The 228,850-nt window shown below is 69.6% G+C and carries 197 protein-coding genes, 10 tRNA genes, 3 rRNA genes, 1 other RNA gene, 5 pseudogenes and 1 riboswitch (2 of these 217 only partly in view); of the genes and pseudogenes, 114 read left to right on the forward strand and 102 right to left on the reverse strand.

All coding sequences use genetic code 11. The features are described 5' to 3' along the window. Positions 1 to 346 carry the final stretch of a helicase HerA-like domain-containing protein gene (locus OG407_RS27210; RefSeq protein ID WP_405861975.1) on the forward strand. Its footprint begins 1,175 nt before the window's first position, so the window shows 346 of its 1,521 coding nt (coding positions 1,176-1,521); its start codon lies off the left edge, out of view; it ends in the stop codon at positions 344 to 346. A gap of 30 nt (positions 347 to 376) precedes the next feature. On the opposite strand, the gene OG407_RS27215 is transcribed toward OG407_RS27210, so the two are convergent. The 5 genes from OG407_RS27215 to OG407_RS27235 form a co-directional block, all read right to left on the reverse strand. Then, entirely contained in the window at positions 377 to 499 is a 123-nt protein-coding gene (locus tag OG407_RS27215; protein WP_019054906.1) for a hypothetical protein, read from the reverse strand. A 54-nt stretch (positions 500 to 553) separates the two neighbouring features. Next, complete coding sequence (locus tag OG407_RS27220; RefSeq protein WP_405861978.1) at positions 554 to 892, reverse strand: hypothetical protein; 339 nt, start codon at positions 890 to 892, stop codon at positions 554 to 556. A gap of 78 nt (positions 893 to 970) precedes the next feature. Further along, on the reverse strand, positions 971 to 1,639 hold the full coding sequence (locus OG407_RS27225) for an HdeD family acid-resistance protein (protein ID WP_405861980.1): 669 nt from the start codon (positions 1,637 to 1,639) through the stop codon (positions 971 to 973). A 122-nt stretch (positions 1,640 to 1,761) separates the two neighbouring features. Further along, a complete protein-coding gene (locus OG407_RS27230; RefSeq protein ID WP_405861982.1) occupies positions 1,762 to 2,367 on the reverse strand; it encodes an HhH-GPD-type base excision DNA repair protein in 606 nt (201 codons plus the stop codon). 118 nt (positions 2,368 to 2,485) lie between these two features. Beyond that, positions 2,486 to 3,208, reverse strand: coding sequence for a siderophore-interacting protein (locus tag OG407_RS27235; RefSeq protein WP_405861984.1), 723 nt, complete (start codon positions 3,206 to 3,208; stop codon positions 2,486 to 2,488). Between the two features lie 89 nt (positions 3,209 to 3,297). Between OG407_RS27235 and OG407_RS27240 the strand changes: the two genes are divergently transcribed. The 4 genes from OG407_RS27240 (at position 3,298) to OG407_RS27255 (ending at position 9,284) form a co-directional block, all read left to right on the forward strand. Then, positions 3,298 to 6,015, forward strand: a complete 2,718-nt coding sequence (locus OG407_RS27240; protein ID WP_405861986.1) for a GNAT family N-acetyltransferase — start codon at positions 3,298 to 3,300, stop codon at positions 6,013 to 6,015. Between the two features lie 18 nt (positions 6,016 to 6,033). Next, a complete protein-coding gene (locus tag OG407_RS27245) occupies positions 6,034 to 6,516 on the forward strand; it encodes a cupin domain-containing protein (protein WP_405868626.1) in 483 nt (160 codons plus the stop codon). After that, positions 6,504 to 7,295 (forward strand): SDR family NAD(P)-dependent oxidoreductase, encoded by a 792-nt coding sequence (locus OG407_RS27250; protein ID WP_405861988.1) that lies wholly within the window; start codon positions 6,504 to 6,506, stop codon positions 7,293 to 7,295. The genes OG407_RS27245 and OG407_RS27250 overlap by 13 nt, the downstream gene beginning before the upstream one ends. A gap of 165 nt (positions 7,296 to 7,460) precedes the next feature. Next, a complete protein-coding gene (locus OG407_RS27255) occupies positions 7,461 to 9,284 on the forward strand; it encodes a copper resistance CopC/CopD family protein (protein ID WP_405861990.1) in 1,824 nt (607 codons plus the stop codon). A 212-nt stretch (positions 9,285 to 9,496) separates the two neighbouring features. Here OG407_RS27255 and OG407_RS27260 read toward each other — a convergent pair whose 3' ends face one another. After that, entirely contained in the window at positions 9,497 to 10,351 is an 855-nt protein-coding gene (locus tag OG407_RS27260) for an SDR family oxidoreductase (RefSeq protein WP_405861992.1), read from the reverse strand. Between the two features lie 114 nt (positions 10,352 to 10,465). On the opposite strand from OG407_RS27260, the gene OG407_RS27265 reads away from it, so the two are divergent. Further along, positions 10,466 to 11,104: a TetR/AcrR family transcriptional regulator gene (locus OG407_RS27265; RefSeq protein ID WP_405861994.1), complete on the forward strand. Its 639-nt coding sequence runs from the start codon at positions 10,466 to 10,468 to the stop codon at positions 11,102 to 11,104. 10 nt (positions 11,105 to 11,114) lie between these two features. On the opposite strand, the gene OG407_RS27270 is transcribed toward OG407_RS27265, so the two are convergent. From OG407_RS27270 to OG407_RS27300, 7 genes are all read right to left on the reverse strand, one after another. After that, a complete protein-coding gene (locus OG407_RS27270) occupies positions 11,115 to 12,125 on the reverse strand; it encodes a cytochrome c oxidase assembly protein (RefSeq protein WP_405861996.1) in 1,011 nt (336 codons plus the stop codon). Between the two features lie 130 nt (positions 12,126 to 12,255). Then, a complete protein-coding gene (locus OG407_RS27275; RefSeq protein WP_405861998.1) occupies positions 12,256 to 13,515 on the reverse strand; it encodes an ABC transporter permease in 1,260 nt (419 codons plus the stop codon). Then, the gene (locus tag OG407_RS27280; protein ID WP_405868628.1) at positions 13,512 to 14,165 is read right to left on the reverse strand and encodes an ABC transporter ATP-binding protein; all 654 of its coding nucleotides are present in this window, start codon (positions 14,163 to 14,165) and stop codon (positions 13,512 to 13,514) included. The genes OG407_RS27275 and OG407_RS27280 overlap by 4 nt, the downstream gene beginning before the upstream one ends. Positions 14,166 to 14,212: 47 nt before the next feature. Continuing rightward, positions 14,213 to 15,658: a peptidoglycan-binding protein gene (locus tag OG407_RS27285; RefSeq protein WP_405862000.1), complete on the reverse strand. Its 1,446-nt coding sequence runs from the start codon at positions 15,656 to 15,658 to the stop codon at positions 14,213 to 14,215. Further along, positions 15,655 to 16,572 carry a hypothetical protein gene (locus OG407_RS27290; protein WP_405862002.1) on the reverse strand — a complete coding sequence of 306 codons (918 nt, stop codon included), beginning with the start codon at positions 16,570 to 16,572 and terminating at the stop codon, positions 15,655 to 15,657. Before OG407_RS27290 ends, OG407_RS27285 begins: the two co-directional genes overlap by 4 nt. Positions 16,573 to 16,704: 132 nt before the next feature. Further along, the gene (locus OG407_RS27295; RefSeq protein ID WP_405862004.1) at positions 16,705 to 17,613 is read right to left on the reverse strand and encodes a hypothetical protein; all 909 of its coding nucleotides are present in this window, start codon (positions 17,611 to 17,613) and stop codon (positions 16,705 to 16,707) included. A 2-nt stretch (positions 17,614 to 17,615) separates the two neighbouring features. After that, positions 17,616 to 18,245, reverse strand: a complete 630-nt coding sequence (locus tag OG407_RS27300; RefSeq protein WP_405862006.1) for a SigE family RNA polymerase sigma factor — start codon at positions 18,243 to 18,245, stop codon at positions 17,616 to 17,618. Positions 18,246 to 18,540: 295 nt separating this feature from the next. Here OG407_RS27300 and OG407_RS27305 point away from each other — a divergent pair, with 295 nt between their 5' ends. Both OG407_RS27305 and OG407_RS27310 read left to right on the forward strand, forming a co-directional pair. Further along, positions 18,541 to 18,996: a hypothetical protein gene (locus tag OG407_RS27305; RefSeq protein ID WP_405862008.1), complete on the forward strand. Its 456-nt coding sequence runs from the start codon at positions 18,541 to 18,543 to the stop codon at positions 18,994 to 18,996. A 122-nt stretch (positions 18,997 to 19,118) separates the two neighbouring features. After that, a complete protein-coding gene (locus OG407_RS27310) occupies positions 19,119 to 19,580 on the forward strand; it encodes a hypothetical protein (RefSeq protein ID WP_405862010.1) in 462 nt (153 codons plus the stop codon). 50 nt (positions 19,581 to 19,630) lie between these two features. On the opposite strand, the gene OG407_RS27315 is transcribed toward OG407_RS27310, so the two are convergent. Further along, positions 19,631 to 19,915, reverse strand: a complete 285-nt coding sequence (locus OG407_RS27315) for a glutaredoxin domain-containing protein (protein ID WP_405862011.1) — start codon at positions 19,913 to 19,915, stop codon at positions 19,631 to 19,633. After that, positions 19,908 to 20,468, reverse strand: a complete 561-nt coding sequence (locus OG407_RS27320; protein ID WP_405862013.1) for a LysR substrate-binding domain-containing protein — start codon at positions 20,466 to 20,468, stop codon at positions 19,908 to 19,910. Before OG407_RS27320 ends, OG407_RS27315 begins: the two co-directional genes overlap by 8 nt. Positions 20,469 to 20,503: 35 nt before the next feature. On the opposite strand from OG407_RS27320, the gene OG407_RS27325 reads away from it, so the two are divergent. From OG407_RS27325 to OG407_RS27335, 3 genes and pseudogenes are all read left to right on the forward strand, one after another. Then, complete coding sequence (locus OG407_RS27325; protein ID WP_405862015.1) at positions 20,504 to 20,860, forward strand: hypothetical protein; 357 nt, start codon at positions 20,504 to 20,506, stop codon at positions 20,858 to 20,860. A gap of 199 nt (positions 20,861 to 21,059) precedes the next feature. Continuing rightward, positions 21,060 to 22,262 (forward strand): annotated as a pseudogene (locus tag OG407_RS27330) (IS256 family transposase); the annotation flags it as partial. After that, positions 22,211 to 22,633 carry a tyrosine-type recombinase/integrase gene (locus OG407_RS27335; RefSeq protein ID WP_405862017.1) on the forward strand — a complete coding sequence of 141 codons (423 nt, stop codon included), beginning with the start codon at positions 22,211 to 22,213 and terminating at the stop codon, positions 22,631 to 22,633. The pseudogene OG407_RS27330 and the gene OG407_RS27335, both read left to right, overlap by 52 nt. A 79-nt stretch (positions 22,634 to 22,712) precedes the next feature. Here OG407_RS27335 and OG407_RS27340 read toward each other — a convergent pair. Then, a tRNA-Ser gene (locus OG407_RS27340) sits at positions 22,713 to 22,800 on the reverse strand. 71 nt (positions 22,801 to 22,871) lie between these two features. Here OG407_RS27340 and ffs point away from each other — a divergent pair. The 6 genes from ffs to OG407_RS27370 all read left to right on the forward strand — a co-directional run bounded on the left by ffs (position 22,872) and on the right by OG407_RS27370 (position 31,883). Then, positions 22,872 to 22,970: signal recognition particle sRNA small type (gene ffs / locus OG407_RS27345), an RNA gene on the forward strand. Between the two features lie 95 nt (positions 22,971 to 23,065). Further along, complete coding sequence (locus tag OG407_RS27350) at positions 23,066 to 25,366, forward strand: DNA polymerase III subunit gamma and tau (RefSeq protein ID WP_405862019.1); 2,301 nt, start codon at positions 23,066 to 23,068, stop codon at positions 25,364 to 25,366. Between the two features lie 309 nt (positions 25,367 to 25,675). Further along, complete coding sequence (purD, locus tag OG407_RS27355; protein WP_405862021.1) at positions 25,676 to 26,929, forward strand: phosphoribosylamine--glycine ligase; 1,254 nt, start codon at positions 25,676 to 25,678, stop codon at positions 26,927 to 26,929. Positions 26,930 to 27,265: 336 nt separating this feature from the next. Next, the gene (locus tag OG407_RS27360; RefSeq protein ID WP_405868630.1) at positions 27,266 to 29,215 is read left to right on the forward strand and encodes a hypothetical protein; all 1,950 of its coding nucleotides are present in this window, start codon (positions 27,266 to 27,268) and stop codon (positions 29,213 to 29,215) included. Positions 29,216 to 29,401: 186 nt separating this feature from the next. After that, complete coding sequence (locus OG407_RS27365) at positions 29,402 to 30,913, forward strand: N,N-dimethylformamidase beta subunit family domain-containing protein (RefSeq protein WP_405862023.1); 1,512 nt, start codon at positions 29,402 to 29,404, stop codon at positions 30,911 to 30,913. Positions 30,914 to 30,983: 70 nt separating this feature from the next. Next, complete coding sequence (locus OG407_RS27370) at positions 30,984 to 31,883, forward strand: phosphoribosylaminoimidazolesuccinocarboxamide synthase (RefSeq protein ID WP_405862025.1); 900 nt, start codon at positions 30,984 to 30,986, stop codon at positions 31,881 to 31,883. Positions 31,884 to 31,926: 43 nt separating this feature from the next. On the opposite strand, the gene OG407_RS27375 is transcribed toward OG407_RS27370, so the two are convergent. From OG407_RS27375 to OG407_RS27410, 8 genes are all read right to left on the reverse strand, one after another. Beyond that, positions 31,927 to 32,002, reverse strand: a tRNA-Gly gene (locus tag OG407_RS27375). Between the two features lie 23 nt (positions 32,003 to 32,025). Next, positions 32,026 to 32,643, reverse strand: a complete 618-nt coding sequence (locus OG407_RS27380; RefSeq protein ID WP_327402944.1) for a response regulator transcription factor — start codon at positions 32,641 to 32,643, stop codon at positions 32,026 to 32,028. Between the two features lie 210 nt (positions 32,644 to 32,853). Then, complete coding sequence (locus OG407_RS27385) at positions 32,854 to 34,152, reverse strand: sensor histidine kinase (protein WP_405862027.1); 1,299 nt, start codon at positions 34,150 to 34,152, stop codon at positions 32,854 to 32,856. Between the two features lie 38 nt (positions 34,153 to 34,190). Further along, positions 34,191 to 34,997 carry an ABC transporter permease gene (locus OG407_RS27390; RefSeq protein ID WP_405862029.1) on the reverse strand — a complete coding sequence of 269 codons (807 nt, stop codon included), beginning with the start codon at positions 34,995 to 34,997 and terminating at the stop codon, positions 34,191 to 34,193. Further along, positions 34,994 to 35,944, reverse strand: coding sequence for an ABC transporter ATP-binding protein (locus OG407_RS27395; RefSeq protein WP_405862031.1), 951 nt, complete (start codon positions 35,942 to 35,944; stop codon positions 34,994 to 34,996). Before OG407_RS27395 ends, OG407_RS27390 begins: the two co-directional genes overlap by 4 nt. 152 nt (positions 35,945 to 36,096) lie before the next feature. Then, positions 36,097 to 36,172: transfer RNA gene (locus tag OG407_RS27400), tRNA-Gly, on the reverse strand. An 84-nt stretch (positions 36,173 to 36,256) separates the two neighbouring features. Next, a tRNA-Gly gene (locus OG407_RS27405) sits at positions 36,257 to 36,328 on the reverse strand. A 150-nt stretch (positions 36,329 to 36,478) separates the two neighbouring features. Then, on the reverse strand, positions 36,479 to 36,796 hold the full coding sequence (locus OG407_RS27410; protein ID WP_327402948.1) for an Lsr2 family protein: 318 nt from the start codon (positions 36,794 to 36,796) through the stop codon (positions 36,479 to 36,481). Positions 36,797 to 37,178: 382 nt separating this feature from the next. Between OG407_RS27410 and purS the strand changes: the two genes are divergently transcribed. The 3 genes from purS to purL are packed head-to-tail and all read left to right on the forward strand — an operon-like array spanning position 37,179 to position 40,374. After that, positions 37,179 to 37,442, forward strand: a complete 264-nt coding sequence (gene purS / locus OG407_RS27415; RefSeq protein WP_015659417.1) for a phosphoribosylformylglycinamidine synthase subunit PurS — start codon at positions 37,179 to 37,181, stop codon at positions 37,440 to 37,442. Beyond that, a complete protein-coding gene (gene purQ, locus OG407_RS27420) occupies positions 37,439 to 38,119 on the forward strand; it encodes a phosphoribosylformylglycinamidine synthase subunit PurQ (RefSeq protein ID WP_403589836.1) in 681 nt (226 codons plus the stop codon). Before purS ends, purQ begins: the two co-directional genes overlap by 4 nt. After that, complete coding sequence (purL, locus tag OG407_RS27425; RefSeq protein WP_405862034.1) at positions 38,116 to 40,374, forward strand: phosphoribosylformylglycinamidine synthase subunit PurL; 2,259 nt, start codon at positions 38,116 to 38,118, stop codon at positions 40,372 to 40,374. Before purQ ends, purL begins: the two co-directional genes overlap by 4 nt. Positions 40,375 to 40,435: 61 nt before the next feature. Here purL and OG407_RS27430 read toward each other — a convergent pair whose 3' ends face one another. Further along, entirely contained in the window at positions 40,436 to 41,275 is an 840-nt protein-coding gene (locus tag OG407_RS27430) for a helix-turn-helix transcriptional regulator (RefSeq protein ID WP_405862036.1), read from the reverse strand. A 127-nt stretch (positions 41,276 to 41,402) separates the two neighbouring features. Here OG407_RS27430 and OG407_RS27435 point away from each other — a divergent pair, with 127 nt between their 5' ends. The 5 genes from OG407_RS27435 (at position 41,403) to purM (ending at position 46,099) form a co-directional block, all read left to right on the forward strand. Continuing rightward, on the forward strand, positions 41,403 to 42,011 hold the full coding sequence (locus tag OG407_RS27435) for an SDR family NAD(P)-dependent oxidoreductase (protein ID WP_405862038.1): 609 nt from the start codon (positions 41,403 to 41,405) through the stop codon (positions 42,009 to 42,011). 84 nt (positions 42,012 to 42,095) lie between these two features. Beyond that, positions 42,096 to 42,893 (forward strand): sterol carrier family protein, encoded by a 798-nt coding sequence (locus OG407_RS27440; protein ID WP_405862040.1) that lies wholly within the window; start codon positions 42,096 to 42,098, stop codon positions 42,891 to 42,893. A gap of 56 nt (positions 42,894 to 42,949) precedes the next feature. Continuing rightward, positions 42,950 to 43,402 carry an META domain-containing protein gene (locus tag OG407_RS27445; RefSeq protein WP_405862042.1) on the forward strand — a complete coding sequence of 151 codons (453 nt, stop codon included), beginning with the start codon at positions 42,950 to 42,952 and terminating at the stop codon, positions 43,400 to 43,402. Positions 43,403 to 43,463: 61 nt separating this feature from the next. After that, on the forward strand, positions 43,464 to 44,990 hold the full coding sequence (gene purF, locus OG407_RS27450; RefSeq protein ID WP_403604381.1) for an amidophosphoribosyltransferase: 1,527 nt from the start codon (positions 43,464 to 43,466) through the stop codon (positions 44,988 to 44,990). Positions 44,991 to 45,025: 35 nt separating this feature from the next. Beyond that, positions 45,026 to 46,099: a phosphoribosylformylglycinamidine cyclo-ligase gene (gene purM / locus OG407_RS27455; RefSeq protein ID WP_405862044.1), complete on the forward strand. Its 1,074-nt coding sequence runs from the start codon at positions 45,026 to 45,028 to the stop codon at positions 46,097 to 46,099. A gap of 101 nt (positions 46,100 to 46,200) precedes the next feature. Here purM and OG407_RS27460 read toward each other — a convergent pair whose 3' ends face one another. After that, positions 46,201 to 46,458 carry a DUF3073 domain-containing protein gene (locus OG407_RS27460; protein WP_328681855.1) on the reverse strand — a complete coding sequence of 86 codons (258 nt, stop codon included), beginning with the start codon at positions 46,456 to 46,458 and terminating at the stop codon, positions 46,201 to 46,203. Between the two features lie 303 nt (positions 46,459 to 46,761). Next, positions 46,762 to 47,856, reverse strand: a complete 1,095-nt coding sequence (locus tag OG407_RS27465; protein ID WP_405862046.1) for a Leu/Phe/Val dehydrogenase — start codon at positions 47,854 to 47,856, stop codon at positions 46,762 to 46,764. 223 nt (positions 47,857 to 48,079) lie between these two features. Here OG407_RS27465 and OG407_RS27470 point away from each other — a divergent pair, with 223 nt between their 5' ends. Beyond that, complete coding sequence (locus OG407_RS27470) at positions 48,080 to 48,925, forward strand: hypothetical protein (protein ID WP_405862048.1); 846 nt, start codon at positions 48,080 to 48,082, stop codon at positions 48,923 to 48,925. A 533-nt stretch (positions 48,926 to 49,458) separates the two neighbouring features. Further along, entirely contained in the window at positions 49,459 to 49,665 is a 207-nt protein-coding gene (gene bldC / locus OG407_RS27475) for a developmental transcriptional regulator BldC (protein ID WP_003949541.1), read from the forward strand. Between the two features lie 413 nt (positions 49,666 to 50,078). Here bldC and OG407_RS27480 read toward each other — a convergent pair whose 3' ends face one another. The 9 genes from OG407_RS27480 to OG407_RS27520 form a co-directional block, all read right to left on the reverse strand. Beyond that, positions 50,079 to 50,255: a DUF6274 family protein gene (locus OG407_RS27480; RefSeq protein ID WP_405862050.1), complete on the reverse strand. Its 177-nt coding sequence runs from the start codon at positions 50,253 to 50,255 to the stop codon at positions 50,079 to 50,081. A gap of 149 nt (positions 50,256 to 50,404) precedes the next feature. Beyond that, positions 50,405 to 50,479, reverse strand: a tRNA-Asp gene (locus OG407_RS27485). Between the two features lie 95 nt (positions 50,480 to 50,574). Then, positions 50,575 to 54,540: an ATP-dependent RNA helicase HrpA gene (hrpA, locus tag OG407_RS27490; protein ID WP_405862052.1), complete on the reverse strand. Its 3,966-nt coding sequence runs from the start codon at positions 54,538 to 54,540 to the stop codon at positions 50,575 to 50,577. A 70-nt stretch (positions 54,541 to 54,610) separates the two neighbouring features. Then, positions 54,611 to 55,003 (reverse strand): hypothetical protein, encoded by a 393-nt coding sequence (locus tag OG407_RS27495; protein WP_403604363.1) that lies wholly within the window; start codon positions 55,001 to 55,003, stop codon positions 54,611 to 54,613. 70 nt (positions 55,004 to 55,073) lie between these two features. Continuing rightward, a tRNA-Phe gene (locus OG407_RS27500) sits at positions 55,074 to 55,147 on the reverse strand. Positions 55,148 to 55,171: 24 nt separating this feature from the next. Further along, positions 55,172 to 55,246: transfer RNA gene (locus OG407_RS27505), tRNA-Asp, on the reverse strand. 49 nt (positions 55,247 to 55,295) lie between these two features. Beyond that, positions 55,296 to 55,368: transfer RNA gene (locus OG407_RS27510), tRNA-Glu, on the reverse strand. A gap of 80 nt (positions 55,369 to 55,448) precedes the next feature. Further along, the gene (locus OG407_RS27515; protein WP_405862054.1) at positions 55,449 to 57,059 is read right to left on the reverse strand and encodes a metallophosphoesterase; all 1,611 of its coding nucleotides are present in this window, start codon (positions 57,057 to 57,059) and stop codon (positions 55,449 to 55,451) included. 206 nt (positions 57,060 to 57,265) lie between these two features. Further along, entirely contained in the window at positions 57,266 to 57,616 is a 351-nt protein-coding gene (locus OG407_RS27520) for a metallopeptidase family protein (RefSeq protein WP_033285124.1), read from the reverse strand. Positions 57,617 to 57,904: 288 nt separating this feature from the next. Here OG407_RS27520 and OG407_RS27525 point away from each other — a divergent pair, with 288 nt between their 5' ends. The 5 genes from OG407_RS27525 to OG407_RS27545 all read left to right on the forward strand — a co-directional run bounded on the left by OG407_RS27525 (position 57,905) and on the right by OG407_RS27545 (position 66,054). Continuing rightward, entirely contained in the window at positions 57,905 to 58,414 is a 510-nt protein-coding gene (locus OG407_RS27525) for a hypothetical protein (RefSeq protein WP_405862056.1), read from the forward strand. 220 nt (positions 58,415 to 58,634) lie between these two features. Further along, positions 58,635 to 60,875 carry a DEAD/DEAH box helicase gene (locus tag OG407_RS27530; protein WP_405862058.1) on the forward strand — a complete coding sequence of 747 codons (2,241 nt, stop codon included), beginning with the start codon at positions 58,635 to 58,637 and terminating at the stop codon, positions 60,873 to 60,875. 185 nt (positions 60,876 to 61,060) lie between these two features. Next, positions 61,061 to 64,144 carry an FG-GAP repeat domain-containing protein gene (locus OG407_RS27535; protein ID WP_405862060.1) on the forward strand — a complete coding sequence of 1,028 codons (3,084 nt, stop codon included), beginning with the start codon at positions 61,061 to 61,063 and terminating at the stop codon, positions 64,142 to 64,144. A 104-nt stretch (positions 64,145 to 64,248) separates the two neighbouring features. Then, the gene (locus tag OG407_RS27540; RefSeq protein ID WP_405862062.1) at positions 64,249 to 65,808 is read left to right on the forward strand and encodes an amino acid permease; all 1,560 of its coding nucleotides are present in this window, start codon (positions 64,249 to 64,251) and stop codon (positions 65,806 to 65,808) included. A 173-nt stretch (positions 65,809 to 65,981) separates the two neighbouring features. After that, a tRNA-Lys gene (locus OG407_RS27545) sits at positions 65,982 to 66,054 on the forward strand. A 126-nt stretch (positions 66,055 to 66,180) separates the two neighbouring features. On the opposite strand, the gene OG407_RS27550 is transcribed toward OG407_RS27545, so the two are convergent. The 7 genes from OG407_RS27550 to OG407_RS27580 all read right to left on the reverse strand — a co-directional run bounded on the left by OG407_RS27550 (position 66,181) and on the right by OG407_RS27580 (position 75,412). Next, complete coding sequence (locus tag OG407_RS27550; RefSeq protein WP_405862064.1) at positions 66,181 to 66,729, reverse strand: flavoprotein; 549 nt, start codon at positions 66,727 to 66,729, stop codon at positions 66,181 to 66,183. Further along, positions 66,729 to 67,865 (reverse strand): hypothetical protein, encoded by a 1,137-nt coding sequence (locus OG407_RS27555; RefSeq protein WP_405862066.1) that lies wholly within the window; start codon positions 67,863 to 67,865, stop codon positions 66,729 to 66,731. Before OG407_RS27555 ends, OG407_RS27550 begins: the two co-directional genes overlap by 1 nt. Before the next feature lie 87 nt (positions 67,866 to 67,952). Next, positions 67,953 to 70,043, reverse strand: a complete 2,091-nt coding sequence (gene fxlM, locus OG407_RS27560) for a methyltransferase, FxLD system (RefSeq protein WP_405862068.1) — start codon at positions 70,041 to 70,043, stop codon at positions 67,953 to 67,955. A 24-nt stretch (positions 70,044 to 70,067) separates the two neighbouring features. Continuing rightward, on the reverse strand, positions 70,068 to 71,336 hold the full coding sequence (locus OG407_RS27565) for a lanthionine synthetase C family protein (protein WP_405862070.1): 1,269 nt from the start codon (positions 71,334 to 71,336) through the stop codon (positions 70,068 to 70,070). Then, complete coding sequence (locus tag OG407_RS27570) at positions 71,333 to 74,278, reverse strand: lantibiotic dehydratase (protein ID WP_405868632.1); 2,946 nt, start codon at positions 74,276 to 74,278, stop codon at positions 71,333 to 71,335. The genes OG407_RS27565 and OG407_RS27570 overlap by 4 nt, the downstream gene beginning before the upstream one ends. 227 nt (positions 74,279 to 74,505) lie before the next feature. Next, positions 74,506 to 74,685, reverse strand: a complete 180-nt coding sequence (locus OG407_RS27575; RefSeq protein WP_405862072.1) for an FxLD family lanthipeptide — start codon at positions 74,683 to 74,685, stop codon at positions 74,506 to 74,508. 280 nt (positions 74,686 to 74,965) lie between these two features. Continuing rightward, on the reverse strand, positions 74,966 to 75,412 hold the full coding sequence (locus OG407_RS27580) for an ATP-binding protein (RefSeq protein ID WP_405862074.1): 447 nt from the start codon (positions 75,410 to 75,412) through the stop codon (positions 74,966 to 74,968). A gap of 239 nt (positions 75,413 to 75,651) precedes the next feature. Here OG407_RS27580 and OG407_RS27585 point away from each other — a divergent pair, with 239 nt between their 5' ends. The 4 genes from OG407_RS27585 to OG407_RS27600 all read left to right on the forward strand — a co-directional run bounded on the left by OG407_RS27585 (position 75,652) and on the right by OG407_RS27600 (position 78,996). Then, the gene (locus OG407_RS27585; protein WP_405862076.1) at positions 75,652 to 76,932 is read left to right on the forward strand and encodes an XRE family transcriptional regulator; all 1,281 of its coding nucleotides are present in this window, start codon (positions 75,652 to 75,654) and stop codon (positions 76,930 to 76,932) included. Then, a complete protein-coding gene (locus OG407_RS27590; protein WP_405862078.1) occupies positions 76,929 to 77,468 on the forward strand; it encodes a GNAT family N-acetyltransferase in 540 nt (179 codons plus the stop codon). Before OG407_RS27585 ends, OG407_RS27590 begins: the two co-directional genes overlap by 4 nt. An 84-nt stretch (positions 77,469 to 77,552) precedes the next feature. Continuing rightward, positions 77,553 to 78,347 (forward strand): DUF4145 domain-containing protein, encoded by a 795-nt coding sequence (locus OG407_RS27595; protein WP_405862080.1) that lies wholly within the window; start codon positions 77,553 to 77,555, stop codon positions 78,345 to 78,347. A gap of 148 nt (positions 78,348 to 78,495) precedes the next feature. Beyond that, positions 78,496 to 78,996: an NUDIX domain-containing protein gene (locus OG407_RS27600; protein WP_405862082.1), complete on the forward strand. Its 501-nt coding sequence runs from the start codon at positions 78,496 to 78,498 to the stop codon at positions 78,994 to 78,996. A 93-nt stretch (positions 78,997 to 79,089) separates the two neighbouring features. On the opposite strand, the gene OG407_RS27605 is transcribed toward OG407_RS27600, so the two are convergent. After that, complete coding sequence (locus OG407_RS27605; protein WP_405868634.1) at positions 79,090 to 79,344, reverse strand: DUF3459 domain-containing protein; 255 nt, start codon at positions 79,342 to 79,344, stop codon at positions 79,090 to 79,092. Between the two features lie 179 nt (positions 79,345 to 79,523). On the opposite strand from OG407_RS27605, the pseudogene OG407_RS27610 reads away from it, so the two are divergent. After that, positions 79,524 to 79,598, forward strand: a pseudogene (locus OG407_RS27610) (GNAT family N-acetyltransferase); the annotation flags it as partial. Here OG407_RS27610 and OG407_RS27615 read toward each other — a convergent pair. After that, positions 79,588 to 79,821, reverse strand: a complete 234-nt coding sequence (locus OG407_RS27615; protein WP_405862084.1) for a hypothetical protein — start codon at positions 79,819 to 79,821, stop codon at positions 79,588 to 79,590. The pseudogene OG407_RS27610 and the gene OG407_RS27615 sit on opposite strands and share 11 nt — an antisense overlap. 202 nt (positions 79,822 to 80,023) lie before the next feature. On the opposite strand from OG407_RS27615, the gene OG407_RS27620 reads away from it, so the two are divergent. Genes OG407_RS27620 through OG407_RS27630 form a run of 3 tightly spaced genes read left to right on the forward strand, consistent with a single transcriptional unit; the run spans position 80,024 to position 83,149 of the window. Next, a complete protein-coding gene (locus OG407_RS27620) occupies positions 80,024 to 80,899 on the forward strand; it encodes an SMODS domain-containing nucleotidyltransferase (protein WP_405862086.1) in 876 nt (291 codons plus the stop codon). Beyond that, positions 80,892 to 81,410 (forward strand): SLATT domain-containing protein, encoded by a 519-nt coding sequence (locus OG407_RS27625; protein WP_405862087.1) that lies wholly within the window; start codon positions 80,892 to 80,894, stop codon positions 81,408 to 81,410. Before OG407_RS27620 ends, OG407_RS27625 begins: the two co-directional genes overlap by 8 nt. Before the next feature lie 11 nt (positions 81,411 to 81,421). Further along, positions 81,422 to 83,149, forward strand: coding sequence for a hypothetical protein (locus OG407_RS27630; protein ID WP_405862089.1), 1,728 nt, complete (start codon positions 81,422 to 81,424; stop codon positions 83,147 to 83,149). On the opposite strand, the gene OG407_RS27635 is transcribed toward OG407_RS27630, so the two are convergent. The 3 genes from OG407_RS27635 to OG407_RS27645 all read right to left on the reverse strand — a co-directional run bounded on the left by OG407_RS27635 (position 83,146) and on the right by OG407_RS27645 (position 88,219). After that, positions 83,146 to 86,661, reverse strand: a complete 3,516-nt coding sequence (locus OG407_RS27635; protein WP_405862091.1) for an NACHT domain-containing protein — start codon at positions 86,659 to 86,661, stop codon at positions 83,146 to 83,148. The genes OG407_RS27630 and OG407_RS27635 overlap by 4 nt on opposite strands. A 604-nt stretch (positions 86,662 to 87,265) precedes the next feature. Next, positions 87,266 to 87,871, reverse strand: a complete 606-nt coding sequence (locus OG407_RS27640) for a hypothetical protein (RefSeq protein ID WP_405862093.1) — start codon at positions 87,869 to 87,871, stop codon at positions 87,266 to 87,268. Between the two features lie 30 nt (positions 87,872 to 87,901). Then, positions 87,902 to 88,219 carry a DUF6415 family natural product biosynthesis protein gene (locus OG407_RS27645; protein ID WP_405862095.1) on the reverse strand — a complete coding sequence of 106 codons (318 nt, stop codon included), beginning with the start codon at positions 88,217 to 88,219 and terminating at the stop codon, positions 87,902 to 87,904. Here OG407_RS27645 and OG407_RS27650 point away from each other — a divergent pair. From OG407_RS27650 to OG407_RS27660, 3 genes are all read left to right on the forward strand, one after another. Then, positions 88,170 to 88,400: a winged helix-turn-helix domain-containing protein gene (locus OG407_RS27650; RefSeq protein WP_327402967.1), complete on the forward strand. Its 231-nt coding sequence runs from the start codon at positions 88,170 to 88,172 to the stop codon at positions 88,398 to 88,400. The two genes, OG407_RS27645 and OG407_RS27650, sit on opposite strands and share 50 nt — an antisense overlap. 523 nt (positions 88,401 to 88,923) lie before the next feature. Beyond that, a complete protein-coding gene (locus OG407_RS27655; RefSeq protein WP_405862097.1) occupies positions 88,924 to 89,121 on the forward strand; it encodes a hypothetical protein in 198 nt (65 codons plus the stop codon). A 247-nt stretch (positions 89,122 to 89,368) separates the two neighbouring features. Then, positions 89,369 to 92,221 (forward strand): PKD domain-containing protein, encoded by a 2,853-nt coding sequence (locus OG407_RS27660; protein ID WP_405862099.1) that lies wholly within the window; start codon positions 89,369 to 89,371, stop codon positions 92,219 to 92,221. 614 nt (positions 92,222 to 92,835) lie between these two features. Here the strand turns inward: OG407_RS27660 and OG407_RS27665 are convergent. The 4 genes from OG407_RS27665 to OG407_RS27680 all read right to left on the reverse strand — a co-directional run bounded on the left by OG407_RS27665 (position 92,836) and on the right by OG407_RS27680 (position 97,599). Beyond that, positions 92,836 to 93,789 (reverse strand): SGNH/GDSL hydrolase family protein, encoded by a 954-nt coding sequence (locus tag OG407_RS27665; RefSeq protein WP_405862101.1) that lies wholly within the window; start codon positions 93,787 to 93,789, stop codon positions 92,836 to 92,838. A 173-nt stretch (positions 93,790 to 93,962) separates the two neighbouring features. After that, positions 93,963 to 96,182: an MMPL family transporter gene (locus OG407_RS27670; RefSeq protein WP_405862103.1), complete on the reverse strand. Its 2,220-nt coding sequence runs from the start codon at positions 96,180 to 96,182 to the stop codon at positions 93,963 to 93,965. A 148-nt stretch (positions 96,183 to 96,330) separates the two neighbouring features. Beyond that, the gene (ribA, locus tag OG407_RS27675; RefSeq protein WP_328681900.1) at positions 96,331 to 96,972 is read right to left on the reverse strand and encodes a GTP cyclohydrolase II; all 642 of its coding nucleotides are present in this window, start codon (positions 96,970 to 96,972) and stop codon (positions 96,331 to 96,333) included. A 129-nt stretch (positions 96,973 to 97,101) separates the two neighbouring features. After that, positions 97,102 to 97,599: a MarR family winged helix-turn-helix transcriptional regulator gene (locus OG407_RS27680; RefSeq protein WP_405862105.1), complete on the reverse strand. Its 498-nt coding sequence runs from the start codon at positions 97,597 to 97,599 to the stop codon at positions 97,102 to 97,104. A 93-nt stretch (positions 97,600 to 97,692) separates the two neighbouring features. Between OG407_RS27680 and OG407_RS27685 the strand changes: the two genes are divergently transcribed. The 6 genes from OG407_RS27685 to OG407_RS27710 all read left to right on the forward strand — a co-directional run bounded on the left by OG407_RS27685 (position 97,693) and on the right by OG407_RS27710 (position 104,019). Next, entirely contained in the window at positions 97,693 to 98,823 is a 1,131-nt protein-coding gene (locus OG407_RS27685; protein WP_405862107.1) for a dihydrofolate reductase family protein, read from the forward strand. A gap of 179 nt (positions 98,824 to 99,002) precedes the next feature. Further along, positions 99,003 to 100,226, forward strand: a complete 1,224-nt coding sequence (locus OG407_RS27690; RefSeq protein ID WP_405862109.1) for an alginate lyase family protein — start codon at positions 99,003 to 99,005, stop codon at positions 100,224 to 100,226. 52 nt (positions 100,227 to 100,278) lie between these two features. After that, positions 100,279 to 100,352 (forward strand) — tRNA-Met (locus OG407_RS27695). 110 nt (positions 100,353 to 100,462) lie between these two features. Beyond that, complete coding sequence (locus OG407_RS27700; RefSeq protein WP_405862111.1) at positions 100,463 to 101,617, forward strand: PP2C family protein-serine/threonine phosphatase; 1,155 nt, start codon at positions 100,463 to 100,465, stop codon at positions 101,615 to 101,617. 234 nt (positions 101,618 to 101,851) lie between these two features. Then, positions 101,852 to 102,009, forward strand: a riboswitch (cyclic di-AMP (ydaO/yuaA leader). An 11-nt stretch (positions 102,010 to 102,020) separates the two neighbouring features. Continuing rightward, positions 102,021 to 103,031, forward strand: coding sequence for a M23 family metallopeptidase (locus tag OG407_RS27705; RefSeq protein WP_405862113.1), 1,011 nt, complete (start codon positions 102,021 to 102,023; stop codon positions 103,029 to 103,031). A gap of 43 nt (positions 103,032 to 103,074) precedes the next feature. Then, positions 103,075 to 104,019: an aldo/keto reductase gene (locus OG407_RS27710; protein ID WP_405862115.1), complete on the forward strand. Its 945-nt coding sequence runs from the start codon at positions 103,075 to 103,077 to the stop codon at positions 104,017 to 104,019. Between the two features lie 12 nt (positions 104,020 to 104,031). Here the strand turns inward: OG407_RS27710 and OG407_RS27715 are convergent, their stop codons facing one another. The 4 genes from OG407_RS27715 to OG407_RS27730 all read right to left on the reverse strand — a co-directional run bounded on the left by OG407_RS27715 (position 104,032) and on the right by OG407_RS27730 (position 109,143). Further along, positions 104,032 to 105,339, reverse strand: coding sequence for a PrsW family glutamic-type intramembrane protease (locus OG407_RS27715; protein ID WP_405862116.1), 1,308 nt, complete (start codon positions 105,337 to 105,339; stop codon positions 104,032 to 104,034). Positions 105,340 to 105,388: 49 nt separating this feature from the next. Continuing rightward, a complete protein-coding gene (trmB, locus tag OG407_RS27720; RefSeq protein ID WP_405862117.1) occupies positions 105,389 to 106,186 on the reverse strand; it encodes a tRNA (guanosine(46)-N7)-methyltransferase TrmB in 798 nt (265 codons plus the stop codon). Positions 106,187 to 106,312: 126 nt separating this feature from the next. Then, on the reverse strand, positions 106,313 to 107,599 hold the full coding sequence (gene lhgO / locus OG407_RS27725; protein WP_405862118.1) for an L-2-hydroxyglutarate oxidase: 1,287 nt from the start codon (positions 107,597 to 107,599) through the stop codon (positions 106,313 to 106,315). A 119-nt stretch (positions 107,600 to 107,718) separates the two neighbouring features. Then, complete coding sequence (locus tag OG407_RS27730; RefSeq protein WP_266858824.1) at positions 107,719 to 109,143, reverse strand: MFS transporter; 1,425 nt, start codon at positions 109,141 to 109,143, stop codon at positions 107,719 to 107,721. A gap of 671 nt (positions 109,144 to 109,814) precedes the next feature. On the opposite strand from OG407_RS27730, the gene OG407_RS27735 reads away from it, so the two are divergent. Further along, positions 109,815 to 111,893 (forward strand): asparagine synthase-related protein, encoded by a 2,079-nt coding sequence (locus OG407_RS27735; protein WP_405862120.1) that lies wholly within the window; start codon positions 109,815 to 109,817, stop codon positions 111,891 to 111,893. Positions 111,894 to 111,967: 74 nt separating this feature from the next. Here OG407_RS27735 and OG407_RS27740 read toward each other — a convergent pair whose 3' ends face one another. Then, positions 111,968 to 115,807, reverse strand: coding sequence for an amino acid adenylation domain-containing protein (locus OG407_RS27740; protein ID WP_405862122.1), 3,840 nt, complete (start codon positions 115,805 to 115,807; stop codon positions 111,968 to 111,970). A gap of 162 nt (positions 115,808 to 115,969) precedes the next feature. On the opposite strand from OG407_RS27740, the gene OG407_RS27745 reads away from it, so the two are divergent. The 11 genes from OG407_RS27745 (at position 115,970) to OG407_RS27795 (ending at position 126,761) form a co-directional block, all read left to right on the forward strand. Then, the gene (locus OG407_RS27745) at positions 115,970 to 116,545 is read left to right on the forward strand and encodes an NADPH-dependent FMN reductase (RefSeq protein WP_405862124.1); all 576 of its coding nucleotides are present in this window, start codon (positions 115,970 to 115,972) and stop codon (positions 116,543 to 116,545) included. 434 nt (positions 116,546 to 116,979) lie between these two features. After that, on the forward strand, positions 116,980 to 117,570 hold the full coding sequence (gene epsC / locus OG407_RS27750; RefSeq protein WP_405868636.1) for a serine O-acetyltransferase EpsC: 591 nt from the start codon (positions 116,980 to 116,982) through the stop codon (positions 117,568 to 117,570). Between the two features lie 43 nt (positions 117,571 to 117,613). Further along, positions 117,614 to 118,558, forward strand: a complete 945-nt coding sequence (locus tag OG407_RS27755; protein ID WP_405862126.1) for a PLP-dependent cysteine synthase family protein — start codon at positions 117,614 to 117,616, stop codon at positions 118,556 to 118,558. Beyond that, positions 118,555 to 119,826, forward strand: coding sequence for an MFS transporter (locus OG407_RS27760; protein WP_405862128.1), 1,272 nt, complete (start codon positions 118,555 to 118,557; stop codon positions 119,824 to 119,826). The genes OG407_RS27755 and OG407_RS27760 overlap by 4 nt, the downstream gene beginning before the upstream one ends. A 56-nt stretch (positions 119,827 to 119,882) precedes the next feature. Beyond that, on the forward strand, positions 119,883 to 122,378 hold the full coding sequence (locus OG407_RS27765) for an ATP-grasp domain-containing protein (RefSeq protein WP_405862130.1): 2,496 nt from the start codon (positions 119,883 to 119,885) through the stop codon (positions 122,376 to 122,378). Next, positions 122,375 to 123,115, forward strand: coding sequence for a hypothetical protein (locus OG407_RS27770; RefSeq protein WP_405862132.1), 741 nt, complete (start codon positions 122,375 to 122,377; stop codon positions 123,113 to 123,115). Before OG407_RS27765 ends, OG407_RS27770 begins: the two co-directional genes overlap by 4 nt. After that, positions 123,116 to 124,381 (forward strand): hypothetical protein, encoded by a 1,266-nt coding sequence (locus OG407_RS27775; protein ID WP_405862133.1) that lies wholly within the window; start codon positions 123,116 to 123,118, stop codon positions 124,379 to 124,381. Positions 124,382 to 124,408: 27 nt separating this feature from the next. Further along, positions 124,409 to 125,368, forward strand: coding sequence for a cysteine synthase A (gene cysK / locus OG407_RS27780; protein WP_405862135.1), 960 nt, complete (start codon positions 124,409 to 124,411; stop codon positions 125,366 to 125,368). A gap of 1 nt (position 125,369) precedes the next feature. After that, positions 125,370 to 125,585 carry a 4-oxalocrotonate tautomerase family protein gene (locus OG407_RS27785; protein ID WP_328681935.1) on the forward strand — a complete coding sequence of 72 codons (216 nt, stop codon included), beginning with the start codon at positions 125,370 to 125,372 and terminating at the stop codon, positions 125,583 to 125,585. After that, complete coding sequence (locus tag OG407_RS27790) at positions 125,582 to 126,565, forward strand: acetyl-CoA carboxylase biotin carboxylase subunit family protein (RefSeq protein ID WP_405862137.1); 984 nt, start codon at positions 125,582 to 125,584, stop codon at positions 126,563 to 126,565. Before OG407_RS27785 ends, OG407_RS27790 begins: the two co-directional genes overlap by 4 nt. 40 nt (positions 126,566 to 126,605) lie before the next feature. Next, entirely contained in the window at positions 126,606 to 126,761 is a 156-nt protein-coding gene (locus OG407_RS27795) for a hypothetical protein (RefSeq protein ID WP_405862139.1), read from the forward strand. An 84-nt stretch (positions 126,762 to 126,845) separates the two neighbouring features. Here OG407_RS27795 and OG407_RS27800 read toward each other — a convergent pair whose 3' ends face one another. Continuing rightward, a complete protein-coding gene (locus tag OG407_RS27800; protein WP_405862141.1) occupies positions 126,846 to 129,863 on the reverse strand; it encodes an AfsR/SARP family transcriptional regulator in 3,018 nt (1,005 codons plus the stop codon). Between the two features lie 223 nt (positions 129,864 to 130,086). Between OG407_RS27800 and OG407_RS27805 the strand changes: the two genes are divergently transcribed. Continuing rightward, complete coding sequence (locus OG407_RS27805) at positions 130,087 to 133,323, forward strand: BTAD domain-containing putative transcriptional regulator (protein WP_405862142.1); 3,237 nt, start codon at positions 130,087 to 130,089, stop codon at positions 133,321 to 133,323. A gap of 4 nt (positions 133,324 to 133,327) precedes the next feature. Here the strand turns inward: OG407_RS27805 and OG407_RS27810 are convergent, their stop codons facing one another. Beyond that, entirely contained in the window at positions 133,328 to 135,244 is a 1,917-nt protein-coding gene (locus OG407_RS27810; RefSeq protein WP_405862144.1) for a sigma-70 family RNA polymerase sigma factor, read from the reverse strand. A 428-nt stretch (positions 135,245 to 135,672) separates the two neighbouring features. Then, positions 135,673 to 136,443: a helix-turn-helix domain-containing protein gene (locus tag OG407_RS27815; RefSeq protein ID WP_365310258.1), complete on the reverse strand. Its 771-nt coding sequence runs from the start codon at positions 136,441 to 136,443 to the stop codon at positions 135,673 to 135,675. A gap of 377 nt (positions 136,444 to 136,820) precedes the next feature. On the opposite strand from OG407_RS27815, the gene OG407_RS27820 reads away from it, so the two are divergent. Together OG407_RS27820 and OG407_RS27825 are read left to right on the forward strand one after the other, a co-directional pair. Then, positions 136,821 to 138,188, forward strand: a complete 1,368-nt coding sequence (locus OG407_RS27820; RefSeq protein WP_405868638.1) for an NAD(P)/FAD-dependent oxidoreductase — start codon at positions 136,821 to 136,823, stop codon at positions 138,186 to 138,188. A 215-nt stretch (positions 138,189 to 138,403) separates the two neighbouring features. Continuing rightward, positions 138,404 to 140,062 (forward strand): SpoIIE family protein phosphatase, encoded by a 1,659-nt coding sequence (locus OG407_RS27825; protein WP_405862146.1) that lies wholly within the window; start codon positions 138,404 to 138,406, stop codon positions 140,060 to 140,062. 1 nt (position 140,063) lies between these two features. Here the strand turns inward: OG407_RS27825 and OG407_RS27830 are convergent, their stop codons facing one another. After that, positions 140,064 to 141,380 carry an MFS transporter gene (locus OG407_RS27830; RefSeq protein ID WP_405862148.1) on the reverse strand — a complete coding sequence of 439 codons (1,317 nt, stop codon included), beginning with the start codon at positions 141,378 to 141,380 and terminating at the stop codon, positions 140,064 to 140,066. Positions 141,381 to 141,469: 89 nt separating this feature from the next. Here OG407_RS27830 and OG407_RS27835 point away from each other — a divergent pair, with 89 nt between their 5' ends. The 5 genes from OG407_RS27835 (at position 141,470) to OG407_RS27855 (ending at position 148,463) form a co-directional block, all read left to right on the forward strand. Further along, positions 141,470 to 142,000, forward strand: coding sequence for a MarR family winged helix-turn-helix transcriptional regulator (locus tag OG407_RS27835; protein ID WP_403606562.1), 531 nt, complete (start codon positions 141,470 to 141,472; stop codon positions 141,998 to 142,000). A gap of 664 nt (positions 142,001 to 142,664) precedes the next feature. Beyond that, positions 142,665 to 144,192 (forward strand): 16S ribosomal RNA (locus OG407_RS27840). A gap of 315 nt (positions 144,193 to 144,507) precedes the next feature. Continuing rightward, a 23S ribosomal RNA gene (locus OG407_RS27845) occupies positions 144,508 to 147,628 on the forward strand. Between the two features lie 92 nt (positions 147,629 to 147,720). Then, positions 147,721 to 147,837 (forward strand): 5S ribosomal RNA (rrf, locus tag OG407_RS27850). Together the 16S, 23S and 5S rRNA genes form the textbook arrangement of a ribosomal RNA operon. 80 nt (positions 147,838 to 147,917) lie before the next feature. After that, positions 147,918 to 148,463 (forward strand): GNAT family N-acetyltransferase, encoded by a 546-nt coding sequence (locus OG407_RS27855; protein WP_405868640.1) that lies wholly within the window; start codon positions 147,918 to 147,920, stop codon positions 148,461 to 148,463. Positions 148,464 to 148,493: 30 nt separating this feature from the next. Here the strand turns inward: OG407_RS27855 and OG407_RS27860 are convergent, their stop codons facing one another. The 9 genes from OG407_RS27860 to OG407_RS27900 form a co-directional block, all read right to left on the reverse strand. Continuing rightward, complete coding sequence (locus OG407_RS27860) at positions 148,494 to 149,951, reverse strand: type IV secretory system conjugative DNA transfer family protein (protein WP_405862151.1); 1,458 nt, start codon at positions 149,949 to 149,951, stop codon at positions 148,494 to 148,496. A gap of 16 nt (positions 149,952 to 149,967) precedes the next feature. After that, complete coding sequence (locus OG407_RS27865) at positions 149,968 to 151,401, reverse strand: ATP-binding protein (protein WP_403591426.1); 1,434 nt, start codon at positions 151,399 to 151,401, stop codon at positions 149,968 to 149,970. A 7-nt stretch (positions 151,402 to 151,408) separates the two neighbouring features. After that, a complete protein-coding gene (locus tag OG407_RS27870) occupies positions 151,409 to 152,968 on the reverse strand; it encodes an SCO6880 family protein (protein WP_405862153.1) in 1,560 nt (519 codons plus the stop codon). Beyond that, complete coding sequence (locus tag OG407_RS27875) at positions 152,965 to 154,284, reverse strand: hypothetical protein (protein ID WP_405862155.1); 1,320 nt, start codon at positions 154,282 to 154,284, stop codon at positions 152,965 to 152,967. The genes OG407_RS27870 and OG407_RS27875 overlap by 4 nt, the downstream gene beginning before the upstream one ends. Then, entirely contained in the window at positions 154,274 to 155,119 is an 846-nt protein-coding gene (locus tag OG407_RS27880; RefSeq protein ID WP_405862157.1) for a hypothetical protein, read from the reverse strand. Before OG407_RS27880 ends, OG407_RS27875 begins: the two co-directional genes overlap by 11 nt. A 168-nt stretch (positions 155,120 to 155,287) precedes the next feature. After that, positions 155,288 to 155,596, reverse strand: a complete 309-nt coding sequence (locus OG407_RS27885; protein WP_019065418.1) for a hypothetical protein — start codon at positions 155,594 to 155,596, stop codon at positions 155,288 to 155,290. Between the two features lie 372 nt (positions 155,597 to 155,968). After that, positions 155,969 to 157,282: a peptidase S8 gene (locus OG407_RS27890; protein WP_405862158.1), complete on the reverse strand. Its 1,314-nt coding sequence runs from the start codon at positions 157,280 to 157,282 to the stop codon at positions 155,969 to 155,971. Positions 157,283 to 157,624: 342 nt separating this feature from the next. Further along, positions 157,625 to 158,989: a peptidase S8 gene (locus OG407_RS27895; RefSeq protein ID WP_405862160.1), complete on the reverse strand. Its 1,365-nt coding sequence runs from the start codon at positions 158,987 to 158,989 to the stop codon at positions 157,625 to 157,627. A 474-nt stretch (positions 158,990 to 159,463) separates the two neighbouring features. Beyond that, positions 159,464 to 160,060 carry a TetR/AcrR family transcriptional regulator gene (locus OG407_RS27900; protein WP_405862162.1) on the reverse strand — a complete coding sequence of 199 codons (597 nt, stop codon included), beginning with the start codon at positions 160,058 to 160,060 and terminating at the stop codon, positions 159,464 to 159,466. A 99-nt stretch (positions 160,061 to 160,159) separates the two neighbouring features. Here OG407_RS27900 and OG407_RS27905 point away from each other — a divergent pair, with 99 nt between their 5' ends. Further along, positions 160,160 to 161,104, forward strand: a complete 945-nt coding sequence (locus tag OG407_RS27905; RefSeq protein ID WP_405862164.1) for an oxidoreductase — start codon at positions 160,160 to 160,162, stop codon at positions 161,102 to 161,104. Here the strand turns inward: OG407_RS27905 and OG407_RS27910 are convergent. Both OG407_RS27910 and OG407_RS27915 read right to left on the reverse strand, forming a co-directional pair. Beyond that, positions 161,101 to 161,493: a VOC family protein gene (locus OG407_RS27910; RefSeq protein WP_405862166.1), complete on the reverse strand. Its 393-nt coding sequence runs from the start codon at positions 161,491 to 161,493 to the stop codon at positions 161,101 to 161,103. The genes OG407_RS27905 and OG407_RS27910 overlap by 4 nt on opposite strands. A gap of 88 nt (positions 161,494 to 161,581) precedes the next feature. Further along, a pseudogene (locus tag OG407_RS27915) lies at positions 161,582 to 161,818 on the reverse strand (DUF397 domain-containing protein); the annotation flags it as partial. 189 nt (positions 161,819 to 162,007) lie between these two features. Here OG407_RS27915 and OG407_RS27920 point away from each other — a divergent pair. The 3 genes from OG407_RS27920 (at position 162,008) to OG407_RS27930 (ending at position 164,843) form a co-directional block, all read left to right on the forward strand. Next, complete coding sequence (locus OG407_RS27920) at positions 162,008 to 162,793, forward strand: trypsin-like serine peptidase (protein ID WP_405862168.1); 786 nt, start codon at positions 162,008 to 162,010, stop codon at positions 162,791 to 162,793. 231 nt (positions 162,794 to 163,024) lie between these two features. Beyond that, complete coding sequence (locus tag OG407_RS27925) at positions 163,025 to 163,969, forward strand: NlpC/P60 family protein (RefSeq protein WP_403592274.1); 945 nt, start codon at positions 163,025 to 163,027, stop codon at positions 163,967 to 163,969. A 166-nt stretch (positions 163,970 to 164,135) separates the two neighbouring features. Beyond that, on the forward strand, positions 164,136 to 164,843 hold the full coding sequence (locus OG407_RS27930) for a phosphatase PAP2 family protein (RefSeq protein ID WP_405862170.1): 708 nt from the start codon (positions 164,136 to 164,138) through the stop codon (positions 164,841 to 164,843). Positions 164,844 to 165,567: 724 nt separating this feature from the next. Here OG407_RS27930 and OG407_RS27935 read toward each other — a convergent pair. Next, positions 165,568 to 167,139, reverse strand: coding sequence for an FAD-binding oxidoreductase (locus OG407_RS27935; protein ID WP_405862172.1), 1,572 nt, complete (start codon positions 167,137 to 167,139; stop codon positions 165,568 to 165,570). 412 nt (positions 167,140 to 167,551) lie between these two features. On the opposite strand from OG407_RS27935, the gene OG407_RS27940 reads away from it, so the two are divergent. Together OG407_RS27940 and OG407_RS27945 are read left to right on the forward strand one after the other, a co-directional pair. Then, complete coding sequence (locus tag OG407_RS27940; RefSeq protein ID WP_405862174.1) at positions 167,552 to 168,394, forward strand: hypothetical protein; 843 nt, start codon at positions 167,552 to 167,554, stop codon at positions 168,392 to 168,394. A 107-nt stretch (positions 168,395 to 168,501) separates the two neighbouring features. Beyond that, complete coding sequence (locus tag OG407_RS27945; RefSeq protein ID WP_365309157.1) at positions 168,502 to 168,684, forward strand: hypothetical protein; 183 nt, start codon at positions 168,502 to 168,504, stop codon at positions 168,682 to 168,684. Here the strand turns inward: OG407_RS27945 and OG407_RS27950 are convergent. After that, positions 168,681 to 169,046: a metal-sensitive transcriptional regulator gene (locus OG407_RS27950; RefSeq protein ID WP_405868643.1), complete on the reverse strand. Its 366-nt coding sequence runs from the start codon at positions 169,044 to 169,046 to the stop codon at positions 168,681 to 168,683. The genes OG407_RS27945 and OG407_RS27950 overlap by 4 nt on opposite strands. Positions 169,047 to 169,243: 197 nt before the next feature. On the opposite strand from OG407_RS27950, the gene OG407_RS27955 reads away from it, so the two are divergent. The 3 genes from OG407_RS27955 to OG407_RS27965 all read left to right on the forward strand — a co-directional run bounded on the left by OG407_RS27955 (position 169,244) and on the right by OG407_RS27965 (position 171,444). Then, positions 169,244 to 169,864 (forward strand): DUF47 domain-containing protein, encoded by a 621-nt coding sequence (locus OG407_RS27955; protein WP_026151758.1) that lies wholly within the window; start codon positions 169,244 to 169,246, stop codon positions 169,862 to 169,864. A gap of 7 nt (positions 169,865 to 169,871) precedes the next feature. Then, entirely contained in the window at positions 169,872 to 170,870 is a 999-nt protein-coding gene (locus tag OG407_RS27960) for an anion permease (protein ID WP_405862176.1), read from the forward strand. Positions 170,871 to 171,033: 163 nt separating this feature from the next. Further along, complete coding sequence (locus OG407_RS27965) at positions 171,034 to 171,444, forward strand: hypothetical protein (protein ID WP_405862178.1); 411 nt, start codon at positions 171,034 to 171,036, stop codon at positions 171,442 to 171,444. Positions 171,445 to 171,567: 123 nt separating this feature from the next. Here the strand turns inward: OG407_RS27965 and pstB are convergent, their stop codons facing one another. From pstB to pstS, 4 genes are all read right to left on the reverse strand, one after another. Continuing rightward, on the reverse strand, positions 171,568 to 172,344 hold the full coding sequence (gene pstB / locus OG407_RS27970) for a phosphate ABC transporter ATP-binding protein PstB (protein WP_328682001.1): 777 nt from the start codon (positions 172,342 to 172,344) through the stop codon (positions 171,568 to 171,570). A 47-nt stretch (positions 172,345 to 172,391) separates the two neighbouring features. Next, positions 172,392 to 173,453, reverse strand: coding sequence for a phosphate ABC transporter permease PstA (gene pstA, locus OG407_RS27975; protein WP_405862181.1), 1,062 nt, complete (start codon positions 173,451 to 173,453; stop codon positions 172,392 to 172,394). Beyond that, complete coding sequence (pstC, locus tag OG407_RS27980) at positions 173,450 to 174,460, reverse strand: phosphate ABC transporter permease subunit PstC (RefSeq protein ID WP_405862183.1); 1,011 nt, start codon at positions 174,458 to 174,460, stop codon at positions 173,450 to 173,452. The genes pstA and pstC overlap by 4 nt, the downstream gene beginning before the upstream one ends. 108 nt (positions 174,461 to 174,568) lie before the next feature. Beyond that, positions 174,569 to 175,699 (reverse strand): phosphate ABC transporter substrate-binding protein PstS, encoded by a 1,131-nt coding sequence (gene pstS / locus OG407_RS27985; protein WP_365309161.1) that lies wholly within the window; start codon positions 175,697 to 175,699, stop codon positions 174,569 to 174,571. Between the two features lie 420 nt (positions 175,700 to 176,119). On the opposite strand from pstS, the gene OG407_RS27990 reads away from it, so the two are divergent. Beyond that, the gene (locus OG407_RS27990) at positions 176,120 to 176,749 is read left to right on the forward strand and encodes a hypothetical protein (protein WP_405862185.1); all 630 of its coding nucleotides are present in this window, start codon (positions 176,120 to 176,122) and stop codon (positions 176,747 to 176,749) included. Here the strand turns inward: OG407_RS27990 and OG407_RS27995 are convergent. The 7 genes from OG407_RS27995 to OG407_RS28025 all read right to left on the reverse strand — a co-directional run bounded on the left by OG407_RS27995 (position 176,746) and on the right by OG407_RS28025 (position 184,211). Further along, positions 176,746 to 177,186, reverse strand: coding sequence for an NUDIX hydrolase (locus OG407_RS27995; RefSeq protein WP_405862187.1), 441 nt, complete (start codon positions 177,184 to 177,186; stop codon positions 176,746 to 176,748). The genes OG407_RS27990 and OG407_RS27995 overlap by 4 nt on opposite strands. 40 nt (positions 177,187 to 177,226) lie before the next feature. Continuing rightward, positions 177,227 to 178,345 (reverse strand): CHAD domain-containing protein, encoded by a 1,119-nt coding sequence (locus OG407_RS28000; protein WP_405862189.1) that lies wholly within the window; start codon positions 178,343 to 178,345, stop codon positions 177,227 to 177,229. Beyond that, entirely contained in the window at positions 178,326 to 180,686 is a 2,361-nt protein-coding gene (locus tag OG407_RS28005) for an RNA degradosome polyphosphate kinase (protein WP_405862191.1), read from the reverse strand. Before OG407_RS28005 ends, OG407_RS28000 begins: the two co-directional genes overlap by 20 nt. A gap of 139 nt (positions 180,687 to 180,825) precedes the next feature. Next, positions 180,826 to 181,776, reverse strand: a complete 951-nt coding sequence (locus OG407_RS28010) for a hypothetical protein (RefSeq protein WP_405862193.1) — start codon at positions 181,774 to 181,776, stop codon at positions 180,826 to 180,828. Continuing rightward, positions 181,773 to 182,798 (reverse strand): ABC transporter permease, encoded by a 1,026-nt coding sequence (locus OG407_RS28015; RefSeq protein ID WP_405862195.1) that lies wholly within the window; start codon positions 182,796 to 182,798, stop codon positions 181,773 to 181,775. Before OG407_RS28015 ends, OG407_RS28010 begins: the two co-directional genes overlap by 4 nt. 139 nt (positions 182,799 to 182,937) lie before the next feature. Next, on the reverse strand, positions 182,938 to 183,828 hold the full coding sequence (locus OG407_RS28020; RefSeq protein ID WP_405862197.1) for an ABC transporter ATP-binding protein: 891 nt from the start codon (positions 183,826 to 183,828) through the stop codon (positions 182,938 to 182,940). After that, positions 183,828 to 184,211 carry a GntR family transcriptional regulator gene (locus OG407_RS28025; protein ID WP_317776018.1) on the reverse strand — a complete coding sequence of 128 codons (384 nt, stop codon included), beginning with the start codon at positions 184,209 to 184,211 and terminating at the stop codon, positions 183,828 to 183,830. Before OG407_RS28025 ends, OG407_RS28020 begins: the two co-directional genes overlap by 1 nt. A 123-nt stretch (positions 184,212 to 184,334) precedes the next feature. Between OG407_RS28025 and OG407_RS28030 the strand changes: the two genes are divergently transcribed. From OG407_RS28030 to OG407_RS28055, 6 genes and pseudogenes are all read left to right on the forward strand, one after another. Then, positions 184,335 to 184,877, forward strand: a complete 543-nt coding sequence (locus tag OG407_RS28030; protein ID WP_393752802.1) for an RNA polymerase sigma factor — start codon at positions 184,335 to 184,337, stop codon at positions 184,875 to 184,877. Further along, on the forward strand, positions 184,874 to 185,713 hold the full coding sequence (locus OG407_RS28035) for a zf-HC2 domain-containing protein (RefSeq protein ID WP_405862199.1): 840 nt from the start codon (positions 184,874 to 184,876) through the stop codon (positions 185,711 to 185,713). Before OG407_RS28030 ends, OG407_RS28035 begins: the two co-directional genes overlap by 4 nt. Positions 185,714 to 185,767: 54 nt before the next feature. Further along, positions 185,768 to 186,628, forward strand: a complete 861-nt coding sequence (locus OG407_RS28040) for an ABC transporter ATP-binding protein (RefSeq protein ID WP_405862201.1) — start codon at positions 185,768 to 185,770, stop codon at positions 186,626 to 186,628. Beyond that, the gene (locus OG407_RS28045) at positions 186,625 to 188,157 is read left to right on the forward strand and encodes an ABC transporter permease (protein WP_405862203.1); all 1,533 of its coding nucleotides are present in this window, start codon (positions 186,625 to 186,627) and stop codon (positions 188,155 to 188,157) included. Before OG407_RS28040 ends, OG407_RS28045 begins: the two co-directional genes overlap by 4 nt. Positions 188,158 to 188,222: 65 nt before the next feature. Further along, the gene (locus OG407_RS28050; protein ID WP_405868645.1) at positions 188,223 to 188,885 is read left to right on the forward strand and encodes an ABC transporter; all 663 of its coding nucleotides are present in this window, start codon (positions 188,223 to 188,225) and stop codon (positions 188,883 to 188,885) included. Positions 188,886 to 188,916: 31 nt separating this feature from the next. After that, positions 188,917 to 189,090, forward strand: a pseudogene (locus OG407_RS28055) (ATP-binding protein); the annotation flags it as partial. 133 nt (positions 189,091 to 189,223) lie between these two features. Here the strand turns inward: OG407_RS28055 and mshD are convergent. Beyond that, complete coding sequence (mshD, locus tag OG407_RS28060; RefSeq protein WP_405862205.1) at positions 189,224 to 190,153, reverse strand: mycothiol synthase; 930 nt, start codon at positions 190,151 to 190,153, stop codon at positions 189,224 to 189,226. A gap of 146 nt (positions 190,154 to 190,299) precedes the next feature. Here mshD and OG407_RS28065 point away from each other — a divergent pair, with 146 nt between their 5' ends. The 3 genes from OG407_RS28065 to OG407_RS28075 all read left to right on the forward strand — a co-directional run bounded on the left by OG407_RS28065 (position 190,300) and on the right by OG407_RS28075 (position 195,341). Then, positions 190,300 to 192,129, forward strand: a complete 1,830-nt coding sequence (locus OG407_RS28065) for a bifunctional metallophosphatase/5'-nucleotidase (RefSeq protein WP_405862207.1) — start codon at positions 190,300 to 190,302, stop codon at positions 192,127 to 192,129. Between the two features lie 674 nt (positions 192,130 to 192,803). Next, complete coding sequence (locus OG407_RS28070; protein ID WP_405862209.1) at positions 192,804 to 192,935, forward strand: hypothetical protein; 132 nt, start codon at positions 192,804 to 192,806, stop codon at positions 192,933 to 192,935. Positions 192,936 to 193,499: 564 nt separating this feature from the next. After that, the gene (locus tag OG407_RS28075; RefSeq protein WP_405862211.1) at positions 193,500 to 195,341 is read left to right on the forward strand and encodes an ABC transporter ATP-binding protein; all 1,842 of its coding nucleotides are present in this window, start codon (positions 193,500 to 193,502) and stop codon (positions 195,339 to 195,341) included. 25 nt (positions 195,342 to 195,366) lie between these two features. Here OG407_RS28075 and OG407_RS28080 read toward each other — a convergent pair whose 3' ends face one another. Together OG407_RS28080 and OG407_RS28085 are read right to left on the reverse strand one after the other, a co-directional pair. After that, entirely contained in the window at positions 195,367 to 196,089 is a 723-nt protein-coding gene (locus tag OG407_RS28080) for a response regulator transcription factor (RefSeq protein WP_405862213.1), read from the reverse strand. A gap of 83 nt (positions 196,090 to 196,172) precedes the next feature. Next, the gene (locus tag OG407_RS28085; RefSeq protein ID WP_405862215.1) at positions 196,173 to 196,733 is read right to left on the reverse strand and encodes a CGNR zinc finger domain-containing protein; all 561 of its coding nucleotides are present in this window, start codon (positions 196,731 to 196,733) and stop codon (positions 196,173 to 196,175) included. Positions 196,734 to 196,794: 61 nt separating this feature from the next. On the opposite strand from OG407_RS28085, the gene OG407_RS28090 reads away from it, so the two are divergent. After that, the gene (locus OG407_RS28090; protein ID WP_405862217.1) at positions 196,795 to 197,985 is read left to right on the forward strand and encodes an epoxide hydrolase family protein; all 1,191 of its coding nucleotides are present in this window, start codon (positions 196,795 to 196,797) and stop codon (positions 197,983 to 197,985) included. Between the two features lie 30 nt (positions 197,986 to 198,015). Here OG407_RS28090 and OG407_RS28095 read toward each other — a convergent pair whose 3' ends face one another. Together OG407_RS28095 and OG407_RS28100 are read right to left on the reverse strand one after the other, a co-directional pair. Then, positions 198,016 to 198,780 (reverse strand): PH domain-containing protein, encoded by a 765-nt coding sequence (locus OG407_RS28095; RefSeq protein WP_405862219.1) that lies wholly within the window; start codon positions 198,778 to 198,780, stop codon positions 198,016 to 198,018. A 33-nt stretch (positions 198,781 to 198,813) separates the two neighbouring features. Further along, positions 198,814 to 199,398, reverse strand: a complete 585-nt coding sequence (locus OG407_RS28100; RefSeq protein ID WP_405862221.1) for a PH domain-containing protein — start codon at positions 199,396 to 199,398, stop codon at positions 198,814 to 198,816. Positions 199,399 to 199,641: 243 nt separating this feature from the next. Here OG407_RS28100 and OG407_RS28105 point away from each other — a divergent pair, with 243 nt between their 5' ends. Both OG407_RS28105 and OG407_RS28110 read left to right on the forward strand, forming a co-directional pair. After that, positions 199,642 to 199,929 (forward strand): hypothetical protein, encoded by a 288-nt coding sequence (locus OG407_RS28105; RefSeq protein WP_328682074.1) that lies wholly within the window; start codon positions 199,642 to 199,644, stop codon positions 199,927 to 199,929. Continuing rightward, positions 199,926 to 200,324 (forward strand): hypothetical protein, encoded by a 399-nt coding sequence (locus OG407_RS28110; RefSeq protein ID WP_405862223.1) that lies wholly within the window; start codon positions 199,926 to 199,928, stop codon positions 200,322 to 200,324. Before OG407_RS28105 ends, OG407_RS28110 begins: the two co-directional genes overlap by 4 nt. Positions 200,325 to 200,417: 93 nt before the next feature. Here OG407_RS28110 and OG407_RS28115 read toward each other — a convergent pair whose 3' ends face one another. From OG407_RS28115 to OG407_RS28130, 4 genes are all read right to left on the reverse strand, one after another. Beyond that, entirely contained in the window at positions 200,418 to 201,875 is a 1,458-nt protein-coding gene (locus OG407_RS28115; protein WP_405868647.1) for a sensor histidine kinase, read from the reverse strand. Between the two features lie 62 nt (positions 201,876 to 201,937). Further along, positions 201,938 to 202,675 carry a response regulator transcription factor gene (locus tag OG407_RS28120; RefSeq protein WP_019064547.1) on the reverse strand — a complete coding sequence of 246 codons (738 nt, stop codon included), beginning with the start codon at positions 202,673 to 202,675 and terminating at the stop codon, positions 201,938 to 201,940. Positions 202,676 to 202,821: 146 nt separating this feature from the next. Then, complete coding sequence (locus OG407_RS28125) at positions 202,822 to 203,028, reverse strand: hypothetical protein (protein ID WP_033281327.1); 207 nt, start codon at positions 203,026 to 203,028, stop codon at positions 202,822 to 202,824. Between the two features lie 54 nt (positions 203,029 to 203,082). After that, positions 203,083 to 204,381 (reverse strand): S1C family serine protease, encoded by a 1,299-nt coding sequence (locus OG407_RS28130; protein WP_405862226.1) that lies wholly within the window; start codon positions 204,379 to 204,381, stop codon positions 203,083 to 203,085. Positions 204,382 to 204,724: 343 nt separating this feature from the next. Here OG407_RS28130 and OG407_RS28135 point away from each other — a divergent pair, with 343 nt between their 5' ends. Then, on the forward strand, positions 204,725 to 206,515 hold the full coding sequence (locus tag OG407_RS28135) for a trypsin-like serine protease (RefSeq protein WP_405862228.1): 1,791 nt from the start codon (positions 204,725 to 204,727) through the stop codon (positions 206,513 to 206,515). Between the two features lie 34 nt (positions 206,516 to 206,549). Here OG407_RS28135 and OG407_RS28140 read toward each other — a convergent pair whose 3' ends face one another. After that, positions 206,550 to 207,575, reverse strand: a complete 1,026-nt coding sequence (locus OG407_RS28140) for a LacI family DNA-binding transcriptional regulator (protein ID WP_405862230.1) — start codon at positions 207,573 to 207,575, stop codon at positions 206,550 to 206,552. A 118-nt stretch (positions 207,576 to 207,693) separates the two neighbouring features. Continuing rightward, on the reverse strand, positions 207,694 to 208,494 hold the full coding sequence (locus OG407_RS28145; RefSeq protein ID WP_327403042.1) for a response regulator transcription factor: 801 nt from the start codon (positions 208,492 to 208,494) through the stop codon (positions 207,694 to 207,696). A 203-nt stretch (positions 208,495 to 208,697) separates the two neighbouring features. Between OG407_RS28145 and OG407_RS28150 the strand changes: the two genes are divergently transcribed. From OG407_RS28150 to OG407_RS28190, 9 genes and pseudogenes are all read left to right on the forward strand, one after another. After that, complete coding sequence (locus OG407_RS28150; protein ID WP_405862232.1) at positions 208,698 to 209,582, forward strand: alpha/beta hydrolase; 885 nt, start codon at positions 208,698 to 208,700, stop codon at positions 209,580 to 209,582. Positions 209,583 to 209,638: 56 nt separating this feature from the next. After that, entirely contained in the window at positions 209,639 to 209,893 is a 255-nt protein-coding gene (locus tag OG407_RS28155; RefSeq protein WP_328682091.1) for a MoaD/ThiS family protein, read from the forward strand. A gap of 8 nt (positions 209,894 to 209,901) precedes the next feature. Further along, complete coding sequence (locus OG407_RS28160) at positions 209,902 to 211,002, forward strand: hypothetical protein (protein WP_405862234.1); 1,101 nt, start codon at positions 209,902 to 209,904, stop codon at positions 211,000 to 211,002. Positions 211,003 to 211,165: 163 nt separating this feature from the next. Then, positions 211,166 to 211,912: a DUF2993 domain-containing protein gene (locus OG407_RS28165; RefSeq protein ID WP_403591585.1), complete on the forward strand. Its 747-nt coding sequence runs from the start codon at positions 211,166 to 211,168 to the stop codon at positions 211,910 to 211,912. A gap of 199 nt (positions 211,913 to 212,111) precedes the next feature. Beyond that, complete coding sequence (locus tag OG407_RS28170; protein ID WP_366433785.1) at positions 212,112 to 212,195, forward strand: putative leader peptide; 84 nt, start codon at positions 212,112 to 212,114, stop codon at positions 212,193 to 212,195. A 117-nt stretch (positions 212,196 to 212,312) separates the two neighbouring features. After that, complete coding sequence (locus OG407_RS28175; RefSeq protein ID WP_405862236.1) at positions 212,313 to 213,152, forward strand: sulfurtransferase; 840 nt, start codon at positions 212,313 to 212,315, stop codon at positions 213,150 to 213,152. Between the two features lie 39 nt (positions 213,153 to 213,191). Beyond that, positions 213,192 to 213,479: a DUF1416 domain-containing protein gene (locus OG407_RS28180; RefSeq protein ID WP_019064558.1), complete on the forward strand. Its 288-nt coding sequence runs from the start codon at positions 213,192 to 213,194 to the stop codon at positions 213,477 to 213,479. A gap of 63 nt (positions 213,480 to 213,542) precedes the next feature. Next, positions 213,543 to 213,815, forward strand: a pseudogene (locus tag OG407_RS28185) (DUF3099 domain-containing protein); the annotation flags it as partial. A 29-nt stretch (positions 213,816 to 213,844) separates the two neighbouring features. Next, a complete protein-coding gene (locus tag OG407_RS28190; protein WP_405862237.1) occupies positions 213,845 to 214,228 on the forward strand; it encodes a VOC family protein in 384 nt (127 codons plus the stop codon). A gap of 49 nt (positions 214,229 to 214,277) precedes the next feature. On the opposite strand, the gene OG407_RS28195 is transcribed toward OG407_RS28190, so the two are convergent. Continuing rightward, the gene (locus tag OG407_RS28195) at positions 214,278 to 214,970 is read right to left on the reverse strand and encodes a TetR/AcrR family transcriptional regulator (RefSeq protein WP_405862239.1); all 693 of its coding nucleotides are present in this window, start codon (positions 214,968 to 214,970) and stop codon (positions 214,278 to 214,280) included. A gap of 124 nt (positions 214,971 to 215,094) precedes the next feature. Between OG407_RS28195 and OG407_RS28200 the strand changes: the two genes are divergently transcribed. Beyond that, entirely contained in the window at positions 215,095 to 216,219 is a 1,125-nt protein-coding gene (locus OG407_RS28200) for an FAD-dependent oxidoreductase (protein WP_405862241.1), read from the forward strand. A 34-nt stretch (positions 216,220 to 216,253) separates the two neighbouring features. Here the strand turns inward: OG407_RS28200 and OG407_RS28205 are convergent, their stop codons facing one another. Together OG407_RS28205 and OG407_RS28210 are read right to left on the reverse strand one after the other, a co-directional pair. After that, complete coding sequence (locus OG407_RS28205; RefSeq protein WP_405862243.1) at positions 216,254 to 216,523, reverse strand: hypothetical protein; 270 nt, start codon at positions 216,521 to 216,523, stop codon at positions 216,254 to 216,256. Continuing rightward, positions 216,520 to 216,885 carry a hypothetical protein gene (locus OG407_RS28210; protein ID WP_405862245.1) on the reverse strand — a complete coding sequence of 122 codons (366 nt, stop codon included), beginning with the start codon at positions 216,883 to 216,885 and terminating at the stop codon, positions 216,520 to 216,522. Before OG407_RS28210 ends, OG407_RS28205 begins: the two co-directional genes overlap by 4 nt. 183 nt (positions 216,886 to 217,068) lie before the next feature. Here OG407_RS28210 and OG407_RS28215 point away from each other — a divergent pair, with 183 nt between their 5' ends. Both OG407_RS28215 and OG407_RS28220 read left to right on the forward strand, forming a co-directional pair. Then, the gene (locus OG407_RS28215) at positions 217,069 to 217,911 is read left to right on the forward strand and encodes a helix-turn-helix transcriptional regulator (RefSeq protein WP_405862246.1); all 843 of its coding nucleotides are present in this window, start codon (positions 217,069 to 217,071) and stop codon (positions 217,909 to 217,911) included. A 5-nt stretch (positions 217,912 to 217,916) separates the two neighbouring features. Beyond that, on the forward strand, positions 217,917 to 218,093 hold the full coding sequence (locus OG407_RS28220; protein ID WP_405862248.1) for a DUF397 domain-containing protein: 177 nt from the start codon (positions 217,917 to 217,919) through the stop codon (positions 218,091 to 218,093). On the opposite strand, the gene OG407_RS28225 is transcribed toward OG407_RS28220, so the two are convergent. Next, complete coding sequence (locus tag OG407_RS28225; RefSeq protein WP_405862250.1) at positions 218,087 to 218,449, reverse strand: DsrE family protein; 363 nt, start codon at positions 218,447 to 218,449, stop codon at positions 218,087 to 218,089. The genes OG407_RS28220 and OG407_RS28225 overlap by 7 nt on opposite strands. A 99-nt stretch (positions 218,450 to 218,548) precedes the next feature. On the opposite strand from OG407_RS28225, the gene OG407_RS28230 reads away from it, so the two are divergent. Continuing rightward, positions 218,549 to 219,349 (forward strand): hypothetical protein, encoded by an 801-nt coding sequence (locus OG407_RS28230; protein ID WP_405862252.1) that lies wholly within the window; start codon positions 218,549 to 218,551, stop codon positions 219,347 to 219,349. Beyond that, on the forward strand, positions 219,346 to 220,164 hold the full coding sequence (locus tag OG407_RS28235; protein WP_405862254.1) for a hypothetical protein: 819 nt from the start codon (positions 219,346 to 219,348) through the stop codon (positions 220,162 to 220,164). Before OG407_RS28230 ends, OG407_RS28235 begins: the two co-directional genes overlap by 4 nt. Here the strand turns inward: OG407_RS28235 and OG407_RS28240 are convergent. Continuing rightward, positions 220,139 to 220,507, reverse strand: coding sequence for a hypothetical protein (locus OG407_RS28240; RefSeq protein WP_405868998.1), 369 nt, complete (start codon positions 220,505 to 220,507; stop codon positions 220,139 to 220,141). The genes OG407_RS28235 and OG407_RS28240 overlap by 26 nt on opposite strands. Between OG407_RS28240 and OG407_RS28245 the strand changes: the two genes are divergently transcribed. The 4 genes from OG407_RS28245 to OG407_RS28260 all read left to right on the forward strand — a co-directional run bounded on the left by OG407_RS28245 (position 220,479) and on the right by OG407_RS28260 (position 223,696). Then, positions 220,479 to 221,453, forward strand: coding sequence for a hypothetical protein (locus OG407_RS28245; RefSeq protein ID WP_405862256.1), 975 nt, complete (start codon positions 220,479 to 220,481; stop codon positions 221,451 to 221,453). The genes OG407_RS28240 and OG407_RS28245 overlap by 29 nt on opposite strands. A gap of 223 nt (positions 221,454 to 221,676) precedes the next feature. Further along, complete coding sequence (locus tag OG407_RS28250; protein WP_019062576.1) at positions 221,677 to 222,252, forward strand: FABP family protein; 576 nt, start codon at positions 221,677 to 221,679, stop codon at positions 222,250 to 222,252. 15 nt (positions 222,253 to 222,267) lie between these two features. Further along, a complete protein-coding gene (locus tag OG407_RS28255) occupies positions 222,268 to 222,720 on the forward strand; it encodes a Fur family transcriptional regulator (RefSeq protein WP_405862258.1) in 453 nt (150 codons plus the stop codon). A 10-nt stretch (positions 222,721 to 222,730) separates the two neighbouring features. Beyond that, positions 222,731 to 223,696, forward strand: coding sequence for a YgfZ/GcvT domain-containing protein (locus OG407_RS28260; protein WP_405862260.1), 966 nt, complete (start codon positions 222,731 to 222,733; stop codon positions 223,694 to 223,696). Positions 223,697 to 223,720: 24 nt separating this feature from the next. Here the strand turns inward: OG407_RS28260 and dtd are convergent, their stop codons facing one another. Continuing rightward, positions 223,721 to 224,146, reverse strand: coding sequence for a D-aminoacyl-tRNA deacylase (gene dtd / locus OG407_RS28265; RefSeq protein WP_405862262.1), 426 nt, complete (start codon positions 224,144 to 224,146; stop codon positions 223,721 to 223,723). Between the two features lie 159 nt (positions 224,147 to 224,305). Between dtd and OG407_RS28270 the strand changes: the two genes are divergently transcribed. The 4 genes from OG407_RS28270 to OG407_RS28285 form a co-directional block, all read left to right on the forward strand. Further along, positions 224,306 to 224,908 carry an aerial mycelium formation protein gene (locus OG407_RS28270; protein ID WP_328682125.1) on the forward strand — a complete coding sequence of 201 codons (603 nt, stop codon included), beginning with the start codon at positions 224,306 to 224,308 and terminating at the stop codon, positions 224,906 to 224,908. A gap of 19 nt (positions 224,909 to 224,927) precedes the next feature. Beyond that, on the forward strand, positions 224,928 to 225,890 hold the full coding sequence (locus OG407_RS28275; RefSeq protein WP_405862264.1) for an asparaginase: 963 nt from the start codon (positions 224,928 to 224,930) through the stop codon (positions 225,888 to 225,890). A gap of 624 nt (positions 225,891 to 226,514) precedes the next feature. Further along, positions 226,515 to 227,774, forward strand: coding sequence for a GNAT family N-acetyltransferase (locus tag OG407_RS28280; protein ID WP_405862266.1), 1,260 nt, complete (start codon positions 226,515 to 226,517; stop codon positions 227,772 to 227,774). 253 nt (positions 227,775 to 228,027) lie between these two features. Next, positions 228,028 to 228,850: the 5' portion of a winged helix-turn-helix domain-containing protein gene (locus OG407_RS28285; protein WP_403591639.1), read on the forward strand. The gene runs 92 nt beyond the window's last position; the window shows 823 of its 915 coding nt (coding positions 1-823); its start codon is at positions 228,028 to 228,030; its stop codon lies beyond the right edge, outside the window.

A 228,850-nucleotide genomic window follows, 5' to 3' on the forward strand; every position in this document is an offset into this window, starting at 1 on the left:
GACCCCGGTCGCCGTCACCCGCCTGCGCGCCCCCGAGTCCCTGATGGGCCCGATCGACGCGACGACCCTCGACGCGGCGGTCAAGTCCTCGTCCCTCTACGGCCGTTACGCACAGGCCGTGGACCGCGAGTCGGCGTACGAGAAGCTGACGACGGCGGAGCGGCAGCCGCAGCCGCAGGAGACACCGAAGGCGGCAGCGAAGAAGTCTCCGCCCAAGGAGGACGAGTCGATGGTCCAACAGGTCGTAGGCAGCGGCATGTTCAAGTCCCTCGCGCGATCGGTCGGCACCCAGATCGGCCGCGAGATCACCCGCTCCCTCTTCGGCACGGCCCGGCGGAAGCGCTAGCCCCCGCCGGGCCGTTCTGCCTACGGCAGCTCAGCGCGCCCGTTCCTCCGGGGGCCGCTGCGGCTCGGGTCGGCGGACTTCCGGCTTGGGCGCGTTGCGGACGGCCTCCGCGCGCAACAGGGCGCGCAGGACCGCGTACGGGTCGATGGGCATGGCTGTGTTCCTAGCGTCGCGGTGACGGATTGACCTCGGGGGACGGCCGGTCCGTCAGCAGCGCAGGACGACGGTGCGCAGAGCGCGGAGGGTGTACGGGGGCCGGGCCGGGGCGGGGAAGGAACGCACCCGGGAGGCCGAGGACGCCGTGCCGGGCGCGGGCCGCAGGGGCACGGCGGGCCGGTGGACGGTGAGGGAGAGGGGCCGTGGGGCAGCGGCAGCCGTGTCGAGGAGGTCGTACTCGATGGTCGTCTCTACGGACGACGACGCGACCGGTGTCGCGCGCACGTCGGCGTGGGTGCCCGGGACGAGCAGGGCGAGCAGCAGCACGAGGGCCCGCAGCCAGGCGCGGCTGCGGGGGAGGCTGTGTGCGGGGCGCACCCTCGTGCTCATGGAAGGTCATCTCCCAGCGGCCGTACGGCGTTCATCGCGGCGGGCGCGTAAACCGCCCGCACGGCCTACCAACGAGCGTCACAGGGACTGGGGCACCTGCTCGGCGTGGCTCCTCATCCGGACGGCCGTGACGATCTCGACGACGCCGACCGCGACCAGCCAGATGCCGCAGACGAGGGTGAGGACGGCGACCGAGCGGAACGGGGAGTCGATCAGCACGATGCCGGCGATGAAGGTGACGATCCCGAGGAAGATCTGCCAGCCGCGGGCGGGCATCGTCCGGTCGTGGATCGCGGCCAGGGTCTGCGTGATGCCCCGGATCAGCCAGCCGATGCCGATCCACAGGGCGAGCAGCAGGATCGACTGCATCGGCCCGCGGAAACAGAACAGCCCCAGCACGATCGACAGCGCGCCGCTGATGAACGCCAGCACGCGCAGCGAGGTCGCCCGGTGCGTGCCGAAGGCGGCGACCAGCTGGAAGATGCCGCTGATCAGCAGGTAGAGGCCGAAGAGGATCCCGGCCGCGAAGAGGGACGCGCCGGGCCATACGAGGACCAGCACGCCGAGGATGAGGGACGCGACGCCGGTGAGCAGGACGACCTGCCAGGCGGCTTTGGAGAGGGCGAAGAGGGGCCCTTCGAATTCCGGTTCCGGCTCGTCATGGGGGGCGCGCGGGACACGGGTGTCGTGGGCGCGGCGGTCGTCGAACTCCGGGCCCCAGGAGGGGCCGCTCGGTGCCTCGGTCATGGTCCATGTTTTGACCGGGGATGGACTGACCGCCACCGGGGCGGGCCACCTGGCTGACGGGGGTGCGGGGGTTGTCGGGGGCTACTCGTCGTTGGGTGGTTGCCGGGTGGATGCCGAGGCGGTTACTTGCCGCCGGAGGCCTTGGTTGCCTTCGCCGCCTTGGCCGCGGCCTTCATCTCCTGCTTGTGGGCGCGGACCTTGGCCAGCGACTCGGGCCCGGTGATGTCGGCGACGGAACGGTAGGACTTCGCCTCGCCGTACGCCCCGGCGGCCTCCCGCCATCCCTTCGGCGTGACCCCGAGCTGCTTGCCGAGCAGGGCGAGGAAGATCTGCGCCTTCTGCTTCCCGAACCCGGGCAACTCCTCAAGCCGCTTGAGCAGCTCGGCCCCGGTACCGACGCCCTCCCAGACACCGCTCGCGTCCCCGTCGTAGTGCTCGACGAGGTACTGGCAGAGCTGCTGGATCCGCTTGGCCATGGACCCCGGGTAGCGATGCACGGCAGGTTTCTCGGAGAGCAGCGCGGCAAAGGCCTCGGGGTCCTGTGCCGCGATCTCCTGCGCGTCCAGATCCGCGGCCCCGAGCCGGTCGGCGATCGTCCGAGGCCCCTTGAACGCCCACTCCATCGGCACCTGCTGATCGAGCAGCATCCCCACCAGCGCGGCGAGCGGGGAACGGCCGAGGAGTTCGTCGGCGGCGGGGTCCTGGGCGAGGTGAAGGGTTGCGTCCATGGGTCGATGATGGCGCGTGTGGGCGGGGGATGCCCGCTGCCCCGGGAGGGTGAGGCGCGGAAATGTGACACTCAGGGCCCTGAGTGTCACATTTCCGCGAACAGGGTCCCCTCCGGGCTCAGGACGCCCGCCAGTACCCCAACGCGTGCACCCGCTCCCGCCGCACCCCCAGCTCCTTGCGTACGTACGACGACAGCCCCCGCGTCGTCGTCGTGTCGCAGGTGATCCAGACGTAGGGATCGGGGGTGTCCTTGAGGAGGCCGGGGAGTTCCGCCCGTACCCGCTCGGCGAGTTGGCCCCGGGAGAGGCGGCGGACCTCGTGTCGGGGCGGGTCGGTGCGGAACGGCAGGCCCTCGGTCCCGCCCTCGAACCAGATGGTCGCCGGGACCGCCGGCACCGTTGAACTCACCGCCAAAAGCAGCGAGTTGATCGCGGGCAGCGACGCCGGGTCGCCGATAACGAAGAGGTGGGAGGGGGCCGGGGTGGGCTCCTCGAACCCCGTGCCCTGGACCGTCGCCTCGATCGTGTCGCCGGGCTTCGCGGCCCGTGCCCAGTCGCTCGCGCACCCCTCGTGCAGGGCGAATTCGAGGCCGAACGTGCCGGCCGCCGGGTCGGGGTCGACCAGGGTGTACGCCCGCTGGTGGGGCTTGCCCGCGTTGTCGAACCAGAGGCGGACCCACATCGTCGGGTGGACGCCGGTCGCCGCGAGCATGCCGCCGTCGGTGAGGCGGAGGCGGCGGTAGTGCGGGGTGACGTCCTCCGCCCGTGTCACCGTGAACTCGAAGTCCTTCGCGCGCAGCAGCTTGAGAACCGCGCCCTCCCAACCGCGCCCCTGCACCATCGCCTCTTCACCCTTCGCGTACGCTTTCCCCACGAGTAACTTAGGCAAGGCTAACCTAAAAAACAGCCACAATACAGAGAGGTCGCAGGGTGACAACCCAGATTTACCGAGATGCCTGGGGAATCCCCCACCTGCGCGCCGACAACGCCGACGAGCTGGCCCGCGCCCAGGGCCGCGTCACCGCCCTCGACCGCGGCTGGCAGATCGAGGTCGAACGGCATCGGGCACAGGGCACGTCGGCCTCTTTCCTCGGCGTCCATGCCCTGCCCTGGGATCTCTTCGCACGGCGCGTGCGGCTCGACGACACGGCGAGGCGCTGTTTCGAGGCCCTGGAGCGACGGGATCCGGAGACCGCGCGCTGGGTTCGGGCGTATGTCGACGGGGTCAATGAGGGGCTGGTGGAAGGGACTTCGGCCTCCGAGTTCGCCAACTCCGGTCTAGCCCCCGGACATTGGGCCCCCTGGACCCCCCTCGGTATCTGGCTGGCCACCCACATCCTCTTCGCCGGGTTCCCCGCGAAACTCTGGCGCGAGGAGGCGATACGGCACCTCGGGCCGGACGCGGTCGGGCTGTTCGCCACAGACGGCCCTGGTACCTCCGGCAGTAACGGGTGGCTGGTGGGAGGGGAACGGACCGCGAGCGGGCGGGCCGTGCTCGCCGGGGATCCGCATCGCTTCATCGAAGACCCCGGTGTGTATCAGCAAGTCCACCTCTCCTGCCCGGAGTTCGACGTCGTCGGCCTCACCGTGCCCGGTGTCCCCGGTATCGCCCACTTCGGGCACACCGGCAAGGTCGCGTGGGCCATCACCAACGCCATGGCCGACTACCAGGATCTGTACCGGGAACGGTTGCGCCGCACCGGCGCCGGGGTGGAAGCCCTCGGCCCGGACGGGAGTTGGCGCCGCGCCGCCCGGCACACGGAGGTCATCGAGGTGGCGGGGGAGGAGCCCGTCGAGGTCGAGGTGATCGAGACCGAGCGCGGGCCCGTCGTCATCGGCGGGCCGGAAGGGCTCGACGGAGGCATCGTCGGTGAGCCGGAAGGGCTTGACGGAGGCAGCAGCGCCCCGCCCGACACCCCGCCCCTCGCCGTCAGCCTCCGTTACCCACCCCGCGTCACCGAAGACCTCGGCTTCACCACACTCCTCCCCCTCCTCCGCGCCCGCCAAGTCGCCGACGTGGACCGGGCGTTCGACGACTGGGCCGAACCCGTCAACGTCGTCCAGGCCGCCGACACCGAGGGCGGCCTGCTGCACCGGGTCGCGGGCCGGGTGCCGATCCGCGCCGAGGCCAACCGCACCCGGCTCGTCCCCGCCTGGGAACCCGGTCATGAGTGGCACGGCTGGCACGAACCACCCCGCGGACACCTCACCGACGACGGCATCGCCGTCATGGCCAACCAGCGCGGCCCCGCCACCCCGCTCGGCGTCGAGTTCGCCCCGAGCCACCGCGCCGACCGCATCACCGCACTGCTCGCCGAGCGCGAGAAGTGGTCCGCCGCCGACATGCCCGCGATCCACATGGACACCCATCTCGGCTCCGCCACACCCCTGTTGGACCAACTCGCCGCACTCACCGACCTCACCCCCGAGGCCTCCGCACTCCGCGAACGGCTGCTCGCCTGGGACCGCCGCATGGACGCCGACAGCACCGACGCCGCCGCCTACGCGGCCGTGCGCGGCGCGGTCGTACGACGGCTCGCGGCCCACCCCGCGTTCGCCGCGCTGGCCGAACCGCCCGCGTACCCGGAGGCGTTCGCGCCGTGGCTCGCGCTGCTCCCCCGCGTCGCCTTCGCGCTCGAACACCTGCTGAGCGCACGGGAGTTGTACGGCATCGACCGGCCGGAGACCGTACGGGCGGCGGTCGAGGAGGCTGCCGCCGAGCCGGTCGGCACGTGGGGTGACACCCATCGCCTCGTTCCCTGGCGGGCGTTCGCCGGGACGGCCACAACTCCCGATCCCGGCCTGTCCGGTGACCATGACTGCGTGCTGTGCACCTCCGCCGTACCCGGGCTCTCCGATCTGAGCGCGCGGGGTCCGGCGGCCCGTTTCGTGTGGGACCTGGCCCGGCGGGAGGACAGCCTGTGGGTGGTGCCGTTGGGGGCGTCGGGGGTGCCCGGTTCACCGCACCACCGCGATCAACTGCCCTTGTGGCTCAGGGGAGATCTGGTCCCGGTGATCACCGACTTCACCCGCCTCGAACTCCATGAGGAGACCGCCCCCGTTCGCGAGCACGTCCACTCACAACACATCGCCGGCTTCGGCACCATCCGCATCCTCCCCCTCGACCCGGTCGCCGACGCCGGGACGATCCACCGCTGGGTCAGTGAGCAACGCGCCTCGTTCTGGGGCATGAACGGCCTCACCCAGTCCCAAGTCACCGAGATCTACGCCCACATGGGCACCCTCGACACCCACCACGCCCACCTGGTCACGAGGGACGACGAACCCGTCGCTCTCCTCCAGACCTACGACCCCGCGGCCGACCGCGTCGGCGACTGCTACGCCGTAGAACCCGGAGACATCGGCATCCACCTCCTCCTCGCACCCGCCGGACCGGACGGCGACCGGCCCGGGTGGTCGGCGACGCTGATGGGCGTCCTCGCCTCCTATGTTCTGCTCGGGCTGGACCGGCGTCGGGTCGTGGTCGATCCGGACGTGCGGAACGAGAAGGCGATCGCGCGGTTCCTGCGGCAGGGGTTCGTGGCGGGGCCGAGGGTCGCCCTCCCGGAGGTGGACATACCGGACGTCTTCATCCCCGAAAAGCACGCTCAACTGGCGTTTCTCCCCCGCGAGGTGGCCTTCCCGTAGCCTGCCGAAGTGACCGGAGTGACCCCTGAAGACCTCGTCGCGCACTACGACCTGGAGCCGATCCCCCGCGAGGGCGGCCTGTTCCGCCAGACGTGGGCGGGCCCGACGCGGCCCGACGGCCGCCCGGAGGGCACCGCGATCGTCGCCCTCCTCACGGCGGACGACTTCTCCGCGCTCCACCTCCTCCCCGCCGACGAGGTCTGGCACTTCTACCTCGGCGACCCGCTCGAACTCCTGCTCCTCGCCCCGGACGGCACGTCGAGCACGGCGGTCCTCGGGGCGGACCCGCTGCACGGCCAACACGTCCAGTTCACCGTGCCCGGGGGCACCTGGATGGGGGCGCGGGTGCTGGCGGGCGGCGCGTGGTCGTTCTTCGGCTGCACGATGGCACCCGGTTTCACCTACGACGGCTACGAGCACGGCGACGCGGGCGAGTTGACCGCCCGCTACGCCCGCACCCCGGCCGAGGCCGCCCGCATCGCAGGGCTGTGCCGCCCGTGAGCCGCCTGCTGGAGGGCCAGTTCGCCCTGGTCACGGGCGCGAGCGGCGGCATCGGCCGGGGGATCGCGCTGCGGTTCGCGGAGGAAGGTGCGGCCGGGGTTGTACTCCATTGTCGTACGGCTGTGGAGGCGGCCGGTGAAGTCGCCTCCCGCGTGCGGGAGTTGGGCGCCCGAGCCGTCGTACTGCAAGCCGATCTGACCGACGACGACGCCTGCCGCGGACTGGTCCGCGAGGCGGCCGAGTGGAGCGGCGGACGGCTCACCGCACTGGTCAACAACGCGGGCGTACAGCCCACCCAACCCCTGCCCGGCATGACCGCGGCGGACTGGCGGACGGTCGTCGACACCAACCTGACCAGCGTCTTCGCCTGCACACAGGCGGCGGCCGAGGTGATGAGGGAGCAGGGCGGAGACGGCGGCGCCAGTGGCACGGTGACGCACATCGCGTCCATCGAGGCGAGCGCCCCGGCAGCCCTCCACGCGCACTACTCCGCGTCCAAGGCCGCCGTCGTCATGCACGCGCGGTCGGCCGCCCTGGAGTACGGCCCGTACGGCATCCGCGTCAACACGGTCTCGCCCGGTCTGATCGACCGGGAGGGGCTGGCGGAGGCGTGGCCCGACGGGGTGCGGAGGTGGCGGGAGGCGGCGCCGACGGGGAGGTTGGGGCGGCCGGAGGACGTCGGGGACGCGTGTGTGTTCCTGGCGTCGCGCCTCGCCTCCTGGGTCACCGGGCACGACCTGGTCGTGGACGGCGGAGTGTCGGCGCGGCCCACATGGTGAGCGTGACGTGTGTTTCCTCCGTACATAACCGCAGACCTGCAAGTCCGAAGACGGAGATGTGACGTGCGCCGACGACGGAATGAGGGACAAGGATTTGGACGCGGCGGAGGCGGCGGACAGGGCGGAGGCGCCGGACGGGGCGGCCGGCGAGGAGTTCAAGGGCTGGTGCTGCTGGGCTCCCTGCTGGTCCTGCTCCTCCTCGGCACCGCGGGCACCGCGTCCGCGCACGCCGCCCTCGAATCCACCGACCCCGCCGACGGCAGCGTCCTCAAGTCCGCCCCCCGCACCGTCACCCTCACCTTCTCCGAGTCCGTCGCCCTCCTCGACGACTCCTTCCGCGTCTACGACCCCGACAACCGGCGGGTGAAGACGAGTTCCGCGCACCACGCGAAGGACGCGGGCGACACGGCGAGCGTGACCCTCCCGGCCAAGCTCGGCACCGGCACCTTCACGGTCGCCTGGCGCGTGGTCTCGGCCGACAGCCACCCGGTCTCGGGCGCCTTCACCTTCTCCATCGGCAAACCCTCCCCCACCACCACCTCCATCACCACGGCCCCGACCGAGGAACCCCTCACCGGCAGCCTCTACGACATAGCCCGCTACTTCGCGTACATAGCCGCGGCCCTCCTCATCGGCACCGCCACCTTCGTCGCCCTGTGCCGCCCCCCGAACCCGACCGTCCTCAACAAGCCGATCCTGATGGGCTGGTGGACCCTGCTGGCGGCGACGGTCGTCCTCCTGATCCTCCGCGCCCCCTACGAAGCGGGCACCGGCCTGGCCACGGCCTTCGAACCCTCCGCGATCCCGAAGACGCTGACTTCCCGCCCTGGCCTGGCACTTGCGGCCCGGGTGGTCCTGATCGCCGCAACAGCCTTCTTCCTCCTACGACTTCGGGGGCGGGAGCGGTTCGGGCGGGTGGCCCTGGGGACGGGTGCCCTCCTCGCGGTCGGGCTGGCGCTGACCTGGGCGTCGGCGGAGCACGCGTCCGCCGGGATCCAGGTACCGGTGGCGATGACCTCGGCGGTGCTGCATCTGCTCGCGATGTCGGTGTGGCTGGGCGGCCTGACGGCCCTGCTCACCGTCCTCTACCGCTCGTCGGACCTCGACGCGGCCCCGGTCGCCCGTTTCTCCCGCCTCGCCTTCGCCTCGGTGACCGTCCTCGTCGTCACCGGCATCTACCAGTCCTGGCGCGGCCTCGGCTCCTGGAACGCCCTGACCGGGACGTCGTACGGCCGCATCCTGCTCGTGAAGCTCGGCGCGGTGACGCTGCTGCTCGCGGTGGCGGGGTGGTCGCGGCGGTGGACGGGGCGGCTGGTGGAGGCGGAAGTGCGGCTTCGGGTACCGGAGTTGGTGCGGGCGGGGGCGGACGGGGCGGTGGCTTCGGGGGAGCCTTCGGGAGGTGCGGGCGAGGGCGCCCCGCATCCCGGTGACGGTTCCAAGGGCGGGGGCGATGGTGCCCAGGACCGGGGTGACGGCTCCCAGGACCGGGGTGACGGGTCCAAGGACCGGTACCGGCGCGGACTGCGCCGGTCGGTGCTGTTCGAAGTCGGCGTCGGTGTCGTGGTGTTGGTGATCACCACACTCCTGACCAACACCCTCCCGGGCCGGGCCGCGGCGGACGCGCAGAAGACGGCGACACCGGCCGGGATACCGGCGGCCTCGGTCACCACCGTCCCGTTCCGCGTCGGCAACGCGGGCGGCAAGGTACAGATCACCCTCGACCCCGGCCGCGTCGGCGAGAACTCCGTCGAGGCGGTCGTCTACGGCCCCGACGGCGGTTTCGCCACCGTCCCCGAACTCCGGCTCTCCTTCACCCTCGCGGCCCAGAAGATCGGCCCCCTCGACGCCAACGTCAAGGACGAGGGCGGCTATTGGGGGACCAACTCCCTCAACCTGCCGATCGCCGGGACGTGGACGATGAAGGTCACGGTCAGGACGACGGACGTGGACCAGGTGAGTGTGTCCCGGCAGGTGCGGATCGTGAGGTAGCTGGTTCAGGTGGGCTGTTTGCCGGCCCGCCACTCCAGTGCCTGAGGCTCCTCCATGAACTCGTAGCCGCCCGGTACCCACACCCGGCAGGACGTTCCGCCACAGGTACGACGAGGTCGGGTTGCCGTGCAGGAACACGATCGGCGCCCCGGTGCCCGACTCCCGGTAGGACATGGCCGAGTCGAGCACGCGGGTCGCGCGGACGGCGGCGGTCACCGGAACGCCACCACGTTCCCCTCGAACGCCACCACGTTCCGCTCGGCCCATCCCGCGAACGCGCCCGGCGCCCGCCCCAGCACCCGCTCGACGTCGGGGCTCACACGCTGCTCCTCCCCGGTCGGTTCGCCGAGCAGCGCCAACGTGCCCTCGACCACGGGCAGCGGCATGAACCGTGCCATCAACTCATGGGCCTCCGCGCGGGTTTGCTCCACGAAGGTCACCGGCTCGCCGAGCGCGGTCGCTATGGCCGCCGCCCGCGCGCGGGGTGTCGTCGGCGCGGGGCCGGTGAGGGTGTAGGTCGCGCCCGTGTGCGTGGTCGTGTTCGCGTCGGTGAGCAGTACGGCGGCAGCGACCGCGGCCACGTCGTCGGGGTCCACGAAGGGCAGGCCTACGTCACCGAAGGGCGCCGCCGCAGTCCGCCGCGCGCGGATCGACTCGGCCCAGGCGAACGCGTTGCTGTCCAGCCCGCCCGACCGCAGGATCGTCCAGTCGAGCCCCGACTCCCGTACGGCAGCCTCGAATTGACGCGGATGCGCGTACGCCTCCGGACGGGTCCCGGCCCCCTGCGAGGACAGCAGCACCACCTTCCGGACACCGGCCGACTTGGCCATGTCCAGAATGTCGTACGGCCGCTCGCCCGCCACCAGCAGGAACAGTGCCTCGGCCCCCTCGAACGCGCCCCGCAGACCGTCCGGTTCGGCCAGGTCGGCGGCCACCGCCCGCACCCCGGGCGGCACTTGGGCCTCGTCGATGTGCCGGGCCACGGCCGTCACCGGGACCTGGTCCTCCGTGAGGATCCGCACCAGCGTCCGTCCCACGTTCCCGGTCGCCCCTGTCACCACGATCATGTCGTTACCCCCGTCACGCGTGTGTGAGTTAGTTGGCTGACTAACTCCGTCGAGAAGAAGCTAACACGACCGACCCCTCGGTTGTCCATGGTTGGTCTGTCTATAGTTAGTCAGGTGACTGACTCAAAGGATTCCCGGCCCGCCCGGTCGGCGCCGCCCGCCAAGCCCGCCCGGCCCACCGCCGCGGGCAAACGGCAGCGACTGACCACCGCCACCGCCCGGGTCCTGCACGAGCAGGGCGTGGAGCGCACGACCATCGCCGACATCGCCCGCGCCGCCGACGTTCCGACAGGCAACGTCTACTACTACTTCAAGACCAAGGACGAGCTGATCGAGGCGGCCCTCTCCGAGCACACCGGCAACCTGGAGACCCTGACCGCCCGGCTGGACCGGCTCCCCGACCCGCGCGAACGCCTCAAGGCGCTCATCGGCGGCTGGGTCGACCAGAAGGACACCGCGGCCCGCCACGGCTGCCCCATGGGCACGCTCGCCGTAGAGCTGGACAAGCGCTACGAGGACGGCCTCGATCTCGCCGCGGGCCAGGTCATACGGCGGTTGGTGGACTGGGTGGCGGAGCAGTACCGGCAGCTCGGCGCGGCCGACCCCGAAGGCCTCGCCCTGACCCTGATCGGTGCCTATCAGGGGATGTCGTTGCTCTCCAACGCGTTGCGTGACCCGGAGATCATGACCCGCGAAGGGGCCCGGCTGACAAGGGAGTTGGACAGCCTGGACGGTCTGGACAGCCGGGTCTGAGAGCCAGTCGCTAGCGCTGACCCCGGATCCGCTGCGCGACCTCGCTGTTCTCGGTCTCCCACCAGGGGCGTACGAGATCGGGCCCTTCAGTAGAAGTCCCCGTTTCAGCCCCCGCCGCCGTCCCCGTCGAGGTCTTCGCGGGCATCGCCCGGACCACTTCCAGTTCCGTGTCCAGCCGCCGGTCCAGCGCGACCGTCTCGGCGCGTTCCGTGCGCGCCCACTGGACCAGGATCGCGAGCAGGAAGGGGAGGGCGACCAGTTCGGCGATGCTGACCATCGCGCCGCCGCCGAGCTGCTGGTCGTGCTGGACGTCGGGGGCCCAGGACGGGGAGTGGCTGAGGTACCAGGACCCGGCGATCAGCGTGCCGTGGGTCATCACCACGATCCCCGGTACCGCGTCGATGATCCCGTCGACGAACACCAGCCCCGCCCGCACCGGATGCGTGCACCAGGCGGGCAGCGCCTCCTCCCGGGTGAGCACCGGCAGCACGAACAGGCTCCCGGCGAGCAGCAGATGGAGGTACATCAGCTGGTGCAGCCAGTTGTCGGCGAGGGCGGTCTCGAAGTACGGCGTGAAGTAGATCGTCAGCTCGGTCGCCAGCACCAGGGCCGTACTGACCAGGGGAAACGTGAGCAGCCGGAACAGCCGGCCGGTCATCGCCCCCTGCGCGCGGCCCGCGGCACGTTCGGGCAGGGCGCGCAGAGCCAGCCGTAGCGGATCGCCCAGGGCCAGGCCGAGCGGGGCGATCAGGTCGAGGAGGACGTTCTGGACGGCGGCCGGCCAGAACAGCACACGGTCGTACACGGCGAGCGCGGACATCGTCGCGACCACGATCGTGCCGAGGCCGAGCAGCGCGAACGCGAGGGTCCGCGCCACCGGCCAGGCCTCGCCGCGCCGCCTCAGCCGCAGGACGCCCCAGCCGTACAGGCCGCCGAGGAGTACGACGACCAGCAGCGCGGGGACGTCCGCCTGCCACGAGGAGAACAGCCGACCCAAGGTGAGCTGCGGCGGGGTCTCCATCGCGATCTACCTCCACGGACGGCTCGGTGGTTCTGCCGGTTCTGTCGGATCTGCCGCAGCACTCTATGCGGCGGAGCGCCGCGCCGCGGACCCGCCCCCTTGACCAGTCTCGTTCGACGGCGGAATCGTCCTACGACGGTGCGCGCAACGCGTCCACCGGCTCCATCCGAGCCGCCCGCAGCGACGGATACAGCCCCGCGAGCAGCCCGACGAGCGCACCCGCGAGCGGCGCGCCCAGCGCGAGCCGCAGATCCAGCACCGGCGTCCACTCCTTGAACACGGCGACGCACACCACGACCGCGATGCCCAGGGCCGCGCCCACGACTCCCCCCAGCAGCCCGATGGTCGTCGACTCCAGCAGGAACTGTCCGGCCACCTGGCGCCGTGACGCGCCCAGGGAGCGCCGTAGCCCGATCTCGCCGACCCGTTCCATCACCGTCACCAGGGTGACGTTGGCGATGCCGATCGCGCCGACCACGAGGGAGACGAGGCCGAGGACCAGGAAGAGGCTGTTGGCGTCGTTCTGGACGCCGGCACGGGCCTTGGAGAGGTCGGGCGGTGCCACGACGGCGAGCGAGTCCTGGTGTCCGGGCGCGAGCGCGATCGGTGCCTGGCGCGCGACCTGCTTGGCCGCGCCCAGCGCCGTGTCGACCAGTACGCGGGTGACGTTCCGCAGCCCGATGCGGTCGGCCGCGGTGGTGGGCGGCACCATGACGGCGGTGGACAGCCGCGCCTCGCGCCGGATCCCGCCGAGGACGCCGATGACGGTGTACGACTGCCCGCGGAAGAAGACCGCGGGCGCGTCCTCCACCCGCTTGATGCCGAGGAGTTGGGCCGCCTGGTCGCCGAGCACGACGACGTGGTCGCGCCGGGCGATGTCCCCGGCGTCGTAGAACCGTCCCGCGGTCATCCGCCCGTGCACGGCCGCGGGCAGGCCCGCCGAGGCGGCGACCACGGCGAGGGTCTGGCCGGACAGGTCGCCGGGCGCGGTCACGTCGTTCGCCCGCACGAGCACGCTGTCGGTCGCGTCCGAGTCGGCGAGCGCGGCCACCGACTCCACCCCCGCCAGCCGCGCCACGGCGTCGGTCCCCGACCAGGGCACCAACGGCCCGGCGTCCTCCGCACCGGGCAGCGGTTCCGGCACGGTCACGGTCACCGAGGTCGCGGTGAGCGCGTCGAACCGGCCCACGATCTGGTTGCCCGCGGTGGACGCGACCCCGATGGTGATGACGAGCGTGGTGATGCCGAGGACCGTGCCGAGCGTGGTCAGCGCGGACCGCACCGGCCGGGCGAGGACCCCCGCGAGGGCCTCCGTCCACAGGTCCCGGGGATCCATCCAGGGCCGCTCGACCGGCGCCGTCGCCTCCATCTCCCTTTCTACGAGGCTCACTTGCCCTCCTCGGCCAGGCGCCCGTCGGTGATCCGGACCCGCCGCCCGGCCCGACGGCTGACCGCCTCGTCGTGGGTGATCACGACCAGGGTCATGCCCTGGGCACACAGGTCGTCGAAGAGTTCCAGCACGGAGAGGGTGTTCTCGGTGTCCAGGTTGCCGGTCGGCTCGTCGCAGAGCAGCAGCGCCGGGTCGCTGAGCAACGCCCGTGCGATGGCGACCCGTTGACGTTCACCGCCGGACAGCCGGTCGGGCCGGAAACCCACCCGGTGCCCCAACCCCACCTGTTCCAGGGCCTGATGGGCGCGGGCGAGCCGCCCACCCCGCTCCCGTCCGGGTCGCTGCCTGCGGTACGCCTCGGCCAGCATCACGTTCTCGTCGACCGTCCGGTACGGCAACAGGTGGAAGGACTGGAACACGAACCCGATCCGGCTTCCCCGCAGGGAAGTTCGTTCGAGATCGCCGAGCCCGGTGGTCTCCACCCCGTCCAGCCGATACGACCCCGCCGTGGGCCGGTCCAGCAGCCCGAGCGTGTTGAGCAGCGTGGACTTCCCCGAACCGGACGGTCCGACGATGGCCAGGTGTTCGCCACGCCGGACGGTCAAGTGGACGTCGCGCAGGGCGTGCACGGGCGGATCGGAGGGGAACATCCGCTCCACACCGGTGAGTTGAATGACGGTATCGACCACGGTGTCGGTCACTCGCCCACCACCACCCTCTCGCCCGCCTTCAACGCGCCCCCGTCCGCCTTGACTTCGACGACCCCGGCGGCGGAGAGCCCGACAGTCACATGGACGTCGGTCACGACGTCGCCGCGCTCGACCTTGACCCGGGCCCGTCCGTCGGACGAGGTGTGGATCGCGGCCATCGGCACGGTCAGCACCTTGCCGTCGGAGGCCCCGACCTTGATGGTCACCTTCACGGCGGCCTCGGCCTCACCGGCGAGCGGCCCGGGTTCCGGGACGGTGATCCGCACCTGGACGGCGGCGGTGGAGGCGGAGGCGGAGTTCGTGTCGTCGGTGGTGGAGGGGGCCGTAGCGGCGGAGTCCGCACCCGACGAGGAATCGGAACCGTCCGCCACGACGTCGACCGTACCCTGCACCGACTTGCCGTCCGCCGTGGTCAGTTGGGCGGTCATGCCGTGCCGCAGGAGCTGGGCGTCGGTGCCGGGGACGGCCGCCTGCACGACCACGTCGGAGCTGGTCACCGTGCCGATCTGGGCGGACGGGGTGTCGCCCGTCTTCACGCTCACCTTGTCCAGCCGCGCGGGCAGCTTCGGCAGGAAGACGACCTCGCCGGCCGGGACCTTCGTACCGTAGGTGGCCTTGAAGCCGCTGAGCGCGCCGTTCGCCAAGTCCAGAGCCTTCTGGGCGGACTTGACCTGAATCTTGTGGACCTGCTTGTCCGTGCTGGACTGAGGAGCGGGGGTGCTGGACGACCCGGAATCACTGGAACTCTCCTCACCAGCACCGCTGTTGGTGGTGAGGAGCGCCTCCTGCGCGGCGGAGACGGCCTGTTCGAGCGAGCCGAGCTGCTGCTGATCGGCGGGGCTCGGTTCCTGGGCGTCGTACCCCTCGCTCTTGTACCAGTCGGCGACGGCGGTGGCGGTCCCCTGCCCGTACGTCCCGCTGGTGCCGCCGGGGTCGAACCCGAGCCGCTTCAAAGCCTTCTGAAGCTGTGTCACATCGTCGCCCGAGGTGCCGGGCCCCAGCGCGCGGTACATCGGTACGGAACCACCGAGCGCGAACACCGGACGGCCGTTGACCCTCATCAGGACATCGCCCTCCTTGATCTTCGTACCGGCCACCGGCGCCTTGGTGACCCGCTGCTCGGCACCCTCACCGTCCGCCCCGGCCGCCGCCCCGCTGCCGACCGGCCCGGCCAGCGACAACGGCCGCGGTGACGCGAACTCGACCGACCCGGTCGCCACCACACTCGCGGTGAGCGACTGCCGTACGACCGCCACCGTCACGGGCCCGGCCTTCGGCGCCTGATGCGAGGCGGCGGCATCCGCGGGCGACTGCACCCGCGTACCGGCGAACCACCCACCCGCCCCGACCAGCACAACCGCCGAGACAACGACCCCAAGTCGCCTACGACCGCTGCCGATTCGGCTGGTCGCGTCCTCCCGCGGGCGGCTCATCCGTTCTCCCCGTAGTAGGGCTTGGCCTTCTCCTTGGGGAAGTAGGCGGCGCGGAACTTCCTGCCGCACTCCAGGTCCTTGAGGGCGATGCCGATGTCCTTGTTGAGGAGCGGCAGCGCGCCGTCCTTGCTCAACGACATGAAGTTCTCCGGCAGTTGGCGGGAGATGTCGAGGCGGACCATGGAGACCAGGCCGGTCGGCTGGGTGGTGCTGACCGAGATGCCCTGACCGGTCAGGCAGCTCGCGAACTGCTGCGCGAGCTGGACGAGTTGGGCGTCACCGTTGAGCGCGAGGCCGTTGGCGTGGTTCTGGTCGGCGCGGGCCTTCTCCGCGTTCTTCTCGGCCGCCGCGCTGAGCGCCGGCCCGTGCGCCGCGACCCGCCCCACCTCCGAGCACCCGCCGACCTTCTCCTCCGCCTTGGTCTTGGCCGGGGGACCGGTCAGCGCGATGTCGTACGCCTTCTTCTGGGCGTCGGTCAGACCGACCTCGTCCTGGTCCTGAGGTGAGGTCCGCTTGGCCGTCGCGGCTTTGCTGAAAGGGACGTTGGGGTCGTTCGGGTAGACGGCGCCGGCGTAGTACCCGAAGCCGTACTTCTGCCGGAACTGCTTCGCCCGCGCGTAGTCCTCCCCGTCGACCGCGGTGAACGAGTCGGCCCCGGTCGAGGTCCGCACGTGCGGGGTGTAGGTGAACCCCTGCTTCTTCATGCAGACCGCGATGGCGTTCTCCTGGATGTACTCCTTCTTCGTCGCGTCGTTCACGCCGTCCGGGACGGTGAGTTGGGTGGCGCCGTTGACTGTCGTCGTGGCCGCGCTCGAATCCGAACTCCCGTTGCCGGCGGCCGACTTGTTGTCGGAGCCGCCACCGCAGGCGGCGAGGAGGGGGAGCAGGCCGAGACCGAGGACCAGGGCGGACATACGTGTTCCGGGCGTGATTCTGGGCGTGATTCTGGGCGTGCCGAATTTAGGCATGCTCATGCCATGCGCTCCTTCAGGGTTGATCAGGGTGTGTGGGCAAGGGGTGTCTCACTCAGCCGGCGAGGTCCCGGTTCAGCCGCCGCCGCTCCCCTTCACGGCGTCGAAGATGCGGGGATCGGTGGCGAGTTGGATGAGCGGACCGGTGCGCGGACCACTGCCGCTCCGTCCGGTGGCGGCCTCGTCGAGGGTGCCCGCGACGACCTGCACCGTCCATCCGCCCGGGGTCAGATAGGTGACACCGGTGGCCAGAGATCTGTCGGCCACGTAGTAGAACAACAGGCTGCCCGACCCGCGCTCGGTCAGGGAGCACCGGGTGATCAGGCCGTTCCAAGGGGAGGCGAGCGGACGGCCGTTGCTGTCGGCGCAGGCCCGGGTGGGGTGGGGGTACATCGGGTCCGTGACGGTCCGACTGACCCTCACGTAAAGGTCGTTGACGCTGCCGTCTGCGGTGGTCATCTTGAAGTAGCGCCCGGGGCGGAGGGGTTGGCGGGGTTGCTCGGCCGAGAGGGTCGTGCCGACTCCTTCACCGTTGCCGTTGCCGTTGTCGGCGGAGAGAATCGTCCGCAGCAACTCCAGCGACGGCTGCCAGGCCGAGGGCTGCCCGGCGGGAAGCGTCGGCGCACTCTCCGGCCGGGGCGAGAGCAGGGCGTGCCCGCCGAGCACGAGTGCCCCCGCCATGACGGCGGCGCTCAGGGTCGCGCCGACCCTCCGCCGCCGACGGATCCGCGCACCGCGCACGACGGCGCCCGGAACCAGGTCGGGCATGGGCGGCTCGCCCCCGGAACCGAGCCCGCCCAGGGCGTCGACCAGCGCGGACTCGTACGCGTACCGGTCCGTCCGATCCTGCGGGTCCGCCTGGCGCGTCTGGCGCGTCTGGCCCGTCTGGCCCGTCTGGTCCACCTGGTCGGTCTGGTCCGCCTGGTCTGCCTGATCCGTCTGATCCGTCTGATCCGTGAAGTCGTCACCGGCCTTCCCGCTCATGCTCACCACTCCGCCCGCAGATAGCCGGTTCCAGTGCCTGTGCTGCCAGCTCCGAAGTCGTTGCCGAGATCCTTGCCGGAGTCAGCCAGGATGGTGCGCAGGGTGCCAAGACCCCGGGAGGTCTGGCTCTTCACCGTGCCGACGCTGCACCCCAGCGCCGCCGCCGTGGCCTCCACGCTCTGGTCCTCCCAGAACCGCAGCACCAGCACTGCCCGCCCACGCGGCGGCAGTTGCCGTAGGGCATCGAGCAGGGTCAGCCGCAGATCCGGATCGGAGGCGGGTGCCATGACCTCCGCCTGGTCCGTCCCCGCCCCCGGCCGCTCCCACCAGCGCCGTCGCCGGGTCTCGTCGATGAACGTCCGGTACAGCACCCGCCGCGCGTACCCGTCCGGCGACTCCAACTGCCGTACCCGACGCCACACCGCGTACAGCTTCGCCAGCGCCGTCTGCGTCAGGTCCTCGGCCAAGTGCCAGTCCCCGCACAGCAGATGGGCCGTACGCCGCAGATGCGCCTGCCGACTGCGGGCGAAGTCGTCGAAGTCGAGCCCGACACCACGGGTATCGCGGGTATCGCGGTCATCACGGGCATCACCGCCATCGGAGACGTCCTGCCAGACCGGCGTCCGGATCACAGGCCACCTCCACCCGGCACCGGCGCGCCGCGCGGTGAGAAGTACGTCATGCCTGAGGAACGGGGTTACAGGCCAGGGAGGTTGTCACGTCCCGGAAAACTTCCTCAACCCAAACACAGAGACAACGGCGACAATGGATCACGGGACCGGACAAGCGGGACAACAGCGCGACGAGACAACAGTGCGACGGGACAACGGGGGTGCAGTGGTGGACAGTTCGCCGAGCGGGAGACCGTCGCCGGCCGAGGTACGCATCCGCATGGCGGTGTGGCAACGGATAACGCCCTTCCTGCCCATGGCCGTTGTAACAGCGGCCTTCTACACCGCACCCGGGACCGACATCTCACCGCCGGGCGGAGTGCCGGGCGCGGTGGCGTTCTGGATCGCCCTGCTGGTGCTGGGCAACCTCCTCCCCTCCCGCTTCGGCATCACCCTCACCCCGTCCGCGGCGGTGGTCCGCAACGTGCGCCGCCGAACCATCCCCTGGTCCGACATCCAAGCCGTCCAGGTCCGGTCCACCGCGGGCATCAGGTCGATCGTCCTCCACGAGGCGAACGGCCGCACCACCGAACTCCGGGCACCCACCACCGGATTCCTCTCCTGGGACCGCCACTTCCAGGACAAGCTCCACACGATAGAAACCTGGTGGCAGACCCACCGAGGCCCCGACTGGACCCCGATCCCACCCCCACCGGCCTGGTGGAACACCCCACCGACCCCGGACCGGAACCCGCTCGCCCCGCCCAAGTAGCCCAGCCGCAAACGGGGTTGAACCACCAAGCGGGCAGGAGCAGAAGCCATGGCACTCACCCGCAAGGGATCCCGGTCAGAACAAGGCGACGAACCCGCGCCCAGGCGGGCATCATTCGTACCGTGGGCGATGTACGGGACGGCGTCATAGGCGTCTGGCGGGTCAGCCGGTCCGGCCGGCTCGGGGGCTACCTGCTGGCAGTGGGCCCGGCGTGCGGGGCGCTGTCCGCATGGTGGGGTGTTCTCTCCCACCCGGACAGGCAGAACGCGGAATCCGCCGGAGCAGCGACCGCCTTCGCACTGGTCTTCGCCCTCTTCGCCTGGTGGGTGCTGCTGCGCGTACGCCTGGAACTCACCACGGACACGATCGTCATGGTGAACCCCTGGGGCACCCAGCACCTGCCCTGGTCGCGTGTCACCGTGGTGACCCTCGGCAACTGGGGAGCACAGTTCCACACGACGGACGGGTTCACGTACACGGCGTACGCCCTGAGCGACCTGGCAGCCGGAACCCGCCAGGACGACCGGTTCGCCGACGTGAAACGAGCATCCGACGCCCAACTCCAGGGCGGACAGCCGCTGTAGGAGTCCCGGGCGGCGATGCGGGGACCGGACGAGCGGTATGAACAGCCCTGTCAGCCGCTTCCCGACAACAGATGCGGCGCATAAGCCGCCACCGCCTCCAACAACTCCCCCTTCGACGGATTCACCATCGCCCGCCCGGCCACGGTCACCGTCGGCACAGTCTCGTTCCCGTCCGCGACGGAGCGGACGAACGCGGCCGCGTCAGGGTCGCGCCAGATGTTCACCTTGCTGAACTCCAGCCGTGTGAAACGGAGTTGGGTGAGCAGCCTCATGCAGTACGGGCACATGGGCCGCCAGTAGACGACGACACCACCACCATCGGGCTCTTCAGGCACGTCTCTCCCCCTTGTCGCCCTGCTCGCCGGTCTCCGACCGACCCGGCACCGGACCATCATGCTCAGCACCCGCGGTGTGCAGAAGCCGGTGAAGGAAGTACGCGGACGCCGGCGGCAGCACAGGCGTACGCGGCGTGTAGACCGCCAACTTCCGTACCGTACCGGGGTCGTTCAGCGGCCGGGTCACCAGTCGCCCGAAGGACATCAGCGGCAACACCAGCCGAGGTACGGCACTGACGCCGAGCCCCGCCGAGATCATGCCCGCCGCCGTACCCACCTCCCGGGTCTCGATGACGTTCGTCGGCCGAACTCCCGCCTGCTCGAAGGACAGATCGGCGAGCCGCCGTACGCTGCTGGACGGCGTGAAGGCGACGAAGGGCTGCCGGGCGAGGTCGTTCCAGGTCACGGATGCTCGTGCGGGAAACTCCGGTGCGGGAGCGCGCGGCGCTGTCCTACGATCGCCCTTTCTGCTTCGGCCGGCAGTTGTGACCCACGACACCGGCCCGTTGTGGAGGGGACCAGCCCGTTCGAGCCGGGCCAGGTGGGCTGACATCTGCTGTGAGCGGCCGAATAGTTGGGGGACACCGGGTGTGGGACGGGGCGTTCTACCGCGTCCAGCGCAATGGTTACGAGGTCTGCTTCGTCCCCGATGCCGGGGTGCCCCTCGACGAGATCGACGACGTCGACATGTGGGTGATCTTCGACAACGGGGAACGGTGGTCGGGGACGATCTACACCCTGGATGTCGTCCATCGCGTCATGGACCGTTGGCGAGAAACCGGCGAATGTCTTGGAGGCAGGTTCTTCTACGTCTGGGATGGACTGATCGTCCGCGACAGAGGAATTCCCGGGATGGTCGATGTCGTCGACGACCTTGTTCGGAGCGGTGACTACAGATCCGTCTTCCGCGATTGCGGTCCGGAAGACGAAGACACAGATGCCTGACCGCTTCGTCCCGAAGCGACTTGGGCGGGGCTCTACAGGGATGCGGCCGGGCACCTGAAGACGCCTGGCGTTTGTAGCGCGACGTACGGAGCAATGCTCAGATCCTGTGGATCGGCTCGGAGAGGCGTACCTTCCCGAATGATCGATCGACTGGCATCGAGTAGGCCCGCGTTGTCGCGCGGGTCGTGAAGGCACGCCCGTGCTCAGCGTAGTGAACGACGACGGCACCCCCCAACGGCTCCTCCCTGATCGATGAGATCGTCCGTGAGGGCACGAGGCGGATGCTGGCCGCCGCACTGGAAGCCGAAGTCAACGCCTACGTAGCCGAGTTGGCCGACAGCGGGACGAGCAGGGCCACCGCCTGGTCGTGCGCAACGGCCACCACCAGCCGCGCAGGGTGACCACTTCGGCCGGGGCAGTCGAGGTGATGGCCCCGCGGGTAAACGACAAGCGGATCGATGAGACCACGGGCGAGCGCAAGCGGTTCTCCTCAGCGATCCTGCCACCCTGGTGTCGCAAGTCCCCGAAGATCAGCGAAGTCCTGCCGCTGCTCTATCTGTACGGCCTGTCCTCCGGTGACTTCGTGCCGGCACTGGAGCAGTTCCTCGGTTCGGCGGCCGGCCTGTCGCCCGCCACGGTCATCCGGCTCACCCGGCAATGGCAGGCCGACCACGCCGCGTTCGGCGAGCGCGACCTGTCCGCCACCGATTACGTCTACGTCTGGGCCGATGGCATTCACCTGCGCATTCGCCTGCGGGAGGTGAAGTCGTGCGTGCTCGTGCTGATGGGCGTGCGCACAGATGGCTCCAAGGAACTGATCGCCATGAGCGACGGCTACCGCGAATCAGCCGACTCCTGGGCCGACCACCTGCGCGACTGCGCACGCCGCGGACTGCGCGCCCCCGTCCTCGCGGTCGGCGATGGGGCGCTCGGCTTCTGGAACGCCCTCCGTGAGGTCTCTCCCGAAGCCCGCCATCAGAGGTGCTGGGTTCACAAGATCGCCAATACCCTCGACGCCCTTCCGAAGTCCGCCCGGACCGGGGCGAAGAAGGCCCTGCAGGAGATCTACAACACCGAGGACAAGCAGTATGCGCTGAAGGCAGTGGCCGCATTCGAGAAGACGTACGGCGCGAAGTGGCCCAAGGCCGTCAAGGAGATCACCGACGGCGTGGACGAGCTGCTGGCGTTCTACCACTTCCCCGCCGAGCACTGGATCCACCTGCGGACCACGAATCCTATCGAGTCGACCTTCGCCACGGTGCGGCTCCGCACGAAGATCACCAAGGGCGCCGGCAGCCCGGCCGCCGCTCTGGCCATGGTCTTCAAGCTCGTCGAATCCGCCCAGCAGCGATGGCGGGCGGTGAACGCACCGCACCTCGTCGCCCTCGTCCGGGCCGCCAGCACCAGGAAGCCCAGGAGCGGGAGCGGATCGCGGCCGGCACCGACTGGGAGGGCAAGGGGTACGTCTTCGCCTCGCCGATCGGCGGCCCTCTCAGTCCCAACACCGACTTCCACACCTGGAAGCGGCTTCTCCGGGACGCGGGCGTACGGAACGGCCGCCTCCACGACGCTCGCCACACCGCCGCGACCGTTCTCCTGATCCTCGGCGTCCCTGACGTCGTGATCGACTCGATCATGGGTTGGGAGCCCGGGGGAGCGGCCAGGACGCGCGCTCGGTACATGCACGTGACGGGGACCATGCTTCGCAAAGTCGCCCAGCAAGTTGGCGACGCCCTTTGGGAGCTCCCGAAAACGGACTCAGAGACAAACTGAGACGGAAACTGAGACGGCCAACGACGAAGGGCCCCACCGCGAACGGTGGGGCCCTTCGACATCGTGCCCGGTGAGGCACTGGCGGAGGATACGAGATTCGAACTCGTGAGGGGTTGCCCCCAACACGCTTTCCAAGCGTGCGCCCTAGGCCACTAGGCGAATCCTCCGCGGCAAACAATACAAGACGTTGAGGAGTGCTCGCGAACTCGTTCCCCCCGCTCAGATCCTGTAGCCTGTGCGGAGCCCCTCACGCGGCGCTATCTGACTGAACTCCCCCAGGGCCGGAAGGCAGCAAGGGTAGGTTGGCTCTGACGGGTGCGTGGGGGGCGCTTGCGTTCCCGGCGGCTCCCTGGCCGTTCCCGGTGCGGGGAGCGCCTCCGTGGATCTTGTCGGCGGCCCCCGTTGTCAGTGGGCGCCTATAACCTCGTACGCGTGTCGTCTCTCGCGCTCTACCGCCGTTACCGCCCGGAGTCGTTCGCCGAGGTCATCGGGCAGGAACATGTCACCGACCCGTTGCAGCAGGCGCTGCGGAACAACCGGGTCAATCACGCGTACCTGTTCAGCGGGCCGCGAGGCTGCGGCAAGACCACGAGCGCGCGCATCCTGGCCCGCTGTCTGAACTGCGAGAAGGGCCCCACCCCCACCCCCTGCGGCGAGTGCCTGTCCTGCACGGACCTCGCGCGCAACGGACCCGGTTCCATCGACGTCATCGAGATCGACGCCGCGTCGCACGGTGGTGTGGACGACGCCCGTGAGCTGCGCGAGAAGGCGTTCTTCGGGCCCGCGAGCAGCCGCTACAAGATCTACATCATCGACGAGGCCCACATGGTCACGTCGGCCGGCTTCAACGCGCTGCTCAAGGTCGTCGAAGAGCCCCCGGAGCACCTCAAGTTCATCTTCGCGACCACCGAACCCGAGAAGGTCATCGGGACCATCCGGTCGCGCACCCACCACTACCCGTTCCGGCTCGTGCCGCCCAGCACCCTGCGCGAGTACCTGGGCCAGGTCTGCGGGCAGGAGAACATCCCGGTCGAGGAGGGCGTCCTGCCCCTCGTCGTGCGCGCGGGCGCCGGTTCCGTGCGTGACTCCATGTCCGTCATGGACCAGTTGCTCGCCGGCGCCAGCACCGACGGTGTGACATACGCCATGGCGACCTCGCTGCTCGGCTACACCGACGCCTCGCTCCTCGACTCCGTCGTCGAGGCCTTCGCCACCGGTGACGGCGCCGCCGCCTTCGAGGTCGTCGACCGCATCATCGACGGCGGCAACGACCCGCGCCGTTTCGTCGCCGACCTGCTGGAGCGCCTCCGCGACCTGGTGATCCTCGCGGCCGTCCCCGACGCCCTCGACAAGGGCCTCATCGACGCCCCCACCGACGTACTCGAACGCATGCAGGCCCAGGCAGGCACCTTCGGCGCCGCCGAACTCAGCCGCGCCGCCGACCTCGTCAACACCGGCCTGACCGAGATGCGCGGCGCCACCTCCCCCCGCCTCCAGCTCGAACTCATCTGCGCCCGCGTCATGCTCCCCGCCGCCTACGGCGACGAGCAGTCCGTCATGGCCCGCCTCGACCGACTGGAGCGCGGCGTCAACTTCGCGGGCGGCGCCGGAGCGCCCACCATGGCCTACGTCCCCGGCCCCGACGCCCACGCGCAGCCGCAGGCCCACGCACACCCCCAAGCCCACGCGCAGTCCCCTGCCCAGGCTCACGCGCAGGCCCCCGTCCCGCCCGGCGGTGGTGCCGCCGCCGCGCGCGCAGCCGTACGAGGTCCAGGGGCACCCGGCGCCACCCCGGCTCCCGTCGCGACCCCGCCCGCGATGCCGGCGGAGCAGCCCCCAGCCCCCGCCCCCGCACCCGCCTACGTCCAACCCGCCCCGCCCACCCCGGAACCCCAACAGCCGCAGCCCCAGGCACAACCCCAGACCTCCGCCCCCACCCCCGGCGCCTGGCCCACCGCCACAGCCGCGGGCAGCGGTCGTCGCCCCGGCGGCTGGCCCACGGCGGCCCCGGCAGGCGGCGGACAACCCCCGGCCCCCGCCCACAACACCCCCGCCCCCACCCCCGTGCAGGCCTCCGCACCCCAGGCCGCGGCCCCCGCCCAACCCGCCGTCTCACCCCCGGCCGGCGGCCTCGACCCCCGCATGCTCTGGCCGAACATCCTGGAAGTGGTGAAGAACCGCCGCCGTTTCACCTGGATCCTGCTCAGCCAGAACGCGCAGGTCACCGGCTTCGACGGCACGACCCTCCAGATCGGCTTCGTCAACGCCGGTGCGCGGGACAACTTCAACAGCAGCGGCAGCGAGGACGTCCTGAAGCAGGCGCTGTCCGAGCAGTTCAACGTCCAGTGGAAGATCGACGCGGTCGTCGACCCGTCGGGCGGCGGCACCCCGCCCCCGCAACCGGGCGGTTCCTACGGCGGCGCCGCACCGGGTGGCTACGGCGGTGCGCCGTCCGGTGGCTACGGCACCCCGGCCCCCGCTGCGCCCGCCCCCCGCCCGGCATCCCCCCAGCCCGCGCCCGCCCCCACGAACACGCCCAACTCCCCCTCGTCACAAGCCCCGACGCCCGCCCAACCCCCCGCGCCCCCGGCCCCCGCCCCCCGCACCGTCTCCGCCGAGGACGACACCCCCGAGGACGACGACCCAGACCTCGACGAGTCGGCCCTCTCCGGCCACGAACTCATCGTCCGAGAACTGGGAGCCACGGTCATCGAGGAATTCACCAACGAGTAGCCCCCACTCCCAGGACTCCGCCCCACCCCGATGCCCTCAGGGCCGCGGGGCGACGTCGACATGCGGCTCCGCACCCGCAACCACCCCCCGCCCCCTTCCCCCCGCCCCACGCCACCCCCTAGGGGCGCGGGACTGTGTCGATATGCGGCTCCGCCGCGCGGGCGCGCCCAGCCCCCACCCACCCGCACCCCGCAAACAACCCAACCCACCCACCCCCAACCGCCCACACCCCCGCCCCACCACCGACCACCCCCGCCCCCAACCCCCACCCCTCCCCACCCCACCCCCACCGTGACCTAGGCTGACCCCGTGAAGGTCCTCGTCATCGGTACCGGCGCCCGCGAACACGCCCTGTGCCATTCCCTGTCCAACGACCCCGACGTCACCGCCCTGCACTGCGCCCCCGGCAACGCCGGCATCGCCGAGGCAGCCGAGCTGCACGAGGTCGACCCCCTGGACGGCGCAGCCGTAGCCGCGCTGGCCACCGAACTCGGTGCCGAACTGGTCGTGGTCGGCCCGGAGGCACCCCTCGTCGCCGGGGTCGCCGACGCCGTACGCGAGGCGGGCATCCCGGTCTTCGGTCCCTCCGGGGAGGCCGCCCAGCTGGAGGGCTCCAAGGCCTTCGCCAAGGAAGTGATGGCGGCAGCCGGTGTGCCGACCGCCCGCTCCTACGTCTGCACGACCCCGCAAGAGGTCGCCGAGGCTCTCGACGCCTTCGGTGCGCCGTACGTCGTGAAGGACGACGGACTGGCCGCGGGCAAGGGCGTCGTCGTCACCGACGACCTCGAAGCCGCGAAGGCACACGCCAACGCCTGCGAGCGGGTCGTCATCGAGGAGTTCCTCGACGGCCCCGAGGTGTCCCTCTTCGCGATCACCGACGGCGTGACCGTCGTCCCGCTCCAGCCCGCGCAGGACTTCAAGCGTGCGCTGGACGGCGACGAGGGCCCGAACACCGGCGGCATGGGCGCGTACTCCCCGCTGCCGTGGGCCGACCCGAAGCTGGTGGACGAGGTCATGCAGACCGTCCTCCAGCCGACCGTCGACGAGATGCGCCACCGCGGCACCCCCTTCTCCGGCCTCCTCTACGCCGGTCTCGCGATCACGAGCCGCGGTGTGCGGGTCATCGAGTTCAACGCCCGCTTCGGCGACCCGGAGACCCAGGTGGTCCTGGCCCGCCTGAAGACCCCGCTGGCCGGCGTCCTGCTCGCCGCCGCCGACGGCACCCTCGACGACCTGGCCCCCCTGCGCTGGAGCGAGGACGCGGCGGTCACCGTCGTCATCGCCTCGCACAACTACCCCGGCACCCCGCGCACCGGCGACCCGATCACCGGCCTCGACGAGGTCGCCGCTCAGGACGCCCCGCACGCGTACGTGCTGCACGCCGGCACCAGGTACGACGGCGACGACGTCGTCAGCGCGGGCGGTCGCGTCCTCTCCGTCACGGCGACCGGCGCGGATCTCACGCAGGCCCGCGAGCGCGCGTACGCGGCCGTGGCCCGCGTCCGCCTCGACGGCTCCCAGCACCGCACGGACATCGCGGCGAAGGCGGCGGCGGGCGAGTAACCCCAAGCCCTCAAGCGTCCCCGCGCGCCGGTGAACCACACCGATGCACCACACCGGCGGACCGCGCCGATAAACCCCACAGGCCCCGAATCCGTCTCACGATTCGGGGCCTGATCCTTGCCCTCTGTCATCCACCTTTCCCCTGAGCCATTCCATCGAGTGACCGATGCCCCAACCGGCTGACGGGGACCGGGGCCCCAACTATGGTGCGGCGCAAGCGTTCCGGCACTTGGCCCACCGGCATTGCGATGTCAGTGGCGGGTGCCACAGTGGGGGAGTGAGCAAAGCCAGCGGAACGGGACAGCACGGAGGGGGCGAGGTCCGGTCGTGACCGGTATGGGTGTGGGTGTGGAGGCGGGCGCGCAGGCGGCGCGTTCCCGGGCCTTGGCCGTGCTGCGGATCCGCAGCCGGGCGCTGGCCGTCGCCCTGTTGCCCGCCGCCGTCGCGGTGATCCTGCTCGCGGGCGGTTCCACCGGCCATCTCGTGGGCCGGGGCTGGGACCTCTCCCGCTGGATCATGGGCGTGGCCGCGGTCGTCGTGCTGCTCGCCGCCGGCGCCATCGCGCTGGTCGTCGCGCGGGCCCGCCCGGCCGTGAGTCCTACGGTCGCGATCGCCGAGGAGTCGGCCCCCGACCTGTACCGCCTGGTGCGCGACCTGGCCGACCGCCTCGACGTCCCCGCGCCGTCCGCGATAGCGCTCACCCCGGACTGCGACAGCTGGCTGGAGGACCGCACCCACCCGTCCCACGGCCCGCCCCCGCAGGAGAACCGCGACGAGATCACCGGCGTCCGCGGCCTCACCCCGGCGCGTTCCCGTCGTACGACCGCCTCGCCCGTCCTCGTCATCGGCTCGCCGTTCCTGTGGTGGATGCGGGTGGGCGAGCTGCGCGCGGTGCTCGCGCCGGTCGTCGCCGGTACGGGACCCTCGGCGCACCCGGACATAGCCGCGGCCCGCCGTTTCGTACGGGGCCTGGACGCGGCGGTGGCCGTGACCTCGGCACCGCGCGGTCCCCTGTTCCGTTCGGTGCTCGCCGGTGTCGGCTGGGTCGCCCGGCTGCTGCTGCGCAGTTGCCGGGGGCACGCGGCCGAGATGGAGCGGGGCGTGGCCGCCGCGGCGGCCGAGCGGGCACAGGCTGTGGACTACGGCCTGCGGATCGTCGCGCAGGAACAGGTGGGCCTGGCGTACGCGGGCTGGGACCGGCTGCTGACCCGGGTCGCGCTGCCCGCGTGGCGGATGGGCCGCTGGCCGTCCCGGCTGGACGCGGGTGTCGTGGCGGCGCTCACCGAGCTGTCCCGGCGCGACCGCCTGGCCGAGGGTTTCGCCTCCCGGCTGGGCGAGCGCCCCGCCTGTGACCTGCTCGAAGAGCCCGGCACGATCGACGAGGCCACCTCGCTCCTCGCCGCCCGCCTCTTCCACGGCGGCCCCGCCGAGACCGGTCCCGACTGGGCGCCGGTGAGCTGGCAGGAGTACCCGGAGGAGGTCGTCGACCGTAAATGGCGCACCGACGCGGCCCGCCTCCACCGCGTCCTGGACACCCTCGGCGTCCGCCGCGCCCCCGACCCGACCCCGCCCCACCATGATGCCCCGACCCTGGCCCGCGTGGTGGACCACCTGACGGACCCGACGGCACCGGACGGCCGTACGGATGGCCGTACGGACGGTCGTACGGACGAGCGGTACGGGGAGGCCGACGCCGTGGATCCGTATGCGCCGGACGCCACCCTCGGAGACCCGTCCACCCCCGCACAACTGGAAGCCCCGGAGCCGGAGTTGAAACCCGCCCCCGACCCCGACCCCGCCCCCGACCCCGACCCCCACTCGCATCCGGAGCCCGAGCCCTACAAGGCGATGGCCGCCGACGACGAGGAGCTCGGCGAGAGCGGATCGCCGCACAGCGCGGCCCTCGCCGCGGGACTCACCGCGGAGCTGGCACGCGAGGAGGCCGCGACCCCGCCGACGAGTTCGGCACCGCCCGGGCAAGGCCCCGACACCGGGCTCTGGGACGACACCGCGCTCCCCCTCTTCCCGCTCCAACCCCCCCGCACCGGGCGGGAGTTGCTCGCCGATCACGTCACGGCGATGGTGTGCTGCGCCGCGATGGACACGGCCGGCGCGCTGCCCGGCCTGGACTGGCTCGACGGCCCGACGCTGCTCGTCAACGGCGAACGGGCGGCCGACCTCGCCCCGAGGGTGCTCAGCCTCGTGGAGGACGGCGACCCGGCCCCGCTGCAGGCCTGGCTGATCGACCTGGGCATACGCCCGGAGAAGCCGGTACGCCTCGTCTGAATCCCCGAACCTCGGCGGAATCCGCACTTCCACTTTTGGTCAATTGGCAACGACCAGTGACAGGGTGCGTGCTTAATGTGATGTGCTGGGACCGATCCCGTATGCCGTCCTGTACGTGGCAAAGGCTTACGGCATACGACAGTTGGACGAAGGAACACCACGGGGGCACGAGGGAGGGGAGCGACCATGGGGTCGGAGCAGATCCGCCGCTGGGAGTCCGGAGCGCTGGCGCACGCCGTCACGGACCCCTTCGGGCAGGGCCCCGTCCCCTGGCTCCGGGGCAGCGAGACCTACTTCGACGACACCGGCCACGTCGTCCCCTGGTACGTGGACCCGACCCCGGCCCACGCCCCCCGCACCACCGGCGGAAACGCCCCCAAGCTCCCCGCCCCACGCGCGTCCGAGGGCGGCGGCCCGCGCTCCGCCGACGACGTCCGCCGCCAGATCAAGGGGTTCACCTCGGCCAGTGCGGTCGCACCCGGCGAGGCGCTCGACTTCCATGTCACGGTCGACCCGCCCCAGGAGTTCGCCGTGGACATCTACCGCATCGGCCACTACGGCGGTGACGGCGCCGCCAAGATCACCACCAGCCCCCGCCTCTCGGGCATCGTGCAGCCCCCGCCGCTCACCGCCGACCGCACGGTCTCCTGCCACCACTGGTGGCTGTCCTGGCGGCTGCAGATCCCGAGCTACTGGAGCATCGGCGCGTACGTGGCCGTCCTCACCACCGCCGACGGCTACCGCTCGCACATCCCGTTCACGGTCCGCGACAACCACCCCGCCGACCTGCTCCTCCTCCTGCCCGACATCACCTGGCAGGCCTACAACCTCTACCCGGAGGACGGCCACACCGGCGCGAGCCTCTACCACGCCTGGGACGGCGACGGCCGCCTGCTCGGCGAGTCCGAGGCCGCGACGACGGTCTCCTTCGACCGCCCGTACGCGGGCGCGGGCCTGCCCCTCCATGTGGGCCACGCCTACGACTTCATCCGCTGGGCCGAGCGCTACGGCTACGACCTCGCCTACGCCGACGCCCGCGACCTGCACTCAGGACGCGTGGACCCCACCCGCTACCGGGGGTTGGTCTTCCCGGGCCACGACGAGTACTGGTCGACACAGATGCGCCGTACCGTCGAGCGCGCCCGCGACCACGGCACGTCCCTCGTCTTCCTCTCCGCCAACACCATGTACTGGCAAGTGGAGTTGGGGCCCTCCCCGTCCGGCGTCCCCGACCGCCTGCTCACCTGCCGCAAGCGCCGGGGTCCGGGCAAACCGGTGCTGTGGCGCGAAGTCGACCGCCCCGAGCAGCAGTTGGTCGGCATCCAGTACGCGGGCCGCGTGCCCGAGCCGCACCCTTTAATCGTCCGCAACGCCGACCACTGGCTGTGGGAGGCGACCGGCGCCGGCGAGGGCGACCCGATCGAGGGCCTGGTCGCGGGCGAGGCCGACCGGTACTTCCCGCGCACCCAGCTCCCCCCGCACGAGGAGCGCATCCTGCTCGCCCACTCCCCGTACGCGGACGGCGAGGGCGCCCTCCGCCACCAGGAGACGTCCCTGTACCGGGCGCCGTCCGGTTCCCTCGTCTTCGCCTCCGGCACCTTCGCCTGGTCACCGGCCCTGGACCGCCCCGGCCACGTGGACGCCCGCGTCCAGCGCGCCACGGCCAACCTCCTGGACCGCATCTGCAAGCACGACTAACCCCGCGACCAGGGGTCGGTCCCGCATACGGGACAATCGAGCCAGTTGGAGAGACCCACTGGAGGAACCCGTGTCCGGATTCGTAGAAAAGCCCGAGCCGCTCCAGGTTCCGGGCCTGACGCACCTCCACACCGGCAAGGTGCGCGAGCTGTACCAGAACGGGGCGGGCGACCTCGTGATGGTCGCCAGCGACCGCATGTCGGCCTACGACTGGGTGCTGCCCACGGAGATCCCCGACAAGGGCCGCGTCCTCACCCAGCTCTCCCTCTGGTGGTTCGACCAGCTCGCCGACCTGATCCCCAACCACGTCCTCGGCACCGACCTCCCGCCCGGCGCCCCCGCCGACTGGGCGGGCCGCACCCTCATTTGCAAGTCCCTCCAGATGGTCCCGGTCGAGTGCGTGGCCCGCGGCTACCTCACCGGCTCGGGCCTGGTCGAGTACGACGCCTCCCGCACGGTCTGCGGCCTCGCTCTCCCCGAGGGCCTGGTCGACGGCAGCGAACTCCCGGCCCCGATCTTCACCCCGGCGACGAAGGCCGCGGTAGGGGAGCACGACGAGAACGTGTCGTACGAGGAGGTCGCCCGGCAGGTCGGCGCCGACACCGCCGCGCAGCTGCGCCAGGCGACCCTCGCGGTCTACGGCCGGGCCCGGGACATCGCGCGCGAGCGGGGCATCATCCTCGCGGACACGAAGTTCGAGTTCGGCTACGACGGCGAGACGCTGATCGCGGCCGACGAGGTCCTCACCCCGGACTCGTCCCGCTTCTGGCCGGCCGAGACCTGGGAGCCGGGGCGCGCGCAGCCGTCGTACGACAAGCAGTTCGTGCGCGACTGGCTGACCGGCCCGGAGTCGGGCTGGGACCGCAGGAGCGAGCAGCCGCCGCCGGCACTTCCGCAGCAGGTGGTGGACGCGACGCGCGCGAAGTACATCGAGGCGTACGAGCGCCTCACGGGCCTGAACTGGGCCTAGGGGGCATGAAAAACCCCGGTCCACCCGGACCGGGGTTTTTGCTTGGAGCGGACGACCAGGTTCGAACTGGCGACCTCAACCTTGGCAAGGTTGCGCTCTACCAACTGAGCTACGTCCGCGCTGCGCCGTGGCGCGAGAGCAACTATACCCAACCTCGCTCGCGTGCGAGACGCACTGCCGCATGCCGGTTCTCGGCCCCGAGTTTCGAGACGGCGGACGAGAGATAGTTCCGTACGGTCCCCTGCGAGAGCGCGGCCCGTTCGGCGATCTCCGCGACCGGCGCCCCGTCCGCGGCCAGCTCCAGCACCTCGGCCTCACGGGCGGTCAGCGGCGAGTCCCCGGCGGAGATCGCGTCGGCGGCCAACTCGGGGTCGACATAACGATTTCCGGCATGCACGGTACGGATGATCTCGGCAAGCCGCTGCGCACTGACGGTCTTGGGCACGAACCCCCGCACCCCCGCCGCAAGCGCCCGCTTGAGATGCCCCGGCCGCCCGTGCCCGGTCACGATCAACACCCGGCACCCAGGCAGTTCGGCCCGCAACGATGTGGCCACCTTCACACCGTCCGCCCCCGGCATCTGAAGATCCAGCACAGCCACATCCGGCTCATGAGCCCGAGCCATGGCCAACGCCTCGGGCCCGGTAGCAGCCTCGGCCACCACCACAAGGTCATCCTCCAGCCCGAGCAACGCGGCAAGCGCCCCCCGAATGAGGTGTTCGTCATCGGCGAGCAGGAGTCTTACGACGGGGGCGGTCATGGGGTGCTCCTGGTGAGGACGGGCAGGGGGCGGATGGGGTGGGCGGTCAACCGGGTGCCCTTGCGCGCGGCCGACAGTGGCAGTGGGCGTTCGGGGCGGGTGATCACGAGGCGACTTCCCCGACTCGCGTCGGGCAGGGGGCGGACGGGCCGGGAGGTCACGGGGCGACTTCCCCAGCTGGCGGTGGGCAGGGCCGGATGAGCCGCGCGGTCATGAGGCCGAGCCTCCCGTCCCCGTCCCGGTCCCCGTAGCCCCAGCCAGCGGCACCGTGGCCACCACCCGGAACCGGTCGCCGTCCACAGCCCCGGCCTCCAACTCGCCGCCGACCGCCGTCAGCCGCTCCCGCAGCCCGACCAACCCCGACCCGCCCTTGCCGCCACCCCCGCCGTCATCACTGGCGCCGACATCGCCTCCCCCCGCCACCTTCGCCCCATCGTTCTCAACGGTGAGCACAACCCGCCCCTCCTCCACCCGCACCCCCACCACGCACCGCCCCGCATCCCCATGCCGCAGCACATTGGTCGTCGCCTCGCGGACCACCCACCCGAGCGCCGACTGCACCTCGACCGGTAGCCCGGCCGCGTCGCCGGTCACCTCGCAGTCGATGCCCGCCGCCGCCAACACGCCCTGCGCACCGGCCAGTTCGAGGCGGAGGTCGGCCTCGCGGTAGCCCCGTACGACATCGCGTACCTCCCGTTGGGACTCGCGGGCGATCCGCTGGACCTCGATCATCTGCTCCACGGCCTCGGTGCGCCCGCGCCGGGCGAGCTGCACAGCCAGTTCGCTCTTCAGCGCGATCACCGACAGGTTGCGCCCCATCACGTCGTGCAGGTCGCGCCCGAACCGGAGCCGTTCCTCGGCGACGGCGAGGCGGGCCCGGGTCTCGCGGGCCTCGTCGAGTTCGTAGACGGCGTCGAGGAGCCAGACGGAGAAGGCCGCGGTGAAGGCGAGACCGCCCGCGGCGAAGAGCACGGCCAGCCCGGTGCCGAGCGCGGCCGGTGCGGCCACCCCGAGCGGGAGTTGCGCGACCAGCGCCCCGCCGACCGCACCCGCCACCACCCCGAAAACCTGCCGCCGACCCCGCACCCCCAGCGTCAACGTCCCGGCGCCGAAGCCCAGCACCCCCACGAAGAGCGTGCTCGCGGCAGCCCGCACATGGTCGTCACCGGGGCCCCGTTCCCGCAGGACGAGCGCGGCGACGGCGATCAATGCCGTCACCGCCCCGAGGAACCACAGCAGCCGTACGGGCTGTGCCCGCCGACCGCGCGTCCAGTCGAGCGCCCGGGACGCGGTCGCGGAGCAGATCAGCGCGTGCACGGTCACGACCGCCGCCATCCAGGTCGCGGTACCCACCCCGACCTGCGCGAACAGCGGCAGCCCGATCGCGCCGACCTCGATCACGGCGAAGAAGTGGAAGGACCAACGGGTGTACGTCTCGACCTTCCCGGGCGTGCTCTTCCGCCCCCACCAGCCGCCCGAGCCTTCGCCCGATCCTCCAGGTGTCCGCATCTCTCGGTGCTCCCCGTGCTTGCCGTGCTCCGCGTACCTCAGCGCCGCGGCTCCCACCGGAACCACCGCCGTACAGCAAACACCGCGAGGACGGTCCAGGCCAGCGCGGTCAGGACGGCGCCCAGCGCGTCGTAGCCGGACAGGTCGCCGTTCCAGCCGCCGCTGATCAGCCGGATCGCGGGGGACAGCGGGAGGAACTGGCAGATGTCCGCGATCCGGTCGGGGAGGAGTTGGAGCGGGATGATGATCCCGGAACCGAGCATGGACGCGAACAGCACCGGCAGCGCGGTCACCTGCGCGCTCTCCGCCGTCCTGGTGATCGTCGCCGTGAGGGCGGCCAGCGCGGCGGCCAGGAACAGTCCGAACAGCAGCCCCAGGACGACGAGTTGGGGCATCGCGGGCGCCCCCGCGTCGAGCAGCAGCACACACGCCACCGCCAGCAGCACGGACTGCGCGAACCCGACGCACACCGCCGGCAGCGCGGTCCCCGCGAGGATCTCGGAGTCGCCCAGCTCCCCGGTGCGCAACCGCTTGAGGACCAGTTCCTCCCGCCGCGAGACGAAGGCGCTCACCAGCGACGAGTACACGGCGAAGAGCAACGAGAACCCGATCGCCGCCGTGAGCATCACCGCCCCGACCGACAGCCCCTCCCCCTTGAGATCCATCTGGTCGACCGCCGGCCGCACACTGAACGGCAGCGCCAACGGCACGAGCAGCGCCGTGACGACCGCACTCCGATTCCGCCCCAGCAACGCCAACTCGGCCCGCCCGAGCGCCCGCAACCGCCGTACCGGAGTAGTCGTAGCAGCCCTCGTAGCGGCTGTCGTAGAAGTCGTCGCACTCATACCGTCACCTCCTGCTCATGCCCGTGCTCCCGGGCGATCCCCAAGAACGCCTCTTCCAGCGAAGCCGACCGCACCTCAAGCCGCCGCAATGCGATCCCCGCCCCCTCGGCCCACACCAACAACCCGGTGGCAGCTCGCTGCAACTCCTGCGTCTCCAGCCGTACGACCCTCCCCGCCACCTCGTGCCGGACGACCCCCAGCGGGCCGAGCGGCGGCAGATCCCCCACGAAATAGCCAGAGGGCAGCTCGAACGAGATCCGCGACGGCCGCCCCGCCGTCACCTCGGCCGGTGTCCCGGTGACCGCGATGCGCCCCTCGCTGAGGATCGCGAGGCGGTCGGCGAGCCCCTCCGCCTCCTCCAGATAGTGCGTGGTGAGCAGCACGGTCGTCCCGCCGTCGCGCAGCGCCCGCACCAACTCCCAGGTGTCCTGCCGCCCTTCGGCGTCAAGCCCGGTCGTCGGCTCGTCGAGGAACAGCACCTCGGGCGACCCGAGCAGCGCGAGCGCGAGATCGAGCCGCCGCCGTTCACCCCCGGACAACTGCTTCACCCGTACGTCCGCCCGCCGCGCGAGCCCGACCAGCGCGAGCGCCTCCGCCTCGGGCCGCGCCCCGCTCGTACAGCCCGCCCACATCCGCGCGGTCTCCGCGACCGTCAGCTCGGACGGAAACCCGCCCTCCTGCAACATCACCCCGGTCCGCGGCCGTACGGCGGCCCGCTCGCTGTAGGGATCGTGGCCGAGGACGCGCACCTGCCCGCCGGACGCCGGTGCTAGGCCCTCCAGAAGTTCGACCGTGGAGGTCTTGCCCGCGCCATTGGTGCCCAGGAGCGCGAAGACCTCCCCGCGCCGCACGGAGAACGTGATCCCCCGCACAGCCTCGAACCCGCCCCCGTACACACGGCGTAGGTCAGTGACCTCAATCACGTGTTCGTGTTCGTTGGTGTCCATGACTTCAGCGTCGCCGTGACGGAGGCCCGGCAGCAGTGCGCGGTGTCATCACTCGGCATGACAAATGTCAGACGGGGACGACCTGTTGACGCGCATCGGGCGATGGATCGGGCATAGCAAAAACCCCGGTCCACTGGACCGGGGTCTTTCGCTGGAGCGGACGACCAGGTTCGAACTGGCGACCTCAACCTTGGCAAGGTTGCGCTCTACCAACTGAGCTACGTCCGCATTGCATCCGATCGGCTCTCACCGGTCGGCGCGAGCACCAGCCTACCCGATCCACAACAGTGGTCCGAACGGTGATGCTTGCAGAGCGGGTGACAGGAATTGCACACTGCGCCTTCCTCCTGGAAGGAGGATGTTCTGCTACTGAACTACACCCGCGTGTACTCCGTGAGCTGGGCCTTTCGGCCTCGCCCCTCGGCGTGCTCCGAACTCTAGCTGACCAGGAGGGGTGCAGCGCAAGTCGGTTGCCCCGAGGGGCCGATGACCGGCCGTCGGCCCAACTCATCGGCCCGTCTCACCCGGGGCTGCTCACTGCGCGGCGGTGAACGCCTCGTAGATCTTCTTGGGGATGCGTCCGCGCGCCGGCACGTCCATCTTGTTCGCCTGGGCCCAGGCCCGGACGGCCGCCGGGTCGGGGGCCACCTCGGTCTGGCGGTAGGCCTTGCCGGACCTCGACCGCTTGCGACCCGCGTCCACGTAGGGCGCGAGCGCCTTACGCAGTTTCTTGGCATTGGCTTGATTCAGGTCGATCTCGTACGACTTGCCGTCGAGCCCGAAGGCGATCGTTTCCGCCGCTTCCGAGCCGTCGATGTCGTCAAAGAGAGTGACCACGACCTTCTGCGCCACGAATATCGGTCCCTTCGTGCGACACCGGAAACCGCACTATCCGCGGGGACGCACGGAGACGTCACGGAGGTGCGGAGATGTCGACTGTCCGCCTGTTATTGGGCAAAGTATCGGCTATTGCCAATTCATTTGTACAGTGCCCGGCAATGCAATGTGAAGCCCGACTAAATCTTCCCGCGTGTCTCCGCGCAATAGGGAACCGGGATCGATCCGGGATCTTTCCCTGAACTTTTCGTGAAGACCCCCGCCCGACACCGGATCGTGATGGTCCTCACGTAGATTCCTACAACTCTACTCGCGTAGAAATTTTGTGCGGGTAGTCTGAAGTCACCTGTCGAAGACCCGCAGGAACACGCTCAGCACCACAACACCGGGAGTGCCAGTGGCACGCGTCGTAGTCGACGTCATGCTCAAGCCGGAGATCCTCGACCCCCAGGGCCAGGCGGTCCAGCGTGCGCTGCCACGCCTGGGTTTCGAAGGCATCTCCGACGTACGTCAGGGAAAGCGATTCGAACTGGAAGTTGACGGCCCGGTCGACGAGGCCGCGCTCGCCCGCATCCACGATCTTGCGGAATCCTTCCTCGCCAACACGGTGATCGAGGACTTCACCGTCAAGGTGGAAGAAGTGGCGGAGGCCGCCAAGTGACCGCTCGTATTGGCGTCGTCACTTTCCCCGGCAGCCTCGACGACCGCGACACCCAGCGCGCGATCCGTCTCGCCGGCGCCGAACCGGTAGCCCTCTGGCACAAGGACAAGAACCTCCACCAGGTCGACGCCGTCGTCCTCCCGGGCGGTTTTTCCTACGGCGACTATCTGCGCGCGGGTGCCATCTCCCGTTTCTCGCCGGTGATGGAGACGGTCATCGAGCAGGCGAAGTCGGGACTCCCCGTCCTCGGTATCTGCAACGGCTTCCAGATCCTCACCGAGGCGCACCTCCTCCCCGGCGCGATGCTCGGCAACAACCACCTGCACTTCATCTGCCGTGACCAGAAGCTGCGGGTGGAGAACGCGGACACCGCCTGGACCAGCGACTACGTGTCCGGCCAGGAGATCCACATCCCGCTGAAGAACATGGACGGCCGCTACGTCGCCGACGAGCACACGCTCGATGAGCTGGAGGCGGAGGGCCGCGTCGTCTTCCGCTACGTGGACATGAACCCGAACGGTTCGCTGCGCGACATCGCGGGCATCACGAACGCCGCCGGGAACGTCGTAGGCCTCATGCCGCACCCGGAGCACGCCGTCGAGGCGCTCGTCGGGTCCGGTCGCACCGACGGCCTCCCCTTCTTCACCTCGATCCTCAAGAAGCTGGTCAACGCATGAGCCGGACGCCTCTGGACACGGTCGAGCACGCGGCCGAGACCCCCGACGTCGAGCTGCCCTGGGCCGAACTCGGCCTGAAGAAGGACGAGTACGAGAAGGTCGTGGAGATCCTCGGCCGCCGGCCCACCGGCGCCGAGCTCGCCATGTACTCCGTCATGTGGTCCGAGCACTGCAGCTACAAGTCCTCCAAGGTCCACCTCCGCCAGTTCGGCGAGAAGGCCCCGCAGTCCGACGCCCTGCTCGTCGGCATCGGCGAGAACGCGGGCGTCGTGGACGTCGGCCAGGGCTACGCGGTCACCTTCAAGGTGGAGTCGCACAACCACCCGTCCTACGTCGAGCCCTACCAGGGCGCGGCCACGGGCGTCGGCGGCATCGTGCGCGACATCATCGCGATGGGCGCCCGCCCGGTAGCGGTCGTAGACCCGCTCCGCTTCGGCGCGGCGGACCACCCCGACACCAAGCGCGTCCTCCCGGGCGTCGTCGCGGGCATCGGCGGCTACGGCAACTGCCTGGGCCTGCCCAACATCGGCGGCGAGGTCGTCTTCGACGCCTGCTACCAGGGCAACCCGCTGGTCAACGCGGGCGCCATCGGCGTCATGCGGCACGAGGACATCCACCTCGCGAAGGCCTCCGGCACCGGCAACAAGGTCATCCTCTACGGCGCCCGCACGGGCGGCGACGGCATCGGCGGCGCGTCGATCCTGGCGAGCGAGACCTTCGACGACGCGAAGCCGTCGAAGCGCCCCGCCGTCCAGGTGGGCGACCCCTTCCAGGAGAAGCTCCTCATCGAGTGCACCCTGGAGGCGTTCAAGGAGAAGCTGGTCGTCGGCATCCAGGACCTGGGCGCGGCCGGACTCTCCTGCGCCACAAGCGAGTTGGCGTCCAACGGCTCCGGCGGCATGACGGTGACGCTCGACGACGTCCCCCTCCGCGACTCGACCCTCTCGCCCGAGGAAATCCTCATGAGCGAGTCGCAGGAGCGGATGTGCGCGGTCGTCGAACCGTCGAAGGTCGACCGCTTCCTGGAGATCTGCGAGAAGTGGGACGTCATCGCCACGGTCATCGGTGAGGTGACCGACGGCGACCGCCTGGAGATCTTCTGGCACGGCGGCAAGATCGTGGACGTCGACCCGCGCACGGTCGCACACGACGGCCCGGTCTACGAGCGCCCGTACGCCCGCCCGTCCTGGCAGGACGCGCTCCAGGCGGACGACGCCAACAAGCTTGCCCGGCCCGGGACTTCGGAGGAACTGAAGGCCCAGGTCCTGGCGCTGGTGTCGTCCCCGAACCAGGCGTCCAAGAAGTGGATCACGTCGCAGTACGACCACTTCGTGCAGGGCAACACGGTGCTGGCGCAGCCCGAGGACTCGGGCATGATCCGCATCGACGAGGAGACCGGCCTCGGGGTCGCCATCGCGACGGACGGCAACGGCCGGTACGCGAAGCTGGACCCGTACGCGGGCGCGCAGTTGGCGCTCTCGGAGGCGTACCGCAACGTGGCGACGACGGGCGCGAAGCCCCTCGCGGTGTCGGACTGCCTGAACTTCGGTTCGCCCGAGGACCCGGCGGTGATGTGGCAGTTCGCGGAGGCGATCCGTGGACTGGCCGACGCCTGCCAGCAGTTGGGCACGCCGGTGACGGGCGGCAACGTCTCCCTCTACAACCAGACGGGCGATGTCGCCATCCACCCGACCCCGGTGGTAGCGGTGTTGGGCGTCATCGATGACGTGGCGCGTCGCACGCCGGTGGCTTTCCAGGAGGAAGGCCAGCTGCTGTATCTGTTGGGCGACACGCGTGAGGAGTTCGGGGGTTCGGCCTGGTCGCAGGTGGTCCATGACCACCTCGGCGGCCTGCCCCCGAAGGTCGACCTGGAGCGGGAGCGGCTGCTGGCCGAGATCCTGATCTCCGCGTCCCGCGACGGCATGATCGACTCGGCGCACGACCTGTCCGACGGCGGTCTGATCCAAGCGGTGGTGGAATCGGCCCTGTTGGGCGAGAAGGGCGCGCGTCTGATCGTCCCCGACGGCCTCGACGCGTTCACCTTCCTCTTCTCGGAGTCGGCGGGCCGCGCGGTCGTGGCGATCCCGCGCTCGGAGGAACTCCGCTTCAACGACATGTGCGGGGCGCGGGGTCTCCCGGTCACGCGCATCGGCGTAGTGGACGGCAACTCAGTAGAAATCCAGGGCGAGTTCGCGTTCTCCCTGGAGGAGTTGCGCGAGGCGCACGAGGGGACGATCCCGGCGCTGCTGGCGTAACACCCAAGCGGGGAAAGGGCGTTCGCGGGATGGTCACGCCGACCGTCCCGCGAACGCTTTTTCATGGCAGGGCGAGGGTGGCGAGGAGCCGTAGCTTCTCGTCGCTGTCGGTGTCCTTGTCGGGGTAGTAGACGACGAGGATGACGTCGTCGATGGGGAGTTTGTCGCGGTGCAGCCGTAGGTCCCCGACGACGGGGTGGTGGACGGTGGTGGTGCCGCCGTCGAGGTCGCGGACGTCGTGCCGGGCCCACAGGGTGCGGAACCGGGCGCTGGACAGGGCGAGTTCGCCGACGAGTTCGACGAACCGGGGGTTGTCGGTGTCGTCCCCGATGGTCGTGCGCAGCGCGGCGACGAAACCGGCGGCGGCCTGCGGCCAGTCCTGGTGGAAGGCCTGTTCCTCGGGATCGAGGAGGGGCGAGCGCAGCCGGTTCTCGCCGGGCCGCAGACGCGGGGAGAACGCGACGGCCATCGGGTTGGCGGCCAGGACGTCGAAGGCCCGCCCCTCGACGAACGCGGGGATCCGCAGATGGGCGAGGAGCTGGTGCACCCGTGCCGGTACGTGCTCGGGCCGCTTGCGGCGCGGTGCCCTGGGGCGGGCGGCGGCGAGGCCGAGCAGATACGTCCGCTCGACGTCGTCCAGACGCAGGACGCGCGCGAGCGAGTCGAGGACCTGGGCCGAGGGGTTCTTGTCGCGGCCCAGGTCCAGGCGCAGGTAGTAGTCGGCGCTGATGCCGGCGAGCAGGGCGACTTCCTCCCGGCGCAGACCGGGCACACGGCGGTTGCCGCCGGCCGGGATGCCTGCCTGCGCCGGGGTGACCAGCTCACGCCGGGCGCGGAGACAGCTCCCGAGCCGGTTCTCGGATTCCTCGACCTTCGCGGAGACGCCCATGGATACATCCATGTCGACACGGTAGTGCGGTGCGCGGATCGCAGCGGGGGCCCTGACAGGACCCCGGACGAAGGGGGCACTGCCCCGCCGGACGGATCCCGCCAAGACTCACGGCATCTCCTAGTGAAGGGAAGACGTCGTGGATCTCTCCAACCGCACCGTTCTCATCGTCGGCGGGACCTCGGGCATCGGCCGGGAACTGGCTCACCGGTTCGCCGCGGCGGGCAGCACGGTTGCCGTGGGCGGCCGTGGCGAGAAGGCGCTTGCGCAGCTGGCCGGAGACGGCTTCGGCACGTTCACCGTCGATGTCACCGACGACGCCTCCGTCACCCGTGCCCGTGACGCCGTACTCGCGCGCCACCCCGAGCTGGACACGGTGGTGACCATGTCGGGCGTCATGCTCCTGGAGGACCTGCGCGACCCCGCGCACTTGGTCTTCTGGCCGATGGAGGAGCACTTCGGCGATGCCGCCCTGGACGCCGTACGACGGCAGTTCCTGGAGATGGTCGGCACCCGTGACCCGGCGGTCGGGCTGCACAGCGAACCGTTCGCCCGCCAGCTCCGCGAACTCGTCATGGGGACACCGGTGTTGATGGAGCGCGCGTTCCTGGCCGCGCAGAAAGGTACGCGGGACCTGGCCGCCCACCTTGCCGAGGAGACCGGCGACCTGATGCAGGCCACCATCGCCGCGCCTGACCGCCGGGCCCGTCAGCCGCCCCTCCCCGGAGGGTACTTCGCGAAAATGTGACACTGACACGAGTAAGTGTCACACTTTCCGAACCTACCCCCCGTCCCCCGGACCCCGCCGCGGCCACGGAATAGGCTCACCGCCATGCCCACGGCCAAGAAGCGCGCGCGTACGTACGACCCCGTCAGGACTCGCACCGCGGTGCTCGCCCAGTTCGGAAACGTGCGGGAGGCCGTCCGCGCCCTGTCCGACGAGCAACTCACCCTGCCCACACGCCTGGGCGAGTGGACCGTACGGGAGCTGGTCGCGCACATCGGGATGGCGGTCACCGCCGTACACCGTTCCCTGGACAGGCCGGCCCCGCCCGCGCAGAACGCCGTGATCCTCGACTGGCCCTTCGCCACCGCGGCCAACTCCTCCGCCATCGCCGACTTCACGCGCACGCTCACCGCCCAGCACCCCGACCTCGACGCCTACCTCGCCGACATCGAGCAGACCTTCACCGAACACCTCGACACCCACCCCGGTACCCGGCTGCTCGACACCAACGTCGGCGCGATGCCCCTGGCCGACTACCTCGTCACCCGCACCGTCGAACTCTGCGTCCACACCGACGACCTCAACGCCGCCGTCCCCGGCCTGGACATCCCCTACGACCGCCAGGCCCTCGCCGCCTGCACCCGGCTGCTGGCCGATGCCCTGGCCGTAAAGGCACCCGGTGGCTCGACCGAGGTCCGCATCCCGCCGTACGCCGTGGTCCAGTGCGTCGAAGGCCCCCGGCACACCCGCGGCACCCCACCCAACGTCGTCGAGACCGACCCCCTGACCTGGCTCCGGCTCGCGACCGGCCGGACGCGATGGACTGACGCCGTAGAAGAGGCGAAGGTCAGCGCGAGCGGCGAGCGGGCGGATCTGAGCGGACTGCTGCCGATCATGGGGTGAAGTGCCCCGGGGAATCCGGAAGGGAACCCGTCCCCCGCCCCTCCCGTCCCACCTCCATGGACAAACAGCGATTCACTCTCGCCGTCCTGGCCATCGTCCCGCTCGTGGTGGCGTGCGGCAGCGAGAAGACGACGAGCGGCAGCGGCAGCGGATCCGTCGAAGAACAGCGGTCCGTCACCGACGTCGACTGGCAGGTGCAGAGCATCACCGTGGCCGGTTCGGCACGACCGGTGCACGGCAAGCCGTACCTCGCCTTCGACGCCAAGACCGGCAAGGTCGGCGGCCGCCTCGGCTGCAACGCCGTCAACGCGACGGCGACCGTACGCGCCGGACACATCACGCTGGGCCGCCCGTCCACCACCCGAATGATGTGCGACGCCTCACTCATGGGCACCGAACGCGCCCTGCTCGGCCTCTTCAACGGTCGGGTCGACTACCGAGTCGATCACGACACCGCCACGCTGACCAGCGCAAACGGCGCGATCGTCCACGCACGCGCCGCCAAGTGATCCACTACCGGCGAGTAACCCGAATTCGGACCAGTGGTCGATCTCGCCTACACTCGGTGCCGTGCCACGTGGTGACGGTCGACTCAGTCATGATCTGCTCCCCGGCGAGAAAGGACCCCAGGACGCTTGCGGCGTCTTCGGAGTCTGGGCTCCCGGTGAAGAGGTCGCCAAGCTCACTTACTTCGGGCTCTACGCCCTCCAGCATCGAGGCCAGGAATCCGCGGGAATCGCGGTCAGCAACGGCTCCCAGATCCTCGTCTTCAAGGACATGGGCCTCGTGTCCCAGGTCTTCGACGAGACCTCCCTCAGTTCGCTCCAGGGTCATATCGCGGTCGGACACGCCCGCTACTCGACCACCGGCGCCTCCACCTGGGAGAACGCCCAGCCGACGTTCCGCGCCACCGCGCACGGCTCGATCGCGCTCGGCCACAACGGCAACCTGGTCAACACCGCGCAGCTCGCGGAGATGGTCGCCGACCTCCCCAAGCAGGAAGGCCGTACGCCCCGCGTAGCGGCCACCAACGACACCGACCTCCTGACCGCGCTCCTCGCGGCCCAGGTCGACACCGACGGCAAGCCGCTGACCATCGAGGAAGCCGCCCACGCGGTTCTCCCGCAGGTCAAGGGCGCCTTCTCGCTCGTCTTTATGGACGAGCACACTCTCTACGCGGCCCGCGACCCGCAGGGCGTCCGCCCGCTGGTCCTCGGCCGGCTGGAGCGCGGCTGGGTGGTCGCCTCCGAGTCCGCCGCCCTCGACATCTGCGGCGCCGCCTACGTCCGCGAGATCGAGCCGGGCGAGTTCGTCGCCATCGACGAGAACGGCCTGCGCACCTCCCGGTTCGCGGATGCGAAGCCCAAGGGCTGTGTCTTCGAGTACGTCTATCTCGCCCGCCCCGACACCGACATCGCCGGTCGGAACGTCTACCTCTCCCGTGTCGAGATGGGCCGGAAACTCGCCAAAGAAGCTCCGGTCGACGCCGATCTGGTCATAGCGACTCCGGAGTCCGGCACCCCGGCAGCGATCGGTTACGCGGAGGCCTCGGGCATCCCGTTCGGTGCGGGTCTGGTGAAGAACGCCTACGTCGGCCGTACGTTCATCCAGCCTTCACAGACCATCCGGCAGCTCGGCATCCGCCTGAAGCTGAATCCGCTGAAGGAAGTCATCAAGGGCAAGCGCCTGGTCGTCGTCGACGACTCGATCGTGCGCGGCAACACCCAGCGCGCGCTGGTGCGCATGCTCCGCGAGGCCGGTGCCGCCGAGGTCCACATCCGGATCTCCTCGCCGCCCGTGAAGTGGCCCTGCTTCTTCGGCATCGACTTCCCCACCCGCGCCGAACTCATCGCCAACGGCATGACCGTCGACGAGATCGGCGTCTCCCTGGGTGCCGACTCCCTGTCGTACATCTCCATCGACGGCATGATCGACGCGACCACCATCGACAAGCCGAACCTGTGCCGCGCCTGTTTCGACGGCGAGTACCCGATGGACCTCCCGGACCCCGAACTGCTCGGCAAGCAGCTCCTGGAGACCGAGCTGGCGGCCGGTCCGGCCGCCACGGCCGCGGCCGACGCGATCCGTCGCCCGTAGAAGCCCCGTATCACCAACCCGAAAGATCCCAGGCAATGTCTGAGACCCCTGTTTCCGGTGCTTCCTACGCCGCCGCCGGCGTCGACATCGACGCGGGCGACCGCGCCGTAGAACTCATGAAGGAGTGGGTGAAGAAGACCCAGCGCCCCGAGGTCCTCGGTGGCCTCGGTGGCTTCGCCGGGCTCTTCGACGCCTCCGCCCTCAAGCGGTTCGAGCGCCCCCTGCTCGCCTCCGCCACGGACGGCGTCGGCACGAAGGTCGACATCGCGCGCCGCCTCGGCGTCTACGACACGATCGGCCACGACCTGGTCGCCATGGTCATGGACGACATCGTGGTGTGCGGTGCCGAGCCGCTCTTCATGACCGACTACATCTGCGTCGGCAAGGTGCACCCCGAGCGTGTCGCGGCCATCGTGAAGGGCATCGCCGAAGGCTGTGTGCTGGCCGGCTGCGCCCTGGTCGGCGGCGAGACCGCCGAACACCCCGGTCTGCTGGGCCCGGACGACTTCGACGTCGCCGGCGCCGGTACGGGCGTCGTGGAGGCCGACCGGCTGCTCGGCGCGGATCGCATCCGGACGGGTGACGCGGTCATCGCGATGGCGTCCTCCGGACTTCACTCGAACGGGTACTCGCTCGTCCGGCATGTGCTCCTGAACCAGGCCGGTCTCGACCTGGACGCGCGCATCGACGAGCTGGGCCGGACCCTCGGCGAGGAACTCCTCGTGCCCACGAAGATCTACTCGCTGGACTGCCTGGCGCTGACCCGTACGACCGATGTGCACGCCTTCTCGCACGTCACCGGCGGCGGACTCGCCGCCAACCTCGCCCGGGTCGTCCCGGACGGCCTGCACGCGATCGTGGACCGCTCCACCTGGACCCCGGCCCCGATCTTCGACCTCGTCGGAAAGACGGGCCAGGTCGAACGCCTGGAGCTGGAGAAGACCCTGAACATGGGCGTCGGCATGATCGCGATCGTCCCGGAGGAGTCCGCGGACGTGGCCCTGGAGACCCTGGCCGACCGCGGGGTCGAGGCGTGGGTCGCCGGCGAGATCACCGAGCGCGGCGACCACGCGACGGGCGCGGAGATGGTCGGGGACTACTCGGTCTGATGAACGGCAGCACAAAACCCGGTCCGGCGGTGTAGCCCCGGACCGGGTGAGGTGCAGTTGTTCCGGAAATGGCGGAAACTGCTGCGAGGGACGCTGTTGCGTTACGCGCCGCGACGTTGCGACTGGGGACCGGACTCGTCGTCCTCGTCCTCGCCGTCGTCGTTATAGAGATCCGCGTACTGAGCGTACGGGTCGTCTTCTTCCTCGTCGTCGTCCTCGAACGGCTCGCCATTCGGCGGCTGGCTCGAAGTCGAAGCGCCCAGCTCATTGGCCAGACGCGAGAGGTCAGTCCCGCCGCTGCTGTACTTCAGCTGGCGGGCGACCTTCGTCTGCTTGGCCTTTGCCCGGCCGCGCCCCATGGCTCGACCCCCTCGGATACGGGGCTCCGTGGCCCCAGAGTCTTGACACGCGTTCATGATCTGGAACGGACTCTCCGTGGAGAGACCGGTCCGTAGGGCTTCCACGGTACCTGAGCCCGCGCCCATACGGTACGTCGCCCGCAGCACGTGCCGGGCTCCAGGACCCGCGAGGTGCCCTGTACTCGCTGGTCAACCGCGATTTTAACCACTTCTTGGCAGGCGACCCGCCGACGAACGTGAGAGTTCTCTCCAAGTCGTCGCCGACGGGTACCGAAGACGCCTGCCGAGCGGCTTAACGGAACCTCAGCGTCCGCGTGCGCCGACGGCCTCGTGCATCCGCTGCTCGGCGATCCGGTCGGCCGCGGCGGCCGGCGGAATACCATCTTCCTTCGCACGTGCGAATATTGCCAGCGTGGTGTCGAAGATCTTCGCGGCCTTCGCCTTGCACCGCTCGAAGTCGAACCCGTGCAGCTCGTCGGCCACCTGGATCACGCCACCGGCGTTCACCACGTAGTCCGGCGCGTAGAGGATCCCGCGGTCGGCGAGGTCCTTCTCGACGCCCGGGTGCTCCAGCTGGTTGTTGGCCGCGCCGCACACCACCGTGGCGGTCAGCACCGGCACGGTCGCGTCGTTCAGGGCGCCGCCGAGCGCGCAGGGCGCGTAGATGTCCAGCCCCTCGACCCGGATCAGCGCCTCCGTGTCGGCGACGGCCGTCACGCCCGTCGGGTGCTTGTCGAGGATCCGGCGTACGGACTCCTCGCGCACGTCCGTGATCACGACCTCGGCGCCCTCGTCCCGCAGGTGCTCCACCAGGTGGTGCCCGACCTTGCCGACGCCCGCGACGCCGACCGTACGGCCGCGCAGCGACGGGTCGCCCCACAGGTGCTGGGCACTGGCCCGCATGCCCTGGAAGACGCCGAAGGCGGTCAGCACGGAGGAGTCGCCGGCGCCGCCGTTCTCGGGGGAGCGACCGGTCGTCCAGCGGCACTCGCGCGCCACGACGTCCATGTCGGCGACATACGTGCCGACGTCGCACGCGGTGACGTACCGGCCGCCGAGCGAGGCCACGAACCGGCCGTAGGCGAGCAGCAGTTCCTCGGTCTTGTCGCGCTCCGGGTCACCGATGATCACGGCCTTGCCGCCGCCGTGGTCCAGACCGGCCATGGCGTTCTTGTACGACATCCCGCGGGCGAGGTTGAGCGCGTCGGCGACGGCCTCCTCCTCGCTCGCGTACGGGTAGAAGCGCGTACCGCCCAGGGCGGGGCCCAGGGCGGTGCTGTGGATGGCGATGACGGCCTTGAGGCCGCTGGCCCGGTCCTGACAGAGCACGACTTGCTCATGACCGCCCTGGTCGGAGTGGAACAGGGTGTGCAGGACGCCGTTGTCTACGTCGGTCACGGTGGTGACTCCTGGGTAAGTGGCGGCGGTTGGAGACAGGCTCCCGTAGGGGTGGCGGGTACCTGTCGCATGAGCGTAGAGCCTGCGTCGGGCCGCCATCCGTGCAGTGTTCAGGATCACCTACCGAAGGGGGGTGTCCGTGCGACGATTTGCATAGTTTTCCCGCGCGTTCGTGAGCGGGTTCCGGAGGTTTTCCCGACGGTCGGCGGGGGAGGGAGCAGGCGTGCCCAAGAAGGTGTCCTCGGTGATCGTCCCGTACGCGACCTATCTGCGCGTCTACGAGCCGCTGGCCGCCTTCCCCGAGCCGGAGCGCGGCCACTGGACGCGCTACGCCCGACGCCCCGACCGCCCGTCGTACCAGGACGAACTACGCCGCGCGCTCGCCGACTTGCTGCCCACCCCGCCGGTCCCGGTGCCGGTGCACGAGAGCGCCGACGCCTTCGTGGTGGAGGTCGACGGCGTGGTCTGCGTCTGCCCCTGGCGCACCCGGCTGCGCGGCTGGCAGGCCCTGGGAGACCTCGCGGAGGAGCTTCCGCCGCCGGTCCTGGACGCCGTACTGCCGCCGCTCGTACGGCACCAGGCCGCCCAGGACTACGAGCGCTGGCTGGCCCGGAATCCGGACGCCCGGCCGTGGATCCGGACGGCGACCTGGCAGGTGCCGCTGAACTGGTTCGTGCTCGTCGGCGACGAGGAGCGGCGCTATGACCAGGCGGCCGGGGACGTGCCGCCGATGCTGCGGTACCGGACGCCGATGGTGCAGGCGCGGCGGCGGGTGGCGCGGGCGCTGCGGGCCCTGAAGGACGCGATGGACGACGGGCCGCTGATCGAGGGTCTGGTGGACGTGGGGCGCTGGCTGGAGGAGTTCCATCCGCGGTCCCTGGTCGAGCTGGACTACGGCGGTCTCGTGCACGTCCTGCCGGCCGGCGAGCTGGAGGACGACCACTCGGCGGCGGACGTGGCCGCCGGCATCGAGGCGCTGCGGACCGGGGACGGGGCGGCGGCGGGCGAGGCGTACGGGCGGCTCGTGGAGCGCTGGCGGTCGGTCAGGGACCGGCGCTCGGCGAACTGACGCGGAGCCGGGCGGGGCGGGCTCGCCTTCGAACGTGGCTGACATCTTCGAACAGATGCGCATAGGATTCTTACGGTTCGTCAACACGGGACGTAGGTCCCGATCCGGACGTTTGATGCCAAGCGTGACGGACCGCACGTGCAGATGCCTTGCGCCGCTTGCCCCTCCTCATGCCAAAATAGGACAAGGAGTCCGGGGAGGACTCCATCCGTCATGCTTTGGGCGGAATCTCGGCATTGCGTGCTTTGGGGGGTCTGGATGACTCCTGATCGCCCCTGTGACTGATCGTCACAGTGGTGTGACTGTCCGCTATGGCATGGTCCATCGGCTTCCGTCGCTGATGGACACCTGGGAGGGCAATTCCATCGGTTTGGCCTACGCGGTTGGACAGATGGTGTAGTTGTAGTGCCGAGGACAAGCCGTTCGTCCTATAACCGACTCGACCCGCACACGCCATTTCGGGCAACGCGGGTCAAGGTGCAGAATTTAGAGGAAAGAACCGAGAAGGTTCGGTTCTCCCGAGGAGGCCGCTCATGACCGCTCGCACCCCTGATGCCGAGCCGCTGCTGACCCCGGCTGAGGTCGCCACGATGTTCCGTGTGGACCCCAAGACGGTCACGCGGTGGGCGAAGGCCGGCAAGCTCACTTCGATTCGCACGCTCGGCGGACACCGCCGTTACCGCGAGGCGGAGGTCCGTGCCCTGCTCGCGGGCATTCCGCAGCAGCGCAGCGAAGCCTGACCAACTGAATAAGGGCACGACGGCTAGTCCCCCAACCGGCCAAGGTGCCCGACAGCACAGCTCCAAGCGACGCGGGTTCTGCCCCAACAGGGCCCACGCCCAACGCTTTTGAAGCAACTTGAACAGGGTGCGTCGTAGATCGCGCTGGACTCCGCCGGGTCCAGCGCGATCTTTTTTGTGCCTGGTCGTGGGTCTGTGCGCGGCCGACAGGCCCTGGGCACGGGGTCCTGTGAGGGACCTTGTCGGAGTCTGGGGAGGGGTGTCGGATCTCCTGTGCGCGATCCTTCGTAGGGGTGCAATTGCACATATTAAATTGACCAGTTGTAGGTGAGTCGTAAGTTCCGACGTTTCAAAAACTTATGCGGTGACACCCGTCACATGCCAGATGGCTTGTTGCCTCTGACCTATGTGCGCTAAGAGGTTCCGCTCTCCGGGTCGTCCTGCGGCTCCGGCGCCGGAGGGGCGTCCATGGCCAGTCGCAGCAGGCGGTGGCAGATCGAACAGTGCCGGGTCGCATGGCGGTAGGAGCTGGCGGCCGACAGATGCGCACGGAGCAGGGCCCGCGTCTCGTGCCTGACCGAAGCCGCCATGTGCCACCTCCGTGGCCCTGCGTGGAACGGGGCCTGGTTTCTGGGTACCTGGAGGGTTGGGCGGCGTCAAGGGAGCGGTAGCGGCCATGAGGGCGCCAGAACACACGAAAGCCCGGGTCCGAAGACCCGGGCTCTTGTTTGATCTACTGCGGTCCTGACGGGATTTGAACCCGCGGCCTCCACCTTGACAGGGTGGCGAGCACTCCAAGCTGCTCCACAGGACCTTGATTCGCGGCACTTGATGGTGCGTTGTGCCGCGAGATGAGACTGTACAGGAGGCGGGCCCGCCTGGTCGAACTCACTCGGTGTGCAGGCGCTGTTACGGTGCGGCCGCGTCGATCGCCTTCACGATCCGCTTGTCGGAGACGGGGTACGCCGTGCCGAGGGCGTGGGCGAAATAGCTGACCCGGAGCTCCTCGATCATCCAGCGGATGTCCCGGACGGAGGACGGAACCGGGCGGCCCTGCGGGAGTTGCTCCAGGAGCCACGCGTACTCGTCCCGCATCTCGTGGACCTTCTCCATGCGGGTGGTGTCCCGCTGGACCCCGGTCGGCATCTGTTGGAGGCGGCGGTCCGCGGCCACCAGGTAGCGCATCAGGTCGGGGAGACGACGTATCCCCGCCGCCGTGACGAAGCCCGGCTTCACGAGGGCGTCCAACTGGGCGCGTACGTCCGCGAGGTTGGGGAGGAGCGCGGGGCTGTGTGCCGCCTTCAGGCGGCGCTCACAGGCCTGCCAGGCGGCCAGCACCTGTTGGACCTGGCTCACCGCGCGGACCGTCGTGTCGACGATCTCGGCGCGCACCTTCTCGTAGAGCTTCCGGTACGACTCCTCGTCCCACGCCGGTCCGCCGAAGTCGCCGATCAGCTTGTCCGCCGCCGCCAGCGCGCAGTCGTCGAACAGCGCCTGGATCGAACCGTGCGGGTTCGCGGACAGGGCCAGCTTCTGCGCGTTCGTGAGCTTCTCGGACGCGAACTTCGCCGGATTCACCGGGATGTTGCGCACGATGAGCCGGCGCGTGCCCTTCCACATCGCCTCCGCCTGCTCCTCCTCCGTGTCGAAGAGCCGTACGGAGACGGTGTCGCCGTCGTCGACCAGCGCCGGGTACGCCTTCACCGGCTGGCCGGCCCGGCGGGTCTCGAAGAGGCGGGTGAGGGAGCCGATCGTCCAGTCGGTGAGGCCCGTGCGCTCCAGGGACTCGCCGCCCTCGCGCTCGGCCGTCGCCGCGGCCGCCTGCGAGATGGCCTGGCGCGCCTTCGGCTTCAGGCGGACCTTCAACGCCTCCAGGTCCTTGTCCTCGGCGATCTTGCGGCGCCGCTCGTCCACGATCCGGAAGGTGATGAGCAGGTGGTCCGGGACCTTCGACCAGTCGAAGTCGTCGGCGGTGAAGGGGACTCCGACCATGCGCCTCAACTCGCGGGCCATGGTGGTGGGGAGGGGTTCCTGGAGGGGGACCGCCTGTGCCAGGAAGCGTTGGGCGAAGTTCGGGGCCGGGACGTAGTTGCGGCGGATCGGTTTCGGGAGGGAGCGGATCAGCTCCGTCACCACCTCTTCCCGCAGCCCCGGAATCTGCCAGTCGAAGCCCTCGTCCGTGACCTGGTTCAGGACCTGGAGCGGGATGTGGACCGTGACACCGTCCGCGTCCGCGCCCGGCTCGAACTGGTACGTCACCCGGAACTTGAGCCGTCCCTGATGCCAGGAGTCCGGATAGTCGGCCTTGCTGATGTCTCCCGCGCGCTCGTTGATGAGCATCGAGCGCTCGAAGTCGAGGAGTTCGGGCTCCTCGTGCCGCTTGTGCTTCCACCAGGAGTCGAAGTGGGCGCCGGACACGACGTGTTCGGGTACCCGCTGGTCGTAGAAGTCGTAGAGCGTCTCGTCGTCGACCAGGATGTCCCGGCGGCGGGCGCGGTGCTCCAACTCCTCGACCTCGGTGAGGAGTTTGCGGTTGTCGGCGAAGAACTTGTGGTGCGTGCGCCAGTCGCCCTCGACGAGTGCGTTGCGGATGAAGAGTTCGCGACTCGCCTCCGGGTCGATGCGGCCGTAGTTCACCTTGCGCTGGGCGATGATCGGGACGCCGTAGAGCGTGACCTTCTCGAAGGCCATCACGGCTGCCTGGTCCTTCTCCCAGTGCGGTTCGCTGTACGTCCGCTTGAGGAGGTGGCCGGCGAGGGGTTCGACCCACTCGGGCTCGATCTTGGCGTTGACGCGGGCCCAGAGGCGTGACGTCTCCACCAGTTCCGCCGACATGACGAAACGCGGGGTCTTCTTGAAGAGCGCCGAACCCGGGAAGATCGCGAACTTGGCGCTGCGGGCGCCGAGATACTCGTTCTTCGCGCCGTCCTTCACGTCCTTCATGCCGATGTGGGACAGCAGTCCGGCGAGGAGGGAGACGTGGACGCTCTGCTCGGCCGCGTCCTCCTCGTTGAACTGGATGCCCATCTGCTTGGCCACCGTGCGGAGTTGGCTGTAGATGTCCTGCCACTCGCGGATCCGGAGGAAGTTCAGGTACTCCTGCTTGCACATGCGACGGAACGCGGACGAGCCGCGCTCCTTCTGCTGCTCGCGGATGTACCGCCACATGTTGAGGAACGCGAGGAAGTCGCTCGACTCGTCCCGGAAACGGGCGTGTTGCTGGTCGGCCTGGGTCTGCTTCTCGGCGGGGCGCTCGCGCGGGTCCTGGATGGAGAGCGCGGCGGCGATCACCATGACCTCGCGCACACAGCCGTTCTTGTCGGCCTCCAGGACCATGCGGGCCAGCCGCGGGTCCACGGGGAGTTGGGCCAGCTTGCGGCCGGTCTGCGTGAGGCGCTTGCGATGGTCCTTCTCGTCCGGGTCCAACGCGCCCAGTTCCTGGAGGAGTTGGACACCGTCGCGGATGTTGCGGTGATCCGGCGGGTCGATGAACGGGAACTTCTCGATCTCCCCGAGACCGGCCGCGGTCATCTGCAGGATCACGGACGCGAGGTTCGTCCGCAGGATCTCCGCGTCCGTGAACTCCGCGCGGGCGAGGAAGTCGTCCTCGGAGTACAGGCGGATGCAGATGCCGTCCGACGTACGGCCACAACGACCCTTGCGCTGGTTGGCACTTGCCTGGCTGACGGCCTCGATGGGCAGCCGCTGCACCTTCGTCCGGTGGCTGTAGCGGCTGATCCGGGCGAAGCCGGGGTCGATGACGTACTTGATGCCCGGGACGGTGAGCGAGGTCTCGGCCACGTTCGTCGCCAGAACGATCCTTCGCCCGGTGTGCTGCTGGAACACGCGATGCTGCTCGGCGTGCGAGAGCCGCGCGTAGAGGGGGAGGACCTCCGTGAAGCGGTAGTTCTTCTTCGTCAGCGCGTCCGCCGTGTCGCGGATCTCCCGCTCGCCGGACAGGAAGACGAGGATGTCGCCCTTGCCCTCGCCCTGAAGCTCCTCCACGGCGTCACAGATCGCGGTGATCTGGTCGCGGTCGGAGTCCTCGGACTCGTCCTCCAGGAGCGGGCGGTACCGCACCTCCACCGGATACGTCCGGCCGCTGACCTCGATGATCGGGGCCTCGCCGAAGTGCCGGGAGAAACGCTCCGGGTCGATGGTCGCCGAGGTGATGACGACCTTCAAGTCCGGGCGTTTGGGCAGCAGTTGGGCGAGGTAGCCGAGCAGGAAGTCGATGTTGAGGGACCGTTCGTGGGCCTCGTCGATGATGATCGTGTCGTAGGCGCGCAGTTCGCGGTCGGTCTGGATCTCGGCGAGCAGGATGCCGTCCGTCATCAGCTTGATGAACGTCGACTCCTGGTTCACCTGGTCCGTGAAACGGACCTTCCAGCCGACGGCCTCGCCGAGCGGGGTGTCCATCTCCTCCGCGATGCGCTCCGCGACGGTGCGCGCGGCGATACGGCGGGGCTGGGTGTGCCCGATCATGCCGCGGACACCACGGCCGAGTTCGAGACAGATCTTGGGGATCTGGGTCGTCTTGCCGGATCCGGTCTCGCCCGCGACGATCACGACCTGGTGATCGCGGATCGCGGCCGCGATGTCGGCCTTCTTCTGGCTGACCGGCAGCTGCTCCGGATACGAGATCGCCGGGATGCGGGTGCGCCGCGCGGCCATCCGCTCCTCGCCGCGGGCGACCTCGGTCTCGATCTCGGCGAGGACGGCGGCGCGGGCCTCCGGCTTGTGGATCTTGCGCGCGCCTTCGAGCCTGCGCCCGAGCCGGTGCGCGTCGCGCAGGGTCAGCTCGGTCAGGCGGGAGGCGAGGTCGCCGAGGGCGGGGGCGGAAGTGCCGGGCGCGGAGGCGGGGTGCGTAGACATACGCCGTCCAGGATCTCACCTCGGCGAAATTCCTGGCGAATGGTTTGCCGGCGGGGGTTCTGCGGGTGGGTCAGGGTGCCGTTCCTGAGGGCTCCGCCCCCAGACCCCCGATCGGCCCTGAAGGGGCCTCGTCCTCAAGCGCCGGACGGGCTGGATATAGCCGGCCTGTGCTTGATCCGGTGCCGGCGTCTTGCTGCTGCTGCCGCTCGGCGTCCTGCTGCCTGCCGGCCTCCTTGGACATCGACTGGGCCGTGTTCGATACGGCCTTGATACCCAGGTACGCCGTCGTCAGGCCCGCCATCGCGGTGAACGCCGAGGTCAGGACACCCACGATCACCGCGCGGTCGCCGTTCAGCTGCCAGACGCCGAAGATCGCCACCGCCGTGATCGCGATGTTGCTGCCGACCACCGCGAGCAGTCCGTACCGCGCCCGTATCTTCTCCAGGTCGATGTCCTGGCCCATCGCGCCCCACCCTGTGTCGTCCGGGTTACGACGAAAGCCCCGTCCCGGTGGGACAGGGCTTTCGATCCGGTGGCTGGGGCCGGGATCGAACCGGCGACCTATCGCTTTTCAGGCGATCGCTCGTACCAACTGAGCTACCCAGCCACGAGATTCCTTGCGAAACCTCAGCGGTCCTGACGGGATTTGAACCCGCGGCCTCCACCTTGACAGGGTGGCGAGCACTCCAAGCTGCTCCACAGGACCTTGCTGTTGCGCGCGAACTGGCGGAGCCAGTGTCGCACACGGTGTTACGTGCCCCCAACGGGATTCGAACCCGTGCTACCGCCTTGAAAGGGCGGCGTCCTAGGCCGCTAGACGATGAGGGCTATCGGCCCGCCTGGGCGCTTCTCAGCGCGTCGGGGACGTGAGAAGCATATGGGATGGCGGGAGGTATCGCCAAAACGGTTTACGGGGCCGACGGGGAGGGGGTCCGGGACGGACTTGTGGGCCGACCTGAGGACTCGCTCGGGGACGGACTCGGGGACGGACTGGGTGACTGGACCGCGCCCGGCAGGTTCTCCTTCGGCAGGTGGCGGCTGACCTCCGCCGTCGTCAGGCCCAGGCCGCCGAGTTTGATCTCGTCCCAGGCCTGGAGGCGGTGGGTGTCGCGGTCGACGTAGAGGATCGACGCCTCGATCGGGTCGGGGTACTTGCCTTCCACCGCGCGCAGACCGCTGCCGCCCGTCGAGCCCTCGATGCGCAGGCGCGTGCCGTGCTTCATGACCTCGGTGCCCTCGTGGTGGAGGTGGCCGGCCAGCACGAGGGGGACCGCGCCGTCGGTCTGGCGGGCGGCCGAGGGTTCGTGGACCAGGGCGATGTCGACCGGGGTGCCGGCGGCCTGCTGGTCGCGGAGGGAGGAGGCGAGTTGGTCGCCGGCGAGTTCCTCCGCGTTGTCGGCGCCCGGTGCGGTCGAGCGGTCCGGGGTGAACTGGGGGTCGCCGATGCCCGCGAAGCGAATGCCCGCGACCGTTTCCGCCCGGCCCCCGTCCAGGACGTGCACGTTCTTCATCTTCTCCAGGTACCGCTGGGTGGCGAAGGAGTCGTGGTTGCCCCTGACCCAGACGTAGGGCGCACCCAGGTCGGCGATCGGGTCGAGGAAGCCGTTCTCGGCCGTCGTGCCGTGGTCCATGGTGTCGCCGGTGTCGACGATCACGTTCACCTTGTACTGCTCCACCAGCGACGCGATGATCTTCCAGCTCGCGGGGTTCAGGTGGATGTCCGAGACGTGCAGGACGCGGATCGTGGTCGGGTCCGGCTGGTAGGCGGGGAGCGTGGACGTGACGTCGTAGAGCTTCGTCACGTTCGTCACCAGGCGGGCCAACTCCTTCTGGTAGACGTCGAATTCGGTGACGATGTTGCGCGCGTTGCCGACCAGGGACGGGGCGGAGGAGAGCAGGCCGGAGAACTTCGGTTCGAGGATCGACTTCGGGTTCCAGGTCGCGTACGCCGTCGCTCCGGACGCGGCGAGGAGGGTCAGGGCGAGGCCGCCGGCGGCGAGGGCGCGGCGGGGGCGGCGGTAGACCGCGAGGCCGAGGGTCGTCGCGCCGAGGACCACGGCCGCGCACGACCGTACGGCGAGGTCGAGGGTGCCGTGTTCGACGTCGCGGGCGACCTCGTCCTGGAGGCCGGAGATGCGTTCGGGGTGGTCGACGAGAGCCTGGGAGCGTTCCGGGTCGAGCTGGTCGACGTTGACGTCCAGGCGGACCGGGGCGTGGTGGCTGTCGAGGGACAGGGCGCCGAGCGGGGAGACGTTGATCTTCGTGCCGCCGGTGAGGGACGGGCGCAGGGTCATGGTCGTGTTCATGGGACCGACCTGGGCCCGTACGTTGCCCACGATCAGCAGGCCGAGCCAGGCCCCGACCACGACGACCATGACGAGGCCGAGGGCGCGGGGCCAGGGGTGGGGCTGGGGGACGAGTTCGACGCTGGGGCGGGGACGGCGGGCGCGGTACTGGCGGATCAGGGCGTGCTGGGTTCGGCGGAGGCGGTTCAGGGCTGCGACGGGGACGCGGGCCATTGGTCCCGTATGCCCAGGGGTGGGGGCAGGTATGCGAGTGGGGCAGGCCCCTGTTCGGGGAAAGCGGCGATGACTGATCGGCGCCGTTGAGCGGGGTGTGATGGGCTCCGCGCCCCGACAGGGGCGGGGGGAACTGCGCGACAAGCCCCCACCGGCACAAGTCCCCACCGGCGCGCGGCCGAAGAACCGGCCGCCCGGCGGAGCGCCTAGCCCCAGCCCAGTTCGTGCAGGCGCTCGTCCTCGATGCCGAAGTGGTGGGCGACTTCGTGGACGACCGTGACGGCGACCTCGTGGACGACGTCCTCCGTGGTCGCGCAGTAGCGCAGGGTCGGGCCCATGTAGATCGAGATCCGGTCGGGCAGGACGCCGGCGTACCACTCGCCGCGCTCCGTGAGCGGTGTCCCCTCGTAGAGGCCGAGCAGCTCGGGGTCGGACGGGTCGGGTTCGTCCTCGACGAACACGGCCACGTTGTCCATGACCCGCGTCAGCTCGGGCGGGATCCGGTCCAGGGCCTCACTCACCAGCTCTTCGAACGCCTCGCGTGTCATTTCCAGCACAGGTCCATTGTCCGGGACGAACGCCGGTTCGGGGCTGCGGGCGCGGAGGCAGCGGGCCGAGCCTGTCCGGTATGTGCTCGAAGTCGGTTCCGGGAGACGGGAGTTGGGGTGGCGCGGTGGGTGCCCTAACGGCGATTCCCGGTCGGTGAGGGGCTCGAACGGGTCGGGAACCGGTCTTCTCCGGCCAGGAAACAGGGGCCGGCGGTGCGGCGCGTGTCTTCCGGTGGGCGGTGGGAGTTGAGAGGGGGACTCCCTTTTTCCGCCCTCGGAGGTGGCCCCGTGCGCCCCATGTACGTACCCGTCCGTCTGGCCGCCGCGGTCGCCGTCGTCGCCGCTGCCGCCGGCTGCATGAGCGTGGGCGACGACGCGGGCGGCGGTGCCAAGCCCTCGCACTCCGCCGGGCAGCACGCCGGTGAGGCGCCGGACGGCGGTTCGGGGGTGCCGGGGGGCGGGACCGGGTTCGGCGGGTCGGCGGGGGACGGCAAGCACGGGCACGGGAAGCCGAAGCCGGGGGAGTCCGCCTCGGGTTCGGCCTCGCCGAGCGCGCCGGGGGGTGCGGCGAGTCCGTCCGGCTCCAAGGCGCCCGGACCGGGCACGAGCCCGAAGCCGGGGGTGCCGACCACGGCCGCGCCGCAGCCGACCCCGACGCGGGCCAGCCCGTCCCCCGACCCGACGCCGCCCCCGACGCCGCAGTCCCCCGCCCCGACCGTCGCGGAGCCCTCGTCCTCCGCGCACGAGGACCCCGTACCGCAACTGGTGGACCGGGAACCGGCGCCGGCGGCCGGGTCACCGGCGTAGCAACGGGTGTGACGTACGTCAATGCGGGGCGGTTTGCGTCGGGGGGTGGTGGGTGCGTAAGGTGGCAGATCGTTTGATCCCATTGCCCGGCGCCACTGTAGAGCGCGCCGTGTGGCGCGTACTCTCCCTTGCCGTGGCGGACCGCATTGAGGCGGTCGATAGCGAATCACGGAGTTGACGGGCGCGTGCCGACGGATACTCCGGAAGGTTTCGCATTCGCATGTCCATTTCCAGTACTGATCACATCGTCATGCCCGAGAACGAGAACGAGGGTGACGAGACGGCCGTAGAGGCCACCACCGAGGCGGCCCCCGAGGTCACCTTCGCGTCGCTCGGTCTCCCCGAGGGCATCGTGCGCAAGCTCGCGCAGAACGGTGTGACAGCCCCCTTCCCGATCCAGGCGGCGACCATCCCGGACGCCCTGGCCGGCAAGGACATCCTCGGCCGTGGCCGCACCGGCTCCGGCAAGACCCTCTCGTTCGGTCTGCCGCTGCTCGCGACGCTGTCCGGCGGCCGCACCGAGAAGAAGCGCCCGCGCGGCATCATCCTCACCCCGACCCGCGAGCTGGCGATGCAGGTGGCGGACGCCCTGCAGCCCTACGGCGACGTCCTCGGCCTGAAGATGAAGGTCGTCTGCGGCGGTACGTCCATGGGCAACCAGATCTACGCCCTTGAGCGGGGTGTCGATGTGCTGGTCGCCACTCCCGGCCGCCTGCGCGACATCATCAACCGCGGCGCCTGCTCCCTCGAAGACGTGCGCATCGCCGTCCTGGACGAGGCCGACCAGATGTCCGACCTGGGCTTCCTGCCCGAGGTCACCGAGCTGCTCGACCAGATCCCGGCCGGCGGCCAGCGCATGCTGTTCTCGGCGACGATGGAGAACGAGATCTCCACCCTGGTCAAGCGCTACCTCAAGGACCAGGTCACGCACGAGGTCGACAGCGCGCAGGGCAACGTCACGACGATGTCCCACCACATCCTCATCGTGAAGCCCAAGGACAAGGCACCGGTCACCGCCGCGATCGCCTCCCGCAAGGGCCGCACGATCATCTTCGTCCGCACCCAGCTGGGCGCCGACCGTATCGCCGAGCAGCTGCGCGAGTCCGGCGTGAAGGCCGACGCGCTGCACGGCGGCATGACGCAGGGCGCCCGTACGCGGACGCTGGCGGACTTCAAGGAGGGTTACGTCAACGCGCTCGTCGCGACCGACGTGGCCGCCCGCGGTATCCACGTCGACGGCATCGACCTGGTCCTGAACGTGGACCCGGCCGGCGACCACAAGGACTACCTGCACCGCGCGGGCCGTACCGCGCGTGCCGGTCGTACGGGCACCGTCGTGTCCCTCTCGCTGCCGCACCAGCGCCGTCAGATCTTCCGGCTGATGGAGGACGCGGGCGTCGACGCCGGGCGTCACATCATCAACACCGGTACGGCCTTCGAGCCCGAGGTCGCCGAGATCACCGGCGCCCGTTCGATGACCGAGGTCCAGGCCCAGTCCGCGGGCGACGCCGCGCAGCAGGCCGAGCGCGAGGTGACCCAGCTCACCAAGGAGCTGGAGCGCGCCACGCGCCGTGCCGCCGAACTCCGCGAGGAGTCCGACCGTCTGATCGCCCGTGCCGCGCGCGAGCGGGGCGAGGACCCGGAGACTGCGGTGGCCGAGGCCGCCGCCGTGGTCGAGGCCGCGGCCGCCGAGCAGGCGGCCGTCGCCGAGGCGCCGGTGCGCGAGGAGTCCTCCTCCTACGACCGTCCGCGCCAGCAGCGTGACGACCGCGGCAACTACGAGCGCCGTGACCGCGGGAGCAACGACCGCGGCGGTGACCGCGGTGGCCGTTCCTTCGAGCGTCGTGACGACCGTCCGTCCGGTGGTTTCCGCGGCGGCAACGACCGTGGCGGCCGTTCTTTCGACCGTGACCGTCGTGACGACCGTCCGTCCGGTGGCTTCCGCCGTGACGACCGCGGTGGCAACGACCGCGGCGGCGACCGTGGCGGCTTCCGCCGTGACGACCGTCCCTCGGGCGGCTTCAACAGCAACGACCGTCGGGACGGCGACCGCGGTGGCCGTTCTTTCGACCGGCGTGACGAGCGCCCCTCGGGTGGCTTCCGCCGTGACGACCGTGGCGGCAACGACCGCGGCGGCGACCGTGGCGGCCGTTCTTTCGAGCGTCGTGACGACCGTCCGTCCGGTGGCTTCCGCCGTGACGACCGCGGCACCGGCGCCGGCACCGGCACCGGCGCCGGCAACGACCGTCCGGCGTCGGGCGGCTTCCGCCGCGACGACCGTCCGGCGACCGGTCACCGGGGCAGCGACCGCCCGTTCAACCGTGACCGCCAGGGCGACCGCCCCGGCTTCCGCGCCGGCGGCCACGACCGTCCGGGCCACCGCGGCACGACCGGCACGGGCACCGGCACCGGCACCTTCGGCCGCCGCGACGACAAGCCCCGCTGGAAGCGCAACGGCTGACGTCAAGTGACGTAGCACAGCAGTGAGATGGCCCCCGCCCGGGATCGGGCGGGGGCCATTTTCTGTGCGGGCTTCCCGCCATGCGCCGACTGTATGATCAGCCGACTTCTGTGGGGGATGTGACGGCTGGGGGCCGGGGGCAGCAGGCATGCCATGCATCCCTCTCTTTTCTGGGGGAGGACTTCTTGGCTCGCCATGCTTTCGTCGCCGTCGCCACCTCGGCGGTGCTCGCCGCCGGGCTGGGGCCCTTGCTGCCGACACCCGCGTCGGCCGTGGGCACGGCGCAGGAGACGGTCGTACCGGCCACGCTGCGCAGTACGTACACGACGGCGTCGCTCTCCTACCCCGACACCACCTCGGGCGGGGACGGAGCGGGCCGCCAGGGCGTGTTCCACCGGCTGGAGGGCCGCGGAGTGGTGTGGACGCGCTACTCGGACGGCACGTCGTTCGACGTGCCGGTGGGCGCGGGCACGGTGGCCACCCTGAGCACGGGCAGCGACGTCCTCGCGAACCGCTACAGCGACGGCCGCTACGTCCTGTGGAACGCCGTCGACGGCGCCTCGACCACCGTTCAGGTGCCCGCGGGACAGTCCGTGTACGCGGGCGTGTTCGGCGGCATCGTCGGCACCCTGGAGAACGTCACCGCCGCGGACGGGACCACCACCAGGGTCAAGCACCTGCTGTCCGCGGGCCCCGACGGCACCACGCGCGATGTGATCGTCGGAGACGGCGCGCCCGAGGGCATGACGATCGCGGGGCCGCTGCGGGGCGATGCCTCAGGGATGATCTTCCTCGCCCGACTGGACGACTCCGTCCGCATGGTCGACGTCGACCCGGCGACCGGCCGGGTCCGTGGCTGGACGCCTCCGTTGCCCTCGGGTTACCTGTCCGCCAAGATCTCGCCCGAGCACCTCGTCGTGTACAGCGGCGCCCAGAGCCGGAAGGCGCTCGTCTTCTCCCGCTCGGACCTGTCGGCGGCGCCGGTCGAGGTCACCTTGGACACCAGCAGCAGCGGCACCGCCACGGCGGACGACCTCTCCGTGGTCGGCGACTGGCTCGTGCACCGCCCCGGCAGCCTGGGCCAGGTGACGGCGGTGCCGATCGCCGGCGGCGCCCCGGTCACCCTGATCACCTCCTCGAACTCCGGCGTCTCCGCCGTACCGGACGGCACCGCCGTGGTGATCGGCCGCACCGGCGCCGACGACTGGGGCATCCAGCGCATCGAGGCCGGCCCCGACGGCAAGCCGGCCGTCACCCTCGTCAAGCCGCTGCCGAAACCGCCGTACAAGATCCAGGGAATCGCCCTGGAGCAGGGGCGGTTGACGGTCGCGGACAGCAGCTGGGGCGGGGTTCGCGACGACTACGTGCGGACCGTCGCCGCGACCGGTACGCCCACGTTCGGGGCGCGGTCCTCGTACGACGGGACCGATCTGCTCGTGGGCGACTGCCCGGACACGGAGATCGGCTGCTCGCAGCTGTACGGCACGGACGACAACCGTGCGGTCTGGCTGTCGAAGAAATCGGCCGACTACGACCGTCTCACCGTCAGCGGGTCGGGCCCGTACGACTACTGGGAGGAGTCGGTGCCCGCCGGCGGCCGGATCACCGACGTCTCCGGCCGGTACCTGATCCACACCACGGCGACCGCCCAGACCGTCTACCGGATCGGCAGTAGCACTCCGGCGCTCACCCGCACCCCCGGCGCCGCCGCCCTCTCCGGCGACACCCTGTGGACGCCGGGCACCACCCCCGGCACCCTCACGGCGTACGACCTCACCACCAAGAAGACCACCGAGACCCTCACCACGAACGCGGGTTGCGCACCCACCGAACTGCGGGCCAACGGCCGTTGGCTGTACTGGAGTTGCGCCGACGGCACAGCCGGCGTCTACGACCGTACGGCGAAGAGGTCCATGCAAGTCCCTTCCGGCGAAGGGGAGTTGGGCGACGGATTCGTCGTCACGCACGACCGGCGGGCCGGGCAGCTGGTCCTCACGACGGTCGCGGACGGCACCCCCGTGAGCCGGGTGATCGGCGCGCTGCCCGACACCGGGGTCTCCCAGCGCGAGGTGCGCTGGACGGTCGACGAGTCCACCGGGAACGTGGCCTACGTCGACGACCAGGAGCGCGTGCACCTCGTACCGACCGGCGTGACACAGCAGCCGCTGCGGCTGCTCGCCCCGGTCGACTCGGCGGCCACGCTCGGCGCGCGGGAGATCGACACGACACCGTCCACCCTCACCACCCTGCTGCTGTCGAAGCCGGCCGCAGGCTGGCGGCTGACCGTGCGCAGCCGGGCCACCGGCAAGGTCGTGGACACGCGGGACGGCGGTGAGACGCGCGGCGAGGTGAAGGTGGGCTGGTTCGGGACGGACGCCAAGGGGGCGTTCCTGACGAACGGGTCGTACGACTGGACGCTGTCCGTCACGCCGGCCGACGGGGTCGGCGCCCCGGTGACGGCGAGCGGCACGGTCAAGCTGTTCGACGCCGCGCCGGCCCGGCACGACCACATCGGCGGCGACGCGGTCGGCGACCTGGTCACCCTCAGCTCCTCGGGCACGCTGGCCTTCCGGCAGGGCTCGGGCAAGGGCACGTTCTCCGCGTCGGTCGGCGGCGGTACCGGGTGGACGACGGCCGACAAGGTGGTGCCGGTCGGAGACCTGAGCGGGGACCGCTGCAACGACGTCCTGGTCCGGCTGAAGACCGGGGCGCTGCGGGCGTACAAGCCGGACTGCGGTGGGGTGTTGAAGCCGTCGACGGCGTACACGTCACTCGGGACGAGCGGCTGGAACCAGTACGACGTGCTGACCGCGCCCGGCGACATCAGCGGCGACGGCCGCCCGGACCTGGTCGCCCGCAACACGTCCACCGGGGACGTCTACCTCTACAAGGGCACCAGCGCGGGCAAGCTGTCCGCGCGCGTGAAGCTGTACTCCAACTGGAAGACGTACAAGAAGGTCGTCGGCGTCGGTGACATCAACGGCGACGGCATCGGCGACCTGATCGCCCAGGACAAGTCGAACACCGTGTACCGCTACTACGGCACCGACAAGGGCACGTTCGGGGCGCGGGCGAAGCTGTTCACGGCGTGGGGCGGGTCGTACGACACGGTGGTCGGGGTCGGGGACATCACCGGGGACGGGAGGGCGGACCTGGTCGAGCGGGACTCGGCCGGGGTGCTGTACCGCAACAGCGGTGACGGGAAGGGGTCGTTCGGGGCGCGGGTGAAGATCTCGGGCGGGTGGAGCGGCTACAAGGGCGTCTTCTGATGTGACTCGTATGTGACTCCTAGGGCGTTTTCTGGCCACATCGAGTCCTTATCGATTCCTTAAGTGGCGCATGTCACGCGCCCGGTGAGGGAATCGCTGGGGGCATGACAGATGACGCCATAGCGAGTGGGCTGTCAAAGGGAGATCCCCCCGGTCTCTCCGACGAAGAACGGCTTGCCCAACTCGGCTACACGCAGGTTCTCGCCCGCCGCATGTCGGCGTTCTCCAACTACGCGGTCTCCTTCACGATCATCTCGGTCCTGTCGGGCTGCCTGACGCTGTATCTGTTCGGCATGAACACGGGCGGCCCGGCCGTGATCATGTGGGGCTGGGTGGCCGTCGGCCTGATGACCCTCTTCGTCGGCCTGTCGATGGCCGAGATCTGCTCCGCCTACCCGACCTCGGCGGGCCTGTACTTCTGGGCCCACCGCCTGGCGCCCCCGCGCACGGCGGCGGCCTGGGCGTGGTTCACGGGCTGGTTCAACGTCCTCGGCCAGGTCGCGGTGACCGCGGGCATCGACTTCGGCGCGGCGTCGTTCCTGGGCGCGTACCTGAACCTGCAGTTCGACTTCAAGGTGACACCGGGCCGCACGGTCCTCCTCTTCGCCGCGATCCTGATCCTCCACGGCCTGCTGAACACCTTCGGCGTGAAGATCGTCGCCATCCTCAACAACGTGAGCGTGTGGTGGCACGTGGTGGGCGTCGGCGTGATCGTAGGGGCTCTCACCTTCGTCCCGGACCACCACCAGTCGACGACGTTCGTCTTCACGAAGTTCGTGAACAACACCGGCTGGGGCAGCGGGGTCTACGTCGTCCTGCTGGGCCTCCTGATGGCGCAGTACACCTTCACCGGCTACGACGCCTCCGCCCACATGACGGAGGAGACCCACGACGCGTCTACGGCGGGCCCGAAAGGCATCGTCCGCTCCATCTGGACGTCCTGGATAGCCGGCTTCGTGCTGCTCCTGGGCTTCACGTACGCGATCCAGTCCTACGACAAGGAGTTGGGCTCGCCGACGGGCGCACCCCCGGCCCAGATCCTCCTCGACGCCCTGGGAGCGACGGCGGGCAAGCTGCTGTTGCTGGTGGTGATCGGCGCGCAGTTGTTCTGCGGGATGGCGTCGGTGACGGCCAACAGCCGCATGATCTACGCCTTCTCGCGCGACGGCGCGCTGCCGTTCTCCCGCGTCTGGCACACGGTGAGCCCGCGCACGCGGACGCCGGTGGCGGCGGTGTGGCTGGCGGCGGGGGGTGCGCTGGTGCTGGGCCTGCCGTACCTGATCAATGTGACGGCGTACGCGGCGGTGACGTCGATCGCCGTGATCGGCCTCTACATCGCGTATGTCATCCCGACCCTCCTACGGCTGGGCAAGGGGGACGACTTCCAGCGCGGGCCGTGGCATCTGGGCCGGTGGTCGCGGCTGATCGGGACGGTGTCGGTGGTGTGGGTGATCGTGATCACCGTCCTGTTCATGCTGCCGCAGGTCTCACCGGTCACCTGGGAGTCCTTCAACTACGCGCCGGTGGCGGTACTGGCGGTCCTGGGCTTCGCGGCGGCCTGGTGGTTCGCCTCGGCCCAGCACTGGTTCCTGAACCCGGAACATGCGCGGACGAAGGCGCGGGAGGCCGGGCGGGCGGGGGCGCCTGAGCCGGTGGATCCGTAACACGGTGCGCCCGAAACGGTAGATCCGTAATACTCCGGACCAGTCGGTCCCTTGTCCCGGCCCTTCTTCCGGCCCTGCTCGCACCCTGTTTCGCCGTCCGGCGCGGCCGTGTCCCCGATACCCGATCGGAGACACGGCCACCTCCCGCTATGCTCGGGGAGGCAACATCGCGAGGACCCTTAGCTCAATTGGCAGAGCAGTGGACTTTTAATCCATTGGTTGTGGGTTCGAGTCCCACAGGGTCTACCGGTGGTGGGCGGGGGTTATGGCCTCTGACCTGCTGTGCAGCGTCTGATTCGACTTTGGTCGGGTTGGGCGCTGCTTTGGTTTCGGGGCTGGTGAGCGTGCAGCGTGCCCTGTGCTGGCCCGGCGTCACGGCCGCGTGTGCAGCAGCCTTGGAGCAAGCAGCTCCAGCACTTCCTCCCAGCGGTAGCGGTCGGCTCCGCCGCCAGCCTTCGGCCGGTGAGGTTCGTACGAGCCGATCAGGATCCCCATCTCGCGCAGCCGTTCCAGGCTCTGCCCGTACGCGGGGTGGGCGGCCTGGGCCGAGTTCAGGTACGGCAGCACGGCGACCGGAACGCCCATGGCGGGTGCTTCGCACAGGATGCCCAGGGCGAGGTTGTCCGAGATCCCGGCGGCCCATTTGTTGACGGTGTTGAAGGTGGCCGGGGCGACCGCGATCGCATCAGCGGGCCGGGTCGGGCGGGGTTGGTCCGGTGTTCGCCAGGCTGAGCGGATAGGGAGACCGGTCTGCGACTCGACCGCCTCCATGTCAAGGAAGCCGAGTCCTTGCGGGGTGGCGACGACACCGACGTCCCAGTTCCGTTCCTGCGCTGCGGTGATCAGCTTGCCGACGTCGGGGGCGACTCCGGCCGCGCAGACCACGATCTGGAGGAACGGCTTGTCGGGCTGAACGTCCATCAGACTCTCTCCGTAGTGGTTGTACGTCCGAGCTCGGAGGGGTGCCCGAGGCTTCGCCGGATCACCCGGTCGCTCGCGCGCAGAGCCGCCGTCAGTTTTCCTTGCAGCTCCTCCGGGATGGTCCCTGCCCCAAGGGCACAGGCGCGCACCAGTGCGTGGTAGTCCTGCACTTGCCGGGCTGTGGCGATCGCGGTGAGCAGAGGGCGGGCCAGGTTCTCGCGGGCTGCGTAACCGTCTTGGGCGTCCGTCGTCCTGCGGTGGAGGTCGTCGACGATGCGGTGAGCAGCGGGCGCCTCCGCAGAACCGATCGCGTCGAGGATGGTAAGTCCGAGCCGGGTGTCGAAGACGGTCATCCCGGGTGCGCTCTTCCGCTCGAAGTAGGTCGTCACCAGGTCCGCCAGGTGACCGTCGAACGGTTGCCCGGCGTCTCGGCGGCACAGGACGGACAGGCTTGTGGTGACGGCTTGCTCCCATGAATCGCCGGGCATCGTGGCGGCGAGGAGAGCGCTGGCCTGTGCCGTGTCACCCTCAACTAGGGCGGCCAGTACGGCGACTTGGCGCCCATCGAGCATTCGCTTGCCCACGCCACGGTGAGCTTCGATGTGTGTCAGGGCCTCGGCCCAGCGTCCCGCGGCGGTGAGGGTCCGCGTGCCGTCGGCGAGGAGCACGCGCCACAGCCACGCGCGGACTTCCTGGCGGCTCTCGGCGGTCGCTGTGAGGTCCGCCGGTACCGTGACGCCCTCGAATTCAGCCCCTGCGCCCGCGCCGACGGCTGCGTACAGGTCGAGCAGCCGTTGACGTCCGTCGTCGCCGTGGCCTGCACGGATCTGGAGGCGGGCGAGGTTGACGACCGGTTCCAGTCCCCGAATTGCACTCATGCCGGGCAGTGGGCAGGCATGGAGGTAGGCAGCGGCGTGCTGATGGCACATCTCGCGTGCGAGGTCGGGGAGGCCGAGGTCGGAGGCGATGAGCGCGGCCTGGTTGTAGACGGCTGATGCGAGGCCTTGGTCGGTCTTCTTCACTGCGGTGTCGGCCAGGTCGGTGAGCGCGCGTACGCGCTGAGGCAGAGGTGGGCAGGCGGGCCGGAATCGCGCGACGAGTGGGAAGCGCTGGGCTATGGGTCCGTGCGGGTCCATCGACTCCTCCGGCGTGAGTGAGAACTGGTGAGGAGACGGTGGCTGCCAGTCGTAGGCCGGCGGCCACCGTCTGCTACGTGCCGGGCGTCACTGCCAGTTGACGACGATCCGGTTCAGTGGGGTGTCGAGAGCGAAGAGGCCGGGGCGCTGCTCGATGGCGGGGGCGTAGAGGGGCTGGATCTCGAACTTCGCCTCGCAGCTGCGGTATTCGCGGTCCCAGGTGCGGATGGCATCGGCGACCTTCGCGGCCAGTTCGTCGCTGCCGGGACCGTGGCCGATGACCCCGAACTCCCAGAGCTTGCAGCCTTCGGGGGTCTTCTCCTTCGACGGGCGCCGCGCCAGGTAGGTGACGGCGCCCTTGTCCACGACAGCGGTGGAGGAAGGGTAGGGGTCCTCGGTGAGCAGGTCGCCCTTGGCGTTCTGGGGGAACAGCATTCGGATCAGGCCGGAGGGAATGGAACAGGTGACGAAGAGTTCCATCCACTCCGGTGACTCCATGGCCTGGACCGTCATGCCGGTCCATTCTTCGGTACGCGGCTGGTCCAGGACACTGGCAAGGGCGTCGGCGTCGGTGTTCAGTCCGGCCGGGGCTTGAAGTCGTACCGTCCCGTCCGTGCTGAGCGGGATGACTCGGCGGTCGTCGTCGGCGATGCCCTGCCTGAGCGGCATGAAGGTGTTCATCTGGCTGCCGAGGGAGACCCAGCGGCCGTCGCGCTGCTCGTAGGCGATGGAGCGGGAGACCGTGCCCTTGAGGCGTTGGGGGACGAGGAGCCTTCCGCCGGGGGCGAGTTGCTGCAGCCAGGCGTGCGGTACTCCGTGTGCGCCGACGGTGGCGATGATGCGGTCGTACGGTGCTCCCTCGGCGTAGCCGAGTGCTCCGTCGCGGGTCACAGCCTCGACGTTGGTGATCCCGGCGGCGGCGAGGTGCGCGCGGGCGCCCTCCACGAGGTCGTCGTCGACGTCGAGGGTGGTCACGTGTCCGTTCTCGCCGACCAGGTGGGCGAGCAGGCCGGCGTTGTAGCCGGTACCGGCGCCGAGTTCGAGGACACGCTGGCCGGGTTGGACGTCGAGCTGGTCGAGCATGAGGGCGACGATGCTCGGCTGGGAGGCGCAGGAGATCGATGTGCCGACGGTGTCGTACTTGATGTGCACCGGTGCGTTGGCGTAGGCGTCTTCGAGTGGCGCTTCGGGCACGAAAACGTGGCGGGGTACGGTCCGCAACGCGGTCTCGACGGCGCTCGTGCGGGCGTGGCCTTCCGCGCGAAGCTGGTCGACCAGGGCGTTGCGGAGGCGCTCGGCGTTCGCCGAGGGGGTGGTGATCGTGTCGGTGTTCACCGCGCCGACGCTATCGACGCCGGCGTTTGCCGCGCCGGGCGACGCGGTGTTGTCACTCGTTCCCATGACTACCTCTCGTGCGATGTTGGACAGTGCGCTCTGGTCGTCCCGGAGGAGACCGGCGCGGTTTGCGTGGAAGATCACGTGGTGGGCGATGACAGCTCGTAGGCCGCGGGTGAGTCCGGCTTTCGCGGCGAGGGAAGCGAATGCGGCGCCTGCCCTCTCGAAGGCGGAGGCCCAGTCGTCGTGCTCTGCGAGTGGGCCGTTGGGGCGGCACAGTCCGTGGGCTTCGGCGGTCATCAACTTCTGCATCGAGGGCGCTAGTTCGGCGACCCGTCCGAGGGGCGGAGGAGTGGTGGACGGCCGGAGAGCGGCGACCTTCGCCCACACGTCACCCTGCTCGAACCAGTCCAGACCGGCCGCCCGCATCATCGCGCTCGCCAGCAGCACGCTGGTCTCCCGGCGGCCCAGGTGCTCCGGGCCGGGCTGGTAGGTGAGCAGATGGCGGCTGTCCTGGTGGAACAGGTCGTGGGCGATGTCCATGGCCTTGGGCCCGCCGAAGGTGTCGGTCTCGGGCTCGTAGACGCAGGGCAGCCACGACACGACCGTGCCGTCGCCTACGAGATCACTCAGCAGCGCTTCGACGATGGGTGAGGGCTCATCGGCGAGGTATCGCAGTGGCCAGGGCTGCTTGTTCATGAACCACCAGCCGGTGAGTTGGCCGTCCGTTTCAGCCGCAAGTAGTACGGGGGTGAGGCGTCCGGCGATGGCTCGCTGGGCGCTCTCGCGGTCGGCGAAGGTGATGTTGTGTTGCTGCCAACGGTCGGGGCGATCCGGGGGCATGCGGAAGTCCTTCGGTCGATGCGGTCAGGCGATGAGCAAGCAGGCGTCCCAGGCGGATTGGGGTGGTGTGGCGGTGCTGGGCGCGAGGACGGCCAGGGCGATACCGGCGGCGCCGTCGAGGAGACCGGGGCCTCGCGCCTCGTCCCGTATGAGCATCGCGGCGGCGCGCGCGGGGTCGGTTCCCGGCGGGTGAACTACGGCCAGCAGCGGGGGAATTGCGGCGCGGAGCCGTCCGACGGTCGAGGGGTGGGCGTCGTCGGCCGCGCGGGCGGCGATGTGGGCGAGGCCGGCGAACCCGTGGCACAGGCCGTTGTCCGTCGTGGCCTTCAGCTGGTCGGGATCGGTGAGGGCGGCCACGAGCGCGTTCTCCGCGTCGACCTGACGCCCGGTGTCGCCGAGGGCGAGCGCGGCGAGTTGCTGGGCGCGGGCGAGACCGGTGGTGCCGTAGCACCAGGACGGCCGCCGGGGTGCGGACGGAGCAAGTCGGCCTGTGCTCAGCTCACTTCGGATGATCCAGTACGGCCACGTCGTTCCTCGGCCGGTGTCCGCCCGCCAGCGGTCCAGCCAGCCCAGGATCCGTCTCAGTGCTTCGGCGTGGCCGCTGACGAGGGTGCCATGTCGGGCGGCGAGTGCCAGCAGTGCGAGCACGCCTCCGATGCCGTGTGCCGTGCCGTTGTTGGCGTGCCCGCCGGGGAAACGGCCGTCTGGGCGGCCTGAGGGTCCCGTGGCCGTCCACCAGCCCGGCATCAACTCGCCGTCGTAGGTGACCGGTTGGGTGAGGCGTGCGCAGTAGTCGAGTACGGCGCGGAGAACGGTGGTGTCTGGGTTGCGGCGCAGTAGGTAGGCGCCGTAACCGGTCAGGCCACGGATGGCGTCGAACTCGGCGATCGCCGGGAGGAGTTCGGCGTCGATACGGCGGTGTGCGGCGTCGAGGCGGAGGTTCACGTCGGTGACCATCTGGTGGTCGAGGGTGTCGAGGGCGCGCTGGTACGCACCGGGCAGGTGGCCGGCGGCGCAGGCCAGGGCGTGGGCGAAGGCAGGGGCGCCGTAGAAGGCATGGCTGTCGGGGCCGCTGGTGAATGGTTCGCGGGAGGCGGTGGCGAGCCAGTCGTGGGCGCGCTGCCAGGGGCCCAGTCCGGCTGCGGCCCGCTCGATGTGCAGGAGGGCGATGCCGGGAAGGCCGTAGGCAAGATGCTGCCTATGGGAGATCGCCGGCCCAAGGTGCGCCGTGTGAGGGTCTGCGAGCTGGTCGGCGACGGCTGCTGCCAGGTCGAGCGCGGTGTGGGTGGTCACGCTGTCCTCTCGGTGGCGCGTGCTGTCCAGGCCAGGGCTGCGGCGCGGGCGAGGTAGAGGCAGATCTCTTCCTCGGGGAAGTTCACGGCGATGTGCCGTACGAAGTGGACGTGCAGCAGGGACGTCAGGACGTCATCGACGGCGATGCCTTTGGTGTCCGGGCCGGGCAGGTGCGACCGGTAGGCGGCGAGTGCCGCGTCGCGGTCGGCCCACGCCGACATGATGGCTGCTCCTCCGAGGGCTGCGCGCAGGGCCGCCCAGTCGTCGCGAGGGTCGGCGAGACGTACGGCGTCGGTGAACTGCGGGCGGGGTACTGGCGCGGGAGCCTTGGGCTGGACGTGGTCGATCAACCAGCGCATCCCGGCTTGCGTGCTGCCGAGGAACGCGGAGGTGATGGCGACGGATTGCGCGGCCACCAGCGCGCGCTGGTGCGGACGCCGTGGCTGGGAGAGCTGGGCCAGGACCGCGCGTGAGTCTGCCCGGAAGACTTCCTCGGCAGCGTCCCATGCGGCGCCGGAGCCCCAACGGCCCATCTCTCTATAGGAGGTTGGGTAACGCAGGTCGGCCAGCAGGCCGGTACCGCGCAGGTCGTCGGCCCATGCGCTCACCGTCCGAGCCGTCTCGCCGAATGCCTCCCGAGTGGGGAGTGCGATGCGCAGGCGTAGGTGCTGATCGGGATCCCGGAAGCGGATGAACCACCATGGCGGGGCGCCGAGTTGTTCAAGAAGGTCGGGCAAGCAGAGGGAGAGCAGGGTGTCTTGGCGGCGGGGGTCTCCGTACAGGGCGGCCAGGAGCACTGACGAGGTGGCCGGTGTCTGGATCTGGGCCGGTGAGAGGGCACGGGCCCGGGTGGGAGCTGGCAAGGGTGGCCAGATCGGCGGCCGGGTCGCCTTGAGAGGCACCACGACCTCGTGGGTACGGCCATCGCACCAGCCAAATGAATCGGGTTCCGGGGCCTCGACGAGCACGGCCAGGTGGATACGGTCGAGATGCTCGCGCAGCAGCGTTCGGTGGCCGGCCCGGTCGAGATCCAGGAACAGCCGCCGGTCGTCCTCGACGAGGAAGACCCGCTGAGGGAGCCGCCGTCGGGCCCGCCAGTCGGTGAGCGCGGTGTCCCACTCGGCCCGGGGGCGTGTACGGCTGGGCAGTTCGGGTGCTTCCAGTCGCCAGCGGGCCGGGGACAGCACTGTGCGCCCGTACCGCAGACGCGGCAGAAACGGCATCGCTGCTGCGGCTCCCCAGTCGAACACGGTGACCTGCGCGCACTGGGCACGGGACAACTCGGTGAGGAACCGCGCCAAGGGCGGAGTGTGCGCGCGCAGGTTCAGCGCGTGCATCCCGACGGCCTCGATGCGCTGGCCGCGCTCGGGGGCGGCCAGGTACATACGGCGGCCGTCGCACGCCACGGCCAGGTCTTCGGGGGTGAGGACATCGTCGCCGGGAACACGGTGTTCTTGGAGGCTGATCACGGTGGGCAGGATCTGCGGGGCGCGGGTGACGTGGGCGCTCTCGGGGAGCAGCGGTGGGAAGGTGAGTTGTGCGGGCACGGTATTGCCGTCCGCGGCCGGGAGATCGGCAAGCTCTGCGGCCAGTGCCTGACGGTCGTCGGGGGCCAGCATGCTGAGGAACCGGCCGGTAGAGACGCCGACTCCGCGTGACACGCTCACGACCTCCAGCCGGAACCGCCCGCGCTGCAACTCCCGCAGGCTGGCCGCGTGCACCCGTACCCCGATCTCCAAGTGCGGTGGCAATCGCGGCTCTTCGGGCCCCACGTCCAGGGCCTCGATCAGCTCGCCGGTGAGTAGTACCTCGTCGCGGCCGTCGAGTGCGGCGGCCTGCGCGAGCAGTACGAGGGCGTCATCCCGTGCGGAGATGCGAGACCGGCGGGCGCTGGATGGAGTGCCCGGGTAGCCATCGGGATAGCCGGTGCCGCTGTCCGCCACGGCCTCCGCGAGCGGCACCATCGTGCCGATGCCGTACCGCTCGTAGAACCGCTGGTGGTACTCATTCCACGCGGCGGTCCCGTACGGGCGGGTGCTCACCCGGGTCAGAATGAGGGCGGCGCGCTCGACCTCTCGCGCTACGGCGTCCGGCAGAACGATGTGCGCGTCCATCCGCAGGTCGAGCGCGACGGGGTGACGACGCAGCCCGGGCACGAGTTCCCGCATTTGCGCCGTGACGCTGTCCCGGCCACTCCGCGTGGCGCACTCCTCCAAGCCCTCCCGAACAGAGAGCAGTTCGCGCACTGTCTCCGCGACTGGGGCGAGGGCTGCGGCGTCGATGGCGTCGAGCTGGTCAAGTAGATACCCGAGTACGTCGGTCTCGGTGCTCGGCGCGTGCAGACTCGTGATCAGTACCTGCCGCCGGATCAACTCCCCAAGCAAAGCACGTGACTTCGAGTTCTCGGCCTCCGGGAAATCCGCCCGGAGCTTGTCCAGGAGCACGCCGAAGCGGATCGGGGCTCGCGTCGCGGCAAGGACCGTACGCACAGGGTCGGTCAGGGCCATGGACGCCTCGACTGCGCGAGTCCGGTCGTCCTGGACATCGGGCTGGAACGGCACGATGAGCCGGTCTCCTCGGGTCGTCACGGTGTTGTTGACGACAACAGGCAGCCGTTCGAGCAGGTCCGGGCACGACTCCAACTGCTCGATCACCGCGTCCAGCCACTCCGCCCCGGCGCGGCCGACAGCCACGTGCTCTCCGCCCCAACTTGCGCGCGCTTGCGGACCGAATTGCGCGGTGGCCACGCCGGCGAACAAGCCGAAAGGTGTTGCCCGGTGCTCGGAGCGCAGCAGATAGCGGGCTACGGACAGTGCCGTACGCCGCACGTCGCGCGGAGACGGTTTCTCGGAGGCGCACACGCCTCGTACCTGCGCGGTCAGGACTGGGCTGGCGTGTTGCAGGGCTTCAACGACGTCGTCGTCGGACCAGACCGTGCGCAGCCACGAGACACAGGCGGCTGATCCGTTGGACGAGCGATCGTCGAGGTCAGGCAACGGCGGGCACAGCAGTGTCGGCCGGGCAACGGCTCGTACGAGAACGATGGTTCCGGTTCGGAACGCTGAAGGCGGAGCAGCCACCACTACCTCCTTGGGCGAGGGACGGACGGGCGGTGCCGTCACGCCGTGGAGCGCGACGGCACCGGACCGGAGAGGCCCGTAGCCTCGGGTCAGGCGACGTTGGTGGTGCAAGCGCCGCAGGTGGAGCCGCAGTTGTCGTCGGTCAGGTTGACCAGGCCCGCCGGGTCGGCGATTTCGACGAGGGAGACGTCGAGGTCGAACCCGTCCGTTGCCCCCGGGGTCTGGTGGCTCACCAGGGTGGTGCTCGGTACTACGGTGCTGCGCGTCATGCCAACTCCTGTGGATGGTTGTGGTGTTGCGGTGGTGCCCGTCTCCGGCTGCACGGCACGGAACCGCACGACCGGAGGCGGGAGTCTGGTCAGACGGCCGTCCGGCAATCGGGTGCGCAGACCCAGAGCCGGAATGGCAGGCCCAGATGGCGCACGTCACCCAGGACCCGGCCGCTCGCGCCCAAGTGCCGGGCACAGTGGGCGCACTCCATCGCCATCTGCTGGCGGGGCCGGAGACGGGCGATGTCCGGCAGAGGCTGGGTCAACGCGGCCGGGGTGCTCACTCGTCGCCCTCGATGAAGAGTTCGGCCCAGACCTCTTTGCCCCACGGGCGCTTGTCCGAGCCGTGCATGTCATAGCCCCAGCGGTCGGCGACGGTGTCGATGAGGAGCAGGCCACGCCCTGACTCGTCGTCGTCATCCGGCGGACCAAGAACCGGCAGGCGCGAAGGTGCCCGGTCCACCACCCCGACCCGTATCCGTTCCGCGCTCGGCCGCCCGACCAGCAGTCGGATCGAGCGGCACGAGGTGTGCCTGACGGCGTTCGCGATCAGTTCCGAGATGATCAGCGCGGCACGGTCGGCGAGGTCGTCGAGGTGCCATACGCCCAGGGCGTCACGAACGAGATTGCGGCCGATCTCGGCCGTGGACGGCTCGCACGGGAAGGTCTGGCTGTAGGCGGGGTGGCCGGTGGGGGCGGCCTGAACTGGCGTACTGATACTCGTCATTGGGCGTGGGGCCTTCGTGTTGTCTCGGCGCCCGGCTCGCCCCCTTGGCAGGTGTCAGGGGCGGCCCGGGCCGGTCAACAGCCGCCCGCACATGGGTGACGGGCAGCCAGCAACAACACAACTCCCCTGCCCGGCTTGTTGGTTAGGGCGATCAGGTGTCCTCCCGACCACGACGCCTAGGGCGATTTGACCTTCCGTTTACCTGGCGGGTGCGGGGATGTGAGAGCTACCGTGCGGACATGGACACCACGCGCAACACCGTCCTGGAGGCGTGGATGGCCGAACACGGCTACAGCTCCAACAGCCTTGCCGACACGGTGAACAGGGCTTTAGAGCGACTGACCGGGAGACCTGGCGGCCTGGACGGTTCGTCGGTCCGGGCCTGGAAGGCGGGCCGGGTCAAGTGGCCAAAGTCGGCTACCCGTAAGGCACTTGAGGACGTCAGCGGTCTGCCCGCCGTCGCTCTAGGGTTCGTGCCATGGGGCCGGGCTCGGCCCACCCCAGCCCCACCGCAGCAGGAGGACCCCGACATGAAGCGCCGTACCCTCGTCGGCGGCATCGCGGCGGCTGTCGCAGCAGCCGCGCCCGGCACCGCATCCCCGCGCCGTATCGGCATGAGCGACATCGACCGCCTCCAGAAGCGCTTCGCCGAACTCATCGTCAGCGACCACCGCCACGGCGGCCAACTCGGCATCGAGCACCAGGCCGCCGCACTCGCGGACGAAGCGCTCAACCTCCAGAACGCCGGTAGCGCCACCCAACGCGTACGCAGCAACCTCTACGCCTCCGCTGCCGCGTTCCGCTCCTCGGCGATGTGGGCCGCCATCGACGGCCGGCGCTACGACGACGCGAAGGCGCACATGCGCGAGGCCCAGGCCCTGGCCGAGATGTCCGGCGACCAGGCGATCAAGTTCCGCATCTGGAGCCACGCGGGCACCATGTACCGGCACATGGGCCGTCCCGCCGACGCGTTCGCCGCCAACGACGTCGCCCGCAACCTCCACCTCACCCGCCGCGACCCCCTGTTCGCATCCCTCGGCCTGGCCCGCCAGGGCGCCATCTACGGCGCAGCGCAGGACCCCACCGGCACCCGCCGAGCCTTCGAGCAGGCCCAGGACGCCATGCTGCGCGCCGACCCCGCCGACTACCGGCCGGTGTGGATGCTCGCCTTCTACGACCAAGCCGAACTGGACCACTTGGCCCTGTCCGCGTACCTGGCACTCGGCGATTACCCGACCGCCGAGTTCCACGCCCACCGCTGTCTGTCGGCCCTCCGGCCCCACATGGCCCGGTCCCGCGCCATCACCACGACCCGACTCGCACACGCCCAACTCGCCCAGGGCGCCCCTGAAGCCGCGACCGCCACCGCGATGAAGGTCCCCACCGACGCCGCCACCCAGCACGCCCGAGTAACGCGCATGCTCCAGGAGTTCGGCGCAGCACTGCGAGCCACCGCACCAGGCAGTACCACCGTGCAGACGTGGACCGAGCACGCCGCCACCTGGAGGATGGCCGCATGACCACGGCGCCCGCCATCGAACTGCGCACCTTCACCACCCTCGACACCGTCCGCGGCGACCTCCTCGACGTCTACGCCGAGGTGCGCGCCCAGCTGCTCCACCTGCCGAACTACGCGGTCACCGCGTTCGGTGAGCGCCTGGACCGACACGGCGCCGATCCGGGGTTCATGGCCGTCCTCGCGTACGCGAACGGCCATCCGGTCGGCTACGCCTACGGCAACACCATCGAGCACGGCGACCGGTACTGGCAGCGCACCAGCCCGGCGCCGGCGGACCAGTACACCGAGCGTCCGGCCGTGGCGCTGAAGGAGATCGGCGTCCGGCCGGCCTGGCGGAAGACCGGCACTGCCCGCCGGATCCATGACGCCTTCCTCACCGCACGCGAGGAGCCGTTCGTGACGCTCATGGTCAACTCGGCGGCCGGCGACGGAAAGGTCCACGCGCTTTACGAGTCGTGGGGGTACGAGGACATCGGGCAGAGCCAGCCTTCACCGGCATCGCCGCTCCTCACAGTGATGATCCGCGCGAGCCGCTGATCGGCACGTACCAGCGCGTCTTGTCGTGTGCTGTGACGTGGAAACTCGGCGGCACACGAAGCATTGAAGGTGTATCCCTGGGGGATGAGCACGCGCAGCCACGTATCCATCGAGGAACTCGACAGCAGAGTCCCCGCAGGTGAATGCCCGAACTGCAAGCTGAATGTGGCGTTCGATCACCAGAGCAGGCGAGAAGTGTGGCCCCTACTCATCGACAGGCCGGTCGGACCGGGGAGGAGTGGTGGTGACTTCAATGGCGGCGGTGTCGCTCCCCTCACGCCGCCCGCTGAACCGTATGTCTGGAGGGTGGTGGAACACGTTCTCTCGTGCCAGCGATGTCACAAGACGTCCGTGGTCCATCAGCACTGGGGACCAGCGCTGCCCCCAGCAGTTGACGATGAAGCCTTCTCTGCCGCGCTCAAGAGCAAAAAATCAAAGGTCCGGTTCGTGGTCTTGGTGCATCCGCGCCGCAGCGCAGACCTGTTGCACGAGGCAGCTCCCGACGCAGTACGGGATCTCTTCGGTGAGGGCACACGCTGCCAGGAAGCAGGAGCACTCCGAGCCGCAGCCGCGATGTACCGCGCCACAGTTGAGGAGATCTGCAAGGACCGGGGTGCTGCGGGAAGCAACCTCAAAGCGAAGATCGCCGACCTGGTCAACCGGGGCGTCTCGTCGGAGGTCGTACGGGATCTTGACGAGGCACGCACCCTCGGCAACTGGAGCCTTCATGACGGATTGACCTTTTCCCATGAGGAGGTCAGCGATGTTGCATCCCTCATCGAGGAGGCGGTCTTCCTCGTTTACGTACAGCCCGAACAACGTGCTGCACTGCGCGAGGCCCGTAAACAGCGTCGTGATCAGTTCCACGCCACCCCGTAGATCACTTCGGATGGCTGTCCGTTCGGAGCCTCTAACTAGCCGTTCGATGCTCCTTCGAAGCTACCGCTGAGTATGAGGGACTGAGCAGCTGCACTGAGGCTGACCGCACCTCGTAACCTGTGCTGCGAGCGACGAAAGGACACCAGCCGTGGCTCAGCGGACAACCGACGACCAGCCCAAAGCCCTACCGCCCGCCCTCGAATCCATGACCCTGTTGGTCGCCGCCGTCATCGTCCACGACAAGGTCACCAACCGGGTTGTGCTCCTTCAGCGGAGTCAGAACGCCAAGTTCGCCCAGGGCATGTGGGATCTCCCCGTCGGCAAGAGCGAAGTCGGCGAGCCCATCACGGCAACCGCTGTACGCGAGTTGTACGAGGAGACCGGCCTGACCGTGAGGCCGGAGGCCCTGACGGTCGCCCACGTCATCCATGGCGCCTGGGGTGTCGAAGCCCCCAAAGGCTTTCTTACGGTGGTCTTCGCCGCGCACGAATGGACCGGCGAACCGGAGAATCGCGAGCCGCGCAAACACGCCCGGGTCTGCTGGGTCGATGTCGACGCCATTCCCGAGGAGTTCGTGGACACCACCGCGAGCGCCCTCCACCGGTACCTCACCCATGGGCCCCAGGTGTCGCTGGACGGATGGGCATAGGGGACAGCTCGGCCCTCAACTGACGTGGAGCCAGGGCCCGTCCGGTCGGCGGGGAGCGGTACCGGACAGGCACTGGCGGCTTCGGGGACCGGGTCAGTCCCGGTGGAGCAGGGCCGTGGTGTCCGGGGGCAGCCGGCCGTCCTTGGTCAGGGGGCCGAAGGCCAGCAGCGCGGTGGTTGTGTCGGGGAGTGGGATCGGCTGGTCGGAGGGGTTGACCGCGCAGAGGATGCCGTTGCCGCGTTCGAAGAGGAGGGTGCCGGGCGGGGTGTCGAGCCAGTGGAAGTCCTCGCCGGTCAGGCCGGGGTTGGTGCGGCGCAGGCGTAGGGCGGAGCGGTAGAGCTGGAGCATGGAGGTGGCATCGGCCTGGTTGGCTTCGGCGGTGTAGGTCTTCCAGTCCGGGGGCTGGGGCAACCAGGGGGTGACGGTCGGGGAGGCGCTGAAGCCGAAGGGTGGGGTGTCGCCGGTCCAGGGGAGGAGGACTCGGCAACCGTCGCGGCCTCGGATGGTGTGGCCGGAGCGTTCCCAGGTACGAAGACATCGGCCAGAGTCGACCTTCACCGGCCTCGCCGGTCCTGACCGTGATGATCCGCGTTATCCGTTGATCGGCACCTTGCCGACGTCGAACTCCGCCAACCTCATGAAAAATGCCGCCGCGCAACTCAGCGCCCGTTCGACGACGCGATGTTCTGTAGCACCCACAGTGTTAGCACGGCGATGCGGCGCCGAGACCGAGCTTGAAGAACTCGCCATTGAGGAAATCACGACCGCCTCCGTGCCCGCGGTCTTCTTTTCGAGGTCGTCTACCTTGACGCTCTTGGCGGCCATCAGTGGTCCTTCGTGCTGAAACTGGCCTTCCATTGGTCGTCGCATCAAGTTAGATCTTGTATGCAAGCACTAGCTTTTTGACTACTTATGATCATATCTTGCTGTCGTGCGGCGTGTGCGGTACTGCTGTGGCTCGGGATCATCAGTTCGATGACCTCACAGCTTCCGTTCTTGTACAGCAGGAGAGGGGTCGGATTTCGACATGCCAACCACCGTTACCGCCGCGTTCAACACACTTGTTGGCAACCTGACGCGCTCGCCCGGGGAGACTTCCTCGATGGCTAGCCACCGCGAGAGCGTTGGCAAGAAACTGAAAAGCTCATTTGGGGTCAGCAACTTCTTCGGAACCGGCTCAAACAGCAACGGAACGAGCGTCCGTTATTGGAGCGACGTCGATTATTTTGCCTCCATCCCCGCGGCAGCTCAGCAGAAAGATTCGGCTTACATGCTGACCAAGGTTCGCGATGCACTCAAAGACCGATTCCCTAACACGACGATCCGAGTTTCCACTCCTGCCGTCGTGTGTGAATTTGGCACGGATGGCGCTGAGAAACTCGAAGTCGTCCCGGCGTACTATGTTGGCCGGGACAGCACCGACAGCTATAACATCTACAAAATTCCCCAACTCGACGGCGGCTGGGTTAAGTCCGGCCCGAGCGTACATAACCAGTACGTCACCGACGTAAATACCGCGCATAACGGAAAAGCCAAACAGCTCATCCGGCTCATTAAGGCCATCAAGTACTACAACAATATCCCTGTTACCTCGTTCTACTTGGAGTTGCGAGTCGCCAAGTGGGCTTCCGGGGAAACCTACATCGACTACAAGTGCGACGTTCGAGACGTACTAAAGCAGCTTGTCGATTGCGAGTTGTCTCAGATGGTCGACCCTAAAGGCATCTCTGGCTATGTGCAGGCAGCGCACACTGAAAACTATCGCCAGGATGCCCTATCCAAGTTCACCACCGCTCTGGGGCGAGCTCGCAAGGCGATGGCCGCCGAGAGCGACGGCGACATCAAGGAGGCGTTCGAGTGGTGGGACAAGGTGTTCAACGGGAGGTTCCCCGCGTATGGATAATCGGCAGCGCGATCAGATGTCCAACGAGGCCAAGCGCATAGAAGAGTCCGCTATGTGGAGCGGCCAGGGGCAATTCGAGCAGGCCAAGATTTGGCGAGGTACGAATCTAAGCTTGGGTACTCCCGCCACCGCCCTGGCTGCTATCGCGGGGGCCGCCACCCTGGCTTCCACTGCGGGCCGTTACTGGGCAGCTGTAGCCGCCTTGTCAGCAGCAGCACTTAGCGCTGTGATGACCTCACTAGGGCTTTCTCGCCACATCGAGCAAGCCCAGACTGCGGCCAACGCCTACCTGGCCCTCCAGCAAGATGCTCGTGTGTTTTATGACATTGACCTGGCAACCATGGAATATGACGAGGCGCGAGCCGCACTGGGCGAAATAATTGCACGGCAGCAAGAGGTCAATAAGTCGGCACCCATCCCCACGAAGCGTGCGTATAGACGTGCTCGCAAAAACATTGAGGGCGGGGGTCAAGATTATAACGTGGATGAGAATGAACCGACGCCGCACTAAAGGATCACTTTATGCCCTCAAGAGAAACCCCCTCACCCGGCTCGTCACTCACCCTGCTAACTCTTCCCTTCTCCTTCACTCAGCAGGATCGCCTCCTGGCCTCTGATGATCTGATTAAGGAGGCTAAAGTTCGAGGCTCCAGCGTCGACTTGACTCTCCTCCAGGAGCTACACAACAGGCGGCTGCTCTTTCCGCTCTTCCGTGTGAGCGATACCCCTTCGGACGGTCGGCGGATCAACGTCCCCGCTGAGATTCTTGCAATTAATGTAAGAGGCTGGGTACTTCAGGCAGCTCTGGAGGGGCGAGCGCGAGACTCGCGCGAAGAGGGCTACTCTGCAAACTGGCCGTACAGGCGGCCGGCCGACCAGGACCCACGCGGATGGTGGAATGGTTTCGCATATTCATACTGGCAACTGCTGGACCTCGCAGATGCGCTGAACGAGATTAATTTCATTAAGCTTGGTTTCCTGCATGACTATCGCGCTAACGTATTGCGTAGGCGAGCACGTACACAGGCTCTAGTAGCGCTGTCACCCCGGTACTTGCCGGGCATCCTCGGGACCGTCAACATCCCGCCCGGCACTTCCGAAGACGACCTGTGGCGGTTTCGATCATCCTCTGACGTTTCTGGGCTACTTAAGATCGCAGGCTTCCCTGAAGCCGGCCTGCTGAAGGAAGCGGAACGGCTTCTAACCGTGGCGCGCATGAAAGACCCGATGAAGTCGTGGCTTCCGTTGCTGCGACATGCGGGCTACAAGGGGGGATGGTCTGAGCTCAGAGGCGCACCGCTCGACTTTATGTGGTATCGGATCGCTGCCGAGATCCTTCTGCGAGCCCATGAGGATCTAGCAGCAGCGGGTCAACTTGAGCCATTGCCCGATATTTCAGGGTGGAATTCTTGGACGGCTTTGCATGATCGCCTGACTCCTCGACAGGATAACGCTGATTCCCTTGAGCGAGCACTTGGCTCTTTTGGCCTATCCCCTCACCCGCGAGTCCTTCTATTGGTTGAAGGGGAAACCGAACTCCATCAGCTATCCCGACTCCTCGCAGAGTTTGGCCTAACTCAGCCACATCATGTACGCGTTCAACGCGCCAAGGGATCTAAGGTGAATCCCCAGCTCATCGCGCGTTACAACATCGCACCCCGCATCGGTAGGCGCATAAACGATCGTTGGCTGCTGGATGCCACCCCCACTGTTCTCGTAATTGCAATGGATGCCGAGAATAAATGGGAAACGGCCGAGAAGCGCACTGCCGAGAGAAGTGCCCTTCAGGGGGCGATCCGTGAAGAGGTTCAGTGGCAAGGCGCGGACATCGGCCAAGATGAGCTGGACTTTCTGGTCCGTATCCACGTCTGGGGCGCAGACAAGTACGAGCTTGCCAACTTCTCCGACGACGAGTTGATCTCTCAGATCAGAATCATTGCCGAGCGCAAGCACGGCACACTTCCTGAGACTTGGAATCAGGATATAAGGAGCCACCTCCAGGAGGCTCGAAAAGACCATCTTGACATCAAGGTTCCTTTGGGCAGGATGCGACTTGGCGACCCGAAGGTTGAGCTCGCTGAACTGCTGTGGCCTGTCCTTCTAGCGAAGTGCGAGCAAGAGTTGACCGAAGGCGCAATCATCACGCCGGTACTGAAAATCGTTCAGGAGGTGCGAGAGCTCGTAGCACGACTATCAGGCGGTGGTTATTCCCTGCCGGTCCCGAATGGCTGGCGGGACAATCATTCTTAGTCGGCAAGGCGAGGTTCCGGACGTGGATGACGTTGAGTGCAGCACTCGGTTGCGTGGGGCATGACGACGTCGCAGTGGATGCAGGTCCATTGTTGTGCCGGAGTAGCCAGGGCCGCGTCAAGCACAGCAGTGTCGGCAGGCGAGGCGTTCCGCAGGAAGCGGGCCGCATGTTTTCTAACGAGCAGGTCGGGGTCAGCCAGGAGATCCTGAGCATCACGATGGCGCTGTGCATCGGCAAGAGCCCGAGCGCGGATTCGAGCTGCTCCTGCTCTGACGGCGGGATCTTGAACCGGCAACGTGAGGTTGGGCCAGCGGCAGGAAAGGAAAGTCGCTGTGTTCAGGCGGACCCCTGGCTCCAACGCGAGCAGTATTGCAAGCAGCTGCTGGCCAAAGCTCACCTCAAGATTGACGGCATTTGCCGCAAGACGCAAAGCGAGTTGGACGAGCCAGGCATTACCCCCCGTAAGTGCTTCGATGACAATGTCGACGTCAAGTGTGTCGAGGACCAGCGCGTTCTGAGGAGTTCGGGTACTGGAGAGGTACAACAAACCCCAGTCGGGGTGTTTTGGGTGCTCATTTCGCAAGCTGCGCAACTGCGTACACACAACAGCGGCGTTCTGACCGCTCGCTTGCAACACGGTGCGGCAAATTGTTTCCGTCAAACTCGGCTGTTGCTGAACAGCGTAGGACGGAGTCATTGCTGCCTGTTCCTCCATGCCAAGAATTTCGATGAAGGCTGCCGCAGCGTCCAAGTGCCAAGCTTCTGCCGGGCTGAGGTCGGCAAGCGTGTTATCGAATTCTGCGAAGAGCTCGAAGGGCGCCACAATCAATTTAAATGTATCCGCCAACGAGCGGATAAGATTTGGCGACCTTCTCCGTGCTGCGAGTGCGTCGCAGAGATCCTGACGACCCAACTGTGGAAGCTCAATCGCTAGCCACTCAGCGGTGTTGACACTGATGTGACGGGTAGCGTCGACGAAGACGGACGTAATGTCCGGCCGTAGTGGCAAAAGGTGAACGACAGCAGCACGAACCAGTTCGTCAAGGCCAGCGGGTGTTTTGGGTGGGCCTTCCTGCTCGGCACCGGCAGCCAGGAGTGCCTGCTCCAGCGTCTCCAGTTCGCTGTTGGTGAGAGCAGTGGCTCTTTGACTGGCTTGCCTCACCGCGCACAGCGCGATGATGACAGCCTGTTGTCTAGCACCCATTCCTCCTGCAGCAGTGATTAGTTGCTCCGTTTGTGCTGCATCAAGGTCGTCCGCTGCAAGACGGGCGGCAAGTTCGGCGCGGGGCGAGCGTCCCCGGCTGAAATTGAAAGCTCCAGGCGAAGGATCTGGGTAGTGGTCTGGGACAGCGTCTAGGCGGGCCAATTGGGCCTGCCGGTAGCCGTACAACACTGTCTCTTCGAAGACGGCTCCATCGACGACCGCGTCGTGAACCAAGTCGAGAATCGGTCCGCTGTCGTTCAATGCTCGGGTGATAAGAGCGCGGGCGGCGGTCGGAGACAGGCTCGCGGCGAGCCGTCCGCTCTCTCTGCGTTCAGGGTTGGCCAGGACGTCATCCATCCATGACGAGATGGACCGGGGGTCTCTCAAAGCCCATCGGGCTTCGCCGATTTCGGCGAAGAGGCGTGTGCGGGCGGTGAGAATCCCTTGTGGTGCGTCGCTGATGAAGACGCCGGCCGTTGCGTCCCAGTACTCCAGAATATGACGCGCTGCGGCTACCGCCGTGCCCGCTGGCTTTCCCCAGTGGTGTTGGAGGCGGGTGCTGATGGCGTCGCGTGCCTCCTGCCATGTCGCACTGCCGGCCGCAGCAACGAGGTGGGCGATGTCGTTGAAGCAATCCAGTAGGACGTCAGGTGTCTGCGCCGAGTCTGTGTCTGGCATAGCTGGGAGGGGGCGGCGCATCTCCCAGCGGTGGACACTGCTGTCGATCACCTCAGTAAGCAGTACGGCCCTGCTCGTGGGTGTGGCTGCTGCGCGTTGCGCGATGAGGAGCACCATCAGCGTGGCGAGCAAGGGCACTTGCCAGAGCGCGGGCTCGGAGACGCGTGATTGCTTGATGCGCCGTGTGCGGTCCGCGATCCACACGTCCGTGTCCTCGCCACGGGCAAACCGGTCGGCCACTGAATACAACAGCTGCTCGAGGGTCTTACTGAGGTGCATGGGGTCTTGCAGTTCGTAGACGGGCAAGTGGAGCAGCCGGGCCGCCTGAGCCGAGGAGTGTCGAGATGTGACCACCACGTCGAGTTCAGGGGGCAGACGTTCCAGTAGGTCGGCCAGGGCTTCCACTACTGCATCACGCCGGTCGAGCACCTCATCGACCGCGTCCAGCAGGAGCAGGGCTTGACCGCGCTCAACGTACTCGAGCACCGCTGCCTGTTGCACCGGTTGGGCAGCGCCCACAGCTACTCGCACCAGATCGGTCGCTTCGATACGATAGGGGCCCGTCACGGGCAGCAGGGGCAGCAGGTCACGTAGGCGTAGCCACACGGGGAGCGGAGCTGGGTCGGTTGCGGCCCAGCGAGCTGCGACGAGACGTGAGGCAACCGTCTTACCGGACCCGGGTCGGCCGACCAAGAGCAGCCGACCTTGCCGCCGCACGATGTCGACCAGTTGGTCACGTCTGTCGTCCGCCGCTTCTGCAACCGCTCTTAGGTCGTCCGTCGCCCCGGCAACAGTCATCGACGTCAGTCCCAGACCGAGGTCAGCGAGCGGGAGGATGTCTTGTTCAGATGCCCACTTCTGCCGGTATCCGATGACGGCCTGGCGGTGGGCTTCCAGGCGCGCGACGGGAACACCTGCGGCATCGGATACCAGGGGCAAGCGCGCGCTCGTCAGCCAACTGAACCATGTCTGGAGGTCGGAAGAGGCGCGCTGTTCAGCTTGGGTGCGGGCTGCGGCTCGCAGCGCCCGGAAGGCAGCCCGACCATGGCCGGCAGGAACAACCGCCGCGTTCAGGCAAGCAGCCCCCAGGGCTTCGTCCGGCCCATCGTCACGGGCGTCGAGAACGCGGATCTTCGCGGCATCCAGCAGCCGCGAAGTTGCCGAGCCACCAAGGCCACGATCGGCAGCAAGCCGTTCCAGCCGGTCGAGTTGCCGCGTGGCAGGAGCGGTGAGCGACGCTCCAGAGCGACGAGTGGTTAGCGCGTCGCCCAGGCGTCCGATCGTGGAAGGTGCGTTGGCAACAATGAAAAGCAGTTCGTCTCCGGGGCGGCATTCTCCGGAGGTGATGGCCCTGCACCATTGATCGACGGTGGCCTTGAACGCCTTGTCGGTTCCTGACAGCTTTGCCTGAATGAACGCACGTGCGCCGTCACCGAGATCGAGTACGACGTCGTCGACGTGAAGATCCGCTTCCATGCGGAGCATCGCCGGCGCAGAGGGGGACTCCAGCCAGGGAACCGCCTCTCCCAGCAGGCCGTATGTGACAAGCAATGCCGCAATACCGGCCCGGTGGGTGGCACCCGCCTCGTTCTTCGCGCCGCCCAGTGCGCCCAGCTTCGCCGTCTGCATTCATCACACTCCATAGCAGCCCGGGAGCCCCGTTCGGGACTGTACGCATGGCCCCCTGCTGATCAGGTTTGCGATGCTATGCCCAAGGGGCCACCTACGCCCTCCCCCAGAGCATTCTGAACGCCCGTCGTCCTGACCTAACTGAGATCCTGACTCGAACGCATTCCCTCAGAGGTCGTTCCGTCCGACGGATAGGAGAGTCTTTGCACTCGCAGCACTCTTGTAGGTACAGATGCGACTGCAGGAAATGGGTGGAGAGCTGTGCGCGATGTGAGGCAGCAGGAGCGAACGCTCTGGTCAGCGGCATCTTCTGCGTGAGCGATGCGTGAGCGGACGGTGCGGCACAACCCGCCGCGCTGCGGATGGGCACTCACGGCGCACATGCTCTGACCCGGTGGTTCCGGACACCGAACCAGCGTCCGGAACCACTCACCAAGCTTTGGCCAGGACTTTTAATCCATTGGTTGTGGGTTCGAGTCCCACAGGGTCTACGCAATCGGCCCCAGCTCAGAGGCACTTCGAGCTGGGGCCGCAGCCATTTTCGGGGCCTCGGTGATCGTTAGCTCAGCCGACGCTCAACCGAAGTGCAGGCGATCATGTGTTCTCAGTCGTAGTCGCCGGAGCTGTCCCGCAATCGGTGCGCCTCATCGACGAGCGCCTGGGCTTCCGCCAGCTTGTCGGCGAAGTTCACCGAGATCTTGCAGTGCTCGCGCTTCTGGTACTGCACGTTGACCAAGAGGCCAGAGGATTGAGCCAGCCGGATCATCCGGTTCGCGTCGGCCTCGCTGATCTCCGTCATGTCGAGGGTGACGCCGCACTGGATGTCTTCTCGCAATTCCATGGTGGCTCCGTTCTCGACCCCCGCCGTCAGTTTGCACTCGCCGCCCTTCACCTGCACATGGAGCGGCCCCGGTCGGCAACGGGGAATGCCGGCCGGGGCCCGGTCCCGCCCGCCCCACTCAGCACGGGGTACCGGGGCGGACGGGAGTCTGCGGACTCGGTCGTTCTCGCGCAGGGCGCGGGAGATCATGACCCGGGCCAGGACACGGACCAGCGAGGTGTCCGGCTGGATCAGGTCGGCGTGTTCATGGTGCGCCCACACGTCCCGCCCGGGCCCGCTCATGGATTCCTGGTGCCAGATGAGGACGGCGTCGTCCGGGTCGGCGATCGGCTCGTCGCAGTCGCGGCAGATGTGAGGGCGCGCCGTCATGTTGTGGCCCCGCCGAGGTTGCGGTGGTGGTCACACAGGGCGGTCAGGACACGGGCCAGGCGGCGGGCGTAGGCGAGCCGTGCGGAGGCGAGGGGCCGGATCTCTCCGCCGGCGTCGAGCTTGCGGCGAGCCTCGCCCAGGCAGACGTCGGCGAGTGCGCCCGGCATGCTCGGCAGCGAGCGGCTCGACCTCGGTCACCATCAGCTCGACGTGCCCGCGCAACTGTGCGATGAGCAGGGTGACGTCCATGGCGGTGGAAGGTGCGGCGAGGGCGAGTGCCCGGTGCACGGTGGCGCGCATGGACTGGAAGCCGGACGTACCGCGGTGGCGGCAGGTATACGAGGTCATCGAGGCCCGAATCGTGGACGGCACGTACCCGCCGGGCTCGCAGCTACCGGGCGTTCTCGCGATCCAGGGCGAGTTCGGCATCGCGCAGATGACGGCCCGCCGGGTCCTGTCCGAGCTGAGGGACACGGGCCTCGCGCAGATGCAGGTCGGCGTCGGAACGTTCGTCACCGAGTTGCCCTAGCCGTAGTAGCGCGATAGGTGGGCGCTGGTGACCGCCCTGTTTTGTGCGCACATCTATATGCGGGCGGCCCGCCCCCGGCGACTGGGGTTACACCGGGGGCGTGACCTGGGGCAAAGCCCCTAGTGGTGGAGCAGCCGTTCGACGACGGACCACAGCGCGCGTGCCGCTATCGCGATCCCGAGTCGTTCAGCCACTGCAAGCGCCCACCCCTTGCGGGAGTCGGCGTGATCCTTTGGCACCACTTGCTCACCTCACCTCATCTTGTTGGGCCAGGGCCGCCGAGGTCCGGCAACCCCCAGCGGAAACCGGGCGCTTGATCGACCCCGGCTACCAACTGATGAGGTGTGGCATGTGGAAGCTATGGGAGTACCCGCCGCCGCTGTCAGGGCGCGCGGCGGGCGCAGAGGCGCGCGAGGCTGACATGCCTTCTCACCCGCCTCGGCCGTCCCGCGGCAGACGCACGAAAGCGGCCCCGCCCTCCCGAAGGAGAGCGGGGCCGCGTCGGCGATCGATGGGTTACGCCGTGACCTCCGACCGCGACCCGGGTGTCCTGTGCACCGAACACCGCGAGCTGTACGAGGCGATCTGCGCCGGTGACACCGAACTCGCCGCCTCGCTCGCCTTCGTCCACGTGGAACGTGGCCGGCGCCCGTCCCTGGAGTCGCTGGCCGGGGTGCTGCCGGCCGGGGCCGATCCGGCCGAGGGGGACGGGCCGGGATGAGGTGTCCGGTCCCCTCCGCACCCCGGAACGGTCAACACCCGTCGATGGACCGGTTTTCGTGGCCCCCGCTTTGATCAAACACCGCGCAAACTTTCGAGCCGGCGACGAACCGGCGCCCGTCCATCGCCCTCCGCTGTCCCCAACGTGACCTATTCTCCCGACAGTTCCAGCGCACACCTGACTGGATCGCGCAGGCCGTGCGCGCCGCCTTCCGACGCCTTCGCCGGCCCGGAGGGGGAACGTGTTCATGGGGCGAAGACCACCGCTGGTGTCGACCGCGGCGCTGGCTGTCCTGTTCGTCAGCTGCTTCGGGCCGGGCGTGGCCCACGCGGACACCGTCGCCGGTACGGCGTTCCACGTCGACGACACGGCCACCGGCTGCAGCGACACCGGTCCCGGTTCGGCGGCCGAGCCCTTCTGCCAGATCCAGCCGGCCGCGGACGCCGCCGCTCCCGGTGACACCGTGTACGTCGTGGGCCGCAACACGGCCTACGCACCGGTGACCATCAGGTCCGCCGGCACCGCGGACGCACCGGTCACCTTCCTCTCCGCACCCGGCGACGGATCGTTGGTCACCGTCGGGGGCAAGGGCACGGCGGCGGTCACGTTCTCCGGCGCCCAGTACGTCGACATGGCCGGGATACGGGCAAGGACCTCCGGTACGACCGCCCTCGCCGTCACCGGCTCGCAGCACATCACCTACCGCGTCGCGGCGGTGCAGAGCACCCTGGTCGACGGCACCACCCCGGTCATCGCGGTCGACGGGTCCTCCTCCGGCATCTCGCTCACCCGCCTCACTGTCAGCCAGCCGCACGGGCCCGACTTCCGCAGTGCGGCCGGCGCGCGGGACATCACGCTCGCCGGCGACTCCTTCCAGGTCGGCGGTGTCCTCGCCGCGGGCACCACGGGGATCGACCTCGCGGGCGACACCGTCGCGACGGACTGCGCCGACGGGGTCAGCCTGACCGACGGCAGTTCCGGGTCGGTGGAGAACACGGTCGCGCTGCCCTACGGCACCACGACGTGCACCGGCACCCATGCCGGGATCACCGTCGACGCCGCCTCCGCCCCGCAGGTCACCGCGGACTACAACGCGCTCAACCCGTCGTCGGCCGGAACCGACTACGACTGGGCCGGCACCGCGTACGCCACCGCGCAGGCGTTCCGGGCGGGCACCGGACAGGGCACCCACGACCTGGACCAGACGGACCTGACGATCCCCGCGCTCGGGCGACCCGCCGAACACTCACCGCTCGTCGACTCGGCCGACACCGACGCTCCCGGTGAGCTGTCCACGGACATCGACGGCCATGCCCGCGTCGACGACCCGCTGGTCCCGGACACCGGTGCGGGCACCGGCCACGACGACCGCGGCGCCACGGAGTTCCAGGACCCGCTCACCGTGAGCGGGATCAAGATGGGCCGCGGATACGTCGGCGTTCCGGTCACCGCCACCGCACAGGTGAGCAATCCGTGGTCGGACTCGACGACCGGGTTCACGTACGCCTTCGACTTCGGCGGCGGCACCACCGTCACCTCCACCACCGGTTCGGCCACGCACACCTACACGCAGGCCACCGGGAGCAGCGGGGTCCAGGTCGCGGTGGTGGTCGACAGGGCCGACGGCACACGGGTCGGTGCCGCCGACATCTGGGCCTTGGTCGATCCCACACCGGACCTCACCTCGACCGTCTCCTGTGCGACGAGCCCCTCGGCACCGGACACCGCGAACTGCTTCTACAACGTCGACTTCGATCCGTACGCGGTCACCGGCGACCGGATCACCTACGGCGACGGCTCGACGGCCGTCTCCGTCACCGCCCTCAGCGACACGCTGAAGCACACCTACGCGGCCCCCGGCACGTACACCGTCACGCAGACGATCACCGACTCCGGCGGGCGGACCACCACCACGACCGCCGGGGCGACGGTCGGCGCGGCCTTCGTCACCGCGGGCCCCGAGCGGCTGCTGGACACCCGCAACGGGACGGGCGCGGCCAAGCGGCCGGTCGCCGCCGGCGGTGTGGTGCGGCTGAAGGTCCTCGGCGTGGACGGCATCCCGGCGTCCGGGGTGACGGGGGTGACCCTGAACATCACCGACGCGGGCGCCACCGCCGCCGGCTATGTGACGGTCTACCCGGACGGCACCACCCGCCCGAACGCCTCGAACCTCAACTTCCCAGCGGGACAGGACAATCCGAACCTCGTCACTGTCCGGGTGGGCACCGACGGCTACATCGACCTCTACAACGCGCACGGTGACGTGAACCTCATCGCCGACCTCGCGGGGTACTACACCACCACCAAGCCCAGCAGCGACGACCCGTACCTGTCCGGCCTGGCCACGGTGGTCCCGACCCGGGTGCTGGACACCCGCGACGGCACCGGCGCGCCCAAGGGCACGGTGGGACCCGGCAGCACCACGACCGTCACCCTGCCGAAGTACGCCCGGGGCGAGGCGACCGTCGGCGCCGTCCTCAACGTCACCGTGACCGGCGGCACCGGCAGCGGCTACATCACCGTCGCCTGCGACGGCCCCACCCCGCCGACCACGTCCACCCTCAACTACCGGGCCGGGCAGACCGCTTCCAACCTGGCCACCCCCTGTGTGGGCGCCGGCAAGGTCCACATCTACAACAGCGCCGGGCACGTCAACCTGATCGCCGACGTCCAGGGCGTGTACACGAACGACCTGGCGGGCTCGTCCGACGATCCCGTGGACCCCGACGCCCTCAGTGGCGGCCCCTTCGTGGGGACCACGCCCACCCGCTTCCTCGACACCCGCGCCGGCCTCGGCGCACCGGACGCGTCACTGGGCGCGGGCGGCACCCTCACCGTGAAGGTCACCGGTGTGGACGGAGTCCCCGCGGGCGCCTCCGCCGTGCTGGTCAACCTGACCGGCGTCACTCCGACCGTCAACACCCACCTGACCGCCTACGGCGACGGCAGCCTCCCGAACGTGTCCAACGACAACCTGACCGCGGGCCAGACCCGGCCGATCCTCGCCGTGGTTCCCGTCGGAGCCGACGGCTCCATCCGCATCCACAACGCGCTCGGCTCGGTCGACGTCGTCGCCGACCTGGAGGGTTACTTCGGCTGACGCGCCGGCGCGGACGGGATCCTCGTGACGGATCTCGACGGGGGCGACCCGACGACGATCCAAGGGGAGCCCGGTGCCACGGGGTTGGCGCTGTCGGACGACGGTTCCACGGTCCACGCGGCACCGCCCGGCCAGGACGCGATCGCCGGGATCGACACCAACACCCCGACGGAGACGGCCCGTTACCCCACCGGCGCGGGTACCCGTCCCGACTCGCTGGCCGTGGCCGGGGGCACGCTCTGGTTCGGTTACGGGGGCGCGGGTGCCGGTGGCATCGGGTCGGTGGACGGGACCGGGGCGGTGAAGACGGCCCGGGATTGCGGCAGTTGGGCCGGCTCCCCGCTACTGGCGACCACTCCGACGCCGTCCGGCACGCTCGTCGCGGCCGTACAGACGGGAGACACCTCGGCCTTCGTCACGTACCGGGTCGCGGACGGTGGGTTGACCCGGCAGGCGGCCCGGGCGCTGCCCGTCCCCGATCTCACCGACTTCGCGGTGACGGCCGACGGGCAGGACGTGGCGGTCACGTCGTGGCGGAATCCGAGCGCGAACAGGTTCCGCGTCTCCGACCTGGCCGCGGACGGCCTTGACACCCTGGGTCGTGAACCACCGTCCTACAGCGCCGACTTGATCGTGTGCAGCACCGCGTCCGCCATCCCCCGCTCGCCCCGCGCGTTCGGATGCACCGGTGCCGCCGGGCTCTCCGGTACGAGCGGTTCGATCCAGCGGGTGTCCTTCGCCGCGCAGGCGTTGTGGTCGGCGGAGGGTGTGTACGTGTCGACGTAGCCCGCCCCCGCCTCCGAAGCCCGTTGCCGCAGCATCGAGTTGAGCTGTTGCTCCTTCTCGCGGAGGAAGGTCACGTCGCCCGGTGCGAGGGACATCTCCCGGCCGCAGTCGGCGCTGTCGGTCGGCAGGATCGCCGGGTAGGAGACGATGTAGACCCGGGCCTCGGGGGCGCGGCGCCTGACCTCGGTCAGGACCCGGGTGAGGCGTTCGCCCGCCGTGGCGATCTTCTTCCGTACGGTGTCCAAGTCGCCGGTGACGTAGTTCCGTTCGCAGGGTGCGTCCTCGTGGAGGTACTTGCCGCTGCCCGTCATCTCGTACAGCGCGCCCATCGCCACGCACCGTCTGATCATCGAGCCGAAGTCGATGTCGTTGCCGCCGATGCCCACGGTGACCAGGCGGGTGGTCGACGAAAGTGCCCTGAGTTGCGGGGAGTTGGTGCCGTCGTCCGTGTGCTGCGACCCCGCGAGGTCGGCGGTCGTGGCGCCGCTGCAGCTCACATCGCGGAAGTCGCCTCCCTTGAGGCCGAGTTCGGCTGCCACGAGGGCCGGGTAGTTGCCGGCGGAGCGGTCGCAGCCGGCCGGGGTGCCGATGGGGTCGGTGATGCCGGGGCCCGCGGTGTAGGAGTCGCCGAGGGCCACGTACGGGCCCTTCGACGGGGCCGAGTAGGCGATGCCGGTGTGGCTGTCGTCGTTGCCGTCGCCGTCGCGGGTGACCAGGACGACGGTGAGCAGGGTGCCGCAGGCGAGGAGCCCGGCCACGCCGGCCTGCACTGAGGTTTTCATCGAAGTGCCCTCTCTGGTGGGCGAGTTGGTGACGCGGTGTGGACGTCCGCGGGCCCGGCGACGGGCGGGGGGAGTGCCCCGTCGCCGGGCCCGGGACTTGCGCCGGTCCCCGTCCCCACGGGATCCGGCACCGCGGGGCCGCCTCCGCTCTCGGCGGCCCCGGTCTGGGGGAGTCAGGGGACCGGAGTGAGACGGGCGGTGGGCGTGTCGGCGGCCGGTGCCGGGACCTTGCGGCTCAGCGCCTCGCCCTCGACGTCCATGCGGGGGAGGATCCGGTCCAGCCAACTCGGCAGGTACCAGGCCTTGTTGCCCAGGAGGGAGAGGACTGCGGGCACGATCGCCATCCGGACCACGAACGCGTCGAACAGCACCGCGATGGCCAGCCCGAAGCCGATCATCTTGATCATCGAGGCGCCCGCGCCGATGAAGCCCGAGAACACCGCCATCATGATCAGCGCGGCGGCCACGACCACCCGGGCGCTGTGCCGGAACCCGGAGACGATCGCCTCACCGGGCCCGTCCCCGTGGACGTACGCCTCGCGCATCCGGGAGACCAGGAACACCTCGTAGTCCATGGCGAGGCCGAAGACGATGCCCACCAGGAAGATCGGCATCAGGCTCATGATCGGTCCGGTCTGGTCGACGCCCAACAGCGAGGCCCCGTGGCCCTGTTGGAAGACCGCGACGACCGCGCCGAGCGCCGCGAGGACCGAGAGCAGGAAGCCGAGGGCCGCCTTCAGCGGGACGAGGAGGGAACGGAAGACCAGGAGCAGGAGGACGATCGCCAGGCCGACCACCAGCGCCAGGTACGGAATCAGCGCGCCCTGGACCTTCTGCGCCACGTCGATGTTCAACGCGGTGGTGCCGGTGACCTCGAAGCTCGCGCCGGAGGCCGTCGACTCGATGCCCGACCGCTCGTCGCGGATCGTCTGGACGAGTTGCTTCGTCTTCTCGTCGGTGGGGCTGGTGGCGGGGGTCGCGCTGAACACCGCTGTGTCGCCTGCCGAGTTGAAGCGGGCGGGTGAGACGGAGACCACCCCGTCCGTCGCCGCGATGTCCTTCGAGATCGTCGCTACGGCGCTCTTCGCGTCGTCCGCCTTCTTCGCGTCCACGACGATGGTCAGGGGACCGTTGAAGCCGGGGCCGAAGCCCGTCGCGAGGTCGTCGTAGGCACGGCGTTCGGTGGTGGCCGTGGACTTGGCCTCGTCGCCGGGCATGCCGAGCTGGAGGTTGAGGGCCGGGAGGGCCATCGCGCCGAGGCCTACGACGCCGAGCAGCAGGACGGGGATCGGGCGGCGGACGACGAGCCGGGCCCAACGGCTGCCGCCGTTCTCGCCGTTGGCGTTGCCCCGCCCGGCCTTGGCCCTGCCCTTCCGGTCGCGGCGGGAGAGGACGGCGTTCGGCCAGAAGCCGAGGAAGGCCGGGACCAGGGTGAGGGAGATCAGGACCGACAGGAGGACCGCGCCCGCCGCCGCCAGGCCCATCTTCGTCAGCATCGGGATACCGACCACCGACAGACCGGCCAGGGCGATGACCACGGTCAGACCGGCGAACACCACGGCCGAACCCGCCGTACCGGCGGCCAGTCCCGCCGCTTCGCGCGGCGCGTGGCCCTTCTCGCGTTCCTCCCGGTAGCGGGAGACGACGAACAGCGCGTAGTCGATTCCGCAGGCGAGGCCGAGCATCGTGGCCAGCGTGCCGGTGGTCTCGGAGAGGCCGAAGGCGCTGCCCAGGGCGAGCACCGCGGACATGCTGATGCCGACGCCCAGGATCGCGGTGAGGAGCGGCAGGCCGGCCGCGGCCAGCGAACCGAAGGTTATGAGCAGGACCACGGCCGCTATCGCGATGCCGATCGCCTCGGCACTGCCGCCCGCCGCGGGCTGGGTGGCGAGCGCGTCGCCGCCGACCTCGACGGTCAGGCCCGCGTCCCGGGCCGTGTCGATGGCCCGTTCCAGATGGGTCTTGGCGGCGCCGGTGAGGTCGTCGGCCTTCACCTTGAACGTGACGGTGGAGTACGCCGTGGACGCGTCCTTGCTCACCGCCTTCGCGGCGAACGGGTCGACGGCGGAGGCGACTTGGGAACCGTCGGCCGCCTCCGTGACCAGCTTCTCGATCGCCGCCCTGTTCTCGGTCGCGGTGACCTTCTCGCCGTTCGGGGCGACGAAGACGATCCGGGCGTTCGCGCCGTCCGCCGCGGTGCCGGGGAAGCGCTGCTCCAGCAGGTCGAAGGCGCGCTGCGACTCGATGCCGGGCATCGTGAAGCCGTCGTCCGGAGTGGCGGGGGCCTTGGCGGCGGCGAATCCGACGGCGCCGAGGACCGCCACCCACAACAGGGTGACGAACCAGCGCCACCGGAAGGCCACACGGCCCAAGCGATAAAGGAGAGTTGCCATGGCTGGGGAAGGCCTCCACGTCGGCGGTCGGTCGAGATCCAGATCGAGTGCGTGATCGTGGTCCCAAGCCTTCCGGCGGCGGCTCTCCGGCACGAGGGAGTGCCCTCCCGAATGAATGGTGTAGCCCGCTACACCATCGCCGCGCGGCTCAGCCCGCGTTAAGCTCCGTCAACTGGCCCAGCGGCAGCGTGTGGTGCGTCTGGAGGACCTTCGCGCGTAGATACCGGACGTTGTGCGGGGTGGTGAAGACACCGGTCGGGACGCGGTCGTGCACGTCGATGCCGAGCCCGCGCAACTGGTCCGCCTTGTCAGGGTTGTTGGACAGCAGGTCCAGGGACGTGATCCCGAGGGCGGTGAGCATCTGCGCGGCGGCCGTGTAGTCACGGGCGTCCTCGGGCAGGCCCAGCGCGGTGTTCGCGGCGTACGTGTCGAGACCCTGGTCCTGGAGGGCGTACGCGTCGAGCTTGTTGTAGAGGCCGATGCCGCGGCCCTCCTGGCGCAGGTAGAGCAGGACACCGCCGCGCTCGGCGATGCGCTCGACGGCCTCGCGCAGCTGGGGCCCGCAGTCGCAGCGGGCGGACCCGAAGACATCGCCGGTCAGGCACTCGGAGTGCAGCCGGACCAGCGGGGTCGTACCGGGGGCGGGGTCGCCGAGGACGACCGCCACGTGTTCCTGGCCGTCGGTCAGGCCGTGGAAGGTGACGAGTTCGGCGTCGACGCCGTAGCCGTCCTGGAAGCGCAGCGGTACCCGGACGCGGGCACGCGGGGTGGCGGCGGGGAAGTCGGGCATGCGGGTCTCCGTGGTCCGGCGGCAGGTACGCGGATGTGCGTCAGTGAGGTGCTTCAGTTTTGAAGCACATCCACGATGACGGACACTACCTCATGCTTGAAATTTGAAGCAACAGAATTGTGGGACGGGTCACGAACACGAAGGCGTGGAGCGGCGGCGCCACGGCACGTCCTCCGGCTCCTCCAGCGCCCGCACGATCCCGGCGCTGATCTCCTCCATCTGCCGTACCTGCTCCGGCGTGAGGTGATCGAAGATCGCGGCCCGTACGGTCTCGACATGCCCCGGCGCCGTACGTTCCAGGACGGTCATCCCCTCGTCGGTCAGGACCGCGGTGCTGCCGCGCTTGTCGGACGGACACCCTTCCCGCCGCACCAGGCCGTCCTTCTCCAGCCGGGTCACCGCGTACGTCAGCCGGCTCCGGGTGATCTTCGACTTCTCGGCGAGGTCGGTCATCCGCAGCCGGCGGTCCGGCACCTCGGAGAGGTTGGCGAGGATGGAGTAGTACAGGTGGGGCATGCCGGCCTCCTGCTGGAGCTGCCGGTCGATCGCGTCCTCCAGGAGGTGCGTCGCGGCGATGTGCGCGCGCCAGGCGCGCTGCTCCTCGGCGGTGAGCCAGCGAGTCGTCATGCCCCCAGTGTAGGTTTGTTTCAAACTTGAACCAAGCCCCGCCGTTCCACCAAGCCCCGCCGTCCCCACGAGCAATGACCCGGGAGCGCGTCGATGCCCCACCCCTACGTCCTGCTGTCCGCCGCCGTCTCCCTCGACGGCTACCTCGACGACACCGGCCCCGACCGGCTGCTCCTCTCCAGCCCGGCAGACTTCGACCGTGTCGACGAGGTCCGGGCATCGGTCGACGCGATCCTCATCGGCGCCGGAACGATCCGCGCGGACAACCCCCGCCTCCTCGTCAACTCCCCTGAGCGCAGGGCCAGTCGCATCGCCGCGGGCAAACCCGAGTACCCCCTCAAGGTCACGGTCACCGCCTCCGGCGACCTGGACCCGACGGCCAACTTCTGGCACACGGGCGGCGAAAAGCTCGTCTGTACGACGGACAAGGGCGCGGAGCGAGCACGCGGGCTGGGTCTCGCCGCGGACGTCGTCGCCCTCGGCCCCGACCTCGACTGGCGCGCGCTGCTTGAACACCTGCACGCGGTAAGGGGAGTTGACCGCCTGATGGTCGAGGGCGGCGGCACGATCCACACCCAGCTCCTCCAACAGGGCCTGGCCGACGAACTCCACCTGGTCCTGTCCCCCCTCTTCGTGGGCGACGACAAGGCCCCCCGCCTCTTCGGCCCGGGCACGTACCAGCCGGGTCGCCTCCGCCTCGTCGAGACCCGCCCCATCGAGGACGTGGTCCTCATGCACTACGAACCCACCGTCCCCGGCACCGGAGACCTCCCCTCCGCCGCCGACCACCACTGGCTCGCCCTCGCCTGCGACCTGGCCGCCGACTGCCCGCCCTCGGAGACGGCGTTCAGCGTCGGCGCGGTGGTGGTGGCGGAGGACGGCACGGAGCTGTCCCGGGGCCACTCCCGCGAGGCGGGCGACCCGGTGGTCCACGCGGAGGAGGCGGCGCTGGCGAAGATCGACCCGCAGGACCCGCGCCTCGCGACCGCCACGGTCTACACGAGCCTGGAACCCTGCACCCACCGCGCCTCCCGTCCCAAGCCCTGTGCCCAACTGATCCTCGACGCGGGGGTACGACGGGTGGTGACGGCTTGGCGCGAGCCGGACACGTTCGTGGAGGGGGCGGACGGGAGCGGGGCGCTGGCCGCGCGGGGGGTGACCGTGGTCGTACTCCCGGAGGACGAGGAGCGAGCGAAGGCGCCGAACCGGCATCTGCTCGGCTGAGGTGCGCCACCCCCTCTGGAGAAATGTGACACCTCAGGGGGTGAGTGTCACATTTCTCCGGAACACCCCCTGCCTCCCTGCCCTCGCTGCTCCCCGACCGGCCCATCAGATCCTGCGCCCCACCGCCCACCAGGTCACGCTCACAAGGAACCGGTGCGGACAAGGCGGAGGTAGGACACATGAGGGCAGTGGGTCGGCGGCACGCCATCACCATGCTGGGCGCGTCCGTAGCCGTAGGGCTACTCGCCTCGTGCGGATCGGCGGACACCGGTACCCGGACCATGGCCCGGGCACTCCCCGCCGGCGCCGCGTTCACCCACCCCGGGGTGCTCGTCAGCAAGGGCCAGCTGGACGCCGTACGCAAGAACGTGGCCGCCGGCAAACAGCCCTGGCTGAAGGCGTACTTCGGGATGCGGGACAGCAAGTACGGGTCGTACAAGTACACGGCGAAGCCGTCCGCGGACGTCGACTGCCCCTGGAACGGCAAGGCCGCGCACGGCTGTGTCGAGGAGCGCGAGGACGCGATCGCGGCGTACACGCAGGCGCTGCTGTTCAGCATCACCGGGAAGCAGCATCACGCGCTGAAGGCGCGGGAGATCATGGACGACTGGTCGGCGAAGATGAAGGAGCACACCTCCGACGACGCCGGACTGCAGACCGCGTGGGCCGGTTCGACCTGGGCGCGGGCGGCGGAGATCGTGCGGTACGCGCCCGGCGCCGGATGGCCGGCGGACCGGGTCGAGCGGTTCGGGACGATGCTGCGTACCGCCTACGAGCCGGAAGTCACCAAGGACCTGCCGGACTACAACGGCAACTGGGACCTCGCGATGACGGACGCGGCGATCGGCATCGCCGTGTTCCTCGACGACCACAAGGCCTTCGACGCGGCCGTCAAACGCTTCCGCGACCGCGTGCCCGCCTACTTCTACCTGGCCAAGGACGGCAAGGTGCCGCTCACCCCGGTGGGCTCGAAGCTCACCACCCCGCAGAAGCTGACGACGTACTGGTTCAAGCAGACGACCTTCAAGGACGGCGTCGCCCAGGAGACCTGCCGCAACTTCAAGCACGTCGGGTACTCGCTGGCCGCGACCGCGCACATCGCCGAGACCGCCTGGCACCAGGGCGTCGACCTCTACGACGGGGTCAAGGACCGGCTCAAGGCCGCCCTGGAGTTCCACGCCCGCTACCAGCTCGGCGAGCCCGCGCCCGCCTGGCTGTGCGGCGGCAAGGTCGACCGGAACATGGGCCCCGACCTGGAGGTCGCCGTCAACCACCTGGAGGGCCGGCTCGGCATGAAGGTGCCCGCCGCGCACAAGCTCGCCGAGTCCACCCGCCCGGCCGGCAGCGACGACCTGTTCGTCTCCTGGGAGACCCTCACGCACGCCGGGAACACCGCCGACTGAAACCTGTGTGACATCGGACCCCGCGAATGGCGTATAGTTGCAATCACAACGGCGCGGGGTGGAGCAGCTCGGTAGCTCGCTGGGCTCATAACCCAGAGGTCGCAGGTTCAAATCCTGTCCCCGCTACTAAGGCCAAGGGCCGGAATCCAGAAATGGGTTCCGGCCCTTGGTGTTTCTCCCGCCCCGGTCGGCCCACCCCGCTCGCCGCCCTTGCCCGGCCAGGAAAAACTGGACGCGTGGAGGAGGGTCCGTATGTGCGAGCCGGTGGGCGCCTGCCCGGCGATCCCGTGCCCGACCCCGGCCTCGGCCCCGACGAGGGACGGCGGATCCCGTACGCCCTCGGCTTCGTCCGCCGACTTCCCCCGCTGCTGCTGGTCGGCGGGGCGTTCTACGACTACTTCACCCCGCAGGCCTTCACCGCGGCCCCGTTCTTCACCGCCGCCCCGCTCGTCGCCGCCCCCCTCTACTCGCGGCGCGGCACCGTGCTCACCGGCCTGGCCTCCGTCGCCGTCGTCCTCGTGATCCACATCAGGCTCGGCATCGTCTTCCGCACGGATGCGGTCACCGAGGCGGCCACGGTGGCGACCGTCGCCGTGCTGGCCGTCCTGATCAACCTCCTGGTCCGCCGCAGCAGCGAACAGCTCGCCTCCGCGCGCGAGATCGCCGAGGCCGCCCAGCGGGCCGTCCTGCCCGAACCGGCCGAGCGGATCGGCGGGTTCGCGATCGCGGCACGGTACGAGGCGGCGCAGGAGGGCGCGTTCATCGGCGGCGACCTGTACGCGGTGCAGGACACCCCGCACGGCGTACGGCTGGTCGTCGGTGACGTGCGCGGCAAGGGCATGGGCGCGGTCGCCGCCGTCGCCGTGGTCATCGGGGCGTTCCGGGAGGCCGCCGAGCAGGAGGCGACCCTGGAGGCGGTCGCGCAGCGGCTGGAGCGGGCGCTGGCGCGCGAGGGCACCCGGCGCGACGGGCTCGACGCGTTCGAGGGGTTCACCACGGCCGTCCTCGCCGAACTCCCGCACGGCGACGGCGTCGTACGGATCGTCGACCGGGGCCACCCGCCGCCGCTGCTCCTGCACGAGGACGGCACCGTCCGCACGTTGCAGGTCGAGGAGCCCGCACTGCCCCTGGGAATGGGCGAGTTGGGGGTCTGGCCCGACCGTGCCGAGGAGTTCGCGTTCCCGGGCGGGGCCACCCTCCTCGTGCACACCGACGGGCTGTCCGAGGCGCGCGACTCCCGCGGTGTCTTCTACGACCCCGGGGCGCGGCTGGCCGGCCGGACCTTCCGTACCCCCGAGGCGTTGCTCGGCATCCTCGCCAAGGAGGTGCGCCGGTACTCCGGGGGCTGGATGACGGACGACATGGCGATGATCGCCGTACGCCATCCCTGACCGGATATCACGGGCCGTGACCGGTCGGGAGCCGTCCGCACAACAACTGATACACCGTCAATACCTGTGGGAATTCTGAGGCTTGGCCAACTCGCCCGTTTTTCGCCGGTGGTGGGCCCTTCGTCCAGCAAGGAAAGGTTAATGATCAAGCCGAACGGCTTGGAAACGGACGCCCGTGTCTATTAACGTTCGATAACGCAGCGCGGTCGTCCCAGCCGTCACAAGAGATGGCTCCGTGCGCACGCGCCGAATCCCGCAAGGGAACCGGGGAACCACCACCTTGGGGTGAATCGCTCGTCGACTGCCGTGGAAACACGGCCGGTTTACGCGCGTAGGAGACCTTCCTGCTCCGAACCCGTCAGCTAACCCGGTAGGCGAGAGGGAAGGAAAGGAGCACGCCCACGTGGCGTCCAACCAGGCTGCCCCAGAAGCCCCTGTCGTCTACGGCGGTTACCGCCCCGACGAGGGCCCCTGGGAGGAGTGGAATCCGAGTGCGGAGACCGTTCTTCCCAACCGCGGCAAGCACCGTGTCGCCAAGCAGCGTGGTGGCGGAGGATTCGCCCGCAGCTCCACCGTTCTGGGTGTCGGTGTCATAGCCGCCGTCAGCGCGGGCGGCATGGCCAGCGCCAACACCGGCAAGCCGCCGGTCTCCATCTCCCTGCCCGACCTGCCCTCCGTGGGCCACCTGCTGGACGACTCGTCCAGTAGTACCCCCAAGGGTTCGGCCACGGCGCTCAGCAGCGTCGGCGTGACCACGACCGAGACCGCCAAGGGCGCCTCGGACGCGGGTGAGCTGCTGCGCAACCGGATCATGGCGCAGGCCGAGTCACAGCAGGTGCAGGTCGACGGCAAGTCGAAGGCCGCCGTAGAGGCCGCCGTCGCCAAGCAGGTCGACGACGCCGCCGCCAAGGCCGAGAAGGACGCCGCGAAGAAGGCCGCCGACGCGAAGAAGGCCGCGGAGGCCGCCGCCAAGAAGAAGACCGAGGCCGCGAAGCTCGCCGTGCTGGCCAAGCAGTACACGCTGCCGGTCGGCTCGTACACGATCACCGGCACCTTCGGCCAGGCCGGCTCCATGTGGTCCTCCGGGTATCACACGGGTCTCGACTTCGCCGCTCCCACCGGCACGCTGATCAAGGCCGTCCACAGCGGCACGGTCACCGAGGCGGGCTGGGCCGGGGCGTACGGGTACCGCACGATCATCACCCTCGACGACGGCACCGAGCTGTGGTTCTGCCACCAGTCCTCGATCAACGTGAGCGTCGGACAGAAGGTCTCCACCGGTGAGGTCATCGGCCGCGTGGGCGCGACCGGCAACGTGACCGGGCCGCACCTCCACCTGGAGGTGCACATCAACGGCGCCGCCACCGCCAGCGACCCGGCGCCCTGGCTGCGCAGCAAGGGCCTCAACCCCTGAGGGTCTGGAATATCCGGTTCCGGTCCGGCTGTTGAAGAGGGTCATGACTTCTCTTCGCAAGCTGGGCCGGTCCGATCTTGAGGTCTTCCCGCTCTCCCTCGGCGGCAACGTCTTCGGCTGGACCGCCGACGAGGCGACCTCGTTCGCCGTGCTCGACGCCTACGCGGCCGCGGGCGGCAACTTCGTCGACACCGCCGACTCGTACTCGGCGTTCGCGCCGGGCAACCAGGGCGGCGAGTCCGAGACGATCATCGGCAAGTGGGTCAAGGCCCGCGGCAACCGTGCCGACGTCGTCATCGCCACCAAGGTCAGCCAGCACCCCGACTTCCCGGGCCTGAGCGCCGCCAACATCAAGGCCGCCGCGGACGCCTCCCTGCGCCGCCTCGACACCCACCACATCGACCTCTACTACACCCACTTCGACCAGGTCGAGGTGCCGGTCGAGGAGATCATCGGCGCGCTGGACGAGCTGGTGAAGGCGGGTAAGGTGCGGCACATCGCCGCCTCCAACATCACCCCCGAGCGCCTGCGGGCCTCCCTCGACTTCTCCGACCGCGAGGGCCTGGCCCGCTATGTCGCCCTCCAGCCCCACTACAACCTCGTCTCGCGCGACACCTACGAGGGTGAGCTGAGCGAGCTCGCCGCGCGGGAGGGCCTGGCCGCGGTCCCGTACTTCGCGCTGGCCGCCGGCTTCCTCACCGGCAAGTACCGCCCCGGTACGACCGTCGACAGCCCGCGGGCCGGGCGCGCGGCCCAGTACCTCGCATCGGAGCGCGGCCTGAACGTCCTCACCGCCCTCGACGAGGTCGCCCGGGCCCACGACGCCCCGGTCGCCACGGTGGCCCTCGCCTGGCTCGCCGCCCAGCCCACGGTCGCGGCCCCGATCGCGTCGGCCCGGTCGGTGGAGCAACTCCCCGCGCTGCTGGGCGTGGCCGAACTGGAGCTGACGGACGCGGAGATCACCCGCCTCACGCAGGCGTCCGCGTAGCCGTCCTCGGAGCTATGACCGGTACGGGTTGTACAGGGGAGACCCGTACGACCCGTACACCGGCGGCCACGGCGGCACCACCACCGGCACCGGTGGCGCCGTCCGGCGCGCCGCGTAGTACAGCGCGGGCCGCGCCACCTCCCGGCGCAGCCACAGCTCGTGCAGCAACTCCCTCTCCCGTACGACGAAGTCGGCGCCGACGCGGCCCCGCGCGGCCCGGTGCCGCAGGAACGCCAGGGAGGTCGCGTGGGCCTCGTACCGGGCGACCGAGCGGGCCGCCTGCCTGCCGAGGTGGTGGCGGGCGTACTCGCGGGCCAGCCGCCGCGCCTTCATCGAGCCGAGCACGAACGGTTCGGCCGGGGTCAGCCAGCCCGCGTAGACGTAGGCGGGCAACTCCTCGCGCACACTGCGGAGTTCGCGTTGCCGGGTCCAGACGGCGAGCCAGGTCAGCAGGCCGAACATGGGGACCATGAAGACGCCGTAGACCTCGAAGAAGCCGTACTGGCCGAAGGTGGAGGAGCCGTTCCAGATCGCGTGCATGCCCATCGCGAGCAGCAGGCCGGTCAGGGGGATCAGGACGCGGCGGATGTGCTGGCGGTCGGGGGAGAGGGCGGCGATGCCGAAGCCGATGCCGGTGAGGACGGTGAACAGGGGGTGCGCGAAGGGGGACATGACGATGCGCACGAAGAAGGTCGCCGCGGTGACGGAGGTGAAGCCGCGGTCGCCGGTGAGCTGGTCGGTGCCGAAGGCGGTGCCGAGGTAGAGGATGTTCTCGGTGAACGCGAAGCCGGTGGCGGTGACCCCGGCTATCACCACCCCGTCGACGATCCCGGTGAAGTCCCGTCTGCGGAAGAGGAACACGAGGAGTACGGCCGCCGCCTTCGCCGACTCCTCGACGATCGGGGCTATGACGGTGGCGCCGAGGGTGTCCGCGCTGGTCGGGTCGGCGGTCGTGGTCGCTATCCATCTGGTCGCGAAGCTGTTGGCGACGATGGCTATGAGGGCCGCGGCGCAGGCGCCCCACGCGAAGGAGAAGAGCAGGTTCCGCCAGGGCCCGGGGTCGACGCGGTCCAGCCAGCGGAACGCGGCGAGGAGGAGGGGTACGGGTAGTACGGCGAGCCCGAGGCCGACCAAGAAGCCTTCCGTGCCGGTCTGTTGGCGGACCAGCGCGAGGATGACGAGCCCGGAGAGCGTCAGCAGGGCGATCAGCGCGCCGTAGCGGACCCAGTTCCGCTGCCACCAGCGCACCCGCGGCCCGTGCCCGGGCACACCACCGGCGGGGTGGCCGGGGTGCGGGGGGTACGGCGGAAACGTGGCCACGGCATCGACCCTAACGAGGTAAGGGCACGGCCCGCGATGGAGCCTGGCGTCAGCGCTGGTCGTCGTGGGGTACGCGACGGAAGAGCAGATCGTTCACGACATGACCCTTGTCCAGTCCCTGGCCCTCGAAACGGGTCAGCGGCCGGAACTCCGGACGGGGCGCAAAACCGCCGTCAGGTTGGCTGTTCTCGAAGTCCGGGTCCGCGTCGAGCACTTCGAGCATCTGCCCCGCGTACGGCTCCCAGTCGGTCGCGCAGTGCAGGGTCGCGCCGGGCTTGAGGCGGGTCGCGGCGAGGGTGAGGAACTCCGGCTGGATCAGCCGCCGCTTGTGATGCCGCTTCTTGGGCCAGGGGTCCGGGAAGTACACGCGCAGGCCGTCGAGGGAGTCCGGGGCGAGCATCTCGCGGAGCAGGATGATCGCGTCCCCGTTGGCGACGCGGATGTTGGACAGGCCGTGGTGGTCGGCGAGGCGGAGGAGGTTGCCCTGGCCCGGGGTGTGCACGTCGGCGGCGAGGATGTTCGTCGCGGGGGCTTCGGCGGCCATCTGGGCGGTGGCCTCGCCCATGCCGAAGCCGATCTCCAGGACGACGGGGTTGTCGTTTCCGAACAGCTCGGGGAGATCGAGGGTTCGTTGGCCGTCGATGTCCAGGCCCCACTTGGGCCACAGGCGTTCCAGGGAGTCTGCCTGGCCGGCTGTCACCCGGCTTCTGCGGGGCTGGAAGCTTCGGATGCGGCGTTCGAAGTGGGAGCCGGCGGGGTCGGGCGTAGGCCCGTCGGGGAAACGGGGCTCGCCCTTGGCCCGGGTTCGCTGCGCGGGCTCGGTGGGGGTGTTGGGGGTGTCAGACACAATGGGTTGATTTTACTGGGCGTGCGCCTTTGCGTCTGCGTGGCTTGTGTTGTCGGGCGAGTGCGGGTGCGTTGGGGCTGGTCGCGCCCACGCGGCGGAGCCGCATATCGATACAGCCCCGCGCCCCTAGGGGGTTGCCCTGTCCGGGGTTTGGAGTGGTCGTCGGTCTTGGTGCAATACGGCCAAGGCTCGGCGGGCTACCTCTCTGCCGATCGGGAGGGAGGCTGTTGCCGCTGGGCTGGGGGCGTTGAGGACGTGGATGGCTCGGGGGCCCTCCTTGATCAGGAAGTCGTCGACCAGGGTGCCGTCCCGCAGGACCGCCTGCGCCCGTACGCCCGCCGCCGATGGGACCAGGTCGTCCGGGGTCACCGCCGGGAGGAGGCGTTGTACGGCTGCCGTGAACGCGGTCTTGGAGATGGACCGGCGGAGTTCCCCCGCGCCGTAGCGCCAGTGCTGTCGGGCCATGTGCCAGGTGCCGGGCCACGTTGCCGTCGTCGCGATCTCCCGGGGGTTCACGACGCCCCAGTCGTAGCCCTCGCGGGCCAGAGCCGGGACCGCGTTCGGGCCGAGGTGCACGCTGCCGTCGATCCCGCGCGTGAGGTGGACGCCGAGGAACGGGAACGCCGGGTCGGGAACCGGGTAGACCAGGCCCCGGACCAGCTCGGGGCGGGTGAGGGTGTAGTACTCGCCCCGGAACGGCACGATCCGCATCTCCGGGTCGTCGCCGGTGAGACGGGCCACCTCGTCGCAGTGCAGGCCGGCGCAGTTCACCAGCACGCGGGCGCGGACGACGTCACCGCCGGTCCCGGTCACCGTACGGACGGCGACCCCGCGCTCCGGGCGCCGGTCGATGTGGGCGACCCGCGCGCCGTAGCGGATCTCCGCGCCGGAGGCCTCGGCGAGATGGCGGGCGACCTCGGTGTAGTCGCAGATACCGGTCGTCGCGACCTGTATGGCCGCGAGGCCGCGCACCTCGGGTTCGTACTCCGCGATCTGGGCGCCGCCCAGCTCCCGGACCGCGATGCCGTTCTCCCGTCCGCGCTGCACGAGCGCGTGCAGGCGAGGCAGCTCGGCGCGCTCCGTGGCGACGATCAGCTTCCCGGTGACGGCATGCGAAACCCCGTACTCCGCACAGAACTTGACCATCTCGGCAGCCCCGCCCACCGCATACCGCGCCTTGAGCGACCCGGGCCGGTAGTAGATCCCGCTGTGGATCACCCCGCTGTTGCGGCCTGTCTGGTGCCGGGCGGGCCCGGCCTCCTTCTCCAGCACGGTGACGCGCGTACCTGGCGCGGCACGCGTGATCGCGTACGCCGTGGACAGCCCGACGATCCCGCCACCGACCACGAGCACGTCACAGTCGTACCCGACCCCAGCCCGCACGTGCACCACCTCCCGGCTTCGATAGTGCACTGCACCACTGACAATGCCTTCAAACCCCGGGAGGGCTACACGCCGCCAGGGGCGCGGGGAACTGCGCGACAAGCCACGACGCACCCGCACTCGCAAGACAACACAAGCCAGGCAAATCCTTAGGCGGGCGCCATCAACAACGGCCGAGCCCTCTCCCGCAGCTCCACAACCCGCGGCTCATCCCCGTAAGGCTCCAGCCGGTGCAGAAGATCCTTCACGTACTCGGTAGTCCGAGCAGACGAGATCCGCCCAGCGACCTCAACCGCCCGAACCCCTTGCTCGCACGCCGCATCAAGATTCCCCGACTCCAACTCGGCGACGGCCGAGACAACCAGCCGGAGACCATGCGACCGCACGAACTCCTCCGTCGGCTTCGACAACGCCTGCTCGGTGAACCGACGGACCTGACGCGGTGCCTTCAGATCCCGGTAGCACTCGGCCGCGTCGGCGGCGAACCGGTCGTAGGAGTAGAACCCGAGCCACGACGGATCGTTGTCGCCCTCCCGGGACCGCTCAAGCCACCCCTCGGCGGCCTTCAGGGCAGCGCCGGCCGCCTGCGCGTCCCCCGCCTTCGCGTGGGACCGCGCCTCGACGAGCCGGAAGAAGCTCATGGTGCGGGCGGTCGCGAGCCCCCGGTTGCGTTCCAGGGCCGCCTGCGCGAGGTCGACGCCCTCGTCGCCGAAGCCCCGGTAGGTCGCCTGGAGCGACATCGACGCCAGCACATAGCCCCCCAGGGGGACGTCCGCCGCCGCGCGGGCAAGACGCAGCGCCTGGATGTAGTACCGCTGCGCCGCCTCCTGTTGACCCGTGTCGAAGGCCATCCACCCCGCGAGGCGGGTGAGTTCGGCACTCGCCCCGAACAGCGCTCTGCCGACCTCGTCGGAGTACGAGCCGAGCAGCAGCGGTGCCGCCTCCACCCGGAGGCACTCGGGCACCATGGACGAACGCCAGTCGCCGCCCCCGTACTTGGAGTCCCAGCGCCTCGCGTCCTCCGCGGCCTCCCGCAGCTTCTGCACATCGCTGTGGCCGACTTTGAGCGGTGTCCCGGAGCTCTCGGCGGAGTTGGCCTCGCGCGCCACCGAACTGTCGGCCGGGGTTATCAGCCACCGTGAGGCGGGCGTTGCGTATGCGCTGACTGCGAACGACCCGGCGAGGGACTGCCAGATGCCGCCGGAGCCGGCCCGGCGGCCGGCGAGGTCGAGCCGGTACAACTCCGTTGCGGAACGCACGGCTTGGCCGACGTCCCGGGGAAAGGCGAGGCCCACTTCCGGCGCGGGATCCGCGTCCGCCAGGCCGATCTCGTGGAGCGGCACAGGGCGGCCGAGCTTCTGGCCGATGGCGGCCGCGATGAGGTGCGGGGCGGCGCCCTGGGGCACCATTCCCTTCGACACCCAGCGCGCCACCGACGTCTTGTCGTAGCGAAGTGTCAACCCGCGTTGAGCGCCAAGATCGTTGACGCGACGCGCGAGTCCTGCGTTGCTGATTCCCGCGAGGGCGAGAACGGTGCCGAGTTTTTCGTTCGGCCCGCGTTGCTCCCTGGACATGCGCCACCCCTCGACACAGACGGCTGCCGCGCTGGCATAACCACCCGGCATTCGTAAACCCAGCGTAGTTCGCCGCATCCCAAGCGTTAAGGGGCATTGTTCCGGTTGGCGGGATTGTGGTCCGTACGCGAGTGCGGGGTTTGCACGCAGGGTTGCGACGTGCCCCCGTCGTGTGGCCGTGCGCCCGTGTGTGCGCTCTTCTCCGGCCATCCCGGGAGCGCTTCGATGGATCGTGCGTGGGTCGGCCCGCTGTACTGGATCCAGTGGGCTGGGGGACACCGCCGCCTACATCCCCGCGGGCGGCGGACCGGTCCGGGAGGCGTACTCCGCCTCCCGGACTGTGCGCGGTGCGAAGCGGTGCGCACGGCATGTACGGAGCGTGCGCGAGCCTGTCCTCGTAACACCGATTTGGCCGAAAACCGCCCCTGCCTCCCGATGTCGAATACCGCTCCTACCATGGGAGTTGAGGGCGCGTTAGGTGTTTTGGGGGAGCGTATCGGGGGCGCATTCGCGTCGTGGACGTAGGGTCTTCCTTGTCCGGTTGTCCCTCGTCCAGGGCGTCTTCACGCGATCTCAAGCGGCTTCTCCGGCCCTCCGGAAGGCGTCCTTCATGGCAGCATGGTGCCCAGTTCGTGCGGTGCACTGGTTGTCCACAGCCTGTGGAGGCGTCGATGCGGTGGTTGGTGGGATGGAGCAGTACCGCCGCTGGAGCCGCCACGATCGGTTCCGCGGGGGCGACCGGCCTCGACGGTGAGACGGTCCACCCGGTCGGGTCCCAACTCCTGTGGGGCGACCCGGATCCGCTGTGGGCGGTCGGCGACTGGCGGCCCGACGAGGTACGGGTCGTGAAGGTCGACGCCGAGACCCGCATCGCCGTCCTCGGTACGTGCGGTGCCACCGACGAGGAGCTGCGCCTCAGCCTGTTCTCCGCGCGCGGAGGGGCACTTCGGCATCTGACGGCCTGGTCGGGCAGTTACACGGCGGTCGTCAAGGTCAACCGCCGCACCATGGTCTGCGGCGATCTCGCGGGCGCCAAACCGGTGTTCTACACCCCCTGGGCCGGCGGTACGGCGTACTCCACGGCCGCGCTCCCGCTCGCCGACCTCATCGAGGCCAACCTCGACTTCGGCCACCTCGCCGCGCTGCTCGCCGCCCCGGACGTCCCCGCCGCGCTGCACGACTCGACGCCGTACGAGGGCGTACGGCGCATTCCGCCCGGGCATGCGCTGGTGCTGCGCGCCGGGGCGCGCGAGATCGCCGGGTACGAGCCGGTCGCCTCCCTCGCGGTCGCGGCGGCTGCCGTCGACCCGGACAGCGCGGTGGACGCCGTACGGGACGCGCTCGTCGAGGCCGTGCGCGCGCGTCTCTCCGCGCCCCGGCACGTTCCCGACATAGACCCGGGGCCCGTCCCCGGTATGGGGCCCGCCGAACGGCGTGCCGCGCGCGGGATGCCCGTTCCCGGGATCGGGGCCGACCTCTCCGGGGGGCCCGCCTCCGGGACGCTGGCCCTGCTCGCCGCCGGGCTGCCGGGTGCGCCGGGCACGGTCCTCGGGCACGGCACCGGCGCGGGCGAACGGCTCCTGGCCGTCACGTTCAACGATCTCGCCGTCCCCGGGCGCGAGTCCGAGGTGGAGCGCGCGGGCACGCTCGCCGCCAACCCGCGGCTGCACCACGTGGTGGTCACCGGCGCCGAGGACGTCCTGCCGTACGCCGAACTCGACGGCCCCCTCACCGACGAACCCGGCCCCTCCCTGATCGTCGCCGCCCGCCACCGCGCGCGGCTCGCCGCGGGCAGCGCCGACCACTTCACCGGCTACGGCGCCCGCCAGGTCCTGGACGCGCATCCGGCCCGCCTCGCGGACCTCCTGATGGACCGCAAACGGCGTCATCTGGTGCGCCCGGTGGCCGCGTTGGCGAAGGCGGACGGTTCGGTGATGGTCCCGGGGCGCGTCTACGGCGCGGCCCGCCGCCTCGCCCGAACGCCCTACGGCGCGGGACTCGAAGTCCTCGCCGACCGGTTGATGAACCAGCGCTTCGACGAGCCCGGCGGTGCCGTCGGTGCCTCCCTCGCCGCGCTCACCTGGGCCAGACCGGGGCCCGCCGCACGCTGGCTGACCGGCGAGGCCCTGGCTGAAGTATCGGTTCGCCTGCAGAGTGCGCCCAGCCGTCAGGGCAGCGGCCCCGGCCAGCGCCCCGGCGACTTCCGCGCGCGTGCCGCCCTCGCCCGCCACGCCAACGACCTCCGCGTCCTGGAGCAGGCCGCCGAGATCCGCTCCCAGCGCCTGCACACCCCCTTCCTCGACAACCAGGTGGTCCGCGCCTGCCGTTCCCTCCCCGAGGCGCTACGGGTCCAGCCGGGCGCCCGCGCGGCCATCCTGCGCACGGTCCTGGAGGGCGCCGGCGTGGGCGACCTCCCGCCCGGCTGGGGCGCCCCCTCCCACGCCTCGACGGCAGCCGCGGCCCGTAAGGGTCTACGGGTCGCGGCGGACTCCCTGATGGACCTGTTCGCCACGCCGTTGCTCGCGCAGGCGGGCCTGGTGGAGGCCCGCGTCGTCCGCAAGGCGCTCCGCGCGGCGGCCCAGGGCGAGCCACTGCCCCTGGACGGCCTCGCGGACCTGGTCTCCCTGGAACTGTGGCTGGGCCGGCTGCTGGCCCGCCGGGGCACCTGCTGGACGGGCACACCGGCACGCGCGCGTGCAGTGCCGGAGGGGATCCGGCCGCAGCGGGGGGCGTTGGCCTCGGGGGCGTGAGCGGCGGGAGCTTGAGCGGGTGGGCGTGACGTCCGTCCCGGAACGGCCCGCCCCTCGACAAGCCCCCGCAGACCTCAACTCCCCATCGCCTCCCGTACGGCGGCGACCAGTTCCGCCACGCCCCGCTCCTTCAGCACCCCGTAGTGGTCCCCCTCCAGCTCGACCACGACCGGCGGCTTCGCGGAGTACCCGGACGCGCCCTCCAGGAACGAGTAGTCGTCGCCCCGCGCCTTGAAGACGGTGATCGGGGCCTCCACCCTCCGCTCCGCCAACTCCCGGAACGTGTAGTCGAATTCGTACGTCGTCGCGACGATGCGGGTGATGCGGCGGATCGTCTCGGTGTCGAGCGCCGGGAGCAACTCGCCGATGTACGACACGAAACTCTCCTCGTCCCGTGTCGCGGCGAGGCACGCGGCAAGGGCCGGGCCCTCGATGGTGCCCGCGAAGACGGAGAAGAGGATCGTCACGTACGCGGGGTTCGTGTACGACGCGTCGCGGCCCCAAGTCCGGCCGTCCGTACGGCGGATCTCCGGGTTGCCGGGGCAGATCAGCAGCAGGCGCTCGACCTTCTCGCCCGCCCGCTCCAGCTGCCAGGCGGCCTCGAAGGCGACCCGGGCGCCGAAGGAGTAGCCCCACAGGGTGTACGGCCCGCTCGGCTGGACGCGCCGGAGTTCGCGGAGGTCGGCGCTCGCCATCTCGCGGATGGTGGCGTACGGGGTCTCGCCGGCGTTGATGCCGTGCGCCTGGACGCCGAAGAAGGGGCGGTCCAGGGCGACTTGGCCACCGAGGAGACGCAGGTTCATCGGGTAGCCGCCGAGCCCGGGCCAGCAGAAGACCGGGGTGAAGCCGCCCTCGCGGGCCAGGGGGATCAGCCGGGACACGGGGGCGGCCGGGGCCTCGTCGATGCGGGCGGCCAGTTCGCGCAGGGTGGGTGCCTCGAAGAGGGCCTGGAGGGGGAGCTTCGTGCCGTACTCCCTGTTGATCCGGTTCACGAGGGCTACGGCGATCAGCGAATTGCCGCCGCAGGCGAAGAAGTTGTCCTCGGTGGAGACGTCGGCCGGGTCGGGGTACTTCAGCGCCGTTCCCCAAGTGACCGCCAGGCGGATCTCCGTGGGGGTCGCCGGTGCGACGTACGGGCCCGTCGTGCGGGCCGAGGTGACCTCCGGGGCGGTCGCGAGGGCCTTGGTGTCGATCTTGCCGTTGGCCGTCAGGGGGAGCGCGTCCAGGACGAGGACGCGGCCCGGGAGCATGAAGTCCGGGAGGGAGCGGGCGAGTTCGTCGCGGATCATCTCGGCGGGGCCCTTGGTGTGCACGGCGTCCTCGCGCATGCCCTCGCTCGCGACCTGCTCGGCACCGACCCGGCCGCCGAGGAAGAAGTACGACGTCCCGCCCGCGATGCCGGCGGCGCCGAGGATGTCGTCCAGGCGGCGGGCGGACGGCAGCGGGTGGCCGGTCTTCGAGGAGTAGCCCGAGGCCATGAAGCCGAAGCCCGGGGTGCGCTGGAGGTGGTGCAGCCGGGTGCCCAACTCGATGTACTCCAGCCAGGGTTCGGCGGCCCGGCCGACCGCGCTGATGCCGAAGCTCGCGCGGTCGTAGACGCCCTGGTTGATGGCGATGACGTGCCGGGGTTCGATCAACTCCTCGCCCAGCGGCTCCAGTCGGCCCTCGCGGTAGCGGTACTGGCCGCCGGGCAGGCCCTCGACCCGGCCGGGGTGGGCCTGCACGAACAGCTCGGTGGAGTCGCGGCGCGGCTCACCGTCGTCCGGCGTGATCGCGAACGTGCCGAGGTAGTGGTCCTCGTCGGCGACGTCGAGGGTGTCCTTGACGGCGGGGAAGTGCCCCAACGGCCGCACGGTCAGGCCGTGTTCGGGGAGCACCTCCTCCAGGACCCCGAGCATGTGGCCGGCCTCGAATTCCAGGACCTCCTGGATGTTGGTCCGGTAGACGGGTTCGATCGCGCGCCGCTTGCCGAGGAAGTGCAGGACGAGCCCGCCGGCCGGGCAGTGGCCGCTCGGGTCGCCCACCCGGACCAGGGTGTGGTCGGCGGGGTGGTGGTAGTACACGCCGGGCGCGAGGCCCGCCGCCCCGCCGGACTCGATGTGCAGCTGGGTGGCGTACAGGGCGCCGGGGGAGGCGTAGGAGTACTTGGGGAGCAGCCGCTCCTCGCTGCGGAAGGGGCCCAACCAGCGCAGCACCGAGCCGAGTTGGTCCATCGAGAGATCGGCGAGCGGGCGGGGGTGCCGGGGTGTCCGGCGCGGGGCGAGCAGGTCGAGGAGGTCGGTGTGGGTGACCGGGCCGCCCTCGTAGAAGCGGTAGGTCTTGCGGGCGAAGGCCGTGCGGCGCTGTTCGGGGGTCGCCTCGCGGCCCGGGAGGGCGATGACCGGGCGGCCCGCCAGCTCGGCGGGCTCGCGCAGGCCCGGGTTGGACAACTGCACCTTGACCTGGAGCTTCGACGCCTTGGACTGGTGGTGGGCGCCGTGGGCGCCCTGGTCCATGACGGCGGCGGTACGGGGGTTCAGCTCGACGCAGGCGACGAGCGCCTGGTGGCCGGTGCGGGCGTCGTCGGTGACGAGCGTGGCCGCGCGGCGGACCCAGGTGTGTTCCTCGATGCGGGCCGCGACCTCCTCCAACTCGACGCGGTAACCCCGGAGTTTGACCTGGTTGTCGGTACGGCCGACGAACTGCAGCGTGCCGTCCGGGTTCCACAGGCACACGTCACCCGTGCGGTACAGGCGCTCGCCCGCGGCGAACGGCGAGTCCACGAACCGTTCCGCGGTCTGCTCCGGGCGACCAAGATAGCCGCGGGCCAACTGGACTCCGCCCAGGTGGAGTTCGCCGCTCTCGCCGATGTCGACGAGCGCGCGGTTCTCGTCGAGGACGTAGGCGCTCAGGCCGTCGACGGGGACGCCGATCGGGACGGTCGCGCTCGCACCGCCGCCCAGGTCCTCGGGGTCGACCTGGTGGGCGGTGGCGTTGATGGTGGTCTCGGTCGGGCCGTACAGGTTGATCAGGGAGACCCCGGGCAGCTCGGCGAGGACGTCGCGGGCGAGCCGGTGGGTGAGGGCCTCGCCGCCGGAGAAGACCCGCTCCAGCGAGGTGCAGGACGCGAACTCCTCGGTGTCCAGGAGGGCTTGGAGCAGCGTCGGCACGCACTGCAGGGTGGTGACCCCGCCCGCCCGTACCGCCGCGAGGACGGCCTCGGGGTCGCGGTGGATGCCGGGGGCACCCATCACCACCCGGGCGCCGACGGCGGGGGCGAGGATCTCCCACTGGGCGGCGTCGAAGCTCATCGGCGTCTTCTGCAACACCGTGACCTGCGGCCCGAGATGACCGCAGTCGGCCAGCCAGCGGAGCTGATTGACGACGGCCCGGTTCTCGATCATCACGCCCTTGGGGCGACCCGTACTCCCCGAGGTGTAGATGACGTAGGCCAGCTGGTCCGGGGCCGGCGCGGACGCGGCCGGGGCCAACTCGCCCTCGGGCGGCGCGTCCTGCGGGGTGAGGACCGTCGTGCCGCGCGGTGCCAGGGCGGTGACCCGGTCGCGCAGATGGGGCTGGGTGACGACGACCGAGGTCCCGGAGTCCTCCAGCATGTAGCGCAGCCGGTCCTCCGGGTAGTCCGGGGACAGCGGCAGATAGGCGGCGCCGGCGGCGAGGATGCCCCACGCGCCGACCATCAGGTCCAGGGACGGTTCGGTGAACAGGCCCACGCAGGTGTCGGGGCCGATCCCGAGCCGGGTGAGCCGCTCGCCCAAGTCGCTGCTACGGCGGTGGAGTTCGCCGTACGAGAGCCGGGTGTCGCGGTAGTCGACGGCCGTCGCGTCGGGGCGCAGGGCGGCCTGGTGGGCGAGCAGGTCGGGCAGGTGGCTGCCCGTGAGCGGTATGCCGGACGTAGGTGCACTCGCGGTCTTCATTGGCGTGGTTCCCCCTGTTGATCAGCCGTTGATCAGGGTGCGGTCGGGGGCTACCGAAGGCTTCCCGTGCCGGTACCGCCCGGCGCGGGACCGGCGCGGGACGGGTTCGGGACCGGCGGGAGCCAGGCTCGGTCGCAGCCGAGAACTGAGGGGCAAGCCGCCGTGACCAAGATCGTGCTCATCTCCGGGAGCGTCCGTAGGGACTCGCTCAACGCGTCCGTCCTCGCCACCGTGCGCCGCCTGCTGACCGAGCGGCCGGACGGGGACACGTACGAGATCGAGTCGCTGTCCGTGGGCCTGCTCCCGCACTTCGACTGGGACGTCGAGCAGACGGACGACCCGCCCGCCGTACGCGCCGCCAAGCAACTCGTTGGCGACGCCGACGCGTTGTTCATCAGCACCCCCGCCTACAACGGCGAGATGCCGGGCGTCCTCAAGAACGCCCTCGACTGGCTCTCCCGCCCCAACGGCACCAGCGCCCTGACCGACAGGACCGTCGCGCTCACCAGCGCCTCCCCGGGCGCGCGAGGCGCCGTCGACGCGCAGACCGCACTCGCCCGGGTGCTGACCCGCTGCGGCGCACGCGTGGTGGACCACGAGCCGGTCTCCGTCGGCCGCGCGGCCCAACTCCTTACCCCCGAGGGAGATTTCACCGATCCGGAGACCGTCGCGGCCCTGAGCGGCCTGATCGACGCGACCCTGGCGGCGCTGCGCGAGCCGGCGGGGGCGAACGCATGAGGAACCACGGACGTGGCGTCGCGCCGACGGCGGAGGGGCCGCACGGATCGACCGCCCCGGATTCGGCGTACGGCCTGCGCGGCCCCGCTGCCCCGCGACCGGCGGACGGCCCGCACGAGCCCGGCCTCCCGCGACCGGCGGACGGCTCGCAGGACCCCGTCCGCCTCCAATCGGCGAACGGCCTGCGCGCCCCCGCTGCCCCGCGACCGGCGAGCGGCCCGCACGAGCCCGGCCTCCCGCGACCGGTGGATGGCTCGCAGGACCCCGCTCACCTCCAGCCGGTGAACGGCCTGCGCGGCCCCGCTGCCCCGCGGCCGGTGGGCGGCCCGCACGAGCCCGGCCTCCCGCGACCGGTGGATGGCTCGCAGGACCCCGCCCACCTCCAACCGGTGGACGGCCCGCAGGACCCCGCTCACCTCGAACCGGCGTACGGCCTGCTCCGCACCCTGCGGGAAGACCTCCGTGTGGTCGTCGAGCGCGACCCGTCCATCCGCAGCCGCCGCGAAGCGCTGTTGCACCCCGCGCTGCCCGCCCTGTGGACGCACCGGGTCGCCCACCGCCTGCATCGCCGCGGGCACCGGATGACCGCCCGGCTGCTGGCCTACGGCGCCCGGCGCGCCACCGGTGTGGAGATCCACCCCGGTGCCGAGCTGGGCCGGCGGGTGTTCATCGACCACGGCGCGGCCGTGGTGATCGGGGAGACCGCGCAGGTCGGGGACGACGTGACGATCTACCACCAGGTGACGCTCGGCGCGGTCGGCTGGTGGAGCGATGTGAAGCGGCCGGAGGGCGAACGCCGGCACCCCCGCGTCGGCAACGGCGTCGTGCTCGGCACCAACGCCACCGTGCTGGGCCCCGTGACCATCGCCGACCACGCCGTCATCGGCGCCCAGGCGCTGGTCAACAAGGACGTGCCCGCGTACGCCAGGGTCCTCGCGCCGACCGCCGTCATCCGGGCCGAGGGGCACCAACCCCGCCTGATGGAGGACCTGTTCGCGGTGACCGCCTCGGCGGGGTCCTGGTGACCGCCCGCACCGCTCCCCGCCCGTTTCCCACCGAGGACCGCCCATGTCTCTGGCCGTAGTCGACAGCATCGCCGACCTCGTCGGCTCAACTCCCCTCCTGAGGCTGCCCCTTGAGGGCACGGACGCCCGGGTCCTCGCCAAGCTGGAGTGCGCCAACCCGCTGTCCAGCATCAAGGACCGGGCCGCCCTGTTCATGCTCCGGGCCGCCGAGGAACGCGGCGAACTCCGGCCCGGCGACACCGTGGTGGAGTCGACGTCCGGCAACACCGGTATCGCCCTGGCCGCGTTGGCGGTCGCGCGCGGCTACCGGTGCCTGATCGTGCTGCCCGACAACGCCACCCAGGAACGCGTCCTGACCCTCCGCATGCTGGGCGCCGAGGTCGAGTTCACCGACCACACCCTCGGGTTCGCGGGCTGCGTGGAGCGGGCCGAGAAGCTCGCGGCCGACCTCCCCGACTCCTGGTACGCGAGCCAGCACACCAACCCCGACAACGTACGGGCCCACTACACGACCACGGGCCCGGAGATCTGGCAGGCCACCGAGGGTCAAGTCACCCATCTGGTCTGCACGGTGGGCACCGGCGGCACTCTCACCGGCACCGCCCGCTACCTGCGCGAACGCAACCCGGAGCTGAGGGTCGTGGCCGTAGAGCCCACCGGCTCGGCCCTCCTGTCGGGCGGGGCGCCCGGACCGCACCGCATCCCCGGTCTCAACGGCGGCTTCATCAGCCCGGTCACCGACGTCGACCTGATCGACGAGGTGATCGCGGTCTCCGACGAGGACGCCGCCGCCGCCACCCGCGCGATCGCGGCCCGCACCGGACTCCTCGTCGGCATCTCCTCCGGCGCCGCCGCCCACGGCTGCGCCGAACTGGCCCGCCGCCACGACCTGTTGGACGCCACCGTGGTGACCGTCTTCCCCGACACCGGTGAGCGGTACCTCAGTTGGTGGCCCGAAGAGCCCACGGACGCCGAGGCCGACCGGTGAACTTCAAGGAGCTGCACCCCAACCTCCGGCTGCGCATAGCCGTCGCCTTCGTCCAGCGGTTCTTCGACATCATGCTCGTCCCGCTGATGGTGATCCACTTCGCGAAGCTCTACGGCGCCGCGACCGCCGGCCTCATGACGCTGGTCGTGGCCCTCGCGGCCATCACCTGCAACCTCGTCGGCGGCCACCTCTCGGACACCTACGGCCGCCGCCCGGTCCTGCTCGGCGGTGAACTCGGCGCCTGCCTCGCGTACTTGGGCCTCGCGTTCGTGGCCTCCCCGGCGGGCGGCGACAACGGCATCGTCCTGTACGTCCTGTACCTGGTCGCCGCCTGCTCGGCCGGCACCGCGCTGCCCGCGAACGACGCGATGCTCGTCGACGTCACCACCGTCGAGTCCCGCACCGCCATCTACACGATCAACTACTGGTCCACGAACATGGCGTTCATGCTGGGCTCGCTGGTCGGCGGCTTCTTCTACGGCGGCTACTTCTTCCAACTCCTCGCGGCGGCGGGCGTATGCCTCGGCGCGGTCTTCACCACCACCTTCCTCGGCATCAAGGAGACGGCACCCGAGGACGGCGTCGAGAACCCGCGCGGGGTCAAGTCCGCGCTCACCGGCTACCTCTTCGTCGTCCGCGACCGCGTCTTCCTGCGCCTCATCGTCGCCGCCCTGCTGATCCGCTCCATCGAGGTGCAGATCTCGTCGTCGATCGCGGTCCGGCTCGGCGACCACTTCACCACCCAGGACCTCATCGACCTCGGCCCGTGGCACGTGCGCGTGAACGGCGTCAACATGCTCGGCATCATGCGGGCCGTCAACACCCTGCTGGTCGTGTGCTGCGCGCTGTGGGTCGGCAAGCTGCTGGGCAAGGTCGGCGAACGGCGCCGGCTGATGGGCGGGATCGTCGTGTTCACCGCGGGCTACATGGTGTGGGCGGTCAGCGGCGACGCCTGGACCCTGATCGTGGCGACCTTCGTGGTCACGGCGGGCGAGCTGATGAACGCCCCGGTGAAACAGACCCTGTTGGCCAACTCGGTGCCGGACGCCTCCCGCACCAAGTACATGGCCGCGTACGGCCTCCAGGTCCGCCTCGGCCTCCTCGTCGGCTCGCTCTGCGTGACCGTCAGCGCCCTCGTCCCGCCCTGGGGCATGGCCGTCGTCTACGCCGTCTTCGGCCTCGCCGCGATGGCCCTGTACCAGTCGCTGTTCCGCGCCCAGGACGCCCGCACGGCCGCGGTCGCCCACCCGGTGCCGACCGCCGGCTGAGCCGCAACCGCCGTATCCCGCACACCTCCTGCGCATCTTCCTGAAAGGGCCCAGCAGTGACCGAGAACAACCGGATCCTCATGGTCCAGCCGTACCGCCAGCTGGTGGAGAAGGCCGTGGCCGCCGGCTTCGAGGTCGTCTCGATCTGGGACCCGACCCTCCAGTCGGAGGACTACCTCCGTGAAGTGGCGCGCCACTCCCGCGAGTTGCTGTACGCCGACTTCGCCGACGAGCCGGCCCTGCGCGCCCTGATCCGCGAGACGGCCCTCGCCCACGACGTGGCGCACGTGCTGCACCTCGGCAAGGAGTCCACGATGCTCCCGGCCGCGCTGGAGGCCGACGCCCTGGGCCTGGCCCTCAACCCGCCCGAGGCGGTCCGCCGCCTCAACGACAAGGCGGCGATGCGCACCCTCCTCGCCGAGCACGGTCTCTCCCCGATGCGCAGCGCGGTGACCGACACCCCCGCCGAAGTCCCCGCGCTGCTACGGGACTTCGGCTACCCGGCGATCGTCAAGCCGACCCGCCTCCAGGGCAGCGCGGGCGTCCGCCTGGTCCGCACGCCCGACGAACTCCACTCCTGGCAGCAGGAGTTGCAGACCTTCGCCTACGAAGGCCCGGTGGTCGTGGAGGAGTTCCTCGACGGCCCCGAGTTCAGTGTCGAGACGCTCAGCGCGGCCGGCGTCCACCAGGTCGTCGGCATCACCGCCAAGCAGGTCACGGACGGCCCGCTGTTCGTGGAGACCGGCCAGCTCTTCCCGGCCCCGCTGCCCGCCGAAACCGCCGTGGAGATGGGCGAGTTGGTGACGGCACTGCTCGACGCGGCCGGACACCGCTTCGGCCCCGCCCACACCGAGATCATCCTGACCGCCGACGGACCGCGCGTCGTCGAGTCGCAGGCCCGGCTCGGCGGCGACCGCATCCCGCACCTGATCCGCCTCGCCACCGGCTTCGACATCGAGGCGGCGATCTTCGAGGCGCTCGCGGGCCGCCCCTTCGCACCGGGCACCGCCGACCGCTCGGCCGCGATCTCCTTCTTCCAACTGGAGCCGGGCCGCATCGAGAAGATCCAGGGCGAGGGCGCCATAAGCGAGTTGACGTACGTCCACGACGTGCGCTTCCCCTACGGCCCCGGCGACGAACTCCCCGTCACCGTGCACTCCGGAAGCCGCCACGGGTTCGTCGTGGTCGAGGGAGCCGACGCCCGGGAGACCGAGGAACGGGCGCGTGCGGCACAGGAGTTGCTGCGGGTGACGTACACGTCGGCGCTCCTGAACGCCGTACGGACACAGCCCGCGCAGCCGATGGTCCCCGAGCGCACCCTGCTCCTCCTCGGACATCTCACCGAACCACTCCGCATCGCCAAGTCCCTCGGCCTGAACGTGATCCTGATCCAGCACAAGGACAAGTTCGACCCGGAGCAGGCGAAGCTCGCCGACGTCACCTTCGTCGCCGACTTCACGGACTGGACCGTGGTGGAACCGCTGGCCCGGGCCGCCCACCAGGTGTGGAACTTCGCCGCCGCGCTCTCCCTGACCGAGCCGGGACTGGAGATCGCGGGCCGGATCAACGACCTGTTCGGACTCGGCGGAACGAGCTACGAGACGGCCCGGCTCCTGCGGGACAAGCTCGCGATGCGCCGCCATCTCGCGCACGTGGCACCGGAGTTCGCGATCGGCGCCGGTCCGCTGACCGACCGGGAGAGCCTCGCCGCGTTCGGGCCCGCGCACGGCTACCCGTTCGTGGTGAAGCCGGTCGACCTGACCGCCGGGTTCGGCATCTTCAAGGTGTCCGGACCCGAGGACGTCGACACGGTGTGGCAGCACATCGAGGCGCTGCGCACGGGCGGGGTCGACCGGGGCACCACGCTCTACCAGGTCGGCGGCTACCTCATGGAGGAGTACATCCCGGGCCCCGAGTTCAGCATCGAGTCCTTCAGCTTCGGCGGCCGGCACGTCGTCGTCGCGATCACCGAGAAGCTCGTCGACGAGACCCACTTCGCGGAACTGGGCCACGCGATGCCGGCCAGGCTGAGCGCGGACCAGGAACGGCGCATCGAGGAGGCCGTGGCAGCGTTCCTCGACGCGGTCGGCCTCAAGGACGGCCCCGCGCATACCGAGTTGAGGCTCTCCCCGCGCGGGCCCCTCGTCATCGAGGGCCACAACCGCAACGGCGGCGGCCGCATCCAGACCCTCGTCCGGGCGGCCTACGACATCGACCTCGTCCGGTACACCCTCGCCTGGCCCTTCGGCCTGGCCGACCCGCTGTCCGCCCGCCCCGAGGCCCGCGCCGCGGGCTGCGTACGCGGCCTGCTCGGCCGCCCCGGCACGGTCGCCGAGGTCACCGGCGCCGAGGAACTCCGCGCCCACCCCGACGTCCTCGCCGTCGACATCGCCGCCCGCAAGGGCTCCGTACTCCGCGCCACCCGCGACAACTGGGACCGCCTCGGCCTGCTCGCCGTCACCGCCCCGACCACCGACAAGGCGGTCCTGCTCTGCGAGGAACTGGTCGCGACCGGGCTGACGGTCCGCATGGAAGGGGAGGACCGGGCATGACGGTCGTCGTACTGCACCGGCGGTCCCTGGGGGATCTGCCCTACGGGGAGTGGCTCGGCGGGGACGCGATCGTGGTGGACTCCTCCAGCACCGCCGCCGACTCCGCCTCCGCCACCGCCGAACTCGCCGTCCTGAGCCTCGCGTCGAACACGCACATCGCCGCCCTGGTCGCCCTGCACCCCGACGACCAGATCCGCGCCGGTTCGCTCCGGGACCACCTGTGCCTCCCCGGCCAGACCCGGGACGAGGCCGTGGCCGGCGCCGACGCGATCCGCGCGGCCGAGCTGCTCGGCGCCGCCGGTGTGCCCGTCGTACGGCGGACCCCCGCCGCCACGATCCCCGACCTGTACCGGGCCGCCCACGCCTGGGGATATCCCCTACGGGTACGGCGCAGGCGCGGCCCCGAGCGGGCGGTCGTCGCCGACCTCGGGGACGAGACCGCGCTGCGTGCCTTCGCCCGGGGCGGTCTCGCCGAGGGCGACACGGCCGCCACCGCGGGGCTCACCGTGGAACCCGCGACGAGCGGACCCCGGCACCACGGTCCGGGCAACCCCGCCACCGACGCGGCCCTCGCGGTGCTGCCCGCCGTAGCGGGGCATCCGCTCGAAGTCGCGGCCGTACGCGACGAGTTCGGCGCCTGGCGCGTCGACACCGTCCGGTACACGGGACGCACCACCGACGCACGCCGGCTCGTGTGCGCACAGGCACGGCAGCTCGAAAGCGTGGAGGCGGTCTGAATGAGTGTGCTCGTCCTGCACCAGGTCGGATCGCTGCGAGCGGTCCCCTACGACACCTGGTTCGCCGACCACGACGGTGACGTCCTGCTGCTCGCCTCGCGCGAGAACCTCGACCGGGTGGGGGAGCAACTCCCCCTGCCCGGCGCCGGATACGCGCACACCGAGGCGGTCGACGGCTACGACACGAGCGGCCGGCTGGAGGAACGCGCCCTGGACCTCGCGCGCGAGCACGGCGTCACCCACGTCGTCGCCCCGCACGAACGGGACCTCGAACGGGCCGCCGTACTACGGGAGATACTCGGCCTGCCCGGCCAACAGACGGAAACCGTGCTGCCGTTCAGGGACAAGTCCCTGATGAAGGAGCTGGCCGCGGCGGCCGGGGTGCGGGTGGCCGCGTACCGGGAGATGGAGACGGCGACCGACATCGTGGCGTTCGCCGACGCGCACGGCTTCCCCGTGGTCCTCAAGCCGCGCGACAGCGCGGGCTCGGTCGGCCTCCATATCCTGGGCACGCGCGAGGAGTTGGACACCTACCTCGCCGAGGACTTCGGCCTCTACGGCCCCGACCTGCCGAACCTCATCGCCGAGGAGTACGTCCCCGGCCCGCTCTGCCACATCGACGGCCTCGTGCTCGGCGGCCGGCTCGCGCTGGCCTGGCCCTCGCAGTACCAGTACGCCCTCGCCACCTTCGCCACCGACACCGGACCCCGGATCGACCTCACCCTCGACGTCGACGACCCGCTGTCCCACCGGCTGCTCGCGTTCACGGAGCGGCTGCTCGCGGCGCTGCCAGGACCGGAGAACTTCGCCTTCCACGCGGAGGTCTTCCACACGCCCGACGACGAGCTGGTGCTCTGCGAGATCGCCTGCCGCACGGGCGGTGCCGCGATCCGCGACATCGTGACGCTGCTGTTCGGCGCGGACCCCACGGAGAGCTGGCTGCGCGCCGAGGCCGGCCTGCCGGTGGCCGTCGGGCAACCGCCGTACGGTGAACGGCCGTTGCCCCGCACCATGACCGGCCAGCTGGTGCTGATGAAGCGCCCGGGACGCGTGGCCGCCGTACCGGACGCCGTGCCGCCGGAGTTCCCCTGGGTCGAGCGCTTCCGGGTCTTCGTCGAGCCCGGACAGACCATGACGGCGGCCCGGACCTCCTCCGACTTCCTGTGCACGGTGCTGGTCTCGGGCCCCGACCGCGCGGCCGTGGAGGAGCGGTTGCGGCAGGTCGAGACCTGGTTCCTGGAGCAGCTCGTGCTCGAAGACGCCTGACCCACTCCTGACACCTTTGAGGACACCGTGCCCCAGCCCATCGCCGACAGCATCGCCGACCTGGTCGGCTCAACTCCCCTGATCCGCCTGCGCATGGACGAAGCGGCGGACGGCGTAAGGGTGTTGGCCAAGCTGGAGTCCGTGAACCCGCTGTCCAGCATCAAGGACCGGGCCGCCCTGTTCATGCTGCGGGCCGCCGAGGAACGCGGCGAACTGCGGCCCGGCGGCACGGTCGTGGAAGCCACCTCGGGCAACACGGGCATCGCGCTGGCCGCCCTCGCCGCCGCCCGCGGCCACCGCTGTGTGATCGTGCTGCCCGACAGCGCGACCGCCGAACGGATCGCCCTGCTGGGGGCTTTGGGCGCCGAGGTCGTCCGCACCCCGCGCGAGACGGGCTACCAGGGCGCGATCGCCCGGGCCGAGGAGATCCACGCGGCCACGCCCGGCTCCTGGTTCACCCGCCAGCACGAGAACGAGGACAACGTCCGCGCGCACTACGAGACGACGGGCCCTGAGATCTGGGCGGACACCGGCGGCCGGGTCGACGTCCTGGTGTGCGGGGTCGGCACCGGCGGCACCCTGACCGGCATCGCCCGCTACCTCAAGGAGCGGAACCCGGCGGTGCACGTCGTGGCGGTGGAGCCGGAGAACTCCCCTGTGCTGTCCCGCGGTTCGGCCGGCCAGCACCGCATCCCCGGCCTCAACGGCGGCTTCGTCGCCGCCACCACCGATGTCTCCCTCATCGACGAGGTCGTCACCGTGGCCGACCCGGACGCCCTGCGCACGGCCCGTGAACTCGCGCGCGGCCAGGGCGTGTTCGTCGGCGTCTCGTCCGGCGCGGCCGTGCACGCCTGCGCCCGGCTCGTCGCCAAGCCCGAGTACGCGGGCCGGACCGTCGTCACCGTGCTGCCCGACACCGGCGAGCGCTACCTCAGCCTGTGGCAGGACGACCCCACCCCCAACACCCCCGACAGCAAGGAGCATTGACATGCCGGTGATCACCGTCGACTGGTGGCAGGGCAACGACCGTGCCGCCCGCGCCGAACTCGTGGCCGAGCTGACCGCCACCGCCTCACGCATCGCGGGCTGCCCCAAGGAGGCCGTGACCGTCCTCGTCCGGGACGTGGCGCACGACCACTGGGGCAGCGGCGGCACCCTCGCCGACGAACTCGTCGGACCGGACCGGTCGCCGGCCGGCACATGAGGTGCGGGGCCGACCGGCGGCTGCTCCTCGTCCAGCCCTGCCACACCTCCGTGGTCAGGGCCGTGGCCGCCGGGTTCCGGGTCTGGTCGGTGCAGGACCCGGCGCTGTGCGCACCGCACTGCCTCGCCGAGACCGAACGGCTCTCGCAGGTCCTGCTGTTGACCGACACCGGCGACCCGGCGACCCTCGCCGTCCTGCTGGGCAGGACCGCCCGCCGGCACGGCATCGCCCAGGTGCTCCACTTGGGCGACCGGCGCCGTAGGGCCGCCGCGTTCGCCGCCGCCGACGCGGCGGGACCGTCGACGACCAGCCCGCAGCCCGTGCGGCGGATCCGCGACCGCACCGCGATGCGCCGTCTGCTGAACGAGGACGGCCGCTCGGTGGTGCGTGCCCGGGAAGCCCGTTCGGTGGGGGAAGTCCCCTCCCTGGTACGGGCGTTGGGGCTGCCGCTGGTCGTCAAGCGGACCGACGCGGCGGGCGGGCACCACGTCACCCGGATCGGCTGCCCCGGAGACCTGGCGGCCTGGACCGCCCGCCGGGAGGCGGACGCGGCGCCGGGACCCTACCTGGTGGAGGAGTATCTCGCCGGGCCCGTCTTCGGGGTGCACACCCTGACGGTCGACGGCGCCCACCACGTCCTCGCCCTCACGGCCCGGCATCCCGCGGGCGGGCCCGTCACCGAGCTGTACCCGGCACCGCTGGACACCCATGTGCGGTCCGAACTGCGGGCGGCTGCACGGGCGTTGCTCGACCTGGCCGACTACCGCTCCGGGCCCGCGTACACCCGGCTGGTGCTCACCGAGCGGGGCGCCCGCGTGGTCGCCGCCGAGGCGTCCTTCGTCTGCCGCGAACCGCAAGTCCCGCACGCCGACAGGGGGTTCGATCCCGATCTGTGGCTGTTCCGGGCCCTCGCACAGGAACAGCCGGTGACCAGTGGTACTCGCACGGTATCGCTTCGGGATCGCTCGGCGGCACCATGAGGGACGTCGAACGACATCACCACCACAGGGGGGAAGAGCGATGCGCAGGAAGACGGTCGGGCTCATAGGGATCGTGGCGGCGGTTCTGGTACTGGGCTGGGGGACGGCCACGGAGGTTCCGGCGAACAACGGGGGCCCCGACAGGATGGCGGCGGCACCGCTGAACAACGGCGGCCCGGACTTCGTCACCGGCTGACCGCACGCCTCCGGCACGACAGTGCCCCGCGCCCGTACGTCCGGGTGCGGGGCACAACCGTAGGCCCGCCGTGGGCAGTTGGGGTCAGCCGGGCCCGTCGGACATGGCGGGCATGTCCATCGACGCGAACAGCTCGTCCGCCTGTGTCCGGTGCAGGCGCGCCGACGCGCCGTCGCCGAGCGCGGCGGCCGCGTGCGCCATCCCGTCGTGGGCGCGGGCCAGTTCCACCCGGTACTCGATGGCACCGGCCCGCCGCGCGGCGCTCCGGTGCAGCTCCAGGGCCTGCGCGTGCGCGCCGCGCTGCCGGTGCATCCGGCCGACGATGTTCTCGACGTCGCAGCACCGCAGCGCCGTACCGCGCTCCCGCACCAGGTCCAGGGCCTGCTCCGCGTACGCCGACGCGGCGCGCTGCCGGCCGAGGCGCTGCTCGGCGTCGGCGGCGAGCGCGAGGGTGAGCGCGAGGTCCTCCGGGAACGAGGACTCGTCACCGGCGGACATCGCCTCACCGAGGCACGCCCTGGCCCGCTCGGGCTCGCCGAGGCCGAGCAGGGCGATCGCCAGGTCGTTCAGGGCCGGGATCTGGCTGACCGGCTCACCGTGCGCGCGGCGCAGCTCGACGGCCCGCTCGGCCGCTGCCGCCGCCTCGTCGTACCGGCCGAGCCAGGCGCAGACGGTACTGAGGTTGCACAGGGCCATCTCCTTGCGCAGCGCGTTCTCGTGCAGCTCGATGCTGCGGACCAGGCTGTCCCGGCCCTCCTTCAGATGGCCGAGGCAGCTGTGCAGCAGCCCCAACTGGTCGAGGCTGACGGCCTGTCCGTGCAGGTCGCCGGCCGACCGCGCGATCCGCAGGGCCTCCTCGGCCGAGGCGAGGCCGTCGCGGAACTTGCCGAGCTTCCAGTGCGAGGACGTCAGGTTGGACAGGCCGGCGCGCAGCGCGGAGGGGTCGCCGAGCCGGCGGGCGGAGGCCACCGCGAGGACGGCCACGTTCTCGTACTCGTCGAAGGAGCCGCGCAGGTTCAGATAGAACATGGCGTTGCGGGCGAGCTGCCCGGTCTGCACGTCCAGGCCCTGTTCATGGGCGACCGTCACCGCGGACAGCAGCGCGGAGTGCTCCTGGTCGAACCAGCCGCGCGCCTGCTCCACCCCGTGCAGCGGCGGCAGTTCGGCCACGTCCGCGGGCGCCGGTGTGGCATGCCGGGCCCGGCGCGGGAACAGCACCGCGCACGCCTGCTCGGAGGCCGCCACGTAGTAGTCGAGGACCCGCTCCAGCGCGGCGTGGTCCGTGGCCCGGGCGGCGTCGGTGCGCAGACTCTGCGCGAAGCTGCGCACCAGATCGTGCAGCGTGTACTGGCCGAGCGTGTGCTGCTGCACCAGATGCACGTCGAGGAGCCGCTCCAGGACGTCCTCGGCGGTCCGCCGGTCGGTGCCGAGCAGCGCGGCGCCCGAGTGGACGTCGACCTCCGTCCCCGGATGCAGCCCGAGCAGCCGGAAGGCCCGGCGGTGCTCCTCCTCCATCGCCTGGTACGACAGCTGGATGGTCGCGGCGACACTGCGCTCGCCCGAACTCAGCTCGCCCAGCCGCCGCGTCTCGTCGCACAGCCGGTCGACCAGGTACTGCACGGTCCAGCGCTGGCGGTTGCGCAGCCGGGCGCTCGCGATGCGCAGGGCCAGCGGCAGGTGACCGCACAGCTCGGCCAGTTCGGCGACGGCCTCCGGCTCGGCCGCCGCGCGCCGCTCGCCGAGTGTCTCCGCGAGCAGCGTCACGCTCTCCTCGGGCGGCATCACCCCGAGCGAGATCCACTCGGCGCCGTCCAGATCCATCAGCCGCGCCCGGCTGGTGACCAGGACCAGGCAGCCGGGCGAGGCCGGGAGCAGCGGCCGGACCTGGGTGGAGTCACTGGCGTTGTCCAGCAGGAGCAGCACCCGCCGGCCCGCGAGGGTGGCCCGCCACAGCGCCGCCCGGCCGCCCTCGTCCTCGGGGACGCGCTGGTCGGGGACGCCGAGGGTGCGCAGCAGCGCGCCGAGCACGGCGGTCGGCTGCTGGGGCTCCTCGCCGGGCGAGTAGCCGCGCAGGTCGAAGCAGAGCCGCCCGTCCGGGTACTGCTCGGCGAGCTGGTGGGCGGCGCGCACCGCGAGGGAGGTCTTGCCGCTGCCGCCCATGCCGTCCACGGCGACGATCCGCGTCCCGTCACAGGGCTCGGCGGCGTGCCGCAGCAGGGTGCGCAGCTCCTCCTCGCGGCCGGTGAAGTCGGAGAGGTCGTAGGGGAGCGTGGACAGCGACGGGGCGGTGACGGGGGCCCGCGGTCCCGCGGTGGCGGGCAACTGCGGCTCGGGGCCGGTCAGTTCGTCGCTGTCGCGCAGGATCGCCTCGTACAGCTTGGTCAGCCGGGGGCCCGGGTCGATGCCGAGCTCCGCGACGAGCAGGTCGCGCACCCGGCCGTACTCCTCCAGGGCCTCGGCGGCGCGGCCCGAGCGGTACAGGGCGAGCATCAGCTGGCCGCGCAGGGTCTCGCGGAGCGGGTGTTCGACGATCAACTCGCGTAGCTCGAACGCGAGTTCGCCACTCTCGCCCTGGTCGAGACGGAGCTGGAAGAGCTGCTCGGCGGCGGCCAGCCGGCGCTCGTCGAGGGCGGTGGCCGCGGCGGCGAGGGTGGTCCCGCCGGAGCCCGCCAGGACCGGGCCGCGCCACAGCGTGAGCGCCCGGCGCAGCAGGTCGGCGGCCTGGGCGGCTCCACCGGCGGCGAACTGCTCGCGGGCCTCGCCGGTGAGCCGGGTGAAGCGGCTGAGGTCGAGCTGCTCGTCGGCGACGGCGGCGCGGTAGCCGGGCCCGTCGGTGACCAGCAGTCCGGCCCCGCCGGGTATCCGGCGCCGGAGGTCGGCGACGGCCTTGCGGATCTGGTGGACGGCCGTCGCGGGCGGCTCCTCGTTCCACGCGGCCTCGACGAGTCGTGTTACCGGCACGACACGTCCGGGCTCCAGCAGCAGGGTGACGAGGACCCGTTCCTGGATCGGCCCGCCGAGCCGCAGCCGTTGCTGGTCGGCCCAGATCTCCAGCGCGCCCAGGATGTTGAAGTGCACAGCCTGCGGTGCTGCTCCGGTCAACGCGTCCCCTGCCCCCAAAAACGTGCCGAAGCCCAGGTAGGGGCTTCGGCTGCGCAGCCTAGGCCCATGTGAAGGCTTTGGCTGTATACGGACATTAACTGTTCACAGACAGTCGTTGTACCGATCCGGGAGGTGATGGGCAGCACACCCCAAACCACCCCATCCAACCGCCCCGCGCCGAAACCCCGTGCCCCCGCCCCGGCCGCCCGGCGACAATGGTCCGGTGCGGTACAGAATCCTGGGCAGCACCCGGGCGGACGACGAACAGGGCACCGGCGTACCCCTCGGCGGTGCGCGCCTGCGCGCCCTGCTCGCGGCGCTCGCCCTGCACCCGGGACGGAACATCCCCTTCGGCACCCTGATCGACGAGGTGTGGGCGGACGACCCGCCCCAGGACGCCCCGGCCGCCCTCCAGGCCCTGGTCGGCCGCCTCCGCCGCACCCTCGGTAAAGACGCGATCGCCTCCGACCCCGGCGGCTACCGCCTCGCGGCGACCCGGGACGACGTGGACCTGTTCGTCTTCGAACACCTCACCCGCAGGGGTACGGCCGCCCTCGACCGCGGCGACGCGACCGCCGCCGCCCGCGACCTCGCCGACGCGCTCGCCCTGTGGCGCGGCCCCGCGCTCGCCGACCTCCCGGACCGCTCCGCCGCCGCCCGCCCCGACGCGCTGCGCCAGGAGGCCACCCGCGCGCGGGCCGAGGCCGACCTGCTGCTCGGCCGCGCCGCCGACGTCGTACCGCAACTGAGGGAACTGACCACCGCGCATCCCTACGACGAACCCCTGCACGCCCTCCTCATCCGCGCCCTGCGTGACACGGGCCGAGGAGCCGACGCCCTCGCCGCGTACGAGGCGGCCCGGCGCGCGCTCGCCGAAGGGCTCGGCACCGACCCGGGGCCGGAACTCCGCGCACTGCACGGGGAGTTGCTCACGTCGACGGCACCCGCGAGTACGACGCCCCCGGTACCGGGGCCGCCCGAGCGCGACGGCAACCTGCGTCCGCGGCTTACCTCTTTCGTGGGCCGGGAACCCGAGATCGCCGCCATCCGTTCCGATATGCACAGGGCCCGCCTGGTCACGCTCACCGGACCGGGCGGCTCCGGAAAGACCCGTCTCGCCGAGGAAGCCGCCGCCGGGCTCCCGCAGGCGTGGCTCGTCGAGCTGGCCCGGCTCGACCGGCCGGAGGCGGTGCCGGGCGCGGTGGTCAGTGCCCTCGGGCTGCGCGAGACCGCCCTGCTGACCACCGAGCTGATGACCACGCAGGACGACCCGGTCGCCCTGCTGGTGGAGTACTGCGCCTCGCGCGGCCGACTCCTGATCCTTGACAACTGCGAACATGTCATCGACGCGGTGGCCGACCTCGCCGAGACCCTCCTGACCCGCTGCCCGGGGCTCACGATCCTCGCCACCAGCCGCGAACCCCTCGGCGTCCCCGGCGAGTCCGTGCGCCCGGTCGAGCCCCTCGTCCCCGACCAGGCACACCGCCTCTTCACCGATCGCGCCACCGCGGTCCGCCCCGACGCGCGGGCCGTGCTCCAGGACACGGAGGCCGTCGCGGAGATCTGCCGCCGCCTCGACGGCCTGCCCCTGGCCATCGAACTGGCCGCCGCCCGGCTCCGGTTGCTCACCCCGCGCCAGATCGCCGACCGCCTAGACGACCGCTTCCGCCTCCTCACCTCCGGCAGCCGCACGGTCCTGCCCCGCCAGCAGACCCTCCGTGCCGTCGTCGACTGGTCCTGGGACCTGCTCGACGAGGCGGAGCGGACGGTGCTGCGCGAGGTCTCCGTGTTCGCCGGCGGCTGGGACCTCGCGGCGGCCGAGGCCGTGTGCACCGGCCCCGCGGCCCACCTCATCGGCTCCCTGGTCGACAAGTCCCTGATCGTGGCCACCCCGGGCGACACGGACGGCGGCATGCGCTACCGCATGCTGGAGACCATCCACGAGTACGCCGTCGAGCGCGCCGCCGAGACCCCCGAACTGCGCACCGCCGCCGAGCGCAGGCACCGCGCGTGGGTGCTCGCCCTCGTCGAGGAGGCCGAGCCGCTCCTCCGCTCGGGCGACCAACTCCCGTGGATAGCCCGCCTGGAGACCGAGCTGGACAACATCCGGGCCGCCCTCGCCCGCTCCGTCGCCGCACGCGACGAGGCGGAGGCCGGTGCCCTGGTCCTCGCCGTCGGCTGGTTCTGGTGGCTGCGCAACTACCGCACCGAGGGCGCGGAATGGGTGATCCGCGTCCTCGCCCTGACCGTGCCGGCCGGGTCCGCCCTGGACCCGTACGAGGCCTACGTCGCCGACCCGGAGGCGGACGTCCGGCACCCCCTGCACACCCGGCGGATGGACCTCCGGCTGCTGAACCTCTTCCTCAGGGCCGAGTCCGAGCTGCTGGGCCGGACGGAGGACGGCCTGCGGGACGAGTGCATGTGGCAGTACATGCGGCTGGTCCAGGACCACTTCGCCGCCGGCGGCCCGCAGTCGGCCCGTATGCCGGGGCTCATCTGGCCGCTCACCGCCTACTTCCTCACCGAGTCGATGGACATCCGGCCCGCCATGGAGGCGGCGGTCGTCAACGCCCGTGCCCACGGCGGCGACTGGGAGAACGCCGTGATGCTGATGTTCCGCACCCACCTCCTCGTCGACTCACCTGGCGGCATGGCGGGCATCGACGAGGACCTGAAGGCGCTGAAGGTGCTCTGCCGGCGCGTCGGCGACCGCTGGGTGCGTGCCCAGGTGTCCAGCGCGGTCGGCGAGGCCGCGATGGTCCGCGGCCGCTTCGAGGAGGCGCGGACGGAGTACGAGGAGGCACTGGCGCTCGCCTACGAGGTCGGCGCCAACACCGAGACCCCGTTCCTCATCGCCCGCCTCGCCGAACTCGCCTTCCGCGCGGGAGACCGCGTCAGCGCGCTGGCGGGCCTGGACCGGGCGACCGCGGAGTCCGACCGGCACGGTGTGTCGGACGCCCGCACCTTCGTCCTGATGCTGCGCGCGCACATCGCCCTGGAGGACGGAGACGTCGCCCGCGCGCGGGAGTTGAGCGACCTGGCCACGACGGAGAGCCAGAAGGGCACACCCCCACCGCAGTTCAAGGCCGGCCTGAGCGCGGTCGCCGCCCTGATCACCGCCGCCGAGTCCGGCCCGGCGCGCGGCCTTGAGCTGATGACCGCCACCCTGCGCGAGGCCGTCGACCAGAACTGCGCCGACGCGCTGATCGCGATGCTGGTGGACCAGACGGCCCTGCTCTCCGCCGACCTCGGCGAACTCCCGAGCGCGGTACGGCTGTTGGGCGCGGGCGACCACTGGCGCGGCGGCCACCCGCGCCTCATGCCGGAGCGCGCCCGCGTCGAGCACACCGAGGCCGTCGCCCGCACCGACCTGGGCGCCGAGCACTACGCCGCCGAACGCGCCCGCGGCGAGACCCTCACCATGGACGAGATCCTGGCGGAGCTGCCCGCCCCGCCGTGACCTCCTACTGGCAGGTGAACTTGGACTCCGCCCAGTCCGCCAGCGCCAGGTTGTCGAAGGAGCTGCGCGGTTCGACCACGAGCCGCACGGTCTTGCGCCCGGCGATGTTCACATGCACCGGCACCGCGGGATCCCCGCCGTCGATCTCCCCGGACTGCCACAGCCGCACCCCGTCCGCGTACACCGCGAAGTACACCTTGCCGATCCCCAGCATCATGTCGTCGACGCCGACCGTCGCGTCGTAGGAGACGCACTGGCGGTTGAGGTCGATCGTGACGGAGGAGCGGCCGTGCACAGTGGCCCCGTGGGCGTACCGCGTGCCGCCGATCGAGACGCCGTAGCGCTGCCACACCCAGCTGCTCTCGCCGAGCTGGATCTCCGGTGCGGTGCCGTCGCCGTTGACGTTGTACGAGAGCTCGCTGACCTGGAAGATCGTCGGCGCGGGTGGGGGCGTCGGGGTCGGGGTGGGGGTGGGCGTCGGGGTGGGTCTGGGGGTCGGCTTCGGGGTCGGGGTGGACTTGGGCGTCGGTGTGGGCTTCGCCCGGGGTGTGGGAGACGGCTTCGGGGTCGGAGTGGGTGTCGGCTCGGGCTTCAACACCGCAGGTTCCGGGGCCGGTTGCTTCTTCGGGGGCGTCGGGGGAGTCGACTCGGGTTTCGCGATGGGGGAGGACGAGGGCGCCGGTTTCGCCTCGGGCTTCTTCGCGGGGGTGTGGGTGCTGCCGGCCAGCGCGAGGGCGATCGCCGCCGCTGCCGCCGTGGCGACCACACCGGCCGCGATGCCCGCCTTCACCGGGGCGCCCAGGCCCTCGGAGGCCGCCGCGCCCCCGGCACCCGCACTGCCGGACGAACTCCCGCCCGCGGCGGCTGCGGCGCCCGCGGCACCGGCCGCACCCGCTCCCGCGCCGCCCGCGATGAGCGCGACCGCCTTCGCGTACCCGGCGACGCCGAACCAGCCGATGACCGCGACCGGGACGACCGCCGGGATACCGCTGGCGACCTCCTCGATCTGCAGCGCGGCCAGCCGGCACTTGGCGCACTCCTCCAGGTGCTTGCGCAGCCCCCGTTCGGCACGCGTGCGCAGTCGGCGGCGGGCGTAGGTGCCGAGCTGGTCGGCGTAGCGCGCGCACTCCTCGTCGTCGGTGAGGGCCGTGCTGACATGGGCCTGGAGATAGGCCTGCTTGAGCCCCTCGCGGGCCCGACTGGCCAGCACGCGCGTGCCGTTGGCGTCGAGCCCGAAGAGCGTGGCGACCTCGCTCGGCGACTCGTCCTCGACCTCGGTGTGCCACAGCACGGCCTGCCACCGCTCGGGCAGCGACCGGAAGGCCTGCATCGCCATCGACTGCTCGGCCACGTGCATGGCCCGGACGTCGGCGCCCAGGTCGATCGTGTCGTCGTCCGACACCTCCGACACCCGCGCGGACTGCGCGGCGAACACCGCGAAGTCGTCGACGAGGTGCTCCCGCTTCGCCGACTTCGTCCAGTTCGCGGCGACGCGCCGGACGGAGGTCAGCAGATAGGCGCGTACGGCGTGCTCGGGCCCCGAACCACCGCGCACCGCCTGCAACATGCGGGCGAAGACCTCGGCGGTCAGATCGTCGGCGGTGTGCCCGTCCCGGCAACAAGTCCGGGCGTACCGGCGCACGGCGTCCGCGTGGCGCCGGTACAGCTCCTCGTACGCCGTGTCGTCACCGGCGCGCATCCGCTCGATCAGCGAGGCGTCGGCCGCCGGCATCTCCGACGGTGGCAGCAGCGGTGGTGGCAGCACGCTGCCCTCGCGCTGCGGCGGGACGCTGCCCTCGGCGGGTTCGAAACCCGGGGGGACACCACTGGGCCCGCCCTGACTCGGCACCTGTGGTGAGGTCAGCCCACCGGCCTCCGGGTCACCGTCACCCAGTGACTCGTCACGCCCGTCAACGCTCATCGCGGAAAGCCCCCGCCGCCTGCCCAGCCAGTCCAACCAGTCCCGAACACCGGGTCAGCGTAGCCATATTGGCTTTTGTTCAGGACCCCGTCGTACGGATCATCCACTCATCCGTGGGGATTTCCCGCACCGCAGTACTACCGTTCACCCCTCCGGGGAAGGCTCAACTGTCGCGCCCGGAACGGGAGTTGACGACAATGAGCGAAATGCCCGGAACATTCCCGGACGTCACGAGGGGCGCGGGCACCACGGCACCCCCGCTCCACAGTCACCTATTCGAGTCACCGGGGAACGAGTTGTCCGACCTCATTCAGCGCAGGTCGGCATTTTTCAGCCCGTCCGGCGTTTGAGGACGAGGCCCCTTCAGGGCCGATGGGGGTCTGGGGGCGCAGCCCCCAGAGGACGCCCGCCCCAACGCCGGCCCACCCTCACAACGGCCGCGACCGCAACCCCTCCAACAGAATGTCCAGCAACCGCGCCGACGCCGCCGCCTGCTGCGCGGCATCCGGCAACGAGGGCGCCGCCGTGGCGATCACCAGCAGCACATCCGACACCGAAACGTCCGCCCGCAACTGCCCCGCGGCCCGCGCCCGGTCCACCAGCTGCCCCACGACCTCCAGCAGCGCGGTCGCCCCGGCGTCGTACTCCGCGGAACCCAGAGACCCCGCCGACTCCTCCGGAACCAGGCGCAGTTCACCCGCACCCGGCTGCGTCCGCTGCTGCGGCACCCGCGCCTCGTCGAGGAGGGCGGCACCCTCACCCTCATCGGCGACGCCGACCCGCAGCACCTGCGGCGGCAGCAGCCGCCCCGCGCCCGAGGCCACCGACGTCCGCAGGAAGCGCGACAGCGCCGACCACGGCTCGTCCTCCTGACCGAGCGCCGAACGCGCCTGGTCGGTCAGCCGGGAGGTCTCCTCCTCGGCTATCCGCCGCACCAGGACGTCCTTGCTCGGGAAGCGCCGGTACACCGTGCCGACCCCGACCCGCGCGCGTCGCGCCACGTCCTCCATCGGCGCGCCGTAGCCCAGCTCGCCGAAGACCTCACGTGCCGCCCGCAGCACGTGCTCCAGATTGCGCTGTGCGTCCACCCGCAACGGCGTCGTCCGCGAGGAGTCCCCGCGTCCGTTCGCCGCCGCTCCGACCGCGCCGCCGGATGCGACGGCTGACGCGGATGTCCAATGAGAATCCTGAATATGCATACACGTTCCCCCGGTTAATGACGTCTCCCCCCGGAGACTCCCCGTCATCGGCAGCCGGAGCATCGTGAGACAAGCCCGGTCCGCGAGCCCCGCTCTTCGCGGACCCGCTGAGCACATCCCCCTTCACCCCGTCGACACACGAACATAGTTGAGAGGGGGTCAATTCAGAAGGGGCAGGTTCCGCACGGAGCGCCCCCCGATCGGAGTACGGGTCGCATACGCCCCTATTGCACCCCGGGGCACCACCCCGATCACCCTCACTGACCTGCGAACCTGCCCTCGGCGACGGCACTTTCGGCGCCCCCGCGCACCCTCCGCCGCCGGTCACACAATTTGTCGGGGCTGTGGACAAACTCCAGCGCCGGGTGCGTCATGGGGTGGTGAAGGAACGCGCGCGCATTCTCGTTGTCGGTGGCGGCTACGTCGGGATGTACACAGCCCTGCGCCTTCAGAAGAAGTTGAAACGTGAAATCAAGCGTGGGCAGGTCGAGATCACCGTCGTCAGTCCCGACCCTTACATGACGTATCAGCCGTTTCTCCCCGAAGCCGCCGCCGGTTCGATCTCCCCCCGCCATGTGGTCGTCCCGCTGCGCCGCGTCCTCGGCCGCTGCCGGGTCGTCATCGGCGAGGCCACCGCCATCGACCACGCCAAGCGCACCGCGACCCTCAGCACCCTCGCCACCGAGGAAGAGGGCACGGGCACCGAGGAGTTGGCGTACGACGAACTCGTCCTGGCCCCCGGCTCGATCTCGCGCACCCTCCCGATCCCCGGTCTCGCCGAGCACGGCGTCGGCTTCAAGACCGTCGAGGAGGCCATCGGCCTGCGCAACCACGTCATCGAGCAGATGGACATCGCCTCCTCCACCCGCGACCCCGCGATCCGCGACGCGGCCCTGACCTTCGTCTTCGTAGGAGGCGGTTACGCCGGCGTCGAGGCGCTCGGCGAGCTGGAGGACATGGCGCGCTACGCCGTGCGCTACTACCACAACGTCGACGCCGACGACCTGAAGTGGATCCTCGTGGAGGCCTCGAACCGCATCCTCCCGGAGGTCGGCGAGGAGATGGGCACCTACACGATCACCCAGCTGCGCCGCCGCAACATCCAGGTCCTCCTGGAGACCCGCCTCGAATCCTGCGTCGACCGCGTCGCCGTCCTCAGCGACGGCCAGCGCTTCCCGACCCGCACCCTCGTGTGGACGGCCGGCGTGAAACCCCACCCCGTCCTCGCCGCCACCGACCTCCCGCTCACCACACACGGCCGCCTCAAGTGCACCGCCCAGCTGACGGTCGAGGGCGCCACGCACGCGTGGGCAGCGGGAGACGCGGCAGCCGTCCCCGACGTCACCGCGTCCGAACCCGGCACCGAGACCGCCCCCAACGCCCAACACGCCGTACGCCAGGCCAAGGTCCTCGGAGACAACATCGCGCACTCCCTGCGCGGCGAGCCCCTTCAGACGTACGCCCACAAGTACGTCGGCTCGGTCGCCTCCCTGGGACTGCACAAAGGCGTCGCGCAGGTCTACGGACGGAAGCTGAAGGGCTACCCTGCCTGGTTCATGCACCGCGTCTACCACCTGAGCAGGGTGCCCACCTTCAACCGCAAGGCCCGTGTGCTCGCCGAATGGACCCTGGCGGGGCTCTTCAAACGGGAGATCGTCTCCCTCGGATCACTCGAACACCCCCGAGCGGAGTTCGAACTCGCGGCCGGTGGAAAGCCTCCACACGACCCGAAGGGGTCGAACTGACCCGACCGAGGAACTCCACCGGCCGCCGAGGCGTCTGACGAATGTCGGCCCGGTCGGTCACACTGCCAGACTGGTCCACGACTTCGGGCGGGCCCGTGCCCGCCCTTCCCACCCAAGAGGCTTTCCCCACTGTGCTGCATCCCCCGGGGGGCCGACCCCCGGACCCCCGGCAGGGTCCGGAGCGGGCCGACAACACCTACACGAGGCAAGGATTCGTGAACTTCACGCGCTGGAGCGCCCGGCTCCCCGGAACGCAGCGCCGCGCCGCAGCGCGGACCGACCACACGGTCACCCCGGACCGGCGGGGAGAAGGCTCCGTACCCGCGGCCCGCGCCGAGCAACTCACCGACGAGCCGCCGCCGGTCCCCGCCGTCGAGGACCTGCCCGTCCGCGAGGTCCTCGACCGCGTCCCGGCCCTCGTCGCCCTGGTGCACGGCCCCGACCAGCGCATCGCGTACGTCAACGACGCCTACGTGGCCGCCTTCGGCACCCGCCCCCTGGGCGCACCGGCCCGCGAGGCCCTCCCCGAGTTCGACGAACTCGGCCTGCTCCCGCTCCTGGACCAGGTCCTGCGCAGCGGCAAGCCCCGCACCCTCAAGTCCCGCAAGGCGCCCGGCGGCCGCTCGTACACGTTCACGTGCACCCCGGTCGCCGAGAGCGCCGACAGCGCCGAGGGCGGCGTCCTGATCTTCGCCACCGACGTCACCGACCACGCCGAGGCCGCCGAACGCCTCCGCGCCAGCGAACGCCGCCAGCGCGAGACAGCAGTGACCCTGCAGCGCTCTCTGCTCCCGCAGGAGCTGGAGGAGCCGGACGATCTGCGCATCGCCGCCACCTACCAGCCCGGCGGCACCGAGGCGGCGGTCGGCGGCGACTGGTACGACGTGATCACCCTCGGCGGCGGCCGCACCGCCCTGGTCATCGGCGACGTCATGGGCCGAGGCGTCCGTGCGGCGGCGGTCATGGGTCAACTCCGCACGGCGGTAAGGGCGTACGCCCGCCTCGACCTGCCCCCGCACGAGGTGCTCCAGCTCCTGGACGGCCTCGCCACGGAGATCGACGCGAACCAGATCGCCACCTGCGTGTACGCCATCTTCGACCCGAACGAGGGCCGCCTGGTCTACGCCTCGGCGGGCCACCTCCCGATCCTCGTCCGCGACGAGACGGGCGCGGTCCAGCGCGCCGACGAACCCACCGGCCCCCCGCTCGGCACCGGCGGCTGGATCCACTCCTCGGGCTCGATCCCCCTCAGCCCCGGCTCCACGGCGGTCCTCTACACGGACGGCCTGGTGGAACGCCGGGACGAGGACCTCGACGAGGGAATCGCCTCCCTGGAGCGCGCCCTGGCCGGCGCCACCGGCACCCCCCAGGTGGTCTGCGACCGCCTGGTCCGCTCGCTCGGCGTCACCGCGGACCACGACGACGACGTCGCCGTCCTGGTCCTCCAGCACCCGGCCCGCACCGGCCCGGCCGGCGACCTCTTCCGCAACGCGGCCCTGGAGCTGCTCGGCGGAGTCGAAGCGGCCCCACGCGCGCGTGCGTTCGCCTCCGGAGTCCTCACCAGCTGGCGCTTCCCCACCGAACTGCACGACCTGGGCGTCCTGGCGGCCAGCGAGCTGGTCGCCAACAGCCTCCAGCACGGCACCCCGCCCATGCGCCTCCGCCTGCGCCGCACCGACCGCCGCCTCATCGTCGAGGTCACGGACGGCGACGACCACCTGCCCCGCCGCCGCCGCGCGGAACCGGCTGACGAGTCGGGCAGAGGCATCGCGATCGTGGCGACCATCGCCTCGAACTGGGGCTCCCGCCGCACCCCGGGCGGAGGCAAGGCCGTCTGGTGCGAGTTCGTACTCCCCAAGACGCCCCCGGCGTGACCTACGCCTCGACCCCTACGGGCTCCACACTCCCGCGAGCGACGACCAGACTCCCCTTCGCCCGCCAAGGCTGATCCTGCACAGCGGTCAACTGCCGCCCCAGCTTCACGGCGAGCAGACTGATCCCCAGCGAGAACAAGAAGAACGTCACGACATACGGCCCCGGCAGCGAAGCCCCCAACGGCCCGCCCACCGCGGGCCCAACAGCCAACGCGAGCTGCTTCACCAGGGCGAAGGCCGAGTTGTACTGCCCGGCCATCCCCTCCGGCGCCAGATCGGCCACCAGCGGAGCGACGGTCGGCGACAACATCGCCTCCCCCAGCCCGAACAGCGCGTACGTCGACACAAAGGCCGCCGTAGCCATCTCCTGACTCCCGTGCCCAAGCCCCGCGAACCCGGCCGTGACCCAAGCCAGCGCCCAGATCATCCCTACGGCCGCGATCACCCGCGAGCGCCGACGCCGCTCCACGAACTTCAGCACCGCGAACTGCGCGACGACGATCATCGCGGTGTTCGCGGCCAGCGCGGTCCCGAGAGCGGACGTCGAGATACCGGCGGCCTCGACCCCGTACGCACTCAACCCCGACTCGAACTGCCCGTAGCAGGCGAAGAACAGCACGAAGCCGACCACGCTCAGCTGCACCATGGCCCGGTTGCCGAGCAACTGCTTCCAGGCACCCTTCGCGGACGACTGCGCGGGAGCGTCACCGATGGCCGGCGAATGCGGCATCCGCACGGTCGACATCACCCCGGCGAGCACCAGGAACATCGCCGACTCGATCCCGAAGAGCAGCGTGAACGAGGACGCGCTGGTCGTGTCGACCAGATGACCGCCGATGAGCCCGCCGACACCGAGCCCGAGGTTCTGCAGAAAGAACTGCATGGCAAAGGCACGCGAGCGCGTGTCCGCCGTGGAACAGTCCACGATCATCGTGGCGAGCGCCGGCTGCATCACGGCCTGCCCGGCCCCGAGCGCGGCAGCCGACAGCAACACAGCGGTCGCACTCCCCGCCAGCCCCAGACTCATCGACCCTACGGCGGCCAGGACCAGGGCGACGAGGAGAACCGGTCGGGGACCGCGCCGGACGATGGCCCGCCCGGCGAACGGCAGCACGATCAACGCGGCCACGGCGAAGTCGGCGAGTACGAGACCCGCCGTCATGGCCCCCAGTCCCCGCACCTGCGCCACATAGACGTACAGGTAGGGGACCGTGAAGCCGAGCCCGAACGCGCTGAGTGCGTTTCCCACGTGGATCCGGCGCATCGCTGCGCCCATCGCCCTGGTCACGGTCACCTCAATCAGGTAGTTGGTCGCCATCGGTACTTCTTAGTGCCGAAGACTTCGAAGCTAAACAGTACATCTAGAAGGACTTCAACGCCAAGCGACCCCGTGCGATACTGACGCCCATGGGCGAACCGACACTCGACGAGCAGATCGCCGCCTACCAGCGCGAGTTCAAGGACCTAGACCCCCAGGTCGAAAAGATCGTCTCGGCCCTGGGCCGCCTGAACCGCCGCATGAACGTCGCCTACGGCCGCCAGACCGCGAACCTCGGCATGAGCAGCGCCGAGTGGGAGGTCCTCAAGGCGCTCGTCCTGGCCGGCGCCCCTTACCGGATGGGCCCGAGCGACCTCGCCAAGCGCCTCGGCCTCACGCCGGCCGCGATGACCCACCGGATCGACCGCATGGTCGCCGAGGGTCTGGTCACCAGGGAGCGGGACGAGTCCAACCGCGTCCGCGTGATCGTCGAGCTGACGCCCGAGGGTCGCGGCAAGTGGCTGGAGGCGATGCGCATGGCGACGGTCTTCGAGGAGGACCTCCTCCAGGACCTCTCCCCGGTGGAGCGCGCAGTCCTCGGCGAGGTCCTGACCCGCCTGCTGCGCAGGGTGGAGCACGCCCAGCCGGATGCCGGCGGCCGGCTCAGCGATCTCGAATAAAAGATCTTGACAGAGGGTGCTTGACAGTCCCCTGCTCGATCCGTAAAGTTCTTCGGGTTGCCGCCGAGCCGTAACGGTTCTCCGACAGCACCTCCGCCGCGACAGCGGCAACCCAAACCAACCGCACGATCTCCCAACGGGATTGATTTCGGCGTGCCCGAATTCAATTCGATTTGGGCTCGGCAGTTGTTCGATCAGGTCACTGGGACTCGATTGGAACTCCGCCGGGGGAATCGGCTAAGGTTTGAGACGTCGGAACGGCCCAACGGCCGGGATGGCAACCCCCTCTGACTGGGAATCAGGCCCGAAAGGATCTGGTAGAGTCGGAACCGCCGGAAAGGGAAACGCGGAAGCGGAAACCTGGAAAGCACCGAGGAAATCGGGACCGGAAACGGTCTGGTAGAGTCGGAAACGCAAGACCGAAGGGAAAAGCCCGGAGGAAAGCCCGAGAGGGTGAGTACAAAGGAAGCGTCCGTTCCTTGAGAACTCAACAGCGTGCCAAAAATCAACGCCAGATATGTTGATACCCCGTCTCCAGTCATCATCTGATGTCTGGGGCGAGGTTCCTTTGAAGAAAACATACAGCGAGGACGTTGTGAACGGTCGGGCTTATTCCGCCTGACTGTTCCGCTCTCGTGTATGCGATCCCGATTACGGGAAAACATTCACGGAGAGTTTGATCCTGGCTCAGGACGAACGCTGGCGGCGTGCTTAACACATGCAAGTCGAACGATGAACCACTTCGGTGGGGATTAGTGGCGAACGGGTGAGTAACACGTGGGCAATCTGCCCTGCACTCTGGGACAAGCCCTGGAAACGGGGTCTAATACCGGATAATACTCCCGCACTCATGTGTGGGGGTTAAAAGCTCCGGCGGTGCAGGATGAGCCCGCGGCCTATCAGCTTGTTGGTGAGGTAATGGCTCACCAAGGCGACGACGGGTAGCCGGCCTGAGAGGGCGACCGGCCACACTGGGACTGAGACACGGCCCAGACTCCTACGGGAGGCAGCAGTGGGGAATATTGCACAATGGGCGAAAGCCTGATGCAGCGACGCCGCGTGAGGGATGACGGCCTTCGGGTTGTAAACCTCTTTCAGCAGGGAAGAAGCGAAAGTGACGGTACCTGCAGAAGAAGCGCCGGCTAACTACGTGCCAGCAGCCGCGGTAATACGTAGGGCGCAAGCGTTGTCCGGAATTATTGGGCGTAAAGAGCTCGTAGGCGGCTTGTCACGTCGGGTGTGAAAGCCCGGGGCTTAACCCCGGGTCTGCATTCGATACGGGCTAGCTAGAGTGTGGTAGGGGAGATCGGAATTCCTGGTGTAGCGGTGAAATGCGCAGATATCAGGAGGAACACCGGTGGCGAAGGCGGATCTCTGGGCCATTACTGACGCTGAGGAGCGAAAGCGTGGGGAGCGAACAGGATTAGATACCCTGGTAGTCCACGCCGTAAACGGTGGGAACTAGGTGTTGGCGACATTCCACGTCGTCGGTGCCGCAGCTAACGCATTAAGTTCCCCGCCTGGGGAGTACGGCCGCAAGGCTAAAACTCAAAGGAATTGACGGGGGCCCGCACAAGCAGCGGAGCATGTGGCTTAATTCGACGCAACGCGAAGAACCTTACCAAGGCTTGACATACACCGGAAAGCATTAGAGATAGTGCCCCCCTTGTGGTCGGTGTACAGGTGGTGCATGGCTGTCGTCAGCTCGTGTCGTGAGATGTTGGGTTAAGTCCCGCAACGAGCGCAACCCTTGTCCTGTGTTGCCAGCGTGCCCTTCGGGGTGACGGGGACTCACAGGAGACCGCCGGGGTCAACTCGGAGGAAGGTGGGGACGACGTCAAGTCATCATGCCCCTTATGTCTTGGGCTGCACACGTGCTACAATGGCCGGTACAATGAGCTGCGATACCGTGAGGTGGAGCGAATCTCAAAAAGCCGGTCTCAGTTCGGATTGGGGTCTGCAACTCGACCCCATGAAGTCGGAGTTGCTAGTAATCGCAGATCAGCATTGCTGCGGTGAATACGTTCCCGGGCCTTGTACACACCGCCCGTCACGTCACGAAAGTCGGTAACACCCGAAGCCGGTGGCCCAACCCCCTTGTGGGGAGGGAGCTGTCGAAGGTGGGACTGGCGATTGGGACGAAGTCGTAACAAGGTAGCCGTACCGGAAGGTGCGGCTGGATCACCTCCTTTCTAAGGAGCATCTAGGCCGCCAGGCATTGTCTGGTGGTCCAGGGCCATTACGTCGGCACACGTCCGACGGTGGTTGCTCAAGGGTGGAACGTTGATTATTCGGTGTCGCCGCTCATCTCGGGCTGCAAGTACTGCTCTTCGGGGCGTGGAAAGCTGATCACGAGTGACGGGGATGCCGGGCACGCTGTTGGGTGTCTGAGGGCACGGCTGTAACAAGCTGCCTTCAGTGCCGACCCCGGTGAAACATCGTGTAAGCGGTGTGTGACGGGTGGTTGGTCGTTGTTTGAGAACTGCACAGTGGACGCGAGCATCTGTGGCCAAGTTTTTAAGGGCGCACGGTGGATGCCTTGGCACCAGGAACCGATGAAGGACGTGGGAGGCCACGATAGTCCCCGGGGAGTCGTCAACCAGGCTTTGATCCGGGGGTTTCCGAATGGGGAAACCCGGCAGTCGTCATGGGCTGTCACCCTTGCCTGAACACATAGGGCAAGTGGAGGGAACGCGGGGAAGTGAAACATCTCAGTACCCGCAGGAAGAGAAAACAACCGTGATTCCGGGAGTAGTGGCGAGCGAAACCGGATGAGGCCAAACCGTATACGTGTGAGACCCGGCAGGGGTTGCGTATGCGGGGTTGTGGGATCTCTCTTTCACAGTCTGCCGGCTGTGAGGCGAGTCAGAAACCGTTGATGTAGGCGAAGGACATGCGAAAGGTCCGGCGTAGAGGGTAAGACCCCCGTAGTCGAAACATCAACGGCTCGTTTGAGAGACACCCAAGTAGCACGGGGCCCGAGAAATCCCGTGTGAATCTGGCGGGACCACCCGCTAAGCCTAAATATTCCCTGGTGACCGATAGCGGATAGTACCGTGAGGGAATGGTGAAAAGTACCGCGGGAGCGGAGTGAAATAGTACCTGAAACCGTGTGCCTACAAGCCGTGGGAGCGTCGGAGTGCATGCTTGCATGCACTCTCGTGACTGCGTGCCTTTTGAAGAATGAGCCTGCGAGTTTGCGGTGTGTTGCGAGGTTAACCCGTGTGGGGAAGCCGTAGCGAAAGCGAGTCCGAATAGGGCGATTTAGTAGCGCGCTCAAGACCCGAAGCGGAGTGATCTAGCCATGGGCAGGTTGAAGCGGAGGTAAGACTTCGTGGAGGACCGAACCCACCAGGGTTGAAAACCTGGGGGATGACCTGTGGTTAGGGGTGAAAGGCCAATCAAACTCCGTGATAGCTGGTTCTCCCCGAAATGCATTTAGGTGCAGCGTCGTGTGTTTCTTGCCGGAGGTAGAGCACTGGATAGGCGATGGGCCCTACCGGGTTACTGACCTTAGCCAAACTCCGAATGCCGGTAAGTGAGAGCACGGCAGTGAGACTGTGGGGGATAAGCTCCATGGTCGAGAGGGAAACAGCCCAGAGCATCGACTAAGGCCCCTAAGCGTACGCTAAGTGGGAAAGGATGTGGAGTCGCAGAGACAACCAGGAGGTTGGCTTAGAAGCAGCCACCCTTGAAAGAGTGCGTAATAGCTCACTGGTCTAGTGATTCCGCGCCGACAATGTAGCGGGGCTCAAGCGTACCGCCGAAGTCGTGTCATTCATACAATAGGGCCAACGCCTGTATGGATGGGTAGGGGAGCGTCGTGTGCCGGGTGAAGCCGCAGCGGAAGCTAGTGGTGGACGGTTCACGAGTGAGAATGCAGGCATGAGTAGCGATACACACGTGAGAAACGTGTGCGCCGATTGACTAAGGGTTCCTGGGTCAAGCTGATCTGCCCAGGGTAAGTCGGGACCTAAGGCGAGGCCGACAGGCGTAGTCGATGGATAACCGGTTGATATTCCGGTACCCGCTGTGAAGCGTCAAACATCGAGCCCATTAATGCTAAGGCCGTGAAGCCGTTCCGGACCCTTCGGGGAATGGAAAGTGGTGGAGCCGCCGGCCCAAGATGGTAGTAGGTGAGTGATGGGGTGACGCAGGAAGGTAGTCCATCCCGGGCGGTGGTTGTCCCGGGGTAAGGGTGTAGCCCGTCATCTAGGCAAATCCGGATGACGCAAGGGTGAGACCTGATGCCGAGCCGATTGTGGTGAAGTGGATGATCCTATGCTGTCGAGAAAAGCCTCTAGCGAGTTTCATGGCGGCCCGTACCCTAAACCGACTCAGGTGGTCAGGTAGAGAATACCGAGGCGTTCGGGTGAACTATGGTTAAGGAACTCGGCAAAATGCCCCCGTAACTTCGGGAGAAGGGGGCCATCACCGGTGAAAGGATTTACTCCTTGAGCTGGGGGTGGCCGCAGAGACCAGCGAGAAGCGACTGTTTACTAAAAACACAGGTCCGTGCGAAGCCGTAAGGCGATGTATACGGACTGACGCCTGCCCGGTGCTGGAACGTTAAGGGGACCGGTTAGTCACTCTTCGGGGTGGCGAAGCTGAGAACTTAAGCGCCAGTAAACGGCGGTGGTAACTATAACCATCCTAAGGTAGCGAAATTCCTTGTCGGGTAAGTTCCGACCTGCACGAATGGCGTAACGACTTCTCGACTGTCTCAACCATAGGCCCGGTGAAATTGCACTACGAGTAAAGATGCTCGTTTCGCGCAGCAGGACGGAAAGACCCCGGGACCTTTACTACAGTTTGATATTGGTGTTCGGTTCGGCTTGTGTAGGATAGCTGGGAGACTGTGAACTCTGGACGCCAGTTCAGGGGGAGTCGTCGTTGAAATACCAGTCTGGTCGTGCTGGATGTCTAACCTGGGTCCGTGATCCGGATCAGGGACAGTGTCTGATGGGTAGTTTAACTGGGGCGGTTGCCTCCTAAAGAGTAACGGAGGCGCCCAAAGGTTCCCTCAGCCTGGTTGGCAATCAGGTGTTGAGTGTAAGTGCACAAGGGAGCTTGACTGTGAGACCGACGGGTCGAGCAGGGACGAAAGTCGGGACTAGTGATCCGGCGGTGGCTTGTGGAAGCGCCGTCGCTCAACGGATAAAAGGTACCCCGGGGATAACAGGCTGATCTTCCCCAAGAGTCCATATCGACGGGATGGTTTGGCACCTCGATGTCGGCTCGTCGCATCCTGGGGCTGGAGTCGGTCCCAAGGGTTGGGCTGTTCGCCCATTAAAGCGGTACGCGAGCTGGGTTTAGAACGTCGTGAGACAGTTCGGTCCCTATCCGCTGCGCGCGCAGGAACATTGAGAAGGGCTGTCCCTAGTACGAGAGGACCGGGACGGACGAACCTCTGGTGTGCCAGTTGTTCTGCCAAGGGCATGGCTGGTTGGCTACGTTCGGGAGGGATAACCGCTGAAAGCATCTAAGCGGGAAGCCTGCTTCGAGATGAGTGTTCCCACCCCCTTGAGGGGTTAAGGCTCCCAGTAGACGACTGGGTTGATAGGCCGGATCTGGAAGCCCAGTAATGGGTGGAGGTGACCGGTACTAATAGGCCGAGGGCTTGTCCTCAGTTGCTCGCGTCCACTGTGTTGGTTCTGAAACCACGAACAACCCCATGCCCGGGGCCACTGGGTGTGGTGCGGTTGTCTGTTTCATAGTGTTTCGGTGGTCATAGCGTGAGGGAAACGCCCGGTTACATTCCGAACCCGGAAGCTAAGCCTCACAGCGCCGATGGTACTGCAGGGGGGACCCTGTGGGAGAGTAGGACGCCGCCGAACAAATATTGCGAAAACCCCCGTACCGTTAATTCGGTACGGGGGTTTTCTGCGTTTCGGCTACGGTGACTACCGTGGCTGATATGAACTACAAGATCCGTTCGATACGCGCTGACGAGTGGGTCGCGGCGAAGGAGCTGCGGCTCGTCGCCCTGCAGGATCCCGTCGCGCACCTTGCCTTTCTGGAGACCTACGACGCGGCGCTGGCCCGGCCGGACTCCTTCTACCAGGAGCGGGCCGTAGGGGCTGCCGAAGGTGCTGAGAAGGCTCAGCAGGTCATTGCCGAGGGGCCGGACGGGGAGTGGGTCGGGACGGTGACCGTGCTGCTTGAGGAGGCCGGGACGGTCGACTGGGCCGGTTTCGTGGTCGAGCGGAAGCAGGGGCACATCGTCGGGGTGTTCGTGCGGCCGGAGGTCCGGGGCATCGGACTGACCGAGGTGCTCTTCGACGCGGCGCTGGAGTGGGCCTGGGGGCGCGGGGTCGAGCGGGTGCGGCTCATCGTGCACGAGGACAACGAGCGGGCCCGGCGGTTCTACGGCAAGGCCGGCTTCGTCCCCACGGGCGTCACCGTGCCGTTGGGCGGGAACGCGGACGAGCGTGAGCTGGAGATGGTGGTCGAGCGGCCGTAGCCGTGGCTGCGGGCGCCGTAAGTCCCGTTGCTAGACCGGTAGTTCGTGGTGGGGCCAGCGGGCCCTGGCCTGTTCTCTGGAGCGGAGGAGGGCCAAGGTCGGCAGGCCCCGGTCCGCTCCTGTGGCGAGGAGTTCCGGGAGTTGGGGGAGCGGGGCCACGGCCGCGACGTCGTCCAGGACAAGCGTCATTGGTGGGTCGAGGCGACCGGCCGATGACCGTTCGGCCATGTGCCGGCCGCGCTCGACCACGCTTGATGCGAGGGCGGTGAGGAGAGGCATCGCGCCCGGGTTCGTACGGGGGTCCTCGATGGATTCACCGACCAGATAAAGCGTGCCCCCTTCGTTCGCGAAGGAATCCAAGGAGAGGGCGTCAGTTCTGTTGGGTGTGCAGGCTTCGCGGATGTTGACCGTGAAGAGGGCGGAGAGCGCGCGGCTCGTCAACTCCTGGGCGATGTCCCGGCGTTCGGGGTGGGACGTGAGTGCGGCTTCGAGTTCGCCCGCCGCACCGGGGGCTGCCTTGGGGTTGGTGCGGAGGATTCTCACCGCGTCCTGGATCTGGGTGCCCTGGGACCAGCGGTGGACGTGGCGGATGGTGCGGCCGTCGATCGCGGCGGCGTGCAGATAGCTGCGGAGGAGTGTCTCGGCGGTGTCCGCCACCGCCTGGTCGATCTTCGCCGTGGGTCTGACCGGGGTGAGGAGGGCGGCGGCTCTTTTCACCGCCGTCGGTTTGTCCTCGCAGCCCGTTGTGGGGGACCAGTGGAGGCGGGCCGGGGTGTCGCAGAGGTGCGTGGGGTCGTAGAGGAGGACCGGGCCCAGTTTGGCTCTGGCGTCTTTGGTGCCCTGCCAGACGGCGGAGTTTGAGGTGACTACGACGGTTGGGCCTTCCGCGTCCCGTACTGCCTGGGTCGCGGTCGCGTGGCGGCTTTCCGGCGGTGCCACGAAGATTCTTTCCCACCCGCCGACCCGCTCACCGCCAACTGGAGAGGCTGAGGAGAGGGGCGCCGCAATCGGGGGCTGTTCGAGGAGCGCCGTTGGCTGCGGTTGAGGTTGAGGTTGAGGTTGAGGTTGCGGCTCCGGTCTCTGCGCCGGTACCTCGTGGACCTCCGGTGCCGGCCGCTCTGTCCGGTTCCGGGCCCGTACCGCCCGCCATCTCGCCACCGTGCCCATCGTGAACACGGTGAGGACCAGCAGGATCATCAACTGGCCGATGAACAGGCCCCAGAAGAGGCCGTAGCCGGAGAACTCGGCGGGTGGGGACTGGGGCCAGGCGCCGGGGATGTCGTGGGGCTGGGCGATGAGGTGGCGCATGGCCATCGGGGTGCGGGTGAAGGTCACGCCGGTCGGCCAGCTGCCCTGGGAGAACAGGGCGGCCAGGCCGGTGGCCGACCACACCAGCAAGGTCATGCCGATGAGGAACGCGAGCAGGCCCACCAACAGGCCGTCGGGGATGCCCCCTTGGCGCTCGCGTCCACCGTCGTCCGGTCTCATGTCATGCCACCGCCGTTCACGCCACCGTGGACTCGGAGGAGCCGTCGAGATCGCTCAACTGCTGTTCCATGAAGGCCGCCGCGCGTTCCTCGGCCTCCAACTCGGCGGCGCGCAGGGCGTCGTCGGTCACTTCCTGGTCGTGTTCGCGGGAGGACTGGGTCATCGCGCGGTCGGTGAAGACGAGGGGGCGTTCCGTCTCGGTGATCAGGTGTTTGACCACCTGGACGTTGCCGTTGACGTCCCACACCGCGATGCCGGGGGTGAGGGTGGGGATGATCTCCACCGCCCAGCGTGGCAGGCCCAACACCCGGCCTGTGGCGCGTGCTTCGTCCGCTTTCTGGGCGTAGATCGTTCGTGTCGACGCCATTTTCAGGATTGCCGCGGCTTCTTTCGCCGCGGCTCCGTCGACGACGTCCGACAGGTGGTGGACCACCGCCACGAACGACAGGCCCAGGCGGCGGCCGAACTTCAGCAGGCGCTGGAAGAGTTGGGCCACGAACGGGCTGTTGATGATGTGCCAGGCCTCCTCGACCAGGAAGATGCGCTTCTTCCGGTCGGGGCGGATCCAGGTGTGTTCCAGCCAGACGCCGACGATCGCCATCAGGATGGGCATGGCGATGGAGTTGCGGTCGATGTGGGACAGGTCGAAGACGATCAGCGGTGCGTCGAGGTCGATGCCGACCGTCGTCGGGCCGTCGAACATGCCGCGGAGGTCGCCGTCGACCAGGCGGTCGATGACGAGGGCGACGTCCAGGCCCCATGCCCGTACGTCGTCTATGGCGACGTTCATCGCCTCGGCCGACTCCGGTTCGGGGTGGCGTAGTTGCTCGACGATGTCCATGAGGACCGGCTGGCGTTCGACGATCGTCTCGTTGACGTAGGCGTGCGCCACCTTCAGCGCGAAGCCGGAGCGTTCGTCGAGGCCGTGGCCCATCGCCACCTCGATGATCGTTCGGAGCAGGGCGAGTTGGCCCGTCGTCGTGATCGCGGGGTCGAGGGGGTTGAGGCGGATTCCCATGTCCAGGGCGGCGGTTGGGTCCAGGCGGATGGGGGTTATCCCCAACTCCTCCGCGATCAGGTTCCATTCGCCGACGCCGTCCTCGCCCTGGGCGTCCAGGACGACCACCTGGCGGTCGCGGAAGCGCAGTTGGCGTAGGACGTACGTCTTCTCCAGGGCCGACTTGCCGTTGCCGGACTCGCCGAGCACCAGCCAGTGGGGGGCCGGGAGTTGCTGGCCGTAGAGCTGGAAGGGGTCGTAGATGTAGCCCTTGCCGGAGTAGACCTCGCGGCCGATGATGACGCCCGAGTCGCCCAGGCCGGGGGCGGCCGTCGGCAGGTAGACCGCCTGGGCCTGGCCTGTCGAGGTGCGGACCGGGAGGCGGGTGGACTCGATCTTTCCGAAGAGGAAGGACGTGAAGGCGTCGGTGAGGATGGACAGCGGATCCCGCATCTGAGCCCTACCTCCGGATGCCGGTGGCGAACGGCAGTGTGTTCACAAACGCGCGGTGGTGCTCGCGGTCGCACCACTCCAGCTTCAGATACGACTTGCCGGCGGACGCCCTTATCGTGCGCTTGTCGCGCGCGAGGGCCTCGGGGTTGCGGGAGGAGACGGTGATGTAGCCGACCAGGTTCACGCCGGCCGCGCCGCTCGCCAGGTCCTCGCCGCGCTGGTCCATGCGGCCGTGGGCGGCGACGTCACGGGGGTCGACGGTGCGGTTCATCTTGGCGGCGCGGGAGGCGTCGGCCTCGTCGTTCGTCTTCTCGGTCAGCATGCGCTCGATGGCGACCTCGGTGGGTTCGAGGTCCATCGTGACGGCGACCGTGCGGATGACGTCCGGGGTGTGGACGAGGAGGGGCGCCAGGAAGTTGACTCCGACCGGGGTCATCGGCCACTCCTTCACCCAGGCCGTGGCGTGGCACCACGGCTCGCGGGTCGACGACTCACGGGTCTTCGCCTGGAGGAACGTCGGCTCCATGGCGTCGAGTTCGGCCGGCCAGGCGTTGCGCTTCGTCATCGCCTGGAGGTGGTCGATGGGGTGGTCCGGGTCGTACATGGAGTGGATGAGCGAGGCGAGCCGGCCCTGGCCGAGCGGCTGCCGTACGCGGATGTCCGCCTCCTGCAACCGCGAGCAGATGTCGGTGAGTTCACGCGCCATGACCACCGCGAGGCCGGCGTCGCGGTCGAGCTTGCGGCCCGCGTGCGGGCGGGACGCGCGGGCCATCGCGTGGGCCTCGGCGGAGAGTTCGCGGTTGAAGTGCATGCAGGCGACGAGGTAGGCGCGGTGCTGCTCGCTGCTGGTGGACACCATCGACTGCAGTTGGTCGTACGACTGCTGCAGCCAGGTCAGTGACTTCTCGTCGCCGCGCTGGGCGACGTCCTTGGCGTGCGCGTCCGGGTCGGCGGGCAGGGTGCGGGCGAGCATCTGGATGCGGGTGACGAAGCCGTCGCCGTTCGCCACGTGCTTGAGGAGCGTGCCGAAGCGGTCGACGAGGGCTTCCTGGTCCTCGCTGTCGCGCAGGCCGACGCCCGGGCCCTCGATCTCGATCGCGGCGGTGACCGTACGGCGGTCGGCGTGCAGGAGTACGGCGATCTCGTCCGGGCCGAAGGGGGCGGCCAGCCAGTTGATGCGGCCGATCCCGGGCGGCGGGCCGACCTCGACCTCGCGGCCGTCGAGGTGGACGCCGGCCTCCGCGACGGAGGAGCGGTACGTCGTGCCGTTGCGCAGGGTGCGCTTGTAACTGCGGTTGATCTCGAACCACTTGTAGAACGTGCGGCGCTTGTACGGGACGTAGACCGCCATCAGCGCGAGCATCGGGAAGCCCGTCAGCAGCACGATGCGCAGGGACAGGACGGGGACGAGGAGTCCGCTCATCATGCCGAGGAACGCGCCCACGATGATGAGGGCGATCTCGCCGGTCTCGCGATTCTTGCCGACGATCGCGTTCGGCCGGGCCCGGCCGATGAGATAGGTCCGGCGGGGCGTGATCGGATGGGACAGGTGGGCTTCTGTCGTCAACGCCCTTCACCTCCCGTGCGGTTGTTGCGGGCGTTGCCGGCGTGCGGGGTGTTCGCCGGGCTCTGGCGGGGCGGGGGCGCGGCGGAGGGGACTGCTCCGCCGCCGCCGCTCGACGGGCGGCTGCTGTGGGCCGCGACGCCGCCGGAGATCGGGTTGGACGGGCGGGCGCCGCCGCCGGACGAGGACTGGCCGCCTCCGCCGTCGTTCGTGCGGGCGCTGTGGGTCTTGATGCCCTGGGCGACCATGGTGGCCGGGGAGCTGATGACCGCGGCGGCCTTGCCCTCGGCGCCCTGCATGATGCGGTTGTTGCGGCCGCCGGCGATCTCGTCGCCGAAGCCGGGGACGAAGCGGTAGATCATCGCGCTGGCGAAGATGGCGAGCAGGATGATCGCGAGGCCGGAGACGACGGCGGAGAACGAGTCCGGGCCGTCGGCGGTGGACAGCGCGCCGGCCAGGCCCAGCACGATCACGATGACCGGTTTGACCAGGATCACCGCGATCATGATGCCGGCCCAGCGGCGGACGTGGCCCCACAGGTTCTTGTCGACGAGGCCCGCGTAGACGACGGTGCCGAGGAGGGCGCCGACGTAGAGGAGGGCGGCGCGGATGACGAGCTCCAGCCAGAGGACGCCGGCGGCGAGGATCGACACCAGGGAGACCACGATCAGCATGATCGGGCCGCCGCCGATGTTGTTTCCCTTGGCCAGGGCGCCGGAGAAGTTGCCGAAGAAGGTGTCCGTCTGGTTGCCGGTGGTTTTCGCGAGGACCTCTGTGATGCCGTCCGTGGCGGAGACGACGGTGTACAGGATCAGGGGGGTGAACGCGGAGGCGATGACTGTGAGCCAGAGGAAGCCGATGGCCTCGGAGATCGCGGTGGTGAGGGGGACGCCTCGTACCGCGCGCTTCGCTACCGCGAGCAGCCACAGGAGGAGGGTGAGGATCGTGGACGCGGCGAAGACGACGGCGTACTGCTGAAGGAACCGGGGGTTCGTGAAGTCGACGTTCGCGGTCTCTTTGACGGCGTCGCTGAGTTTGTCGATGGTCCAGGAGGCGGCTTCGGCGCAGCCCTTTCCGAGGGAGGAGAGGGGGTCGAGGGTGTCGGTGGTGCTGGGGGTGGTGGTGGTGCTCGTCCCGTTGCCGCGCTGGCAGTACTTCTTGGCCTCGCCGACGATGAGCTTGCAGTCGGCGCTCTTGGACGCCGAGGGCGACGGACTGGGGGTCGCGGCGACGGCATGGGTGGCCAGCAGCACGAGAGACGTCTGTACGGCGGTCACGGCTCCGGCGAGCCTGAGCACGCGTTGCGGGTTACCGGGCATACGTGAACCCTCCGTACTCGTCGATGGCCTTGCTGATCTCGTCCGAGGTGGCGGCCGTGTCGTCGCCGGGTACCGGGGCGGGGCCGTCCTTCTGGGAGTCCGTGACGATCTTCCAGTCGCCGTTGGACCACTGGAGGTCGAAGCTCCAGGTCTTCCACGAGGTGGTGACGGGGTCGGTCGAGGTCTGTCCGGACATGCCGATGAGGCCCACGTACCAGACCGCGACCTTCGCGTCGCTGGCGCTGTACCGCTGGACCGTCGCGCCCACCGGGATCGAGCGGGAGACGAACGTGCTGCCGGTCGGTGCGTTGCCGTTGGCGTCGAGGCCCAGCTTGCTGAGGAAGTCCGCCGAGTAGGCCTGATCCATCGGACCCGTCAGTTTGCTCGCGGCACCGGACGTGTAGAGGGAGTTCACGAGCGAGTGCCGGATCTCCTTCTGGAACATGCCGGTCGAGCCCAGCGCCACGGAGTAGTTCGCCGCCGCCGACTGCGCTCCTTGTTCGGTGTGCGCGAACCCCGACGGAATCCCCCCGGTCTTCGTCTCCACCGGCTTCGTCCCGCTCGCTGCCGTGGACGCCGCGTCCGGCTTCGAGCCGCTCGACGTGTTGCTGTCGTTCGAGGACGACGTGCCGTCGCCGCGGTTGGCGAAGGCGATGGCGGCGATGAGGACGACGACTACTCCGACGACCGTCACCAGGCTTTTGGAGGAGGAGGATCTGCCGCCGCGGCGGGCGCCGCCGTAGATGTCGCCGCCGGTTCCCTGGGGCAGCCGGGTGCGGGTCTGGCCCGTGCCGCCGTAACCGCCGGAGGTCTCGTGCTCGTCTCCGGGACTCATGCCGGGTACGCCCCTTCGCCGTCGTCCAGAAACACCTGGAAGTACGACGGTAGCCGTGCTGGTTCCCGCGCGGGCGCGGAGTGGTGACTCGACATCAGGGAAACGCAACCTCAGCCGGTGGGCACGACGGGCGGGTGGGTGGGGAGCGGGGGGACGGGCCGGGCTCGGCTATACGGCCATGCCGTACACGATGGTGAAGAGGGTGCCGAGGGAGCCGATGATGAAGACGCCGGTCAGGCCGGCGACGATGAGTCCCTTGCCCTGCTCCGCGCTGAACGTGTCGCGGAGCGCCGTCGCGCCGATGCGCTGTTTGGCCGCACCCCATACGGCGATACCGAGGCAGAGCAGGATGGCGACCGCCATCACGACCTCGATCATCACCTTCGCCTCGTTACCCAGGCTGCCGAAGGGGCCCCAGTCCGGAGCGATCCCGCCGATGATGGTGTTGATGTCTCCCTTGTCGGCCGCGAAGAGCATGTAAGTCACCGCCCCTGGTGGGTAGTTCCGCATCCCCTGCAGGTGCGCAGAGGTCAGGCATCATTGTCGCCGACAAAGGCGCCGTCGGATGTCGACTTGGCGTCATTGATTGGCGGGTTTCGTACGAATACCCCGTACGGTCACTCTGTGTATCACGGTAGGTAACGCCGGGCAACGATTCCGGAGCGGAACCTGTCCGTGGTTCGGTCGTTAGCCCCTGATTACTCGCTTTGGTTCGCGTTGATGTTCTCATGATGAACGGGCCGCGGCTGGATGCCGCGGCCCGTTCTCTCGTGCCAGGTGTGGCCCCCACGACCCACTGTGGCACGTCATGTGACGGAGGATCAGCTCAGGGTGGGGGGCAGGTCACCGTCAGTTGGCGAAGGCCGAGATGCCCTCCGGGGTGCCCCAGCCGGTCGGGCCGTCGTAGCCGGTCTCGGCGGTGCAGAAGTACGCCGTCGAGCAGGAGCCGTTGTAGCCGCTGGTGACGTCGTTGAGGGACGAGGTGCCCGCGTAGTCGTAGGGGTACTGGGCCGGGTAGGTGCCGCTGGCCGGGGTGCCGGCCAGCGCGTAGACGCCGGCGATGATCGGCGCGGAGACGCTGGTGCCGCCGAAGGTGTACCAGCCGGCGGTGACGCCGTAGGAGTCGTAGACCGAGACGCCGGTGGCGGGGTCGGCGACCGCGGAGACGTCGGACTCCATGCGCTTGGTGCAGCCGGTGTCGGTCTGCCAGGTGGGCTTGGCGTCGTAGGAGGAGCAGCCGGAGCCGGTGCCCTCGGTGCTGGAGGTGCGCCAGACGGCCTCGGTCCAGCCGCGGGTGGTGGAGGAGGTGGAGAGCTTGGTGCCGCCGACCGCCGTCACGTACTGGGACGTTGCCGGGTACTCGGCGCCGTAGGCGCTGTCACCGGAGGAGACGGTGATGGCCACGCCCGCGTGCTTGTAGTACGAGGTGTCGTACGACGTCTGGGAGGAGGACTCGGAGCCGCCGTAGGAGTTCGAGACGAACTTCGCGCCCAGGGTCACGGCCTCGTTCTCGGCGGTGCCGAGGTTGGCGTAGCTGGCGCTGGTGGCCTCGACGAGGGTGATGTTGCACAGCGGGCAGATCGCGCTCGCCATGTCGAGGTCGAGGGAGATCTCCTCGGACCAGCCGGCGTCACTGGTGGGGAGGGAGGTCGTCGAGCCGGTCTGACTGACCTTCTTGAAGCAGCCGTTGGCCGTCGTGCAGGCCGAAAGGCCGTAGTACGAGCGGTAGGTGGCGAGGTCGGCCTCGGCGTTCGGGTCGTTGTACGCGTCGACGATCGCGATGGTCTCGCCGGAGCCGTTGGAGGCGGCGGCGGAGGTCAGGCCGTAGGCGGACCGGAGGTTGGTCGGGCTGTAGCCCGAGGGGGTCGACGCGTCGGCCGCCTTGGGGGTGATGCCGGTCTTCGCGGCCTGCATCTTCTGGAAGGCGGTGAGGCCGCCGGTGACGCGGTAGGACTTGCAGGTGAGGTCACCCGTGTGCTTGGGGGTCGCACAGGGGGTCGCGGCGTAGGTCACCGCGGTGGAGGTGGTGGCGCTCTGTGCCGCGTCGGCCTGTACGGCGGTGCCGAGGCCGGTGAAGACCAGTGCGGCGGTGGCTACGGCGACGGACCCTATGCGGCGCCATCTACCGTGCGTGTGGGGGGAGTCGGGGGTCGTGGTACGCAAGGTGCAGCCTCCTGAGTCGGTGGAACAGGGGCGGTGCGGGTGCGTGTCGCCGGCACGGTTTCTCCGGCGGTGGGGGGCGGCCCGCGATGACCATCTCTTGTTGAGTACGCGACAACAAGGGGCTGCTGGAATCCTGACTTCCGGCTTACCGAACAGGGTCTGGCCCTTTACCAAACCCACAGGTTTCTCATGGGAGTTGAGGTCTGTCGGGGCCCACGGCACGGCGAACGGGCCGCGGCTGGTTGCCGCGGCCCGTTGCCATTCGCTCCGCCGAGGGGACCCCACGTCCCCCTCTGCCGGCGGCTCCCCGTGACCCGACGGGGAGGTTCTGTGCCCAGTGCGTCAGCCGGTGAAGGCGGAGACGCCCTCCGGGGTGCCCCAGCCGGTCGGGCCGTCGTAGCCCGACTTCGCGGTGCAGAAGTAACTCGTCGAGCAGGAGCCGTTGTTGCCGCTCGTCACGTCGTTCAGGGCGGAGGTGCCGGCGGCGGCGTAGGGGTACGACGCCGGGTAGTCGCTGCTGCCGGGGGTGCCGGCGAGGGCGTAGACACTCGCGATGATCGGGGAGGAGGCGCTGGTGCCGCCGTAGGTGCCCCAGCCGGTGCCGTCGTCGCCGTAGGTGTCGTAGACCGAGACGCCGGTGGCGGGGTCGGCGACGGCGGAGACGTCGGAGATCATGCGCTTGGTGCAGCCGGTGTCGGTCTGCCAGGTGGGCTTCGCGTCGTACGCGGAGCAGCCGGAGCCGGTGCCTTCGGTGCTGCTGGTCTTCCAGACGCTCTCGGTCCAGCCGCGGGAGGTGGAGGACGTGGAGAGCTTGGTGCCGCCGACGGCGGTGACGTAGCGGGAGCCGGCCGGGTACTCGGCGCCGTAGGCCTCGTCGCCCGCGCTGGCGGTGATGGCGACGCCCGCGTGCTTGTAGTACGAGGTGTCGTACGACGTGTCGGAGGAGGACTCCGAGCCGCCGTAGGAGTTCGAGACGAACTTGGCGCCCAGCTTGACGGCCTCGTTCACCGCGGTGCCGAGGTTGGCGTCGCTCGCCGACTTGGCCTCGACCAGGAGGATGTTGCAGTTCGGGCAGGTCGCGCTGACCATGTCGAGGTCGAGGGACTCCTCGCCGGCCCAGCCGCTGTCGGCGGTGGGGAGGGAGGTCGTCGAGCCGGTCTGACTGACCTTCTTGAAGCAGCCGTTGGCCGTCGTGCAGGCCGAGAGGCCGTAGTACGAGCGGTAGGTGGCGAGGTCGGCGGCGGCGTTCGGGTCGTCGTAGGCGTCGACGATGGCGACGGTCTCGCCGGAGCCGTTGTCGGCGGCCGCGTCGGCCAGGCCGTAGGCGGACTGGATGTCCGAGGGGCCGTAGCCGGTGGGGTCGTCCGAGGCGGCCTTCGGGGAGATGGTCTTGGGCGTGACGCCCTTCAGGGCGGCCTGCTTCTCCATGAAGGCGGTGGTGCCGCCGGTGACCCGGAGGGCGTTACAGGCGGCGAAGCCCTTCTTCGGGGTCGCGGCGCAGCCGATCTTCGCGTACTGCACGTGGGCCTTGGCGACCTGTGCGGCGATCGTCTTGGCGGTCGCCTTGTGGGGGGTGGTGGCGGCGCTCGCGTGGGCCGCGGTGCCGAGTCCGGCGAGCAGGAGCGCGGTGGTCGCGGCGGCGGCGGCGGTGCCGAGTCTGCGCCAGTTGCCGCGTATGTGGGGGGAATTGGGGGGTGACGTACGCAACGTACAGCCTCCAGAGAGAGGTGGGCAGAGGCCTGCGGGTGGGGGTCCACCGGTGAGGTTCCCGGTGGGGGCGGCGGCCCGCGATGACCATCTCTTGTTGAGTACGTGACAACAAGGTGGGTTCCGGAGTTCTGACTTCCGCGTTACTCAAGGGGGTTGGGGGATTGCTGATCAGTGGCGGCGGGATGGGGTGGGGATGGCTCGGGCTTGACTCTCTCCACGGGAACTTCACAGCGGGACGCGCGTTGACTGGGGTTGCCTGCCGGGTTCGGGGTGGGTGGTTCGGTTGTTTGCGGGGTGCGGGTGCGTGGGGGCTTGTCGCGCAGTTCCCCGCGCCCCTAAGGGCATCAGGGTTCGCGGGGTGAAGGGGTGTGGGGGGTTGGGCGCGCCCTCGCGGCGGAGCCGCATATCGATGCAGCCCCGCGCCGCTGAGGGAGGTGCTGTGAACCGGCGCCAAGTGGTCGCCGTTCGCCGCTAGTTCTCGCGGGGTGTCAAACCGTTCAGCAAGTGGTGGATCAGGGCGGGGATGTCGGCTACCGCGGCCTCTGGGGTGAGGGTGCCCTGGGCTGCGAAGGATGCCGTGCCGTGGAGGGCGGCGCCGATGACCAGGGCGATGGTCCAGGCGGGGCCGGGGATCATCTCGCCGCGCTCCTGGGCGTCGATGACGATCTGTACGAACTGGGTTGTCGTGCCGTCCACCGCCGCCCGGAGCTGCTCGGAGATGTCCGCGTCGTGCTTGCGGGAGTACATGACCTCCAGCAGCTCGGCGTTCGAGACCGCGAAGTGGACGTAGGTCCTGGCCAGTTCGGTGAGGCGGGTTTCGAGGGGGAGGTCGGGGCTGTCCGCGGCGGTCAGTTCCTTGGCCATGCGCTCGAAGCCGGTGAGGGCGAGGGCGTCGACCAGGGCCTGCTTGTCCTTGAAGTGGCGGCCGGGGGCCGCGTGGCTGACGCCGACGTCCCGGGCCAGTTCGCGCAGGGACAGTGCGGCCACCCCCTTCTCCAGCAGGGTGCGCTCCGCGCTCGCGAGCAGGGCGGAGCGCAGGTCTCCGTGGTGATAGGGGCGTACGGGCATGCGAACCATCGTATCCCGATGTTGTCGATGCCGACATTGTTGTCACCGTCACCATTGTTGTCATTGACAGCATTGTTGGCGTTGCCTACATTGGGAGGCATGGACAACACGGACAGCACCATCGGCAGCAGTGGCAAGGGCAAGAGCAAGGTCAAGTGGGGTGTCGGGCGGATTCCTGGTCTCTCCGGGCGTACCGCCGTCGTCACCGGGGCCAACAGCGGGATCGGGTTCGCGGCCGCCGCCGAGCTGGCCCGTGCGGGCGCGCATGTCGTGTTCGCCGTACGGGACCTGGAGCGGGGGCGGGCCGCGGCGGCCAAGGTGAGTGGCAGTACCGAGGTGCGGCGGCTGGATCTCGCGGATCTGGCGTCCGTGCGGGAGTTCGCCGAGGGCTGGGACCGGCCGCTCGACCTGCTCATCAACAACGCCGGCGTGATGATGCTCCCCGAGCAGCGGACGCGCGACGGCTTCGAGATGCAGTTCGGCACGAACCACCTGGGCCACTTCGCCCTCACGAACCTGCTGCTGCCGCACATCACCGACCGGGTGGTGACCGTCTCCTCCGGCGCGCACCGGATGGGCGACGGCATCATCCACTTCGAGAACCTGAACCTGGACGGCATCTACAGCCCGCAGCGCGCGTACTCCCAGTCCAAACTCGCCAACCTACTGTTCACGCTCGAACTCCAGCGCAGGCTCACGGAGTCGGGCTCACGCGTCCGCTCCCTCGCGGCCCACCCGGGCTGGGCGGCGACCAACCTCCAGAGCCATACGGCGAACCCGGTCTCACGCGTCCTCATGGCCGTCGGCAACAAGGTCCTCGCCCAGGACGACAAGGGCGGCGCCCTGCCGACGCTCTTCGTGGCGACCCAGGATCTTCCGGGCGCGAGTTTCGCCGGCCCGAGCGGGCCGATGGAGATGCGCGGGGCTCCGACGCTGGTGGGGCGCAGCACGGCGGCGAGTGACGTGGAGGCGGCGGAGCGGTTGTGGGAGGCGTCGGAGGGGCTTACCGGAGTGGTGTTCCCGCTGGTGAGTGCCGCGCGCTAACTCCAGGTGCGGGCACGGGTGTTGAAGACCTCGGGGTCGCTGTGCACCGGCAGGACGCAGAGCAGGTGGCCGCCGGGGGCGCGCAGGACCCGGCACTCCAGCCAGCGGGCGGTCTCGGTCGCGCCGAGGGTGAGCAGGCGGGTGGTCTCCGCCTCTACGTCGTCGGTCTCGATGTCGATGTGGAAGCGCGGGTTGAGGTCGTCGACGGACTGAATCGCCGTGACCAGGCCGGGGATTGCCTCGTGGAGCGTTGTGAACTGCTCCTCTCCGGGGACCGGTTCCGCCGGGGTGCCGAGTGCCGCCGACCAGAAGGCCGCGGCTGCGGCGGCCTCCGGACCGGGGGTGTCGATCAGGAGGGCGTAGACGCGGCTTCTATGCATCTGGCGCATGCGGCGAATCCGGCCCGATTCCCGTGGTTTCCGGGGGTGTTGGGGCCGTCGTGTTCTCCGCGCCCACCACGCCCTCCGCGCCCTCCATCCCCTCCACGCCTTCCACGAAGTGGTCGAACTCGCCTGCCTGTACGCCGAGTACGAAGGCGTCCCACTTGCGGCGGTTGGTGGTGACGACGTTCTCCGGGTCGCTGGTCTCGCGGATGTAGACCGGGGCCTCGCCGTCGTCGCCCGGGCCGAAGGCGAGCTCGATCCAGGGACCGGGGCCCGTGGCGTCCGGCGGGGCGGCCCGTTCCCAGGTGAGGTCGGGGGGGATGTCAGACACGGGGGTTTCCTTCGTCGAGTGCCGGGGAGACGACGAGTATCGCGCAGGAGAGGCGGGAGGGGCGGACGGACAGTACGGTGGACAGACCGCCGGACCAAACGTCGACCTGAGCGCGAACGCGGTGTTCACAGCGAAATTTCAGTAAACGTCGACGTCCTTTCTCACCTTTGTGGGACAGAGTGGGGCCCGATGAAGCGCAGCTCACGCATCTCCCGTTCCGCTCGCCTCGCGGGCAACCGTAGGTACGCGCTGTTCGTCGCCGTGGTGACGCTGGCACTGACCTCCGCCTCTGTGGCGACCGCCGACGACGGCCCCGGGCCCTTCGGTGTGACCACCGTGACCGAGGTGAGCAAACAGAGCGTGCGGATCGGCGCCCTGTTCGGGGCGGCCCACGCCACCAGCCTCGCCGGCGGGCACCACTGCACCGCGTCCGTGGTGCACAGCGCGGGGCACAACCTCATCGTCAGCGCGGCCCACTGCCTGGACGGCGACCCCGGTGACGTGTTCGTGCCCGGTTACCGGGACGGCAAGGCGCCGTACGGGGTGTGGAAGGTCGAGAAGCGGTTCCTGCCGGACGGGTGGTCCAAGGGGCAGGCCGAGGACAGCGACATCGGCTTCGCCACGCTCGTCGAGGTGGGCGGTAAGAACATCGAGGACGTGGTGGGCGCCGACCGGTTCACGACCGGGACGGCGACCGGGGCCACGGCGGTGACGATCACCGGGTATCCCTCCGCGACCGACCAGCCCATCAGCTGCACCAACAAGCCCACCCAGCACAGCGGCACCCAGCAGCGCATCGACTGCCCCGGCTTCACCGGCGGCACCAGCGGCAGTCCCTGGGTGAACGGGGACCAGCAGGTCGTGGGTGTCATCGGCGGGCACGAGCAGGGCGGGCTGACACCGGACATCTCGTACAGCGTCGTGTTCGGCAAAGAGGCGGCCGAGTTGTACAAGGACGCGACGACCGACCCGTAGTAGGACGGTTGGCCCCCGGTCGTACGACTCGCCCGTAATGAGGTGCTGTAAGGCACCGTGTGTGGTGGACGCGACTCGTTGAATACGCGTCAGATGTGGTGGAAGCACGGCGAAATGCCGCCACCCTGCCCCGAAATGGCCTTGAACAGGGCTGACATGGGGGAGGGTTGAGCCGTGCGAAAAGTATGGGTGGCCGGTGGGGTCGCGGCTGGGCTCGGGCTCAGCTTTGTGATGCTGCTCGTCGTCGGGGTCTACCTCGTCGCCGGGAACCTCGCGAACGGGGCCGGCGGCGGGAGCGTCGCGCTCGCCAAGGGCGCGGTGCCGACGGCGTACTCGGCGCTCGTGCAGAAGTGGGGCAACCTCTGCCCCGCCCTCAACCCCGCGCTGCTCGCCGCCCAGCTGTACCAGGAGAGCGGGTTCAACCCGAACGCGAAGAGTCCGGCGAAGGCCGAGGGGATAGCGCAGTTCATCCCCGGGACCTGGGCCACGCACGGGATTGACGGCAACGGCGACGGCGTACGCGACGTATGGGATCCGAATGACGCGATTCCGTCGGCCGCGACGTACGACTGCGAGCTCGCCTCGTACGTGAAGGACGTGCCGGGGAACCAGACCGCGAACATGCTCGCCTCGTACAACGCGGGGGCGTACGCGGTCATCAAGTACGGGGGCGTGCCGCCGTACTCCGAGACCAAGAACTACGTGAAGACGATCACGACGCTCTCGCAGAGTTTCGCCGCGCCCGTCAGCCGGGTCGATCCCTCCGAGCAGGCCGCGACCGCCATCACCTACGCCCAGACCAAGCTCGGCACGCCGTATCTGTGGGGCGGGAACGGTACCGCCGACCAGGACGGGCGCTTCGACTGCTCGGGGCTGACCAAGGCCGCGTTCGCCCAGGCGGGGATCACGCTGCCGCGCGTCGCGAACGACCAGTACAACGCGGGACCGCATCCGCAGCGGGCCGAATTGCTTCCGGGAGATCTGGTGTTCTTCTCGGACGACCTCACCAATTCCCGGGCCATCCGGCATGTGGGGATTTATGTCGGCGGCGGGTACATGATCGACGCGCCCCGGACGGGTGCTGTGATCCGGTTCGACCCCATTGACACCCCCGATTACTTCGGCGCCACCCGGGTCACCGAAGATGGCGCGAAAGCGCTCCCCACGACGGTGTGAACCGAGCGTGAACCCACCCCCTGAGCTGCGGCGATGAGTCTCTCTTCGATAACGTCTGAGTGATCATTCGGTGGAGGGTGGAACGTATTAAGCGGGACCGTGCGTTCCTGTTCAGTAATGCGCACGAGAGGTGCGCCCGGAACTACGACGAAGGAGCCGCAGCACCATGGCTGTACTCGCCGAATCCGGGTCGAATCCCGACGTCGATCTGCTCTACGACATCAATGGGCTCGCCAAGGACGCACCGCACTGGTTCGACCGGGGCATGGAGTTCGTCGGGGAGTACGGGTTGCTCGTCGCGATGGTGCTGCTCGTGGTGGGGTGCTGGTGGTCCGTGCGGCGGCGTGGGGGCGAGGACGCCGCGGGCTCCGTGGCCGGGCTTGTGTGGGCGCCGCTCGCCGCGTCGCTTGCCGTCCTCGTGAACGTGCCCATACGCGGGTTCGTGGAGCGGCCCCGGCCGTTCCTCGACCACACCGGGCTCGATGTGCTGATCTCCGGCAAGACCGACTACTCGTTCGTGAGCGATCACGCGACCATCACCATGGCGATGGGGGTCGCGCTGTTCGTCGCGGACCGGCGGTTCGGGGTGGTCGGGATCGGGCTGGCGCTGCTCGAAGGGTTCTGCCGGGTCTACATGGGCGTGCACTATCCGACCGACGTGATCGGTGGGTTCGCGCTGGGTACGGCTGTCGCTCTGCTTCTGTCGCCGGTTGCCATGGCTCTGCTCACGCCGGTGCTCAAGGCGGTTGAGGGGTCGGCGTGGGGTGGGTGGGTTGTTCGGTCGGCCGGTGCGCGGGGAGTGGGGCGGGATGCCTTGATTCCGGGGGCGCGTAGTGAGTCGTCCGGTACGGAGGAGCGGGACCTCGCTGCGTAAGGCTCCGCCTGGAGGTCGGTGCTTTGTCTGCGCGTGCGTTGTGGCTGGTCGCGCAGTTCCCCGCGCCCCTGGGGGTTGGGGTGGGGCGGGGTGACGGGGTGTGGGTGGCTTGTCGCGCCTGCGCGGCGGAGCCGCAGATGGATACAGCCCCGCGCCCCTGGGGGTGTTGCCGGACCGTGGGTGACTGCCTTCGGCCTGGCTGGTCGCGCCCGTGCGGCGGAGCCGCAAATCGATACAGTCCCGCGCCCCTGGGGGTTGGGGTGGGGCGGGGTGACGGGGTGCGGGTGGCTGGTCGCGCCTGCGCGGCGGAGCCGCAGTTGGATACAGTCCCGCGCCCCTGGGGGTGTTGCTGGACCGTGGGTGACTGCCTTCGGCCTGGCTGGTCGCGCCTGCGCGGCGGAGCCGCAAATCGATACAGTCCCGCGCCCCTGGGGGTTGGGGTGGGGCGGGGTGACGGGGTGTGGGTGGCTTGTCGCGCCCGTGCGGCGGAGCCGCAGTTGGATACAGTCCCGCGCCCCTGGGGGTGTTGCTGGACCGTGGGTGACTGCCTTCGGCCTGGCTGGTCGCGCCTGCGCGGCGGAGCCGCAAATCGATACAGTCCCGCGCCCCTGGGGGTTGGGGTGGGGCGGGGTGACGGGGTGTGGGTGGCTTGTCGCGCCCGTGCGGCGGAGCCGCAGATGGATATAGCCCCGCGCCCCTTAGGGCATTGCGCAACCGGCGCTGACTAGAGCCCCTGGGGATACGTGAAGAAGTGACTCGGGTCGTACTGCTTCTTCAGGGTGGCCAGGCGGGTTGACGCGTCGCCGTAGTACGCCTTGCGCCAGTTGGTGAGGGTGGGGTCGGTGTAGTTCTGGTAGGCCGCGCCGGAGGCGTAGGGCTTCATGGCGTTGTGGAAGGACGTCAGCCAGGACTGGGCCGATGTGCCGGCCGTGCCGGAGGGCCAGGAGACTATGTACTGGGCCAGGATGCGGGAGCGGCGGTGGACGAAGGCCGTCGCCGTGGGGGAGACGCGGTTGACCGCGCCGCCGAGGGCCGTCAGGGCGATGTCGCCGGAGTTGCCGCGGACCGCCTTCATCTGGTTGAGCATCGTCTGGATGCCCGTGGCCGAGATCGAGCGGTCGAAGAAGTCGGAGCGGCCCACGTAGGTCTCCCGCGCCAGCGCGCCCTGCGGGGAGCGGCCCGGGGTCGAGCCGGGGAGGTGGCACTGGGCGTCCGTCGAGAAGGACGTGCAGCCCGCGTACGCCTCCATCGACTCCTCGTACGTGTGCCGCTTCAGCGAGACGCTCGACGCGTTGCCGCCGACCAGGTGGGCCAGCTTGTCGACCGCGTTCTGGAGTTCGTTGTAGGTGCCGAGGGAGAAGGCCGCGACGGAGACGCGCGGGGTGCCGCCCGGTGTGTTCGTGAGGTGGCAGGACGACCAGATCTCGTCGGGCTGGTCCGGGCCCCACTCCTGCCAGGCCTTGACCACGGCCGCCGCCATCGACGACGGCCAGGTCAGGTAGCCCGATACGGCCTGGGGCGCGGGGTGGGTCTTGAACTGCAGCTCCGTCACCACGCCGAAGTTGCCGTTGCCCGCGCCGCGCAGCGCCCAGAACAGGTCTTTGTTCTCAGTGGAGTTGGCGACCAGCTGCTTGCCGTCCGCCGTGATCAGCGTGGCCTGCGTGAGGCTGTCGCAGGTCAGGCCGTACGCCCGGGAGACCACGCCGTGGCCGCCGCCCAGGGTGAGGCCGGAGACGCCGACCGTGGGGCAGGAACCGGCGGGGATGGTCACGCCCTTCGCGGCGAGGCCCCGGTACACGTCGATCAGCTTGGCGCCGGCGCCGACGACCGCGGAGGAACCGCTCGCCCGGATCTTGTTCAGCTTCGACACGTCGACGATGAGGCGGCCGTCGCCGGAGGAGTAGCCGGCGTAGGAGTGGCCGCCGTTGCGGATCGCGACGCGGATGTTGTGGGCGCGGGCGTAGGAGAGGACCGAGCGGATGTCGTCGGGGTTCGCGACGTACGCCACCGCGGCCGGCTTCAGGGAGTCGAAGCGGGTGTTGTAGAGCTGGTGGGCCGTCTTCCAGGAGGCGTCACCGGGGCGGACCAGGGTGCCGTCCAGCTCACGGGCCAGGGCGGCCCAGTTGGCCGCGGCGGCTGCGGTGGTGGTGCGCAGGCCGGTCGTGCCCGTCGAGCTGGAGGCGTTGCTCGCCGTGGCGGTCGGGTCACCGCCGCCGGTGTTCTTGCCGTTGCACGCGGTGGTCGCGACCGCCGCTATCGCGGCCACGCCGCCGCCTATGAACGAACGCCGTTCCATTTCGCCTCCTGTGGGGTTCCGTCAAGTGAGATACGGGCCGGACCCCACAAGTTCTCGTGCGCATGTCACAGGTTCGGAACAGGCGGATGCCCCGCGGCATCCGTCCTGGCCTGGCTTCTCGCCCGTCTCGCCGGACCCCGCCAGCCGCAGACGCAGCGGGCGAAGCAGAAGGGGCCCTGCTCGACCGTCGTCGTGCTGTGTTCGGGATGTGCGGGGGGAGCCTGCCGTTCGTCCTGCTGCGCCACATCGACCAAGGTACCGAGCCCGGGTAAAGCGCTCGTATGGCGGTCGCGCGACGGTCATAGGGCGGTTGTACGGCCGCCACAGCGCGTGACGGGCCCATCCACCCGTCGTTAAGCGGAACGACGCGGAACGACAGGGCCCGTGACGACGTACGGGGGTACGGCAGGCTATGGAGCGGCAGCAGAGGCGCGCGGGCGGAGCGGTCGTCGCGGCGGGACTCATGGTCGGGGTCTGCGTCGGCACCGGTGGATGCGGTGCCGGGGACGGGGTGGCGACCGCGGACGCGCGCGGCGCCGGGGACGCGGTCACGGTGGTGCGGCGCGCGGCCGACTCCCTTGCGGCGGCGGGGAGTTCACAGGCTCGTACGTCCATGGAGATGGCCACCGGCGGCACCCGCGTGACCATCCGCGGCGAGGGCGTCTACGACTTCCGCCGCCAGCTCGGCCGGCTGAAGGTGCAGTTGCCGCAGGACCCGGCGGGCGCCAGCGAGCACCGGCCGATCACCGAACTCCTCGCGCCGGGCGCCCTGTTCATGAAGAACCGGGGTGCCGGGGTGCCCGCCGACAAATGGGTACGGGTCGACACCGGGACGCTGACCGACGGCAACCTCGTGACCGGCGGCGCCACCGACCCGTACGCCGCCGCCGAGTTGCTGCGCGGGACGACTGCGGCGACGGATCTGGGGAAGACGGAGGTGGCCGGGGCCTCCGTGCGTCACTATCGGGGGGTCGCCGATCTCGCCGTCGCCGCGCGGAGCGCGTCGGCGGGGAACGAGGCGGCTCTGCGGTCGGCGGCGAAAGGGTTCGCCACCGCCCGTGTGCCCTTCGACGTCTACCTCGACGACCAGGGGCGCGTCCGCAAGCTGGGGCAGCGGTTCAGCTTCGTCAACGGGCAGCGCCACAACCCGGTGGCGGTCACCTCGACGACGTTGCTGTACGACTTCGGGGCCCCCGTGGACGTACGGCTTCCGGCGTCGAAGGACATCTACGCCGGGCAGATCGCCGAGAAGTGACCCGAAACGGTCGGTGTGGGTCGGGGTGAGGACTAGCCCGTCCGTGCCATGCGCGTTGTGTAGACCGCTCCCTACTCTAGGAAGTCGGTGTCGGCAGAGAAGAGGTGATGCACGTGGCTCCGGTCGGCGGTACGGCAGTTCAGGACCACGTGGCCCTCGCCGAGATCGAGCTGTGCGGAGACCTGATCATCGCGGCCTCGGCCGCCGAGGACCGGCTCAGCCTGGAGAGCATCGACGAGGTGCTGAAGGTCGCCGAGGAACGGGACGCCCCCGGCGGGTCCAGGGGCTAGGTGCGGAGGAGTCGGGCGATCGCCTTCGTCGCCTCGTCGACCTTCGCGTCGATCTCCCCGCCGCCCTTGACCGCCGCGTCGGCGACGCAGTGCCGCAGGTGCTCCTCCAGGAGCTGCAGCGCGAACGACTGCAGGGCCTTCGTGGAGGCGGACACCTGGGTGAGTATGTCGATGCAGTAGACGTCCTCGTCGACCATCCGCTGCAGACCGCGGACCTGGCCCTCGATCCGGCGCAGGCGTTTGAGGTGCTCGTCCTTCTGGTGGTGGTAACCGTGCGTCACCGGTTCCTGGGGCGCCTCGTCGACCGGCTCGCGCGTCGGTTCGGAGGGCGCTGCCGCCGCGCCGGCCTCGGTGGTCGTCATCGCGTCCATCGCGTCCTCCAGACATATACCCCTAGTGGGTATATCGTAACGAACTTTGCTGGGTATAGGGCCCTTGGTACGCCCCCGTGCGGATCACTGTGCCTGATGGGCGACACTGGGGGACGGCCCATTAGCCGTGGCCGGATGATGCACTTAGCATCAGCCTGACCGAAACCCATGCTTCCCGAGGACCCCTTGTGCGCTTTCGTCTGACCCCCAGGGAGACGAGCTTCTACGACATGTTCGCCGCGTCCGCGGACAACATCGTCACGGGCTCGAAACTCCTCATGGAACTGCTCGGGGCGGACACCGCCGGCCGGGCCGAGATCGCAGAGCGTATGCGGGCCGCGGAACACGCCGGTGACGATGCCACGCACGCGATCTTCCATCAGCTGAACTCCTCCTTCATCACGCCCTTCGACCGCGAGGACATCTACAACCTCGCTTCCTGCCTCGACGACATCATGGACTTCATGGAGGAGGCCGTCGACCTGGTCGTCCTCTACAACGTGGAGGAACTGCCCAAGGGCGTCGAGCAGCAGATCGAGGTGCTGGCGCGGGCCGCGGAGCTCACCGCTGAGGCCATGCCGAACCTGCGCACGATGGACAACCTCACCGAGTACTGGATCGAGGTCAACCGGCTGGAGAACCAGGCCGACCAGATCCACCGCAAGCTGCTGGCCATGCTCTTCAACGGCAAGTACGAGGCCATCGAGGTGCTGAAGCTCAAGCAGATCGTGGATGTGCTGGAGGAAGCGGCGGACGCGTTCGAGCACGTGGCGAACACGGTGGAGACCATCGCCGTCAAGGAGTCCTGACCTCTCCATGGACACCTTCGCTCTGGTCGTGACCATTCTGGTCGCGCTCTTTTTCACGTACACGAACGGTTTCCACGACTCCGCCAACGCGATTGCCACGTCGGTCTCTACCCGGGCGCTGACTCCGCGCGCGGCGCTCGCCATGGCCGCCGTGATGAATCTCGCCGGTGCTTTTCTCGGTTCCGGGGTCGCCAAGACGGTGAGTGAGGGGCTGATCGAGACGCCCGAGGGGTCGAAGGGGATGGGGATCCTCTTCGCCGCGCTCGTCGGCGCGATCACCTGGAACCTGGTCACCTGGTACTTCGGGCTGCCGTCGTCGTCCTCGCACGCGTTGTTCGGCGGGATGGTGGGGGCCGCGCTCGCGGGCGGTACGCAGGTGTACTGGCACGGGGTCATCGACAAGATCGTCGTCCCGATGTTCGTGTCGCCGGTGGTCGGTCTCATCGGCGGCTATCTGGTGATGACCGCCATCATGTGGATCTTCCGGAAGTCCAACCCGCACAAGGCCAAGCGCGGTTTCCGGATCGCGCAGACCGTCTCCGCGGCGGGGATGGCGCTCGGGCACGGCCTTCAGGACGCGCAGAAGACCATGGGCATCGTGGTGATGGCGCTGGTCATCTCCGGGAACAAGACGTTCGAGGATCCGATCCCGGTGTGGGTGAAGCTCGTCTGCGCGGTGATGCTGTCGCTGGGTACGTACGCGGGCGGCTGGCGCATCATGCGGACGCTGGGCCGGAAGATCATCGAACTCGACCCGCCGCAGGGGTTCGCCGCGGAGACCACGGGCGCGTCGATCATGTTCATCTCGGCGTACATCTTCAAGGCGCCCATCTCCACGACCCATGTCATCACGTCCGCGATCATGGGCGTCGGGGCGACGAAGCGGGTCAAGGCCGTGCGCTGGGGTATCGCCAAGAACATCGTGCTGGGCTGGTTCATCACGATGCCGGCGGCCGCGGTGGTGGCTGCCGCCAGCTTCTGGGTTGTTGATCTGGCGTTCCTGTAGGCCTCCATCACCCTGGTGAATGGCCCGCTCCGGAGTCCGGAGCGGGCCATTCCTGTGAAGGTGCAACCGCTTTCCCCGAAGCCCCGTCCCAGTGCCAGACCGCTGCTAACTTCTGGGGATCAAGCGTTCGAATGGAACGCGTCATACAAGGGTGGGGATCCCCATGTCCAAACTTCGTCGTCACCTCATGTCCGGGGCGGGGGTGGCCTCGGCTCTCACGGGCCTGCTCCTCTACGCGGCCTCTCCCGCGTCGGCCGCGACGCTCACCGTCGACACCGTCGCGTCGGGCTCGTACGTCGACTGGGCCGGATCCGAGTGGTTCCAGAGCTACGGCGACCACTTCGCGGTCTGCGACAACTGGAAGGACGGCGCCGGCGTCATCGGCTACTGGAAGGTCGGCGCCAGCGGCACTGTGCACTCGTTCTACGACGGCGACGGTGCCAACACCTGCGCGTACGAGGACCACAACGTCTCCGAGACCTCGTACGTGTACATCAAGGTCTGTCTCCGGGACGACGGTGTCGTGAAAACGGCTACATGCAGTGGCTGGGAAAGGCAGTACGCCGGTAGCTAGCTCTCTCTGGGAACTGCTCGGCCGGACACGAACGGGCCCGCCCCCGGGAGCCGGGGGCGGGCCCTTTTCGGCCTCGCGGTGGCACCGCCATGCAGCACCGCGAGGGGTTCTTGACGCCGGTGTCTAGCCGAAGCGGCCCGAGATGTAGTCCTCGGTGGCCTGGACCGACGGGTTGGAGAAGATGCGTTCCGTGTCGTCGATCTCGATGAGGCGGCCGGGCTGGCCGACCGCCGCGAGGTTGAAGAAGGCCGTACGGTCCGAGACGCGGGCCGCCTGCTGCATGTTGTGCGTCACGATGACGATCGTGAAGCGCTCCTTCAGCTCGCCGATCAGGTCCTCGATGGCCAGGGTCGAGATGGGGTCGAGCGCCGAGCAGGGCTCGTCCATCAGCAGGACCTTCGGTTCGACCGCGATCGCCCGCGCGATGCACAGGCGCTGCTGCTGGCCGCCCGACAGGCCCGAACCCGGCTTGTTCAGGCGGTCCTTGACCTCGTTCCAGAGGTTCGCGCCCTTGAGGGACTTCTCGACGACGTCCGCCAGCTCGCTCTTCTTGTAGCTGCCGTTCAGCCGCAGGCCCGCCGCCACGTTGTCGAAGATCGACATCGTCGGGAACGGGTTCGGGCGCTGGAAGACCATGCCGATCTCGCGGCGGACCGACACCGGGTCGATGCCGTGGCCGTAGAGGTCCTCGTCGTCCAGGAGGACCTTGCCCTCGACACGGCCGCCGGAGGTGACCTCGTGCATACGGTTGAGCGTGCGCAGGAACGTCGACTTGCCGCAGCCGGAGGGGCCGATGAAGGCCGTCACCGAGCGGGGCTCGACCGTCATCGAGATGTCTTCGATCGCCTTGTGGGAGCCGTAGAAGGCGGTGAGCCCGCTTACGTCGATTCGCTTGGACATGACTGCTTCACTTCCAGAGTTCAGAACGGTCGCTGAGGAGGTCGCGGTCAGCGACCGGTCTTGGGGGCCTTCCAGCGGGCGATGCCGCGGGCCACCAGGTTGAGGATCATCACGAAGGCGATCAGGGTGAGCGAGGCCGCCCAGGCGCGGTCGTAGGCCGCTCCGGCGCCCGCGCTCTGCGCGAACTGCTGGTAGATGTACAGCGGCAGCGACGCCTGCGCCCCGTGGAACGGGTCGTTGTTGATGAACGGGTTGCCGAACACCAGCAGCAGGACGGGCGCGGTCTCACCGGCGATACGGGCGACCGCCAGCATGATGCCGGTGGTGATGCCGCCGATCGCGGTGGGGAGGACGACCTTGAGGATCGTGCGCCACTTCGGGATGCCGAGGGCGAGGGAGGCCTCGCGCAGCTCGTTCGGGACGAGCTTCAGCATCTCCTCGGTGGAGCGGACCACGACCGGCATCATCAGGATGGCCAGGGCGCAGGAACCGGCGAAGCCGAAGGGCTCCATGTCCCACATGAGCATCAGGGACAGGATGAACAGACCCGCGACGATCGACGGGATGCCCGTCATGACGTCGACGAAGAAGGTGACCCACTTGGAGAGGGCGCCGCGTCCGTACTCGACCAGGTAGATCGCGGTGAGCACACCGATCGGGGCGCCGATCAGGGTGGCGAGGCCGACCTGCTCCAGGCTGCCGATGATGGCGTGGTAGATGCCGCCGCCGGGCTCGGAGTCGGCGACCACGCCCATCGAGTGGGTCAGGAAGTAGATGTTCAGGACCTTCACGCCGCGCGAGATCGTCGTCCACAGGAGGGAGACGAGCGGGATGACGGCGAGGATGAAAGCGACCCAGACCAGGCTGGTCGCGATGCGGTCCTTGGCCTGACGGGTGCCCTCGATGCGCGCGGCGATGACGTACGTACCGAGGACGAAGAGGATCGCCGCGATCAGGCCCCACTGGACCTTGCTGTCGAGGCTGCCGACCAGTCCGATGAGGACGGCCAGGACGATCGACCCGCCGGCGATCGCGTACGGCGACCACTTCGGGAGGGTCGCGCCCTGGAGGGTGCTCGCGGGCTTTTCCGCTACGGCTGCGTTGCTCATGCGTTGGCCCCCGAGTACTCCGCGCGGCGGGCGATGATGAGCCGGGCCGCGCCGTTGACCAGCAGGGTGATGACGAACAGGACGAGACCGGAGGCGATGAGCGCGTCCCGGCCGTCCGCCGACGCCTCGCTGAACTTGCTGGCGATGTTCTGGGCGAAGGTTCCGCCGCCCGGGTTGAGCAGGCTGGCGTGGATGATGAAGTCGGGCGAGAGCACGGTGGCGACGGCCATCGTCTCGCCGAGCGCGCGGCCGAGGCCGAGCATCGAGGCGGAGATCACGCCGGAGCGGCCGAAGGGGATCACCGCCATGCGGATGACCTCCCAGCGGGTGGCGCCGAGGGCGAGGGCCGCCTCCTCGATCATCTGCGGGGCCTGCTTGAAGACCTCGCGGCTCACGTTGGTGATGATCGGCAGGATCATGATCGCCAGCAGGATGCCGACGGTGAGCATCGAGCGGGGGGCGCCTTCGTCCCAGGAGAAGATCCCGGTCCAGCCGAAGTAGGAGTTCAGCCACCCGAAGAGCCCGACCATGTGCGGTACGAGGATCAGGGCGCCCCACAGGCCGTACACGATGGACGGTACGGCGGCCAGCAGGTCGATCACGTAGGAGACCGGGCCGCGGAGCTTGCGCGGGGCGTAGTGCGTGGTGAACAGGGCGATGGCGACCGCGACCGGGACCGCGATGACCATGGCGATGATCGAGGACACCACCGTGCCGAACGCCAGGACGGCGATGCCGAACTTCGGCGGCAACAGGTTGGTGTTCCACTCGAAGGTGGTGAGGAAGTTCGCGTGGTCCTTGCTGATCGCGAGGGAGGCGCGATAGGTGAGGAAGACCGCGATCGCGGCCATGATCACCAGCAGCAGGATGCCCGACCCGCGGGAGAGACCGAGGAAGATCCGGTCACCGGGTCGGGTGGCGCCGCGGGCCGCGCGCTTCTGCAGGGCGGCCGAGGGCGCTGGGGTGGGAGGCGGTGCCTCTTCGGGGTTCTTGGTCGATATGTCCATCGGGTTTCTCCGGTCTGCGGGTCCACACGTGCGGTGTGGGGTCCGTGGCGGCGGTGCACCGGACGGTGCGGCCGGGTCCCTGGTCCGGGACCCGGCCGCACACTCGGACTAGCTGATGCTCGCGATGGTGCTGCGAACCTTGGTGATGATCGCGTCGGGGATCGGCGCGTAGTCGATGGTGCTGAGGACCTTCTGGCCCTCCTCGCTGGCGATGTAGGTGAGGAACGCCTTCGTCGCGGGCAGCGTGTCGGCCTTGTTGCCCTTGTCGCAGACGATCTCGTACGTCACCAGGGTGATCGGGTACGCGCCGTCGGCCTTGGTGTTGTAGTTCAGCTTGAGCGACAGGTCGGAGCCGGTGCCGACGACCTTGGCGTCGGCGATGTCCTTGGTGGCGCTGTCGGTGCTGGGCGCGACCGGGGCGGAGGCACCGGTGTCGATGCTGACGGCCTTGACGCCGTCGCCGACGTAGGAGAGCTCGAAGTAGCCGATGGCGCCCGAGGTCGCCTTGACCTGCTGGGCGACGCCCGCGGAGCCGGCCGCGGACTGGCCGCCCTTGGCCTGCCAGGCCTTGCCGCCGGAGTACTTCCAGTTGGCCGCGGTGGTGGCGATCAGGTACTTGGTGAAGTTGTCCGTGGTGCCGGACTCGTCCGAGCGGTGGAACGCCTGGATCTTGAGGTCGGGCAGCGTGGCGGACGGGTTCAGCTTCTTGATCGCCGCGTCGTTCCACTTGGTGATCTTGCTGTCGAAGATCTTCGCGAGCGTCGGGGCGTCCAGGACCAGGTTGTCGACACCCGGGACGTTGTAGCCGAGCGCGATCGGGCCGCCGACCATCGGGAGGTCGATGCCCTGGCCGCCGGAGCAGACCTGCTTGGAGGCGGTGACCTCTTCGGGCTTCAGCGCGGAGTCGGAACCGGCGAAGGCCAGCTGACCCTGGTTGAAGGAGGTGACACCGGCGCCGGAGCCGCCGCCCTTGTAGTTGATCTGGACGCCACAGGCCTGGCTGAACGCCTTCACCCACGCGTCGATCGCGTTCTTCTGCGCGGACGAGCCGTCGGCGAGCAGCTGCTGGCCCTTCTTCGCCGTGCCGCAGTTGGCGGAGCTGGCGTTGGCCGCCGACGAGCTGGTGCTGCTCGAAGAGCCGCCGTTGTCGTCCGAGCCGCACGCCGTGAGGGCCAGGGCGCCGGAGACCGCGAGAGCACCGAGGGTGAGGGCCCGCCGGTTCATGCGCTGAAGCTTCACTTGAAAGAGTTCCTTCCGAGAGCCGCCGTCCTGAATTACGGCGGCGTGCGAAGACGGGGTGACGCGGGTGGCGACCCCCAGGTCGCGGCTCGCATCGCGTAAGGCCGAAATTAGGCAGAACAGGTGAAGGCGCCTATGGGCATAAGTGAACGGAGGGTGAACCCCTGTGGGCGGTGCGGTTAGGTCACGGAACGCTCACGTCGAGGACACGAGGTGATTCCGGACTATGCCAGGTGTGGAGCGGTCCCCGGCGTCTCCTTGAGGGGTCGGTCCCCCGGCCGGGTGAGGGACCTGCCGTGGCCGCCCGTTCGCAACGTAACGCGAGGTGGGCGGTACGGCACGCGCGGGACGGCGGGCGTAATTCGCTGGCCTGGCGGTGTCATGGGCACGTAGGTTCACGGCGTTCCCGGAGGTGAGGCCGTGGCCACGTACGGCACGCTGTTGATTCCCCTGCCGCTCGACCGGGCGGCCCCCGTTCTGCACGAGGTCCGCGTGGCCGCCTACGCGGCGCCCGCCGGGCCGGGATTCTGCCTCGTCCATCCGGACCGGCTCATCGACGGCAACGGTGTTTTCTCGGTCGCCGGGCCGGTCGGCGCCGCGTTGGGCGTTCCGGTGCTGGCCGCCTTCCAGTACGACGGCGAGCGGCTGGAGCTGGAGGTCTGGCGGGACGGAGGCCGTGCCCACCGCTACGACTCCGCGCCGTACGACCGGGACGACAAGCCCGCCGACGGCACCCCCGCGGACGCGGACCCCGCCGCGTTCCTGGACTTCGCCGCCGGACCCGTGGACGGCCACCGGCTGGCCTCCGCGCTCGCGGACACCCCGCTCGACGAGAGGGACATGGACGTCGACGGGGAGCCGGGGTACGTCTGGGCGCAGGGACTGCACTGGGACGTGCTGGCGGCGCTCGGCCACCCGGACCGGGTGATCGGCCGCGCACAGCGGGACCACTGCCACTTCGGGCGCGCGCCGCGGGTGCTCGCGGAGCTGCTGGAGAGCGGGGAACTCGTCGTCCTGGGCACGGCCGGAAGCCGCGACGACACCCCCTAGCCGGGAGGGTCCTCGTCCGTGCCGATGGCCATGAGCGCGAGGGAGATCAGGTCCCGGTCCCGCTCGTAGGTGAGCCGCTCGTGGGCCTCGTCCGGCCTGAGCCAGACGAGCGTGTTGACCTCGTCGTTGGGCGCGAAAGCCCCGCCGGTCGCCTCCGCCGCCCAGTAGCGGACCTCTTTGGGGCGCCCGTGGTGGTCGGTGTAGTGGGCCGACGGGAGCCTCGTCCCCAGCCGGCACGTGTAGCCGGTCTCTTCGAGCACCTCGCGCCGGGCCGCGTCCTCGAAGGTCTCGCCCCGCTTGAGCTTGCCCTTGGGCCACGACCAGTCGTCCCACTTGGGCCGGTGGACCAGCGCCAGTTCGAGGTCTCCGGCGGACCGGTGGCGCCACAGGACGCAGCCCGCTGCCTGGACGATGGTGTCGTGCGTGGAGGAAGTCACTGGTTGTTCACCGTCTCCTCTGCGGGGGTGGTGCGGGGCGTCAGGGCGTGCCCACCGCCTGTTTCTGCCATGACTGCTGGAAGGCGAAGCGGGCCGCCTCCACCTCGTGGCGCTGGTCGGCGTGGAGCACGCCGAGCGCGTACGCGGTCGCCGGGGCGATGCGCGGGGTGCGGGCCGCCGACGCGGCCGCCGCGGCGGCCTCCGAGGCGTCCCGGTGCAGATTGAGGGCCTGGCCGGCCGTCAGCAGGCGTACGTCCATCGGCGCGCCGTCCGTGTGCAGGACCTCACCGGCGTAGCGGTGCAGCCGCAGCAGCAGCCGGACCTGGTGCCAGGGGCCGTCCTGGGGGTGCGGGGCGGGGTCGGGGGAGAGGCCGTGGATGAGGGCCTCCGCGTTGTACGGGTGCCCGGCGGTGACCAGGGGCAGCGCGGTGACCGCGTCGGTGAGGCGCTCCCCGGCGGCGGCGGCCAGCGGGCGCAGGTCGGTGCCGGCCGCGGCCGGGGTCAGCGGGACCTCGCTGGCCAGCACGGCGACCTTGTCGGCGACCGCGTGGAAGCGGGAGGAGCCGAGGGCCTGCAGCGCGGTGGAGTGGGCCCGGGTCCGGGCCAGGGTGAGCTGGCGCTCCAGCAGGGCACCGGCCTTGGCCGCGCCCACGGTGAGGTTGCCGCGCTCGGCGATGACGGTCGGGGACGTGGCCGGTCCGCGGCCGGCAGCTGTGGCGGGTGCCGGGACGCCCCGGCCCGCGCCGGTGATCCGGCCGCCGACCGCCGAGGCCGCCGACTGGGCGGGGAACGCCGTGGAGCCCGACAGCCGGTGCAGGGCCAGCAGCAGCCGCTCCAGGCGGGCCGCGCACGCGTGCTCCAGGGCCAACGTGCCGGACAGCCATGCCAGTTCGGGGCGCATCGCCTCGGACCAGTCGGCGTCCAGCAGTGGGCGGAAGGTGTGCAGGCTGCCGCTGATCCGGCGGGCCGAGTGGCGCAGGGCGCGCGCCGCGTCGACGGAATCCTCCGTACCGTTCTGGCCGCTGCCACTGCCGGTCTCCCGGTGCAGCCGCAGGGCGCGGAGGAACTCCGTGGCCTGGCCGCGCAGGTAGCCCGCGAGGGCGTCACCTGTCACGGCACGGGCCGTGGGATCCGTCGGGTCAAGGTGTTGCTGTGCCACGCCGGCGCCTCCGGGCGTCTATGAGCATCTCCTGGACGTTGCGCAGTGGTTGGCCCTCCGCGTCGGTCGCGTGCCGGGTCCATTCGCCGTCCGGGCCCAGGTGCCAGGAGGAGGTGGTGTCCGACATACCGGTTTCCAGCATCCGGTTGATCGTGGCGCGGTGGGCCGGGTCGGTGACCCTGACGAGGGCCTCGATCCGACGGTCGAGATTGCGGTGCATCATGTCGGCGCTGCCGATCCACACCTCGGGCTCGCCTCCGTTGCCGAAGCCGAAGACGCGGGAGTGTTCGAGGAAGCGGCCGAGGATGGACCGTACGCGGATGTTCTCGGACAGGCCGGGGACGCCGGGCCGGACCGCGCAGATGCCGCGCACCCACACGTCGACCGGGACGCCCGCCTGGGACGCGCGGTAGAGCGAGTCGATGATCGCCTCGTCCACCATCGAGTTGACCTTGATGCGGATGAACGCGGGGCGCCCGGCACGGTGGTGCTGGACCTCCTTGTTGATCCGGGCGATCAGGCCGTCGCGCAGGGACTTGGGGGCGACCAGCAGGCGGCGGTAGGTCTCGCGGCGCGAGTAGCCGGACAGCCGGTTGAAGAGGTCCGAGAGGTCGGCGCCGACCTGCGGGTCCGCCGTCAGCAGCCCGAGGTCCTCGTACAGGCGGGCCGTCTTCGGGTGGTAGTTGCCGGTGCCGACGTGGCTGTAGCGGCGCAGCAGGTCGCCCTCCTGGCGGACCACGAGCGACAGCTTGCAGTGCGTCTTGAGACCGACGAGGCCGTAGACGACGTGGCAGCCCGCCTCCTCCAGCTTGCGCGCCCACTTGATGTTGGCGTGCTCGTCGAAGCGGGCCTTGATCTCGACCAGGACGAGGACCTGCTTGCCGGCCTCGGCCGCCTCTATGAGCGCGTCGACGATCGGGGAGTCGCCCGAGGTGCGGTACAGGGTCTGCTTGATCGCGAGGACGTCGTCGTCGTTCGCCGCCTGCTCCAGGAACCGCTGGACGGACGTGGAGAACGAGTCGTACGGGTGGTGCAGCAGCACGTCCCGGCTGCGCAGGGCGGCGAAGATGTCGGGGGCGGAGGCCGACTCGACCTCGGCGAGGTCGCGGTGGGTGCCCGCGATGAACTTCGGGTACTTCAGCTCGGGCCGGTCCAGCGAGCCGATGCGGAACAGCCCGGTCAGGTCGAGCGGACCCGGCAGCGGGTACACCTCGGCCTCGCTGATCTTCAGCTCGCGCACCAGCAGGTCGAGCACCTCGCGGTCGATGGACTCCTCGACCTCCAGGCGCACCGGCGGCCCGAAGCGGCGCCGCATGAGCTCCTTCTCCAGGGCCTGGAGCAGGTTCTCGGCGTCGTCCTCCTCGACTTCGAGGTCCTCGTTGCGGGTCAGCCGGAACGCGTGGTGCTCCAGGATCTCCATGCCCGGGAAGAGTTCCTCCAGATGGGCGGCGATGACGTCCTCCAGGGGGACGTACCGGCCCGGGGAGGACTCCAGGAAGCGGGAGAGCAGCGGCGGCACCTTCACGCGCGCGAAGTGGCGGTGTCCGGTGACCGGGTTCCGTACGACGACCGCGAGGTTCAGCGAGAGGCCCGAGATGTACGGGAAGGGGTGCGCGGGGTCGACCGCCAGCGGGGTCAGCACCGGGAAGATCTGGTGCCGGAACAGGGTGAAGAGGCGGGCCTGCTCCTTCTCGGTCAGCTCGTTCCAGCGGACCAGGTGGATGCCCTCCTCCGCCAGCGCGGGGGCGATGTCCTCGTGGTAGCAGGCGGCGTGCCGGGCCATGAGCTCGCGCGAGCGGGCCCAGATCATCTCCAGCACCTCGCGCGGCTGCAGGCCGGACGCGGAGCGGGTGGCGACACCGGTGGCGATACGGCGCTTCAGGCCGGCCACCCGGACCATGAAGAACTCGTCCAGGTTGCTGGCGAAGATCGCGAGGAAGTTCGCCCGCTCCAGCAGGGGCGTATTCGGGTCCTCGGCCAGCTCCAGGACCCGCTCGTTGAACGCGAGCCAGCTGCGCTCCCGGTCCAGGAAGCGGCCCTGCGGCAGCTGGGGCCCGTCGTACGGCGACTCCTCGTACTCGTCGAGGTCGGCGTCGATGTCGGGTTCCAGATCGGAGACCGCCGCCGACACGGTGTGCGGGCGGTGGGCGGCTATGGAGCCCACGGAGGGCTGCGCGTGCTGAACCTGGGCCTGGGCGTTGGGCTGGCTGCTCATGTGCCCATTGTTCCGCGCCACCGGCGATACGGGCGCGTCGGACAGCGCCGGAAGGAGCGGGAGGACGGCCCCGTTGCTCCCGTTCACCTCGGGAGGCGGCGAAGGCTCTGGCACGACGGGCTTCATTCGCCGAGCGTCGCAAGCCCGTCTGAACCGTTGGTTACGGCGACATGGCGTGCGGGATATCGGGGGGCGGCTCCCGGACGTCCACGGCGCGGAAACGAACGTAACGGATGCGGGGGAGCCGCGGGGAGGCGGGTTCCGGTCAGGCCGTGCGGCGGCGCAGCAGGGTGAAGGCGGTGGCGAGGACGAGGGCGGTGAGGGCGAGGACGATGCCGGTCTCCACGAACTGGAGGGGCCAGAAGTGGGAGGCGGGGTGGTACTGGACGTAGTAGCCGGTGATGTCGACCGACTTGAGGCACTTGGCCTGTTCGAAGCACGTGTCGGGGACATGGCGGCCGGTGGAGGTGACGGCGCCCCGGTCGCCGACGAGAACGTCGCGCGGTGCGTCGTACCCGGTGTTCAGGGGGCTGGTGCGGGTCACCCACGGCCACAGGTGCGGGCGGGCGTACGTGAGGGCGGTGCGGGCGAGGCCCATGACGGCGATCGCGAGCCCGAACGAGGAGAAGACGTGGCGCCGGAGCAGGCCCGCGAGGGTGCCGACGGCGAGGCCGAGCAGAGGGTAGACGACGGCGAGGGTGCCGTTGGCGGTGAAGGTCCCGTCGTTCCACCAGTTCCAGGTGACCGGCACCTGGTGGGCGTCGAACAGCAGCCGGTGCAGCAGGACCAGCACGGTGCTGCCCGCGGTGACCAGCGCGGCCGGGACGGCGAGCGTGGTGGCCAGCCAGCGGGTCGGGGAGACGCTCTGGGTCCAGGCCAGGCGGGTGGTGCCGCGCTCCAGTTCGCCGGCGAGGGTGATGCCCGCCCAGATGGCGACGAGGTAGGGGACCCAGCCGATCGCGAACTCGGCGACCGCGTGGGCCGCGTGGTACAGGCTGATCGCGCTGCTCCAGTCGCAGCCGTGCGCGGTGCACTTGCGCCGCCAGTCGGCCTGGGCGGCGCTCCCTCCGGGGCCGTAGGCCCACACCAGGACCCCGGAGACGAGGGCGACGTACACCCCCCAGCCGATCAGGATGCCCCGGTGCAGGCGCAGCACGGTGCGCCACATGCGGGCGGGTCTGGGGCGGACCGTCGGGTCCACGGCGAGGGCGGTCATACGGCGGCTGCCTTGCGTGCGGGCGCCGACGGACCGGTCCGGCGCTTGAGGAGTCGGAACGCGGCCACGGTCAGGGCGGCGGTGACGGCGAGGATGATCGCGGTGGTCGTCAACTGGAGGGGCCAGTAGTGGGATTGGGGGTGGTAGTCGTTGTAGTAGCTGACGGCGTCGAGCTTGGTGTAGAGGGTCTGGCAGTTCGCCCAACTGGAGCCCCCGCAGTGCGGGTCGGCGATGTGGGCGCCGGCGGCGGTGACCAGGCCCTGGTCGACGACGATGCCGGAGCCGGCCGGGGTGGTGTGCTGGAGGCTGCTGAGCTTGGTCACGGTGGGCCACAGGTGCGGCGTCGCGATGGCCATGAGGCTCCACAGCAACCCCGTGCCGCACAGCGAACCGACCAGCGAGGCAAGGGAGTTGCGCTTGAGCAGGCCGAAGAGGGCGCCGATCACCAGGGCGGCCAGGGCCATGGCGGCGGTGGCCGGGCCGTTGGCGGCGTAGGTGCCGATGTCGTACCAGTCCTTGGCGGTGTCGATCCGGCCCTGGCCCGCCGACCAGGCCCAGTGGTGCAGCCCCACCAGCAGTCCGGAGCCGACGGCGACCAGGACAGCCGGGAGGGCGAGCTTGGCGGCGAGCCAGCGGGCCGGGGAGACCGACTGGGTCCACGCCAACTGCGCGGTGCCGTGCTCCAGTTCGCGGCTGGTCAGCGCGGCGCCGGACCAGGCGGCGACCAGGACCGGGGTGGCGACGACGGCGATGGTCGTGTAGGTGTACCAGGTCTTGTAGCGGCCGACCGCGCTCGGGACGTAGACGCAGCCGTTCGTCGCGCAGGCGTGGTACTGCTTCCAGCCCTCGGCCGACGCGTCGGTCAGCGGGCCGCCCACCCACAGCAGGAGGCCGGCGAGGACGAGCACGAACACGGCCCAGACCAGCAGGGCGGGCCGGTGCAGACGCAGCAGCCAGCGGAGCAGATGCGGCGAGGATCCGGCCGGGCGCCCGGTGACCGGCGGTGTGGCGAGGGCGGTCATGTGGCGGCCTCCGGGGTGTCGGGGGTGGGTGGGTGCTGGAGGCTGGGGGTAAAACTAACCATTGTCATAGCGTGTGAGTGGTTAGAAAAGACCCCAGCCTCCAGAGGGCGCAGGGTCGCCGGGGGCGTCGCGAGGGCGGTCACGCGACGGTCTCCCCGGTCTTGGCGGCGGGGGCGGTGCCGGCCTCGGGGTTGCGCAGATAGGAGAGGACCAGCTCCTCCAACGAGGGCGTGCTGGTACGCCAGTCGGTGTCGAGCGGGCTCAAGGGGCGGACCAGGGCGCTGAGTTGGCGGCCGGTGGTGCGGGACTCGACCACCGTGTGCGGGGCGAGGTCCGTGTGTGCGGGCGCGGACACATGGGCGTGCGCGGCGAGCAGTTCGTCGATCTCGCCGGCGAGGCGGACCCGGCCGCCGCCGATCAGCAGCAAGTGGTCGCAGGAGTCCTCCAGTTCGGCCACGACGTGCGAGGACATCACGATCGTGGTGCCGGACTCGGCGGCCTGCGCCATCAGGACACCCATCATCTCGTGCCGGGCCAGCGGGTCCAGGTCGGCCATCGGCTCGTCCAGGAGCAGCAGTTCGGGCCGCTTGGCCAGCGCGAGGGCGAGGGCGACGCGGGTGCACTGGCCGCCGGAGAGGGTGCGGATACGGGACTTCGGGTTCAAGTCCCCGCCGTCCACGATGCGTTGGGCGACGGAGGCGTCCCAGCGGTCGGTGTTCAGGTCGGCGCCCATGCGCAGCGTCTCGGCGACGGTGAGCTGCGGGTAGAGGGGCTTGTCCTGCGCGACGTAGGCGACCCGCTCGCGGGCCGCGCCCGCCGCCGCGCCCAGGACGGACAGTGTGCCCTCGGTCGGGGCGAGCAGTCCGGCGGCCAGGGCGAGGAGCGTGGACTTGCCCGCGCCGTTCGGTCCCACGACCGCGCAGACGCGTCCGGCGGGCAGCCGGAAGGCGCAGTCCCGCAGGGCCCACCCTCCCCGCCGGCCGAACCGCTTGCCGAGAGCGGCGGCCTCTATCGCGGCGGTGCCTGTCATCAGTCTTCTCCTTGGAAGTGCTTGTCGAGTACGGCGGTGAAGAGTGCGGCGACGTCGTCCCGGCCGAGTCCGGCCTCCCGGGCCCGCGCGGCCCAGTCGTCGAGCTCTAACCGCAGCGGCGAGTCCGCGGGCGTGATGCTCAGCCCCTTGCGGATGAAGGTGCCGAGACCGCGCCGGGCCTCGACCAGCCCCTCGCGCTCCAGCTCGCGGTAGGCCTTCAGAACGGTGTTCGGGTTGATGGCCGTGGCCTCGACGACCTCGCGGGCCGTCGGCAGCTTGTCGCCGGGCTCCAGCATCCCCAGGTGCAGTGCCTGCTTGGTCTGCTGGACGATCTGTACATAGGTGGCCACGCCGCTGTGCCGGTCGATGCGGTACTCGACCACTCGCTTCCACCACCCTTTCACTAATTGAGTAGTGAAAGGGTGGTGCAGGAGGGCTGAGAAAGTCAAGTGAGATCGATGTGCCGGTCCGTGAACCGATCGGCGGGGCTCGTGCGATGAGGAGACGTGAGCGATACGGGAAGCGACGGGGAGCTGCTGCGGGCCATCGCGGCGGACGGCGACCGGCGCGCGTTCGAGGAGCTGTACCGGCGGTACGCGCCCTGGCTGACCGCGCGGCTGCGCGGCCGGTGTGCCGACGCCGGGATGGTCGACGACGTCGTACAGGAGACGTTTCTCGCGGTGTGGCGGGGCAGTGCGCGCTACCGCGAGGACGGCGACGTGGCCGGGTGGCTGTGGCGGATCGGGTCGCGGCGGCTGATCGACGTGCTGCGCGGCGACGGGGCGCGCGGCCGGCTGCGGCAGGCGCTGGGGCGGCTGCGGCACCGGGACGAGGCGTCGGCGGAGGAGCGCGTGCTCGCGGGGGTGGAGCACGGGGACCTCGCGGGCGCGCTGGTCCGGCTGTCGCCGGAGCTGCGGGCGGTCCTCCAGGCCACCGTGATCGACGGGCTGACCACCCGGGAGGCCGCCGTGCTGCTGGGCATCCCGGCCGGCACGGTCAAGACACGGGCCATGCGGGCCCGTAAGCAACTGCGGGAGGAGCTGGCATGACCTGGCATGTGGCCGAAGACGACGTACGCGCCTATGCGCGGGGCGAGTTGGCACCGCCCATGCTCTGGTCCGCCGACACCCACCTCGCGAAGTGCGCCGAGTGCCGGGCCCTGCTGGCGTCGGTCACCGACCCGGTGGCCCTCGACGCGGGCTGGGAACGCCTCGACGCCGAACTCGACGCCCCCAGAAGGGGGTTGGTGGAATCCCTGCTCGTGCGGATCGGCGTCGCCGACCACACGGCACGGCTGCTCGCGGCGACACCGGTGCTGCGCCGCTCGTGGTTCGGCGCGGTGGCGCTGCTGCTCGTGATGACGGTCCTGGTGACCGACGCCTCGAACGTCGCGACCCCCAACGTCTTCCTCGCCCTCGCTCCGCTGCTGCCGCTCGCGGGCGTGGCGATGGCGTACGGCCCGGTGCTCGACCCGACCTACGAGATGACGGTCGTGTCCCCGATGCACGGCTTCAAGCTCCTGATGATCCGGACAACCGCCGTACTGGTGGCGGGACTCGGCCTCAACGGCCTCGCGACCCTGGCCCTGCCCGGATACGGCCTCGCCGCCCTGGCCTGGCTGCTGCCCGCGCTCGCCCTCACCTCGACGAGCCTCGCGCTGACCCCGCGCCTGGGCCCGGTCCTCGCGCCGGGTGTGGTCGGCGGAGCGTGGACCGTCCTGCTGATGGTGGCCCACGGGCGGGCTGCGCACGGCGGCACGCTCGCCCCGTTCACCGCGACCGGCCAGACGGTGGCCGCGGCGGTGGCGGTCCTCGCCGCGGGCCTCCTGTACCTGGCCCGCGACCGCTTCGACACCAAGACCCCGGGCTTCGGCCCAACAGCCTGACTTATCAAGCGACTTCACGCCTCACTTCATGCCACTTCCCGACTGGAGTACGTCATGACCACCACCGTCTCCGCGGCCGGGCTCAGCCTGCGCTACGGCCTGACGACCGCCCTCGACGACGTGTCGCTGCGGCTCACCGAAGGCGTCACCGGCCTGCTGGGCCCCAACGGGGCCGGAAAGACAACCCTGTTGAGGGTGCTGGCCACCGCGGTCCCCGCCGACGAGGGCACGTTCACCGTCCTCGGCCACGACCCGCGCACTCCCGCCGGCCGCCAGGCGACCCGGCGCGTGCTCGGCTACCTCCCGCAGACACCGGGCTTCCACCCCGACTTCACGGCCTTCGACTTCGTCGACTACGTCGCGATCCTCAAGGAGTTGACCGACCGCACCGCCCGCCACAACGAGGTACGGCGCGTGCTCGCCGAGGTCGACCTGTCGGACGTACGCGGCAAGCGCATCAAGAAGCTGTCCGGCGGTATGCGCCAGCGGGTCGCGCTCGCGGCGGCGCTGGTGGGCGACCCCGGCTTCCTGGTCCTGGACGAGCCGACGGTCGGCCTGGACCCCGAACAGCGCATGCGCTTCAGGGAGTTGATCGCCCGCGCGGGGGAGGGGCGAACAGTACTCCTCTCCACCCACCAGACCGAGGACGTGGCGATGCTCTGCCACCGCGTCGTCGTGATGGCCGTCGGCCGCGTCCGCTTCGACGGCACCCCGGCCGAACTCACCGCACGGGCCGCGGGCCGCGTGTGGAGCAGCTCGGAACGGGACCCGAACGCGAAGGCGGGCTGGCGCACCGGCCTGGGCGTCTTCCGCAACGTGGGCGACCCGCCGCCCGGCGCCGAACTCGTCGAACCCACCCTGGAGGACGGCTACTTGCTCACCCTCGACGGCATGCACGCGGAGGCGACGGCATGAGCACCGTACTGACCCTGACCCCGGCCGACACGCACACGGCACCCGCCCGCCCGTCATGGCAGGCGATCTTCGCCCTGGCCCGCTTCGAGTCCCGCAAACTCCTCCTCCGTATCCCGGTGCTGTTCATGCTGGCGGCCTACGTCGCCTGGATCGTGTGGCGCACCAAGAACGACTGGTACGGCTATCCGGCCCTCCAGGACGTCGACCGCGCCACCCAGACGGGCCCGCTGCTGGTCGGCTTCGCGGTCCTGCTCTGCGTCAACCAGGCCGTCCTGCGTTCCCAACGGCACGACACGGAGCGGCTGTTCGGGGTCCTGGTCCTCGAACCCTGGCGCCGTACGGCAGCCCACGCGCTGTCGATCCTGCCGGTGACCGGACTCGTCGCGCTGGGCGTGGCGGTCCAGTTCGGCTGGCAGGCGGTCAAGTCGACGGCGGTGGGCACGGGTTCGGTGGGCGAGCTGCTGGTAGGCCCGCTGTGCGTGCTGCTGTGCGGGGCGATCGGCCTGCTGATGGCGAGGGTGGTGCCCAAGCCGTTCGCGATCCCGGTGGCCGCGGTACTGCTCCTCGTGTTCTCCGTCCTCGCGCCGGTGTCGATCGGCGGCGGCGGTGCCACCGCCTGGCTGCCCCCGGTCGTCGGCGAGGGGAGCACCAAGACGATCCCCTCCGACCTGATCGGCCGCCCGGCCGCCTCGCACGCCCTGTACCTGACGGGCCTGGTCCTGGCGCTGACCCTGCTCGCGGTGCTGATCAGCAAGGGCCGCACGAAGACGGTGACGGCGGTACTGGCAGGCTCCCTCGTCGGAGCGATCGCCCTCGGCACGGTGGGCGGAATCGCCCAGGCGGCAGGCGTCCCGTCGGAGACGGTCGCGGCCCGCACCCGGGCCACCCTCACCCCGCAGAAGGTCGAGTCCTGCGTCCGGCACGGCCGTTCGACGTACTGCGCGTTCCCCGAGTGGGTCCCCAGGACGGCGACATGGGCCGACGTCACGGACCACGTCCAGTCCCTCGCGGGCGGCACCGCCCAGACCCAGGAGCTGCTCGTACGGCAACGGGTCGAGGCCCGCGACGGCATGGAGGCCGACGGCGCGATCGCCCCGTCCCGCACGCCGAACCAGGTGACCGTCCGCACGATGTGGGGCGGCCCCCGGACGCCGGAGTTCTCGGCCGCGGTCGCCTCCGTACTGGTCGTCGGGAACGAGAACGCCGGCAGTGACGTGTGCGACGGCCGCATGGTCACCATCATGTGGCTGGCCCTGGGCTGGACGTCCGACCCGGTCTCCGAACTCCGCGCGGTCCGCCTGAGCGACACCGTGACCGGCTCCTCCATCGTCCTGTCGCCGACCGACGGAATGTCCATGACGGCCGGACAGACCAGCGTCGTAAGGGAGTTGCTCGCGGCGGGCCCGTCCACGGTCACCCCGAAGGTGAAGGCGCACTGGGCCGAACTGACGTCTCCGAAGGTGACGACGGCAAAGGTCGCTCAGCTGCTGGGCGTCAAGGGTCCGGCCGGGGCGGACAAGTGCGAGTGATGACGAGGGGGAGGGAGAGCGGGGCGGCCGAACAGGCGGGCGTCCAACTCCCTTCTACGACAAGGGTGTTGGCGCAGCTGATCCGACCGGTCCTGCGCGCCCTGCCGGTACGGGCGCTGGGCGCGACCGCGGCGGTGGCCCTCCTGATCGCGGCGCTACCCCGCCTCCTCTCGGACGAACCGGACCCGTGGTCCGCGCTCGTCGCCCTGCGCGCCGCCGCCCTCACCTTCGCCCTGGGCCTGGCCTTCGTCCTCGACGACCCGGCCCGCGACCTGACCTCCTCGGTACCGACCCGCCGCATCCTCCGCACGACCCTGCGGGTGGCACTGGTGGCCCCGTTCGCGGCGGCCTGGTGGACAGCGGCGGTCCTGCTGATCCCGTCGAAGATCCGCCCTCCGGTGGGCGACATGACCCTGGAGGCGGCAGCGGCGGCGGTCCTCTCCCTCGCGGCAGCGGCGGCGGCCCTCCGCTTCACGGCCGAACCGGAACCGGGCCAGCGCGTGGCCGCCGGGTTCCTGGTCATCGCCCTGGTGTCGCCCCTCGCCCTCCCCAACGACTGGGGGATGTACGTCGCCCCGACGGAGAAGCCGTGGGGGGTGGGGCATGACCACTGGGCGATGGTGTTGGTGGGGGCGGCGCTGGTGTGGGCGGCGTGCGGACCGGAACCGGTGAAGCGCAGGCGGCTGATTCCCACCCGGTCGGCAGGATCCGGCCTGTCCGGCGTCTGAGGACGAGGCGGTTCAGGGTCCGGGGTTCTCGTGGTCGGCGGGGGTGTTGCGGTTCGGGGCGTGGGACGCCGATCCCCAACCGCCGGAGCTGCCAAGGGCGTTGGAGGAACTCGGTGACGCGGAGGACGGGCGCGGTCTCGCACTGGTCCGGGCCTGTGCCGACCAGTGGGGCCGGCAGCCGTTGTCCCGGAACGGCAGGCGGGGCGCCCAGCGTCAGGGGGGAGGGGTGACCCGCAGAAATGTGACACTCAAGCGGAAAGTGTCACACTTTCGCGGGGAGGGTCCCCTCCGGCGGGGACGGGCAAAGGGCCGCACCGCCCGAGCAGGCGCAGTGAACCCTACGACTCCGAGCGGTACATCAGGTCCGTCTCGTACGTCGTGAACCCCAGCCGCTCGTACACCGACACCGCCGCCTTGTTGTCCGCGTCGACGTACAGCATCGCCGTAGGAAGCCCCTGCAAGGCCAGGTGCCGTAGGCCGATCGTCGTCAGCGCCTTGCCGAGCCCGCCGCCCTGCGCACCCGGCAACACCCCCACCACATACACCTCACCCAGCTGCTCCTCCGCGTGGACCTTGGTCCAGTGGAAGCCCACCAGGTCGCCGTCCCGTTCCGCCAGGAAGAACCCCGAGGGATCGAACCACGCCTCGGACTTACGGTCGTCCAGGTCGCCCTGGGTGAGGGAACCCTGCTCGGGGTGGTGGGCGAAGGCCGCGGCGTTCACGGCCAGCCATGCCGCGTCATCGACGCCGGGGACGAAGGTGCGTACGGTCACGCCCTCCGCGAGTACCGGATCGGGCAGCTCCAGGTCGGTCAACGGCCGTCGCAGCTGGCGGAGTTCACGGAACATGGTGAGCCCGAGAACCTGCGCGAGATGACGCGCCGCGGCATGCCCACCGTGCGCCCACACCCGGAGCCGTTTCCCGGACGCGGCCAGCAGCGCGGCGCCCAGCGCCCGCCCGTGACCGTGCCCCCGGTGCGAGGGATGGACGACGAGTTCGGCGGCCGGCGCCTCCACCGGGTCGGTGTCCTCCAACTGCGCGTAGCCCACGAGTTCTTCGCCCAGGGTGAGCAGCAGATGCGAGACCCCGTCCCGCTCACCCCCGCGGATCCGCAACCGCCCCTGCTCGGACACCGCCTGCTGCCCGTCGACGCGGGCGGCCTCGGCGATCAGCGCGAGGACGGCCTCCGCCTGGTCCGGGGTGAGCGCGGAGTACGTCTCGATGGAACGGGAGCCGGGCGCGGGCCGTACGGTGTCGTCGCTGGTCATGGGTATGAGGGTAAGCCGATCCCCCCGCAAAGTGGCGGCAAAGAAGAAACCAGGATGTAACCAAGAACCCCCTGTCACGCTACGCGCGTTGACCCTAGGCTGCGCCGGAACGTGGTGACCTTCTCAGCCGACACACAGGGGGGCTCATGCCAGCCACAACCCAGCCGAACCGCCCGCGCAGACGCCGTACCGCCGCACTCCTCGCCGCCACGGTGAGCCTGGCCACGGCGGGTGCGCTGGCCGCCGCACTGCCCGCCGACGCACACGGCAACCCGAGCGGAAAGGGAAGCGGAAGCGGCCACGGGCACAGCTCCAAGCCCAGCCGCTACCAGGACGTACAACTCCTCTCCTTCAACGACCTGCACGGCAACCTGGAGCCGCCGACCGGTTCCTCCGGCCGGGTCACCGAACTCCAGGCGGACGGTACGACGAAGACGATCGACGCGGGTGGCGTCGAGTACCTCGCGACGCACCTGCGCGACGCCCGCAAGGGCAACCCGTACTCGGTCACCGCGGCCGGCGGCGACATGGTCGGCGCGTCCCCGCTGATCTCGGGCCTGTTCCACGACGAGCCGACGATCGAGGCCCTCAACAAGCTCGACCTGGACGTCACTTCGGTCGGCAACCACGAGTTCGACGAGGGCGCGAAGGAGCTGGCCCGCCTCCAGAACGGCGGCTGCCACCCCACCGACGGCTGCTACACGGACAAGAAGTTCAAGGGCGCCGACTTCCCCTACCTCGCGGCCAACGTCCTCGGCGAGAAGACCAACAAGCCGATCCTGAAGCCGTATTGGGTGTGGAAGAAGAAGGACGTCAAGATCGGCTTCATCGGCGTGACCCTGGAGGGCACCCCGGGCATCGTCTCCGCGGACGGCGTCAAGGGCCTGAAGTTCAAGGACGAGGTCGAGACGATCAACAAGTACGCCAAGGAACTGCAGAAGCAGGGCGTGCAGTCGATCGTCGCGCTGATCCACGAGGGCGGCTTCCCGGCGTCCGCGTCGTACAACTACGACTGTGACGCGTCCGGTTCGGGCTCCGGCATCTCCGGCCCGATCGTCGACATCGCGAAGAACGTCACCCCGGCGGTCGACGCCCTCGTCACCGGCCACACCCACAACGCGTACGTCTGCACGATCGACGACCCAAGTGGCAAGCCCCGCATGGTCACTTCGGCGGCCTCCTTCGGCCGCCTCTACACGGACACGACGCTGACCTACGACCGTAGGACCCACGACATCGCGCGTACGGCGGTCAAGTCGGCCAACCACGTGGTCACCCGGACCGTGCCCAAGGCCGCCGACATGACCTCGCTGATCAGCAAGTGGAACACCCTCGCGGCGCCCATCGGCAACCGCGCGATCGGTTACATCGCCGGTGACGTGAACAGCACCGGCACCGAGTCCCCGATGGGCGACCTCATCGCGGACGCCCAACTCGCCTACGGCAAGAAGCTGGACCCGGAGACCGACCTCGCGCTGATGAACCCGGGCGGGGTGCGGGCGGGCCTGACCTACAAGGCCACCGGCGCCGAGGGCGACGGCGTGGTGACGTACGCCGAGGGCTTCACGGTGCAGCCGTTCGCCAACACGGTGAACCTCCAGGACTTCACGGGGGCCCAGGTGATCCAGGCGCTCAAGGAACAGGTGAGCGGCACGAACACGGCGGCGCCGAAGGTGCTCCAGGTGTCGTCCGGGCTGACGTACACGCTGGACCTGACGAAGACGGGCGCGGACCGGGTGGTGACGGACTCGATCAAGCTCAACGGTTCCGCCATCGACCCGGCCGCGACGTACCGCGTCGCGACGAACAGCTTCCTCGCGGGCGGCGGCGACGGCTTCACGACGCTGGGACAGGGCACGGGTGACCTGGTCGGCACGGACGACCTGACCGCGCTGGCGGACTACCTGACGGCGAACTCGTCGGCGACGGCCCCGCTGGTGCCCCCGGCGGCGAACCGGATCACGGTCGTGCAGTAGCAGTCAGCAGTTCTTCCCTGCTCAGGGGCCCGGTGCCGCGTAGGTCGGCACCGGGCCCCTTCTGTTTTCCCGTTTTAAATTCTGTGTAAGACCGGGTTCAGTTCCGCACATTCCATAAGAGTCTTCCACAGGGATTGCTCAGGAAGGTCTAAGGCGAAAAGGCTTTTCCTGCGTCAGGAGTCCAGTAGTGTTTTCCATGTCGAAAGCGAACAGCGCAAACGACAGAAGCAGAACAGAGACGAAGGAGAGCACGATGAGCTTCCACAAGATCGCCCCGGTGAAGAAGACCCGCAAGCCGGCCCCGGCGCCCAAGAAGGCCCCGAAGAAGCCTGCTCTGGCCCCGAAGCGCCGCCCGGTCGGCCACAAGTAGACCTTCTGACCAGCGGCAATAAACCGCAGTAAACCGCAGATAAGAATTCCCAGGGAGGAAAATAAACCATGAGCTTCAACAAGATTCACCCCATCAAGCAGACCCGCAAGCCCGCCCCGGCCCCCAAGAAGCCGGCGCCGAAGAAGCCCGCCCCGAAGCGTCGCCCGGTCGCCCACAAGGGCTGACAGAGGATTTACAGACGTAATTCAGAAGCAATTCAAAGGCAATTGCAGCAGATCGGTAGAGGAACTGTTGCAGAACCGCAGCAGAGCCGGCAGCAGCCGCGACAGAGAGGGACACAGACATGAGCTTCCACAAGATCGCCCCGGTGAAGAAGGCCCACAAGCCGGCCCCGGCCCCGAAGAAGAAGCCCTCGGAGAAGCCCTCCAGGAAGCCCGCTGCCGCCCCGAAGCGTCGTCCGGTCGGCCACAAGTAAGCCGCGGGGCCGGCCGTAGAAGACAAACAGCACCCGCAGCACCACCTCGTATCAAGCCGCCGCAGGGCGGCACCCCCAGGGAGGGAATCCACCATGAGCTTCCACAAGATCGCCCCCGTCAAGAAGGCCCACAAGCCCGCCCCGGCGCCCAAGAAGCCCGCGCCGAAGAAGCCGGCTCCGGCCCCGAAGCGTCGTCCGGTCGGCCACAAGTAAGCCGCGGGGCCGGCCGTAGAAGACCCGCAGCACCCGCAGCACCCGCACCACTCACAGCACCCGCAGTACTACCCGCGCCACTCGCACCACTCCACAACTCGCCGCAGCTGAGCGGCACTTACCGGGAGGGACCCCGCCATGAGCTTCCACAAGATCGTCCCCGTCAAGAAGCACCGCAAGCCGGCCCCGGCCCCCAAGAAGCCCGCGCCGAAGAAGCCCGCGCCGAAGCGCCCCGTCGGCCACAAGGGCTGATCGCGCACACCCTGAGGCGGGGCCACCGGTTAGCGAGCGGACTCGCTCCGGTGGCCCCGCCTCGGCCATGACCAGCCCACGCTCTGAAGGGAGTTGACCATGAGGGAAGCCCGTGAGGCCTTCCGCCGTTTCTGGCCGCTGACCCGCGGTGACCGTAAATGGCTCGCGGTGATCATCGCGTGCGTCGTCGTGTCGGCGCTCTCGGAGACCGCCGCGATCCTGCTGTTCGCGGACCTCACCGACAACGCCCTCAAGTCCGGTTCGCTGTCCGCCTTCTGGGGCCCGGCCGCGGCCTGGCTCGGCGTCGCCGCACTGGGCGCGCTCGTCGGCTACTTCGGCAACTCCCTCGCCACCTGGACCGCCGAACGCTTCGTCCTGCGCCTGCGCGCGAACGTCTTCCGCCACGTCCAGGACCTCCCACCCCACTTCTTCCAGAAGCACCGCCAGGGCGACCTCGTCGAACGCCTCACCGGAGACGTCGAGGCCATCGAGCAGATGGTCGTGTCCGGAGTCGTAGGCACGATCTCGGCCGCCTTCTCCGCGGTCTTCTACGCCTGCGCCGCCCTCTACCTGCGCTGGGACCTGGCCCTGGCCACCTTCGTCCTGGCCCCCCTCTTCCTCGTCGCGGCCCGCCGTTTCTCGGGCCGCATCAAGCAGGCCTCGCAGGACGAACGGGTCGCCGACGGAGCGATCACCTCGGTCGTCGAGGAGTCCCTCGGCAACGTGGTCCTCACCCAGGCGTACAACCGCCGCCGCGACGAGGAGAAGCGCCTCGACGTCGAAGCCCGCGCGTGGATGAAGGCATCGGTCCGCGGCGCCCGCCTGAGCGAGATGTACGAGCAGTTCGTGGAGGTGGTGGAAACCCTCTGCGTGCTGTCGGTCATCGGCCTCGGCGTCTGGGAGATCTCCGCCGACCGCATGACCCTCGGCGCCCTCCTCGCCTTCGCGGCCTTCATCGGCTACCTCTACCCGCCGGTCCGCAACCTCGGCCAGCTCGGCCTCACCCTCACCGCCGCCACGGCCGGCGCCGCCCGCATCAACGAGATCCTGGACGCCACCCCGTCCGTCGGCGATCCCGGCCAGCCCGTCCCCGCCTGGCCCGTCCACGGCTGGGTCAGCTTCCACGGCGTGACCTTCGCCTACCCCGGCGCGGCCCGGAACTCGGTCGACGACGTCACCTTCCGGGCGGACCCGGGCGAGCTGGTGATCATCACGGGCGAGAGCGGCGCGGGCAAGTCCACGCTCTCCAAACTCCTCACCCGCTTCTACGACCCCTCGGCGGGCGTGATCTGCCTCGACGGCGTCCCCCTCCGCGACGTACCCCTCGAATTCCTGAGGGAGAACGTCGCGTTGCTCCCCCAGCAGACCCTCATCCTCAACGGCACGGTCCGCGAGAACATCGAGTGCGGACGCCCCGGCGCGACGGACGAGGACATCGAACGGGCGGCGCGATCGGCAGCGGCCCACGACTTCATCGCGTCCCTTCCCCAGGGCTACGACACTCAACTCGCCCCCGGTACGGCGGCGTTGTCCGGCGGCCAGCTCCAACGGATCGCGATCGCAAGGGCGATGCTCCGCGAGGCTCCGGTCCTGGTCCTCGACGAACCGACCGCCGGCCTCGACTCGGTGGCCGCCCGCCAGGTGATCCAGCCTCTACGCCGCCTGATGTCCGGCCGTACGACCATCATGATCACCCACGACCTGAGCCTCGCCCCGGACGCGGACCGCATCCTGGTCGTCGAGGGCGGACGCCTGGTGGAGACGGGCACGCACGCGGAGCTGGTGGCAAGGGGCGGCGCGTACGCGCGACTTGCGGGTCCGCTCCCCGAAATGGCGATCACGGGAACGGGACGGCATCGTTCGGAGGACACGATGACCCTGCGCCAGGTCCCGCCCCAGGTACCGGACGAGACGATGATCCTGCGGCTGCCGAAGAGATAGAAGGGGGAGATCAAGTAGAGGGAGATCAAGCAGGCGGAGCGGCACGGAGGCTGTACCCGAGCCCCCGCACGGTGTGGATGAGCCGCGGTTCGCCGCGGCTCTCCAGTTTCCGGCGCAGGTACATGACGTACACATCAAGGGTGTTGGACGCGGGCTCGAAGTCGAAGCCCCACACGTGCCGGTGGATCTGCGACCGGGTGAGCGCGGCACCCGGATGCCTCAACAGGTGCTCCAGCAACAGGAATTCGGTCCGGGTGAGATCGAGCGGCTGTCCGTCACGGGTGACGGTACGGGTACGCAGGTCCATGACCAGATCCTGAAGGACGAGCCGTTCGAGCTCGGACGGAGCCTCGTCGGCGGCGGTCCGCTGGGCACTGCGCCGCAGCAACGCCCGTACACGCGCGAGGAGTTCCTCGATGGCGAACGGCTTGCTGAGGTAGTCGTCGGCACCGTTGTCGAGGGCGACGATACGGTCGCCGACCGCGTCCCGCCCGGTGATCATCAGGATCGGCACGGTGGACCCGGAGGCACGGATACGCCGCGTGGCGGCGAGCCCGTCCAGCTCGGGCATGGTGACGTCCATCAGCACGAGGTCGGGCGCGGCGGCATCGTCCAATGCGCCGAGGAGATCGAGGGCGGTACGCCCGTCTCCGGCGAGGACGGTCTCGTACCCCTCGAATCTGAGCAGTCGACCGAGCCCTTCCCGTACGTCCACGTCGTCGTCGGCCAGCAGGATCTTCCGCGCCATCCGAACACGGTGTGACGGGCGGCTGTGCTGGGGCTGGCAGGGGGTTATGCGTGGGCTGAGGGCCCAAGGGTCGGGGGTGTCGTTCAGTCCGCGCGGCGGCGACGGTAGGCACGGGTCTTGTTCCGGTTCCCGCAGGCGTCCATCGAGCACCAGCGGCCGCCGCCGTTGCGCGAGGTGTCGTAGAAGGCCCAACGGCAGTCCGGCGAGGCGCACAGTTTCAGACGACTCCAACCGCCACCGGCGACGCTCGCGGCGACCGTCTCCACGATGGCATCGAGGCCGGGCGTATCGCTGTCGGCGACGAGACGCAGCCCGCTGCCGCCCGCGTCCGGAGCCAGCACCAGGGGAAAAGGGGCGAGGGCCCGAGAGGTCTCGGCACGGTCGGTACCGTCGGCGTTGTCGGCTCCGCTGGTGAGGGCATCCCGCAGACCGGCACGGAGCGCGAGGGCGGCGGTCAGATCGGACGGCCGCAGTTCCTGCCCCGAGCTGACCAGTCCATGAGCCTCCAGCCACGCCAACAGGCCCTGGACAGAGGTCAGTTCGTCGTTGCCGGTGTGCCGCTCCCCGTGCGAGCTGAAGGATCTTTCGTCGAGCGTGTTGAGGAACTGCTCGACCAGGACGAGATCTACGACGCCATCACTCACGACACCACCGTACCGCGAAGCCGGTGTTGACGGCGCGCGACACCGGCTATACGTTTTGAAGGTGTCGAAAACATGGACGACCTCATGGCGGAAGCCAACGACGGACACCATCCCCAGCCCCTTGCTGGAGGTGCCGGACGCGGACCTCGACGACCTGCGGGCCCGCCTGCGCGGGACGAGGTGGGCGGAACCATGGCCCGTGGCCGAGTGGCAGGCGGGCACCGACGCCAAAGAGCTGAGGCGCCTGACCGAGTACTGGGCCGACGGCTATGACTGGCGCGCCCACGAGACCACGATCAACGAGCTTCCGTCCCACTTCGCCGCGATCGACGGCACGACCGTGCACTACCTACGCTTCGACGCCGAACGCGAGGGCGCCCTGCCGCTGGTCCTGACCAACGGCTGGCCGAGCACGTTCTACGAGCTGGTCGAACTGGCACAAAGGCTCTCGACACCGTCGCGCTACGGCGGTGATCCGCAGGACGCGTTCACGGTGATCGTGCCGTCCCTCCCGGGCTTCACGTTCTCGTCCCCGCCCCCGAGCCTGACGGACCAGTCACCGCCCACCCACGAACTGTGGCACCGCCTGATGCACGACGAGTTGGGCTTCGAGCACTACGGCGCGCACGGTGGCGACCTGGGTTCGGGGATCACGGCGCGCCTCGGTCATGCCCACCCCGAGAGCGTGGTCGGCATCCACTTGCTGGACATCCTGAGCACACCCCCGGACCCCACCGCCGCCCAACTGACCGACGAGGAACGGGAGTACCTGACCACCTTCGCTGCCTGGTCCCAGGAAGAGGGCGCGTACGCCCACCAGCAACGCACCCGTCCACTCACCCTGGCCCAGGGCCTGAGCGACTCCCCGTCGGGCCTGCTGGGTTGGATGCTGGAGAAATACCGTTCCTGGAGCGACTGTGAAGGGAACGTCTCGACCCGCTTCACAGACGACTTCCTTCTCACCCAGGCGTCGCTGTACTGGTTCACGAACACGATCGGGACGTCGTTCATCCCCTACTACGCGTCCGGCCAGGGCCTCCTCCCGAAGCTGGACCGGGTGGAGGTGCCAACCGCCCTGGCCCTGTTCCCCGCCAACCTCGGCGCCGGCACCCCCGCCCCTCGCGGCTTCGTGGAACGCAAGTACCGCCTCACCCGGTACACGACGATGCCGCGAGGCGGTCACTTCCCGGCCCACGAGGAACCGGAGTTGCTGGCCGAGGACATCACCGAGTTCTTCAGGTCGGTGAGTTGAGTCGATGTCGTACGGCTGGAGGTCGTACGGCTAGAGCCGGGACTGCTCCCGGAACTCGCGGCCGGGGGGCGGGACTTGGGACTCCCAGCGCCAGTGCAGGAGGACGGCGAGCAGGGCGAAGGCGCCAAGGGGAACGCAGACAAGCAGCAGCAGCGGCTCGGCGTCCCGGCCGGTCGCTATCCGCCACACCGTGACCAGGAACATGGCCACCAGCACCAACAGGGCGCCGCTGGTGGCCCGTTCCCAGGCCTTACGGTGACCGGATTGCCGCCGGATCCGCTCCTCGACCTCGGGCCGCCGCTCCCAGGCCATGCCGCGGTGCCGGGCGGACGCGGTGTGCAGGTCGGCGACCTCGGCCCAGAGGTCCGGGAGCTGCCAGTCGTCGAGGTAGGGGAGGCGTCCCCTGCGGCCGTCGTTTTCGTAGAGGTAGGTGAACGACTTGACGTCGGCGCGGTGTTGGCCCGGATTGGTCTCTACGCGGAGATCGTAGATGTCGTGCCAGGCCCACCTGCGCACGCGGAAGGCTCCACGCGTGCAGACACCGTCGGCCCCCACGGTGGTGCGTCCCCGTCGCACGGTGAGAACCGCCCAGACAACCAGCAGCGCCATGAGCGCCACCGCGAGCAGCTTGTACCGGGCGGGGATGGTGTTGTCGGGCCGCGCCATCTGAAGAGCGAAGTTCCCTTCGACGATGCACAGGGCGACGAACCTTCCCCGGGACATCTTTCTCCGCCTGCTGTACTCCCGCTCGATCCCCCGTCCGTCGTCGCGCTCGTCCTCGTCGTCCCCGCCCATCGACCTTCCCCAGAACCGGTGTTGTTCGCTGGACTACGCCATGACCACGAACGCGGCAGCCGCGGCGATGAGGGCTGTGACCAACACCGCGGCCGAGACCGTGCGGTGTCGCGCGCGGCGCCGTATCCGGTCCTCCACCTCGGGGCGCAACTCCCAGGCCATGCCCCGGTGTTGGGCGGACTCGGCACGCAGGTCCGCGAGTTCGGCGTGGAAGTCGGGGAGTTGCCAGTCGTCGAAGTAGGGGAGGAGCACCCTGCGGCCGTCGTTGCCGTAGACATAGGTCGTCCACTGGGCGTTCTCGGTGCGCCCGACCGGGTTCAGTTCGGCCCGGATGTCGTAGACGTCGTGCCAGGCCCGGGTGGCTGTCCGTACGGCGTTGCGGGCGCTGATCCCCTGAGTGCCTACGATCGTGCGGCCCCGCTGCCGGTGGAGCAGGACCAGCGCGGTCTTGCCCAGGAGGAGCGCCAGGATCACGATCTCGGCCCCGCGCCGGGAGACGTAGGGGTTCGTCGACGCATCCAGGACGAGGTAGACGCCGATGACTACGTTGATGCCGACCTGCCACCACACGATGGACAACGTTCTTCGCCGTCCGTACTCCCGCTCGATCCCGCTCATGGACCCTCCCCCGGTCAACAGCAGAGGGGGATCGTATGGCAGCAACCTGTGCACGTCAGGAGGGGGTGCCACCGTTCGCAGAGGCGGTCAGGAGTTCCTCGGCTCTGTGAGCACAGGTGGACCTGTTCCCGCCGTCCGGCGTCGGAACAGATCCGCCCACCACCTCAAGGTTGCGGTCAGTGGCCTGTCGTCCGCACGCGGAACCGGGACGCAGCGCGGCCATGGTAAAGCTATGGTGGAGCCATGGCGGAGAACACGACCATCCAGGTGTCCCGGCAGGCCCGAGACCATCTCGCCCAGGTCGCCAAGGAGCACGGGATGACCTTGGGCCAGTTCGTCGAGCAGTTGGCCGGCGAGCAGCTGACGGTGGAGCAGATCGCGGAGCGGGTGGCCGCCGACCGGAAGGTCGTCCGAGACGTGATCGGCTTGGACATCAGCGACGAGGAGTTCGACAGGGCGCCTGACATCCTCGGCAACGTGTACAAAGTCGCTGCCGAGAAGATCCGTAGGGCGCGAGGCGCGGCGGCGTGATCATTCTGGACACCGGTGCCACTCGTGCTCTCGCGAACGGGCACAAGACGCTGAACCTTCTCGCCGCGAACATGGCCCACACTCCAGGCGACCTGCTTCGGATTCCCGCGCTCTGCCTCATGCGGGCGGAGTCCGAGGACGCGGACGCCGGGGACCGTGTGCTCGCGTTCTCCTCGGTGGTCGTCGACGACTTGACCACGGTCTCCTCGGTCACCCTCGGCACCATGATCCGTGACGGGTACGGCGGACCGGACACCTGTCACGCCCTGTACTGTGCCCTGCCGCGAGCCGAGTTCACCGGCATGTCGATTCTCCTGACAACCCGGGAAGAGGCTTACCCGCCGGGTGTGGTCACTGTCGACATCGACTCCCCCGGAATGCTCGGCTTCCACTGAGGGCGAATGCGACGGGCGGATGCTGAGACACGCCGACCCTTCCCCCGCGAAGTGTGACACTTCCCGCCGAAGTGTCACACTTTTTCAACTCGCTTACTGAGTGGCGGAGCTTTCGGGCGGTGCAGTCGGCGTCCCCGGAATCCGTACGGTCGCCACCGTGCCCCCACCCGGCGCGTGCGCCAGGGTCACCTCGCCGCCGGCCTGCTCCACCGTGCGGGCGACGATCGACAGGCCCAACCCCGAGCCGGGCAGCGCCCGTGCGCTCGGTGAACGCCAGAACCGGTCGAAGACGTGCGGGAGTTCGTCGGCGGGGATGCCGGGGCCGTGGTCGCGGACGGTGAGAACGCCGCGCGTGAGCTGGACCTCGATCGTGCCGCCCTCGGGGCTGAACTTCACCGCGTTGTCGAGGATGTTGACGACCGCGCGTTCCAGGGCGGAGGGCTCCGACTGGACGTACCAGGGTTGTACGTCCGCGGTGATCGTCAACTCCGGGCCGCGCAGCCTGGCTCGGCGCAGGGCGGATTCCACGGTGTCCTGGAGCGAGACCACCTGGACGCGCTCACCCCGTTGGCCCTCCGAGCGGGACAACTCCTGCAAGTCGCCGATCAGGGACGCGAGTTCGGTCATCTGCGCCTTCACCGAGGCGAGGAGCGCCTTGCGGTCGGCCGGGGGGATCGGGCGGCCCGTCTCCTCGCTGCGGGTGAGGAGTTCGACGTTCGTACGGAGGGAGGTGAGGGGGGTGCGGAGTTCGTGACCGGCGTCCGCGATGAGTTGCTGTTGCAGCTCGCGGGAGTTGGCGAGGGAGGTCGTCATCGAGTTGAACGAGCGGGAGAGGCGGGCGATCTCGTCGTCGCTGTCCTCGTCCACGGGGATGCGGATGGCCAAGTCCTCGGTACGGGCCACGTGTTCGACGGCCTCGGTGAGTTTGTCGACGGGGCGGAGACCTGCGCGGGCGACCGCGAGGCCTGCGGCTCCGGCGCCGACGACTCCGATGCCGGAGACGACGAGGAGAACGAGGGCGAGTTCGTTCAGGGTGTTCTGGGTGCTCTTGAGAGGAACCGCGACGACGAGTGCGGTGTCGGGGTACAGCTGAGGGAGGGTCGGGCCCTGCTTGACGAGCAGAGGCGTGGTCAGCACGCGTACGGCGTTGCCCTTCGAGTCGACGCCGTTGCGGAACACCTGCTTGAGGGTGGACGGAAGTGACGTGAGGGTACTCGCGTCCTTGATCACGTCCGTGTCGGCACCGGCGACCTTGACGACGCCTGCCGAACCGGAGGAAACACAGAACTTCCCGCTGGACTTGACCAGTTGGAGATAGGTGGTCTGCGTCCGGAGCCCGTTGAAGCCGCTCGGATCGGTGGTGTCGCTCTGCGTGCTGTCGACGGTCTGCGGGCAAGCTTGGAGGAACTCCACAACATCATCGGTATGCTGCGGCTGCGCCATCTGCCGTAGATCAGCGTCGACCTGCTCGTACAACTTCCCCTGCACGATGAACCAACAGGTCACCGATACCGCCGCCACCCCGAACGCCACCGCCGCCGCGACCAACATCGCCAGCCGCGACCGGATCGGCAGGGTCCGGAACCGGTGCAGGAACCGGTCGAGGACGTTCTTCACTCGGCCCCACCCTGCCGCAGCACATACCCCACACCCCGAACCGTGTGCACCAGCCGAGGCTCACCCCCCGCTTCCGTCTTCCGGCGCAGGTACATCACGTACACATCAAGGGAGTTGGAGGACGGCTCGAAGTCGAAGCCCCACACCGCCTTCAGGATCTGCTCGCGGGTGAGGACCTGCCGGGGATGCGCCAGGAACATCTCCAACAGCGTGAACTCCGTGCGGGTCAGCTCGACTTGGCGGCCGTTCCGGGTGACCTCACGCGTCGCGAGGTCCATGCGGAGGTCGGCGAAGGTCAGGGAGTCGTCCTCGGGGGCGTTCCCGGCGGCGGCTGCCGCAGCGTACGAACTGCGGCGCAGCAACGCCCGTACCCGCGCGAAGAGTTCGTCGAGTTCGAAGGGCTTGACCAGGTAGTCGTCGGCGCCCGCGTCCAGGCCGGTGACGCGGTCGCCGACCGTGTCGCGGGCCGTCAGCATCAGGATCGGGGTCGTCGTGCCGGCGCCCCGCATCCGGCGGGCCGCCGTCAGGCCGTCCATGCGCGGCATCTGGATGTCGAGGACGACCAGGTCGGGCTGGTACGCGGTCGCCTTCTCCAGCGCGTCCGCGCCGTCGACGGCGACCTCGGTGTCGTACCCCTCGAACGCGAGGCTGCGCTGGAGTGCTTCGCGTACCGCCGGCTCGTCGTCGACGATCAGGATGCGCTGGGTGTCACGGTCGCCTTCGGCGGGGCTCATGGGCTGGATTCCTCGGGTGCGGTGGGACGGGGAGACAACGATCGGCTGGTCGCAATCAGCCTCGCATGTTTCCCGGCCGGTGCGTGAAGAGGGGAGGAAGTGAGAAAAAGGGTGAGATCAGCCTCGCCCCTCAATCCTCGATGAGATCAGCCGCGCATCGTCTGGAGACGGTTCAGCGGCACCTTGCGGTGGTGCGGGCGGGCCGCGCTGGTGCGCAGGCCCATCAGCTCCGGGACGGGTGCCACCTCCGGCGCCCGCGCCGCCGGCGCGTGCAGTTCGTACGCCACCCCGAGGGCCAGGCCGAGACCGGCCGCTCCGGTGTCGGTCACCGTGTGCGAAACCTGCTTGATCATGACGTACTCCCTACTGATCACTGATCAGAGAACACTGACCGTTGAACTACGGACCTAGCTGTCGGAACCGCCCGCCCGCAGCGAAGCCAGGTCCGCCTTGACGGTGTTGATCGGGATGGCGAAGCCGATGCCGATGCTTCCGGCCTCGGACGACGAGGACGAGGAGTCCGAACTGGACGAGTACATCGCGGAGTTGATGCCGATGATGTTGCCGTTCGCGTCGATCAGGGCGCCGCCGGAGTTGCCGGGGTTGAGGGACGCGTCGGTCTGGATCGCCTTGTACGTCGTCGTGGACGAACCGGTGTCGCCGTTGAACTGCTGGCCGCCGAACTGGAACGGCCACTGGCCGCTGCCGCCGCTCGAATCCGAACCCTGGCTCTGGCTCTCGTCGGTCGAGACGGTCACGTCACGGTTCAGGGCGGAGACGATGCCGCTGGTGACCGTGCCGGTCAGGCCTTCGGGGGAGCCGATCGCGACGACCGTGTCGCCGATCTGGACGCCGGCGGAGTTGCCGAGGGTGGCCGCCTTCAGGCCGGAGGCGTTCTCCAGCTTGAGGAGCGCGAGGTCCTTCTTGCTGTCGGTGCCGACGACCTTCGCGGTGTACGACTTGCCGTCGCTCGTCTTGACCTTGATGGACGAGGCGCCGGAGATGACGTGGTTGTTGGTGACGATCTGGCCGTCGGTCGTGATGATCACGCCGGCGCCGGTCGACGAGCCGTTGCTCAGGGTGGCCTCGACCTCGACCACGCTCGGGCTGACGGTCGCGGCGATCGTGGCGACGTCGCCCTTCTTGCTGGAGGGCACGACGGCCGTCGTGGTGCTGGAGGTGGCGACGGTGTCCTTGCCGGTCAGCTCCTGGAAGGCGTACGCCGTGCCGCCGCCGACGGCCGCGGCGACGATCGCCACGGCGGCGAGCAGCGCGAACGGACCCCGGGTGCGCTTCTTCGGCTTGGGCGCCTCGCCCTGGACGTGGGTGAGGAGAGCGGTGTCGCCGCCGCCGTGACCGCCGCTGCCGTCGGCGGCGAGAGCTCCGCCGTCACCGGCGCCGTAGCCGTCACCGCCGCCGTACGCTCCGCCGTCGGCGCCGAAGGCGGCCTGCGGGGCGGGCGAGGGGGCGGGAGTCCGGTCCGGCCAACCGGGCGCGGCCGGCTGCTGCGTCTGCTGTACGGGCTGAGCCTGCTGTACGGGCTGAGCCTGTTGCACCGGCTGAGACTGCTGCACCGGCTGGTAGGCCGGCGGGGGCGGCCACTCCGGGTTCACGGGAGAAGAGGCGTGCTGCTGCTGGGGGTACGCCTGCGGCTGGTCGCCCTGGGGGGTCTCGTACTCGCCGCTGCGGCGGAAGCTCTCGGTCATGGAACAGAGCCTGTCGCGCGATCATGAGAGGTACCTGAGTCCCCGCTGAGAAGCCCGACAGAACCTCGTATGCCCGATATAAAGACGCCGGAGCCCCGGAAACTCGGGGAAACGGGAGGTTGCGGGGGAGTGAGTGCACGGCACGCGCCGGACGAATACTTGTGTGACCCCTGTGTAGCACGTGTGTGCGGTGACGGACGGGGCCTACGATCTCCGGGCCGGAGGGGGGCTCCGCGGACAGTGCCGGTACATGCGCCGCTACGGACAGCATGTCGCCGGCCCTGCGTGGTCGCGTCGTACGCCCTTCTCGGGCCCACTACGACACCCACACCAGGAGCCCAGAGTGATACGTGCCCTGCGCGGCCGGCTGAGACGCCCCGCCATGGCGTTCCCGGCCGCCGCCCTCGCGCTGGCGCTGAGCTGCGCCGGCGTTCTCGCGGCCCAGCCCGCCACCGCGGCGGACAGCCCGACCCCACCGCCGTCCGCCACCGCGGACGACAGCCCGCCCGGACTGCCTTCCGCCGCCGCTGCCGCCCGGGCCGCGCTTCCGCGGCCCACCGCCTCCGACAAGGAACTGCGCTCCCGCGTCGTCGACGCCGCCCGCACCCAGGCGACCGCCAAGAAGACGGCGACCAAGTCCCCGTACATCATCGGCGGCACGGAGACGACGATCTCCAGCGCGCCGTGGATGGTCCAGCTCGCCTACTACGACGACACGAGCGGCGACGGCTACTTCTGCGGCGGCACCCTCGTCGCCCCGAACAAGGTCCTCACCGCCGCGCACTGCGTCGCGGGCCTGGACTGGACGAAGAACGGCGCGGTCCTGGCCGGCGCGACCGGCCTGTACGACGACACCAGCGGCACGGTCACGGGCGTCCTGCACCAGTGGAACCACCCGCGCTTCAACGCCGAGACCGCGCAGAACGACATCGCGGTCCTCACCCTGGACCGCCCCCTGGACCAGCAGTGGATGCGGCTGGCCTACCTAAACGACCTCGGGTACGTCACCCCGGGCGCGAAGGCCACGGTCTACGGCTGGGGACTGACCTCCGGCACCGGCACCGACCTCTCCGCGAACCTGAAAAAGGCCACGCTGCCGATCGTCGACGACGCGACCTGCGACAGCGCGATGAAGTCGGTCCTCGGGGACGACGAGTTCATCGAGGGCTCGATGTTCTGCGCGGGCACCCCTGCCTCCGGCACCGACGAGGGCACCACGAGCCCCTGCAACGGCGATTCCGGCGGTCCGGTGATCGTCGACAACAAGGTCATCGGCATCGTCTCCTGGGGCGTGGCCGGCTGCACCGCCAAGGGCGCCTACCCGGTCTTCACCAAGGTCGGCTCGTACGCCTGGGCCGCCCAGCCGCGCATCGACGACACCGACCTGTCCTACGACGGCCGTGCCGACCTGCTCGGCCGTACGCCCTCGGGCGGCCTGTTCCAGCAGGACAGCAAGGGCACCTCGCTCGCGCAGCGCGCCTACCAGGGAAACGGCTGGCAGACGGCGAGTTGGGCCCTGCAGGCCGACCTGGACCGGGACTACTACCAGGACCTGGTCATCCGCGACGCGACGGACGGCCACCTCTGGCGCGACTACATCGACGAAACCACGGGCCAGTACACGTGGCAGCAGATCACCTCGGTGTGGGGCGGCTACAAGTCGTACGCGATCCCCGGCGACCTGACCGGTGACGCCCGCCCCGACCTGGTCGCGGTGGACGCCGACGGCTCGGTCTACCTCTACCCGGGCAAGGGCGACGGCGAGTTCTACGGCAAGGTCAAGGTCGTCGACAAGGCGTGGAAGAACGTCAGGATCTTCGGTCACGGCGACCTGACCGGCGACGGCCGCGCCGACCTCCTGGTCCGCAACTCCTCCGGCGTCCTCTACCTCTACGCGGGCACCCAGGTCGAGCACACCCCGTGGAAGACCCGAGTCCAGGCCCGTACCGGCTGGAACTTCACGTCGTACGTCGCCAACGGTGACGTCACGGGAGACGGCATCGCGGACGTCGTCACCCGTGACTCGGGCGGCACGCTGTGGCTCTACCCGGGCACCAACAAGGCGACGACGGCCCTCTTCGGGACGCGGATCAAGCTGGGCACGGGCTACAACCAGTACAACCTGCTGTTCTGACCCGAACCCCGTAGCAGTGGTACGGCGGTCCTGCTCAGCCCTCGCAGCCGCAGGACTGCCGTGTCACCAGCCGTGACGGGAACACCTTCAGCCGCTCGCGGCGCGATCCCGCGACCCGCAGGCCGTCGTCGAGGACGAGGTCCACGGCCGCGCGGGCCATCGCGGGGCGGTCCGATGCGATCGTTGTCAGCTTCGGGTCGGCCAGGGCCGCTTCCTTGATGTCGTCGAAGCCGATGACACCCAGTTCGCGCGGTACGTCGATGCGCAGCTCGCGCGCGGCCCGCAGCAGGCCGATCGCCTGGTCGTCGGTGGAGCAGAAGATCGCGGGGGGACGGCGGGGCCCGGCGAGGATGCCGAGGGCGACCTGGTAGGCGTCGTAGCGGTTGTACGGGGCTTCGAAGAGGCGGCCCTCGGTCGGCAGGCCGGCCTCGGTCATCGCGCGCCGCCAGCCCTCGACGTGGTCGGAGACCGGGTCGCCGACGGCCGGCGTCGCCGCCGTACCGCCCATACAGGCGACGTATTCGTAGCCGTGCTCAAGGAGGTGGCGGACGGCGAGCTGGGCGCCGCCGAGGTCGTCCGTGACGACGGCCACGTCGTCGATCGCCTCGGGGCGCTCGTGGAGGAGGACGACCCGGGCGTCCCAGGCCTCGATCTCGGCGGCGGCGTTGTCGTTCAGCGCGTGGCTGACCAGGATCAGTCCGGAGACCCGCATCCCGAGGAAGGCCCGCAGATAGTGGACCTCGCGCTCGGCGATGTAGTCGGAGTTCCCGACCAGCACCATCTTTCCGCGCTCGGACGCGGCCTGTTCGACCGCGTGCGCCATCTCCCCGAAGAAGGGCTGGCGCGCGTCCGGCACGATCAGGCCTATGAGGTCCGTACGCCGCGACGCCATGGCCTGGGCCACCCGGTCGGGTCGGTACCCCAGCTCCTTGATCGCGGCGAGGACACGCTCGCGCGTGGCCGGGGCAACCGGCCGGGGTCCATTGTTGATGACATAGCTGACAACGGCGGTCGAGGTACCCGCCAGCCGCGCCACATCATCCCGAGTCACCTTGGCCACGCGCGGAGTCTACGCGGATGGACCCGCTCTGGGCAGGGCGTTTCGAAGCTTCTCTCAGCTTCCGCGCACCATCTCCGCGCGGAGCCGACACCGAGGAGCGACGCCCTGCCCGGAACGGTTACGCCTCGGCCGGGATCTCGGCGGCGTCCAGCGCGGCCGAATCGGCCGTACCGTCCGCATCCTCCGGCTTTGCGTCGGCGATGGCAGCGCTTGCCTTGAGCTTGGCCTCGTCGCCGCCCCGGTCACCCTTCTCCGGGGTAACGAATCGATAACCGACGTTCCGGACGGTCCCGATCAGCGACTCGTGCTCGACTCCGAGCTTCGCGCGCAGCCGTCGTACGTGGACGTCGACCGTGCGCGTGCCGCCGAAGTAGTCGTAGCCCCAGACCTCCTGCAGCAGCTGGGCGCGCGTGAAGACGCGGCCCGGGTGCTGGGCGAGGTACTTGAGGAGCTCGAACTCCTTGAAGGTCAGGTCGAGGACCCGGCCCTTGAGCTTGGCGGAGTACGTCGCCTCGTCCACGGAGAGGTCGCCGTTGCGGATCTCCATGGGGGAGTCGTCGTTGACGATCTGCTGGCGGCCCATGGCGAGGCGCAGTCGCGCCTCGACCTCGGCGGGGCCTGCCGTGTCGAGCAGGACGTCGTCGATGCCCCAGTCGGCGGTGACGGCCGCGAGGCCGCCCTCGGTGACGACGAGGATGAGCGGACAGCCCGGACCGGTGGACCGGAGGAGCTGACACAGGCTGCGCACCTGGGGCAGGTCGCGGCGGCCGTCGATCAGGATGACGTCGGCACCTGGGGTGTCGACGAGGGCGGGGCCTTCCGCCGGTGCCACGCGCACGTTGTGCAGCAGCAGGCCAAGGGCCGGAAGCACCTCCGTCGACGGCTGGAGGGCATTGGTCAGGAGCAGCAGAGAACTCATACGTCTGGTTCCTCCTCGGTCCCTGCGAGGACGTTTGCGGCACTGCGGCATTGCGGCGATGCTCTGTGCCGACGGGGGCTCTGTATCGCCGGTGGCCACCTGCGGTTTCCCGTGGCGTACCACTTCGTATACAACGCTCCCGAAAGCACAAAAGGACCCGGGGGCTTCGCTGCCCGAGTCCTCTGTCCAGCAGAATAGCCCACATGAGCGCTGGTACGGCAGGTCATGTGGCACGATCCACCGTTCGTCCGAACTCTGAGACGATCAGACGTACACCTTTGCGGACGTTTCTGCACACCGACGACGGGGTGACGATCGATTCCGTATACGAACCGGGGGCACCCGTATACGACGCCTCCCGGTCACCTTCCGGTGATCCGGTGTTCGTCGTGGCGCACGGTTTCACGGGCGATGTGGACAAGCCTCATGTGCGGCGCGTGGCCGAGGCGTTCCTCCAGTACGGGGCCGTGGTCACCTTCTCCTTCCGGGGCCACGGCGCCTCCGGCGGACGCTCCACCGTCGGCGACCGCGAGGTGCTCGATCTGGCGGCGGCGGTCGCCTGGGCGCGCGAGCAGGGGCACGCGCGCGTGGTCACCGTCGGCTTCTCGATGGGCGGTTCCGTGGTGCTGCGGCACGCGGCGCTCTACGGCTCTCAGGCGCACGCCGACGGCCGGAGGCGCGAGGGGCGCACAGAAGCGCACACGGACGCGGTGGTTTCCGTGAGTGCGCCGGCCCGCTGGTACTACAGAGGGACGGCCCCCATGCGCAAGCTGCACTGGCTGGTGACCCGCCCCGAGGGTCGACTGGTCGGCCGCTACGGCCTCAACACCCGTATCGAGCACAGGGGTTGGGACCCGGTCCCGCTCTCCCCGGTCGAGGCGGTCCCGCGCATCGCGCCCACCCCGCTCCTCATCGTGCACGGCGACCGCGACGGCTACTTCCCCGTCGACCACCCCCGCATGCTGGCCGACGCCGCCGGTGACCAGGCCGAACTCTGGCTGGAGCCGGGCATGGGCCACGCCGAGCACGCGTCCGCCGACGACCTGCTGGCCCGCATCGGGCGCTGGGGCAGTTCACAGGACGGTTAGCCTGACGGGTGTTGACGCCGGATCCGTCGACACCGGTCTACCGAGGAAGCGAGCACATGCCAAAGGTCACGGTGCGCTACTGGGCCGCCGCGAAGGCCGCGGCCGGCATCGCCGAGGAGCCGTACGACGCGGCCACCCTCGCCGACGCCCTCGCCGCCGTCCGCGAGCGACACCCCGGGGAACTCGCCCGCGTACTGCTGCGATGCTCGTTCCTCGTCGACGGTGACCCCGTGGGCACCCGCGGACATGAGACGGTACGGCTGGCCGAGGGCGGCACGGTCGAGGTGCTCCCGCCGTTCGCAGGAGGATGAGCGAAGCGATGAGCAACCAGCCGTACGAGGGCTACGACGAGGGTTACGACCCCTACGCACAGCAGCGTCAGCAGCCCCAACAGGCGCAGGCGTGGCCCGGCCACCAGCAGGCGTACGACGATCCGCAGGCGGCCCAGCAGTACACCCAGCAGTGGCAGGGCCAGACCTGGGACACCCAGGTCCAGCAGACCAGGCCCTCCGCGTCCGACCTGGCGTACTTCCCGCCGCAGAACTACCAAGCGGCACAGCAGAGTCACGACCCCTACGCCGAGCCCCCCAGACCTGAGGTCCCCGAGGCGCAGGCATCCACCGGAGAGGGCTACGGCCCGCCCTCCCTCGCCGGCAACGCCCGGATCACCGACGCCCAGCGGGCCCGCCTTGAGGGCCGTTCGCCGATCATCGAACCCGGGATGCAGCCGGCCGGCCTCACCGCCGTACTGGCGCTCCTGCTCTCCGTCACCGCGCAGGTCGGGTCGTACGCCCTCGTCGTACCGCTCGTCGTTCTTCAGGCGGTGACGGCCGCGGGCTGGTTCCGGCTGAACGGGATGTGGCCCGCGCGGCAGGGCATCGCGCTGGCCTTCGCGGGCGCGCTCGTCGCGGACGTGGCGCTGCTCGCGGCCGGGCGGGAGAACGGTCCCGCCGCGATCCTCGGCACCCTGGGTGTCTGGGTCCTGCTCTCCCTCGTCATGCAGCTGCGCTCGCACGCCGACCCGGACACCCGGATCACGAGCCTGATGGCGACGGTCGCCTCGGCGGCCCTGGCCATCGTCGCGGCCGGTCACCTCGCGGCCGACCCGGACGCGGTGACGGTCGGCGCGGCGGCGGTCGCGGTGGCGATCCTGGCCCGCGCGCTGCCGCTGCCGACCGTGGCGTCGGTCGTCGTCTCGCTGCTGGCGGCCGCGGGTGCGGGCATCGCCGTAGGAGGGATGACGGGCATGGGCGCGAAGGGCGCGCTGCTCGGCGCGGGCGCGGCGGTCTGCGCGCTGATCGGCCACCGGGTGGCGAGCTACGACTACCCGTCCCGCTTCGTCCACTTCACGGCCGGTGTGGCCCTCCCGCTCGCGGCGGCGGCCCCGGCGGTGTACCTGCTGGGACGGGCGCTCGTATAACGCGGGCGGCCAAGTGCCGTGTCGTAGGCGGCAGTTAAGAGCCCTGTCACAGGTGATCGACAATTTCGCGATACACGCGTCGGACAGGACTACTCTCGCGCTCGGCGGCCACTAGGTCGTCGTACCGCTTTCGTCGACGACTATCGGGTGGGGATCTCCGTACATGCGCGGGCTACGAATACTTCTGATCGTCGTGGTGATTCTGGGGGCTCTGTTCGTGGTCGTGGACCGGGTCGCGCTCCACTTCGCGGAGGAGGAGGCCGCGTCCAAGGTGAAGACCAGCGAGAACCTGGCCAGCACCCCCGACGTCTCCATCAAGGGCTTCCCCTTCCTCACCCAGGTCGCCTCCGGTGAACTGGACGACGTGGAACTCGGCGTCGGCCAGTACGAGGCCCCGACCGGCAACACGAGCGCCTCCGGCGGTGCCACCACGATCCGGATCGACGACCTCAAGGCCGACATGAAGGACGTCAAGTTCTCCAGCGGCTACAGCTCCGCCACGGCGGCCACCGCGACGGGCACCGCGAGCATCTCCTACGACCAGCTGCTCAAGGCCGCCAAGTCCGCGCCGACGCCCGTCTTCACCGGCGTCACGGCCCAGATCATCAGCCTCTCGGACGGCGGCGACGGCAAGATCAAGGCCGACATGAAGGTCACGGTCACGGGGGTCGGGACGACGACGTATCCGGTGCTCAGCACGGTCACCGTCGTGGGCAACACGGTGAAGGTGCACGCGGACAACCTGCCCAAGCTGGTCGTCGACCTCGCCGACTCCCGGGTCCGCTCGATCACCGACTTCCAGCAGACGCTCGACCAGCTGCCGGGCGGTGTGAAGCTGGACAGTGTGCAGGCCGCGAAGGGCGGTGTGGACATCAAGGTGAAGGGTTCGAACGTCCGGCTGGCCGGGTAGGTCGAGGTCCGGGTGGGCTGTGCCTGTCCGAGGGGCGAGACGGCGGTGTCCGTACGGCAGGGGAATTAACGGCCGAGCGAGCCCGGATTCCCCGCCGTAGAGCCCTTGCCGGCTTTCTCGTCTCACATCACGGACGATCGCGTCTCAAAATACGACACACCGGTGACATGCCCGGCGATCCGTCCCTACGATCGTCGTTATGAAGCGCCAGGCGGACGACCTCACGAAGCGGCGGGCAGTAGACCTGTGCCGCGTCGCCGCCATGCTCTGTCGCACTTTCTGAGCGGAAGCGCAGGCCTCCGTCTTCCCCCCCCCGTGTCCCTGATCAGGGACACCCGCGCGAGCGCGCACCCTTTCTCTCACGCACCGCACCGCCGTAACTGCCCCGGAGGAGAAAAGCATGAGCCGCAGTGACGTCCTGGTCGACGCCGACTGGGTCGAGGCCAACCTCGACAACCCGAGCGTGGCGATCGTCGAGGTCGACGAGGACACGTCCGCGTACGAGAAGAACCACATCAAGAACGCGATCCGGATCGACTGGACCAAGGACCTCCAGGACCCGGTACGCCGTGACTTCGTCGACCAGGAGGGCTTCGAGAAGCTCCTGTCCGGCAAGGGCATCGGCAACGACACGCTCGTGATCCTCTACGGCGGCAACAACAACTGGTTCGCGTCGTACGCGTACTGGTACTTCAAGCTCTACGGCCACGACAACGTCAAGCTGCTCGACGGTGGCCGCAAGAAGTGGGAGCTGGACGCCCGCGAGCTGGTCGAGGAAGTCCCCTCGCGCCCCACCACCGAGTACAAGGCCAAGCCGCAGAACACCGCGATCCGCGCGTTCCGCGACGACGTCGTGGCCGCCATCGGCGCGCAGAACCTGGTCGACGTCCGTTCGCCCGACGAGTTCAGCGGCAAGCTGCTCGCGCCGGCGCACCTTCCGCAGGAGCAGTCGCAGCGTCCGGGCCACGTCCCGTCCGCGCGCAACATCCCGTGGTCGAAGAACGCCAACGACGACGGCACCTTCCGTTCGGACGACGAGCTCAAGGAGCTCTACGCCGACGAGGAGGTCGACCTGGCCAAGGACACCATCGCGTACTGCCGTATCGGCGAGCGCTCGGCCCTGACCTGGTTCGTGCTGCACGAGCTGCTCGGTGTCGAGAACGTCAAGAACTACGACGGTTCCTGGACCGAGTACGGCTCCCTGGTCGGCGTTCCGATCGAGCTCGGCGCCAACAAGTAAGCAACCGCACCACCGCTGCGACCTGAAGGAAACCAAGACATGTGTGGAGCGAAGGCCGGCGGCCCCGACGCCTCGACGATCAAGCCCGGTGAGACCACCATCCAGGGCCAGGTGACCCGCAACGGCGAGCCGGTGACGGGTTACGTCCGGCTCCTGGACTCGACCGGCGAGTTCACCGCGGAGGTCCCGACCTCCGCGACGGGCCAGTTCCGCTTCTACGCGGCCGAAGGCACCTGGACCGTCCGCGCCCTCGTTCCGGGCGCCACCGCCGACCGCACGGTGGTCGCCCAGACGGGCGGCCTGGCGGAGGTCGCGATCGCCGTCTGATCGCCGTCCTGCTTGTCGAAGGGCCGCACCTCCTGAGGTGCGGCCCTTTCGCATGCGCGGGCCTACCCTGGAGAGATGCTGGCACGTCGCCGTCGCACCTACTTCGTCATGATGGGCATCTGCATCGGACTCTTCGTCCTGGCCTGGGGAGTCGTGCGGATCTGGTCGGTGCCCGCGGCCGTCGGGATGTGTGTGGTCGCGATGCTGATCCCGCCGGTCGCCGCCATGGTCGCCAACCGGCGCGGCCCCGACGACCGCTGGTGGGACGACCCGTCCGGCGATTCCAAGTCCGACGAGTGGTGGGACGAACTGGACGGCAAGAAGCGCCGCCCGTAAGGCACGCGGTGAGCGGGTAGGGGGCGGGCATGTCGCCTACGAGACTGTCCACCGTGGTGCTGGACGCGCGGGACGCGCACGAACTGGCCGGCTTCTACGTCCGCCTGCTCGGCTATGTGATCCGGGCCGAGGAGCCCGACTGGGTCCTGATCGGCCCACCCGACGGCGGCACCGGCCTCTCCTTCCAGACCGAGCCGGAGTACGTCCCGCCGGTGTGGCCCACCCGCACCCCCGGCGAGCAGCAGATGATGCTGCACCTCGACATCCAGGTCGACGACCTGGAGGGCGAGGTCGAGCGGGCCGTGGGCCTGGGAGCCACGCTGCACGCGCATCAGCCGCAGGACGACGTACGGGTGCTGCTGGACCCGTCCGGCCACCCCTTCTGCCTGTGGCGGGAGGAGCAGGGGGTGTGACCGAGGGGCGTGATCGTCTCGGCACCACGCGGTCACCGCACGCCGCGGGTCAACCGGAGGCGGGGCGCAGGTTGTTCATGAGCAGGCCGAGGGTGAACTCGAAGCGGTCGGGTCCGGTGCCGGAGATCAGCTCGGCGGCATGGCGCCGGGTCTGCGGGAATTTCTCGGCAGGCAGCGCGGTGAAGTGGTCCAGCAACTCCTCGTGGCTGAGCACCCATTCCGGGTCCTGGTGCCGGTGCCGTTGCCGGACCAGTGACTGTTCCAGGGCGTACGCGCTGACGTAGAGGGACAGCGCGTCGCGGGCCCAGCCGGCCGTCCTCGGTTCGATGCCGCCCGCGAGCAGGATCGCCAGGATTCCCTCGCCGACCCGCAGCGTCTCCAGGCTGGTCGGCACCATGGCCAGCGCGGCGCGCGAGACTCCGGGGTACTTCAGGTACAGGTCGCGGATCTGCGTGTACACCCCGAGCAGTTGCTCGCGCCAGGCGGCCGGGTCCGGTTCGGGGAGCACGACCTCGGCGTAGAGCCTGCCGATCAGCAGGTCGTCGATGTCGTCCTTGTTGACGATGTGCGCGTACAGCGACGACGGGCCGGTGCCGAGCACGGCGGCGACCCGGCGGATGGTCAGCGCGTCGTATCCCTCGGTGGCGACGACCTCCAGGGCGGCGTCGGTGATCCGCTCGACGGTGATCGGCTTCTTGCGGGCTGCGCGGCGTTGGCGGGGATCGCGGGGATCGGCTGGCATGCCGACCACCTTACCTTGACACGAACTTAGTTCGTTGGGTAGAACTTAGATCGTCAGAACGAACTAAGTTCGTCAGTCAGGCGGACCTGGTTCGTGGCGGGTCGATTTTCCGGAGGTGTGTGTGATGAGAGTTTCCGTAGTCGGAGCCGGTCTGGGAGGCCTTGCTCTCGCGCAGGGTCTGCGTGGTGCCGGCATCGAGGCCGACGTGTTCGAGCGCGACCCGGGGATCGTCGCCCGGTTCCAGGGCTACCGGCTCGTGCTGAACCCGACCGGTTTCCGGGCGGTGCGCGACTGCCTGCCGACGCGCTGGCACCCGCTGCTGGACGAGATCGTCATGGACGCCTCCGCCGAGCAGCTGATCCTGGACCCGAAGCTGAACGAGATCGGCAGGCTCGGCGCGGGCCGGACCGGCATCGTGGTCGACCGGCAGGTGCTGCGACACCTGTTGCTGACAGGTCTCACCGTGCACACCGATGCCGCGCTGACCGGCTACGACGTACTGGCCGACGGCACTGTCCAAGCCCGGTTCGCCCACCGCGACCCGGCCACCGCCGACCTGCTCGTCGGCGCGGACGGCGTCACCTCCGCGGTCCGCGGGGTGCTGTCGCCGCGGACCACCCCGACCGACACCGGCGTCCGGTTCGTCATCGGCCGCACCCCGCTGACCGACGAGTTCGCCGGCCTGTCCAAGGCGTACGGCTCGAAGATCGCGGGCGACGGCGTCAGCCTGCTGCTCGGCGCGATGCGCTTCCGCACCCCGCCGAAGCAGGCCGCCGAGCGACTGGCCCCCGACGTCACGCTGCCCGACATCGGCGACTACGTGCGCTGGGCCATGATCCTGCCGTCGAACGGCTCGCTGGAGGAGCTGACCGCGCAGGACGCCGTGCTGTCCAGGATGGAGGGCTGGCACCCGGAGCTGCGCGCGCTGATCGAGCAGGCCGACCCGGACAACAGCGCGCTGCTGTCCATCCGGGTGGTCAAGCCTGGTGAGCGCTGGGCGTCCGGCCCGGTCACGCTGCTCGGCGACGCGATCCACGCGACCTCCCCGACCGGGGGCAACGGCGCGAACACCGCGCTGCGCGATGCGGACCTGCTGCGCCGCTGCCTGATCGAGGCCGACGGAGGCCGCCGGGATCTGCTCGGCGCGGTCGGCGACTATGAGCGGCAGATGTTCGAGTACGGCGCGGAGGCCGTGCGCAGCAGCCTTGAGAAGCTGCCCACGTTCGCGCCTGAAGCGAAACTGTCCTGAGGCGTTCCGGGTGTTGATGTGGACGCCTGCGCACTCACGTCGTCGCGATGATCGCCATCAGCAGGCCGCCGATGCACATCGCGGTGAGCGCGCCGGTCCAGAAGGCGTCCTCACGCAGGGCCCGGGGTGCGCGGAACCGCCGTCGGCGGCGGGCGGGTGTGGGTACGGGTACGGGTGCGGCGGGTGGTCGTGCGGGGGGCTTCTGCTGTCGTACGACGGGCAAGGGTGCCGTCGGCATGAGCGGGGGCGGTACCGCCTGGGCCGGGGGGACCTGGATCAGCTGGTGAGGGCGGGGGCGGTTCATACGGGGTGGACCTCGCTGCGGTGTTTGCGGAGCAGGACGTTCGCGTCGGTCTCGGCGCTGTAGTCACACGCGGTGCGTGCCGCCGCCCGGACCTCGGCCAGTTCCGCGCAGCCGGCGCACCCCGGGGCCGGCTGCGGCGGTACGGCGACCAGGAACGGGGCGTCGGTGCGGGCGCGGTAGTTGGCCGCGCGGACCCCGGCGCGTAGGCGCTCCGCGTCCGTGGCCGGGCGGAGTGCCCCGGGGTCGGCCTGCCATTCGCGCCCACCGCCGACGGGACGCAACAGGGCGTAGGGCCCGGCCTTGTCCTGGTACTCGCCGACCGTGTCGGTGGCCGGGTCGTAGAGCAGCGTTCCGGGTTCCATCGGCACCTCCTCCTCTTCCTCTTTGTGTAACTTCCATACGGAATGCGACAGTTGCAATACTCTGTGCATTCCTGGGTGTGTTACGAGGATGACCCAGGGCGGAGGCGAACGCAGCGTCAACGGGCTCAACTTCCGTGCCTGGCGCGCCAAATTCCACAAATTCCACATCAGCAGGAGGTCGCGATGCCGCAACGGCTGGTGGTCACGGAGATGAGCCATGAGCCCAGGAAGCGGTTTGCTGAAGAGGTACGGAGGCTGCGGGTCGAACGGGGCCTGAGCTTGCGGGACTTGCAGAAGGCGGTGGGGTGGGACTCGTCGTTGTTCGGCAAGATGGAGCGCGGGGGCACGTTGGGTGGGCCCGAGGTCGTGCAGGCGCTGGATCAGTACTACGGCACGGGGCCGCTGCTACTCACCTTGTGGGAGTTGGCAGTTGGTGACCCGACCCAGTTCAAGGAGCAGTACCGGCGCTACATGATGCTGGAGGCCGAGGCGGCCAGCATGTGGCACTACGCGGTGAGCGCGCCGCCCGGCCTGCTCCAGACGGACGGGTATGTGCGCGAAGCGCTCGGGGTGGGCTGGCTCAAGAGCCACGAGGTGGACCAACAGGTCGAGGCGCGCGCAGGGCGACGGACTTTGCTGGAAGGGGAGGACGCGCCCTCGTTCCGAGCCGTCCTCTCCGAGGCGGTACTGCGCACGCCCCTGCGTGATGTGCGGGCATGGCGGGACCAGTTGGAGCACCTGGTAGCGATCGCGGAACGTCCGAACGTAACGATCCAGGTGCTGCCGTTAAGCATTGGCCCGCACGGTCTGATGAACACCGCCGTGATGTTCCTGCGGCTGCTCGACGGCCGCACGGTCGCCTACGCCGAAAACGACCTGCGTGGCGAACTGATCGAGGAAAACACCTCAGTTGAAGAGCTTCAACGTAGGTACGATTCGGTGCGTGACCTGGCGCTGTCTCCGGCCGAGTCGCGAACGTTCATCCTGAGGATGCTGGAGGAAGTCCCTTGCGAGCCATCGACCTAAACGGTGTGACGTGGCGGAAGAGCAGCTACAGCAACACGAGTGGCGGCGAGTGTGTCGAGGTCGCCTCCAACCTCCCCCTCGTCCCCGTCCGGGACAGCAAAAACCCCACCCACGGCACCCTGATCTTCGGCGTCGAGGCCTGGTCGGAGTTCGTGAACTCGGCCAAGGGGCAGGCTCAGTAGACCAACGCCTGCGTACCGTCGGCCATAACCTCCTGCACGAACACCTGCGCCCCGGCGATCCGCACCCCCTCGATGACATCCTTCTCGGCGATGTCCCGGCGGGCCGCGCACTGCGTGCACAGGGTGATGCGGCCCGCGGCCAGGATCGAGTCGATCAGGTCGGGCAGCGGGGCGGCGTGCGGGAGTTCGAACTCGGCGGCGCGCCCCGGCAGGGCGAACCACGCGGATTCGCCGGTGAGCCAGAGCGAGACGTCCACTCCGCTGGCTACGGCGACCGCGGCCACCGTGAACGCCTGTGAGCAGCGTTCGGGGGCGTCGGCCCCCGCCGTCACCTTGATCACGAGCTTCTTCGACATGACCGAATCGTAATCAACTCCCTTACAACTCCCTGCGTTGGCCATGGGTCTCCTGTGCGCGCATATGGAATGCGCACGTCATGTTCCGTGGGGGACGTTTTGGAAGTACCGGAAGTTTCCATCGAAGAAGTACCCGCGCCGGAGCCGGAGTTGGGCCCGGAACGGGAGCCGGAGTCGGGGCCCGCGCCCCGCCCGCGCCGCCGGGGCCGTACCACCCTTCTCATCGCCGTCGCCGCCGTGCTGGGTGTCGTAGCCGGTACCTGTACGGGTTTCCTCGTGCAGGCGAACCGCGCACCCGACGCGCTGCCCTCGCTCTCGCAGACCACGCTCATCCAGGCGAAGGGACCGGCGCCGGAGCCGTTGTCCGCCGCCCAGGACCGTGAGGTCAAGGTCGACGGCGACCTGCGCAAGCTGCTGCTGAAGAGGCCGAGCGGGGCGCGGGACGCGGACTACACCACCGGGGAGGACGGTTGGCTGGACCTGGCCGGATACGCGGAGATGTACGACAGGCCGGCCAACGCCTTCCCTGAGCTCGTCGCCGACGAGTTCCGCCGCGCGGCTGTCGCGAACTGGCGGGAGGGCAGCTCGCTCTACGTCGAGATCCGGCTCGTGCAGTACCGCCAGCAGGACCAGCTTGTCGTCGCCGACTCCGCGAGCAGCGCCTACACCTACGCCGAGAACAAGCCCCACACCGACAGCTGGCCCATCCCGGGCACCGGTGACGGGATGGCGTACGTCCACAACTCGCCGGACCGCGAGGCCGGTTACACGGATGTCTACAACGCCGACGCGCACGCCTGGCGCGGTGACATCGAGATGGAGATCTGGGTCTCCTCCGGGAGCCCCGTCCCCAAGAAGAAGATCATGGATCTGGCCAAGCGGCAGATGGAGCGGCTGTGACCATCGAGAACCCCGAACCGGTCGGCAGTTCCGAGGAGTTGACTCCGGATGCTGTCAAGAAGTCGGTGCGCAAGGGCCGTATCGCGGCGATCGCCGGGGTGGTGCTGCTGAGCCTCGCCGTGGTCGGCGGGGTCGGGTACACCGTCGTGACCGTGAACGGCGCGGACCGGGACGCGGGCGACACCGTATGGACGTTCCCGAAGGTGTCCGAGGAGAAGGCGACGGGCACGGCGAAGGCGACCGGGCTCGCGGCGGCGCTCGTGCCGTACGCCCTCGACGACGGGTGGAGCGAGGGGCCCGACATCGCGCAGTACGGCTATGACGCCTCGTTCACCGGGGCGCAGGCGACGGCGATGCGCAAGGAGGCGCTGAAGGAACTCCCGCTCAAGCAGCGCAAGCCGTTGGAGAAGGAGATCGACAAGCAGCACACCAAGGGCCTGGCGATGCGCAGTTACGTCAGCACCAACCAGCAGTCGACCGGCTACACGGACAAGGCGGCGACGGTGAACATCGTGCTGGCCCAGATCGGGGACACGGCGGCGGTACGGAGCGCGTCCCGCTTCCAGAACGAGTTCCTCGACGCCCTGGGCGTCTTCCGCCCCGGTCCGACGATCAAGGGCTACAAGAACGCCGAGTGCTTCCTCTCCCCGAAGGACACCGAGGAAAAGATCGACTCGATCTTCTGCTCCGCCTACCAGGGCGAGGTCCTGGTCACCCTCACGGCGGAATCCTCCAAGCCCATGCAGACCTCCGCCATCGCGCACCTGCTCAAGGACCAACTCGACCGCATCAAGGACCCGGGGGAGGCGGTATGACCGACCAGCAGCAGGACACAACACCCAGGGAGCCCGCCCTGGCTCCGCCCCCCGCCGACTCCTCGGCCACGTCGACGACGACGGAGCGCGCGGCCGTCCCGACGGCTCCGGAGTCTTCGGCAACACCGGCGACCTCTGAGCCCTCGGCGGCCTTGGAGCCCTCGGCCACACCGCCGCCCACGGAGCCTCCGGCCGTCCCGGCCGCCTCCGAGTCCTCGGTTGCTTCGGCGATGGAGGAGCCTTTGGCCGCTCCGCCCGCCGCGGAGTCCTTGGCGGCACCGGCTGCCACAGAGCCCTCGGTGATACCGGCGGGCATGGAGCCCTCGGCCGTACGGGCAGTCACGGAGCCTCTGGCTGTTCCGGCTGCCCCCGAGCCTCCGGCAGTTCCGGCGGCCGCCTCTGCCGAGCTTCCGGTTGGCACGGGGGTCGTACAACCCCCGCTCAGCCCGGACGCTCCCGAAGCCCCGCCCCTTCCGGCTCTTCCGCCCGCCACGGAACCGCTCATCCCGCTCACCCCCGCCAAGAAAGATCGTCGCGTCCTGCGTGCGGTCCTCCGCTGGACCGCCGCCGTGGTCGTCTTCGCGGTGGTCGGGGCCGGGACGGCGTACGGGATCACCGACATGAAGCGGACGGACGTGCCCGGGCTCGGGACGGCTTCGGACGGGCGGTGGGACTATCCCGTGCTCAGCAAGCCGCCGCTGCCGGCGGGCAGCCCGGGGCCGTTCGCCGAGGCCAACACCGCGGAGGTCCATTTCGCGGATCTGCGGGCGCTGGTGCTGCCGGCACCGAAGGGGGCCACCGGGGACAAGGCACTCGACGGCAATGACGGTTGGCTGGCCACGAAGACGTTCCTCGCCGAGCTCTCGTCCGGCGACGACCGGACCGAGCTCGCGCAGAAGCTGACCGACGACGGCCTGCGGCACATCGCGGCGCGCGGCTGGACCACCCCGGACGGCACGCACACCCGGATCTACCTGCTCCAGTTCGACACGGCGACGGTCGCCGACGGCATGGTCGGGGGAAACCTGGGCGGATACGCGGCCCCCACCTATCCGGTGCACGGCGCCGACAGCTACGAGCCGGACGACGACTTCCCGGACGCGGCCAAGATCACGGACGTCTCGCTCGTCCCGTACACCGAGGCGAAACCGTACGGCCCCGAACAGATCCGGCTCGCGTTCCTCACGGCTGGCGACACCGTCGCGATGATCGTGCAGTCGAGGAAGGGCGAGGCGAACGGCATCCCGTTCCAGCAGACGGTGACGCTCCAGAGCCAGCTGCTCGGCTAGCCGTACCTCGCAGAGAAGGCCGGGCTCCAGCCGCGTAAGCTGGGGCCCGGCCTTATGCACATGTACACGCATCGCACCACGCTCATCCGAGGAGCACCCGTGGAGATCTTCTTCGAAACCCTGCTGGTCCTGGTCTGCGTCGGCGTTCTCGCCTTCGCCGGACTGAGCGTGAAGAAGCTGTACCAGGGCCAGCGCTGACCCCCACCGAGGAACTGCTGACGTCATGATCGAGATCCCGTCCGACCTCCACAAGGACCTGGTCCCCCTCGTCTTCCTGCTCGGCGAGTGGGCCGGCGCGGGCGTGCACGACTTCCCCGGCTCCGAGAAGTGCAACTTCGGCCAGGAGGTCTCCTTCACGCACGACGGCCGCGACTTCCTGGAGTACCGCTCCCACACCTGGGTCCTGGACAACGACGGCAACAAGGTCCGCCCCCTGGAGACCGAGTCCGGCTTCTGGCGCATCGACGCCGACCGCAAGGTCGAGGTCACGATGACCCGCGACGACGGCGTCGTCGAGATCTGGTACGGCGAACTCGCCAAGCAGAAGCCCCAGATCGACCTGGTCACGGACGCCGTCGCCCGCACCGCCGCCTCCGGCCCCTACACCGGCGGCAAGCGCCTCTACGGCTACGTCAAGAGCGACCTCATGTGGGTCGGCGAGAAGCAGACCCCCGAGGTCGAACTCCGCCCCTACATGTCCGCCCACCTGAAGAAGATCGTCACCCCGGACGACGTCGAGCGCTGGGCGAAGGCCCTCCCGGACGACATGCCGGACGACGGGATCGCTTTCTTCAAGTAGTTCTACACTTCCAGTGTGGTGAGCACCGACTGGAAGAGTGACCTCAGGCAGCGCGGCTACCGGCTGACGCCGCAGCGGCAGCTCGTGCTCGAAGCCGTGGACACCCTGGAGCACGCGACCCCCGACGACATCCTCATCGAGGTGAGGAAGACGGCGTCGGGGGTCAACATCTCCACCGTGTACAGAACCCTGGAGCTCCTCGAAGAGCTCCAGCTGGTCAGTCACGCGCACCTGGGGCACGGGGCGCCGACGTACCATCTCGCGGACCGGCACCACCACATCCACCTCGTCTGCCGTGACTGCACGAACGTCATCGAGGCCGATGTCGAGGTGGCCGCCGAGTTCCGGGCCAAGCTGCGGGACACGTTCGGCTTCGAGACGGACATGAAGCACTTCGCGATCTTCGGCCGCTGCAAGGACTGCACGGGCAAGAGTGCGACCGCTAAGACTTCAACTACCGAGTCGTAGGCTTACCCGTATGAAGAGCTCCCTGTTGTCCCTGCCCGGCGCCGTCCCCGCCGAAGGAGTGGACGAAGGCGTCGCCGCCCACTACGGCGATCTGTTCCGTGAGCAGCGCACCCTCGCCGACGGCACCGGTTTCGTCGACCTCTCGCACCGCGGGGTCGTCGCCGTCACCGGCGACGACCGGCTGAGCTGGCTGCACCTCCTGCTCACCCAGCACGTCAGCGACCTCCCCACCGGCGTCGCCACCGAGGCCCTGATCCTCTCCGCGCACGGCCACATCGAGCACGCCCTGTACCTCGTCGACGACGGCACCACGGTGTGGATGCACACCGAACCCGACACCCAGGAGGCGCTGATCGCCTACCTGGAGTCGATGAAGTTCTTCTACCGCGTCGAAGTCACCGACCGCACAAGCGAGTTCGCGGTCGTCTACGTCCCCGCCGGCTCCATCGCCGAGGTCCCGGCCGGTGCCGTCGTACGCGAGACGCCGTACGGCCGCGATCTCTTCCTCCCGCGCGAGGACCTGGAGTCGTACGCCGAGAAGTCGGGCCCCCCGGCCGGGATCCTCGCCTACGAGGCGCTGCGCGTCGAGCACCACCGCCCCCGCCTCGGCTTCGAGACCGACCACCGCACCATCCCGCACGAGCTGGGCTGGATCGGTACGGCGGTGCATCTGCAGAAGGGCTGCTATCGGGGGCAGGAGACCGTCGCCCGCGTGCAGAATCTGGGCAAGCCGCCGCGCCGCCTCGTCTTCCTCCACCTCGACGGCAGCGAGGTCCATCTCCCGGGCCACGGCACGGAGTTGAGGCTCGCGGAGGAGGGGGTGGACGGGCGGAAGATCGGGTTCATCACGACGTCCGTACGGCACCACGAGCTGGGGCCGATCGCGCTCGCGCTGGTGAAGCGGAACGTGCCGTTGGACGCGCCGCTGCTGGCCGACAACACGGCGGCCGCCCAGGAAGTAGTCGTAGAGCCCTAGTTGTGGGGTTTTGGTTGTGGGGTCTCAGAGGTCGATCACCACGGTGAACGGGCCGTCGTTCGTGAGGGAGACGCGCATCTGGGCGCCGAAGCGGCCCGTCGCCACCGTGGCGCCCAGCGAACGGAGTTGGGCCACGACCTCGTCGACGAGGGGCTCCGCGATGTCGCCGGGGGCCGCCGCGTTCCAGGTGGGGCGGCGGCCCTTGCGGGCGTCGCCGTAGAGCGTGAACTGGCTGATGACGAGCAGCGGCGCGTCGATGTCGCTGCACGACTTCTCGTCGTGGAGCATGCGGATCGACCAGAGTTTGCGGGCCAGTTGGGCCGCCTTCTCCTTGGTGTCCTCGTGGGTGACGCCGACGAGGACGCACAGCCCCTCGCCGTCGACCGCCCCGACCGTCTCGCCGTCGACCACGACACTCGCGCTGTCCACTCGCTGCACCACTGCTCGCATGGTTCCCATGATGCCGTGCGGACGAGAACGGCTCCCGGCAGGCCTATTTTTGATCCTTAACCCCCCATCTGGGGCCGTTCGGGGGCACTCGGTCACATAGCGGCCAGTTGGGGTGGCACGATGCTGTCCACACGCCGGTCGAGGGGACGGTTCAGGCACATGAGCACACCGAGTACCGGGCAGCCCCATGGGCCTGTCTCGCTGATCCGCGCGGGAGGGGCGGCCACGCGCCGCCCGCCCGTGCAGCGCGTCGACAGCCCGCTGCTGCCCGCCGAACCGCCCGCACCCGACCTGACCGCGCTACGGCTCCCGGAGCTGCGCGCGCTGCGCCGCGACGCCCAGCGGGACGAGGCCGATCTGAGTTACGTACGACGGCTGCTCCAGGGCCGGATCGACATCCTGCGCGCCGAACTGGCCCGGCGCTCCCCGGCCGGCGCGGCGTCGGTGGTCGACCGGCTGTCGGAGATCCTCACCGACGCCCCCGCCCGGCACCGCTCCTCGGCCCGGCACGTCACGCTGGGCACGCCGCACAGTGAGGAGTACCGGCTGCTGGCCGCGGAGATGCTGGCCGAGGTCGAGCTGTCCGACCTGGAGGCCCGCACGGACCTGGAGCTGACCACGGCGATGGGCCGCCTGGTCCGGTACGAACAGCAGGTGTCCCGGCGCCGTCAGCTCCTCCAGCACACGGCCGACGGCTGTAGCGCGGAGATCGCCCGCAGGTACCGTGAAGGAGAGGCACAGGTGGACGACCTGCTGACGTGAGTGACGTGAGGGGCCCGATGTGACGGCTGAGGGTACGGAGATTGTCGACGGGGCCCCTCCGGTGCTGGCGGAGGTGGTCCGCTCCGGCTTCGTCGAGAGCCGGCACCGGGGCAGCCTGGTGGTCCTGGCGGCGGACGGTTCGGTGGAACTGGCCCTGGGTGACGTGACGACCCCCGTCTTCCCCCGCTCCTCCAACAAGCCGATGCAGGCGGCGGGCGTCCTGCGCGCGGGCCTCGACCTCACCGGCGAGCGCCTCGCGATCGCCGCGGCGAGCCATTCCGGCGAACTCTTCCACCGCGATCTGGTACGCCGACTCCTTTCCGAACACGGCCTGGACGCAGGCCAGTTGCAGTGCCCGCTGGACCTCCCCCTCGACCCCGTCGAGCAGGAGACGTACCTGGCCTCGGGCGCCGTGCGCGACCGGATCGCGATGAACTGCTCCGGCAAGCACACGGCGATGCTGGCGGCGAGCGCGCTGCGGGGCTGGCCGTTGGAGTCGTACTTGGACCCCGATCATCCGCTCCAAAAACTTATCCACAGGGTTGTGGAGGAAGTGTCGGGCGAGCGGGTCGCGGCCGTGGGTACGGACGGCTGTGGCGCCCCGTTGATGGCGATCAGCTTGACGGGGCTCGCTCGGGCCTTCCGTTTCTTCGTCCTGGCGGCCCCGGGTTCGGCGGAACGCCGGGTCGCCGACGCGATGCGGGCTCACCCCGAGTACGTCGCCGGCACCCGGCGTCCCGACACGTGGCTGATGCGCGCGGTACCGGGTCTGCTGTCGAAGATGGGCGCGGAGGCGGTCCAGGCGGTCGCCCTTCCGGACGGACGGGCACTGGCGTTCAAGGTGGAGGACGGGGCGGGGCGGGTGTTGGGGCCGGTGCTACGGCGAGCGCTGGGCCTGATGGACGTAGCGGTCGGGGAGATCGGGAGGGCGGTTGTGTTGGGCGGGGGGCGTGAGGTGGGGGAGATCCGGGCGGTGTTCTAGGGGGCCGGGAGTGGGGTCGGGGGCGGCGTCGGGGGCGGGCCACTCGCTTCTTGGCCAGTGTCGGGCTTCCGCGGCCCGAGTAAAGGGCGCTCCCTGCGGTCGCGTCGGCTGCGCCGATTCCGCTGCGCTCCACCCTTGACTCGGTCCGCTCCAGCCCGTTTGAGAAGCGAGCGAGCGGCCCGGAGGAACGGGCGGCCAAGGTGGGCAGGCCCCTACCTGTACTGCGTCGCGGGCCGGGGTGAGGGGACGCGCTCGCGTCTCGCCAGCACGCCGGGCTGGCTCAGCGGCCAACCCCCGGTGGGTGGGTGCTGGAAGCCGGGGGTAAATCTAACCACCGTAGCGACCTTTGACCGGTTAGAAATGGCCCCAGCTTCCAGAGAGGAAAGGGCTGAGGGTGCGGGGGGCGCGCTTCTGACTTTCACTCCGGCCGCCGCTTTGGCTGTCCCCCGTTCACTCTTTCAGCGAGGGCGGCCTCACTCAGCCCGTCCGGCGTTTGAGGACGAGGCCGTTCAGGCCGAAGCGGGGGTCTGGGGGCGGCAGCCCCCAGGGATGGGACGGGTAGGGGCGGCGGGGGCGAGAAAAATCCCCGAGACACCCCGCCGCTCGCACACCTAGCGTGATCCCATGACCAGTCACCCCCAGGATCTCGCCGTCCGCCCCGTCACCGAGCCCGAGATCCCCGACTGGATCCGCGCCCTGAACACCGGTTTCCTCCGCACCCCGTCCCTCTCGGACGAAGAGATCGCCGACCGCAGCAGTTACATCGACCCGTCCCGCACCCTCGGCGCCTTCGACGGCCCCCGCTGCGTGGCGACCTTCCGCTCCTTCCCCCAGGAACTCACGGCGGTAGGCGGCACCCCGGTCCCCGCGGACGCCATCTCGAACGTCACCGTCACCGTCACCCACCGCCGCCGAGGCCTACTGACCCGCATGATGGCCCAGGACCTGTCGGCAGCGAAGGAACGCGGCGACGTAGTGGCCACCCTCATCGCCGCCGAGTACCGGATCTACGGCCGCTACGGCTTCGGCCCCGCCACCTCGGTGACCCAGTGGGACATCGACGTGACGAGGGCGGGCCTGGACCCCCGCTGGTCCGCCCCGGAGGACGGTGGCCGCATCGACCTGGTGGACGGCGAGGACGTACGCAGACTCGGCCCCGAACTGCACGAGCGCCTGCGCCGCACCCAGCCCGGCGCGGTCAACCGCGACGACCGCTGGTGGCAGGTCAACACGGGCGCCGTACGCCTGGAGCGCGCGCCGTGGACGGAGCTGTTCTACGCCGTCTACCGCGCGGCGGACGGTGAGGTGGAGGGTCTGGCCGCGTACGTCTGCGACGACACCTGGACCGACGCCAAGCAGCCGTTCGACACGGCCACGGTGAAGGGGCTGATCGCGACCACCCCGGCGGCCGAACGGGCCCTGTGGCACCACATCTGCTCGATCGACTGGGTGGCGAAGGTGAAGTCGGGCTGGCGTGCCCCCGACGACCTGCTGCCCCTCCTCCTCCCGGACCCGCGCGCGGCGACGATCACGACCCAGGCGGACTGGCTGTGGGTGCGGGTCCTGGACGTCGTACGGGCCATGGAGGCGCGGTCGTACGAGGGGGAGGGCACGTTGGTGTTCGAGGTGGTCGACGGGGCCGGGCTTGCCGGTGGGCGCTACCGGTTGGAGGCGTCGGCGCAGGGTGCGGCCTGTACGCCGACCACGGAGAGCGCCGAACTCACCCTTGATGTAGGGGAGTTGGGGACGCTGTGGCTGGGGGACGAGTCGGTGGTGCGGCTTGCCGCGTTGGGGCGGGTGCGGGAAGAACGAGCGGGCGCCGCCCGTGTGGCCGACGCCCTGCTGCGTACGTCCAGGCGGCCATGGTGCCCGGACATCTTCTGATCCTGAACGACCTTTCCGCTGGTGCCTGTTGATGGACTGGACTCATCCGTAGCTGTAGCTGTAGCTGTAGCTGTAGCTGTTCAGTTGTGGTTGTGGTGCCGGCCGCCGGGCTCTCGGCTCCCCTCCAGGAGAGAGACCCAGGCGGCCAAGTCAGTCAAGTTGGTGACCAACTCTCTTCTAGTTATCTCCTCTTGGGTACGTCTCATAACCACCTTTCCTTGAACTGCCCAAAGATGGCGGGAAGTTGTAGTGTTTGGTCGTGGACCCGGAACACGCCACCGTCAATGGACGGACGAGGTCACCACGGCCACAGTGGTCACACCGCGAGCTGGCCGACGAGCTGCGCACCCGGATCAGGTCCGGTGTACTGCGGCCCGGCCAGCGCATGCCCACCCAGGCCAAGCTGGCGGACGAGTTCGGCGTCGAGCGCGGGGCCGTACGACAGGCACTGCGCATCCTGCAGTCCGAGCGACTGCTCACCAACGTGTCCAAGGGCAGCCCGGCGACTGTGGCCCCCGACCTCAACCTGGCCCTGACCGGCCCGGGAGCCCCGCCGCAGCCCACGATGGTCGGCCTGGGGCCGCGCATTTCGGAGGCCTTCGCGCAGCCGCACGTCGAGATAGAGGCGCTGTGTCTGACGGCGGTCTCGCTCACGCTGGCCATCGGCGAACCGCTCCGTCAGATCCATGCCGGACGTCTGAAACCGGCCAAGGTCGACGTCCGGGTGCTGCTGCCGAGCAGCGACATCGACCTCGCCTTCCCCTCCCGCGTGGACGCCCCGGCCGACAGCCGGCTGCAACGCCGCTGGCTGGCCCAACGCAACGCCCAGGGACAGGTGTTGAAGCACAACATGCTCGCGTTACGCGCGACGCACGGCATCGACGTGCACATCACGTTCCGCGCGCTGCCCTTCACCCCGCCGGTGAAGCTGTACCTGCTCAACGGCTCGGAGGCGCTCTTCGCCTACTACACGCTGACCAAGGGCGAGGCGGAGATCGGCCACGAGCAGGTGGAGATGTACGACGCGGAGGGCACCCAGTCGATGCTGTTCGCCTTCGACCAGGGCGCCGGGTTGC

The organism is Streptomyces sp. NBC_01515, assembly GCF_045040345.1.
Taxonomy (GTDB): Bacteria; Actinomycetota; Actinomycetes; order Streptomycetales; family Streptomycetaceae; genus Streptomyces.

Coding starts and splice junctions, on each gene's coding strand:
- OG407_RS27215 (WP_019054906.1), bottom strand. CDS start 499: ATGCCCATCGACCCGTACGCGGTCCTGCGCGCCCTGTTGCGCGCGGAG.
- OG407_RS27220 (WP_405861978.1), bottom strand. CDS start 892: ATGAGCACGAGGGTGCGCCCCGCACACAGCCTCCCCCGCAGCCGCGCC.
- OG407_RS27225 (WP_405861980.1), bottom strand. CDS start 1,639: ATGACCGAGGCACCGAGCGGCCCCTCCTGGGGCCCGGAGTTCGACGAC.
- OG407_RS27230 (WP_405861982.1), bottom strand. CDS start 2,367: ATGGACGCAACCCTTCACCTCGCCCAGGACCCCGCCGCCGACGAACTC.
- OG407_RS27235 (WP_405861984.1), bottom strand. CDS start 3,208: ATGGTGCAGGGGCGCGGTTGGGAGGGCGCGGTTCTCAAGCTGCTGCGC.
- OG407_RS27260 (WP_405861992.1), bottom strand. CDS start 10,351: ATGATCGTGGTGACAGGGGCGACCGGGAACGTGGGACGGACGCTGGTG.
- OG407_RS27270 (WP_405861996.1), bottom strand. CDS start 12,125: ATGGAGACCCCGCCGCAGCTCACCTTGGGTCGGCTGTTCTCCTCGTGG.
- OG407_RS27280 (WP_405868628.1), bottom strand. CDS start 14,165: ATGTTCCCCTCCGATCCGCCCGTGCACGCCCTGCGCGACGTCCACTTG.
- OG407_RS27285 (WP_405862000.1), bottom strand. CDS start 15,658: ATGAGCCGCCCGCGGGAGGACGCGACCAGCCGAATCGGCAGCGGTCGT.
- OG407_RS27290 (WP_405862002.1), bottom strand. CDS start 16,572: ATGTCCGCCCTGGTCCTCGGTCTCGGCCTGCTCCCCCTCCTCGCCGCC.
- OG407_RS27295 (WP_405862004.1), bottom strand. CDS start 17,613: ATGAGCGGGAAGGCCGGTGACGACTTCACGGATCAGACGGATCAGACG.
- OG407_RS27305 (WP_405862008.1), top strand. CDS start 18,541: ATGGCCGTTGTAACAGCGGCCTTCTACACCGCACCCGGGACCGACATC.
- OG407_RS27320 (WP_405862013.1), bottom strand. CDS start 20,468: ATGTCAGCCCACCTGGCCCGGCTCGAACGGGCTGGTCCCCTCCACAAC.
- OG407_RS27335 (WP_405862017.1), top strand. CDS start 22,211: ATGGCGGGCGGTGAACGCACCGCACCTCGTCGCCCTCGTCCGGGCCGC.
- OG407_RS27360 (WP_405868630.1), top strand. CDS start 27,266: ATGGGTGTGGGTGTGGAGGCGGGCGCGCAGGCGGCGCGTTCCCGGGCC.
- OG407_RS27365 (WP_405862023.1), top strand. CDS start 29,402: ATGGGGTCGGAGCAGATCCGCCGCTGGGAGTCCGGAGCGCTGGCGCAC.
- OG407_RS27380 (WP_327402944.1), bottom strand. CDS start 32,643: ATGACCGCCCCCGTCGTAAGACTCCTGCTCGCCGATGACGAACACCTC.
- OG407_RS27385 (WP_405862027.1), bottom strand. CDS start 34,152: ATGCGGACACCTGGAGGATCGGGCGAAGGCTCGGGCGGCTGGTGGGGG.
- OG407_RS27390 (WP_405862029.1), bottom strand. CDS start 34,997: ATGAGTGCGACGACTTCTACGACAGCCGCTACGAGGGCTGCTACGACT.
- OG407_RS27395 (WP_405862031.1), bottom strand. CDS start 35,944: ATGGACACCAACGAACACGAACACGTGATTGAGGTCACTGACCTACGC.
- purL (WP_405862034.1), top strand. CDS start 38,116: ATGAGCCGGACGCCTCTGGACACGGTCGAGCACGCGGCCGAGACCCCC.
- OG407_RS27430 (WP_405862036.1), bottom strand. CDS start 41,275: ATGGATGTATCCATGGGCGTCTCCGCGAAGGTCGAGGAATCCGAGAAC.
- OG407_RS27440 (WP_405862040.1), top strand. CDS start 42,096: ATGCCCACGGCCAAGAAGCGCGCGCGTACGTACGACCCCGTCAGGACT.
- OG407_RS27445 (WP_405862042.1), top strand. CDS start 42,950: ATGGACAAACAGCGATTCACTCTCGCCGTCCTGGCCATCGTCCCGCTC.
- purM (WP_405862044.1), top strand. CDS start 45,026: ATGTCTGAGACCCCTGTTTCCGGTGCTTCCTACGCCGCCGCCGGCGTC.
- OG407_RS27460 (WP_328681855.1), bottom strand. CDS start 46,458: ATGGGGCGCGGCCGGGCAAAGGCCAAGCAGACGAAGGTCGCCCGCCAG.
- bldC (WP_003949541.1), top strand. CDS start 49,459: ATGACCGCTCGCACCCCTGATGCCGAGCCGCTGCTGACCCCGGCTGAG.
- OG407_RS27480 (WP_405862050.1), bottom strand. CDS start 50,255: ATGGCGGCTTCGGTCAGGCACGAGACGCGGGCCCTGCTCCGTGCGCAT.
- hrpA (WP_405862052.1), bottom strand. CDS start 54,540: ATGTCTACGCACCCCGCCTCCGCGCCCGGCACTTCCGCCCCCGCCCTC.
- OG407_RS27495 (WP_403604363.1), bottom strand. CDS start 55,003: ATGGGCCAGGACATCGACCTGGAGAAGATACGGGCGCGGTACGGACTG.
- OG407_RS27515 (WP_405862054.1), bottom strand. CDS start 57,059: ATGGCCCGCGTCCCCGTCGCAGCCCTGAACCGCCTCCGCCGAACCCAG.
- OG407_RS27525 (WP_405862056.1), top strand. CDS start 57,905: ATGTACGTACCCGTCCGTCTGGCCGCCGCGGTCGCCGTCGTCGCCGCT.
- OG407_RS27530 (WP_405862058.1), top strand. CDS start 58,635: ATGTCCATTTCCAGTACTGATCACATCGTCATGCCCGAGAACGAGAAC.
- OG407_RS27540 (WP_405862062.1), top strand. CDS start 64,249: ATGACAGATGACGCCATAGCGAGTGGGCTGTCAAAGGGAGATCCCCCC.
- OG407_RS27550 (WP_405862064.1), bottom strand. CDS start 66,729: ATGGACGTTCAGCCCGACAAGCCGTTCCTCCAGATCGTGGTCTGCGCG.
- OG407_RS27555 (WP_405862066.1), bottom strand. CDS start 67,865: ATGGACCCGCACGGACCCATAGCCCAGCGCTTCCCACTCGTCGCGCGA.
- fxlM (WP_405862068.1), bottom strand. CDS start 70,043: ATGCCCCCGGATCGCCCCGACCGTTGGCAGCAACACAACATCACCTTC.
- OG407_RS27575 (WP_405862072.1), bottom strand. CDS start 74,685: ATGACGCGCAGCACCGTAGTACCGAGCACCACCCTGGTGAGCCACCAG.
- OG407_RS27580 (WP_405862074.1), bottom strand. CDS start 75,412: ATGACGAGTATCAGTACGCCAGTTCAGGCCGCCCCCACCGGCCACCCC.
- OG407_RS27585 (WP_405862076.1), top strand. CDS start 75,652: ATGGACACCACGCGCAACACCGTCCTGGAGGCGTGGATGGCCGAACAC.
- OG407_RS27590 (WP_405862078.1), top strand. CDS start 76,929: ATGACCACGGCGCCCGCCATCGAACTGCGCACCTTCACCACCCTCGAC.
- OG407_RS27595 (WP_405862080.1), top strand. CDS start 77,553: ATGAGCACGCGCAGCCACGTATCCATCGAGGAACTCGACAGCAGAGTC.
- OG407_RS27605 (WP_405868634.1), bottom strand. CDS start 79,344: ATGCTCCAGCTCTACCGCTCCGCCCTACGCCTGCGCCGCACCAACCCC.
- OG407_RS27615 (WP_405862084.1), bottom strand. CDS start 79,821: ATGGCCGCCAAGAGCGTCAAGGTAGACGACCTCGAAAAGAAGACCGCG.
- OG407_RS27620 (WP_405862086.1), top strand. CDS start 80,024: ATGCCAACCACCGTTACCGCCGCGTTCAACACACTTGTTGGCAACCTG.
- OG407_RS27625 (WP_405862087.1), top strand. CDS start 80,892: ATGGATAATCGGCAGCGCGATCAGATGTCCAACGAGGCCAAGCGCATA.
- OG407_RS27630 (WP_405862089.1), top strand. CDS start 81,422: ATGCCCTCAAGAGAAACCCCCTCACCCGGCTCGTCACTCACCCTGCTA.
- OG407_RS27635 (WP_405862091.1), bottom strand. CDS start 86,661: ATGCAGACGGCGAAGCTGGGCGCACTGGGCGGCGCGAAGAACGAGGCG.
- OG407_RS27640 (WP_405862093.1), bottom strand. CDS start 87,871: ATGACGGCGCGCCCTCACATCTGCCGCGACTGCGACGAGCCGATCGCC.
- OG407_RS27650 (WP_327402967.1), top strand. CDS start 88,170: ATGGACTGGAAGCCGGACGTACCGCGGTGGCGGCAGGTATACGAGGTC.
- OG407_RS27645 (WP_405862095.1), bottom strand. CDS start 88,219: ATGACCTCGTATACCTGCCGCCACCGCGGTACGTCCGGCTTCCAGTCC.
- OG407_RS27660 (WP_405862099.1), top strand. CDS start 89,369: ATGGGGCGAAGACCACCGCTGGTGTCGACCGCGGCGCTGGCTGTCCTG.
- OG407_RS27665 (WP_405862101.1), bottom strand. CDS start 93,789: ATGAAAACCTCAGTGCAGGCCGGCGTGGCCGGGCTCCTCGCCTGCGGC.
- OG407_RS27670 (WP_405862103.1), bottom strand. CDS start 96,182: ATGGCAACTCTCCTTTATCGCTTGGGCCGTGTGGCCTTCCGGTGGCGC.
- ribA (WP_328681900.1), bottom strand. CDS start 96,972: ATGCCCGACTTCCCCGCCGCCACCCCGCGTGCCCGCGTCCGGGTACCG.
- OG407_RS27680 (WP_405862105.1), bottom strand. CDS start 97,599: ATGACGACTCGCTGGCTCACCGCCGAGGAGCAGCGCGCCTGGCGCGCG.
- OG407_RS27685 (WP_405862107.1), top strand. CDS start 97,693: ATGCCCCACCCCTACGTCCTGCTGTCCGCCGCCGTCTCCCTCGACGGC.
- OG407_RS27690 (WP_405862109.1), top strand. CDS start 99,003: ATGAGGGCAGTGGGTCGGCGGCACGCCATCACCATGCTGGGCGCGTCC.
- OG407_RS27710 (WP_405862115.1), top strand. CDS start 103,075: ATGACTTCTCTTCGCAAGCTGGGCCGGTCCGATCTTGAGGTCTTCCCG.
- OG407_RS27730 (WP_266858824.1), bottom strand. CDS start 109,143: ATGTCCAGGGAGCAACGCGGGCCGAACGAAAAACTCGGCACCGTTCTC.
- OG407_RS27735 (WP_405862120.1), top strand. CDS start 109,815: ATGCGGTGGTTGGTGGGATGGAGCAGTACCGCCGCTGGAGCCGCCACG.
- OG407_RS27740 (WP_405862122.1), bottom strand. CDS start 115,807: ATGAAGACCGCGAGTGCACCTACGTCCGGCATACCGCTCACGGGCAGC.
- OG407_RS27755 (WP_405862126.1), top strand. CDS start 117,614: ATGTCTCTGGCCGTAGTCGACAGCATCGCCGACCTCGTCGGCTCAACT.
- OG407_RS27770 (WP_405862132.1), top strand. CDS start 122,375: ATGACGGTCGTCGTACTGCACCGGCGGTCCCTGGGGGATCTGCCCTAC.
- OG407_RS27775 (WP_405862133.1), top strand. CDS start 123,116: ATGAGTGTGCTCGTCCTGCACCAGGTCGGATCGCTGCGAGCGGTCCCC.
- OG407_RS27785 (WP_328681935.1), top strand. CDS start 125,370: ATGCCGGTGATCACCGTCGACTGGTGGCAGGGCAACGACCGTGCCGCC.
- OG407_RS27790 (WP_405862137.1), top strand. CDS start 125,582: ATGAGGTGCGGGGCCGACCGGCGGCTGCTCCTCGTCCAGCCCTGCCAC.
- OG407_RS27795 (WP_405862139.1), top strand. CDS start 126,606: ATGCGCAGGAAGACGGTCGGGCTCATAGGGATCGTGGCGGCGGTTCTG.
- OG407_RS27810 (WP_405862144.1), bottom strand. CDS start 135,244: ATGAGCGTTGACGGGCGTGACGAGTCACTGGGTGACGGTGACCCGGAG.
- OG407_RS27815 (WP_365310258.1), bottom strand. CDS start 136,443: ATGCATATTCAGGATTCTCATTGGACATCCGCGTCAGCCGTCGCATCC.
- OG407_RS27830 (WP_405862148.1), bottom strand. CDS start 141,380: ATGGCGACCAACTACCTGATTGAGGTGACCGTGACCAGGGCGATGGGC.
- OG407_RS27835 (WP_403606562.1), top strand. CDS start 141,470: ATGGGCGAACCGACACTCGACGAGCAGATCGCCGCCTACCAGCGCGAG.
- OG407_RS27855 (WP_405868640.1), top strand. CDS start 147,918: ATGAACTACAAGATCCGTTCGATACGCGCTGACGAGTGGGTCGCGGCG.
- OG407_RS27860 (WP_405862151.1), bottom strand. CDS start 149,951: ATGAGACCGGACGACGGTGGACGCGAGCGCCAAGGGGGCATCCCCGAC.
- OG407_RS27865 (WP_403591426.1), bottom strand. CDS start 151,401: ATGCGGGATCCGCTGTCCATCCTCACCGACGCCTTCACGTCCTTCCTC.
- OG407_RS27875 (WP_405862155.1), bottom strand. CDS start 154,284: ATGCCCGGTAACCCGCAACGCGTGCTCAGGCTCGCCGGAGCCGTGACC.
- OG407_RS27880 (WP_405862157.1), bottom strand. CDS start 155,119: ATGAGTCCCGGAGACGAGCACGAGACCTCCGGCGGTTACGGCGGCACG.
- OG407_RS27885 (WP_019065418.1), bottom strand. CDS start 155,596: ATGCTCTTCGCGGCCGACAAGGGAGACATCAACACCATCATCGGCGGG.
- OG407_RS27900 (WP_405862162.1), bottom strand. CDS start 160,060: ATGCCCGTACGCCCCTATCACCACGGAGACCTGCGCTCCGCCCTGCTC.
- OG407_RS27905 (WP_405862164.1), top strand. CDS start 160,160: ATGGACAACACGGACAGCACCATCGGCAGCAGTGGCAAGGGCAAGAGC.
- OG407_RS27910 (WP_405862166.1), bottom strand. CDS start 161,493: ATGCGCCAGATGCATAGAAGCCGCGTCTACGCCCTCCTGATCGACACC.
- OG407_RS27920 (WP_405862168.1), top strand. CDS start 162,008: ATGAAGCGCAGCTCACGCATCTCCCGTTCCGCTCGCCTCGCGGGCAAC.
- OG407_RS27925 (WP_403592274.1), top strand. CDS start 163,025: ATGCTGCTCGTCGTCGGGGTCTACCTCGTCGCCGGGAACCTCGCGAAC.
- OG407_RS27930 (WP_405862170.1), top strand. CDS start 164,136: ATGGCTGTACTCGCCGAATCCGGGTCGAATCCCGACGTCGATCTGCTC.
- OG407_RS27935 (WP_405862172.1), bottom strand. CDS start 167,139: ATGGAACGGCGTTCGTTCATAGGCGGCGGCGTGGCCGCGATAGCGGCG.
- OG407_RS27940 (WP_405862174.1), top strand. CDS start 167,552: ATGGAGCGGCAGCAGAGGCGCGCGGGCGGAGCGGTCGTCGCGGCGGGA.
- OG407_RS27945 (WP_365309157.1), top strand. CDS start 168,502: ATGCACGTGGCTCCGGTCGGCGGTACGGCAGTTCAGGACCACGTGGCC.
- OG407_RS27950 (WP_405868643.1), bottom strand. CDS start 169,046: ATGACGACCACCGAGGCCGGCGCGGCGGCAGCGCCCTCCGAACCGACG.
- OG407_RS27960 (WP_405862176.1), top strand. CDS start 169,872: ATGGACACCTTCGCTCTGGTCGTGACCATTCTGGTCGCGCTCTTTTTC.
- OG407_RS27965 (WP_405862178.1), top strand. CDS start 171,034: ATGTCCAAACTTCGTCGTCACCTCATGTCCGGGGCGGGGGTGGCCTCG.
- pstB (WP_328682001.1), bottom strand. CDS start 172,344: ATGTCCAAGCGAATCGACGTAAGCGGGCTCACCGCCTTCTACGGCTCC.
- pstA (WP_405862181.1), bottom strand. CDS start 173,453: ATGAGCAACGCAGCCGTAGCGGAAAAGCCCGCGAGCACCCTCCAGGGC.
- pstC (WP_405862183.1), bottom strand. CDS start 174,460: ATGGACATATCGACCAAGAACCCCGAAGAGGCACCGCCTCCCACCCCA.
- OG407_RS28005 (WP_405862191.1), bottom strand. CDS start 180,686: ATGAAGCCCGTCGTGCCAGAGCCTTCGCCGCCTCCCGAGGTGAACGGG.
- OG407_RS28010 (WP_405862193.1), bottom strand. CDS start 181,776: ATGACCGCCCTCGCCGTGGACCCGACGGTCCGCCCCAGACCCGCCCGC.
- OG407_RS28015 (WP_405862195.1), bottom strand. CDS start 182,798: ATGACCGCCCTCGCCACACCGCCGGTCACCGGGCGCCCGGCCGGATCC.
- OG407_RS28020 (WP_405862197.1), bottom strand. CDS start 183,828: ATGACAGGCACCGCCGCGATAGAGGCCGCCGCTCTCGGCAAGCGGTTC.
- OG407_RS28035 (WP_405862199.1), top strand. CDS start 184,874: ATGACCTGGCATGTGGCCGAAGACGACGTACGCGCCTATGCGCGGGGC.
- OG407_RS28040 (WP_405862201.1), top strand. CDS start 185,768: ATGACCACCACCGTCTCCGCGGCCGGGCTCAGCCTGCGCTACGGCCTG.
- OG407_RS28045 (WP_405862203.1), top strand. CDS start 186,625: ATGAGCACCGTACTGACCCTGACCCCGGCCGACACGCACACGGCACCC.
- mshD (WP_405862205.1), bottom strand. CDS start 190,153: ATGACCAGCGACGACACCGTACGGCCCGCGCCCGGCTCCCGTTCCATC.
- OG407_RS28065 (WP_405862207.1), top strand. CDS start 190,300: ATGCCAGCCACAACCCAGCCGAACCGCCCGCGCAGACGCCGTACCGCC.
- OG407_RS28070 (WP_405862209.1), top strand. CDS start 192,804: ATGAGCTTCCACAAGATCGCCCCGGTGAAGAAGGCCCACAAGCCGGCC.
- OG407_RS28075 (WP_405862211.1), top strand. CDS start 193,500: ATGAGGGAAGCCCGTGAGGCCTTCCGCCGTTTCTGGCCGCTGACCCGC.
- OG407_RS28080 (WP_405862213.1), bottom strand. CDS start 196,089: ATGGCGCGGAAGATCCTGCTGGCCGACGACGACGTGGACGTACGGGAA.
- OG407_RS28095 (WP_405862219.1), bottom strand. CDS start 198,780: ATGGGCGGGGACGACGAGGACGAGCGCGACGACGGACGGGGGATCGAG.
- OG407_RS28100 (WP_405862221.1), bottom strand. CDS start 199,398: ATGAGCGGGATCGAGCGGGAGTACGGACGGCGAAGAACGTTGTCCATC.
- OG407_RS28105 (WP_328682074.1), top strand. CDS start 199,642: ATGGCGGAGAACACGACCATCCAGGTGTCCCGGCAGGCCCGAGACCAT.
- OG407_RS28115 (WP_405868647.1), bottom strand. CDS start 201,875: ATGTTGGTCGCGGCGGCGGTGGCGTTCGGGGTGGCGGCGGTATCGGTG.
- OG407_RS28120 (WP_019064547.1), bottom strand. CDS start 202,675: ATGAGCCCCGCCGAAGGCGACCGTGACACCCAGCGCATCCTGATCGTC.
- OG407_RS28125 (WP_033281327.1), bottom strand. CDS start 203,028: ATGATCAAGCAGGTTTCGCACACGGTGACCGACACCGGAGCGGCCGGT.
- OG407_RS28130 (WP_405862226.1), bottom strand. CDS start 204,381: ATGACCGAGAGCTTCCGCCGCAGCGGCGAGTACGAGACCCCCCAGGGC.
- OG407_RS28145 (WP_327403042.1), bottom strand. CDS start 208,494: ATGAGTTCTCTGCTGCTCCTGACCAATGCCCTCCAGCCGTCGACGGAG.
- OG407_RS28150 (WP_405862232.1), top strand. CDS start 208,698: ATGAGCGCTGGTACGGCAGGTCATGTGGCACGATCCACCGTTCGTCCG.
- OG407_RS28155 (WP_328682091.1), top strand. CDS start 209,639: ATGCCAAAGGTCACGGTGCGCTACTGGGCCGCCGCGAAGGCCGCGGCC.
- OG407_RS28160 (WP_405862234.1), top strand. CDS start 209,902: ATGAGCAACCAGCCGTACGAGGGCTACGACGAGGGTTACGACCCCTAC.
- OG407_RS28165 (WP_403591585.1), top strand. CDS start 211,166: ATGCGCGGGCTACGAATACTTCTGATCGTCGTGGTGATTCTGGGGGCT.
- OG407_RS28170 (WP_366433785.1), top strand. CDS start 212,112: ATGAAGCGCCAGGCGGACGACCTCACGAAGCGGCGGGCAGTAGACCTG.
- OG407_RS28175 (WP_405862236.1), top strand. CDS start 212,313: ATGAGCCGCAGTGACGTCCTGGTCGACGCCGACTGGGTCGAGGCCAAC.
- OG407_RS28180 (WP_019064558.1), top strand. CDS start 213,192: ATGTGTGGAGCGAAGGCCGGCGGCCCCGACGCCTCGACGATCAAGCCC.
- OG407_RS28190 (WP_405862237.1), top strand. CDS start 213,845: ATGTCGCCTACGAGACTGTCCACCGTGGTGCTGGACGCGCGGGACGCG.
- OG407_RS28195 (WP_405862239.1), bottom strand. CDS start 214,970: ATGCCAGCCGATCCCCGCGATCCCCGCCAACGCCGCGCAGCCCGCAAG.
- OG407_RS28200 (WP_405862241.1), top strand. CDS start 215,095: ATGAGAGTTTCCGTAGTCGGAGCCGGTCTGGGAGGCCTTGCTCTCGCG.
- OG407_RS28205 (WP_405862243.1), bottom strand. CDS start 216,523: ATGAACCGCCCCCGCCCTCACCAGCTGATCCAGGTCCCCCCGGCCCAG.
- OG407_RS28210 (WP_405862245.1), bottom strand. CDS start 216,885: ATGGAACCCGGAACGCTGCTCTACGACCCGGCCACCGACACGGTCGGC.
- OG407_RS28215 (WP_405862246.1), top strand. CDS start 217,069: ATGCCGCAACGGCTGGTGGTCACGGAGATGAGCCATGAGCCCAGGAAG.
- OG407_RS28225 (WP_405862250.1), bottom strand. CDS start 218,449: ATGTCGAAGAAGCTCGTGATCAAGGTGACGGCGGGGGCCGACGCCCCC.
- OG407_RS28245 (WP_405862256.1), top strand. CDS start 220,479: ATGGAGCCCTCGGCCGTACGGGCAGTCACGGAGCCTCTGGCTGTTCCG.
- OG407_RS28250 (WP_019062576.1), top strand. CDS start 221,677: ATGATCGAGATCCCGTCCGACCTCCACAAGGACCTGGTCCCCCTCGTC.
- OG407_RS28260 (WP_405862260.1), top strand. CDS start 222,731: ATGAAGAGCTCCCTGTTGTCCCTGCCCGGCGCCGTCCCCGCCGAAGGA.
- dtd (WP_405862262.1), bottom strand. CDS start 224,146: ATGCGAGCAGTGGTGCAGCGAGTGGACAGCGCGAGTGTCGTGGTCGAC.
- OG407_RS28270 (WP_328682125.1), top strand. CDS start 224,306: ATGAGCACACCGAGTACCGGGCAGCCCCATGGGCCTGTCTCGCTGATC.
- OG407_RS28280 (WP_405862266.1), top strand. CDS start 226,515: ATGACCAGTCACCCCCAGGATCTCGCCGTCCGCCCCGTCACCGAGCCC.